Annotated in this window: 181 protein-coding genes, 3 tRNA genes, 3 rRNA genes, 1 other RNA gene, 10 pseudogenes, 4 CRISPR repeat arrays and 2 riboswitches (2 of these 204 only partly in view); of the genes and pseudogenes, 119 read left to right on the top strand and 79 right to left on the bottom strand. The window is 71.7% G+C overall.

Features of this window, described 5'->3' with window-relative positions; all coding sequences use genetic code 11:
* Together ET495_RS13560 and ET495_RS13565 are read right to left on the bottom strand one after the other, a co-directional pair.
* Window positions 1–1,054: the 5' portion of a sensor histidine kinase gene (locus ET495_RS13560; RefSeq protein ID WP_129205236.1), read on the bottom strand. It extends 134 nt beyond the left edge of the window; 1,054 of the gene's 1,188 nt are visible here — the first part of the coding sequence; the start codon lies at window positions 1,052–1,054; the stop codon falls past the left edge of the window.
* Window positions 1,051–1,716: a response regulator transcription factor gene (locus tag ET495_RS13565; RefSeq protein ID WP_245993080.1), complete on the bottom strand. Its 666-nt coding sequence runs from the start codon at window positions 1,714–1,716 to the stop codon at window positions 1,051–1,053. The genes ET495_RS13560 and ET495_RS13565 overlap by 4 nt, the downstream gene beginning before the upstream one ends.
* A 67-nt stretch (window positions 1,717–1,783) precedes the next feature.
* Between ET495_RS13565 and ET495_RS13570 the strand changes: the two genes are divergently transcribed.
* The gene (locus tag ET495_RS13570; protein WP_129205237.1) at window positions 1,784–2,422 is read left to right on the top strand and encodes a nucleoside/nucleotide kinase family protein; all 639 of its coding nucleotides are present in this window, start codon (window positions 1,784–1,786) and stop codon (window positions 2,420–2,422) included.
* 4 nt (window positions 2,423–2,426) lie between these two features.
* Here ET495_RS13570 and ET495_RS13575 read toward each other — a convergent pair whose 3' ends face one another.
* Window positions 2,427–3,167, bottom strand: a complete 741-nt coding sequence (locus ET495_RS13575) for a VOC family protein (protein WP_129205238.1) — start codon at window positions 3,165–3,167, stop codon at window positions 2,427–2,429.
* A gap of 95 nt (window positions 3,168–3,262) precedes the next feature.
* Here ET495_RS13575 and ET495_RS13580 point away from each other — a divergent pair, with 95 nt between their 5' ends.
* Window positions 3,263–4,666, top strand: a complete 1,404-nt coding sequence (locus ET495_RS13580; RefSeq protein ID WP_211340847.1) for a lyase family protein — start codon at window positions 3,263–3,265, stop codon at window positions 4,664–4,666.
* Here the strand turns inward: ET495_RS13580 and ET495_RS13585 are convergent.
* A complete protein-coding gene (locus ET495_RS13585) occupies window positions 4,641–6,173 on the bottom strand; it encodes an APC family permease (RefSeq protein ID WP_425471140.1) in 1,533 nt (510 codons plus the stop codon). The two genes, ET495_RS13580 and ET495_RS13585, sit on opposite strands and share 26 nt — an antisense overlap.
* 102 nt (window positions 6,174–6,275) lie before the next feature.
* Between ET495_RS13585 and ET495_RS13590 the strand changes: the two genes are divergently transcribed.
* The 8 genes from ET495_RS13590 to ET495_RS13625 all read left to right on the top strand — a co-directional run bounded on the left by ET495_RS13590 (window position 6,276) and on the right by ET495_RS13625 (window position 25,071).
* Entirely contained in the window at window positions 6,276–6,905 is a 630-nt protein-coding gene (locus ET495_RS13590; RefSeq protein WP_162616488.1) for a TetR/AcrR family transcriptional regulator, read from the top strand.
* Window positions 6,902–7,894, top strand: coding sequence for an ABC transporter ATP-binding protein (locus ET495_RS13595; protein WP_129205242.1), 993 nt, complete (start codon window positions 6,902–6,904; stop codon window positions 7,892–7,894). Before ET495_RS13590 ends, ET495_RS13595 begins: the two co-directional genes overlap by 4 nt.
* Window positions 7,891–9,561, top strand: coding sequence for an ABC transporter permease (locus ET495_RS13600; protein ID WP_129205243.1), 1,671 nt, complete (start codon window positions 7,891–7,893; stop codon window positions 9,559–9,561). Before ET495_RS13595 ends, ET495_RS13600 begins: the two co-directional genes overlap by 4 nt.
* Before the next feature lie 405 nt (window positions 9,562–9,966).
* A complete protein-coding gene (locus ET495_RS13605) occupies window positions 9,967–15,981 on the top strand; it encodes a Spy0128 family protein (RefSeq protein WP_129205244.1) in 6,015 nt (2,004 codons plus the stop codon).
* A gap of 217 nt (window positions 15,982–16,198) precedes the next feature.
* Window positions 16,199–21,343 carry a Spy0128 family protein gene (locus ET495_RS13610; RefSeq protein ID WP_129205245.1) on the top strand — a complete coding sequence of 1,715 codons (5,145 nt, stop codon included), beginning with the start codon at window positions 16,199–16,201 and terminating at the stop codon, window positions 21,341–21,343.
* Window positions 21,247–22,278, top strand: coding sequence for an isopeptide-forming domain-containing fimbrial protein (locus ET495_RS13615; RefSeq protein WP_162616489.1), 1,032 nt, complete (start codon window positions 21,247–21,249; stop codon window positions 22,276–22,278). The genes ET495_RS13610 and ET495_RS13615 overlap by 97 nt, the downstream gene beginning before the upstream one ends.
* Before the next feature lie 224 nt (window positions 22,279–22,502).
* Window positions 22,503–24,287: a ribonucleoside triphosphate reductase gene (locus ET495_RS13620; RefSeq protein ID WP_129205247.1), complete on the top strand. Its 1,785-nt coding sequence runs from the start codon at window positions 22,503–22,505 to the stop codon at window positions 24,285–24,287.
* Between the two features lie 124 nt (window positions 24,288–24,411).
* On the top strand, window positions 24,412–25,071 hold the full coding sequence (locus ET495_RS13625; RefSeq protein WP_129205248.1) for an anaerobic ribonucleoside-triphosphate reductase activating protein: 660 nt from the start codon (window positions 24,412–24,414) through the stop codon (window positions 25,069–25,071).
* Window positions 25,072–25,097: 26 nt separating this feature from the next.
* Here the strand turns inward: ET495_RS13625 and ET495_RS13630 are convergent, their stop codons facing one another.
* The 5 genes from ET495_RS13630 to ET495_RS13645 all read right to left on the bottom strand — a co-directional run bounded on the left by ET495_RS13630 (window position 25,098) and on the right by ET495_RS13645 (window position 27,941).
* Complete coding sequence (locus tag ET495_RS13630; protein ID WP_129205249.1) at window positions 25,098–25,844, bottom strand: MIP/aquaporin family protein; 747 nt, start codon at window positions 25,842–25,844, stop codon at window positions 25,098–25,100.
* 86 nt (window positions 25,845–25,930) lie between these two features.
* Window positions 25,931–26,752, bottom strand: coding sequence for an SDR family NAD(P)-dependent oxidoreductase (locus ET495_RS13635; protein WP_129205250.1), 822 nt, complete (start codon window positions 26,750–26,752; stop codon window positions 25,931–25,933).
* Complete coding sequence (locus ET495_RS18920; RefSeq protein ID WP_342770170.1) at window positions 26,749–26,979, bottom strand: PH domain-containing protein; 231 nt, start codon at window positions 26,977–26,979, stop codon at window positions 26,749–26,751. The genes ET495_RS13635 and ET495_RS18920 overlap by 4 nt, the downstream gene beginning before the upstream one ends.
* Window positions 26,940–27,281, bottom strand: coding sequence for a YdbT family protein (locus ET495_RS18925; RefSeq protein WP_245993081.1), 342 nt, complete (start codon window positions 27,279–27,281; stop codon window positions 26,940–26,942). The genes ET495_RS18920 and ET495_RS18925 overlap by 40 nt, the downstream gene beginning before the upstream one ends.
* Before the next feature lie 21 nt (window positions 27,282–27,302).
* Window positions 27,303–27,941 carry a histidine phosphatase family protein gene (locus ET495_RS13645; protein ID WP_129205251.1) on the bottom strand — a complete coding sequence of 213 codons (639 nt, stop codon included), beginning with the start codon at window positions 27,939–27,941 and terminating at the stop codon, window positions 27,303–27,305.
* A gap of 183 nt (window positions 27,942–28,124) precedes the next feature.
* Here ET495_RS13645 and ET495_RS19230 point away from each other — a divergent pair, with 183 nt between their 5' ends.
* On the top strand, window positions 28,125–28,250 hold the full coding sequence (locus tag ET495_RS19230) for a hypothetical protein (RefSeq protein WP_281276129.1): 126 nt from the start codon (window positions 28,125–28,127) through the stop codon (window positions 28,248–28,250).
* Window positions 28,251–28,400: 150 nt separating this feature from the next.
* Here the strand turns inward: ET495_RS19230 and ET495_RS13650 are convergent, their stop codons facing one another.
* The gene (locus ET495_RS13650; protein ID WP_129205252.1) at window positions 28,401–29,300 is read right to left on the bottom strand and encodes a DNA-3-methyladenine glycosylase family protein; all 900 of its coding nucleotides are present in this window, start codon (window positions 29,298–29,300) and stop codon (window positions 28,401–28,403) included.
* A gap of 10 nt (window positions 29,301–29,310) precedes the next feature.
* On the bottom strand, window positions 29,311–29,865 hold the full coding sequence (locus ET495_RS13655; protein ID WP_245993082.1) for a ribonuclease H family protein: 555 nt from the start codon (window positions 29,863–29,865) through the stop codon (window positions 29,311–29,313).
* A gap of 235 nt (window positions 29,866–30,100) precedes the next feature.
* On the opposite strand from ET495_RS13655, the gene ET495_RS13660 reads away from it, so the two are divergent.
* Window positions 30,101–31,288, top strand: a complete 1,188-nt coding sequence (locus ET495_RS13660; protein WP_129205253.1) for a VIT1/CCC1 transporter family protein — start codon at window positions 30,101–30,103, stop codon at window positions 31,286–31,288.
* Between the two features lie 53 nt (window positions 31,289–31,341).
* Here the strand turns inward: ET495_RS13660 and ET495_RS13665 are convergent, their stop codons facing one another.
* Both ET495_RS13665 and ET495_RS13670 read right to left on the bottom strand, forming a co-directional pair.
* Complete coding sequence (locus tag ET495_RS13665; RefSeq protein WP_245993083.1) at window positions 31,342–32,763, bottom strand: GntT/GntP/DsdX family permease; 1,422 nt, start codon at window positions 32,761–32,763, stop codon at window positions 31,342–31,344.
* Between the two features lie 35 nt (window positions 32,764–32,798).
* Complete coding sequence (locus tag ET495_RS13670) at window positions 32,799–33,296, bottom strand: gluconokinase (RefSeq protein ID WP_129205254.1); 498 nt, start codon at window positions 33,294–33,296, stop codon at window positions 32,799–32,801.
* 118 nt (window positions 33,297–33,414) lie between these two features.
* On the opposite strand from ET495_RS13670, the gene ET495_RS13675 reads away from it, so the two are divergent.
* Window positions 33,415–34,137: a FadR/GntR family transcriptional regulator gene (locus ET495_RS13675; protein WP_129205255.1), complete on the top strand. Its 723-nt coding sequence runs from the start codon at window positions 33,415–33,417 to the stop codon at window positions 34,135–34,137.
* Between the two features lie 11 nt (window positions 34,138–34,148).
* Window positions 34,149–35,450: an MFS transporter gene (locus tag ET495_RS13680; protein WP_129205256.1), complete on the top strand. Its 1,302-nt coding sequence runs from the start codon at window positions 34,149–34,151 to the stop codon at window positions 35,448–35,450.
* Window positions 35,451–35,540: 90 nt separating this feature from the next.
* Here ET495_RS13680 and ET495_RS13685 read toward each other — a convergent pair.
* A pseudogene (locus ET495_RS13685) lies at window positions 35,541–36,602 on the bottom strand (MFS transporter); the annotation flags it as partial.
* On the opposite strand from ET495_RS13685, the gene ET495_RS19495 reads away from it, so the two are divergent.
* The 5 genes from ET495_RS19495 to ET495_RS13705 all read left to right on the top strand — a co-directional run bounded on the left by ET495_RS19495 (window position 36,541) and on the right by ET495_RS13705 (window position 40,272).
* Complete coding sequence (locus tag ET495_RS19495) at window positions 36,541–36,702, top strand: hypothetical protein (RefSeq protein WP_342770114.1); 162 nt, start codon at window positions 36,541–36,543, stop codon at window positions 36,700–36,702. The pseudogene ET495_RS13685 and the gene ET495_RS19495 overlap by 62 nt on opposite strands.
* A gap of 78 nt (window positions 36,703–36,780) precedes the next feature.
* Window positions 36,781–37,098 (top strand): GNAT family N-acetyltransferase, encoded by a 318-nt coding sequence (locus ET495_RS13690; protein WP_129205257.1) that lies wholly within the window; start codon window positions 36,781–36,783, stop codon window positions 37,096–37,098.
* A 146-nt stretch (window positions 37,099–37,244) separates the two neighbouring features.
* Complete coding sequence (locus ET495_RS13695) at window positions 37,245–37,583, top strand: GNAT family N-acetyltransferase (RefSeq protein ID WP_129205258.1); 339 nt, start codon at window positions 37,245–37,247, stop codon at window positions 37,581–37,583.
* A gap of 2 nt (window positions 37,584–37,585) precedes the next feature.
* Window positions 37,586–39,421 carry an FAD-binding protein gene (locus ET495_RS13700; RefSeq protein ID WP_162616490.1) on the top strand — a complete coding sequence of 612 codons (1,836 nt, stop codon included), beginning with the start codon at window positions 37,586–37,588 and terminating at the stop codon, window positions 39,419–39,421.
* Window positions 39,418–40,272: a succinate dehydrogenase/fumarate reductase iron-sulfur subunit gene (locus ET495_RS13705; protein ID WP_129205260.1), complete on the top strand. Its 855-nt coding sequence runs from the start codon at window positions 39,418–39,420 to the stop codon at window positions 40,270–40,272. The genes ET495_RS13700 and ET495_RS13705 overlap by 4 nt, the downstream gene beginning before the upstream one ends.
* A 209-nt stretch (window positions 40,273–40,481) precedes the next feature.
* On the opposite strand, the gene pgm is transcribed toward ET495_RS13705, so the two are convergent.
* On the bottom strand, window positions 40,482–42,155 hold the full coding sequence (pgm, locus tag ET495_RS13710) for a phosphoglucomutase (alpha-D-glucose-1,6-bisphosphate-dependent) (RefSeq protein WP_129205261.1): 1,674 nt from the start codon (window positions 42,153–42,155) through the stop codon (window positions 40,482–40,484).
* 396 nt (window positions 42,156–42,551) lie between these two features.
* Between pgm and ET495_RS13715 the strand changes: the two genes are divergently transcribed.
* The 9 genes from ET495_RS13715 (at window position 42,552) to cas1e (ending at window position 52,600) form a co-directional block, all read left to right on the top strand.
* The gene (locus tag ET495_RS13715; RefSeq protein ID WP_211340848.1) at window positions 42,552–42,803 is read left to right on the top strand and encodes a helix-turn-helix domain-containing protein; all 252 of its coding nucleotides are present in this window, start codon (window positions 42,552–42,554) and stop codon (window positions 42,801–42,803) included.
* A gap of 461 nt (window positions 42,804–43,264) precedes the next feature.
* Window positions 43,265–44,356: a CRISPR-associated endonuclease Cas3'' gene (locus ET495_RS13720; RefSeq protein WP_129205263.1), complete on the top strand. Its 1,092-nt coding sequence runs from the start codon at window positions 43,265–43,267 to the stop codon at window positions 44,354–44,356.
* Complete coding sequence (gene cas3, locus ET495_RS13725) at window positions 44,257–46,257, top strand: CRISPR-associated helicase Cas3' (RefSeq protein WP_129205264.1); 2,001 nt, start codon at window positions 44,257–44,259, stop codon at window positions 46,255–46,257. Before ET495_RS13720 ends, cas3 begins: the two co-directional genes overlap by 100 nt.
* On the top strand, window positions 46,254–47,924 hold the full coding sequence (casA, locus tag ET495_RS13730) for a type I-E CRISPR-associated protein Cse1/CasA (RefSeq protein ID WP_129205265.1): 1,671 nt from the start codon (window positions 46,254–46,256) through the stop codon (window positions 47,922–47,924). The genes cas3 and casA overlap by 4 nt, the downstream gene beginning before the upstream one ends.
* Before the next feature lie 151 nt (window positions 47,925–48,075).
* Entirely contained in the window at window positions 48,076–48,630 is a 555-nt protein-coding gene (casB, locus tag ET495_RS13735) for a type I-E CRISPR-associated protein Cse2/CasB (protein ID WP_129205266.1), read from the top strand.
* On the top strand, window positions 48,627–49,775 hold the full coding sequence (cas7e, locus tag ET495_RS13740) for a type I-E CRISPR-associated protein Cas7/Cse4/CasC (RefSeq protein WP_129205267.1): 1,149 nt from the start codon (window positions 48,627–48,629) through the stop codon (window positions 49,773–49,775). The genes casB and cas7e overlap by 4 nt, the downstream gene beginning before the upstream one ends.
* The gene (gene cas5e, locus ET495_RS13745; RefSeq protein ID WP_129205268.1) at window positions 49,772–50,497 is read left to right on the top strand and encodes a type I-E CRISPR-associated protein Cas5/CasD; all 726 of its coding nucleotides are present in this window, start codon (window positions 49,772–49,774) and stop codon (window positions 50,495–50,497) included. The genes cas7e and cas5e overlap by 4 nt, the downstream gene beginning before the upstream one ends.
* Window positions 50,497–51,183, top strand: a complete 687-nt coding sequence (gene cas6e / locus ET495_RS13750) for a type I-E CRISPR-associated protein Cas6/Cse3/CasE (RefSeq protein WP_129205269.1) — start codon at window positions 50,497–50,499, stop codon at window positions 51,181–51,183. The genes cas5e and cas6e overlap by 1 nt, the downstream gene beginning before the upstream one ends.
* 1 nt (window position 51,184) lies before the next feature.
* On the top strand, window positions 51,185–52,600 hold the full coding sequence (gene cas1e / locus ET495_RS13755; RefSeq protein WP_162616491.1) for a type I-E CRISPR-associated endonuclease Cas1e: 1,416 nt from the start codon (window positions 51,185–51,187) through the stop codon (window positions 52,598–52,600).
* A 44-nt stretch (window positions 52,601–52,644) separates the two neighbouring features.
* Window positions 52,645–54,140: direct repeats of the CRISPR family, unit length 28 nt; unit sequence GTGTTCCCCGCGCGAGCGGGGATGAGCC.
* Window positions 54,141–54,234: 94 nt separating this feature from the next.
* On the opposite strand, the gene ET495_RS13760 is transcribed toward cas1e, so the two are convergent.
* The gene (locus tag ET495_RS13760; protein WP_129201780.1) at window positions 54,235–55,482 is read right to left on the bottom strand and encodes an IS256 family transposase; all 1,248 of its coding nucleotides are present in this window, start codon (window positions 55,480–55,482) and stop codon (window positions 54,235–54,237) included.
* Between the two features lie 135 nt (window positions 55,483–55,617).
* Window positions 55,618–56,987: a CRISPR direct-repeat array (repeat unit 28 nt; unit sequence GTGTTCCCCGCGCGAGCGGGGATGAGCC).
* Between the two features lie 165 nt (window positions 56,988–57,152).
* Between ET495_RS13760 and ET495_RS13765 the strand changes: the two genes are divergently transcribed.
* On the top strand, window positions 57,153–58,400 hold the full coding sequence (locus ET495_RS13765) for an IS256 family transposase (RefSeq protein WP_129201780.1): 1,248 nt from the start codon (window positions 57,153–57,155) through the stop codon (window positions 58,398–58,400).
* Between the two features lie 64 nt (window positions 58,401–58,464).
* Window positions 58,465–59,839: a CRISPR direct-repeat array (repeat unit 28 nt; unit sequence GTGTTCCCCGCGCGAGCGGGGATGAGCC).
* A gap of 443 nt (window positions 59,840–60,282) precedes the next feature.
* A complete protein-coding gene (locus ET495_RS13770; RefSeq protein WP_211340822.1) occupies window positions 60,283–60,633 on the top strand; it encodes a helix-turn-helix domain-containing protein in 351 nt (116 codons plus the stop codon).
* 15 nt (window positions 60,634–60,648) lie between these two features.
* Here the strand turns inward: ET495_RS13770 and ET495_RS13775 are convergent, their stop codons facing one another.
* Window positions 60,649–61,719 carry an IS110 family RNA-guided transposase gene (locus ET495_RS13775; protein ID WP_129204636.1) on the bottom strand — a complete coding sequence of 357 codons (1,071 nt, stop codon included), beginning with the start codon at window positions 61,717–61,719 and terminating at the stop codon, window positions 60,649–60,651.
* Window positions 61,720–61,809: 90 nt separating this feature from the next.
* On the opposite strand from ET495_RS13775, the gene ET495_RS13780 reads away from it, so the two are divergent.
* A complete protein-coding gene (locus ET495_RS13780; protein WP_211340849.1) occupies window positions 61,810–62,865 on the top strand; it encodes a Mu transposase domain-containing protein in 1,056 nt (351 codons plus the stop codon).
* Window positions 62,865–63,671 (top strand): IS21-like element helper ATPase IstB, encoded by an 807-nt coding sequence (gene istB, locus ET495_RS13785; RefSeq protein WP_129202792.1) that lies wholly within the window; start codon window positions 62,865–62,867, stop codon window positions 63,669–63,671. Before ET495_RS13780 ends, istB begins: the two co-directional genes overlap by 1 nt.
* Window positions 63,672–63,769: 98 nt before the next feature.
* Window positions 63,770–64,713: direct repeats of the CRISPR family, unit length 28 nt; unit sequence GTGTTCCCCGCGCGAGCGGGGATGAGCC.
* Between the two features lie 180 nt (window positions 64,714–64,893).
* Here the strand turns inward: istB and ET495_RS13790 are convergent.
* On the bottom strand, window positions 64,894–65,484 hold the full coding sequence (locus ET495_RS13790; RefSeq protein ID WP_129205270.1) for a bacterial proteasome activator family protein: 591 nt from the start codon (window positions 65,482–65,484) through the stop codon (window positions 64,894–64,896).
* An 81-nt stretch (window positions 65,485–65,565) separates the two neighbouring features.
* Window positions 65,566–66,543, bottom strand: coding sequence for an NAD(P)H-quinone oxidoreductase (locus ET495_RS13795; protein ID WP_129205271.1), 978 nt, complete (start codon window positions 66,541–66,543; stop codon window positions 65,566–65,568).
* A 151-nt stretch (window positions 66,544–66,694) separates the two neighbouring features.
* Between ET495_RS13795 and ET495_RS13800 the strand changes: the two genes are divergently transcribed.
* The 9 genes from ET495_RS13800 to rrf all read left to right on the top strand — a co-directional run bounded on the left by ET495_RS13800 (window position 66,695) and on the right by rrf (window position 79,888).
* Entirely contained in the window at window positions 66,695–70,420 is a 3,726-nt protein-coding gene (locus ET495_RS13800) for a sensor histidine kinase (protein ID WP_162616492.1), read from the top strand.
* A 53-nt stretch (window positions 70,421–70,473) separates the two neighbouring features.
* On the top strand, window positions 70,474–70,923 hold the full coding sequence (locus ET495_RS13805; protein ID WP_129205273.1) for a roadblock/LC7 domain-containing protein: 450 nt from the start codon (window positions 70,474–70,476) through the stop codon (window positions 70,921–70,923).
* Window positions 70,924–70,933: 10 nt separating this feature from the next.
* Window positions 70,934–71,356 (top strand): DUF742 domain-containing protein, encoded by a 423-nt coding sequence (locus ET495_RS13810; RefSeq protein WP_129205274.1) that lies wholly within the window; start codon window positions 70,934–70,936, stop codon window positions 71,354–71,356.
* Between the two features lie 519 nt (window positions 71,357–71,875).
* A complete protein-coding gene (locus tag ET495_RS13820) occupies window positions 71,876–72,421 on the top strand; it encodes a GTP-binding protein (RefSeq protein ID WP_129206048.1) in 546 nt (181 codons plus the stop codon).
* 220 nt (window positions 72,422–72,641) lie between these two features.
* Window positions 72,642–72,726, top strand: a tRNA-Ser gene (locus ET495_RS13825).
* A gap of 95 nt (window positions 72,727–72,821) precedes the next feature.
* Window positions 72,822–74,123 carry a threonine/serine exporter family protein gene (locus ET495_RS13830; protein WP_129205276.1) on the top strand — a complete coding sequence of 434 codons (1,302 nt, stop codon included), beginning with the start codon at window positions 72,822–72,824 and terminating at the stop codon, window positions 74,121–74,123.
* Between the two features lie 503 nt (window positions 74,124–74,626).
* Window positions 74,627–76,145 (top strand): 16S ribosomal RNA (locus tag ET495_RS13835).
* A gap of 447 nt (window positions 76,146–76,592) precedes the next feature.
* Window positions 76,593–79,698: ribosomal RNA gene (locus tag ET495_RS13840) — 23S ribosomal RNA — on the top strand.
* Between the two features lie 73 nt (window positions 79,699–79,771).
* A 5S ribosomal RNA gene (rrf, locus tag ET495_RS13845) occupies window positions 79,772–79,888 on the top strand.
* Together the 16S, 23S and 5S rRNA genes form the textbook arrangement of a ribosomal RNA operon.
* A gap of 213 nt (window positions 79,889–80,101) precedes the next feature.
* Here the strand turns inward: rrf and ET495_RS13850 are convergent.
* Window positions 80,102–80,374 carry a DUF4235 domain-containing protein gene (locus tag ET495_RS13850; protein ID WP_129205277.1) on the bottom strand — a complete coding sequence of 91 codons (273 nt, stop codon included), beginning with the start codon at window positions 80,372–80,374 and terminating at the stop codon, window positions 80,102–80,104.
* Between the two features lie 155 nt (window positions 80,375–80,529).
* Window positions 80,530–80,633: riboswitch (TPP riboswitch) on the top strand.
* A gap of 73 nt (window positions 80,634–80,706) precedes the next feature.
* Here ET495_RS13850 and ET495_RS13855 point away from each other — a divergent pair.
* From ET495_RS13855 to ET495_RS13865, 3 genes and pseudogenes are all read left to right on the top strand, one after another.
* The gene (locus ET495_RS13855; protein WP_129205278.1) at window positions 80,707–81,792 is read left to right on the top strand and encodes a thiamine ABC transporter substrate-binding protein; all 1,086 of its coding nucleotides are present in this window, start codon (window positions 80,707–80,709) and stop codon (window positions 81,790–81,792) included.
* Window positions 81,792–83,518 (top strand): annotated as a pseudogene (locus ET495_RS13860) (ABC transporter permease). The gene ET495_RS13855 and the pseudogene ET495_RS13860 overlap by 1 nt, the downstream one beginning before the upstream one ends.
* Complete coding sequence (locus ET495_RS13865) at window positions 83,518–84,519, top strand: ABC transporter ATP-binding protein (protein ID WP_425471142.1); 1,002 nt, start codon at window positions 83,518–83,520, stop codon at window positions 84,517–84,519. The pseudogene ET495_RS13860 and the gene ET495_RS13865 overlap by 1 nt, the downstream one beginning before the upstream one ends.
* Window positions 84,520–84,642: 123 nt before the next feature.
* Here the strand turns inward: ET495_RS13865 and ET495_RS13870 are convergent, their stop codons facing one another.
* Both ET495_RS13870 and pgi read right to left on the bottom strand, forming a co-directional pair.
* The gene (locus ET495_RS13870) at window positions 84,643–85,506 is read right to left on the bottom strand and encodes an aldo/keto reductase (RefSeq protein WP_129205279.1); all 864 of its coding nucleotides are present in this window, start codon (window positions 85,504–85,506) and stop codon (window positions 84,643–84,645) included.
* A gap of 162 nt (window positions 85,507–85,668) precedes the next feature.
* On the bottom strand, window positions 85,669–87,387 hold the full coding sequence (gene pgi, locus ET495_RS13875; protein ID WP_129205280.1) for a glucose-6-phosphate isomerase: 1,719 nt from the start codon (window positions 87,385–87,387) through the stop codon (window positions 85,669–85,671).
* A gap of 91 nt (window positions 87,388–87,478) precedes the next feature.
* Between pgi and ET495_RS13880 the strand changes: the two genes are divergently transcribed.
* Complete coding sequence (locus ET495_RS13880; RefSeq protein WP_245993084.1) at window positions 87,479–88,261, top strand: copper homeostasis protein CutC; 783 nt, start codon at window positions 87,479–87,481, stop codon at window positions 88,259–88,261.
* A gap of 53 nt (window positions 88,262–88,314) precedes the next feature.
* Here ET495_RS13880 and ET495_RS13885 read toward each other — a convergent pair whose 3' ends face one another.
* The gene (locus tag ET495_RS13885; RefSeq protein WP_211340850.1) at window positions 88,315–89,370 is read right to left on the bottom strand and encodes a LacI family DNA-binding transcriptional regulator; all 1,056 of its coding nucleotides are present in this window, start codon (window positions 89,368–89,370) and stop codon (window positions 88,315–88,317) included.
* A gap of 224 nt (window positions 89,371–89,594) precedes the next feature.
* Here ET495_RS13885 and ET495_RS13890 point away from each other — a divergent pair, with 224 nt between their 5' ends.
* The 6 genes from ET495_RS13890 to ET495_RS13915 all read left to right on the top strand — a co-directional run bounded on the left by ET495_RS13890 (window position 89,595) and on the right by ET495_RS13915 (window position 96,728).
* On the top strand, window positions 89,595–90,923 hold the full coding sequence (locus ET495_RS13890) for an ABC transporter substrate-binding protein (protein ID WP_129205282.1): 1,329 nt from the start codon (window positions 89,595–89,597) through the stop codon (window positions 90,921–90,923).
* A 4-nt stretch (window positions 90,924–90,927) separates the two neighbouring features.
* Window positions 90,928–91,965, top strand: coding sequence for a carbohydrate ABC transporter permease (locus ET495_RS13895; RefSeq protein ID WP_129205283.1), 1,038 nt, complete (start codon window positions 90,928–90,930; stop codon window positions 91,963–91,965).
* Window positions 91,962–92,849, top strand: coding sequence for a carbohydrate ABC transporter permease (locus ET495_RS13900; protein ID WP_129205284.1), 888 nt, complete (start codon window positions 91,962–91,964; stop codon window positions 92,847–92,849). Before ET495_RS13895 ends, ET495_RS13900 begins: the two co-directional genes overlap by 4 nt.
* Window positions 92,850–93,020: 171 nt before the next feature.
* Window positions 93,021–95,417 (top strand): beta-xylosidase/alpha-l-arabinosidase, encoded by a 2,397-nt coding sequence (locus ET495_RS13905; RefSeq protein WP_211340985.1) that lies wholly within the window; start codon window positions 93,021–93,023, stop codon window positions 95,415–95,417.
* Window positions 95,418–95,630: 213 nt separating this feature from the next.
* Window positions 95,631–95,993, top strand: a complete 363-nt coding sequence (locus tag ET495_RS13910; protein WP_129205285.1) for an RNA-binding S4 domain-containing protein — start codon at window positions 95,631–95,633, stop codon at window positions 95,991–95,993.
* A gap of 87 nt (window positions 95,994–96,080) precedes the next feature.
* A complete protein-coding gene (locus ET495_RS13915; RefSeq protein ID WP_129205286.1) occupies window positions 96,081–96,728 on the top strand; it encodes a response regulator in 648 nt (215 codons plus the stop codon).
* A 124-nt stretch (window positions 96,729–96,852) separates the two neighbouring features.
* Here the strand turns inward: ET495_RS13915 and ET495_RS13920 are convergent, their stop codons facing one another.
* Entirely contained in the window at window positions 96,853–98,379 is a 1,527-nt protein-coding gene (locus tag ET495_RS13920) for a sensor histidine kinase (RefSeq protein WP_245993085.1), read from the bottom strand.
* Window positions 98,380–98,531: 152 nt separating this feature from the next.
* On the opposite strand from ET495_RS13920, the gene ET495_RS13925 reads away from it, so the two are divergent.
* Entirely contained in the window at window positions 98,532–98,942 is a 411-nt protein-coding gene (locus tag ET495_RS13925) for a universal stress protein (RefSeq protein WP_162616493.1), read from the top strand.
* Window positions 98,943–98,951: 9 nt separating this feature from the next.
* Window positions 98,952–99,380: a universal stress protein gene (locus ET495_RS13930; protein WP_129205288.1), complete on the top strand. Its 429-nt coding sequence runs from the start codon at window positions 98,952–98,954 to the stop codon at window positions 99,378–99,380.
* 40 nt (window positions 99,381–99,420) lie between these two features.
* Here ET495_RS13930 and ET495_RS13935 read toward each other — a convergent pair whose 3' ends face one another.
* Complete coding sequence (locus tag ET495_RS13935) at window positions 99,421–99,687, bottom strand: hypothetical protein (protein WP_245993086.1); 267 nt, start codon at window positions 99,685–99,687, stop codon at window positions 99,421–99,423.
* Window positions 99,688–99,835: 148 nt separating this feature from the next.
* Between ET495_RS13935 and ET495_RS13940 the strand changes: the two genes are divergently transcribed.
* A complete protein-coding gene (locus ET495_RS13940; protein WP_129205290.1) occupies window positions 99,836–101,857 on the top strand; it encodes a hypothetical protein in 2,022 nt (673 codons plus the stop codon).
* Between the two features lie 19 nt (window positions 101,858–101,876).
* Here the strand turns inward: ET495_RS13940 and ET495_RS13945 are convergent, their stop codons facing one another.
* A complete protein-coding gene (locus ET495_RS13945) occupies window positions 101,877–102,536 on the bottom strand; it encodes a 1-acyl-sn-glycerol-3-phosphate acyltransferase (RefSeq protein WP_129205291.1) in 660 nt (219 codons plus the stop codon).
* Window positions 102,537–102,717: 181 nt separating this feature from the next.
* On the opposite strand from ET495_RS13945, the pseudogene hypF reads away from it, so the two are divergent.
* The 4 genes and pseudogenes from hypF to hypB all read left to right on the top strand — a co-directional run.
* Window positions 102,718–104,192, top strand: a pseudogene (gene hypF / locus ET495_RS13950) (carbamoyltransferase HypF); the annotation flags it as partial.
* A 42-nt stretch (window positions 104,193–104,234) separates the two neighbouring features.
* Window positions 104,235–105,098 (top strand): Kae1-like domain-containing protein, encoded by an 864-nt coding sequence (locus ET495_RS18240; RefSeq protein WP_211340852.1) that lies wholly within the window; start codon window positions 104,235–104,237, stop codon window positions 105,096–105,098.
* Window positions 105,099–105,105: 7 nt separating this feature from the next.
* The gene (locus tag ET495_RS13955; protein WP_129205292.1) at window positions 105,106–105,495 is read left to right on the top strand and encodes a hydrogenase maturation nickel metallochaperone HypA; all 390 of its coding nucleotides are present in this window, start codon (window positions 105,106–105,108) and stop codon (window positions 105,493–105,495) included.
* 9 nt (window positions 105,496–105,504) lie between these two features.
* Window positions 105,505–106,389 carry a hydrogenase nickel incorporation protein HypB gene (gene hypB, locus ET495_RS13960; RefSeq protein ID WP_129205293.1) on the top strand — a complete coding sequence of 295 codons (885 nt, stop codon included), beginning with the start codon at window positions 105,505–105,507 and terminating at the stop codon, window positions 106,387–106,389.
* Between the two features lie 13 nt (window positions 106,390–106,402).
* On the opposite strand, the gene ET495_RS13965 is transcribed toward hypB, so the two are convergent.
* Together ET495_RS13965 and ET495_RS13970 are read right to left on the bottom strand one after the other, a co-directional pair.
* On the bottom strand, window positions 106,403–106,633 hold the full coding sequence (locus tag ET495_RS13965) for a HypC/HybG/HupF family hydrogenase formation chaperone (RefSeq protein ID WP_129205294.1): 231 nt from the start codon (window positions 106,631–106,633) through the stop codon (window positions 106,403–106,405).
* 1 nt (window position 106,634) lies between these two features.
* A complete protein-coding gene (locus tag ET495_RS13970) occupies window positions 106,635–107,954 on the bottom strand; it encodes a nickel-dependent hydrogenase large subunit (protein ID WP_129205295.1) in 1,320 nt (439 codons plus the stop codon).
* Between the two features lie 41 nt (window positions 107,955–107,995).
* On the opposite strand from ET495_RS13970, the gene ET495_RS13975 reads away from it, so the two are divergent.
* A complete protein-coding gene (locus tag ET495_RS13975) occupies window positions 107,996–108,352 on the top strand; it encodes a hydrogenase maturation nickel metallochaperone HypA/HybF (RefSeq protein ID WP_129205296.1) in 357 nt (118 codons plus the stop codon).
* A gap of 11 nt (window positions 108,353–108,363) precedes the next feature.
* On the opposite strand, the gene ET495_RS13980 is transcribed toward ET495_RS13975, so the two are convergent.
* The 5 genes from ET495_RS13980 to ET495_RS14000 form a co-directional block, all read right to left on the bottom strand.
* Window positions 108,364–108,849 (bottom strand): hydrogenase maturation protease, encoded by a 486-nt coding sequence (locus ET495_RS13980; protein WP_129205297.1) that lies wholly within the window; start codon window positions 108,847–108,849, stop codon window positions 108,364–108,366.
* Window positions 108,850–108,856: 7 nt separating this feature from the next.
* A complete protein-coding gene (gene cybH / locus ET495_RS13985) occupies window positions 108,857–110,065 on the bottom strand; it encodes a Ni/Fe-hydrogenase, b-type cytochrome subunit (protein ID WP_211340853.1) in 1,209 nt (402 codons plus the stop codon).
* On the bottom strand, window positions 110,062–111,804 hold the full coding sequence (locus ET495_RS13990) for a nickel-dependent hydrogenase large subunit (protein WP_129205299.1): 1,743 nt from the start codon (window positions 111,802–111,804) through the stop codon (window positions 110,062–110,064). Before ET495_RS13990 ends, cybH begins: the two co-directional genes overlap by 4 nt.
* 3 nt (window positions 111,805–111,807) lie before the next feature.
* Entirely contained in the window at window positions 111,808–113,082 is a 1,275-nt protein-coding gene (locus tag ET495_RS13995) for a hydrogenase small subunit (RefSeq protein ID WP_129205300.1), read from the bottom strand.
* A 118-nt stretch (window positions 113,083–113,200) separates the two neighbouring features.
* Window positions 113,201–114,073 (bottom strand): carbonic anhydrase, encoded by an 873-nt coding sequence (locus tag ET495_RS14000; protein ID WP_129205301.1) that lies wholly within the window; start codon window positions 114,071–114,073, stop codon window positions 113,201–113,203.
* A 255-nt stretch (window positions 114,074–114,328) separates the two neighbouring features.
* Between ET495_RS14000 and ET495_RS14005 the strand changes: the two genes are divergently transcribed.
* The 5 genes from ET495_RS14005 to ET495_RS14020 are packed head-to-tail and all read left to right on the top strand — an operon-like array spanning window position 114,329 to window position 117,814.
* Window positions 114,329–114,601: a HypC/HybG/HupF family hydrogenase formation chaperone gene (locus ET495_RS14005; protein ID WP_129205302.1), complete on the top strand. Its 273-nt coding sequence runs from the start codon at window positions 114,329–114,331 to the stop codon at window positions 114,599–114,601.
* On the top strand, window positions 114,598–115,701 hold the full coding sequence (hypD, locus tag ET495_RS14010) for a hydrogenase formation protein HypD (RefSeq protein WP_129205303.1): 1,104 nt from the start codon (window positions 114,598–114,600) through the stop codon (window positions 115,699–115,701). Before ET495_RS14005 ends, hypD begins: the two co-directional genes overlap by 4 nt.
* Entirely contained in the window at window positions 115,694–116,443 is a 750-nt protein-coding gene (locus tag ET495_RS14015; protein WP_245993087.1) for an AIR synthase related protein, read from the top strand. The genes hypD and ET495_RS14015 overlap by 8 nt, the downstream gene beginning before the upstream one ends.
* Entirely contained in the window at window positions 116,362–116,766 is a 405-nt protein-coding gene (locus tag ET495_RS18930) for an AIR synthase-related protein (protein ID WP_245993088.1), read from the top strand. Before ET495_RS14015 ends, ET495_RS18930 begins: the two co-directional genes overlap by 82 nt.
* 37 nt (window positions 116,767–116,803) lie before the next feature.
* The gene (locus ET495_RS14020; RefSeq protein ID WP_129205304.1) at window positions 116,804–117,814 is read left to right on the top strand and encodes a HoxN/HupN/NixA family nickel/cobalt transporter; all 1,011 of its coding nucleotides are present in this window, start codon (window positions 116,804–116,806) and stop codon (window positions 117,812–117,814) included.
* Window positions 117,815–117,827: 13 nt separating this feature from the next.
* Here the strand turns inward: ET495_RS14020 and ET495_RS14025 are convergent, their stop codons facing one another.
* The 4 genes from ET495_RS14025 to ET495_RS14040 all read right to left on the bottom strand — a co-directional run bounded on the left by ET495_RS14025 (window position 117,828) and on the right by ET495_RS14040 (window position 123,336).
* Window positions 117,828–119,411 carry a phytoene desaturase family protein gene (locus ET495_RS14025; RefSeq protein WP_129205305.1) on the bottom strand — a complete coding sequence of 528 codons (1,584 nt, stop codon included), beginning with the start codon at window positions 119,409–119,411 and terminating at the stop codon, window positions 117,828–117,830.
* The gene (locus ET495_RS14030) at window positions 119,408–121,192 is read right to left on the bottom strand and encodes a flavin reductase (protein ID WP_129205306.1); all 1,785 of its coding nucleotides are present in this window, start codon (window positions 121,190–121,192) and stop codon (window positions 119,408–119,410) included. The genes ET495_RS14025 and ET495_RS14030 overlap by 4 nt, the downstream gene beginning before the upstream one ends.
* The gene (locus ET495_RS14035; RefSeq protein WP_129205307.1) at window positions 121,189–122,427 is read right to left on the bottom strand and encodes a styrene monooxygenase/indole monooxygenase family protein; all 1,239 of its coding nucleotides are present in this window, start codon (window positions 122,425–122,427) and stop codon (window positions 121,189–121,191) included. The genes ET495_RS14030 and ET495_RS14035 overlap by 4 nt, the downstream gene beginning before the upstream one ends.
* An 81-nt stretch (window positions 122,428–122,508) precedes the next feature.
* Window positions 122,509–123,336 (bottom strand): SDR family oxidoreductase, encoded by an 828-nt coding sequence (locus ET495_RS14040; protein WP_245993089.1) that lies wholly within the window; start codon window positions 123,334–123,336, stop codon window positions 122,509–122,511.
* Window positions 123,337–123,530: 194 nt separating this feature from the next.
* Between ET495_RS14040 and ET495_RS14045 the strand changes: the two genes are divergently transcribed.
* Both ET495_RS14045 and ET495_RS14050 read left to right on the top strand, forming a co-directional pair.
* On the top strand, window positions 123,531–124,544 hold the full coding sequence (locus tag ET495_RS14045; protein ID WP_245993090.1) for an AraC family transcriptional regulator: 1,014 nt from the start codon (window positions 123,531–123,533) through the stop codon (window positions 124,542–124,544).
* A 450-nt stretch (window positions 124,545–124,994) separates the two neighbouring features.
* Window positions 124,995–131,540: an isopeptide-forming domain-containing fimbrial protein gene (locus tag ET495_RS14050; protein WP_129205309.1), complete on the top strand. Its 6,546-nt coding sequence runs from the start codon at window positions 124,995–124,997 to the stop codon at window positions 131,538–131,540.
* Between the two features lie 213 nt (window positions 131,541–131,753).
* On the opposite strand, the gene ET495_RS14055 is transcribed toward ET495_RS14050, so the two are convergent.
* The gene (locus ET495_RS14055; protein ID WP_129205310.1) at window positions 131,754–132,578 is read right to left on the bottom strand and encodes an ABC transporter permease; all 825 of its coding nucleotides are present in this window, start codon (window positions 132,576–132,578) and stop codon (window positions 131,754–131,756) included.
* A gap of 56 nt (window positions 132,579–132,634) precedes the next feature.
* A complete protein-coding gene (locus ET495_RS14060; RefSeq protein ID WP_129205311.1) occupies window positions 132,635–133,375 on the bottom strand; it encodes an ABC transporter ATP-binding protein in 741 nt (246 codons plus the stop codon).
* Between the two features lie 220 nt (window positions 133,376–133,595).
* Between ET495_RS14060 and dnaK the strand changes: the two genes are divergently transcribed.
* From dnaK to ET495_RS14080, 4 genes are all read left to right on the top strand, one after another.
* Complete coding sequence (gene dnaK / locus ET495_RS14065) at window positions 133,596–135,449, top strand: molecular chaperone DnaK (protein ID WP_129205312.1); 1,854 nt, start codon at window positions 133,596–133,598, stop codon at window positions 135,447–135,449.
* On the top strand, window positions 135,446–136,042 hold the full coding sequence (gene grpE / locus ET495_RS14070; protein ID WP_129205313.1) for a nucleotide exchange factor GrpE: 597 nt from the start codon (window positions 135,446–135,448) through the stop codon (window positions 136,040–136,042). Before dnaK ends, grpE begins: the two co-directional genes overlap by 4 nt.
* A 77-nt stretch (window positions 136,043–136,119) precedes the next feature.
* Entirely contained in the window at window positions 136,120–137,130 is a 1,011-nt protein-coding gene (locus ET495_RS14075; protein WP_129205314.1) for a DnaJ C-terminal domain-containing protein, read from the top strand.
* Between the two features lie 2 nt (window positions 137,131–137,132).
* Window positions 137,133–137,585 carry a heat shock protein transcriptional repressor HspR gene (locus ET495_RS14080; RefSeq protein WP_129205315.1) on the top strand — a complete coding sequence of 151 codons (453 nt, stop codon included), beginning with the start codon at window positions 137,133–137,135 and terminating at the stop codon, window positions 137,583–137,585.
* An 8-nt stretch (window positions 137,586–137,593) separates the two neighbouring features.
* On the opposite strand, the gene ET495_RS14085 is transcribed toward ET495_RS14080, so the two are convergent.
* Window positions 137,594–138,358 carry a hypothetical protein gene (locus ET495_RS14085; protein ID WP_129205316.1) on the bottom strand — a complete coding sequence of 255 codons (765 nt, stop codon included), beginning with the start codon at window positions 138,356–138,358 and terminating at the stop codon, window positions 137,594–137,596.
* A 181-nt stretch (window positions 138,359–138,539) separates the two neighbouring features.
* Here ET495_RS14085 and ET495_RS14090 point away from each other — a divergent pair, with 181 nt between their 5' ends.
* Window positions 138,540–142,622 carry a sigma-70 family RNA polymerase sigma factor gene (locus tag ET495_RS14090; protein WP_129205317.1) on the top strand — a complete coding sequence of 1,361 codons (4,083 nt, stop codon included), beginning with the start codon at window positions 138,540–138,542 and terminating at the stop codon, window positions 142,620–142,622.
* Between the two features lie 87 nt (window positions 142,623–142,709).
* Here the strand turns inward: ET495_RS14090 and upp are convergent, their stop codons facing one another.
* Window positions 142,710–143,345: a uracil phosphoribosyltransferase gene (upp, locus tag ET495_RS14095; RefSeq protein WP_129205318.1), complete on the bottom strand. Its 636-nt coding sequence runs from the start codon at window positions 143,343–143,345 to the stop codon at window positions 142,710–142,712.
* A 351-nt stretch (window positions 143,346–143,696) separates the two neighbouring features.
* Between upp and ET495_RS14100 the strand changes: the two genes are divergently transcribed.
* From ET495_RS14100 to ET495_RS14115, 4 genes are all read left to right on the top strand, one after another.
* Window positions 143,697–144,137, top strand: a complete 441-nt coding sequence (locus ET495_RS14100) for a nucleoside deaminase (RefSeq protein WP_129206052.1) — start codon at window positions 143,697–143,699, stop codon at window positions 144,135–144,137.
* The gene (locus ET495_RS14105; protein ID WP_129205319.1) at window positions 144,134–145,264 is read left to right on the top strand and encodes an AI-2E family transporter; all 1,131 of its coding nucleotides are present in this window, start codon (window positions 144,134–144,136) and stop codon (window positions 145,262–145,264) included. The genes ET495_RS14100 and ET495_RS14105 overlap by 4 nt, the downstream gene beginning before the upstream one ends.
* 74 nt (window positions 145,265–145,338) lie before the next feature.
* Window positions 145,339–147,717 carry an ABC transporter ATP-binding protein gene (locus ET495_RS14110; RefSeq protein ID WP_129205320.1) on the top strand — a complete coding sequence of 793 codons (2,379 nt, stop codon included), beginning with the start codon at window positions 145,339–145,341 and terminating at the stop codon, window positions 147,715–147,717.
* Window positions 147,718–147,946: 229 nt separating this feature from the next.
* On the top strand, window positions 147,947–148,876 hold the full coding sequence (locus ET495_RS14115; RefSeq protein ID WP_129205321.1) for a DUF4097 family beta strand repeat-containing protein: 930 nt from the start codon (window positions 147,947–147,949) through the stop codon (window positions 148,874–148,876).
* A gap of 100 nt (window positions 148,877–148,976) precedes the next feature.
* On the opposite strand, the gene ET495_RS14120 is transcribed toward ET495_RS14115, so the two are convergent.
* Window positions 148,977–149,900, bottom strand: a complete 924-nt coding sequence (locus ET495_RS14120) for a Sir2 family NAD-dependent protein deacetylase (protein ID WP_425471145.1) — start codon at window positions 149,898–149,900, stop codon at window positions 148,977–148,979.
* Between the two features lie 108 nt (window positions 149,901–150,008).
* On the opposite strand from ET495_RS14120, the gene ET495_RS14125 reads away from it, so the two are divergent.
* Window positions 150,009–150,095, top strand: a tRNA-Ser gene (locus tag ET495_RS14125).
* Window positions 150,096–150,163: 68 nt separating this feature from the next.
* Here the strand turns inward: ET495_RS14125 and ET495_RS14130 are convergent.
* From ET495_RS14130 to ET495_RS14145, 4 genes are all read right to left on the bottom strand, one after another.
* Complete coding sequence (locus ET495_RS14130; RefSeq protein ID WP_129205322.1) at window positions 150,164–150,418, bottom strand: site-specific integrase; 255 nt, start codon at window positions 150,416–150,418, stop codon at window positions 150,164–150,166.
* A gap of 281 nt (window positions 150,419–150,699) precedes the next feature.
* On the bottom strand, window positions 150,700–151,008 hold the full coding sequence (locus tag ET495_RS14135; RefSeq protein ID WP_162616494.1) for a type II toxin-antitoxin system TacA family antitoxin: 309 nt from the start codon (window positions 151,006–151,008) through the stop codon (window positions 150,700–150,702).
* Window positions 151,009–151,087: 79 nt separating this feature from the next.
* Window positions 151,088–151,600, bottom strand: coding sequence for a GNAT family N-acetyltransferase (locus ET495_RS14140; protein WP_129205324.1), 513 nt, complete (start codon window positions 151,598–151,600; stop codon window positions 151,088–151,090).
* 843 nt (window positions 151,601–152,443) lie between these two features.
* Window positions 152,444–152,704, bottom strand: a complete 261-nt coding sequence (locus ET495_RS14145) for a hypothetical protein (protein ID WP_129205325.1) — start codon at window positions 152,702–152,704, stop codon at window positions 152,444–152,446.
* 70 nt (window positions 152,705–152,774) lie between these two features.
* Here ET495_RS14145 and ET495_RS14150 point away from each other — a divergent pair, with 70 nt between their 5' ends.
* Both ET495_RS14150 and ET495_RS14155 read left to right on the top strand, forming a co-directional pair.
* Complete coding sequence (locus ET495_RS14150; RefSeq protein ID WP_129205326.1) at window positions 152,775–153,704, top strand: restriction endonuclease; 930 nt, start codon at window positions 152,775–152,777, stop codon at window positions 153,702–153,704.
* Window positions 153,705–153,767: 63 nt separating this feature from the next.
* Complete coding sequence (locus ET495_RS14155; protein WP_129205327.1) at window positions 153,768–155,444, top strand: Eco57I restriction-modification methylase domain-containing protein; 1,677 nt, start codon at window positions 153,768–153,770, stop codon at window positions 155,442–155,444.
* Window positions 155,445–155,450: 6 nt separating this feature from the next.
* Here ET495_RS14155 and ET495_RS14160 read toward each other — a convergent pair whose 3' ends face one another.
* Both ET495_RS14160 and ET495_RS14165 read right to left on the bottom strand, forming a co-directional pair.
* The gene (locus ET495_RS14160; protein WP_129205328.1) at window positions 155,451–156,470 is read right to left on the bottom strand and encodes a hypothetical protein; all 1,020 of its coding nucleotides are present in this window, start codon (window positions 156,468–156,470) and stop codon (window positions 155,451–155,453) included.
* Entirely contained in the window at window positions 156,467–156,976 is a 510-nt protein-coding gene (locus tag ET495_RS14165; protein ID WP_129205329.1) for a hypothetical protein, read from the bottom strand. Before ET495_RS14165 ends, ET495_RS14160 begins: the two co-directional genes overlap by 4 nt.
* A 338-nt stretch (window positions 156,977–157,314) precedes the next feature.
* Between ET495_RS14165 and ET495_RS19770 the strand changes: the two genes are divergently transcribed.
* From ET495_RS19770 to ET495_RS14185, 3 genes are all read left to right on the top strand, one after another.
* Window positions 157,315–157,494, top strand: a complete 180-nt coding sequence (locus tag ET495_RS19770) for a transposase (protein WP_425471238.1) — start codon at window positions 157,315–157,317, stop codon at window positions 157,492–157,494.
* Window positions 157,495–157,948: 454 nt separating this feature from the next.
* Entirely contained in the window at window positions 157,949–158,758 is an 810-nt protein-coding gene (locus ET495_RS14180) for an FRG domain-containing protein (protein WP_162616495.1), read from the top strand.
* Window positions 158,759–158,769: 11 nt separating this feature from the next.
* Window positions 158,770–159,888 (top strand): DUF262 domain-containing protein, encoded by a 1,119-nt coding sequence (locus tag ET495_RS14185; RefSeq protein WP_129205331.1) that lies wholly within the window; start codon window positions 158,770–158,772, stop codon window positions 159,886–159,888.
* Between the two features lie 645 nt (window positions 159,889–160,533).
* Here ET495_RS14185 and ET495_RS19500 read toward each other — a convergent pair.
* The 15 genes and pseudogenes from ET495_RS19500 to ET495_RS14255 all read right to left on the bottom strand — a co-directional run.
* Window positions 160,534–160,596 (bottom strand): annotated as a pseudogene (locus ET495_RS19500) (helix-turn-helix domain-containing protein); the annotation flags it as partial.
* Window positions 160,597–160,907: 311 nt separating this feature from the next.
* Window positions 160,908–161,999: an IS630 family transposase gene (locus tag ET495_RS14195; protein WP_129205333.1), complete on the bottom strand. Its 1,092-nt coding sequence runs from the start codon at window positions 161,997–161,999 to the stop codon at window positions 160,908–160,910.
* A gap of 269 nt (window positions 162,000–162,268) precedes the next feature.
* The gene (locus ET495_RS14200; protein ID WP_162616494.1) at window positions 162,269–162,577 is read right to left on the bottom strand and encodes a type II toxin-antitoxin system TacA family antitoxin; all 309 of its coding nucleotides are present in this window, start codon (window positions 162,575–162,577) and stop codon (window positions 162,269–162,271) included.
* A gap of 79 nt (window positions 162,578–162,656) precedes the next feature.
* Window positions 162,657–163,169: a GNAT family N-acetyltransferase gene (locus ET495_RS14205; RefSeq protein ID WP_129205324.1), complete on the bottom strand. Its 513-nt coding sequence runs from the start codon at window positions 163,167–163,169 to the stop codon at window positions 162,657–162,659.
* Between the two features lie 529 nt (window positions 163,170–163,698).
* Entirely contained in the window at window positions 163,699–164,010 is a 312-nt protein-coding gene (locus ET495_RS14210) for a tyrosine-type recombinase/integrase (RefSeq protein WP_245993093.1), read from the bottom strand.
* A 230-nt stretch (window positions 164,011–164,240) separates the two neighbouring features.
* Window positions 164,241–164,537, bottom strand: a complete 297-nt coding sequence (locus tag ET495_RS17785) for a hypothetical protein (RefSeq protein ID WP_162616496.1) — start codon at window positions 164,535–164,537, stop codon at window positions 164,241–164,243.
* 471 nt (window positions 164,538–165,008) lie between these two features.
* The gene (locus tag ET495_RS14215; RefSeq protein ID WP_245993094.1) at window positions 165,009–165,884 is read right to left on the bottom strand and encodes a carbohydrate ABC transporter permease; all 876 of its coding nucleotides are present in this window, start codon (window positions 165,882–165,884) and stop codon (window positions 165,009–165,011) included.
* Window positions 165,881–166,765, bottom strand: a complete 885-nt coding sequence (locus ET495_RS14220; RefSeq protein ID WP_245993096.1) for a carbohydrate ABC transporter permease — start codon at window positions 166,763–166,765, stop codon at window positions 165,881–165,883. The genes ET495_RS14215 and ET495_RS14220 overlap by 4 nt, the downstream gene beginning before the upstream one ends.
* A gap of 100 nt (window positions 166,766–166,865) precedes the next feature.
* Window positions 166,866–168,185 carry an ABC transporter substrate-binding protein gene (locus tag ET495_RS14225; RefSeq protein WP_129205334.1) on the bottom strand — a complete coding sequence of 440 codons (1,320 nt, stop codon included), beginning with the start codon at window positions 168,183–168,185 and terminating at the stop codon, window positions 166,866–166,868.
* Window positions 168,186–168,249: 64 nt separating this feature from the next.
* On the bottom strand, window positions 168,250–170,367 hold the full coding sequence (locus ET495_RS14230) for a glycoside hydrolase family 36 protein (protein WP_129205335.1): 2,118 nt from the start codon (window positions 170,365–170,367) through the stop codon (window positions 168,250–168,252).
* Window positions 170,368–170,511: 144 nt separating this feature from the next.
* Window positions 170,512–171,531, bottom strand: coding sequence for a LacI family DNA-binding transcriptional regulator (locus tag ET495_RS14235; RefSeq protein ID WP_245993097.1), 1,020 nt, complete (start codon window positions 171,529–171,531; stop codon window positions 170,512–170,514).
* Between the two features lie 821 nt (window positions 171,532–172,352).
* Complete coding sequence (locus ET495_RS14240; RefSeq protein ID WP_162616497.1) at window positions 172,353–173,372, bottom strand: GDSL-type esterase/lipase family protein; 1,020 nt, start codon at window positions 173,370–173,372, stop codon at window positions 172,353–172,355.
* Window positions 173,369–174,721 (bottom strand): glycosyltransferase, encoded by a 1,353-nt coding sequence (locus tag ET495_RS14245; RefSeq protein ID WP_129205337.1) that lies wholly within the window; start codon window positions 174,719–174,721, stop codon window positions 173,369–173,371. The genes ET495_RS14240 and ET495_RS14245 overlap by 4 nt, the downstream gene beginning before the upstream one ends.
* Window position 174,722: 1 nt before the next feature.
* Window positions 174,723–175,871: a glycosyltransferase family 4 protein gene (locus ET495_RS14250; RefSeq protein WP_129205338.1), complete on the bottom strand. Its 1,149-nt coding sequence runs from the start codon at window positions 175,869–175,871 to the stop codon at window positions 174,723–174,725.
* Between the two features lie 101 nt (window positions 175,872–175,972).
* Window positions 175,973–177,160 carry a hypothetical protein gene (locus ET495_RS14255; RefSeq protein ID WP_245993099.1) on the bottom strand — a complete coding sequence of 396 codons (1,188 nt, stop codon included), beginning with the start codon at window positions 177,158–177,160 and terminating at the stop codon, window positions 175,973–175,975.
* Between the two features lie 233 nt (window positions 177,161–177,393).
* Between ET495_RS14255 and ET495_RS14260 the strand changes: the two genes are divergently transcribed.
* Together ET495_RS14260 and ET495_RS14265 are read left to right on the top strand one after the other, a co-directional pair.
* The gene (locus tag ET495_RS14260) at window positions 177,394–178,659 is read left to right on the top strand and encodes an Nramp family divalent metal transporter (protein ID WP_129206059.1); all 1,266 of its coding nucleotides are present in this window, start codon (window positions 177,394–177,396) and stop codon (window positions 178,657–178,659) included.
* Window positions 178,660–178,707: 48 nt separating this feature from the next.
* On the top strand, window positions 178,708–179,952 hold the full coding sequence (locus ET495_RS14265) for an acyl-CoA dehydrogenase family protein (RefSeq protein ID WP_129205340.1): 1,245 nt from the start codon (window positions 178,708–178,710) through the stop codon (window positions 179,950–179,952).
* A 39-nt stretch (window positions 179,953–179,991) separates the two neighbouring features.
* On the opposite strand, the gene pnuC is transcribed toward ET495_RS14265, so the two are convergent.
* From pnuC to ET495_RS14280, 3 genes are all read right to left on the bottom strand, one after another.
* Window positions 179,992–180,693 carry a nicotinamide riboside transporter PnuC gene (gene pnuC, locus ET495_RS14270; RefSeq protein ID WP_129206060.1) on the bottom strand — a complete coding sequence of 234 codons (702 nt, stop codon included), beginning with the start codon at window positions 180,691–180,693 and terminating at the stop codon, window positions 179,992–179,994.
* Window positions 180,694–180,804: 111 nt separating this feature from the next.
* Window positions 180,805–180,943: riboswitch (FMN riboswitch) on the bottom strand.
* A gap of 73 nt (window positions 180,944–181,016) precedes the next feature.
* Window positions 181,017–181,787, bottom strand: a complete 771-nt coding sequence (locus ET495_RS14275) for a TetR/AcrR family transcriptional regulator (protein ID WP_129205341.1) — start codon at window positions 181,785–181,787, stop codon at window positions 181,017–181,019.
* Window positions 181,788–181,827: 40 nt separating this feature from the next.
* Window positions 181,828–182,031 carry a hypothetical protein gene (locus tag ET495_RS14280; RefSeq protein ID WP_129205342.1) on the bottom strand — a complete coding sequence of 68 codons (204 nt, stop codon included), beginning with the start codon at window positions 182,029–182,031 and terminating at the stop codon, window positions 181,828–181,830.
* Between the two features lie 135 nt (window positions 182,032–182,166).
* Here ET495_RS14280 and ET495_RS14285 point away from each other — a divergent pair, with 135 nt between their 5' ends.
* Together ET495_RS14285 and ET495_RS14290 are read left to right on the top strand one after the other, a co-directional pair.
* Window positions 182,167–182,757 carry a mycothiol-dependent nitroreductase Rv2466c family protein gene (locus ET495_RS14285; RefSeq protein ID WP_129205343.1) on the top strand — a complete coding sequence of 197 codons (591 nt, stop codon included), beginning with the start codon at window positions 182,167–182,169 and terminating at the stop codon, window positions 182,755–182,757.
* Window positions 182,754–183,446 (top strand): annotated as a pseudogene (locus ET495_RS14290) (LLM class F420-dependent oxidoreductase); the annotation flags it as partial. The gene ET495_RS14285 and the pseudogene ET495_RS14290, both read left to right, overlap by 4 nt.
* Window positions 183,447–183,485: 39 nt before the next feature.
* Here the strand turns inward: ET495_RS14290 and ET495_RS19820 are convergent.
* Window positions 183,486–183,779 (bottom strand): annotated as a pseudogene (locus tag ET495_RS19820) (hypothetical protein); the annotation flags it as partial.
* A gap of 88 nt (window positions 183,780–183,867) precedes the next feature.
* Here ET495_RS19820 and ET495_RS14295 point away from each other — a divergent pair.
* On the top strand, window positions 183,868–185,259 hold the full coding sequence (locus tag ET495_RS14295; RefSeq protein ID WP_129205345.1) for a uracil-xanthine permease family protein: 1,392 nt from the start codon (window positions 183,868–183,870) through the stop codon (window positions 185,257–185,259).
* A gap of 48 nt (window positions 185,260–185,307) precedes the next feature.
* Here ET495_RS14295 and ET495_RS14300 read toward each other — a convergent pair whose 3' ends face one another.
* Window positions 185,308–185,976 carry a LytR C-terminal domain-containing protein gene (locus ET495_RS14300; protein WP_129205346.1) on the bottom strand — a complete coding sequence of 223 codons (669 nt, stop codon included), beginning with the start codon at window positions 185,974–185,976 and terminating at the stop codon, window positions 185,308–185,310.
* 9 nt (window positions 185,977–185,985) lie between these two features.
* A complete protein-coding gene (locus tag ET495_RS14305) occupies window positions 185,986–186,282 on the bottom strand; it encodes a type II toxin-antitoxin system VapB family antitoxin (protein WP_129205347.1) in 297 nt (98 codons plus the stop codon).
* A gap of 151 nt (window positions 186,283–186,433) precedes the next feature.
* Between ET495_RS14305 and ET495_RS14310 the strand changes: the two genes are divergently transcribed.
* Window positions 186,434–186,925, top strand: a complete 492-nt coding sequence (locus ET495_RS14310; protein WP_129205348.1) for a hypothetical protein — start codon at window positions 186,434–186,436, stop codon at window positions 186,923–186,925.
* A gap of 76 nt (window positions 186,926–187,001) precedes the next feature.
* Window positions 187,002–187,139, top strand: coding sequence for a hypothetical protein (locus tag ET495_RS17790; protein WP_162616498.1), 138 nt, complete (start codon window positions 187,002–187,004; stop codon window positions 187,137–187,139).
* A gap of 77 nt (window positions 187,140–187,216) precedes the next feature.
* Here the strand turns inward: ET495_RS17790 and ET495_RS14315 are convergent, their stop codons facing one another.
* Window positions 187,217–188,152: a helix-turn-helix domain-containing protein gene (locus tag ET495_RS14315; RefSeq protein ID WP_129205349.1), complete on the bottom strand. Its 936-nt coding sequence runs from the start codon at window positions 188,150–188,152 to the stop codon at window positions 187,217–187,219.
* 173 nt (window positions 188,153–188,325) lie between these two features.
* Between ET495_RS14315 and ET495_RS14320 the strand changes: the two genes are divergently transcribed.
* From ET495_RS14320 to ET495_RS14330, 3 genes are read left to right on the top strand one after another with little or no spacing between them, the layout of a single operon-like run.
* Window positions 188,326–189,282, top strand: coding sequence for an alpha/beta hydrolase (locus ET495_RS14320; protein ID WP_129205350.1), 957 nt, complete (start codon window positions 188,326–188,328; stop codon window positions 189,280–189,282).
* A gap of 11 nt (window positions 189,283–189,293) precedes the next feature.
* Window positions 189,294–190,121 carry an SDR family NAD(P)-dependent oxidoreductase gene (locus tag ET495_RS14325; protein ID WP_129205351.1) on the top strand — a complete coding sequence of 276 codons (828 nt, stop codon included), beginning with the start codon at window positions 189,294–189,296 and terminating at the stop codon, window positions 190,119–190,121.
* 33 nt (window positions 190,122–190,154) lie between these two features.
* A complete protein-coding gene (locus ET495_RS14330) occupies window positions 190,155–190,949 on the top strand; it encodes an SDR family NAD(P)-dependent oxidoreductase (protein WP_129205352.1) in 795 nt (264 codons plus the stop codon).
* Between the two features lie 142 nt (window positions 190,950–191,091).
* Here the strand turns inward: ET495_RS14330 and ET495_RS14335 are convergent.
* The 3 genes and pseudogenes from ET495_RS14335 to ET495_RS14345 form a co-directional block, all read right to left on the bottom strand.
* Window positions 191,092–191,253, bottom strand: a pseudogene (locus ET495_RS14335) (IS256 family transposase); the annotation flags it as partial.
* A gap of 219 nt (window positions 191,254–191,472) precedes the next feature.
* Window positions 191,473–191,664, bottom strand: coding sequence for a hypothetical protein (locus tag ET495_RS14340; RefSeq protein ID WP_129205353.1), 192 nt, complete (start codon window positions 191,662–191,664; stop codon window positions 191,473–191,475).
* A 170-nt stretch (window positions 191,665–191,834) separates the two neighbouring features.
* Window positions 191,835–191,919, bottom strand: a tRNA-Ser gene (locus ET495_RS14345).
* Between the two features lie 142 nt (window positions 191,920–192,061).
* Here ET495_RS14345 and ffs point away from each other — a divergent pair.
* From ffs to ET495_RS14445, 20 genes and pseudogenes are all read left to right on the top strand, one after another.
* Window positions 192,062–192,157: signal recognition particle sRNA small type (gene ffs / locus ET495_RS14350), an RNA gene on the top strand.
* Window positions 192,158–192,525: 368 nt separating this feature from the next.
* Window positions 192,526–193,440 (top strand): MetQ/NlpA family ABC transporter substrate-binding protein, encoded by a 915-nt coding sequence (locus ET495_RS14355; protein ID WP_129205354.1) that lies wholly within the window; start codon window positions 192,526–192,528, stop codon window positions 193,438–193,440.
* A 22-nt stretch (window positions 193,441–193,462) separates the two neighbouring features.
* Window positions 193,463–194,650 (top strand): methionine ABC transporter ATP-binding protein, encoded by a 1,188-nt coding sequence (locus ET495_RS14360; protein WP_425471146.1) that lies wholly within the window; start codon window positions 193,463–193,465, stop codon window positions 194,648–194,650.
* Complete coding sequence (locus ET495_RS14365) at window positions 194,650–195,306, top strand: methionine ABC transporter permease (RefSeq protein WP_129205355.1); 657 nt, start codon at window positions 194,650–194,652, stop codon at window positions 195,304–195,306. The genes ET495_RS14360 and ET495_RS14365 overlap by 1 nt, the downstream gene beginning before the upstream one ends.
* 151 nt (window positions 195,307–195,457) lie before the next feature.
* Window positions 195,458–197,167, top strand: a pseudogene (locus ET495_RS19505) (DNA polymerase III subunit gamma and tau); the annotation flags it as partial.
* A gap of 1,150 nt (window positions 197,168–198,317) precedes the next feature.
* Window positions 198,318–198,851, top strand: a complete 534-nt coding sequence (locus tag ET495_RS14375) for an NUDIX hydrolase (RefSeq protein WP_342770171.1) — start codon at window positions 198,318–198,320, stop codon at window positions 198,849–198,851.
* A 364-nt stretch (window positions 198,852–199,215) separates the two neighbouring features.
* Window positions 199,216–200,403, top strand: coding sequence for an ROK family protein (locus ET495_RS14380; RefSeq protein WP_129205357.1), 1,188 nt, complete (start codon window positions 199,216–199,218; stop codon window positions 200,401–200,403).
* Between the two features lie 126 nt (window positions 200,404–200,529).
* The gene (locus ET495_RS14385; RefSeq protein ID WP_129205358.1) at window positions 200,530–202,083 is read left to right on the top strand and encodes a sugar ABC transporter ATP-binding protein; all 1,554 of its coding nucleotides are present in this window, start codon (window positions 200,530–200,532) and stop codon (window positions 202,081–202,083) included.
* Between the two features lie 51 nt (window positions 202,084–202,134).
* Window positions 202,135–203,394: an ABC transporter permease subunit gene (locus tag ET495_RS14390; protein ID WP_129205359.1), complete on the top strand. Its 1,260-nt coding sequence runs from the start codon at window positions 202,135–202,137 to the stop codon at window positions 203,392–203,394.
* Between the two features lie 73 nt (window positions 203,395–203,467).
* On the top strand, window positions 203,468–204,568 hold the full coding sequence (locus tag ET495_RS14395) for a substrate-binding domain-containing protein (protein ID WP_129205360.1): 1,101 nt from the start codon (window positions 203,468–203,470) through the stop codon (window positions 204,566–204,568).
* An 82-nt stretch (window positions 204,569–204,650) separates the two neighbouring features.
* A pseudogene (locus ET495_RS14400) lies at window positions 204,651–205,957 on the top strand (AGE family epimerase/isomerase).
* 100 nt (window positions 205,958–206,057) lie between these two features.
* Window positions 206,058–206,885: a PfkB family carbohydrate kinase gene (locus ET495_RS14405; RefSeq protein WP_245993100.1), complete on the top strand. Its 828-nt coding sequence runs from the start codon at window positions 206,058–206,060 to the stop codon at window positions 206,883–206,885.
* 128 nt (window positions 206,886–207,013) lie between these two features.
* The gene (locus ET495_RS14410; protein WP_129205361.1) at window positions 207,014–208,030 is read left to right on the top strand and encodes a LacI family DNA-binding transcriptional regulator; all 1,017 of its coding nucleotides are present in this window, start codon (window positions 207,014–207,016) and stop codon (window positions 208,028–208,030) included.
* 163 nt (window positions 208,031–208,193) lie between these two features.
* Window positions 208,194–208,478, top strand: a complete 285-nt coding sequence (locus ET495_RS14415; protein WP_129205362.1) for a hypothetical protein — start codon at window positions 208,194–208,196, stop codon at window positions 208,476–208,478.
* A gap of 228 nt (window positions 208,479–208,706) precedes the next feature.
* Window positions 208,707–209,669, top strand: a complete 963-nt coding sequence (locus ET495_RS14420) for a carbohydrate ABC transporter permease (protein WP_129205363.1) — start codon at window positions 208,707–208,709, stop codon at window positions 209,667–209,669.
* Window positions 209,666–210,559 carry a carbohydrate ABC transporter permease gene (locus ET495_RS14425; RefSeq protein WP_129205364.1) on the top strand — a complete coding sequence of 298 codons (894 nt, stop codon included), beginning with the start codon at window positions 209,666–209,668 and terminating at the stop codon, window positions 210,557–210,559. The genes ET495_RS14420 and ET495_RS14425 overlap by 4 nt, the downstream gene beginning before the upstream one ends.
* 201 nt (window positions 210,560–210,760) lie before the next feature.
* On the top strand, window positions 210,761–211,957 hold the full coding sequence (locus ET495_RS14430; protein ID WP_162616499.1) for an ABC transporter substrate-binding protein: 1,197 nt from the start codon (window positions 210,761–210,763) through the stop codon (window positions 211,955–211,957).
* 100 nt (window positions 211,958–212,057) lie between these two features.
* Window positions 212,058–213,572, top strand: coding sequence for an arabinosylfuranosidase ArfA (gene arfA, locus ET495_RS14435; protein WP_129205366.1), 1,515 nt, complete (start codon window positions 212,058–212,060; stop codon window positions 213,570–213,572).
* A complete protein-coding gene (locus ET495_RS14440; protein ID WP_129205367.1) occupies window positions 213,572–214,459 on the top strand; it encodes an NAD-dependent epimerase/dehydratase family protein in 888 nt (295 codons plus the stop codon). Before arfA ends, ET495_RS14440 begins: the two co-directional genes overlap by 1 nt.
* A 40-nt stretch (window positions 214,460–214,499) precedes the next feature.
* Window positions 214,500–216,386 (top strand): glycoside hydrolase family 127 protein, encoded by a 1,887-nt coding sequence (locus tag ET495_RS14445; RefSeq protein WP_129205368.1) that lies wholly within the window; start codon window positions 214,500–214,502, stop codon window positions 216,384–216,386.
* A 46-nt stretch (window positions 216,387–216,432) separates the two neighbouring features.
* Here ET495_RS14445 and ET495_RS14450 read toward each other — a convergent pair whose 3' ends face one another.
* On the bottom strand, window positions 216,433–218,487 hold the full coding sequence (locus ET495_RS14450; protein WP_129205369.1) for a beta-galactosidase: 2,055 nt from the start codon (window positions 218,485–218,487) through the stop codon (window positions 216,433–216,435).
* A 433-nt stretch (window positions 218,488–218,920) separates the two neighbouring features.
* Here ET495_RS14450 and ET495_RS14455 point away from each other — a divergent pair, with 433 nt between their 5' ends.
* From ET495_RS14455 to ET495_RS14465, 3 genes are read left to right on the top strand one after another with little or no spacing between them, the layout of a single operon-like run.
* Window positions 218,921–220,063: a magnesium and cobalt transport protein CorA gene (locus tag ET495_RS14455; RefSeq protein ID WP_245993102.1), complete on the top strand. Its 1,143-nt coding sequence runs from the start codon at window positions 218,921–218,923 to the stop codon at window positions 220,061–220,063.
* 45 nt (window positions 220,064–220,108) lie between these two features.
* Window positions 220,109–220,708, top strand: coding sequence for a recombination mediator RecR (recR, locus tag ET495_RS14460; RefSeq protein WP_129205370.1), 600 nt, complete (start codon window positions 220,109–220,111; stop codon window positions 220,706–220,708).
* Between the two features lie 44 nt (window positions 220,709–220,752).
* A complete protein-coding gene (locus tag ET495_RS14465) occupies window positions 220,753–221,322 on the top strand; it encodes a DUF5063 domain-containing protein (protein ID WP_129205371.1) in 570 nt (189 codons plus the stop codon).
* A 44-nt stretch (window positions 221,323–221,366) separates the two neighbouring features.
* Here ET495_RS14465 and ET495_RS14470 read toward each other — a convergent pair whose 3' ends face one another.
* On the bottom strand, window positions 221,367–222,533 hold the full coding sequence (locus tag ET495_RS14470; RefSeq protein ID WP_129205372.1) for an ABC transporter permease: 1,167 nt from the start codon (window positions 222,531–222,533) through the stop codon (window positions 221,367–221,369).
* Window positions 222,530–223,462 carry an ABC transporter ATP-binding protein gene (locus ET495_RS14475; protein ID WP_129205373.1) on the bottom strand — a complete coding sequence of 311 codons (933 nt, stop codon included), beginning with the start codon at window positions 223,460–223,462 and terminating at the stop codon, window positions 222,530–222,532. Before ET495_RS14475 ends, ET495_RS14470 begins: the two co-directional genes overlap by 4 nt.
* 119 nt (window positions 223,463–223,581) lie before the next feature.
* Here ET495_RS14475 and ET495_RS14480 point away from each other — a divergent pair, with 119 nt between their 5' ends.
* The 4 genes and pseudogenes from ET495_RS14480 (at window position 223,582) to ET495_RS14495 (ending at window position 227,237) form a co-directional block, all read left to right on the top strand.
* Window positions 223,582–224,358, top strand: a complete 777-nt coding sequence (locus tag ET495_RS14480; RefSeq protein ID WP_129205374.1) for a TSUP family transporter — start codon at window positions 223,582–223,584, stop codon at window positions 224,356–224,358.
* Between the two features lie 19 nt (window positions 224,359–224,377).
* On the top strand, window positions 224,378–224,716 hold the full coding sequence (locus ET495_RS14485; protein WP_129205375.1) for an antibiotic biosynthesis monooxygenase family protein: 339 nt from the start codon (window positions 224,378–224,380) through the stop codon (window positions 224,714–224,716).
* A gap of 120 nt (window positions 224,717–224,836) precedes the next feature.
* Window positions 224,837–226,131: pseudogene (locus ET495_RS14490) on the top strand (aspartate kinase).
* A gap of 5 nt (window positions 226,132–226,136) precedes the next feature.
* Window positions 226,137–227,237 carry an aspartate-semialdehyde dehydrogenase gene (locus ET495_RS14495; protein WP_129205376.1) on the top strand — a complete coding sequence of 367 codons (1,101 nt, stop codon included), beginning with the start codon at window positions 226,137–226,139 and terminating at the stop codon, window positions 227,235–227,237.
* Window positions 227,238–227,275: 38 nt separating this feature from the next.
* Here the strand turns inward: ET495_RS14495 and ET495_RS14500 are convergent, their stop codons facing one another.
* From ET495_RS14500 to ET495_RS14510, 3 genes are read right to left on the bottom strand one after another with little or no spacing between them, the layout of a single operon-like run.
* Window positions 227,276–228,430, bottom strand: coding sequence for a GDSL-type esterase/lipase family protein (locus tag ET495_RS14500; RefSeq protein WP_129205377.1), 1,155 nt, complete (start codon window positions 228,428–228,430; stop codon window positions 227,276–227,278).
* Between the two features lie 41 nt (window positions 228,431–228,471).
* Window positions 228,472–229,473, bottom strand: a complete 1,002-nt coding sequence (locus ET495_RS19235; RefSeq protein WP_162616500.1) for a hypothetical protein — start codon at window positions 229,471–229,473, stop codon at window positions 228,472–228,474.
* Window position 229,474: 1 nt separating this feature from the next.
* Window positions 229,475–230,113 carry a DUF6318 family protein gene (locus tag ET495_RS14510; protein ID WP_162616501.1) on the bottom strand — a complete coding sequence of 213 codons (639 nt, stop codon included), beginning with the start codon at window positions 230,111–230,113 and terminating at the stop codon, window positions 229,475–229,477.
* Between the two features lie 430 nt (window positions 230,114–230,543).
* Here ET495_RS14510 and ET495_RS14520 point away from each other — a divergent pair, with 430 nt between their 5' ends.
* On the top strand, window positions 230,544–230,686 hold the 5' portion of the coding sequence (locus ET495_RS14520; RefSeq protein ID WP_129205379.1) for a Fe-S cluster assembly protein HesB. 142 nt of this gene lie beyond the right edge of the window; only the first 143 of its 285 coding nucleotides appear in the window; its start codon is at window positions 230,544–230,546; its stop codon lies beyond the right edge, outside the window.

Below are 230,686 nucleotides of genomic sequence, written 5' to 3' on the forward strand. Positions count from 1 at the left end.
CCAGCCCGTGGTGGGCGGGTTGCGGGTCGGGCACCCCGGTGCCGTCGTCGTCGACGTCGACGTCGAGCACCCACGTGTCACCGGCCTGACGGGCGTCGATGGCGACGTGCACCGTGGTGGCGCGCCCGTGCTTGAGCGCGTTGGTGACGCCCTCCTCGACGGCGTAGACGACGACGAGCCGCTCGGCCAGCGGCAGCGGGTTGCCGTCGCCCGCGAGGCGGCGGTAGCCCGGCCCGACGTCCAGCGAGGTGGCGATCTGCGGCGGCAGCCGGTGCAGGAGCTGTTCGACGGCGCGTGCCGTGCCCAGGTCGACGCCCGAGGGGAACACGGCGTGGCTGAGCGAGCGCACCTCCTGTTCGCGGATCTCCTCGAGCCGTTCGGTGAGGTCGCGCAGCTCGGCCGACGTCGTGGGGTCGCCGGCCGCGAGGCGTGCGGCGAGGCCGTCCAGACCGGCGGTGACGGTGACGAGCTGGTACTGGAGGGTGCCGTGGAGCTGGTCGGAGACCATGCGTCGCACGCGCAGCTCCTCGGTCTGGAGGTCCTCGACGGCGCGTGCGGCACGTTGCTGCGCGTGCAGGCGGCGAATCTCCTCGTCGCGTGCCCGGATCACGAACTGTGCGGTGAGCACGCCTGCGCCGACGGCGAGGAACCCGGCGGCGAAGCCCGAGACCCACTCGGCGACGAGGAACACCCAGCCCGACGGCGTCGAGTAGATGGCGTGCAGCGCGCCGACGCGGGGCAGGGACGCGACGAGCGCGACGGCGGCGATGAACGGGTAGAGAGCCCGTGCCGGCCACCGCATCGGGCGCAGCGAGAACGTGGCACCCACGATGAGCAGACCGTAGGCCAGGTTGACGCCCGCGACGCCGAGCGCTTCGCCGGCCGAGGCCCATGCGGCGAGCCGGGCCGCGGTGTGCCACCCGCCCCAGGCCGCCCACTGGGCGAGCGCCATGAGCGAGAGGATGACCACGTTGATCGACGACAGCAGCACGCCGATGCGGGTCGGGTCGAGCGGGCGCAGGGTCGCGCGCGCAGCCGTTCGTGTGCGCGTCACGTCCGCCATGTGCGCCCGGTCTGCTCGATGAACGCGAGCACTGCGGCCACGCGGCGGTTGCTGCCGTCACCGTCGATGCCGAGCCGCTGGTAGATGGACTTCAGGTGGCTCTCGACCGATCGCGTGTTGATGCCGAGCCGTTCGCCCGCGGCCTGGTTGGACAGGCCCTCGGCGACCAGGCGCAGCACCCCGAACTGGGCGGGCGTGAGGTCGGCGACCGCGGAGCCGCCGCGCGGCTCGGACCGTTGCACGAGGTAGGGGTCGACGACGACCTGCCCGCTCGCGGTCGCGGCGACCGCGCGCACCAGCACGTCGCGCGCGAAGCTCGACCGCTTCGACAGGTAGCTCCACGGCCGGGGCGCGTCGGCCTGCACGGATGTGAACAGGCCCATCACGTCCTCGGACGACAGCAGCATGACCGCGAGCTGCGGGTCCTGACGCTGGAGCTGTACGCCGAGCGCGACGCCGTTGCCGTCGGGCAGGTGGACGTCGAGCAGCGCGACGTCCACCGAGCCGGGGGTGAACACCAGCCGGGCCTCGGTGACGCCGGGGACCGAGTGCACCACCGTCAGGTTCGGCTCTGCCGAGAGCGTCTGCTCGAGCATCCCGCGCATGAGCGCCTCGTCCTCGACAATTCCGACGCGTACCACCTGATCTGTCACTCCATGATCGTAGGTCGATCACGGGGAGGGCTGCCCGCCCGCGCGCGCCGCGTGGCAACATGGCGCGATGCGGGCAGAGCCGGTGACGTTCGAGGCACTGATCGAGCATGTCGTCGCCGTCACCGCCGCGACCTCGGGAAACGCGGCGTCACCGGGAACGGCGCGGGTGCTGGTCGACGGCCATCCCGCGACCCGCCCGTGGGCGCTGGCGGATGCGCTGGTCGCGCCACTGCGCGCCGCGGGGCGGCCCGTCGCGCGTGTGCGAACACGTGACTTCTGGCGTCCGGCGTCGTTGCGGCTCGAGCACGGGCGGCGCGACCCGGACGCGCTCCTGGACCGCTGGGTCGACGCCGGTGCGCTCAACCGGGAGGTGCTCACCGCCGTCGTCACGCGCGGGCGGTACCTGCCGACGCTGCGCGACCCCGTGACCGACCGCTCGACGCGCGCGGCCTACGTCGCCGCGGCACCGGGCACCGTCGTCGTGCTCGACGGGTCGCTCACGCTGGGCCTGGGGCTCGACGTCGACGTGTCGGTTCACCTGGCCCTGTCACGGGCCGCGGAGACGCGCGGAACCGCGCTCGACGACGCCTGGCAGCTTGCCGCGTACGACCGCTACCGGCGAGAGGCCGCACCCGAGCGGCGCGCCGACGTCGTCGTGCGGTACGACGACGCGCGGCACCCCGCGCTGGTGCGCCGCGACCGCTGACGGCTCAGCCCCAGCACAGGCAGAACGGGTGACCTGCCGGGTCGGCGAAGACCCGGAAGGTGCGGCCGCCGCCCGGCAGGCGCGTCGCGCCCAGCGCGAGCGCCGCCGCCTCGGTCGCGTCGGGGTCGCGCTCGCCGATGTCGAGGTCCAGGTGGAGCTGCTGCGGGCGGGCCGGGTCGGGCCAGGCCGGGGGCGTGTACCCCTCGACCTGCTGGAACATGACCGTCCGTGGGCCGTCGAGCATCGCCATGCCCTCGCCCTCGTAGGCGATCTCCTCGCCGAGCACGCCCGCCCAGAACCGGGCGGCCGCGGCGGCGTCGGGCACGTCGACCGTCACGCCCCACACGGTGGTGCGGTCGACCTCGTCGCTCGCGCACAGGTCGAAGGGGTGCCCGGCCGGGTCGGCGAGCGTGTTCCAGGTCGCGTTCTCGCGCAGCAGCGTGGCCCCGAGCGCGACGGCGGAGGCGGTCGCCGCGGCGAGGTCCGGCACGCGCAGGTCCAGGTGGAGCTGCTGCGGGTGCTCCTGCCCCGGCCAGCGGGCCGGCACCAGGTCGGGGGCGTGCTGGAGCCCGACCAGCCAGCCCTCACGGGTGCCGAGCACCAGGAACTGCCCGTCGTCGTCGGACTCCTGGACGACGCGCGCGCCCAGGAGCGGGAGCCAGAACGTGCCTGCGGCCGCGACGTCGGGGACGTCGAGCACGACGGTCTCGACGACCCCGAGGCCGGGGGTGGTGGGTGCGCCCATGCCCCCACGGTCGCCGCGGGGTGGCGGTGGCGCAACCTCGCGCCCGGCAGCCGACGTCGCCGTGCTGAGGGAGGATGCCCGCAGGAGGTGGTCGCGTGATCGTCGCTCCGTTCGGGCGGTTCACCGAGGGGCGCGTGCCCGATCCGGGCATCGCGGCCCTGTTCTCGCGCGAGCACCGCTGGCAGGCGCGGCTCGACGTCGAGGCCGCGCTGGCGCTCGCGGAGGCCGACGCGGGCCTGGTGCCCGTCGAGGCCGCGAAGGCCATCGCGCTCACGGCCCGGCTGGAGAAGCTCGACATCAAGCGCGTCCTGGCCGCGACCACGGAGGCGAGCCACCCGCTGGTGCCGCTCATCGAGGAGTTCGCGCGCGTCGTCGGCACGCAGCACGGCGGCTGGGTGCACTGGGGGGCCACGACGCAGAACGTCACGCAGACGGCCGACGTGCTGGTGCTGCGCGAGGCGCACGCCAGGATCAAGGCGCTCGTCGGGGACGTGCTGCGGGCGGGTGCGGCGCAGGCGCGGCGGTCGGCGCGGCTGCCGCTCGCGGGGCGCACGCACTCGCAGCACGCGGTGCCCATCACGTTCGGGTTCAAGGTGGCGGCGTGGCTCGACGAGCTGGTCGCGCACGCGGACCGGCTCGAACGTGTGGAGGACCGGCTGTTCTGCGTGCTCATGGGCGGTGCGGTCGGCACGTTCGCGTCGTTCGGGTCGGCCGGCCGCGCCGTCGAGGCGGGCGTCGCGCGGCGTCTGGGCCTGCACCCGATGCGGGTGCCGTCACGGGCCATCAACGACGGCATCGTGGAGTACGTGCTCGTCCTGGCGCAGATCGCGGGCACCATCGGCAAGATCGCCAAGGACGTGTACGCGCTCATGCAGCCCGAGTTCGGGGAGGCGTTCGAGCCCATCCCGCCCGGCACCGTCGGATCCTCGACCATGCCGCACAAGCGCAACCCCCAGCTCGTGCTCGACATGCTGACCATGTCGGCCGAGCTGCGCGCCCTGGCGGCCCCCGCGCTCGAGTCGATGCTGCACGACCACGAGGCCAACGGGGCGATGACGGCGCTGCTGGAGGACGTCTCCGCGTCGGCCACCGTGCTCGCGGGCGACATGCTGGCGCGCCTGGACGTGGTGCTGGCCGGGCTGGAGCTCGACGGCGAGCGCATGCGCGCCAACCTGCGCCTGTCGGCCGGGATGATCGGCTCGGAGTCGCTCATGCTGGCGCTCGGCGAGAAGATCGGCCGCCAGCGGGCGCACGAGGTGGTGTACGACGCCGCGCAGAAGGCCGCGGTCACCGACACGCCGTTCCTGGACCTGCTCACCCAGGACCCGGTGGTCATGGGCACGTTCACGGTCGAGGAGGTGCGTGGCCTGCTCGACCCGACGGGGTACCTGGGCCGCTCGGTGCAGATCGCGGAGGGCATGGCCGCGCTCGCGCAGGGGGTCGCCGCACGCCTCTCGGACGGGCCGGCCCGCGTCAGCGAGCCCGGGCCCGGAGCGTGAGCGCGCGCAACCCGACGCCTGCCGCCAGCACCGCCACGCCGCCCAGCACCGACGCCGCCGGCAGCGTCACGCACAGCGCGGCGCAGCCCAGCACGCCGAACGCCTGGAGCGCGCGCGGCGAGCGCCGGTCGGCTCCCGTCTGCGTCCAGGCCGCGAGGTTCGCCACGAGGTAGTACGCCAGCACCCCGAAGCTCGAGAACCCGATCGCCCCGCGCAGGTCCACGCTCAGCACCAGCACGACGACGACGGCGGCGAGCGCCACCTCGGCACGGTGCGGCACCCGGAACCGGGGGTGGACGGCCGCGAGCCCGCGCGGCAGGTCGCCCTCGCGCGCCATGGCCAGCGCGGTGCGCCCGACCCCGGCCACGAGGGCGAGCAGCGCACCCAGCGAGGCGACGGCCGCCCCGGCCCGCACCAGCGGCGACGCCCATCCGCCCGCCCACGCGGCGCCCGCAGCCGCACCCGCCTGCCCGCCCGCCTGCCCGCCCGTCAGCCCTCCAGCCAGCCCTCCGGTCGCGCGCTCGACGGCGTCCGCGAGGGGTGCCGCGCTCGCGGCCGTGCCGTCCGCTCCGAGCACGGCCAGCAGCGTGACGGCGACGGCGGCGTACACCGCGACGGTGATCGCCAGGGCGACGACGATCGCGCGCGGGATCGCGCGGCGCGGGTCGCGCACCTCCTCGCCCATGGTGGCGACGCGCGCGTACCCGGCGAACGCGAAGAACAGCAGCCCGGCTGCCTGGAGCACGCCGTACCAGCCCGCGGGGCCGCCGAACGGGGACGCGGCCGAGGGGCCGCTCGTGGCGCCGACCGTGCCGACCGTGCCGACGGTGCCAGCGGTGCCGACCGTGCCGACGGTGCCAGCGGTGCCGACCGTGCCGACGGTGCCAGCGGTGCCGACCGTGCCAGCGGCGCCGGCCGTGCTGGCAGTGCCCGCCGTGCCGACGGTGCTCGCGGCGCCGGCGACGGGACCGCCCGGCCCCCCGAGGTGCCCGGCCCACGCGACGACGAGCGACGCCGTCAGCGCCACCAGCACGAACGCGACGATCCACCGCGCCAGCCGGGCCGTGCGGGTCACGCCCCGGTAGTTGACCGCGGCCAGCACCACGACGGCCAGCGCCGCCACGGCCCGCCGCACCGCCGTCGGCGACGCATCGGGTACGGCATACGCCGCGAACGTGAGCGCCATCGCCGCGCAGCTCGCCGTCTTGCCGACGACGAACCCCCACCCGGCCACGAATCCGGCCCAGGGGCCGAGGCGCTCGCGGCCGTACACGTAGGTGCCGCCCGCCACGGGGTACTGCGCGGCGAGCTGGGCGGAGGCGAGCGCGTTGGCGGCCGCGACGGCCGCCGCCAGGCCGAGCGCGACGAGCAGCGCGCCCCCGGAGCCGGCGGGCAGCACGGCGCGGGCGGCCGGGGAGAACGCGGCGAACACGCCGGCGCCGATCATCGAGCCGAGCCCGACGACGACGGCGTCTGTCGTGGTCAGGCGCCGGGCGAGCGTGGTCACGCGCACATCCTGCCCGGAGCGGGCGTCGCCCGCGCCCGCGGTCGGTCGCCGCGCGCCGAGAACGATTGCCAATCGACTGAACACGTGTTTAGCATGCTGAACATGCATTCAGTCGAGCCCGACGACTTCAGCACGCGAGCCCGCATCCGGGACGCCGCCATCACGCGATTCGCGCGCGAGGGCTTCCGCGTGCCGCTGCGTGTGATCGCTGCCGACGCCGGGGTCAGCCCGGCCCTGGTCATCCACCACTTCGGGTCCAAGGAGCGGCTGCGCGAGGAGTGCGACCGGCACGTCCTCGAACACAGCTTCATGCTCAAGGAGGGCGTGCTCGACGACACCGACTTCGAGCTCATGCGGAGGCTGCTGAGCAACATGCGCGCGTTCGACGAGCCGGTGGCCTACCTGCTGCGCGCGATCCTCGAAGGCGGCTCCGTCGCACGCACCATCCTCGAACGCACCGTCGCCAGCAGCGAGGCCTACCTCGAGAAGGCCGTCGCGGCGGGCACCGTCAAGCCGTCGCACGACCCCGCCGCACGCGCCCGCTACGTCACCTACCTGGCGCTCGGGATGCTCGTCATGGCCTTCACCGCCGGATCCGGCGAGGACGACCCGTACACGCACGTGACCGACGCGATGAGCGACCTCACGCTGCCCCACCTCGAACTGCTCACCCAGGGCCTGCTCGCCGACGGCGAGTACCTGCGTCACTACCTCGACTGGAAGGAATCATGACCGCCTCCACCCCGGGCGCCCCGGCCGCACCCACCATCGAGATCCACAACCTGCACAAGTCCTTCGGCTCCACGAAGGCCCTCGACGGGCTCGACCTGACCGTCAGCCCCGGAGAGGTCGCCGGGTTCCTCGGCCCGAACGGGGCCGGCAAGTCGACGACGATCCGCGTCCTGCTCGGCCTGCTGCGCGCCGACCTCGGCTCGGCGCGCCTGTTCGGCAGCGACGTGTGGGACGACGCGGTCGCGCTGCACCGCCGCCTCGCCTACGTCCCCGGGGACGTGAGCCTGTGGCCCAACCTCACGGGCGGCGAGGTCATCGACTACCTGACGCGGCTGCGCGGCCACGGCCGCGACAGCGCCGCGACCGCCGCGCGCAAGCGCGAGCTGCTGGCGAAGTTCGAGCTCGACCCCACCAAGAAGGCGCGCACCTACTCCAAGGGCAACCGGCAGAAGGTCGCCCTCGTGGCCTCGCTGTGCCTGGACGCCGAGCTGTACATCTTCGACGAGCCGACCTCGGGCCTCGACCCACTCATGGAGGCCGTGTTCACCGACGAGGTGCGCCGGATCAAGGCCGCCGGGCGGTCCGTGCTGCTCAGCAGCCACATCCTCAGCGAGGTCGAGAAGGTCTGCGACACCGTGACCATCATCCGCGCGGGCCGCGCCGTCGAGAGCGGCACGCTCGACGCGCTGCGCCACCTCACGCGCTCCAACGTGACGGCCGTCCTCGACGGCGAGCCGGGCGCCGTCGAGCAGGCCGTCGCCGCGATCCCCGGCGTCCACGACCTGGCCACCACGGCGAACGGCGTCGGCACGCGCGTGACCTTCGACGTCGACCAGGCCGCGATGGGTCCGGTGCTGCGCACGCTCGGCGGCCTCGGCGTCCACTCCTTCTCGGCCGCGCCGCCGTCGCTCGAAGACCTCTTCATGCGTCACTACGGCGACGAGCTCGCCGCCCTCGAAGGCACCGGGACCCCGGCGGGTGCCCGATGACCACCACGGCACCGTCGTCGGCCGGACCGGCCCGGACCACGACGACGCCGCGCGCCCCCCGGGGCGCGACGCTCACCGGGACGGGCCTGCTGCTGCGGTTCGCGCTGCGGCGCGACCGCGTGCGCCTGCTCGTCTGGCTGTGCAGCATCGCGGCCCTCTACGCGGGCGGCCTGACCGAGTACCTGACGCTCGACACCGACGCCCAGGCCCGCGAGACGCGCGCGGCGCTCATGCGTACCCCCGCCATGATCGCCATGGCCGGGCCCGGCTTCGGGCTCGACGACTACCGTGCCGGGCCCGCCGTCGCCAACGAGCTCATCCTGTGGGTGCTGCTCGCGCTCGCCGTCATGAGCATCCTGCAGATCGCACGCCACACGCGGACCGAGGAGGAGTCGAGCCGGTCCGAACTGGTGCGCGCCGGCGTCGTCGGGCGGCACGCGCCGGCCGTGGCCGCCATGCTCCAGCTCGTCATCGCCCAGGTCGCGATCGCGGTCGTCAGCGGCGCCGTGCTCGCGGCCCAGGGGCTCGACGTCGGCGGGTCGTTCGCGATGTCGTTCTCGATCGCTCTCGGCGCCCTCGTGTTCGGCGCGGTCGCCCTGGTGACCTCGCAGCTCATGGAGCACGGGCGCGGCGCCGTCGGGCTGGCGTTCGCGGCGCTCGGCGTGGCGTACATGGTGCGCGTCGTCGGCGACCTCCAGCAGCTTCAGGGATCGGCGTTCTCCTGGTTCTCGCCCATCGCCTGGGTGCAGCAGACGCGCGTGTTCGTGGACTTCCGCGCCTGGCCGCTGCTGCTGTGCCTCGCGCTGACCGCGGTGCTGGTCGTGGTGTCGTCGTCGCTCGGCTCGCGCCGCGACTTCGGCGCGGGACTGGTCGCCGTCCGTGCGGGGCGGGCCGACGCGCCCGCGTCGCTGCGCAGCCCGATCGCGCTCGCGTGGGCGCAGCAGCGCACCACGCTGTTCTGGTGGGCGCTCGGGTTCGGGCTGATGTGGCTCGGCACCGGCGGCGTGCTCGACGCGGTGCCCGACATGGTCGACGCCGTCGGCGACAACCCCCTGTACGACGCGCTGTTCTCCGACCCCGACAACCTCGTGCGGTCCTTCGTCGTCATCCTCGGGCTCTATGTGGCCACCGCGTCGGCCGCCTACGCCGTCGCCGCCTTCACCCGGGCGCGCGGCGAGGAGGAGGCCGGGCGCGTCGAGTACGCGCTCGCCGGGCCGGTGGCGCGCGGGCGCTGGCTGGCCTCGCACCTCGCCGTCGTCGCGGGCGGCACCGCCGTCGTCATGCTCAGCGGGGTGGCGCTGCTCGCCGCGGGGGCCGCAGCGGTGGGCGTCGACGAGCCCACGTTCGGCGACCTCATGCTGCTCGGCGTGCTCTACCTGCCGGCGCTGGCGGTGCTCATCGGGTTCGCCGCCGCGCTGTTCGCCTGGGTGCCGCGCCTGACCGGGCTCGCCTGGGCGCTCATGGCGTTCATGTTCGTGGTCGGCATGTTCGCGACGCTGTTCCGGCTGCCCGGGTGGGTGCAGCGGATCTCGCCGTTCTTCTGGGTCGACGACCCGCTGGCAGGGGACGTCTCGGCGACGCACGTCGCCGGGCTGTGCCTCGTCGCGGCGGTGCTGGTCGCGGCCGCCTTCGTGGGCTTCCGGCGGCGGGACGTGCCGACCGTCTGAGCGTGCGCCGTCGGCGGTGCCCGGGCGTGCACCGGGCACCGCCCGGCGACGGCCCGCGAGCCAGCGACATCTGGCGACAAGATGACGGCGAGTACGCAAACCGCGGTGGTCGCGCGTGACGCTCCACGGCCCGTGCGACCCCCGCCGCCGCGACGAGGTCTGTGGCCCGAGCCGCAGGTCAGGGCCGTGCCGTCCGACGCCGTGAGCGCCGTCGTCCTCCGGCCTGCGGCGACACGCCGGAGGGACGCTCCGGTCAGTTCTCGGGGCGGCGATCAACGGGCGCCAGCCGCTGGGATCTCCGGCTCGGGGCGCGCCACATCCTGAGGGGGGAGTGGCGCTGTGAGGGCGCACTCCGGCCTCGGGAGTGTGATTGCGATGCGACGGAGGAAGGCGTACTCGGCTGTGATGGCGGCCGTTCTCGTGCTGCTGAGCGTCGGGGCGGCGGGCAGTGCGGTGAACGCAGAACCGCAGACGCCGCCCGTCGCGGCCAAGGGCGCGGATCCCTCCACTTACCACGAGTACCCAGGCGCGCACGACGTCGAGTCCAGCTTCGAGTCCTCGCGCAACCCGGGCCGGATCTGGACCGACAAGTCGGTGTTCACCGAGGACGTCGCGGTGCCGCCCGACCAGGTGCAGCCGGGGGTCGGCCCGCTGACGCTCGGCCCGGACGAGCTCGCGGTCGCGCTCTCCGCGCTCGGGTCGACGCGTCACGTCACGGGTGAGGAGCAGGTGCCGATCGACGTCGCCATCGTGCTGGACAACTCCTACTCCATGGTCCAGTGCGTGAGCTCGGACGCGTCGGGCGACGGATACTGCGACGACGCATCGAACTACACGCGGTCCCGCGCCTACGCGATGGCCCAGGCGGTCAACGAGGCACTGCGCATCATCGCCGGCGACAGCCCCGCGAACAGGGTCGCGGTCGCCCAGTTCGGGACGGGCGCGGGAGTGCTCCAGGCGCTCGGTGCGCCGCGGAAGATCCCGGGCACAGACCCGAACGACGACCTGTACGCGCGCATGCGGTTCAGCGGCACCACCAACGGGACCCTGACCCTCGACATCGGCAACGGCACGCTCCAGGTCGGGCGCTCCGGGAACACCGTCCAGAGCACGAACATCCAGCTCGGCATCTACACCGGCATGAACGTCCTGGCCGGCCAGCCCGCAGCGGGCGTCACGGGCAGCAGCCAACGCCTGCCGAGCGTCATCGTCTTCTCCGACGGAGAGCCCACGTACTCGTCGGCCTCCGCCTCGTGGTGGGCGCCCGGGACGGCGACCCAGGGGCCGGGGTCCCCGGGAAACACCCAGTACTACGGCAACGGGTTCCTCGCGGCGATGACCGCCGCCCACCAGAAGAACAAGATCGCCGCGCGCTACGAGGCGGATCCGTCCGACGGCATCGACGCGAGGCCCAAGGTGTACACCGTGGGCCTCGGCATGGCCGCGCTGACCGCCAACGGCCGGAACCTGGCGCTGGCCACGCTCGACCCCAAGACCTGGTACGGGAACACGGGCAACACCATGTCGACCGGGTTCACCGACGCGTTCGCGCGGTACCTGCAGTCGGCAACGGTGACGGTGCCCGTGAACGGCAGCGCGACCTACACCGTCACACGCCCGACGGGCACCGACCTCGCGTACGACCCGACGAACCTGCGCTACAACGACGCGTACTACTCACCCGTCACACAGGCCGACCTCATCAGCGTCTTCCGGGCGATCGCCCAGCAGATCGTGGACGCCGCCCCGAACTTCCCCGTCCTGATCGAGGACGGCACGGCGACGACGTCGGGCTACGTGACGTTCACCGACCCGCTCGGGCCGTTCATGCGGGTCAGCGACATGAACCGCATCACGTTCTGCTCGGTCACCGAGGGCATCGACCCGACGAAGTGCCAGCAGCGCACGTTCCTCGAACCGCTGCCGCAGGGGCCGGTGACGACACCGGCCGGCACGGTCACGACCTACGTCTTCGGCGGCACTGAGTCCTACACCGCGAACGACATGTACCCCCAGACACCGGTGGCCGACATCATCGTGACGGTCACGACGAGCAAGGATCTCGCCGTCGGGGACGTCGTCACCGTCAAGATCCCCGCGTCGCTGCTGCCGCTGCGCAACACCCACATCAAGGAGGACGCGACCGGCAAGCCGACGTCGATGTCGATGACGGTGTCGCACCCCGTCCACGTCTACTACAAGGTCGCCCCCAAAGCCGGAGTCGTCGAGCACCTCGGTGACCCGCTCACGCTCAACGTGGACGGGTCGACCGACGGCGCCGCGCTCGCGCAGTACCTGCGCGAGAACACCGTCGGAGGCAAGGTGCGGTTCTACTCGAACGACTTCGACAGGGCGGCTTCGCCCGGCAAGGCCAAGAGCTTTGCGTCGTTCACCCCCGCTGACGAGAACGACTTCTACAGGTTCGCCACGAACTCGACCCTGTACCGCGACGCGGCAGGGACGCAGACGATCTCCCCGGCTCAATGGGCAGGTCTCGCCGCGAGCACACCCATCTACTACCGGATCGACGTCTACCGCCTCACCGGGCACACCCCAGAGTCGGTCGTCAAGGAGAGCGTGGTCCAGCCGACCACCAAGGCGGCGCTGGAGGCGCCCGCGGCGGACCCGGGCGGGCGGGCGCTGACCTCCATCGACAACGCCATGACGGCGCCCGCCGGCATGCGCAACTTCTCCGGTCGAGCGACGAACCTCGACCACGCCAAGTGCACGGCACTCACGTGGACGTCCAACGTGCCGGCGTGCGCCGAGGCGAACCGGACGAACCCGACCCAGACCGACGCCATGGCCCGGCGAACCGAGTTCTCCGGGCAGGCGGTGTCCGTCGCGCTCGGCAACGACGGCTTCCTGGACTACCAGGTGCCGGGTCGCCTGACCATCAGCAAGGAGGTCGTGTCGGGGACCGGCCTGCACCCCGATGCCACCCAGCCCTTCGAGTTCACGGTGGCGTTCGGCGGCACCGCGCCCGAAGGCGCCTCGTTCCCGTACAGCGTCTACGACGTCGGTCAGTCCACGACGCCGGTGCGCAGCGGCACCGTCACCTCGGGCGGCACGATCACGCTCCAGGCGCATCAGGTGGCCGAGGTCGCCGGGCTGCCCCACGGTGCCACGTACACGGTGACCGAGGGCGCGATGCCCGCCGGGTACACGCAGACGTCGCCGACGGGGAACGCGTCGGGAACGATCACGGTCCCGCAGACCGACGCGGCGGTCGCCGCGTTCGTCAACACCTATGCGCCCGCGCCGGCGAAGGCGGTCGCGTCGCCCACGATCCAGAAGTCTGCCCCCGGACTGCCGCAGGGCGTGTCGATCGACGGCACCTTCTCGGCAACGATCTGCCCCGCCGCCGGTGGTGCCTGTCGCACGGCCCTGCTGGGCCTCGACGCGAAGGCCAACGCGTTCGGCGACTTCACGTTCGCGACGGTCGGCGCGTACGAGTTCACGATCACCGAGGTGGACGGGCTCGCGCCGGGCTTCACGTACTCGGGTGCCGCCTACCGGTGGGTCGTGACGGTCAGCGACGACGGGTCGGGCGTCCTCAAGGCCGCCTCGACGCTCACGAGGACTCTCACCGACGCCGGTGACGACGTCGAGGAGCCCGCAGCGACGGCCGTCTTCGTCAACACCTACTCCGTCGGTTCGGTCGGCGGCACGCTCCGTGCGACCAAGCTTGTGGAAGACCGCACGCTCCCCATGATCGAGGGTCACCCGCAGACGGTCCCGCCCGCGAAGTCGCACGCCTTCCGCTACTGGTACGTGGGAGCGGACTCCGCAGACGCGCCCGAGCCGCCCACGTTCGGCGGCGCCGGCCTCGAGACCGTGGTGCAGTCCAGCCCCGGCAACTCGAACGTGGTCTCCCCGTCCCTGACGTTCACCCAGGGGCACGTCGGGCAGACGTACTACTACGCCGTCGCCGAGCTTCCCGGGTCGTACCCGGGCATCACGAACGACCCGGCCGTGTTCGTCTACCGGCTGTCGGTCACGGCCCCCGGGGTCGGCGAGGCGAACACCGTCCACGTCACCCCGACGCGGTGCGCCACGACGCTCGACGAGACCTCCGGCCAGCCCAGGATCGAGGCGTGCCAGGCCTTCAGCGCCGATCTGCACCCCACGTTCGTCAACACGTACGCCGCCCAGCCCGCGACGGCGACGCTCGACGCCCGCAAGGTCCTGACCGGGCGCCCCTGGCAGCCGGGCGAGTCGTTCACGTTCACGCTCACCCCGGACGACGAGGTCACGCGGCAGGCGATCGTGGGCGGCATCGTCACCATGCCTGAGGGGACGGAGTCCGGCGCCAAGAAGGTCCTGGTCCAGTCCGACGGTCCAGTCGAGTTCGGTGAGCTGACGTTCACCCAGCGAGGTACCTACCAGTTCCGCGTCGTCGAGGAGGTACCGGCTCCCGGCGCACCGGGCGTGTCGTACGACCAGCACGCGCTTCTCTACGACGTGACGGTCGACGACCCGGAGCTCGACGGGGTCCTCAACGCGACGGCGACGCCTCGCGAGGGGCCGCAGAGCGCGGTCTTCACCAACCGCTGGAGCTCGTCGCTGACCTACGACGGCGTCGACCTGCGCAAGGCGCTCGCGGGCCGCGACGTGGCCTGGGGCGAGTTCGAGTTCCAGGTGACTCCCGCGGACGAGGCCGCGGCGACCGTGGCGGGCATCCCTGCCGCGGGTGTGACGGTGGCCAACGGAGACGGGAACCCGGACCCGGCGCTCACCAGGATCCTCGGCCCCATCGTCTTCGGGGAGGCGGACCTCGGGCGCTCGTTCGTGTACACGGTCCGCGAGCGTGAGCCCGTCAAGGACGGCGTGCCGCAGGTGGGGGGCGTGCAGTACGACCTGACCGAGTACACGGTGACGATCACGCCGCAGTACGACGCGCAGAGCGGGCTGCTCGACGTCGTCACGGTCGTCGCGGGCGGCGGCACGCCGGTCACGCACTCGGTCCGGGCGGGCGGCCGGCCCGTGGTGACGTTCTCGAACGCGTACGCGGCCCAGCCGGGACGGGCCGAGCCGCGGTTCACGAAGATCCTCACCGGGCGCCAGTGGCTGTCCGGCGAGGCGTTCGCCTTCGAGCTCGAGGCGCTCACGCCAGGTGCGCCGATGCCTGGCACGACCAGCGTCGTCGTCACCGAGCCCGACGACGGCGTCGCCGAGTTCGGGTTCGGTGCGATCACCTTCCCGACGGCGGGGACGTACCAGTACACGGTCCGCGAGGTCATCCCTCAGGACCCGACCCCGTTCCTGACCTACGACCTGGCCGCCGCGATCGTCACGGTCACGGTGACGGACGACTTCTCGGGGACGCTCAAGACCACCGTGAGCCATGACGGCAACGAGGCGTTCTCCAACCACTACGAGAGCCGCTACGACGACCTGCGCCTGGAGGTCACGAAGACCTTGACGGGCCGTGACCTGCTGCCCGGCGAGTTCACCTTCGAGGTCGTGCCGGCCGACGAGGACGCCGCGCGGCTCGCCGGTCTGCCGCCGGAGGGCATGGTGTTCGGGCTGCCGCTCGGCGCCCCCGAGGGCCGGCCGGCCGTGCTGCAGCGCGTGCTGACGGAGCCGATCAACCAGGACGACGCGGGGCGGCAGTACTGCTACACGTACTCCGAGGTGGTGCCCGCCGAGCCCGATCCGAGCATCGTCTACGACGACACGGCCTACACGGTCTGCCTCGAGGTCGAGGACGACGGGCGCGGCGTCCTGACCGGGACGACCACCGTCACGGGCAGGGTCGGCGAGGAGGTCGTCTCGAACAAGGTCTTCGTCAACAAGTCGGACGAGGAGACGTCCGCATGGCCGCAGGTCCCGTTCCGCAACACGTTCCTGGCGCCGTCGTGGGAGCTGACCAAGTCCTCCGACCCGGCCTCGGGCGCCCAGGTGCAGCCTGGGGACGAGGTGACCTACACCCTGACCGCGACCAACACGAGCGACGTGCCGACGGCGGTGGTCGCGACGGACGACGTCTCCGGCGTCGTGGCCCACGCCGGCCTCGGCCCGCTGCCGGCCGGCGTCACGAGGTCCCCTGACGGCGCCACCCTCGTGTGGGACGCGGGCGTGGTCGCGCCCGGGGAGAGCGTCTCGGTGAGCTACACGGCCACCGTGAACGACGACGCCGACGGGGCGCGCCTGCGGAACGTGGTGGCCGTCGCGAGCCCGGGTGGCCGGTGCGTGCCGGTCGAGGGCCAGGACGCGGCCTGCACGACGACGCACGTCGCGCCCCCGCTCCCGGCGCCGCCTGCCGCGCCGACCGACCCGCCGGCGAAGGTCGTGACCCATCACGTGGTCCGCTGGCTGCCTCGCACGGGGTCGGAGGTCGCGGTCCTGGGCGGTGTGGCCTTGGTGCTCGTGCTTGCCGGCGTCGCCCTCCGGGTTCGCCGACGGGCGCGGAGGTGACGCCCCGGCGGTCGGGGAGACGGGCATGAGACACGCCGTATCGGCGAGCAGATCGCGTCAGTCGAAGGTCACGACGAGATAACGGAAACGGTGGCATTCGGTAGAAAACGATCACACAACGCCCGGTTCGCTCAGTATGAACGACTTGTCTCCATAGCGTCGAAAGGCAACCAAAGGATTGCCGACGGGCTTCCGTCAGACGCCAAGGAGGCCGGTCATGGGCCGCAAGGGACACGCGCGCACCCGGGGTTCGGGTCGCACCTCCGCCATCGCCGGCGCTCTCGCGCTCTGCGTGCTCAGTTCGGGAGCCGTGCCGGTCGCCGGGATGACGGACCTCGCCGCGCCGGCCGCGGCGGAGGAGCCGGTCACCAGTCCGGCACGTCCTGACGGCCTTCCCGCGCCCCGCAAGGTCGCCGACCCGGCGACCTACCACGAGTTCCCGGGGGCGGAGGACTCGGACTACTACGTCTCGTCGCAGAGCCCCGGCCGGATCTGGACGGACAAGTCCGTGTTCGCCGACACGCTGACCGTCCCCGACGACATGCAGAACGAGGACAAGACGCTGCCCGACCTCGAGGTCGGCACCGACGAGCTCATCGTCGCGCTCTCCGCCCTCGGCTCCACGAGGCACGTGACGAGCGTCGTGCCCGTCCCGATCGACGTCGTCCTCGTCCTCGACAACTCCTACTCGATGACACAGTGCGTCGAGAGCAGTGACTCCTGCACCGGGCAAGGCTGGGAACGCTCGCGTGCCTTCGCGATGGTCGACGCGGTCAACTCGGCCATCAGCATCATCGCGACCGACAACCCCCGCAACCGCGTCGCCGTGGTCATGTTCGGGACCAGGTCCGAGGTGCTCGAAGAGCTCGGGACACCGACGAAGATCGCCGACTCCGACGCCTACGTCTCCCTGGAACGCGCAGCCAACCAAGGCCTGAGGCTGCGGACGGCGACGAAGACACGCGCCGTCGGCACCGAGGGCGAGACGCAGCAGACGAACATCCAGGAAGGCGTGACCACCGGCATGGGGCTGCTCGCCAACCCCGATGTCGTCCGGGACGTGACCGGCACGAACCAGCGCATCCCCAACGTCATCCTGTTCACCGACGGTGAGCCGACCACCTCGTCCTCCTCGCCCACGTGGTGGAACCCGACGTTGGCCGACGGCGTCCAGGGCCCCGGCTCGCCCGGCAGCTCGCAGTACTACGGGAACGGGTTCAAGGCGGCCCTCGCTGCATCTCTGCTCAAGGCGAAGATCTCGGACGTCTACAACGACCGCGCGTACAACGCCGCCCACGGGCTGACCGACGTCGCCACCAGCGTGTACACGGTCGGCCTGGGCATCACGGCGCTCGCGGGGAACAGCCGCGACCTCGCACTCGCCACGCTCGACCCGAAGGGCAACTTCGGGTCGACCAGCAACGCGGTGTTCAGGGGCTTCAGCACGGCGTTCGACGCGTACCGGACGACGGGCACGGTGGACGTTCCGGTCAACGGCAAGAACGCCACCACGCAGTTCTACACCGTCAACCGCCCGGGACCCGACGCGCTCGGGTACGCGGCGTTCGACCCCACCGGTCCGGGAGCCCTGAAGTACAACACCGCGTTCTACGCCCCCGTCACGACCGGGCAGCTCAAGGAGAGCTTCGAGCAGATCGCGCAGGCCATCATCGAAGCGGCACCGAACTATCCCGTCGACGTCAGCTCGAGCGACGTCACGGCCGAGGGGTACGTCACGTTCGTGGACGAGCTCGGCCCGTACATGCACGTCACCGAGATGAGCCGCCTGGCCTTCTGCTCGGTCGACCGCGCAGCCGCGACCGGCCCCAACGACTGCGTGAACGCGACCTTCACGGCGCAGTCGAAGACCACCGCGGGGAATGTCGACACCTACGTCTTCGAAGGCTCGTACCTTGCGAACGGCATGGGTGGCAACACCAAGCCGATCAACCTGTCCGCGGTCAAGATCACCGTGACCCGCAGCGAGGACCTGGCGAGAGGCGACGTCGTCACGGTCATGATCCCCGCCGGACTGCTGCCCATCTACGACAAGCAGGTGACGGTCGACGAGGGTCACGCCGTGACGTCGATCAAGCCGTACATCTCGCACCCGGTGCACGCCATGTACAAGGTGGCGCCCAAGCCGGAGGTCCTCAGCTTCCTCGACGCCCCCGCGGGTCTTCCGGTCGGCAACCAGGAGGGGCCCGTGGCGAGGCTGACGGCCGGTGAGCGGGAGGCGCTGACCGCGTACCTCGCCGCGAACTCCACCGACGGCACGGTGCGGTTCTACTCGAACGCCTACGAGCCCGGAGCCGCCGAGGGGATCGCCGAGGCCCGGTTCAACCCGGCGCTGCGCAACGACTTCTACCGATTCTCGGTCGACTCGCCCTTGTACTACGACGAGTCGCTCGAGACGCAGGTGATGCGCGACGAGTGGGAGGGGCTTCCGGACGAGACCCGGGTCTACTACGCCGACTTCGTCTACATCACCGAAGGCGCGAGTCCCTTGCGCAAAGAGCTCTCGATCCCCACGAGCGTCGGTGCGGTCAAGGCGGCGCTGACCGGGCCCGCGCGGTTCGGCGACGCGATGGTGGTCCCGGCCGGCACGCTCGACTTCTCGCCCCGCATCGCCAACCTCGACTTCACCAAGTGCGACAGCCTGGAGTGGGAGAACGACAGCCAGTGGTGCGACGGCGAGATCGCCAACCACACCCGCACCGCGACGATGGTTCGCGCGACGGAGAGTGGCTTCGCGGCCGCGAGCGGCGACGCGGCGGTCGTGACGGTCGCTCTGGGGAACAACGGGTTCCTGGAGTACCCGGCCCCGGGCACGATGAGGGTCACCAAGCAGGTCGAGAGCAGCGGGTCCACCGTCGAGACCACCCAGTTCAGGTTCAAGGTGACCGTCGGCGACGACGTCGACGGGCAGTTCCTCGCCGTGGTCTACGGCCAGGACGGCCCGATCGTCGAGCAGCCCTTCACGAGCGGCGAGACCTTCACGATGGCGGCGGGTCAGTACGCGATCCTCTACGGGCTGCCCCACGGCGTCACGTGCACGGTGGAGGAGGTGGACCTGCCGCCCGGCTACACGCCGCTCGTGAGTGAGCTGACCGGCACCGTCGTCGTCGACGGTCCGGGCGTCAGCCTGGACTTCGTCAACCGCTACGAACCACCCCCGGTGACCATCGCCGGCCCGGAGGTGGCCAAGGAGCTCGGGCGGGACTGGCGCTACCCCGAGAGCTTCACGTTCACGATGTGCCCGGGTACCCCCTGCCTCGAGGCGGTCATCGCCGCCGAGGGCGCGACCGCGAGGTTCCCGGACCAGACGTTCACGACGCCAGGCACGTACACCTACACGATCACCGAGGTCGACGGGAACGCGGCCGACCCCGCCCTGTCGTTCTCGGCGGCCAGCTACCAGTGGGTCGTCGAGGTGGAGGACGACAAGGCCGGCGGGCTCACCGCGGTCGGGACGCTCACCCAGGTCAAGGACGATCTCGGAGACGCGGCGAGCCCCGATCTGGACGCCCACCCTGCCGTCGCCACGTTCTTCAACGCGTGGGTCGCCGGCGAGACCGGGGGCGCGCTGAAGGCCACCAAGGTCGTGGTGGACGAGACCCTCCCGGGCGCCACCACGATCGACCCGACGCTCGCGCACTCGTTCACCTTCCGGTATCTCGGTGCGGACCTCGCCACCGGCGGCACGACCCAGGTGTCCGGCCCTGTGTGGGACGGGCAGGACACGGTCACCGTCAGCAACGTCGCCGGCAGCCGCGACGTCGACTCACCATGGCTGACCTTCACCGGCAACCATGTGGGCCACACCTTCTACTACTCGGTGGAGGAGGACGCCGTCGCCGGGCCGTCGTTCGTGAGCCATGACGACGCGGTCTACTTCTATGCCATCACCGTCGGGACGCAGCAGGCGGGCGAGACGAGCGAGGTCACCGCGTCGTCGGTGCGCTGCAAGACGTCCCGGGCCGCGATCGCGGCGTCGAGCCCGTACGGTGCGTGCGCCCCCGGCGTCGGGAGCTACGGCGCCGACGTCGTCGCGCAGTTCAGCAACACCTACGACGCGGGGCAGACTACTGCGGACCTCGTCGCCACCAAGATCCTCGACGGCCGCGCCTGGGCGCTCGACGACGCTTTCCGCTTCGTGCTCACGGCCGCCGACGAGGAGACCCGGGCCGCCGTCGGCTCGGGTGCCGTCACGATCCCCGAGCCGGTCACGGCCAGCGCCGCCGGTGAGGGGAACGTCGAGTTCGAGGGGCTCATCTTCACGCAGCAGGGCACCTACCGGTTCTGCGTCGTCGAGGAAGGGCCGTCCACGGTGGTCGACGGCATCTCGTACGACGCCGGTCAGGTGTGCTACACGGTGACCGTCACCAACCCTGGCTCGGCGAGCGGTGTCGATCTCGTCGCGACCGTGACCCCCGAGGGCGCGACCACCTTCACCAATACGTACACGGCCAGTCCGGTCGCCGTCTCACCTCAGTTCGTCAAGACGCTCGCCGGGCGGGACTGGGCCGAGGCTGATGCCTTCTCCTTCGTCCTGGAGGGTGAGCTGGGTGCGCCGCTGCCGGTCGACTCCAGGGCGACGGTCAGGTCCGCGGCGGACGCCGCCGGATTCGGGTTCGGGGAGATCACGTTCACCGAGGCAGGCACGTACAGGTACACGGTCAGGGAGGTCGTGCCGGACGATCCGGCCGGCGGCATGACCTATGACCAGGATCCCGTGTCGCTGCTGATCGTGGTCGTCGACGACAATCTGGGTTCGCTCTTCGTCGAGAGTCTCACGTACGGGGACGGCGACCGGGAGTTCGTCAACACGTATGCCACGAGCCTCGACTGGCACTTCGACCTGGCCAAGGCGCTGGAGGGTCGTGACCTTGCAGCCGGCGAGTTCGAGTTCACCGCCGTGCCCGACGACGCCACGGCGGAGCATTTCGGGGACGACGTACGCGTCCTGGTGCCCAGCCCCGCCGGCGCACAGGGTCAGGTGGTGCACATGCCCGGGCCCCAGTTGTCCTTCACCCAGGAAGACGCCGGTGCGCGCTACTGCTGGACGGTTCGCGAGGTCATCCCTGACAGCCCGCGACCCGGAATCGTCTACGACCGCACGGTGTACACGGTGTGCGCCGCCGTCGCCGACGACGGGGAGGGCGTCCTCACGGTGACGACCAGCATGTCGAGCGCTGGGGAACCAGCGGGGGCAGGCTCGAGGAGCACGTCGTCTCGTCTGCGGACGCGACCCCGACGTGGCCGGTGGTCGAGTTCTCGAACACGTTCGTCCCGACGTCGTGGTCGCTCGCGAAGTCGAGCGCGCTGCCACAGGGGACCGTCGAGCCGGGGGCGCTGCTGACGTACACCCTCACGGCCACGAACACCGGTGGCGAGGGTTCGGCCCCGCCCGCGGGCGTGGTCGTCACGGACGACCTCTCGGACGTGCTCGGGAGCGGCAAGGCCACGTTCGTCGAGATCGACGACGCGCACCTGGGCACTGCGGACTTCGACCCGACGACCATGACCCTGACGTGGCGGCTCGACACCCTCGACCGCACGCAGACCCTGACGTACACGGTGGCCGTGGACGAGGACGCCCGTGGGGTCACGCTGCGCAACGTCGTCACCGGCATGGGCGGCGTCGACGAGGCGGGTTCCGGGGACACGCCGCCGTCGTCGTGCGCCGAGGGGACGCCGGTGGCGGACCTGGAGGCCGAGTGCCTGACCGTGCACCACACGGACCCGGCATGGTCGCTGGCCAAGACGAGCGACGACCAGGACGGGAAGGCCGACCCGGGCCAGGTCATCACCTACACGCTCACCGCCGCGCCGGTCGGGTCGGGCCCCGAGAAGGTGTCCGGTCTGATCGTCACGGACGACCTGTCCGCGGTGCTCGGCGCGGGCAAGGCCACCTTCGGTGCCATCCTCGACGACGACGGCAGCGCGGTGCTGGGCCCTGACGGGGTCACGCTCGAGTGGCGGATCGGCGAGCTGACCGAGCCCACCGTGCTGCGGTACACCGTGAAGGTCGCCGACGACGCGTTCGGGGTCACGCTGCGCAACGTCGTCACCGGGACGGCCGGTGAGGGCAGCTACCCGCCCGCGACCTGCGCCGAGGTGACGGCGTCCGACCCCTGCACCACCGTGCACGCGACGGATCCGGAGCCGGTGCTGGCCGGCGAGAGTCCGGCGCTGCTGCCACGCACGGGCGCGGCGCTGGGCGTCCTCGTCGCGGCCGCGACAGCCCTGGTGGGAACGGGGTACGTGCTCGTCCGACGACGCCGGCTCGGCTGAGACGCGGCGCAGTCGTCGCCGTCACGGGCGCCCGATGCTGGAGCACCGGGCGCCCGTGACAGTGCGTCAGGACAACGCCACATCTAGTGTCTGTTCCGCGTATTCTCCCCAGATCTTGTGGTTGGCCGTCGGCGCGTCGCTTGTGAGGCGCTCGTGGTGGTGTCAGGCTCAGACGTCGGAAGAACATCGCGTCACTCGCACCGCCGCAACCGAAGGGACCCACCATGGGCCGCAGCATCGACGTCGCCTCGACGATCGGGGAGTACCTGGACCGCTCTGACTGGCGGGTGCGCGCCAACGCGAACCAGGGCTTCTCGCTCGGCGGCCTCATCCTCAACGTGGCCGGCAAGGTGACGGCGAACTACTGGCTCGACGAGATCTACGAGCCTGAGCTGGGCGAGGCCCACCGTTCCGGCGCCATCCACGTGCACGACCTCGACGTGCTGGGCGGCTACTGCGCCGGCTGGTCGCTGCGCCAGCTCCTCCAGGAGGGCTTCGGCGGCGTGCCCGGCAAGATCGACTCGGGCCCGGCCAAGCACTTCTCGAGCGCGCTCGGGCAGGTCGTGAACTTCCTGGGCACGCTCCAGAACGAGTGGGCCGGCGCGCAGGCCTTCAGCTCCTTCGACACGCTCATGGCGCCCTATGTGCGCCGCGACGGCCTCACCTACGACGAGGTGGTGCAGGGCATCCAGGAGCTCGTCCACAACCTCAACGTGCCCAGCCGCTGGGGCACGCAGACGCCGTTCACCAACCTCACCTTCGACCTGGTGTGCCCGGACGACTTCAAGGACCAGCACCCGATCATCGGCGAGGAGGTCGCGGACTTCACCTACGGCGACCTCGCACCCGAGATGGCGATGATCAACGAGGCGTTCGTCGAGGTCATGACGGCGGGCGACGCCGCGGGCCGGGCGTTCACCTTCCCGATCCCCACGTACAACATCACGCGCGACTTCGACTGGGACGCCCCGGTCGCGGACAAGATCTTCGAGATGACGGCCAAGTACGGCACCCCGTACTTCCAGAACTTCGTCAACTCCGAGCTCAACCCCGGCGACGTGCGTTCGATGTGCTGCCGCCTCCAGCTCGACCTGCGCGAGCTGCTCAAGCGGGGCAACGGCCTGTTCGGCTCGGGCGAGCAGACCGGCTCGATCGGCGTCGTGACCCTCAACATGGCTCGCCTGGGCTTCGTCCACTCCGGCTCGTGGACCGACCTGCTGGCCGCGCTCGACAACCTCATCGAGATCTCGGTCGACTCGCTGGAGACCAAGCGCGTCACCGTGCAGAAGCTCATGGACGACGGGCTGTTCCCGTACACCAAGCGCTACCTCGGGACGCTCGACTCGCACTTCTCGACCATCGGCCTCAACGGCGTCAACGAGATGATCCGCAACTTCACGGGCGACGCGGAGGACATCACGTCGCCGGCCGGTCGCCTCATGGCCCTGGAGATCCTGGACCACGTGCGCGCGCGCATGGTCGAGGCGCAGGAGCGCACCGGCCACCTCTACAACCTGGAGGCGACGCCGGCCGAGGGCACCACGTACCGCTTCGCCAAGGAGGACCGCCGCCGGTTCCCCGGCATCCTCCAGGCCGGCACCGATGCCGAGCCGTACTACACCAACTCGTCCCAGCTCCCCGTGGGGTTCACGGACGACCCGTTCGAGGCGCTCGAGCAGCAGGAGGAGCTCCAGACCAAGTACACGGGCGGCACCGTGCTGCACCTGTACATGGGTGAGCGCGTCTCCGACGCCGCGGCGTGCAAGGCGCTGGTGCGCCGCTCGCTCGAGAGGTTCCGCCTGCCGTACATCACCATCACGCCCACGTTCTCGGTGTGCGAGGTGCACGGCTACCTGACCGGCGAGCACCACGAGTGCCCGACGTGCGGCCGCACCACCGAGGTGTGGACCCGTGTCATGGGCTACCTGCGCCCGGTGAGCTCGTTCAACACGGGCAAGCAGGGCGAGTACCACGAGCGCGTGACCTTCCGTGAACCCTCCCTGGTGTGAGGCCCCGCCCGGCGAGTTCGAGCATCCGTCGGGTGTTCGAGCGCCCGAGCACTCGAACACCGCGACGGATGCTCGAACTCGCCGGGAGCCGACGCCGGAGCCGGTGGTGGCTGGGCTGGTGCGGATGTCGAGTGTGGACTGGCCGGGCAAGCTTGCGGGCGTCGTGTTCCTGCAGGGGTGTCCTTGGCGGTGCGTGTACTGCCACAACCCGGACATCCTGGATCCCAGGGCGCCCGGAGTGCTCGCGTGGTCGCAGGTGCGCGAGTTCCTGGGACGACGTCGCGGGCTGCTCGACGGCGTCGTCTTCTCGGGTGGTGAACCGCTGCTCTCGCCGGCGCTGCCGACGGCGGTCGACGAGGTGCGCGACCTGGGCTTCGCCGTCGGGCTGCACACGGGCGGGGCATGGCCACGGCGTCTGGAGGCACTGCTGAAGCGCGGCGCCGTCGACTGGGTCGGCCTCGACATCAAGCACCTGCCGGAGAAGTACGCCCAGGTCACGGGCGTGAAGGCATCGGGTTCCGCGGCATGGAAGGCGCTCGACGTGGTGCTCGCCTCGGGTGTCGCGCACGAGGTCCGCACCACGGTGGACCCGACGGTGCACACGCGCGAGGACGTCCTCGAGCTCGCCCGGCGGCTCGAGGCGCTGGGCGAGCGCCACCACGTCCTCCAAGAGCTGCGGCCCGACGGCGCCGCCGCGGCGTACGCGGCGGACCTCGCGGGGTGGCGGCTGTCGGACCTCGTCGCGGACGGGGAGCTGCCGGGGGTCGAGCGCCGGGCGGCGTAGGCCACCACGTGCGGCGACGGCGCTGGTCACCCGAGCAGCAGGTGCCACCCGCCGACGCCGAGCAGACCGCCGAGCAGCGGTGCGGCGACGGGCACCCACCCGTACCGCCAGTCGGAGCCGCCCTTGGCGTGCAGCACCGACGTCGGCAGGAGCTGGTGGACCAGGCGTGGCCCGAGGTCGCGTGCGGGGTTGAGTGCCGGCCCGGTCGGTCCGCCGAGCCCGACGACGAGAGCCCACACCAGGAATCCGATGCCGAGGTGGGCGACGCCTTGCTCCTCGCGCATCAGCGGGGAGTTGACGAGGGCGAGCGCGCAGGAGAACAGGATGACCGACCCGAGGGTCTCGGACAGGAACCCGTTGCGGCGGCTGTGCGCCGAGTTGATGGTGGAGAACGTGGCGAGCACGTCCTCGGGGTTGTCCGTCCTGTCGTAGTACGGCTTGTGGGTGACGACGATGGCGAGCTGCCCCGCCATGGCGCCGAGCACCTGCGCCAGCCAGTAGAGGGGCACGAGGTGCCAGGGGAACAGGCCCCAGACGGCGAGCCCGAGCGTGAACGCCGGGTTGATGTGGTTGCCGCTGATCCCGCCGAACATCATCGCGGGGATCATGACGCCGAGCCCGTAGCCCATGGCGATCAGGCTCCACCCGCCGCGGTACCCCTTGGAGCCCTTGAGGTGCACGTTCGCGACGGTGCCGTTGCCGATGATGATGAGGATCGCCGTGCCGATGAACTCGCACGCCAGGCGGATCCACAGGTCGACCGAGGGGTCCATCCGCACACTCTCGCAGCGCGCACCGCCTGCCGCGCGCGCACGGTGGCCACGGCGCGGCGCGATCGGCAAGGTTTTCGCCGCGCGCGCTACCGATCGTCGCGGTCGGCGGACCGCCCCAGCGTCTCCCACGCCCGCCAGGCGTCGAGCCGCGCCCGCGTCATCGGCACGACGGCGTCGGCCGCGAGGTCGCCCACGAGGATGCGCAGGGGCGGTTCGGGCGCGTCCGCGACGGCCAGCACGACGCGTGCGACGGCGTCGGGACTCGACGCCCCCGGCGGGTGCCACGCTGCGGCGCGGGCGTCGTCGTAGGCGGCGAGAGGTGTCGTGTGGACGGCGGACGCCCCACGCCAGCCGGTGGCGACGGGCCCGGGCTCGACGAGCGTCACCGCGATGCCGAACCGCGCGACCTCCTGGGCGAGCGCGTCGCTGAGCCCTTCGAGCGCCCACTTCGACGCGTGGTACCCGCCGAGCCCGGGCCACGCGGCGACACCGCTGGAGCTGGAGATCTGGACGACGTGCCCCGAGCCTTGCGCCCGCAGCAGCGGCAGGGCCGCCTGGGTCACGTGCAGCGCCCCGAACAGGTTGACGTCGAGGAGGTCGCGCAGCTGGCCCGGGTCGATCTCCTCGACGTACCCGAACAGGCCGTAGCCGGCGTTGTTGACGACGACGTCGAGGCGGCCCAGGCGCTCGTGCGCGCGCGTGACGGCGGCTCGGGCGGCGTCGGCGTCGGTGACGTCGAGCGGCAGCGGGACGACGGCGTCGCCGTAGCGCTCGGCGAGGTCCTCGACGGCGGCGAGCGTGCGGGCGGTGGCGGCGACGCGGTCGCCGCGGTCGAGGGCCGCGACGGCGATCGCACGGCCCAGTCCGCGCCCCGCCCCGGTGACGAACCAGGTGCGCGCGTCCGTCACCGACGGCGTCCGCGCGGCGGCTCGCCCGGCGGCAGCTCGCCGTCGTCGGTGCCGTCGTCCTGCTCCCACAGGAGCTGCTGGATGGTCCGGTGGACGGTGTCGACGCGCGGCACGTCGTCGAGCAGCATGCCGGGCTTCTCGGTCGCGTCGGCGATCACGAGGGTGCCGCAGCCGAGCAGCCGGTCGATCAGGTCCTTCTCGATCGAGATGTCGTTGATGCGGTACAGGGGATGTCACGCCCAATGCGCGTGATGATGCCCGAGCGGTGTGCGATGCGCTGCGTGGTGACGGTGTACGACGACGTGCGCCACCGCAGCCACGGCAGGAACACCCAGACGAGCGCGACGACGGCGAGCACGCCGAGCACCACCCAGGTCACGAGATCCTCGTCCGACACCAGGAAGGTGACGACCGCGCCCGCCGCGAGCACGAGGAACAGCAGGAACGGCCAGATCAGCGCCTTGGCGTGCGAGCGCAGCTCGAGCACCACGCGTTCGTCGTCGATGAGGTTCCGGTCGCGCAAGGCCATGCCCGCATGCTCCCACGCGGGTCACGACGAGGGTGGGAGGTTCCAGCCTTCGATCGTGCGCAGTGCGTGGCCGTACCCGAGCATCGAGATCGCGGCGGTGCCCAGCTCGAGCCGTTCGGCCAGCCGCGCGTCGACGCCCAGCCATGCCGTCGCCAGGACGCGCAGCAGGTGCCCGTGGGCGACGACGAGCACGTCGCCTCCGTCACGGAGCGTCGTCTCGGCACGTGAGACGACGAACGCCGCCCGCGCGTAGACCTCGTCGAGCAGCTCGCCCGGGCGGCCGTCGGAGTGGGCCGGGTCGGGAGGCAGGACGCGCACGCCGTCGGCGAAGATGAGGAACTCGCGCCCGATCGCGGCGCTGACCTCCTGCGCGGTGCGCCCGTCGACCGGCCCGTAGTCCCACTCGGCCAGGTCGGGATCGACGACGGCGTCCGGGTGGCCGGCGAGCTCCGCGGTGCGGCGTGCCCGCTGGAGAGGCGAGGTGTAGACGGCCGCGAAGTCGTAGGCGGACAGGGCGCGCCCGGCCCGGCGTGCCTGCTCCTCGCCCGCTTCCGTGAGGGGCAGGTCGGTGCGGCCGGTGTGCCGGCCGCTGGCCGACCAGGCCGTCTCGCCGTGGCGCAGCAGCACGAGCTGGGGGTCTGACGTGGGCGCGATCGGCATGGCCCGATCGTCGCTCAGCGGGGGCCGGATCGCCGGTCGAGGCGGCAGCCGAGTGACCCGCCTCACACCGGCTGCGGTGGATTTGAGACGCGGTTCCACGCACAATCCTTGCTTGTCCCGCGACGCGGCGGGCACCGCGGGAAGTCCACGAGCTCGAACCCGCCACGCATGGAGGAAGCACGGATGAACGACACAGAGACGAACCGGTCCATCGCCAACCCGCGCCGGACCACGCTCGCCGGGCGCACGCACGCCGAGGTTGCCCAGCTTCAGCAGCCGGGGTCCCGGGAGGACGACGCCGACCGCTGACCCGCGACCCCGTCGGCTCCGCCGACCCGAGGTACCACGGCCCGGGCCGGCCGCGACCAGCAGCGGCGTGCCGCACGCAGCACGCTGGGTGCCCGCCCCACGGGCGACGCCGGCGCCCGAGCCGCCGAACGCCGCCCGGGGAGCGGCCGGTCAGCACGCCCGATGGTCCGCGACCGCCAGCCGTGGCGCACGCCGCGGTGCGCGCGGGTGCCCCTGGAGCGAGAGCAGCCGCACGACGCGGTGCCGGTGCGGCGCATACGGGGCCAGCAGCCGCAGCATCCCCGCGTCGTCGGTGCGCTCGCCGGTCAGCGCCCAGCCGACCGCCGCGGGCAGGTGCAGGTCACCCACCGAGACCGCGTCGCCGTCGCCGAACGCGCGCTGGGCCACCTCGGCCGATGTCCACGGGCCGACGCCCGCGACCTTCTCCAGCAGCGACCGGGCCTCCCCGCGGTCGAGCGCGGACGCCGTCTCGAGCCGCGCCGCCAGCCGCGCGCATGCGACGGCGGTGCGTGCCCGCCGCGGGTCGACCCCCGCGCGATGCCAGTCCCACGACGGCACCGCCGCCCATGCGCGCGGTGCCGGGACGACGCGCAGGCCCGTCGGCGCGGGCCCGGGCGCGGGGGCGCCGTGCCGTTCCAGCAGCCAGCGCCAGGCGCGGTGCGCGGTCGAGGAGTGCACGCGTTGTTCGAGCACCGCGGGGACGAGCGACTCGAGCACGCGCTCGGTGCGCGGCATCCGCATGCCGCGTGCGCGGCGTGCGGCGTCGCGCACCTGGTCGGGCGGGGCGAACCCGGTCGTGTCGTCGTCCTCGCCGAGCAGCGTGGGCAGCGTGTCGGCGGCCTCACGGGCGCCGTCGCCCCACAGGTCGACGACGACGGCGCACGGGCCGTCCTGGACGATCCGCTGGGTGACGGGACCGGTGGGCAGCAGCGACGTGCGCCACAGGCCCTCGGGTGTACGCCGGACGGTGGGGTCGCCGGGGCCGTGGTGGAGCTGTGCCAGTGTCAGCGCGACGTCGAGCGGACGCGGCGACTCGTGACGCACCCGCATCGCGCGTCGCTCAGTCGAAGAGGGTGCCGAGCTCCCACAGGGGCTCGGCGTCGGCGCGTGCGGCAGGGCGTGTGCCGACCGGGGCGGGGACGCGGGGTGACTCGGCCTGCTGGAGGTCGTCGACGTCTGCGATCAGCACCGAGCCGACCTCGCCGCGTCCCGCGGCCCAGTCGGCGGCAGCGTGGCCCGCGAGCTCGTCTGCGCGTTCGTTGAAGGGGTTGCCCACGTGGCCGCGCACCCAGTGGAAGCGCACGGGGCCGGCGCGGCCGGTGATGGCGGCGTCGATCGCCCGGACCAGCTCGAGGTTCTTGACCGGGCTGCCCGAGGCGGTACGCCACCCCTTGCGCCTCCAGCCCTCGAGCCACTCCGACGAGCAGCGGATGGCGTACTGGGAGTCGGACTCGATGAGCAACGGCTCGCTGCCCGGATGGGCCTCCACGGCGCGCAGCACCGCGGTCAGCTCGGCGATCTGGTTGGTGCCCGAGGCGGCGCCGCCCGAGTCGAACCGCCCGCCCTCGTGGTCGATCCACGCCCAGCCGATCGCGCCCCCGGGTTGCGGAGGCACGAACCGTCGGTGCTCACGATCATCACGCGGCGATTCTGCCCGGGCCACCGACATGGTCGAGCACCCGGCGCCTGAACGCGGCTCGGGTGTCCGGGGTGGACGCGTGGCGGCCCGTGCGGGAGCGCCCCGGCGCACAGGCCGGAGGCCGCGGATGGGGCGATGCGAAACCGCAGGCCGTGCCGCCGCACCCAGAATCGGAGGCATGACCCCCGCTGCGCCCCGCACAATCGAACGCATGACCACCCCCACGCCTGCGCAGCGCGCGGCAGGGCAGCACCCGGCTCGCCCCCGCACCCCCGCCGACATCCGCCGCTGGCGCCGCTACCTCGCGGACGAGCGGGCCGAGGCCGCGGTGTACCGCGACCTGGCGAGCCGTCGCACGGGCGAGGAGCGCGAGATTCTCCTGGCGCTGGCCGCCGCCGAGCGGCGCCACGAGAAGCACTGGCTCGACCTGCTGGGCGACGACGCCGGGCGCCCGCTGCGCGGCGACCTGCGCACCCGCGTGCTCGGGTGGCTCGCGCGGCGTCTGGGCGGCGTGTTCGTGCTCGCGCTCGCGCAGCGGGCCGAGTCGCGCTCGGCCTACACCCAGGAGATCGACGCGACGCAGGCGATGGCCGCGGACGAGCAGATCCACGAGGAGGTGGTCCGCGGTCTGGCGACCCGTGGCCGCAACCGCCTGTCGGGCACGTTCCGCGCGGCCGTGTTCGGCGCGAACGACGGGCTCGTCTCGAACCTCGCGCTCGTGCTGGGCATCGGCGCGTCGGGCGCCTCGCAGCAGGCGGTGCTGCTGACCGGGCTCGCCGGGCTGCTCGCGGGTGCGCTGTCGATGGGCGCGGGCGAGTACATCTCGATCCGCTCGCAGCGCGAGCTGCTCGCGGCCTCGACCCCGGCGTCGTCGGCGGCGAACGCGCTGCCGCACCTCGACCTGGACGCCAACGAGCTCGCGCTCGTCTACCGTGCGCGGGGCATGCAGGCCGTGGACGCCCAGGCCCACGCCGACCGGGTGCTGCTGCGCCTGACGGCCTCCGGGGCGACGTCGGGCAGCGGGGCCGTGCCGCTCGTGCCGAGCCAGGCCGACCTGCACGCGAGCCACGAGGCCGAGGCCGCCGCGGGCGTCGTCGCCGAGGACGACGACCTCGAGACGCACGGCACCGCGTGGGGCGCCGCGATCTCCAGCTTCTGCTTCTTCGCCTCGGGCGCCGTGATCCCCGTGCTGCCCTACCTCTTCGGCATCACGGGCATGGCCGCGGTCGCCGTCGCGGCGGGCCTCGTCGGGATCGCGCTGCTCGCGACGGGTGCCGTCACGGGCCTGCTGTCGGGGGCCTCGCCCCTGACCCGTGCGCTGCGGCAGCTCGCGATCGGCTTCGGCGCGGCGGCCGTGACGTACGGGCTGGGCCTCGCGTTCGGCACGACGATGGCCTGACGCCGGGCTGCAGGGCCCGGCGTCAGGCCATCGAGGGCGCTCCGGCCTGGGTGCTAGACCACCAGGCCGAGCAGCATCACGACGCCGCCGGCCACGACCGACAGCACCGTCTCCATGAGGGACCACGTCTTGAACGTCTGGCCGACGGTCATGCCGAAGTACTCCTTGACCAGCCAGAACCCGGCGTCGTTGACGTGCGACAGGAACACCGAGCCGGCGCCGATGACCAGCACCATGAGCGCCGCGTGCGTCGGGTCGAGGCCCGCCGCGATCGGGGCCATGATCCCGGCCGCGGTGATCGTCGCGACGGTCGCCGAGCCCGTGGCCACGCGGATCAGCACCGCCACGAGCCAGCCCGCCAGGAGCGGGTTGAGGTGTGCGGACGTGATGCCGTCGGCGATGACCTGCCCGACGCCGGACGCGACGAGCGTCTCCTTGAAGCCGCCGCCCGCGCCCACGATGAGCAGGATCCCGGCGATCGGCACGAACGAGGACCCGACCAGGTCGGAGAGCTGCGCGCGGGTGCGCCCGACGGCGGAGCCGAACGCGAACAGGGCGACGAGCGACGTCGCCAGCAGGGCGACGAGCGGCGTGCCGAGGAACTGGAACACGCTGCCCGCGGGGGTCTCCTCCAGGTGCCGGATGTCGACGACGGCGCGCACGAGCATGAGCGCGACGGGCAGCAGCACGACGCCGATCGACACGGCGAAGCTCGGGCGACGGCGACCCTCCTCGGCGGAGGTCTCCTCGATGCCGAGCACCGTCGTCGGCGGGTCGAGGTGGACCCAGCGCACGAGGATCTTCGCCAGGACGGGGCCGGCCAGGATCACGGTCGGGATCGCGACGAGCAGGCCCAGGCCGAGCGTGAGGCCGAGGTCGGCGCCCAGGGCGCTGATCGCCAGGAGCGGGCCGGGGTGCGGGGGCACGAGGCCGTGCAGTGCCGAGAGCCCGGCGAGCGCGGGGATGCCGACGAGCACGGGCGAGAGCCGGGCGCGGCGCGCCACGAGCATGACCACGGGGATGAGCAGCACCACGCCGACCTCGAAGAACAGCGGGATGCCGATGATGAACGCGATGAACGCGAGCGCCCACGGCACGCGTTGTGCGGGCGTGCGGGCGAGGATCGTGTCGACGATCTGGTCGGCGCCGCCCGAGTCGATGAGCAGCTTGCCGATGATCGCGCCGAGCGCGATGAGCACGCCGACGCCGCCGACGGTGGACCCCAGGCCTTTCGAGAAGGCGTCGAACGCCTGGACCAGGCCGGTGCCGGCCACGAGCGCGAGCACGCCCGAGCCGATCACGAGGGCCAGGAACGGGTGCATCTTGGCCCAGACGATGAGGGCCACGATGACGGCGATGCCGATCACGGCGGCCAGCACGAGCTGCCCGGTGGGCGCGGAGGGTGCGTCGTCGGCGAGGCGGAGGCTCGCTGGGACGGTGCCGGCCATGCCGGCGAGGGTGACGAGGGAATGCATCATCGCTCCTTTGCGACGGTGGTTCTGGGTGGGGGTCAGTCGGTCGCGTCTGCGCCCGCGCCGGTGAGGCGCGCGAGTGCGACGTCGGCGATCTGGTCGGGGCGGGGGGCGATGTCAACGGTGAAACCGGGCTCGTCGGGGCCCAGCGGTTCGAGGGTGCCGAGCTGGCTCGTCAGCATCGCGGGCTTCATGAAGTGCCCGGCGCGGCCCTGGATGCGCTCGGTGAGCAGCTCGTGTGATCCGGTGAGGTGGATGAACTGCACGGGGCCCGCCTCGCGCAGCAGGTCCCGGTAGGACCGCTTGAGGGCGCTGCACGGCACGACGGCGGCGTGTCCCGCCGCGCGCTGCGCTGCGAGCCAGTCGCGGATGCCGCGCAGCCAGGGCCATCGGTCGTCGTCGGTGAGCGGCGTTCCGGCCGCCATCTTGGCGACGTTGGCCACGGAGTGGAAGTCGTCGCCCTCGGCGAAGGAGGCTCCGAGACGGCCGGCCAGGAGGGCGGCGATGGTGGTCTTGCCCGAGCCGGCGACGCCCATGACGACGACGAGGGGTGGTGGGGGGAGGTGACGTCGGTGTCCACGGGAGCCAGGATGACCTATTGGTAACACCTTTCGCAAGCGATAGGTGGTACCAATTGCGTAATACCCTGAGCAGGTGCCATCCCCCGTCCTCCACACCAGCGTGCTCGACACGCTCGGGCGCCGCATCGCAAGCGGCGAGCTGCGCGAGGGAGCGGTGCTCACGCTCGATGCCATCGGCGGCGAGTTCGGCGTCTCGCGCACCGTCGCGCGCGAGGCCATGCGGATGCTGGAGAACCTCGGCCTGGTGCGCTCGAGGCGGCGCGTCGGAATCGTTGTCCTCGGCATGGCCGACTGGCACGTGCTCAGCCCCCGCGTCATCGCCTGGCGTCTTCAAGGGGCCGGGCGCGGCGCGCAGCTGCGCACCCTCACCGAGCTGCGCCACGCCGTCGAGCCGCTCGCCGCGGCCGGGGCCGCACGGCACGCACCCCCGGAGGTGCGGGCCGAGCTGGTCACCATCGCCAAGCGGATGCGCGAGCTCGGCGAGGCCGGCGAGGGCGACCACGACGAGTTCCTCGAGCTCGACGTGCGCCTGCACGAGCTGCTGCTGAGCGCGAGCGGCAACGAGCTGTTCGGCGCGCTGTCCGGCGTCGTCGCCGCCGTCCTGTCCGGGCGCACCTCGCTCGGCCTCATGCCGGCCTCGCCCGTGCCGGCCGCGCTCGACGCCCACGAGGCCGTCGCCCGCGCCGTCGCCGACGGCGACTCCGACGCCGCCCAGCGCGCCATGGCCACCATCGTCGACGAGGTGCAGGACGCCCTGGTCGACGTCGACGCGGCCCTCGCCGCCGACCCGTCCTGACCTGGGCGACGATGGCACGCCTGCTCGCCGACCTCACGCCCCTGCGCGTCTCCCCGGACTTCCGCCGCCTGTGGTGGGGGCTGGGCATCTCCAACCTGGGCTCCCAGCTCACCGTCGTCGCCGTCGGGCTCCAGGTCTACGACCTGACCGGCTCGACGCTCGCCGTCGGGACGCTCGGCGTGTTCGCGCTGGTCCCGCTCATGGTGCTGGGCCTGTACGGCGGTGCCCTCGTCGACCGGCACGACAGGCGCACCGTCGCACTCCTCGCCTCGGTCGTGCTGTGGCTCGTGACCATCGCGATCGCGGTGCAGGCGTGGCTCGACGTCGGCTCCGTGCACCTGCTGTACGGGCTGGTCGCGCTCCAGTCGGCCGCGTTCGCGATCAACAACCCGGCCCGCTCCGCGATCATCCCGCGGCTGCTGCCCGCCCACCTCATGCCCGCGGCCAACGCGCTGCAGACGCTCACGCTCAACGTCGCCCTCACCGGCGGACCGCTCGCCGGGTCCGCGCTCGTGCTCGCAGGCGGCTACGGCTGGGCGTACACCATCGACGCGCTCGCGTTCACGGCCGCGCTGTGGGCGACCTGGCGCCTGCCCCACCTGCCGCCAGAGGTCGCGCCCGACGCCGCCGCCGGCGCCGGGGTGCAGCGCGCGAGCGGGCTGCGCTCCGTGCTCGACGGCCTGCGCTACCTGGCGACCCGGCCCAACCTGCGCACGTCGTTCGTCGTCGACCTGTGCGCCATGGTGCTCGCCTTCCCGCGCGTGCTCCTGCCCGCCGCCGGCCTGATCTACCTGGGCGGCGGCGCCGGGACCACGGGCGTGCTCGCCGCCGCGTTCGCCGCGGGCGGGATCCTCGCCACGCTGTTCTCGGGCCCGTTCGGCCACGTGCACCGGCAGGGCCGGGCGATCATCTGGGCGATCACCGCCTGGGCACTGTCGGTCGCGGCCTTCGGCGTCGTGCTCGTGCTCGTGGGCCGCGGCAACCCCACGGGCGTGCTCGCCGGAGCGCTCGTGCTGGCGTGCGTCGCGCTCATGCTCGCCGGCGGGACCGACGCCGTCTCGGCGATCTTCCGCCAGTCGATCCTCCAGACCGCCGCGCCCGACCACATGCGCGGGCGGCTCCAGGGCGTGTTCATCGTCGTCGTCGCGGGCGGTCCGCGGCTGGGCGAGCTGTGGCTGGGCGCCCAGGCGAGCTGGTTCACCGAGGGGTGGGCCGCCGTCGCCGGCGGGCTGACCTGCCTCGTCGCGCTGTGGCTCGTCGCGTGGCGGACGCCGCGCTTCTGGCGCTACGACGCCCGCACGCCCGAGCCGTGACGGGCCGGGACTGACGCCGTCAGTGGTCGACGACGGCCCCTGGGCCGCGTGACCCTGCTGGCGGCGCAGCGTCGGCAACGCCGCCCCGGCCAGCACCACGCACACCCAGCCCGCCACCATCGCCACCAGGAACCCGGCGTGCGAGCCGGCCGCGTCGATGCGCGCGCCGCCCAGCCACGAGCCGAGCGACGACCCCGCACCGATCGACGTGCCCACCCACGCGAGCCCCTCGGTCAGCCTGCGGTGCGGCACCAGGGCCTGCACCATGGCGTTGCCGTTGATCACCGTCGGTGCGATCGCGAAGCCCGTGACGCACATGACGAGCGCGAGCACCGGCAGCGAGCGCACCGTGAAGAACAGCGACACGCCCGCCGCGAGCAGCACGGTGCCGCCGGCGAACCGGGTCGACAGCCGAGACGTCCAGTGCTTGGCGCCGTACAGCAGCCCCGACACGAGCGAGCCCAGCGCGAACGCCGCGAGCACCAGCCCGGCGGCGGCCCGATGCCCGTGCTCGGTCGAGAACGCGACGGTCGCGACGTCGACCGCGCCGAAGATCGTGCCCATCGCCACGAAGACCAGCGCGAGGGCGGGCATCCCGGGCACGAAGAGCGCCGACCGCGGGCCGGGCGCACGCACCCGCCCCGCGTCGGGGGCGTCGTCGTGCACGCGCACCGGCGGCTCAGTGGCCCGCTGGAGCAGGAACGCCAGGCCGCCGACCGCGCCGGCGAACGCCGCCAGCAGCAGCGCGGCGGGCGGGATCACGGCCGTGGCCAGGAGCGTCGCGAGCACCGGCCCCACGATGTACACGAGCTCGTCGACGGCGGACTCGAACGAGAACGCGGTGTGCAGGCGCCGCGGGTCGCCCAGCGTGTGCGTCCACCGGGCACGCACGTACGAGCCGTACGAGCCGCTCGCGGCACCCGCGACCACCGCGAGCGGCCACAGCACCGGCTCGGGAGCGCCCATCGCCGCCGCGGTCACCAGGCCGAGCAGCCCCGCCGTCGTGATCGCCAGCATCGGCATCAGCACGCGGCGCTGACCGGCGCGGTCCACCAGCCGGGCAACCTGCGGCGAGCCGAGCGACTGGGCGATGACCAGCACCGCGGACACGCGCCCCGCCATCGCGTACGAGCCCGTGTACGCCTGGATCATCAGCACCGTGCCGATGCCCACCATGGACATCGGGAGGCGGGCCAGGCCGCCCGCAGCGGAGAACGCCGCGGCCCCCGGGGCGCGCAGCACGTCGAGATAGGGGTTGCGGGGCACCACCAGATTCTTGCAGGCCCGACACTTTCAGGCCTCGGAGCGCGTCAGCGGGTACCGTTCGGGCATGACGGTACCGACGCAACCCGCTGAGCAGGCGCCGGTGTGCGTCATCGTGAAGGTGCCGGAGCAGTCGCGATACGAGGCACACCACCCCGAAAACGGTCGCGTCATGGGCTGGCTCAACTACCGCATCGAGGGCGACGTCGTCGTGATTCCCGCCACGGTCACCGTCCCGGAGTTCCGTGGGCGCGGCGTGGCGGGGTCGCTCGCGCGGCAGGCGCTCGAGGACGTGGTCGACGTGGGCAAGAAGGTCGACGCGCTGTGCTGGTACGTCGCCGAGTTCATCGAGCGCAACCCCCGGTACTACTCGTTGCAGGTCTGACGCGATTCGGGCGCCGGCGCCGACGGGGCGCGCTGCGGCCGCACCCGGGCGCTGAGGTGCGGCGACGTGGCCGCGGGTCGGCCGTCGCGCGGCGCGTCACGCGCGCGCGGCTGGACCGGCGCCGCCCCGCGGGCGACGATGGGCGCATGACCGAGGCAAGACACGTCACCGTCACGGACGCCCCGGCGCGGTCGGCGTTCGTCGCGACTCTCGACGACGGCACGCTCGCCGGGGCCGCGTACTACGAGCGGCGTGGCGGCGTGGTGATCTTCACGCACACCGAGGTGGACCCTGCGTTCGAGGGGCAGGGCGTCGGGTCCCGGCTGGCCGCGGACGCGCTCGGGCTGGTGCGCGAGGCGGGCGACGTCGTCGTGCCGTTGTGCCCGTTCATCCGCGCCTTCATGGCCAAGCACCCCGAGCACGACGACCTGCTCCAGACCCGGACCGACTTCGGCACCCGCGTCGCGGGCCCGGGCGCTCCGTAGTGGTGCGCGTCGAGCACGCGGACGTCGTCGTCGTCGGAGGTGGGGCGGCCGGGCTGAGCGCGGCGCTCGCCGCCGTCGAGGCGTGTGCCGCCGCCGGGCGGGACGACGCCGTCGTGGCGCTGGTGTCGAAGGTGTACCCGATGCGGTCGCACACCGTGGCGGCCGAGGGCGGTGCCGCGGGTGTCGTGCCCGGCGGTGAGGACACGCTCGACCAGCACGTGGCGGACACGCTGGCCGGCGGGGCGGGGCTGTCGCACCCGGACGCGGTGCGGTACGTCGTCGAGCGCGCGGCCGGGGAGCTGGCACGCCTGGAACGCCTGGGCATGCCGTGGTCGCGCACGGCCGAGGGACGCCCGGCGGTGCGCCGCTTCGGTGGCATGAGCCGGCCGCGCACCTGGTTCGCGGCCGACAAGACGGGCTTCCACCTCCTGCACACCCTGTTCCAGACCACGCTGCGCGAACGGTCGATCCGCCGCTACGACGAGCACGTCGTCCTGGACCTCCTCCTGACCGCCGAGCGTGAGGCTCGCGGGATCGTCGGGTACGACCAGCAGCGGGGCGAGGTCGTCGTCGTGCTCGCCCCGGCCGTCGTGCTCGCGACCGGCGGATACGCGCGAGCGTGGGGCACCTCGACCAACGCGGGGATCGTCACCGGCGACGGACTGTCCATGGCGTTGCGCGCCGGGCTCCCGCTGCGTGACCTCGAGATGGTGCAGGTCCACCCCACCTGCCTGCCGGGCAGCGGCCTGCTCATCACCGAGGCCGCGCGCGGCGAGGGCGGCGTCCTGGTCGACGCGACCGGGCAGCGGTACCTTGCCGACTACGGGCTCGGCCCGGTCACGCCCGTCGGCGCACCCGAGCCGCGCCGCATGGAGCTCGGCCCGCGCGACAAGCTCTCGCAGGCCTTCTGGCACGCCGAACGCGACGGCCGCACCGTCCCGACGCGCGACGGCGGCGTCGTCCACCTCGACCTGCGCCACCTCGGCAAGGCCGTGATCGACGAGCGCCTGCCGCTCGTGTCGGGTCTCGCCCGCCGCTTCGCGGGCGTCGACCCGGTGCACGAGCCCGTCCCGGTGCGGCCCGCGGCGCACTACACGATGGGCGGCATCGTCACGACGGCGTCGGGCCAGGTGCTCGACGACGCCGGCCGGCCCGTCGACGGCCTGTTCGCCGCCGGGGAGTGCGCCTCGACGGGCCTGCACGGGGCCAACCGCCTGGGCTCGAACTCGCTGGTGGAGACGCTCGTGGTGGGCCGCGAGGCGGGGCTCGCGGCAGCCGGCGTGGCGGGGTCGCGCGCACCGGCCCAGGGCACGGAGCTCGTGGACCACGCGCGCGACCTCGCCGACACCCGGCTCGCGATGCGCGGCCGGGGCACCGAACCGCCCGCGCCCCTGCGCAAGGAACTCGGCCGGGTGCTCGACGCGGACGTCGGCATCTTCCGTGACGCCGACGGGCTCGCGCGCGCGAGCGCCACGCTCGACGACCTCCACGCCAGGTTCCAGGACGTCCGCGTCGCGGACACGGCCGACGTCCTCAACACCGACTGGGCGCAGGTCCTCGAGCTCGGCGCGATGCTCACCGTCGCGCGCGGGGCGGTCGCCGCCGCCGTCGCGCGGACCGAGTCGCGCGGTGCCCACCAGCGCCTCGACCACCCGCAGACCGACGACGTCGCCCGGCACAGCCTCGTGACGCTCGACCCGGCGGGGGAGACGCACGTGCGGCTGGTGCCCGTGGAGGGTGCCGGCACCGCCATCGGCGCCGACATCGGTACCGACATCGACACCGCAGTCGGCACCCCCGGCGGCACCGCAGTCGGCACCACGCAGGGGGACGCATGACCGACCAGACGCTCCGCGTCACCGTCACCCGGCAGGAGCCGGGCGAGCCTGCGCGAGACGAGACCTTCGACGTCCCGTACGACGACCGCACCTCCGTGCTCGACGCGCTCGACTGGATCAAGGACCACGCCGACGCGAGCCTCACCTTCCGGTGGTCGTGCCGCATGGGCGTGTGCGGTTCGTGCGGCGTCATGGTCAACGGTCGCCCGGTGCTGGGCTGCGAGACGACCGTCGCCGGCTACCGCACCTCGGGCATCACCGTGGGCCCGATGGCACACGCGGCGGTGCAGCGGGACCTCGCCGTGGACACCGACGAGTTCCTGGCGAAGCTGCGCTCCGTCTCGCCCTGGATGCTCCCGGCCCCAGAGGCGGCCCTGGCTCTTGGGGCGGCCCCGGGCTCCGAGGCGGCCCTGGCCCCCGAGGCAGCTCCGGGGTCCGAGGCGGCCTGGGCTCCTGGGGCGGCCCCGGCTCTTGGGGCGGCCCCGACTCCCGGGACCGCTCCCGCGGGTGTGCCCGCGCTCGACGTCCTCGCCGTCCACACCCAGACGCCCGGGCAGGTCGAGGCCTACCGTGGCCTGTCCCAGTGCATCGACTGCATGCTCTGCTACGCCGCCTGCCCCGTGCTCGACGACGTCGCGGGGTTCACCGGCCCCGCCGCCGCCGCGACGGCACGCCGCTGGGACCTCGACTCGCGCGACCAGGGCAACGACGTCCGCATGGTCGCGCTGGTCGAGAACGAGGAGGGCATCTGGCCCTGCACCCAGGTGGGCGCATGCACGCGCGCCTGCCCCAAAGGCGTCGACCCGGCCCGCGCCCTACGCGACGCCCAACGCGAGGCCATGGGCGGCTGACCCCCCCTGGCCGGTCCGGGCCTCCCGCGTTACCGCCCCCCGCGTCTGGTCGTCGGTTTGGCGTCTGATCGTCAGACGGGATCGACGACCAGACGCCAAACCGACGACCAGACGGCGGCCCGCGCGCCGGGCGAGCAGACGGCGGCCCGCGCGCCGGGCGAGCAGACGTGCGGGCCGGGCGCCGGGCGAGCGGGCGCCCGGCCCGCACGTCAGGCGAGTGCGTCGCCGACCACCTGCTTGGCGGCCTCCTGCACCTGCGTCAGGTGTTCGGCCGACACGAAGCTCTCCGCGTAGATCTTGTACACGTCCTCCGTGCCCGACGGGCGGGCCGCGAACCACGCGTCCGCCGTCGTCACCTTGAGGCCGCCGATCTTCGCTCCGTTGCCGGGTGCGGCGGTGAGCTTCGCGGTGATGTCCTGCCCCGCCAGCGACGTCGAGGTCACCTGCTCCGGTGACAGCGCGGCCAGCCGCGCCTTCTCGTCACGCGACGCCGCGGCGTCGACGCGGGCGTACCAGCTCTGCCCGTACCGGCCGACCAGGGCGGCGTGGTGCTGCGACGGCGAGGTGCCGGTGGTCGCGATGATCTCGCTCGCCAGCAGCGCCAGCAGGATGCCGTCCTTGTCGGTCGACCACACCCGCCCGTCACGGCGCAGGAACGATGCGCCCGCCGACTCCTCGCCGCCGAACCCGACCTCGCCCGACAGCAGCCCGGGAACGAACCACTTGAACCCGACCGGCACCTCGATGACACGGCGTCCCAGCCCCGCCCCGACCCGGTCGATGAGCGACGACGACACGAGCGTCTTGCCGATCGCGGCATTCGCGGGCCAGCCCGGCCGCGCCCCGCCGTACAGGTACTGGATGGCCACGGCGAGGTAGTGGTTGGGGTTCATCAGCCCGGCGTCCGGGGTCACGATGCCGTGCCGGTCGGAGTCGGCGTCGTTGCCGGTGGCGACGTCGAACGGTGCGCTCCCGCCCGCCATCCGTTCCCGCAGGGACGCCATCGCGTACGGCGAGGAGCAGTCCATGCGGATCTTGCCGTCCCAGTCGAGCGTCATGAACGCCCACCGCGGGTCCACCTGCGGGTTCACCACGGTCAGGTCGAGCCGGTGCCGCTCGCCGATGGCACCCCAGTACTCGACCGACGCGCCACCCAGCGGGTCGGCGCCGATCCGCACGCCTGCCGAGCGGATCGCGTCGAGGTCGAGCACGTTCGGCAGGTCGTCGACGTACGTGGCGAGGAAGTCGTGCCGGTGGGTGGTGTCGGCCGCCAGCGCCTGCTCCACCGAGACGCGCCGCACCTGCGAGATCCCTCCGCGAACGATGTCGTTGGCGCGGTGGGCGATCCACGACGTCGCGTCGGTGTCCGCAGGCCCGCCGTGCGGCGGGTTGTACTTGAACCCGCCGTCGCGCGGCGGGTTGTGCGACGGCGTCACGACGATGCCGTCTGCCAGCCCGGCGCCGGAGGTCCGCATGCCGCCGTCGGCGACGGCGCCGTTGTGCAGGAGGATCGAGTGCGACACGGCGGGGGTCGGCGTGAACGAGTCGCGCGCGTCGATCATCACGGTGACGCCGTTCGCGGCGAGCACCTCGAGTGCCGACCGCCACGCCGGCTCGGACAGCGCGTGCGTGTCGCGGCCGATGAACAGCGGGCCGTTGGTGCCCTGTGACGCCCGGTACTCGACGATCGCCTGCGTGATGGCGACGATGTGCGCCTCGTTGAAGGCGTGGTCGAGCGACGAGCCGCGGTGGCCCGACGTGCCGAAGACGACCTGCTGTGCGGGGTCGTCGACGTCGGGGGTGAGGTCGTAGTAGGCGCCGACGAGGGCGTCGATGTCGATGAGGTCTTCAGGCAGGGCGGTCATGCCGGCGCGTGCGTGCATGAGGCTGATCCTGCCAGCGGACGACGGCGGGGGCGCGGCTGAAGGTCGGGTGTGATCGGCGGGGGTCACAGGGCTCAGATGGGGGCGCCCCGCGTCCCCGCTTGCGCGGGGAGCACGAGTGTGGCGGGACGCCTGTCCGCAGCTTGCACGGCTCACCCCGCCAGAGAGGCGGGAGCAGTGAGATTCTAGATTGTAAAGTGTAAACTGCGTACTGGTCGCGCGCGTAGTACTTTGGCTCTCGGGTGGGCGCACGAACTGGCACATCACACCGGGTCGTTGTGCGGGTGGAATGCCCACGCTGTGACGCGATGCCTTCCTTTGCGACGTCCTATCTCGTCCACATTGAGGACTGTCGTGCCTCATCGACATGCGGGAATGACGACGATTGGAGACATCATGAGTCGCTTTGCCCACGACCCTTTCACCCTCGGCGCTGCCGTCCGCGACGCGCGGGTCAGCGCTGGCCGAACTCAGGCCGAGGTCGCGCAGGCGGCCCATTGCTCTCGGCAGTGGTTGGTGGGATTCGAGCGCGGCGACCGCTCGAGGGCTGAAGCCGACGTCGTCTTCCGCGTCCTTCACGCGCTCGGACTCCATGTGCGTCTCGAAGCGATACCCGAGCCGGGTGACGAGGAACTGCTGCCGTTGTGAGCGCGTGCCCTGCTGTCCTGCTCAAGGGAGTCGCGTGGCGATCTGGAGCAGCGTCCGCGCGGGGCACACCTCGTTGTCTGCGCGCCGACGCCGTCGCGCCCGCGCGCACGTCGCTGTCCCTGGTGACTCCGCTCTCGCCGGCGAGGCACACCGCGCTCACAGCCGACCCGGCATGCTCGGACCTCTCCCCGATCGGCAAGAGGTGCGGGACCGGCGGGGGCGCCGCTTCGGTGCGCCGGCCGGAAACCCTTCCTGCTTTCGGAGCACGGGAGCGAGGCTGCGCTGATGCGGGCACGAGCGGCTCAGAAAGCGGTGAGCGACGTCTTCGACTCGATTCTCGGGCAATACGCGACAGAGCCGCCCGCGAGCGTCGGCTGTCGGCTTATGTGTCAGGCCACTGCGCTAGAACCATCAGCATGCTCTAGGCCGCAGTCCCCACCAGGAAGGGGTTGAGTCAGGTGATGTGCACCCACGCGGGGCACCTGTCCGCCCCGGCGCGCGCCGTCTGGGCGAAGAGCTGGCCGATGCACGGCGCCGAGCTGCGGTTCTGGTCGCCGCTGTGGCAGCACCTGCACGATGCCGCCGGGATCGCCGGCAGGCTCTGGGACGAGTGGCTCCCGCCGTCGGTCACGCGCCAGATCGCGCAGGCCGCAGGGGGCGAGCCCGGTGGCCGCGCGCTCGTGTGCTTCCTCGCCGGGGTGCACGACATCGGCAAGGCCACCCCTGCATTCGCCGTCCAGGTGCCCGCGTTGCGCGACGAGATGGTCCAGGCAGGGCTCGGCATGCCGTTGGTGCTGGCGGCACGAGCGACGTGCAAGCACGGACTGGCCGGGCAGGTGATCCTCGAGGCGTGGCTCGAGGCTCGCGCCGGCTGGACCAGGCCGCAGGCGCGCGCGTTCGCGTCCGTCGTCGGCGGGCATCACGGGATCCCGCCGTCGGACGGCGAGGCGCAGGCCGCGCGTGCGCCGACCGCCGCGAACGAGGAACTGCTGGGCGGGGCCGCGTGGCGCGACGTCCAAGCCGAGCTGCTGGACCACATGGCAGGCAGGGTCGGGGCGTCGTCGTACCTCGACGGCGAGGCGTGGCGCACGCTCCCGCGACCGGTGCTGGCGCTGGCGCTCGCGGTCGTCGTCGTCGCGGACTGGCTCGCCTCGAACCAGGACCTGTTCCCGCTCGTCGACGTGGAGGGGGATCGCAGGCCGCTCGCGCAGCCGGACGGTGACGACGACGCCCGCCTCGACGCAGCGTGGCGTGGTGTGGCGCTGCCCGCGCCGTGGTCGCCGAGCCAGGTCGAGGGCGCCGCCGCGGAGCTGCTGCGCGCCCGGTTCGACCTGCCGCCGTCCGCGAGCGCCCGCCCCGTGCAGGAGGCCGCCGTCGCGGCGGCTCGCGCGATGGACCCGGCGGGGATCCTCGTGATCGAGGCGCCGATGGGGAGGGCAAGACGGAGGCCGCGATGCTCGCTGCGGAGATCCTGGCTGGGCGCGGCGGGGCCGGTGGTGTGGTGGTCGCGCTCCCGACGCAGGCGACGTCGGACGCCATGTTCCGCCGGGTGATGCGGTGGGTCGCGCACCAGTCGGTCACGCGCACGGGCGCGGACGTGCTCACGGGCGACGATGCGGGGAGCGGCGAGCGCCGGTCGGTGTTCCTCGCCCATGGCAAGGCGTGGCTCAACCCGGACTACGACGACGTGCCGCGGGGTCGGGCGCCGGTGCTCGACGTGGGCCGGGACGAGGGCCACGCGTCGCAGACTGGCGACGGGGGCGTCTATGTCGACGGCTGGATGCGCGGGCCGCGCAAGGGTGTCCTCGCGGACTTCGTGGTGGGCACGATCGACCAGGTCCTGTTCGCGGCTCTCGCGTCGCGTCATGTCGCGCTGCGTCATCTGGCGTTCGCGCGCAAGGTGGTGGTGCTCGACGAGGTGCACTCGTTCGACGCGTTCATGAACGTCTACCTGGTGCGTGCCCTGGAGTGGCTGGGTGCGTACGGGGTGCCCGTCGTCGCGCTGTCGGCCACGCTCCCGAGCGCGCTGCGCGACACGCTGGTCGACGCGTACGAGCGCGGGCGGTCCATGGCGGTTCCGGCCGTGGCTGAGGAGGGCGGACGCCGCCGACGCCGCCGTCGTGGGTCCGCCGACGGCGAGGGGGTCGCGGCCGGTGGCGGCGCGGCTGACGGGCCGGCGCTGCCGTCCTCGGTGCTCACCTTCACCCGTGCGGGTGTGGCCGAGCGGCTCGTGCCCGCGACGTCGGACAGGCGGCAGCGCGTGCGGGTCGAGACGGCGGAGGAGCGCGAGGTCCTGACGCTGCTCGACGAGGCGCTCGCGGGTGGCGGGTGCGCGATGGTCGTCCGGAACACGGTGCGCAGCGCCCAGCGGACGTTCCGTGAGGTGCGTGCACGGTACGCGTCGGACGACGCGACCCAGGTCGTGCTCCTGCACTCGCGGTTCCTCGCCTGCGAGCGCACGGCCCGCGAGGCCGCGCTGGTCCAGATGCTGGGCCCGCCGCAGGCCGACGGCGGCCGGGGCGGGCGCCCGCAACGGCTGGTGGTCGTCGGGACGCAGGTCGTCGAGCAGAGCCTCGACATCGACGTCGACCTGCTCGTGACCGACCTGGCACCCACGGACCTGCTGCTGCAGCGCATCGGTCGCCTGCACCGCCATCAGGAGCGGCCGCCGGAGCATCGCCCCGAGCGGGTGCGTGAGCCGCGGGCGGTCGTCGTCGGCGTCGAGGACTGGCGGGCGGATCCGGTGGTCGCGGACGGCGGCAGCCGCGCGGTGTACGGCGAGCATCTGCTGTTGCGTGCCGCCGCCCAGGTTCTCGACGTCGTCGCCGCGGGTGGCGTGGTCGACCTGCCTGCGGACATCCCGCGGCTTGTCGAGGTCGCCTACGGTGACGCCGTGCTCGGTCCGCCGACGTGGCAGGTCGCGATGGCGAGGGCGCGGCGAGCGCACGACGCGGGCGTCGCGGAGCGTGAGGACCGTGCGGGTGTCTTCTGCCTGCCGGCGCCGGACTCGCCGCGGTTCGGGCTGTCCGGCTGGCTGGACGGTCACGTGGGCGAGGCCGACGTGGCGGGCGCCCGCGCACAGGTCCGTGACGGCGAGGACTCGATCGAGGTGCTCGTGGTCCAGGAGGACGCGGCCGGGGCGTGGCGTGTCCCGGACTGGTTGGAGACGCCCGTCAGGGGAGAGCTTCTGCCGCGGAGCGAGGCGCCCCGGGCCGCCGTCCGCCGTGTGCTGGCCGGCGCTGCCGTCAGGCTGCCCAGGGCGGTCGCTGCCGGCCGTCACGGGGACGCCCTCATCGACCTGCTGCAGAGTCTCGACGTCGAGGCGTGGCAGGAGGCACCCGAGCTTGCCGGGCAGCTGGTGCTGCCCTTCGACGACGAGCGCCGGGCCGCCGTGCCCGGGTTCGTGCTGACCTACGACCCGGAGACGGGCCTCGACGCGGAGCGTGACGGATGAGCGATCTTCACTTCAACCTCGTGGACGAGCCCTGGATCCCGGTGCTCTCCACGCAAGGCCGCGCGAGCGAGGTGTCGCTGCGCGAGGTCTTCCACCGGGCGCGCGACGTCGTGACGCTCACCGGGGAGCTGCCCACGCAGTCGGTGGCGTTGCTGCGGCTGCTGCTGGCCGTCCTGCACCGGGCGGTGGAGGGCCCGGTGAGGCTTGAGGACTGGGCGGAGGTGCGAGATCGCTGGGACGAGACGGTCGAGGACGTCGACTCCTACCTCGACGACTGGCACGACCGGTTCTGGATGCAGCATCCCGCCCAGCCCTTCATGCAGGTTCCGGACCTGCGCACGGCCAAGGACGAGGTCTTCGGCCTGGAACGCATCGTGTGCGACGGCCCGGGGACGTCCACGTTCCTGACGACGCGGGTCGGTGCCGCGCTCCAGACGGCGTCGTGGCCGGAGGCGGCCCGCTGGCTGGTCCACGTGCACGCCTACGACGTCTCAGGGATCCACTCGGGTGCTGTCGGCGACCCCCGCGTCAAGGGAGGGAAGGGCTACGGCATCGGCACCGGCTGGGCGGGTCAGATCGGAGCGCTCCACCTGGTGGGCGACGACCTGCGCGAGACGCTGCTGCTCAACCTCCTCGTCCCCGGGGCCGCAGGCATGGAGGTCGACGCCGGCGCGGACCTGCCCGTGTGGGAGCGGCCCCCGCTCGGTGTGCTCCCCGAGGGCTGGCATCCCGACGACGGCGCCGACCAGGCCTACCGCCGTCCGCGCGGTCCCGTCGACCTGTACACCTGGCCGACCCGCCGCATCCGGCTCGAGGGGACGCCCGAGCGGGCGACCGGCGTCGTCAACGCCCAGGGTGACCGTGCGACGCCGCACAACCGCTTCACGGTCGAGCCGATGACGGCCTGGCGGCACTCGGACCCGCAGACCAAGAAGTTCGGGCACGACACCTACATGCCGCTCAAGCACGAGCGGTCCCGTGCCGCCTGGCGGGGGTTGGAGGCCCTGCTGCCCCGCACCAGCCACCCCGCCAAGGACGGCGGCCCCGTCCGGCGGCGCCCGCCCGCGCTCGCCGAGTGGGCCGCGCAGCTCGGCACCGCGGAGCTGGTCGGCCCGGGGCTGCTGCGCTGGCGCGCGGTCGGGATCGAGTACGGATCCAACGAGTCGGTGTACGACGAGATCGTCGCCGACGAGCTCGCCCTCCCGGCGGCGCTCTTCACCGACCACGAGCTTGCGCAGCTTGCCGTCGACGCCGTGGACGCGGCGGAGAAGGCCGTCTTCGCCCTGGGCAGCCTCGCCCAGAACGTGGCCCTCGCCGCCGGGGGTTCCACCGAGTCGGACGCGCCGCGCACGCGAGTGGCCACACGGGCCTACGCCGAGCTCGACCCCGAGTTCCGCACCTGGCTCCGGACGCTGACGGCCGGCGCCGACCCGCTGGAGCGTCGCGCGGCCTGGCACCGGTCGGTGCTGTGGCTCGTGAACGACCTCGCCGACGAGGAGGTCGACGACGCCGGGCCTGCCGCGCTCGTGGGTCGCACCGCGGGCGGGCAGTTCCGTGACGCGGGCCTCGCCCTGCACTGGTTCCGCAAGAAGGTCCGTGACGTGCTGCCGCACGCATTCGCCCCCCACCCCCCGACAGCGCCGTCGAACCCCGAGGAGACACCATGAGCCATCCGCTCGCACCGATCACCGCCGCAGGCGGGCCAGACGGGCGGGGACCTGCCCCGGGTCGACGCCGCCCCGGGACCGCGTGCGGAGCCTCGTCGCGTCTCGCGCCTCCGCGCTGGCGGCGTCACGGCACCGGCCTCCGACGATCGCGATGCTCGCGCGCCTGCGGGCGAACCTGGGCCGTGAGCCCGGCGTCGACCCCACGATCTGGGCGATGACGATCGACGACGTGTCGAACGAGGCGAAGAGCGACACGCCCACGCGTGAGGAGCGTTCGGTGCACCTCGCGATGACCTTGTTCGCGGCGCACCAGCAGTCGCGTCCGAACGGTGTGCACCTGCCCAGCGTCGGTCTCGGCCAGGCGATCGCCCGCCTCGACCGGGCCGTCACCGGGGGTGACGGCGACGGGACGTCGTCCGTGCGACGCCGGTTCGACGCCGCCGTCACCAGCGCCACCCTGCCCGAGATCGCCCACCACCTGCGTGGTCTCGTCGGGCAGCTTCGCAGCGCCGACGTCGGGCTCGACTACGGCCTGCTCGCGCAGGACCTGTGGGACTTCCAGCAGCCGGGTCGCACCGACGACGTCCGGCGCCGCTGGGCACGCCAGTACTACCGCCTCGACCGTCAGGCCGCGGCAGACGATTCGAGCACCACCGAGAGCACCACTGAGAGCACCACCGAGAGCACCGCCGAGGAGCACTTGTGACCCGCACGATCGTGGACGTCCACCTGCTGCAGACCGTCCCCCCGAGCAACCTCAACCGTGACGACACCGGATCGCCCAAGACGGCGACCTACGGCGGCGTCCGGCGCGCCAGGGTGTCGTCCCAGGCATGGAAGCGCGCCACCCGCCAGGCGTTCCGTGACCACCTGGACGCCTCCGAGCTCGGGGTGCGGACCAAGCGCGTCGTCGAGCTTCTCGGCGAGAGGATCGGCACGATCGACGCCGACCTCGCCGGTGACCAGGCCCTGGCCGCGGCACAGAGCGTGCTCACGGCGGCCGGCATCTCCGTGAAGGAGCCGCGCACCAAGAAGGGCGCCCCCGCCGAGTCGGGGTACCTGCTCTTCCTGTCGGAGCAGCAGATCGACGCCCTCGCCCACCTGGCGGTCGAGGCTGCCGTGGCCGGGCAGGCGCCCGCCAAGGCGGATGCGCAGGCGCTCGTCAAGGGCAAGAACTCGATCGACCTGGCCCTGTTCGGCCGTATGGTCGCCGACGTCACCGACCTCAACGTGGACGCCTCGTGCCAGGTCGCGCACGCACTGTCGACCCACGCCGTCGAGACGGAGTACGACTACTTCACCGCCGTCGACGACCACAAGGCCGCCGACGCCGAGGAGGACCACGGCGCCGGGATGATCGGCACGGTCGAGTTCAACTCGGCCACGCTCTACCGCTACGCGACCGTCGACGTCGACCTCCTGGCCGCGAACCTGGGGGACGTCACCGCCACCGAGCGTGCCGTGCGCGCGTTCCTCGAGGCGTTCGTGAAGTCGATGCCGACCGGCAAGCAGAACACCTTCGCCAACCGGACGCTGCCCGACGCCGTCGTGATCAGCGTCCGCGAGGACCAGCCGGTCTCGTACGTGGGCGCCTTCGAAGAGGCGGTCACGGAGACGATCGACGGCGGCCGCGTGCGCCGATCGGCGCAGAAGCTCGCCGACTACGCGCGCGACGTCGCGGACGCCTACGGCGACGGCTCCGTCGTCAAGACGTGGGTCGTCGGCATCGGGTCGGCCGCGGAGCCGCTCGAGGCGCTCGGCGAGCGTGCCGGGTTGGACGCCACCATCGACGCGGCCGTCTCACTGGTGTCCGCGCGGCTGGCTCCCGCGAGCGACGCCGTGCCCGCATGAGCACGCTCGTGCTCCGGCTCGCCGGGCCGATGCAGGCGTGGGGTGGCTCGTCACGGTTCACGCGGCGAGCCACCGACCACGCGCCGACGAAGAGCGGCGTCGTCGGACTGCTCGCTGCGGCGCAAGGGCTGCGACGGACAGACCCTCTGGAGGATCTGCTCTCGCTGCGGTTCGGCGTCCGCCTGGACCAGCCCGGACGGGTCGAACGGGACTTCCAGACGACCCGGAGCGCCGACGGCGGCAAGTCGTTCCCCCTGACCGAGCGTTTCTACCTCACCGACGCCACCTTCGTCGCCGCGGTCGAAGGGGACGCGGCCCTCGTCGCAGCCCTCGACGAGGCCGTGCGCCGTCCGGCGTTCCCGCTGTACCTGGGGCGCCGGTCCTGCCCCCCGGCGGGTCCGCTCACGATGGGCGTCCGGGACGCCGACCTGTGGTCGACTCTGACCGACCTGGATGCCACGCCCTGGCAGGCGGCCACCTGGTGGCGCCGCAAGCAGGCGAACGACGTGCGCGTCGAGGTGCGCGTGGACGCCGAGGCCGTGCCTGCCGCGCTGCCCGACCGTGACCGCGTGACGCTGAACCAGCAGGACTCACCGGTCAGCTTCGACCCGCGCATGCGCGAGTGGGGCTGGCGGTCCGTCGTCCAGACGTCCGTCCTCGTTCCGAACCCCGACGGCCACCGTCACCGTCACGACCCGATGGCCTTGCTCGGAGGCGCCTGATGCATCTGTCGCGAATCCAGATCAACCCCGCCCGGCGCGGGGGCCGCAAGCTCCTCGGATCGCCGCAGGCGATGCACGCGGCCGTGCTCGCGGCGTTCCCGCAGCCGGACGGCGAGCGCGGGCGCGTCCTGTGGCGTGTCGACCGCGACACGCACCAGTGCTGGCTGTACGTGGTGAGCGCGCCCGCGCCGGACTTCGCCCACATCGTCGAGCAGGCGGGATGGCAGACGACCGAGGACACCTGGGCGGTGCGCCCCTACGCACCGCTGCTCGACAGGCTTGAGGAGGGGCAGACCTGGGCCTTCCGGCTCACCGCGAACCCCACCAGGGCGAGCCGCGCCACCACGGTGGCCGACGGCGTCCCGGTGCCGCCCGCCACCAAGGACGGACGTTCGCGCAGGTACGGCCACGTGACGGTCAGCCAGCAGGTCGAGTGGCTGACGAGCCGTGCCGCGGGCTGGGGGTTCGCTCTCCTGCGGAACGACGCGACCAGGGACGTCGTCGTCCACGACCGGCGTGTGGAACGGTTCCACCGCGCTGGCGCCACCGTGACGATCGCCAAGGCGACCTACGACGGCGTACTCACCGTCACCGATCCTGGTGCGCTCCGGCACGTCATGACCGCGGGCGCAGGCCCGGCGAAGGGGTACGGGTGCGGCCTCCTGACGCTGGCGCCGGCATCCTGACATGATTCCCGGCGCGCGGCCGCCGTCGGTCCCGGACCTCGTGCGAGCCCAGGACCGCCTGACGTTCCTCTACCTGGAACGGTGCGTCGTCTCGCGCGACGCCAGCGCGATCACGGCGACCGACGAGCGCGGCACGGTGCACATCCCCGCAGCGACGCTCGGAGCGCTGCTCCTGGGCCCAGGCACCAACGTCACGCACCAGGCGATGGTCCTGCTCGCCGAGAGCGCGTCCACCGTCGTCTGGGTGGGCGAGCGAGGCGTGCGCTACTACGCGCACGGAAGGTCGCTCGCTCGCTCCTCGCGGCTTCTCGAAGCCCAGGCCCAGCTCGTGACAAGGCGAGACACCCGCCTCACCGTCGCGAGGAAGATGTACGAGATGCGCTTCCCAGGGGAAGACGTCGCGTCGCTCACGATGCAGCAGCTGCGCGGACGCGAAGGCGCCCGCGTGCGCCGCACCTACCGGGAAGAGTCCCGCCGCACCGGCGTCGCCTGGACCGGCCGCGACTACCGGCCAGACGACTTCGCCGCATCCGACCCCGTCAACCAAGCACTCTCCGCAGCCACGACCTGCCTGTACGGGATGACGCACGCGGTCATCGTCGCGCTGGGCTGCTCACCCGGGCTCGGCTTCGTCCACACCGGCCACGAACGATCGTTCGTCTACGACATCGCAGACCTGTACAAGGCGGAGCTCGCGATCCCCGTCGCGTTCGACGCCGCCACGCTCAACCTTGCCGACATCGGCGGTCACGTCAGACGCGAGATGCGCGACCGCATGGTCGCCGCACACCTGCTCGAGCGCTGCGTCCGCGACGTGACATGGCTGCTGACAGGCGAGGACGCCGACACGGGGCAAGACGCGGAGGAGTGGGCCGACGTCGTCATGCTCTGGGACGGGCAGGGCTCCGCCGTCGCCGGGGCACGTCTACGGGACCGAGCACGAGGACCCCGGCTGGTGATCGTCGTCGTGCTGTCCGTGACACCGGAGAAGCTCCGCGGCGAACTGACACGGTGGCTGCTCGAGATCAGCGCGGGCGTCTACGTCGGACACCTGCCGGCACGGGTCCGCGAACGCCTGTGGACTCGGATCGTCGACGACGTCGGCCGCGGAAGAGCGCTCATGGTCTGGTCGGCACGCACCGAACAGCGACTCGCGTTCCGCGTCCACAACCACGCGTGGTCCGTCGAGGACTTCGACGGGATCGCGCTCATGCGACGACGTTCCGTGCGGCGCGATCCCGCGAGCGCCGCAGACCTCCCGCCCCGGCAACCGGGCGAGAAACCCGAGGACCACGAATCGTCGGGAGGCACGCGCACCTGGAGCAACGCCGGCCGACGCCGCCGGTACCGCTCCAGCGTCGAACAACGCCGAATCACGCTGAAAGGTCAAGACAGAGACCCCGAGGCGGACGAGTGAACGCGAATGATGGCGGGAGGCGATAGCGTCCCTGGTCAGGAAGTGTGTTCCCCGCGCGAGCGGGGATGAGCCCGCGCCTGCCGAGGACCGAGCGCGAGCCGATGGGTGTTCCCCGCGCGAGCGGGGATGAGCCGGCGTCGCGTGCGGCGTCGTCCAGGCCGTGCCCGTGTTCCCCGCGCGAGCGGGGATGAGCCCCGCGAGTGGCCGCCCGAGATCGAGGGGTGGCTGTGTTCCCCGCGCGAGCGGGGATGAGCCCGAGTCGGGCGAGGGTTCGGGACGCGCGACCGGGTGTTCCCCGCGCGAGCGGGGATGAGCCCTACGTCCAGGCCCACCTCGGCCACGAGTCCATGTGTTCCCCGCGCGAGCGGGGATGAGCCCTGCTCGATGCTGATGACGGCCAGGTCCTCGTAGTGTTCCCCGCGCGAGCGGGGATGAGCCCCTGCGGCGACAGCCGGGGTGACCACGGTGCGCGTGTTCCCCGCGCGAGCGGGGATGAGCCCCGGAGCGCAGGTCCCTGAGGTACCGGGCGTGCGTGTTCCCCGCGCGAGCGGGGATGAGCCCCCACACTTTGTGGGGGTGCAAGCCCAAGAGGGGTGTTCCCCGCGCGAGCGGGGATGAGCCGCTCGAACACCTGACGCGCGAGCATGGCTGCGAGTGTTCCCCGCGCGAGCGGGGATGAGCCCTGGCCGGCGGCGACGATCACGCCGGACGCCGTCGTGTTCCCCGCGCGAGCGGGGATGAGCCCAGGCCGAAGGGGACGGCGCTGACGGGCCACTGGTGTGTTCCCCGCGCGAGCGGGGATGAGCCGGTGATGAAGTCGGTCTCGCCGAAGCGCATGGGGTGTTCCCCGCGCGAGCGGGGATGAGCCGCCGACCGCGTCGGTGGCGGGCAGGAGGTCCCAGTGTTCCCCGCGCGAGCGGGGATGAGCCTGCTCTGACGCTCGCCGGGGCCTACCAGTACCGGTGTTCCCCGCGCGAGCGGGGATGAGCCCTCTGTGGTCGACTGATTCGACCACGGGGAGGCGGTGTTCCCCGCGCGAGCGGGGATGAGCCGGCTCTGGCCGACAATGGCGCGACGCTCGACATGTGTTCCCCGCGCGAGCGGGGATGAGCCGGCAGCCATCCGCGCCGGACGCCGCGACGTGCTGTGTTCCCCGCGCGAGCGGGGATGAGCCCCAGATCGCCCTGCGCTTGGAGATCGTGTTCGGGTGTTCCCCGCGCGAGCGGGGATGAGCCTGTCGGCAACCCAGTCGGCATCGTCGCCTCGAGGTGTTCCCCGCGCGAGCGGGGATGAGCCGGCGAGCGACGCCTTCCTTGCGTCACTCGGGATGTGTTCCCCGCGCGAGCGGGGATGAGCCTTGCTTCGTTGAGGCCGAGACGGACACATAGGCGTGTTCCCCGCGCGAGCGGGGATGAGCCCGTAACCGCCCGCAGCCGCCCGAACGCGAGCTCGTGTTCCCCGCGCGAGCGGGGATGAGCCTCAAAGGCGGGCACCCGCGTGATCCCCCTCGTAGTGTTCCCCGCGCGAGCGGGGATGAGCCGGAGTGACCCATGGCTGGGACCAACATCCCCTCGTGTTGGTCAAGCCCCAGCAGGTGGTGTAGCGCGTTGTGATCCTTCGTCGTGTCGGTCAGGTCAGGCGGCGGCTCCGAGGGTCAGCGGCTGGGCGGGGACGACGTCGGTGGAGACGGCCAGAGGGGTGCGTGCCTTCTTGAGGGCGTCGAGGGAGAAGTAGCGGCGCCCTTCGGCCCACTCGTCGTGCTGTTCGGCCAGGACGGCGCCGACGAGCCGCACGATGGCGTCACGGTTAGGGAAGATGCCCACGACGTCGGTGCGACGGCGGATCTCCTTGTTGAGCCGTTCGTTGGGATTGTTCGACCAGATCTGTCTCCAGATCTCCTTGGGGAACGCGGTGAACGCGAGGATGTCGGCGCGGGTGGCGTCGAGGTGGTCGTGCACGTCGGGCAGCGGGGTGGCGACCATGTCGAGGAGCTGGTCGAACTGCGTGGTCACCGCCGCGGGGGTGGGCTGGTCGTAGACAGAGTGCAGCATCGCCTTGACGGCCGGCCAGGACGCCTTGGGGCACACGCTCATGAGGTTCGCGGCGTAGTGAGTGCGGCAGCGTTGCCAGGTCGCTCCGGGCAGGTTCGCCGCGATCGCTTCGACCAGGCCGCGGTGGGCGTCCGAGGTCACCAGGCGCACCCCGGTCAGGCCGCGGGCGACGAGGTCGGCGAAGAACTCGTTCCACGCCGCGCCGGTTTCCGAGGTCACCACGCGGGTGCCGAGGACCTCACGGTGCCCGTCACCGTTGACGCCCGTGGCCACGAGCACGACGGCGTTGATCACCCGGCCGGCCTCACGGACCTTCATCGTCAAAGCGTCCGCGGCGACGAAAGTGAACGGGCCGGACTCGTCCAGCGGGCGGTGGCGGAACGCGTCGACCTGCTCGTCCAGGTCGGCGGCCATGCGGGAGACCTGCGACTTCGAGAGCCCGTCGATCCCGAGGGTCTTGACGAGCTTGTCCATCCGGCGCGTCGAGACGCCTGCCAGGTAGCAGTCCGCGACCACGGTGGTCAGGGCGGACTCGGCCCGCTTGCGGCGCTCGAGGAGCCAGTCTGGGAAGTAGGTCCCCTCGCGCAGCTTGGGGATCGCCACGTCGATCGTCCCGACCCGGGTGTCCAGGGGCCGGTGCCGGTACCCGTTGCGCTGTGTCGTGCGCTCGGGCGAGCGTTGGCCCCACTCGGCGCCGACGACCGTGTCGGCGTGCTCGGAGAGCAGGGCGTTGATGATGTTGCCCAGCATCGTGCGCATGAAGTCCGGGGAGGACTCGGCCAACGCTTCGTGAAGCAGGCGGGCAGGGTCGATCATGTGAGGTGCGGTCATCGCGGGTACTCCGTTCGAGCGAACTTGGGAAGGTTCAACTCGAAGGATCACGCGGTGGCCGCCTCTCATCTCCCGGCTGTCACGCCGGCGACGGCCACCTGGCCGACCTACACCACTCTGCGGGACTCAACTCTCGTGTTCCCCGCGCGAGCGGGGATGAGCCCTCGACGCACAATCTCGCGAGCAAGCTCAAGGTGTGTTCCCCGCGCGAGCGGGGATGAGCCCAAGGAAGCCCCCCACCTGACTGTGCAGGTGGGGTGTTCCCCGCGCGAGCGGGGATGAGCCGACCTTCCAGCAGATCGGGTCGAGCGCGTCGTGGTGTTCCCCGCGCGAGCGGGGATGAGCCCGTGAACTCGGTCTTGGCGGCGAGCTTGCGGTTGTGTTCCCCGCGCGAGCGGGGATGAGCCTGCCTGCGCCTCGGAGCGGTGCTTGCGGTCGATGTGTTCCCCGCGCGAGCGGGGATGAGCCCGTGCTCGGCGCGACTCCGAGAGCGTCCGCGAGGTGTTCCCCGCGCGAGCGGGGATGAGCCTGAGGGTTTGAGATGACTGACTTCCTGCCCATCGTGTTCCCCGCGCGAGCGGGGATGAGCCGTCCCCGACATCGCGCCCGGTCCGGAGGTCGACGTGTTCCCCGCGCGAGCGGGGATGAGCCCCGAGATCGGAGCGCTCAGCGCGCCGCCCGGATGTGTTCCCCGCGCGAGCGGGGATGAGCCCGGCCCGCCACCTGCATTATGCGAGGTGGCGGGGTGTTCCCCGCGCGAGCGGGGATGAGCCCCCGCGCCGAGTGCCGTGCTCGATGCGCTCGACGTGTTCCCCGCGCGAGCGGGGATGAGCCCGACTGCGCGTAGCCCGAGCGCACCTGGCCGGTGTGTTCCCCGCGCGAGCGGGGATGAGCCCGACCAGACGAATGGCAGGGGGTGACCGTCCATGTGTTCCCCGCGCGAGCGGGGATGAGCCTCGCTCGACCTGCTCGGCCTCAGCGGGCAGCAGGTGTTCCCCGCGCGAGCGGGGATGAGCCGATGCCGCGACGATCCTCGTCAAGGATCATCCGGTGTTCCCCGCGCGAGCGGGGATGAGCCCTCGGGCAAGAGCCTGCGCGACGCGATCGACCTGTGTTCCCCGCGCGAGCGGGGATGAGCCCCACGGTGTCGCTTCCATCAGAGAGTCCTCCATGTGTTCCCCGCGCGAGCGGGGATGAGCCCTGCACCTGCGTGATCGGGGCGTCAGCGTTCTCGTGTTCCCCGCGCGAGCGGGGATGAGCCCGGCTAGCGCCTCCGCCGAGAACGAAAACGGTGGTGTTCCCCGCGCGAGCGGGGATGAGCCCCAGGCGCTCGACGAGGCGTCCGGCAAGGCCCGGTGTTCCCCGCGCGAGCGGGGATGAGCCCGACTTGCTCGACGCCCTCGGCTACACGTCGCTGTGTTCCCCGCGCGAGCGGGGATGAGCCTGCCGACGCCGTCGTGCCGGTCAGTCCGTGCGCGTGTTCCCCGCGCGAGCGGGGATGAGCCCGTCGAGCACCCCGGCAGGGGGATCTGCTCACCAGTTGAGTCCCGCAGAGTGGTGTAGGTCGGCCAGGTGGCCGTCGCCGGCGTGACAGCCGGGAGATGAGAGGCGGCCACCGCGTGATCCTTCGAGTTGAACCTTCCCAAGTTCGCTCGAACGGAGTACCCGCGATGACCGCACCTCACATGATCGACCCTGCCCGCCTGCTTCACGAAGCGTTGGCCGAGTCCTCCCCGGACTTCATGCGCACGATGCTGGGCAACATCATCAACGCCCTGCTCTCCGAGCACGCCGACACGGTCGTCGGCGCCGAGTGGGGCCAACGCTCGCCCGAGCGCACGACACAGCGCAACGGGTACCGGCACCGGCCCCTGGACACCCGGGTCGGGACGATCGACGTGGCGATCCCCAAGCTGCGCGAGGGGACCTACTTCCCAGACTGGCTCCTCGAGCGCCGCAAGCGGGCCGAGTCCGCCCTGACCACCGTGGTCGCGGACTGCTACCTGGCAGGCGTCTCGACGCGCCGGATGGACAAGCTCGTCAAGACCCTCGGGATCGACGGGCTCTCGAAGTCGCAGGTCTCCCGCATGGCCGCCGACCTGGACGAGCAGGTCGACGCGTTCCGCCACCGCCCGCTGGACGAGTCCGGCCCGTTCACTTTCGTCGCCGCGGACGCTTTGACGATGAAGGTCCGTGAGGCCGGCCGGGTGATCAACGCCGTCGTGCTCGTGGCCACGGGCGTCAACGGTGACGGGCACCGTGAGGTCCTCGGCACCCGCGTGGTGACCTCGGAAACCGGCGCGGCGTGGAACGAGTTCTTCGCCGACCTCGTCGCCCGCGGCCTGACCGGGGTGCGCCTGGTGACCTCGGACGCCCACCGCGGCCTGGTCGAAGCGATCGCGGCGAACCTGCCCGGAGCGACCTGGCAACGCTGCCGCACTCACTACGCCGCGAACCTCATGAGCGTGTGCCCCAAGGCGTCCTGGCCGGCCGTCAAGGCGATGCTGCACTCTGTCTACGACCAGCCCACCCCCGCGGCGGTGACCACGCAGTTCGACCAGCTCCTCGACATGGTCGCCACCCCGCTGCCCGACGTGCACGACCACCTCGACGCCACCCGCGCCGACATCCTCGCGTTCACCGCGTTCCCCAAGGAGATCTGGAGACAGATCTGGTCGAACAATCCCAACGAACGGCTCAACAAGGAGATCCGCCGTCGCACCGACGTCGTGGGCATCTTCCCTAACCGTGACGCCATCGTGCGGCTCGTCGGCGCCGTCCTGGCCGAACAGCACGACGAGTGGGCCGAAGGGCGCCGCTACTTCTCCCTCGACGCCCTCAAGAAGGCACGCACCCCTCTGGCCGTCTCCACCGACGTCGTCCCCGCCCAGCCGCTGACCCTCGGAGCCGCCGCCTGACCTGACCGACACGACGAAGGATCACAACGCGCTACACCACCTGCTGGGGCTTGACCTGCTCACCGTGTTCCCCGCGCGAGCGGGGATGAGCCCGCCTGCGCATCCTGACGTCAGTTCCATCCGAGGTGTTCCCCGCGCGAGCGGGGATGAGCCGGGAGGCCATGCTGCCGAGCAGGCTTCCGACGCGGTGTTCCCCGCGCGAGCGGGGATGAGCCCGGGTTGGTGATCCGGGTCGCGTACCCCTTGCCGTGTTCCCCGCGCGAGCGGGGATGAGCCGGCACGCGGCGTGGAGCCGCTGACGGCCGACCCGTGTTCCCCGCGCGAGCGGGGATGAGCCGCACTACAGCGCTGACAACCTGCCGCCGTCGTGGTGTTCCCCGCGCGAGCGGGGATGAGCCTCTGGCGTGGACAGGGCGGCGATGGTCGAGCCGTGTGTTCCCCGCGCGAGCGGGGATGAGCCCGGAAGCCCCTTCCGATGGGAGGAACTGTCCGCGTGTTCCCCGCGCGAGCGGGGATGAGCCGCTCCTCCCCGATTGGAAGGGCCCGGCGGAGGTGTGTTCCCCGCGCGAGCGGGGATGAGCCGTCCTGGGCCTCCGTCACCACCATGGTGATGCAGTGTTCCCCGCGCGAGCGGGGATGAGCCTGCGGTGTCGGTGAGTTCCCGGTCGAACACGACGTGTTCCCCGCGCGAGCGGGGATGAGCCTGCGTCGGCGGTGACAGCGAGCCCGACGCCAGGGTGTTCCCCGCGCGAGCGGGGATGAGCCCACCAACTGGTCGCCCCGCCCGGGCTTCCCGAGGTGTTCCCCGCGCGAGCGGGGATGAGCCGTGGTCGTGCAGGTGCGAGGAGTGGGACGCCTCCGTGTTCCCCGCGCGAGCGGGGATGAGCCTGCGTCACCGAGCCGCGTACCAATGTCATCCATGTGTTCCCCGCGCGAGCGGGGATGAGCCTGTCGCCACCGTCGCATCGCCCTCATAGAGCGCGTGTTCCCCGCGCGAGCGGGGATGAGCCCTCCTCGATGGCATCGACCTCGGAGCGCACCCGGTGTTCCCCGCGCGAGCGGGGATGAGCCGCTCTCGGACGACTTCTACGACCACCCGAAGTTGTGTTCCCCGCGCGAGCGGGGAAGAGCCAACCGCGACACCGTCTCGTCGTCCAGAGTGTGCGTGTTCCCCGCGCGAGCGGGGATGAGCCCGGGGAGTACACGTCCCTGTCCAGGTCGAACGCGTGTTCCCCGCGCGAGCGGGGATGAGTCGGCTCTGGCCGACAATGGCGCGACGCTCGACATGTGTTCCCCGCGCGAGCGGGGATGAGCCCTCGGGGAACGAGTAGACGTCCGAGTGCCCCTCCGTGTTCCCCGCGCGAGCGGGGATGAGCCCTTGGCCCGCACGCCCGCGCCCTGACCGCCGAGGTGTTCCCCGCGCGAGCGGGGATGAGCCGTCGGTGATCGCGAGCGCAGAGTCCGGCAGCGAGTGTTCCCCGCGCGAGCGGGATGAGCCGTCGAGGCCGAGCGCCTCGACGAACGGCTTCAGGTGTTCCCCGCGCGAGCGGGGATGAGCCCCACCCCGACGTCGACCACCTGCAGGCGGACATGTGTTCCCCGCGCGAGCGGGGATGAGCCGACGGTGGTTGGGCAGGTGCCGCCGCATCGCGCGTGTTCCCCGCGCGAGCGGGGATGAGCCGAGACGGTGGCGGCGCACGCGCAGCCCGAATGCGTGTTCCCCGCGCGAGCGGGGATGAGCCCGCGAGCGCGTGCCCGCCGGGGCGCAGCACGCGGTGTTCCCCGCGCGAGCGGGGATGAGCCCGCTGTCGACGACGCCTGAAGTCTGGACGGTTGCGACGCTCGAAAGGTGAACACTCACGACGATCGGAGAGTGATCACTTTGGAGGACTGGGCGTTGATCCGGCGGTTGGCCGGCGAGGGCGTTCCGAAGGCTCAGATCGCGGCGCGGTTGGGGATCTCGCGCACGACGGTGGTCAAGGCGGTGGCCTCTGCCGGGCCGCCGAGGTACGAGCGGCGGGCAGCGTCGACGGCGTTCACGCCGTTCGAGGCGGCGGTGCGGCGGTTGCTGAACGACACCCCGGACATGCCGGCTACGGTGATCGCCGAGCGGGTCGGGTGGACGGGGTCGATCACGTGGTTTCGGGACAACGTGCGGCGGTTGCGGCCCGAGCAGGCGCCGGTGGATCCCGCTGACCGGTTGACGTGGCTGGCCGGGGACGCGTGCCAGTGACTCTCCTATGTCTCGTCAAGTCGTGAGCAGTGGCACGGCGGCCGCGTTGAGGTAGCGGTAGATGTGCCGTGCGAGGTAGCGCTTGAGGCACCTGCGGATCTCGCGCGTCGTGGATCCTTCGGCGGTGCGTCGAGCGACGTAGGCGCGGGTGGCCGGGTCGTGCGCCATGCGTGTGATCACGGCCATGTGGAGGGCGCGGTTCAGGCGTCGGTCGCCTCCGCGGTTGAGGCGATGCCTGGTGGTGTTTCCCGACGATGCGGGGATCGGGTTGACTCCCGCGATCGCCGCGAACGCGGCCTCAGACCGTACGCGTCCCGGGTGCGACCAGACAGTGAGTGCGACGGCTGCCGTGACTGGCCCGATCCCGGCCTTCTCCAGCAGTCCGGCCGCAGGGGTGGTCCGCACGAGGGCGTCGATCCGCGTGGCGTTGGTCGACAGGTCGTCGTCCAGGGCTTGGACTCGGCTGGCCAGCCGCACGGCCTCCGCGCGAGCGGTGGCAGCGCCGATCTCTTCCTTCCGGGCGCGCCAGCGCGAGACCTCGGTGATCTGCTTGGCAGACAAGGGTCGGCGGGCGTCGACTCCGAGGTCCATGGCGCGCACCAGAGCGGTCAGCGCATTGATGGCAGCGGTGCGCTCGGTCGTCATGTGCTCGCGTGCGGTGACGAGAACCCGCAGCGCTGCCCGCTCACCGTCGCTGGTGCGAGGAACTCGCAGTTCGTTCTCCGTCAGAGGCAGGGCCGCCGCTGCGATCCTGCGGGCGTCGAGCTCGTCGGACTTCCCGAGTCCCCGGTTGCTGCGCGCCGCCATGCGTGGAGCCTCTACGGCGTCGTATCCGGACTCGAGCACGGCACGGCAGAGCAGCGCCCCGTAGGTACCGATGCCTTCGATGACCCACAGTGCATCGAGATCACCAACAGTCCGGCGGGCCGCCCAGGCGATTGCTCGCTTGAGTCCTGCGGGCGTTGACGGGAACTGGGCCGAGTCTATGAAGCCTCCCGTCGGAGCCTCCAGGACGCTCAGCGTGTGGGTGCGGGCGTGGGTGTCCACGCCGATGACGTAGGGGCGGGCCTGCGCGACGATGGTCACGGCGGTCGTGCTTCCTTCCAGATCGGGAACTGAACGGCCGTCGAGGGCCGGCGCCGGTCTGGGGAAGAGTCACTCCGGGGCAACACTGTGATGGGCCACGACCCGCAGGTCGGGCAGTCTCCTGATCAGGACACCGAGGTGGGCCAGAGCGGCGCCGGCCGCCTGCTCGTGCGGACAAGTCACTGCAACGACACCCAGAGCCGGGGTCAGCGATCTGTCGAGTCACACACGGGCAGGACGGCCAGCACCACCCTGACGAGCCGATCCCAGATCAGCCACCGGGATACTCACAGCGATCTGTGGTTCCCGCCGCGCAAGATCCCGCTCGAGGACGGGTCGATGACGTTGCTGCCGGTGCTGGTGCTCACGTGCGCGTACTCGCGGTTCATGCTCGCCACGATGATCCCGACTCGGCACACGCAGGATCTGCTGCTGGGGATGTGGGTGCTGCTGCAGCAGCTGGGCCGGGTTCCGCGGCGGCTGATCTGGGACAACGAGTCGGGCATCGGGCGCGGCAAGCGGCATGCCGAGGGGGTCGCGGCGTTCACCGGCACCCTGGCCACGACGTTGCTGCGCCTGAAGCCGTATGACCCGCAGTCCAAGGGCGTGGTGGAACGACGCAACGGGTTCTTCGAGACCTCGTTCATGCCCGGGCGCGACTTCGCCTCTCCGGGCGACTTCAACGACCAGTTCGCCGACTGGCTGACCGGGGCGAACGCGAGGATCGTGCGCACGATCCGGACCAGGCCGTTGGACCTGCTCGAGGCCGACAAGGCCGCGATGCTGCCGCTGCCGCCGGTGGCGCCGGCGGTGGGCTGGGTCAACCGGATCCGGCTGGGCAACGACTACTACGTGCGTGCCGGTACAAACGACTACTCGGTCGACCCGGCGATGATCGGCCGGTTCGTGGACGTGCACGCCGACCTGGCCCGGGTCGAGGTCCGCCACGCCGGGCGCGTGGTGGCCGCCCACGACCGGGTCTGGGCGCGCGGCATGACGATCACCGACCCGGCCCACGTGGCGACCGCGAAGATGCTGCGCGAGCGGTTCCAGGCGCCCCGCCCGGCACAGGCCGAGTCGATGGTGCGGGACCTGGGCGAGTACGACCGCGCGTTCGGCATCATCACCGGCGAGGTGGCGGTCTGATGGCGGCCGCGGCCAAGCCCGCGGCGGGCGAGACGCTCAAGCAGCTGAACTACCTTGCCGCCGCGCTCAAGGCACCACGGATCACCGAGTCCGCCGCCCGGCTGGCCGACCACGCCCGCGATGCCGGCTGGACCCATGAGGAGTACCTCGCCGCCGTCCTCGAACGCGAAGTCGCCGCACGCAACGCCTCCGGCGCTCAGCTACGCATCCGTGCCGCCGGGTTCGCCGCCCGCAAGGCGATCGAGGAGTTCGACTTCGACGCCCAGCCCGCCGTGCGCCAGCCGATCGCCGCGCTGGCCTCCGGCGGGTTCCTGACCGAGGCACGCAACGTCGTGCTGCTCGGGCCACCCGGCACCGGCAAGACCCACCTGGCCATCGGTCTGGGCATCGCCGCCGCTCATCACGGCTACCGGGTCCTGTTCGCGACGGCAACCGGCTGGGTCACCCGCCTGACCGACGCCCACCGCGCCGGCAAACTGCCCCAGGACCTGGCGAAACTGCGCCGCTACGGTCTGATCATCATCGACGAGGTCGGCTACCTGCCCTTCGAGCAAGACGCCGCGAACCTGTTCTTCCAACTCGTCTCGGCCCGCTACGAACACGCCTCGCTGATCCTGACCTCCAACCTGCCCTTCAGCGGCTGGGGCGGCGTCTTCGGCGACCAAGTCGTCGCCGCAGCGATGATCGACCGCATCGTCCACCACGCCGACGTCCTGACCCTCAAAGGCGCCAGCTACCGGCTACGCAACCGCGGCCTCGACACCCTGCCCAGCATCCGCGAGACCACCGACCCCCAGCCGACCTAGGCTGGCCCCACACCGTTCACTTTTCGAACGCCGAAAGTGTTCAGTTTTCGAGCGTCGTCGACACCCGCTCGCCCGGAGGACATGGCCGCGGCATGCGAGTGTTCCCCGCGCGAGCGGGGATGAGCCGGGCCTCACTGCACTGCAGGTCAAGGCGTTGCGGTGTTCCCCGCGCGAGCGGGGATGAGCCGCAGTACGAGCAGGTCGGTAACGCCGTCCCGCCGGTGTTCCCCGCGCGAGCGGGGATGAGCCGGCGGCGCGGGCCCGGGTGCTGCGGCCCGCCAGGTGTTCCCCGCGCGAGCGGGGATGAGCCGTTCAACGAGCGCGCCCACCGCTACTGGCTGGAGTGTTCCCCGCGCGAGCGGGGATGAGCCGGCCCTGTTCGACCGGTACGGCGACAAGCGTGGGTGTTCCCCGCGCGAGCGGGGATGAGCCGGCCGGTGCCCGCGGAGTCCGCGAGGATGCCGTGTGTTCCCCGCGCGAGCGGGGATGAGCCGTTGACGATCGCCATGGGTCGGCCCTCCTGGGGGTGTTCCCCGCGCGAGCGGGGATGAGCCCGCAATCGAGGAGATGGCGAAGGCGGGCGTCTCGTGTTCCCCGCGCGAGCGGGGATGAGCCCCCCGTCACGAGCGACGCCTGCTTGCCGTACACGTGTTCCCCGCGCGAGCGGGGATGAGCCTCGCTCGACCTGCTCGGCCTCAGCGGGCAGCAGGTGTTCCCCGCGCGAGCGGGGATGAGCCCCGTGTCAACCCGAGACGGGCAGCAGTTTCGCTGTGTTCCCCGCGCGAGCGGGGATGCGCCGCGCGAGATGACCGCCACCTTCACAGCCACCCTGTGTTCCCCGCGCGAGCGGGGATGAGCCGCCGGTTGAGACGAAGGCCGCGCCGGCGCCAACGTGTTCCCCGCGCGAGCGGGGATGAGCCCGGTGCCGGCTTCCCCGTGGTCACGCGCTGGCGGTGTTCCCCGCGCGAGCGGGGATGAGCCCGTGATCGCGACGTACGCCTTGATCGTCGAGGAGTGTTCCCCGCGCGAGCGGGGATGAGCCGCCCAACGGGTCCAAGGCCCCCGCGATCGGCATGTGTGCCGCGCCCGATCGGGCGTGAGTCGAGCACCCTCGAGCGTCCCCTGCGTCAGCGGTGGGAAAGCCGTCGGTCGGGCGGTCTCCCCATCGCCTTCCCCGGCCGCACCCAGTGCTGCTGGATTCTCAGCCCTCGGCGTCCGAGGTTCAGAGGTACTGCCCGGGCGAGGGCCGCCCGTCTTCCGCGCCGTGTGGCAGCCCGTGCGCTTCGGCTCCGCGGACGGCTTCGGGTCCTGCGGGTCCGGGGAATGCCCCGGGCGGGAGCCCGCGTCGCATCTGTGAGAGCTGCGCCTGTGCCGCCATCTGTTGTGCGACGAGTGCCGTCTGGATTCCGTGGAACAGTCCTTCGAGCCATCCGACGAGTTGCGCTTGCGCGATGCGTAGCTCGGCGTCCGACGGCGGTGTGCCGTCGTCGGCGAACGGCAGGGTGATGCGGTGGAGCTCGTCGACGAGGTCGGGGGAGAGGCCGCCCTCGAGCTCGTGCAGCGAGCGTTCGTGGATTCCGGCGAGGCGCGCGCGGGCGGCGTCGTCGAGCGGCGCGTCTCGGACCTCGTCGAGCAGTCGCTTGATCATGCCGCCGATGCGCATGACTTTGGCGGGCTCCTCGATGCGCGAGACCTCGTCGTCCTCTTCTTCGGGTTCGGGGGGTGTCTCGGCGGGCACGTCTTCGCCTTCGGGTGTGACGACGCGGTGCTCGTGTGGTTCGCCGCTGCTCGGGGTCTGCTCAGGCTCCGTCATGGCTCCATCCTCCCGCGCGCTCGCTCGCCTCGCCCTCGCCCGTTGGGGTTGGCGCGTGGTGGTGGGTCGTCTGCCGGCGCGTCATGGTTTCAGCAGGACCTTGCCGAAGGCTTCGCCGCTCTCCAGCAGTGCGAGCGCCGTGTCGGCGTCGGCGAGCGGCAGGCGGGCGTGGATCACGGGCCGCACACGTCCGTCGGCGACCATCGGCCATACGTGATCGCGCACGGCTGCGACGATCGCAGCCTTTTGTGCTGCGGTGCGGGAGCGCAGCGTGGTCCCGGTCACGGTGGCGCGTTTGGTCAGCAGGGCGTTGAGGTCGAGCTCGCCGCGCCGGCCCTGCTGCAGGCCGATGACGACGAGTCGTCCCTCGGGCGCGAGCGCTCGCACGTTGTCGGGCAGTGCGCGTCCGCCCAGGACGTCGAGCACGACGTCGGCGCCGCGGCCGGACGTGGCGGCGCGCACGGCGGCGACGAAGTCCTCACGGCGGTGGTCGACGACGACGTCGGCGCCGAGCGCGCGGACGCGTGCGGCCCGTTCGGGGCCGCCGGCGGTCGCGACGACATGTGCCCCGAGCGCTTTCGCGAGCTGGACTGCGATGGTCCCGACGCCGCCCGACCCGCCTTGGACGAGCACCCACTCGCCGGGCTTCAGGCGCGCGGTGTCGACGAGGTTGGTCCAGGCGGTGCACACGGCTTCGGGTAGCCCGCCGGCGTCCACGAGGTCGACGCCGACGGGCGCCGGCAGGGTCTGGGCGGCGCGTGCGACGGCGAGCTCGGCGTAGCCTCCGCCCTCCAGCAGCGCGACGACCGGGTCGCCGACACGCGGCCACGACACGCCGTCGCCTGTTGTGGCGACGATCCCTGCGATCTCGAGGCCCGGCCGGTCGGGCGCCCCGGGTGGCGGCGGGTATTTCCCGGCGCGTTGTAGCAGGTCAGCCCGATTCACGCCAGCGGAAGCGACGGCGATGACGACGTCGCCGCTGCCCGGTTCGGGTGTGTTTGCGTGAGAAAGGAGGAGTTTCCCTCCGTCGCCTTGGGACGATATCGTGACCGCTCGCACACCCGGAGCCTACCCACGCGCGCCTCGGATCAGGCGTTTCGCGCCGGGCGTGTGCACGGACCACGTGCCGCGGACGTGCCGCGGGCAAAGGAAGGCAGGCCACATGCTCCGCCGGTTGGGTGTTCGCGGGAAGTTCCTTGCGACCCTTGCGATGCCGATCTTCGTGCTCGCGCTCGGTGCCGGATGGCTCTCGTGGTCATCGTTGAGGGAATCGTCCGTCGCCGCGCAGACTTCCGCGCTCGTCAACTCGCTCGCGCAGCAGGACCGCGCCGGGTCCGCGGTCGCTGCGGAGCGCTCGCTCAACCTCGCGGCGTCGATGGGCGTCCCTGGCGCCAAGGAGGGCCTGGCCGCGGCGGTCGAGGAGACGGGCGACGCGCTCGACGAGCGTACGAAGGCGTTCGCGGCTCTCCGCATCGAGGCCCTCGACCCGCGTGTGCGGGGCGCCGTCGCGAAGACGCTCGCGGACCGCCCGCGGATCGAGCAGCTTCAGAAGCAGGTCGTCGAAGGCACGATCTCGGAGTCCGCCGCGACGGCCGCGTACACGGAGTTCATCGAGAACGCGCTCGACGTCGCCCGTGAGGTCGCGGGCACGACGGCCGACCGTGAGCTCGCGCGGCGCCTGGGGGCGTACGTCGACGCGGACGAGGCGATGCTCGCGATCGTGCTGGAGCGCCCGATCGTGGGCGGGCTGCTGGCGAGTGCGGATGCCGGCCCGTTGTCGGCCGCTGCGATGGCGCGTGTGACGTCGGCGATCGAGACCACGAACGCCAAGGTCGCCGTCGCGCAGCGCGAGCTCGTTCGCCTCCCCGGCTACCACCAGCTCCCACCGATCGACGGCCGCCTGGGGACGGTCCGCAGCGCGCTGGTCCGTGCGGACCTGGAGAGCGCTCGCCCGTTCCTCGTCGCCCAGGGGTGGAACGAGCTTTCGGAGCAGTGGGTGGGTGCGGCTCAGCCCGTGCGTGACACGGTCCGCAACGAGACCCGCGACTACGCCTCGGGGAGCTCGGACGACTCGCGTGGCCGGGCGCTGCTCACGGTGGTCGGCGCCTTCGGCATCGTCGGGTTCTCGCTGCTGATCGCCCTGGTCATCGCGGGCCGGATCGTCCTGCCGCTGCGCCGTCTGACTGCGGCGACCGCCGAGATCCGCGACCGCCTTCCGCGCATGGTCGAGCAGATGGCGGTCCCTGGTCAGGCGCCGTCGGTGGATCTGTTCGAGGTCCCGATCGAGTCGCGTGACGAGATCGGACGCCTCGCCCAGTCCTTCAACGACGTCAACGCGACCACGATCGCCGTGGCACGGGAGCAGGCCGCGCTGCGCGGCTCGATCGCCGAGATGTTCGTCAACGTCGCTCGCCGCGACCAGGTGCTGCTCAACCGCCAGCTCGCGTTCCTCGACGAGCTGGAGCGCTCGGAGGAGGACCCGACGACGCTGTCGAACCTCTTCCGCCTCGACCACCTCGCGACGCGGATGCGCCGCAACGCCGAGTCGCTGCTGGTGCTTGCGGGGATCGACTCGGGGCGCCGCGTGCGCCAGCCGATGCCGGTGTCCGACGTGATCCGCACCGCATCGTCCGAGATCGAGCTCTACGACCGCGTGCGGCTCGACCTGCAGACGGACCCGTTGATGCTCGGTCACAACGCCCTGACGGCGGCCCATCTGCTGGCGGAGCTGCTGGAGAACGCGACGTTGTTCTCCGAGCCGCACACCCAGGTCGAGGTCTCTGCCCTTCGCGACGAGCGCGGCGTCGTCGTCACGGTGCGTGACCACGGCCTCGGGATGACCGCGCAGGAGGTTGCGGACGCGAACGCCAAGGTCGCCAGCCGCGCCGCGCAGGACGCCGTCGGGGCGCAGCGCCTGGGCCTGTTCGTCGTGGGCCGGCTCGCGGACCGCCTCGGGGCGGTCATCGGCTTCGGCCCCGGTCCCGACGGCGCGGGGACGCTCGTCACCGTCGTGCTGCCCGCGGGACTGTTCGTCCCGGACGGCTCGATGCCGCTGCCGCAGCCGACCGACCCGCTCGACGTGAGCACCCAGCGCACGGTCGCGGACCTCGGTCAGGCCGTCGCCTTCGACGAGGTCACGTCGGCCGCGTTCGGCCAGGTCGCTCCTGCCGAGCCGGCCGTCGCGCCAGCCGTGGCAGTCCCTGAGCCTGTCGTGCAGCCGGAGGCTCCGGTCGCCGTCCCGGTGGACCTCGACGCGCTCACGGACGGCACGACGGCGGCGGGCATGCCGCGTCGGCGCACGACCCGCGCCGAGCCCGGGCCGGCCACCGGTCCCGTCCTGCCGCCGATCTCGGCGCCGGACCTCGCCCCCGACCTGGGCGGCGGGGAGGAGTGGGTGCCGGCGTCGAGCCCGCAGGCGGGGGAGGGTGCGCTGCCGAGCCGTCGGCGTACCGAGGTCCGGACGACGTCCGAGCCCGTGTCCTCGCCGGTCGTCGCGGTCGATCAGCGCACGGGCCTGTTCACGAGCTTCCGCTCGCTCACGGACCTTGAGTCGACGTCGGCCGCCGCGGACTCGATGCACCTCGGGGCGGCAGACGACGGCCCGACGACGCTGCCCGGCGCGTGGGCCACGTCGCCGAGCGCGGCAGCACCGAGCACCGCGGGCGCGACCCCGGCCCACCAGCAGGCAGGGATGCCGTTCGCCGACCCGACCGGCGTGACGCCTGGGCTCGAGGTTGCGCCCGAGACGCACACGACCGCCCCGGAGCCGGCTGAGGCCACGGAGGTCGTTCCGCTCGCCGTGGAAGCGTCGGTGACGCCAACTGCGGCACCGACTGCGGCACCAACTGCGGCACCGAGTGTGGACGGCGTCGCCGACATCGCGGCGTTCGACGACATCATCTCCGACGCCCCCTCCGGCCGGACCGCCAGCGAGCAGCGCGGCCACGCGCGGCGACGGCGCGGGCTGTTCGGTCGGCGCCCGGACGACGCGGCGACGCAGCCGGACCCGGCCGTGCCCGGCGTGGCACGGACCGTCGACGAGCGGACGGTGCCCCAACCGCATGCGACGCTCGCCGAGACCGCGGGCGCCGCAGGAGAGACTGCGGCCGGCTTCTCGCTGGAGCCGCCGGCAACGCCGTCCGTCTGGACGGCGCCCGCGTCGGCATCCGAGCGGGGCGACCTCTACGCGGCGGCGCCGGTTCCGCCCCAGGCGGGTGCGCCCGACTCCGGTGCGTTCGCTCCCGCCTCGGCCGGATCGCAGACGCCGGCGCGGCCCTCCTCGGAGGCGGACGCGAGCCTCGGTGTCCCGGGCGCGACGCTCGCACCGGCGGTCGGCCCGGGCACCCGCGTTCGGCCCTCCGCACCTGAGGAACAGCGCAGCACCACGCCCGCTGAGACCGCTGCGGTGCCTCCGGTGTGGGACGGCGACGTGGCGACGTCGCTGGACCCTTCTGCGAACGCAGGGCGCTGGGAGACCTCCGACGAAGGGGACTCGTCGAGGTTGACGTGGCTCGGGGCCAGTTCGAGTGCCGGGCGCGGCGGGTCGGTGCTGCCGTTGCGCTCCGCGCAGCCCGACGTTCCGGCGGTAGGCGGGCTCGACCCGTACGACGTCCCCGACACCGTTGAGGCGCGCTCGGAGTGGATGGCCTCGGCCGTCCTGTATGAGGAGATGTCGGCGTTGCTGCGTCGAGGCGCTTTCGCCGAGGCCAGGGCCACGTCCGGGCCTGGGGACGTCTACCAGCCGGTGGCCGTCGCGGTGGCTGCGCCCGCGGGCCTCGCACGCCGCATCGGCCGCACCACGGCCGGCGCGGCCGTTGACCGTTTCACGGCCCGCATCGAACGAGACCCAGAGCAGCTTCGCGCACGATTGACGGCTTACCAGGCCGCGACGGCGCGCGGCCGGGCAGCGGACGAGGGTCAGGGCCCCTCGACGTGAACCCGAGCACCGTGAATGATGGCGACCACCCGGCGCCACGACGAGGAGGAAGCGTGACTCTCAGCACCGAGGCAACCAATTTCGGATGGCTTCTCGACAACTTTGTGCGCACCGTCCCCGGCAGTCGGCACACGCTGGTGGTCTCCGCCGACGGCCTGCTCATGGCGATGTCCGACCAGCTCGACCGCACAAGTGGCGACCAGCTCGCCGCCATCGTCTCCGGCATGTCGAGCCTGACGCGTGGGGCGTCGCGTCAACTGCACGGTGGCAACGTGAGACAAGCGATCGTCGAGATGGACAACGGTTTCCTGTTCTTGATGAACGTCTCGAACGGCTCGGTCTTGGCAGTCATTGCGGAGTCGTCGTGCGACATCGGCCTGATCGGCTACGAGATGGCTCTGCTCGTGACCCGTACGGAACAGACGCTGACTCCTCAGCTCATTTCCGAGATGCGCGGCAACCTGCCCGTCGAGGGCGCGCAGCGCGCGGCGACAGTGGGATGAGGTAGCGCCGATGCCCTACGGTCCTCCCGGCCCGGCAAGCCACGCTTCTCGCGCGGCGGACGGCTACGAAGCAGCGACGGTGCGTCCCTACGCCGTCACCGGCGGACGGGTGCGCTCGGCCCTGTCCGATCTTCCGTTGGAGGCTCTCGTCGAGGTCCTCCCGGGCGCCGTCGCGAGCCGCGGGCTGACGCCGGAGAAGCGTGCCATCTTGCAGCACGCTGCTCACACCTACGTCTCGGTCGCCGAGCTCTCGGCCCTGCTGCGCCTGCCCGTCGGAGTCGTGCGGATCCTCGTGGCCGACATGCAAGAAGACGGGCAGCTCACCGTGCACACGTCGGCGCCGGTCAACGTCCACACCGGGCACGGCAACACCCAGTCAGGGCTGTCCCTGAGCGTCTTGGAGAGTGTTCTCAATGGCATTTCCGCCCTCTGACCGCGCGAACGGCCAGGCGAGCGGCGGTCTCGCTCCGGCGTGGGCCCCGGTCAGCGGGGGCACGTCCTCGGGCCCCCAGTCGGCAGAGGCGCCGTCCGCCCCTGCGAACGCGCCCGCTGCCCCCCTGAGCGGACGAGCGTCCTGGGCGGTGCCGCGACGCCGTCGCCGCCCCCCGCGACGTCGGCCCGGAGCGTAGGTGCGACAGCGCCCGTTGCACCCGCTTCTGCGGTGCCGGCTTCTGCGGTGCCGGCTTCTGCGGTGCCGGCTTCTGCGGTGCCGGCGGCTGCCGTGCAGGCCCCGGTTGTGCAGACCCCCGTTGTGCAGGCCCCCGCGGGGCCGGCCCCCGCGGTGCAGGCCCCCGCGGTGCCGGCCGCTGCCGTTCAGTTCCCCGCGGTGCCGGCCCCCGCCGCCGCAGGCGTCGCCCCGCCGGTCCTGTCGCGACCGGCACCCGCGCGCGCGTCGACGGCGCCGGCGGCGCCTCCCGCCGCGAGCAACGCCGCGCGGGTCGCTCCGACCGTCGTGAAGATCGTGGTCGCGGGTGGCTTCGCCGTCGGCAAGACGACGTTCATCGGCTCCATCTCCGACGTCGAGCCGCTGAACACCGAGGCGGCGATGACGGAGCACTCGGTGGGTGTCGACGACGCCGGCGGCGTCAGCGACCGCAAGACGTCGACGACGGTGGCCATGGACTTCGGTCGCGTCGCGCTACCCGGCAACCTGTGGCTCTACCTGTTCGGGACCCCGGGCCAGGACCGCTTCTTGTTCATGTGGGACGACCTGGTCCGCGGCGCGATCGGTGCCGTCGTCCTCGTCGACACCGATCGCCTGGAGCAGTGCTTCCCGGCGATCGACTACTTCGAGTCGCGCGGCATCCCGTTCGTCGTCGGCGTCAACTGCTTCGACGGCATCGCCAAGCACCGCCTGGAGGACGTGCGCGAGGCGCTCCAGATCCCGGCGCACGTGCCGATGCTCTACACGGACGCACGGTCGCGAGCCGCGACCAAGCAGACGCTGATCTCGCTGGTCCAGCTCGCGATGCGCCAGCTTCGCTCGGGCGGCCAATGACGTGACGGCGCGGGTGGATTCGGTCGAGCGGATCGGAGCCCCCCGCGTCCGCCCGCGGACGGCGACGCCATGGTCACCCTGGCGGTGCCGTGCGCTCGGCGCGACCTGCGGCACCCCGGCGCCGTCGCGCAGCACGGACGGCGGGGGAGCCCGCGAAAGGCCGGTCGACCTGGCGTTTTGCCAGGTCAGAAGGCACGGCTGGTAGACTGCCGGACCACCGGGAGGGCTGCCAGAGCGGCCGAATGGGACGGTCTTGAAAACCGTTGTGCAGCAATGCACCAAGGGTTCGAATCCCTTGCCCTCCGCAGAGCCCCGCCCGCCAGTGCCTGGCGGGCGGGGAAGGCGTTCGCCGAACGCCTCCGGCTCGCCGTCGCGGCCGGTCTCGGGCGATCATGACCCCGTGACCACCGAGGAGCCGCAGGGCGGCACGGCCGGCGAGGCCGGGCTTGAGCCAGTGGAACTGATTCGGCAGTCCGGGACGGTGCAGCGCACCGGCCGTCTTGCCCTCGCTGCCGGCCATGGCAGCTACCGCGTGAAGTCCCACATGGAACGCGTGGGCCGGGCGCTCGGTCTCGACGATGTCAAGGCGCACGTGGCCCTCACGGAGATCACGACGACGTCGGTGCGCAACCACATCTTCCGCACCGAGGTGTCGGAGGTCCGCACCGTCGGCATCAACGCCGACCGGCTGGCCGAGCTCGAGATCTACATCGGCGACCTGCCCGCGAGAGAGAGCGTGCATCGCGTCGAGCGCGAGCTCGACCGCATCGCGAGCAAGCCTCCGCTGTACCCGCCGTGGGCCAACGCGCTGTCGGCGGGTGCCGCGTGTGCGGCGTTCGCGTTCCTCAACAACGGCGGCCCGCTGGAGTGCGCGGCCGTGCTCGTGGCGGCCTCGCTGGGCCAGTACGTGCGGCGCGGGATGATCCACAAGGGCATCAACCAGTTCGGCGTGACGATGCTGGCCTCGGCGGTCGCGTGCCTGGCCTACCTGGCGCTGGTGTTCGTGATCGGCAGCGCGATCGGGCTGCCCGGGCGGCACGTGGCCGGCTACGTGTCGGCGGTGCTGTTCCTGGTGCCCGGCTTCCCCCTCGTGACGGGTGCCCTGGATCTTGCGCGGCTCGACTTCTCGGCGGGCATCTCACGCCTGACGTATGCCGTGATGATCCTGTGTTCGGCCGCGCTGTCGTTGTGGGCGGTGTCCACCGTCGTCGGGCTGGAACCGAACCCGCCGGTGGCTGCCGCTCTCGATCCGGCGCTGCGCTGGTCGCTGCTCACGCTCGCGAGCTTCGTCGGCGTGCTCGGGTTCGCGCTGATGTTCAACAGTCCCTGGCGCATGGCGCTGGGTGCCGCGGTCGTCGGCATGGTCGCCAACGTGCTGAGGCTGGCACTGGTCAACGACTGGGGGATTGCGCCGCAGGCGGCGGCGGCGGGTGCCGCACTGCTGGTGGGGCTGCTCGCACGATGGATCGCGACGCCCCTGCGCGTGCCTCGCCTGACGGTCTCGGTCCCCGCTGTCGTGATCATGGTCCCTGGCGTGGCGGCGTACCGGGCGGTCTTCGAGTTCAACGGGGGTGACTCGGTCGCGGCGCTCGGCTTCACGGCCGATGCCGGGCTGGTCGTGATCGCGCTGGCAATCGGGCTTGCCGTCTCGCGGATGCTCACGGACAGGGAGTGGACCTTCGAGCAGCGACGCGGCCTGTAGCGGGACCTCGCGACATCCTGTGACGCAGGTCGCCCCGCGCGGCTTTGACGCAAGGGCCCACCTGTGGCTAATGTTCTCGACGTTCGCCCGGCAGGGAGGAACGGACGCCGCGCTCAGCGCTGGTGGCCGGTCCCGGAGGGCGAGATCCTGACTCCTTCATCTCGAGGGTGCACTGCGCTCTCGGTCAGGGCCGGCACGTCCGGTGTCGATCTCCAAGCCTCACGGCGAGGGAGTTTGACCCGGAGAAACGGATCGGGTAAGGTTGAAGGGTTGCCCCGGACGGGGCCGGATCGCGGAAGCGGCTGGTCCTGATGGTGTGCGTCGGTTGTTTGAGAACTCAACAGTGCGTTTGATAGTCAATGCCAAATTTTTGAACCCGGGCCGCGCATGCTTTGGTGTGTGTGGTTTGGATTCCTTTGGACAAATCAAGCAGTTCAGCTTGGTTCTGTCAGTGTTGAATGAACCGTATGGTTGTTACCTCGTTCTCGGGGTGGCGCGATACTTTTACGGAGAGTTTGATCCTGGCTCAGGACGAACGCTGGCGGCGTGCTTAACACATGCAAGTCGAACGGTGAAGCCCTTCGGGGTGGATCAGTGGCGAACGGGTGAGTAACACGTGAGCAACCTGCCCTTCACTTCGGGATAAGCCTTGGAAACGGGGTCTAATACCGGATATGAGCCTTGCCTGCATGGGTGGGGTTGGAAAGTTTTTCGGTGAGGGATGGGCTCGCGGCCTATCAGCTTGTTGGTGGGGTGATGGCCTACCAAGGCTTCGACGGGTAGCCGGCCTGAGAGGGCGACCGGCCACACTGGGACTGAGACACGGCCCAGACTCCTACGGGAGGCAGCAGTGGGGAATATTGCACAATGGGCGAAAGCCTGATGCAGCGACGCCGCGTGAGGGATGACGGCCTTCGGGTTGTAAACCTCTTTCAGCAGGGAAGAAGCGAGAGTGACGGTACCTGCAGAAGAAGCGCCGGCTAACTACGTGCCAGCAGCCGCGGTAATACGTAGGGCGCAAGCGTTGTCCGGAATTATTGGGCGTAAAGAGCTCGTAGGCGGTCTGTCGCGTCTGGTGTGAAATCCCGAGGCTCAACCTCGGGCTTGCATCGGGTACGGGCGGACTAGAGTGCTGTAGGGGAGACTGGAATTCCTGGTGTAGCGGTGGAATGCGCAGATATCAGGAGGAACACCGATGGCGAAGGCAGGTCTCTGGGCAGTTACTGACGCTGAGGAGCGAAAGCATGGGGAGCGAACAGGATTAGATACCCTGGTAGTCCATGCCGTAAACGTTGGGCACTAGGTGTGGGGGCCATTCCACGGTTCCCGTGCCGCAGCTAACGCATTAAGTGCCCCGCCTGGGGAGTACGGCCGCAAGGCTAAAACTCAAAGGAATTGACGGGGGCCCGCACAAGCGGCGGAGCATGCGGATTAATTCGATGCAACGCGAAGAACCTTACCAAGGCTTGACATGCACCGGAAACTGCCAGAGATGGTGGCCCCGTAAGGTCGGTGCACAGGTGGTGCATGGTTGTCGTCAGCTCGTGTCGTGAGATGTTGGGTTAAGTCCCGCAACGAGCGCAACCCTCGTCCCATGTTGCCAGCGGGTTATGCCGGGGACTCATGGGAGACTGCCGGGGTCAACTCGGAGGAAGGTGGGGATGACGTCAAATCATCATGCCCCTTATGTCTTGGGCTTCACGCATGCTACAATGGCCGGTACAGAGGGCTGCGATACCGCAAGGTGGAGCGAATCCCAAAAAGCCGGTCTCAGTTCGGATTGGGGTCTGCAACTCGACCCCATGAAGTCGGAGTCGCTAGTAATCGCAGATCAGCAACGCTGCGGTGAATACGTTCCCGGGCCTTGTACACACCGCCCGTCAAGTCACGAAAGTTGGTAACACCCGAAGCCCATGGCCCAACCACCTTGTGTGGGGGGAGTGGTCGAAGGTGGGACTGGCGATTGGGACTAAGTCGTAACAAGGTAGCCGTACCGGAAGGTGCGGCTGGATCACCTCCTTTCTAAGGAGCTCACCAGTGTCTGCCTGGGGCCTTCGGGTCTGGGGTGGGTGCTCATGGTGGACCACGCGCCGGCCGAGTGTGCTGGTGGTGGTGCTCTGGGTGGAACGTTGACTGTTGTCCGTGCCCTGTGTTGGTGCTGGTCAGTACGCCTGCTTGCAGGTGGGAACGCTGGTGCTGGTGTGGGGTGGGGGCGTGAACGCACTGTTGGGTCCTGAGGCAACCGGCCGCGTGGTCGGGGTGCTCAGTACGGGTCACTGGTGGGGTTTCCGAACCGGTCGTGTCCTTGCTTCCCTGTTGTGGGGGTGGGGGTGTGGTCAGGCGGTCCTGGTCTGGTGGGTTCGTCCGTAGCTTGAGAACTGCACAGTGGACGCGAGCATCCAAGATGTTCAAGGCGGCGATCCCTTTGGGGGTTGTCGTCCCTGACGTCTCTGTAGTGTGATCATTTTTGTTGAAGTTTTTAAGGGCACAGGGTGGATGCCTTGGCACCAGGAGCCGAAGAAGGACGTCGTAGCCTGCGATAAGCCTCGGGGAGTTGGCAAACGAGCTGTGATCCGAGGATTTCCGAATGGGGGAACCCACCCGCGGTCATGCGCGGGTACCCGCACCTGAATATATAGGGTGTGTGGAGGGAACGCCGGGAAGTGAAACATCTCAGTACCGGCAGGAAGAGATATTCCGTGAGTAGTGGCGAGCGAAAGCGGATGAGGCCAAACCGCGGCAGTGTGAAAGCTGTCAGGCGTTGCTGTCGCGGGGTTGTGGGACCTTCTAGCAGTTGCTGACAAGACTGCAGCCAGTCAGAAAGTCGCGTCATAGTCGAACCGGGTTGAATACCGGACCGTAGAGGGTGGTAGTCCCGTAGACGAAATGTCGTGGCCTGGTTGAGGGGATCCCAAGTAGCACGGGGCCCGAGAAATCTCGTGTGAATCTGGCAAGACCACTTGCTAAGCCTAAATACTACCTGGTGACCGATAGCGGACTAGTACCGTGAGGGAAAGGTGAAAAGTACCCCGGGAGGGGAGTGAAATAGTACCTGAAACCGTGTGCCTACAATCCGTCGGAGCCTCCCTAGCTGGGGTGACGGCGTGCCTTTTGAAGAATGAGCCTGCGAGTTAGTGCTCGGTGGCGAGGTTAACCCGTGTGGGGAAGCCGTAGCGAAAGCGAGTCCGAATAGGGCGCCCATAGTCGCCGGGTCTAGACCCGAAGCGAAGTGATCTAGCCATGGGCAGGTTGAAGCGACGGTAAGACGTCGTGGAGGACCGAACCCACCAGGGTTGAAAACCTGGGGGATGACCTGTGGTTAGGGGTGAAAGGCCAATCAAACTTCGTGATAGCTGGTTCTCCCCGAAATGCATTTAGGTGCAGCGTCTCGTGTTTCTTGCCGGAGGTAGAGCTACTGGATGGCCGATGGGCCTCACCAGGTTACTGACGTCAGCCAAACTCCGAATGCCGGTAAGTGCAAGCGAGGCAGTGAGACTGCGGGGGATAAGCTCCGTAGTCGAGAGGGAAACAGCCCAGATCACCGGCTAAGGCCCCTAAGCGTGTGCTCAGTGGGAAAGGATGTGGAGTTGCACAGACAACCAGGAGGTTGGCTTAGAAGCAGCCACCCTTGAAAGAGTGCGTAATAGCTCACTGGTCAAGTGATTCCGCGCCGACAATGTAGCGGGGCTCAAGCACACCGCCGAAGCCGTGGCAGTGCAGCGATACCCTAGCCTTCGTGGTTCAGGGGCTGTGCTGGGTAGGGGAGCGTCGTGTGGGCGGTGAAGCCGCGGGGTGACCCAGCGGTGGAGACCACACGAGTGAGAATGCAGGCATGAGTAGCGAACGACGGGTGAGAAACCCGTCCGCCGAATGACCAAGGGTTCCAGGGCCAGGTTAATCCGCCCTGGGTAAGTCGGGACCTAAGGCGAGGCCGACAGGCGTAGTCGATGGACAAGGAGTTGATATTCTCCTACCGGCGAAGAACCGCCCGTACCGAACCTCGAGATGCTAAACGCCCCAAGACCACGCCGGCACCTTCGGGTGCCACTGTGGAGGCGGCGCGTGACCCGATCGGGTAGTAGGTAAGCGTATTAACAGGGGTGACGCAGGAAGGTAGCCCGGCGTGGCGATGGTAGACCACGTCCAAGCCCGTAGCCCGGTGTGTAGGCAAATCCGCACACCATCAAGGGTGAGAGGCGATAGTGACCGCGTATGCGGGATATCGGGTGATCCTCAGCTGCCAAGAAAAGCCTCGACGCGAGGTTCTAGCCGCCCGTACCCCAAACCGACTCAGGTGGTCAGGTAGAGAATACCAAGGCGATCGAGCGAATCGTGGTTAAGGAACTCGGCAAAATGCCCCCGTAACTTCGGGAGAAGGGGGGCCCGAACCGTGAACACCCTAGCGGTGGGAGCGGGGACGGCCGCAGAGACCAGGGAGAAGCGACTGTTTACTAAAAACACAGGTCCGTGCGAAGTCGCAAGACGATGTATACGGACTGACGCCTGCCCGGTGCTGGAAGGTTAAGAGGACGAGTCAGCGTAAGCGAAGCTCAGAATTTAAGCCCCAGTAAACGGCGGTGGTAACTATAACCATCCTAAGGTAGCGAAATTCCTTGTCGGGTAAGTTCCGACCTGCACGAATGGCGTAACGACTTCTCCGCTGTCTCAACCGCGAGCTCGGCGAAATTGCACTACGAGTAAAGATGCTCGTTACGCGCAGCAGGACGGAAAGACCCCGGGACCTTTACTATAGCTTGGTATTGGTGTTCGGTGCAGTTTGTGTAGGATAGGTGGGAGACTATGAACCCCGGGCGCCAGCTCGGGGGGAGTCAACGTTGAAATACCACTCTGACTGCTTCGGACATCTAACCTCGGTCCGTGATCCGGACCAGGGACAGTGCCTGGTGGGTAGTTTAACTGGGGCGGTTGCCTCCCAAAATGTAACGGAGGCGCCCAAAGGTTCCCTCAGCCTGGTTGGCAATCAGGTGTCGAGTGCAAGTGCACAAGGGAGCTTGACTGTGAGACCGACAGGTCGAGCAGGGACGAAAGTCGGGACTAGTGATCCGGCGGTGGCTTGTGGAAGCGCCGTCGCTCAACGGATAAAAGGTACCCCGGGGATAACAGGCTGATCTTGCCCAAGAGTCCATATCGACGGCATGGTTTGGCACCTCGATGTCGGCTCGTCGCATCCTGGGGCTGGAGTAGGTCCCAAGGGTTGGGCTGTTCGCCCATTAAAGCGGTACGCGAGCTGGGTTTAGAACGTCGTGAGACAGTTCGGTCCCTATCCGCTGCGCGCGCAGGAAACTTGAGAAGGGCTGTCCCTAGTACGAGAGGACCGGGACGGACGAACCTCTGGTGTGCCAGTTGTACTGCCAAGTGCACCGCTGGTTAGCTACGTTCGGGAAGGATAACCGCTGAAAGCATCTAAGCGGGAAGCCTGCTTCAAGATGAGGTTTCCATGACCTACGGGTCTGAAGGCACCCAGCGAGACCACTGGGTAGATAGGCCGGATGTGGAAGGCAGGACCAACGACTGCCGCAGCTGACCGGTACTAATCAGCCAACAACTTCAACACACACACTTCATGCAACGCGTCCACTGTGCGGTTCCCGAGAAACGGGCAACCAACCCGAACAACTCGATAAAGTTACGGCGGTCATAGCGTAGGGGAAACGCCCGGTCCCATTCCGAACCCGGAAGCTCAGCCCTACAGCGCCGATGGTACTGCCCTGGAGACGGGGTGGGAGAGTAGGACGCCGCCGGACACCCTTCACGAAAGACCCCGCACCCACGGTGCGGGGTCTTTCGCATGCCCGGAACTCGCATGCCCGGAGCTCGCATGCAGGCATGCTCGCATGCCCCGAGCGCGTGCCGTCGACGGCGCGGGGAGGGCACGCACCCGGTCGCCGGCGCGGCCGACCGCCGCGACGCCGGCGCGGCCTGCGACCGCGACGTCGACGTGCGGGCGGGACGCGCGGTCAGTCGGTCGTCTTCGGCACGAACCGGGCCACCGCGCGGCTCGCACCCTGGTGTGCCAGCCGCCGGGCGAGCACCGCGACCCCGCCGGAGACGGCGGCGAACGTGACGGCCTGGATCACGGTGATGTCGTCGTCGTCGAGATCCTTCGGGGCGGCGTGGCCCGTGCTCTTCTCCCAGATCATGCCGACGAGGCGCTGTGCGAGCCATCCGGCGGCGAGGGTGAGCACCATCGTGCCCACTTTCACGGCGAGGGGTTCGTCGTGCTTGGCCACGTGCGTCCTCCAGGTTGCGGTGCGGAGAGCCGGCCGGGAAGCCGACCGGATGCGTCGATGCCGAATCACCGTATCCCTCGTGTGTGCGAATGCCACGTGCGACGCACTCACGGTCCTCTCCGCGGCTCGCGGGGCGCGGAGCGGGGTAGGCTGAGCAGGAACGACAGGGGAGCGCCACAGGCGCTGAGAGTGCGGTCCACCGCAGACCCTCGAACCTGATCCGGTTAGCACCGGTGGAGGAAGTCGGGCTTCTCGATCCCTGTGCAGTGCGTCGCGCCCTGAGGGCCGGCGGGCGGCACGGGCCCCTTCTCGACATCAGAGGAGGACACATCATGACCACCCCATCGCGCCGCACCCTCGGGTGCGCGGCCGCCGTCGCCGTCCTGGGGCTTCTCGGCGCGTGCAGCGGCGAGGGCTCCCCGGATGCCGCCGGGTCTGCGAGCGCCGGAGCCAACACGGTCACGCTCGTCACGCACGACTCGTGGGCGGTGTCCGACGACGTCATCGCCGCGTTCGAGAAGGAGAGCGGCCTGACGGTCAAGCAGGTGCCCATGGGTGACGCGGGCACGCTCGCGAACCAGGTGGTGCTGACGAAGGACTCGCCGCTCGGCGACGTCGTCTTCGGCATCGACAACACGTTCGCGTCGCGCGTGCTCGACACCGACACGCTCAAGCCCTACACGCCTGCGGGGCTCGCGGAGTCGGCGCGGCAGTACGTCCTGGGCGACGGGGCGCTGAACCCGATCGACGTCGGCGACGTGTGCCTGAACACCGACACCGCGTGGTTCGCGGAGCACGGGCTGGCCGAGCCCGAGACGCTCGAGGACGTCGCCAAGCCCGAGTACAAGGACCTCCTGGTCGCGCTGAACCCGGCGTCGTCGTCGCCTGGCATGGCGTTCATGCTGGCCACGATCGGTGCGTTCGGTGACGACGGCTTCGGTGGCGAGGGGTGGACCGGCTACTGGGCGGCGCTGCGCGCCAACGGCGTCACGGTGTCGGACTCGTGGGAGGACGGGTACTACTCGGAGTTCTCCGGCGCGGGTGAGGGCGGGACGCGGCCGATCGTCGTCTCCTACGCGACGTCGCCGGCGTTCACCGTGACGAAGGACGGTGCCGCGACGACGACGCGTGCGCTGCTCGGCACCTGCTTCCGCCAGGTGGAGTACGCCGGGATCTTCCGCGGGGCGCAGAACCCCGAGGGTGCTGCCAAGCTGGTCGACTTCCTCGTCTCGCAGCCGTTCCAGGCGGACGTCCCGGGGCAGATGTACATGTACCCGGCCGACTCGTCGATCGAGCTGCCGGCGGAGTGGACGCGGTTCGCTCCGCTCGCCGATGCGCCGTTCGACGTGCCTGCTGCCGACATCGCGGCGAACCGTGACGCCTGGATCGAGAAGTGGACGGCGACGGTCATCGGCTGATGCCCGCGGCCAGGGGTGCGACATCGAAGCCGACGACCCGTCGTCGAGCCCCACGTGTCGCACCCCACGTCGTGGCGTGGGCGGCCGCCGCCGCCCTGCCCCTGGTGTTCCTGGGGGTGTTCTTCGCGTGGCCCGTCGTCGCGCTCGTCGGCAGGGGCTTCGTCGCCGACGACGGCGGGCTCGACCTGAGCGGGCTTGCGCACGTGCTCGGCGGGGCACGTACGTGGCGGCTGGTCGGAACGACGCTCGCGCAGGCGGCGGCGGGCGCCGCCGCGTCGGTCGTGCTCGGCCTGCCGGTCGCGTACCTGCTGTACCGGACGCGGTTCCGCGGACGGGCGCTGCTGAGCGGGCTCGTGACGGTGCCGTTCGTGCTGCCGACCGTCGTGGTCGGCGTTGCGTTCCGGGCGCTGCTGCGCCCTGACGGCCTGCTCGGGTTCGCGCACCTGGACGAGACGTTCACGGGCGTCGTGCTCGCGCTCGTGTTCTTCAACGTGTCGGTGGTGGTGCGGACCGTCGGGGGCTGTGGGAGCGGATCGACCCGCGCACCGAGCAGGCGGCGCGCGCGCTGGGTGCCTCGCCCGTGCGCGCGTTCCGGACGGTCACGCTGCCGGCGCTGGCCCCGGCCATCGCGTCGGCGGCCGCCGTCGTGTTCCTGTTCTGCGCGACGGCGTTCGGCGTCGTGCTGGTGCTCGGCGGGGCCGGGTACGGCACCGTCGAGACGGAGATCTACCGCCGCACCACGCAGTTCCTCGACCTGCGCACGGCGGCCGTGCTCTCGATCCTCCAGCTCGTGGTCGTCTCGGTTGCGCTGTGGGTCGCGGGCCGCGCTCGCGCTCGTCGTGAGCGGGCGCTGCACCTCGAGGACGCGAGCGTCGCCGTGCACCGCTGGAGCTCGCGCAACGTGCCCGACGTCGCTGCGGCGCTCGCGACCGCCGTCGTCGTCGGCGGGCTGATCGTTCCGCTCGCCGGGCTGGTCGTCCGGTCCTTCCGTGGCGCGGACGGGGCCTGGACGCTGGAGAACTACGTCGCCCTCGGCACGACCGGGGGCCGCAACGCGCTCGTGGTGACGGTGTGGGAGGCCCTGGCGACCTCGATCCGCACGGCGCTGGTCGCGACGGTCATCGCGATCGTCGTCGGCGGGCTGGTGGCGCTCGTCGTGTCGCGGCGACCCCGCGGGCGCGCGGCGCGCCGGGCCGTGGGCGTGCTCGACGGGGTCGTCATGCTGCCGCTCGGCGTGTCGGCGGTGACCGTCGGGTTCGGGTTCCTCATCACGCTCGACCGGCCGCTGGGCCTCGACATCGACCTGCGCACGTCGGGGCTGCTGGTGCCGATCGCGCAGGCCGTGGTCGCGGTCCCGCTGGTCGTGCGGACCGTGCTGCCCGTGCTGCGTGCGATCGACCCCCGGCTGCGCGAGGCGGCCGCCGTGCTGGGCGCGGCGCCCGGGCGCGTGCTGCGCGACGTCGACCTCCCGCTCGTGCTGCGTTCGCTCGGGCTGGCCGTCGGGTTCGCGTTCGCGGTGTCGCTCGGGGAGTTCGGGGCGACGGCGTTCCTCGCGCGGCCCGACGCGGCGACGTTGCCCGTGGTGATCTTCCGGCTCATCGGGCGGCCTGGTGCCCAGAACTACGGGATGGCCCTCGCCGCGTCCGTCGTCCTGGCCGTGCTGACCGCCGTCGTCATGATGGCCGCCGACCGGCTGCGCGCAGAGCGCACCGGAGGGGAGTTCTGATGGTGGACGTGGCGGCCGGCCCAGGCAGGGCCCGGGGACGCGGGCTCGCGGTGCGCGGCGCCGTCGTGCGCTACGGCGACGGCGGGCGGGGCGGGGAGGGCACGACGGCGGTGGCCGGCGTCGACCTCGACGTGGCCGAGGGCGAGATCCTGGCGCTGCTGGGACCGAGCGGTTGCGGCAAGTCGTCGCTGCTGCGGGCCGTCGCCGGGCTCGAGCCGCTCGCCGCCGGGTCGGTCGCGTTCGACGGCGACGACCTCGCCGGGGTGCCCGTACACCGCCGGGGGTTCGGGCTGCTCTTCCAGGACGGGCAGCTCTTCGCGCACCGCGACGTCGCACGCAACGTCGCCTACGGGCTGGAGACGGCGCGGGTGCGTCGCCAGGGGCGGCTGGAGAGGGTGCGCGAGCTGCTGGACGCCGTCGGGCTCGACGGGTACGGGCGGCGGTCGGTGGCGACGCTGTCGGGCGGCGAGAGGCAGCGTGTGGCCCTGGCGCGGGCGCTGGCCCCGCGGCCGCGGCTGCTGCTGCTCGACGAGCCGTTCTCGGCGCTCGACAGGGGACTGCGCGAGCGGCTCGCGGTCGACGTTCGGGACGTGCTGCGGGCCACGGGCACGACGGCGGTCTTCGTGACGCACGACCACGACGAGGCGTTCACCGTGGCCGATCGCGTCGGGGTCATGCAGGCCGGTCGGCTGCTCCAGGTCGCGCCCCCGAGGAGCTGTGGCGGTCGCCCGCGTCGCGGGCCGTGGCACGGTTCCTGGGGTATCAGGGGTTCGTCCCGGACGGTGACTCGCGCTGGCTCGCCGTCGGGCCCCGCGGCCTGGTGCTGCGCGAGGAGCGGTCTGGTCCCGCGTCCGGGAGGTCGTGGAGCGCGACGGCGGTGGCCACCGCGTTCCGGCGAGGCAGCGTGGAGGTCACCGTGGAGGTCGACCTCGGTGCGGGCCTCCAGCGGCTGGTCGCCCACCTCGAGGACGGCGAGGCGCCCCGGCCGGGCGCGACGGTGACGGTCGCCCTGGACGGGGCGGGCTGCGCCGTCGTCGGACCCTGAGGGCGCCCAGAACGTCGAGCGGCCCGCTCCTGTCACGCCAGATCTCCGGCGTGACGGGAGCGGGCCGCTCGGCTCGGGGTCAGGCCGAGAGGCGGGCGATCTCCTCCGGGGTCAGCGTCAGGGACGCGGCGGCCGCGGAGTCCTCGATCGACGCGGGCCGCGAGGCACCCGGGATCGGGATCACCACGGGGGCCAGCGCGAGCTCCCACGCGAGCGTGACCTGGAAGGGCGAGACGCCGTGCGCCTGCGCCACCTCGAGGAACGGGGTGTACGCGTCGCCGAGGTCGCCCGAGCGGGCCAGCGAGATGCCGCCCAGCGGGCTCCACGGCAGGAATGCGATGCCGAGCTCGGCGCACAGCTCCAGCTCGGGCAGCGAGGAGCGGAAGCGCGGTGAGAACTGGTTCTGCACGGACGCGAGCCGCCCGCCGAGGATCTCCTGCGCCTGCCGGATCTGGTCCGGGTCGGCGTTGGAGATGCCCGCGAGCTCGATGACGCCCTCGTCGAGCAGGTCGCGGATCGCGCCGACCGAGTCGGCGTAGGGCACCTGCGGGTCGGGGCGGTGGAACTGGTAGAGGCCGATGGCCTCGACGCCGAGCCGCTGGGCGGAGGCCTTGGCGGCCTTCTTGAGGTAGGCCGGGTCGCCGTTCTGCGTCCACGAGCCGTCGCCGGGGCGCAGGTGGCCGCCCTTGGTGGCGACCAGCACGTCGGAGGTGTCGGAGCCGTAGGTGCGCAGCGCGCGGGCGATGAGCTCCTCGTTGTGGCCGACCTCGTCGGCGTCGCGGTGGTAGGCGTCGGCGGTGTCGATGAGCGTGACCCCGGCGTCGAGCGCGGCGTGGATCGTGGCGACGGAGCGTGCCTCGTCGGGGCGGCCCTCGATCGACATCGGCATGCCGCCGAGGCCGATCGCGCTGACCTGGCGGTTGCCGAGGGTGCGGGTCTGCATGGAAAGTCCTTCCGGTGTCGAAACGTTCCGATCCCGACTTTACGCCCATGGCCGACCGTCGCCGGACATCGTGCGCGGCACCGCGCCGACGACGGCGTCAGGCCCGCGTCCGGTCACCCGGACGCGGGCCTGACGACTCCGAGCGGGGCCGGCCGCGAACGATCAGGCCGGGTGCCGCAGGGCGTGGTAGCGGCGGAGCAAGGACTGGGTCGACGGGTCCTGCGCGGCCAGCGCCGCCTCGTCGCCCGAGACCGCCGGGGCGACCTCCAGCGCGAGCTTCTTGCCCAGCTCCACACCCCACTGGTCGAACGAGTCGATGCCCCAGACGATGCCCTGCGTGAACGTGACGTGCTCGTAGAGGGCCACGAGCTGGCCCACGACCGACGGCGTCAGCTCGGGCGCGAGGATCGACGTCGTCGGGCGGTTGCCGGAGAACACACGCGCCGACACGATGCGCTCGGGCGTGCCCTCGGCGCGCACCTCCTCGGCCGTCTTGCCGAAGGCCAGCGCCTTGGTCTGCGCGAAGAAGTTGGCCAGGAAGAGCTCGTGCACGTCCGCGCCGGCGGGCACTGCACCGCCGTCGCCCTCGGCGTCGACCAGCGGGTACGCGGGCTTCGCGACGGCGATGAAGTCGGCCGGGACGAGCTGCGTGCCCTGGTGGATGAGCTGGTAGAAGGCGTGCTGGCCGTTGGTGCCCGGCTCGCCCCAGAAGACCTCGCCCGTCGCCGTCGTGACGGGCGAGCCGTCCCAGCGCACCGACTTGCCGTTCGACTCCATCGTGAGCTGCTGGAGGTAGGCCGCGAAGCGGTGCAGCTGCTGGGCGTAGGGCAGCACCGCGTGCGACGCCGCGCCCAGGAAGTTGACGTACCAGACGTTGAGCAGACCCATCAGCGCCGGCACGTTGCGCTCCAGCGGCGTGGTGCGGAAGTGCTCGTCGATGACGTGGAACCCGCTGAGCAGCTCACGGAACCGCTCCGGGCCGATCGCGATCGCCACGGACGTGCCGATCGCCGAGTCGACGGAGTAGCGCCCGCCCACCCAGTCCCAGAACCCGAAGGCGTTGGCCGGGTCGATGCCGAACGCGGCCACCTTGTCGAGCGCCGTCGAGACGGCGACGAAGTGCCGGCCCACCGCGGCCCGGCGCGCCTCGGGCGTGTCCTCGACGACGCCGCGCGCCACCAGGGCGTCGAGCAGCCAGGCGCGTGCCAGGCGCGCGTTGGTCAGCGTCTCCAGCGTGCCGAACGTCTTGGACGCGACGATGAACAGCGTCGTCTCGGGGTCGAGGTCGGCCGTCTTCTGCGCGACGTCCGTGGGGTCGATGTTCGAGACGAAGCGCACCGACAACCCGGCCTGCCGGTAGGGCGCCAGCGCCTCGTAGATCATGACCGGCCCGAGGTCCGAGCCGCCGATGCCGATGTTGACCACCGTCTCGACCGGCTTGCCCGTGATGCCCGTCCAGTCGCCCGACCGGACCTGGTGCGCGAACGCGCTCAGCTTGTCGAGCTCGGCGGCGACGTCCTCGTCGACGTCCTGGCCGTCCACGACGAGCGGGGGCTGGGTGCCGGGCGCGCGGCGCAGCGCGGTGTGGAGCACCGCGCGGTCCTCGGTGACGTTGATGCGCTCGCCCGCGAACATCGCGGCGATGCGCTCGGTGAGGTTCACCTCCTGCGCCAGGCGTACCAGCAGCGCCAGGGTCTCGTCCGTGGCCAGGTTCTTCGACAGGTCGACGAACAGGTCGCCCGCCTCGAACGAGAGCCGCTCGGCCCGTGCCGGGTCTGTCGCGAACCAGTCACGCAGGTTTGCGTCGAGGCTCTGGTGGTGGGTGGTGAGGTCGGCCCAGGCGCTGGTGGCGGCCGGGTCGACGGGAGCAGGCGTCGTCATGGAGCCAACCTACTGACGCGCGCGGCCATGTGCGCGGCCGTGTGGCGTCCTCCCGTGGACAACCTGGCCGCCCGACGGCAGGATGCCGGGCGTGGCCCCCAACGACGCTCGCCCCACCGCCCCAGAGATCGCCTCTGAGATCTCCTCTGGGATCGCCCTTGAGATCGCCGTGCAGGACGTCGCAGGAGCGCTCGTCGCCGCACGGCACGGCGCTCAGCGCATCGAGCTGTGCGTGGCGCTCGCCGCGACAGGCGGCCTGACGCCGTCCGCCGGTCTCGTCGCCGCCGTCGCCGACGCGCTCGCCGGCACGGGCGTCGGCGTCCACGTGCTCGTCCGGCCCCGTCCCGGCGGGTTCGTGTACGACGACGCCGAGGTCGACGTCCAGGTGCGCGACGTGCGCGCCGTGCTCGACGCCGGCGCCGACGGCGTCGTCGTCGGGGCGCTCACGGCCGACGGGCAGGTCGACGCGGCCGTGCTCGACGCGCTCGTCGCGGCGGCGCGCGGGGCGGACGTGACCTTCCACCGGGCGTTCGACGTCGTCGGCGACCGTGCCGAGACGCTGCGCGCGCTCCACCGCGCCGGGGTGCGGCGCGTGCTCACGTCGGGCGGCGCGCCGTCGGCGGGGGCGGGCGTCGCGGAGCTGGCCCGGCTCGCGCCGGTGGCGACGAGCCTCGGCATCGAGCTCATGGCGGGCGGCGGTGTGGCGCCCGACGACGTCGCCGCGCTCGTGGCGGCAGGCGTCGACGCCGTGCACCTGTCGGCGCGCAGGTCCGTGGCAGGCGACGGCGGTCCGGGCGGCGGCGACGGCGCCCGGGACGTCACCGACGCGGCCGTCGTCGCGGCGGCTGCGGCAGCCCTCGGAGCCGTGGCCTGAGCGGGCCCCGAGGAACCCCGACGGTGGCGAACCGTTCAGGAAGGTCTACGAGCTCACGCCTCGGGTGCCGCGCCCGGCGGCGGCGCCGTCGACTTGCGGATCACCAGCTGCGAAGGGAGCTGCACGTGGGTCTCGATCCGGCGACCCTCGAGCAGCGCGATGAGCATCGTCACGGCGCGCATGCCCATCTCCTGGAGCGGCTGCGCGATGGTCGTCAGCCGCGGGCTGGCGCTCGCGGCCTCCGGGATGTCGTCGAAACCGACGACCGACAGGTCCTGCGGGACGCGCAGGCCGCGCTCGCGTGCGACCTCCATGACACCGAAGGCCGACAGGTCGTTGGCCGCGAAGATGGCGGTGGGCGGGTCGTCGAGCGAGAGCAGCTCGCGCGCCGCGTCCGTGGCCCACGCGGCGCGGTAGCCGCCGTCGCGCACGAGATCGGGGTCGTAGGGGATTCCCGCGTCCTCGAGCGACTCGCGGTAGCCCTGCTCGCGCAGGCGTGCCGACTCCAGGTCGGTGCGACCGCGCACGTGTGCGATCCGCCGGTGGCCGAGGTCGATGAGATGCCGGGTCGCCGCGCGCGCGCCCTCGATGTTGTCGCAGTCGACGGTCGAGGGTCCGCCCGAGCCGGTGTGCGGGTCGACGGCGACGACGGGAACGCTCGCCGTCGGCACGTTGACCGTCGGCGTGAGGATGATCGCGCCGTCGATGAGCGTGCCGCCGAGGCGGGAGAGCGAACGACGCTCCCAGCCGACGGCGTTGTCGTCGCTGATCGCGCCCGAGTAGGCCAGCAGCTCGTAGCCCTTGCCGACCGCCTCGGCCGAGATGCCCTTGAGGATCTCGGTGGCGAACGGGTCGAAGCCGGCCAGGAGGATTCCGATGACGTTGGTTCGGCTGCGGCGTAAGGAGCTCGCGACCAGAGAGGTCTCGTAGCCGAGGTGCGCGACGACCTCCAGAACGCGTTCGGCCGTCGTTGCGGCGACACCGTAGCGTCCGTTGACGACCTTCGAGACGGTCGCGACCGAGACGCCCGCCGCACGAGCGACGTCCGTGATCGTTACGCGACCAGTGGTGGTGGGTGGGTTGTCTATGGGGTGGGCGTCCGTGCTCACAATGCGAACACTAGAGGCCCCATCGAGACGTGTCCTAGTCAGGGTCGCCCCAAAGGCCCTCCTGAAACCTTGTCGAAGGGTGCCGTTCCCGAATCGTGACCATCGCAACAGGCGTGAGACGAAATCGTTATCGACAACGATTGACACACGACCGAGCATCCTGCGACAGTCCCGGTTGACAGATTTCCCTGTCGACCCGTCGACGACGACCAAGGGGTTCCACGATGACGAGGAAGATGCGCGGAGGGGCGATCCTCGCCCTCAGCGCGACGATCGCGCTGCTGGCCGCGGGCTGCGCCGGTTCTGGCAGCGACAACCCGGGCGGCGGCGGCTCGCCGACCGCCGCGGCGAACGCAGATGCCAAGACCATCACCTGGTGGCACAACTCGAACACCGGTGAGGGCAAGGACTACTACGACAAGGTCGCCAAGGACTTCGAGGCGCAGACCGGCGTCCACGTCGAGGTCAGCGCCATGCAGCACGAGGACATGCTCACGAAGCTCTCGGCGGCGCTCCAGTCGGGCGACCCCGACCAGATCCCCGACGTGTTCATGTCGCGCGGTGGCGGCGAGCTCAAGAACGAGGTCGACTCGGGCGTCACGCGCGACCTGACCGACGTCGCCGCCGACACGATCTCGAAGATCTCGGCCTTCACCGGCCAGTACACGATCGACGGCAAGGTCTACGCCCTGCCCTTCTCCATGGGCCTGGTGGGCTTCTGGTACAACAAGGACCTCTTCGCCCAGGCCGGCATCACCGACGTCAACCCGGCGCCGACGATCGACGAGTTCAACGGCTACATCGACAAGCTCAAGGCCGCGGGCATCACGCCGGCGTCGGTCGGTGCGGGCGACAAGTGGCCGGCCGCGCACTACTGGTACTACAACGTCGTGCGCGAGTGCCCGTTCGACACGGTCGAGAAGGCCATCGCCGACAAGGACTACTCGGACCCGTGCTTCGTCAAGGCCGGTGACCACCTCGAGGACCTCGTGGCCAAGCAGCCGTTCAACGACGGCTTCCTGTCCACCAAGGCGCAGGAGGGCCCGACGTCGGCGTCCGGACTCCTGGCGACCGGCAAGGTCGGCATGGAGCTCGCGGGCCACTGGGAGCCCGGCGTGACCGGCGGTCTGACGGCCGACGGCAAGGTCCCCAGCTTCCTCGGCTGGTTCGCCTACCCGACCTTCCCCGGCCAGGGCGGCGACCCCAAGGACCAGATGGGTGGCGGTGACGCGTGGGAGGTCTCGACCAGCGCCCCCGACGCCGCGGTCGACTTCGCCAAGTACCTGCTGTCCGACGAGGTCCAGAAGGGCTTCGCCGAGCTCGACATGGGTCTGCCGACCAACCCTGCCGCCACCGACTCGATCTCCAACGAGACGCTCAAGCAGCTCATCCCCGTGCGTGACGCGGGCGGCAACACGCAGCTCTACCTCGACACGCGCCTCGGCTCGGCCATCGGCAACCCGCTGAACGACGCCATCCAGCAGGTGTTCGCAGGCAACCCCGGCCCGCAGGAGATCGTCGACGCGCTCCAGAACGCCGCAGACTCGGAGTGACGACGTGACAGACGACGTGACCACCGCCGCGGTGGCCGCATCGCCTGCGACGTCCTCCGGCCCGGCTGGGCCCGCCACCCGCGCCTCGGCGCGGGGGGCGGGCCCAGCCCTGGGCGGACGCCGCAGGAGTGGTGCCGCAGCCTGGCGCAAGCGTGCGGAGATCACCTTCTTCGTGGCGCCCGCGCTGGTGCTCTTCTTCATGTTCGTGGTCTGGCCGATCGTCACGGCCGTCCAGATCTCGATGTTCAAGTGGAAGGGCATCGGCCCCCTGGTCGACTTCGTCGGCCTCCAGAACTACGTGTCGGTGCTCAAGAACACGCTGTTCACCGACGCGCTGACCCACAACCTCATCATCGTGGTCGTGTCGATCGCGGTGCAGCTCCCGCTGGGCCTGGGCATCGCGCTGCTGCTCAACCGCAAGATGTGGGGCCAGGGCCTGCTGCGCACGCTGATCTTCGTGCCGTACGTCCTGTCCGAGGTCGTGGCCGGCGTCGTCTGGCGTCAGCTTCTCGTGCCCGACTACGGCGGGATCGACGCCATCGCGCGCGCCCTGCACATCCCCACGCCCCAGCAAGGCTTCCTCGGCACGCCCGACATCGCCCTGTGGACGGTGCTGTTCGTGCTCACCTGGAAGTACCTGGGGCTGGCCGTGATCCTGTTCCTCGCCGGCCTGCAGGGCGTCCCCGAGGACCTCTACGAGGCCGCCCAGCTCGACGGCGCCTCCTGGTGGCAGGTCCAGCGCAAGATCACCGTGCCGCTGCTCGGCCCGACCCTGCGCACCTGGGCGTTCCTGTCGATGATCGGCTCGCTCCAGGTCTTCGACATGGTGTGGATCCTCACCGGCGGCGGGCCCGTCGGGCGGACCTCCACGATGGCGACCTTCCTCATCTACCAGGGCACGAAGAGCCAGGCGTTCGGCATCGCCAGCGCGGCCTCCGTGATCCTGTTCGTGATCGCGCTCGTCCTGGCCGTGCTGTACCAGCAGCTCATCCTGCGCCGTGACACGCACCCGGACCAGCCGCGGCGAAAGGCCAAGCGATGAGCGCCTCGACCCTCACCCGAACCTCGGCCCCCGCGCCCCAGACGCTGCGGCACAGCAAGAAGTTCGACCTCAAGCCGTCGACGGCGGTCGTGTACTTCATCTCCCTCGTCGTCGTCGCGCTCACGCTCGGCCCCGTCGTCTACGGCGTGCTCGGGGGGTTCCGCACCAACGCCCAGATCGCCGAGAACCCGGCCGCCCTCCCGCGCCCGTGGGTGCTGTTCAACTACACGGGCGTGCTGACGAACCCCGACTTCTGGCGGTACGCGCTCAACTCGACGGGCATCGCCGTCATCACGACGGCGCTCGTCGTCGTGTGCGGGATCATGGCGGCCTACCCGCTCGCCCGGTACGACTTCAAGTACCGCGAGGGCGTCTTCATGGTGTTCGTCGTCGGGCTGCTGTTCCCGGCGTCGGTCGCGATCATCCCGCTGTTCATCCTGATCACGCAGAACTTCCACCTGGGCAACACGTGGATCGGCATCGCGCTGCCGCAGGCGGCGTTCGCGCTGCCCACCACGGTGGTCATCCTGCGGCCGTTCCTCCAGGCGCTGCCGCAGGAGCTCGAGGAGGCCGCGCAGCTCGACGGAGCCAGCCGCATCGGGTTCTTCTGGCGGATCCTGCTGCCGTTGTCCGGCCCCGGCATGGTGACGGTCGGCGTGCTCGCGTTCGTCGGCTCGTGGAACGCCTACCTGCTGCCCCTGCTCCTGCTCGGTCCGCAGAACAAGACCCTGCCGCTCGGGGTCGCCGACTTCTCGTCGGAGCACGGCTCCGACACGGCCGGCGTCTTCGCGTTCACCAGCCTCGCGATGATCCCGGCGCTCGTGTTCTTCCTGGCGATGCAGAAGCGCATCGTCAACGGACTGCAAGGCGCCGTCAAGGGCTGAGAAAACGATATCGACACGGTGCCAGCGCACCGTCGTCGTCGGCGCCAGAACCCCAGCCATGTGGCGGACGGCCTCGTAGCGTGGTGATGCTACGGGGCCGTCCCGTGACCCTGATCGTGTCGAAGGAGATCCCCCGTGACCGACGCCCCGAACCCCGCCGCCGTGCGTGCCATGCCCGAGGTGTCCGAGCGTGTGCGCGCGTTGCACGCGCAGATGACCCTCGAGGAGAAGCTGGCCCAGATCGTCGGGTACTGGCTCGACCAGGGCGGCAACACCGTCGCCCCGATGCAGGGCGAGATGGCGGCCGACACGGCCGGCACGCCGCTCGAGGAGATCACCCGGCACGGCCTCGGCCAGTACACGCGCGTCTACGGCACACGGCCCGTCGACCCCGCCTCGCGCGCGGCCTGGCTGTGGGCCGAGCAGCGCCGCCTCAAGCGCGAGACGCGCCTGGGCATCCCCGCGCTCGTCCACGAGGAGTGCCTCACCGGCCTCGCCGCCTGGCAGGCCGCGACCTTCCCGACGCCGCTCGCCTGGGGTGCGTCCTTCGACCCCGAGCTCGTGTACGAGGCAGGCCACGTCATCGGCGAGTCCATGCACGCGCTCGGCGTCCACCAGGGCCTCGCGCCCGTCATGGACGTCATCCGCGACCCGCGCTGGGGTCGCGTCGACGAGTGCATCGGCGAGGACCCGTACCTCGTCGGCACCGTCGGCACCTCGTACGTGCGCGGCCTTCAGGACGCCGGCGTGCACGCCACGCTCAAGCACTTCGTCGGATACTCCGGCTCGCGCGCCGGGCGCAACCACGCGCCCGTCTACGCCGGGCCGCGCGAGGTCGCCGACGTCTTCCTGCCCCCGTTCGAGATGGCCATCCTCGACGGCGGCGTCAAGTCGGTCATGAACTCCTACACCGACCTCGACGGCGTGCCCATGGCGGCGAACGCCGACTACCTGACGGGCGTCCTGCGCGAGAAGCTCGGGTTCGACGGCGTCGTCGTCGCCGACTACTTCGCCGTCGCGTTCCTCGAGGTCATGCACGCCGTCGCCGCCGACCGCGGCGAGGCGGCCGCGCTCGCGATCGAGGCCGGCATCGACATCGAGCTGCCGACCGGTGACGCCTACCTGGCCCCGCTGGCGGAGAAGGTGCGCTCGGGCGAGGTCGACGAGGCGTTCGTCGATCGTGCCGTGCTGCGCGCGCTGCGCCAGAAGGAGGAGCTCGGCCTGCTCGACGCCGACGCCTTCGAGGACGAGCCGCCGGCGTCGATCGACCTCGACTCGCCCAAGCACCAGGACATCGCGCGGCGTCTCGCCGAGGAGTCGGTCGTGCTGCTGGCGAACGACGGCGTGCTGCCGCTCGGGCGCGGCACCGTGCCCGCACGCGTCGCCGTCATCGGCCCCAACGCGCACCGCACCGAGGCGCTCCAGGGCTGCTACTCGTTCGCCAACCACGTGCTCGCGCACTACCCGGACCACGAGCCGGGCTTCCACATCCCCACCGTGCACGAGGCGCTCGGCACCGCGTTCGCCGAGGCCGGGCTCGCCCAGCCCGAGCTCGTGCACGTCGAGGGCTGCGCCGTCGAGGGCGAGGACCGCAGCGGGTTCGGCGCCGCCGTCGAGGCCGCGGTCGGCGCCGACGTCGCCGTCGTCGTCGTGGGCGACCAGGCCGGCCTGTTCGGCCGCGGCACCGTAGGCGAGGGCAACGACTCCGAGTCGCTCGAGCTGCCGGGCGTCCAGCGGGAGCTCGTCGAGGCCGTCCTGGCCACCGGCACCCCCGTCGTCATGGTGCTGCTGACCGGACGCCCCTACGCGATCAACTGGGCGCTCGACGGCGTCGCGGGCCGTCGCCCCGGTGCCGTCCTGCAGGCGTTCTTCCCCGGCGAGGGCGGCGGCCTCGCGATCGCCGACGTGCTCACCGGGCGCGTCAACCCGTCGGGCCGGCTGCCGGTGTCGCTGCCGCGCTCGACCGGGTCTCAGCCGTACTCCTACCTGCACCCGATCCTGGGCGGGCCGTCGGACGTCACCTCGACCGACTCCACGCCGCTGCGCCCCTTCGGGTTCGGCCTGTCGTACACGACGTTCGCCTACACCGACCTCGTCGTCGACCGCACCGTCGCCGCGGGCGGCACCTTCACGGCGGCGGTGACCGTGACCAACACGGGCGACGTCGCAGGCACCGAGCCCGTGCAGCTCTACGGCCACGACGTCCTCGGGTCGATCACCCGGCCGGTCGCCCAGCTCCTGGGCTACCAGCGCGTGTCGCTCGACGCGGGCGCCTCGGCGCGCCTCACCTTCGAGGTGCCGACGACGCGGTTCGCGTTCTCGGACCGCCGCATGGTCAAGGTCGTCGAGCCGGGCGACGTCGAGGTGTGGGTCGCCTCGCACGCGACGGCGTCGGAGTCGACCGCGTCGGCACAGGAGTCGACGGGCGGCGCGATCACCAACGAGAAGGCGGCGACCCGGATCGAGATCCCGGGCGTGGCCACCGCGCGCGCGACCCTCACGATCGAGGGCCCGCTCCACGAGGTCACCAACGCCGACCCGCGTCGCGTCACGGCCACCGTGGCCTGACCCGGCAGGGTTCGCCCGCCTCACCCGCGCGGGCGCACCCACCTCGACCGAAGACGCGCGGCCGGGCCGCGAGACCGTGCACCGAGCGCACGATCTCGTGGCCCGGCCGCCGTCTGGCGGGCTGCCGGGCCGGGCTTCCGGGCCGGGCTCCCAGGGCCGGGCTTTCAGGGCGGGGTTCCCGGGGCGGGGCGGGGCCCGCCGTAGGGTGGGGGCGTGCGGGTGGACGTGTGGTTGTGGGCGGTGCGGCTGTTCAAGTCGCGCTCGGCCGCGGCCACCCTGCTGCGGGCCGGGCGGGTGCGCATCAACGGATCCCCTGCGAAGGCGTCCACCGCCGTCAAGCCCGGCGACCGCGTGACCTGGCGCGAGACCCTGCGCGAGCGGGACGTCGAGGTCGTCGAGCTGCTGCCCAAGCGCGTCGGCGCGCCCCTCGCCGTCAAGGCCTACACCGACCACAGCCCGGCCGTGCCGCCGCGCGAGGAGCGGCTCGCCGTCGGCGTCCGGGACCGCGGGACGGGCCGGCCGACCAAGCGCGAACGACGCGAGATCGACCGGCTGCGAGGGGACCGGCGCGGCTGAGCGTCACCACCGCGTGCCGTCCCCGCGGCCACCGCATCGCGGCACGCGCCAGGCGGTGGGTACCTCGACACCGCTAGCGTGGTCGCCATGAACCCGGTCCGTGTGTTCCTGGTGGACGACCACGAGGTGGTCCGGCGCGGCGTCGCCGACCTGCTCGGCGCCGAGCCCGACCTCGAGGTGGTGGGGGAGGCCGGCACCGCAGCCGAGGCCGTCGCGCGGGTGCCGGCGCTCGCGCCCGACGTCGTCGTCCTCGACGTGCGGCTGCCCGACGGCGACGGCGTGACCGTGTGCCGCGAGCTGCGCGCCACGCTCGACGTGGCGTGCCTGATGCTCACGTCGTTCGACGACGACGACGCGCTGTTCGACGCGATCCTCGCCGGCGCGGCCGGGTACGTGCTCAAGCAGGTGCGCGGCACGGACCTCGTCGAGGCGATCCGGACGGTCGCCGCCGGTGGGTCGACGCTCGACCCGCGCGCGGCCGAACGAGTCATGGCCCGGATGCGGTCACAGGCCCGCAACGACGACCCGCTGGCCGCGCTGACGCACCAGGAGCAGCGGATCCTGGCGCTCATCGGCCAGGGCATGACCAACCGGCAGATCGGCGCCGAGCTGTTCCTCGCGGAGAAGACCGTCAAGAACTACGTGTCGAGCCTGCTGGCGAAGCTGGGACTGGAGCGCCGGGTCCAGGCGGCCGTCCTGGCCACCAAGCTGGGACGCGCCGAACCGACGCGCTGACGCCGCTACCGGGCCGGCAGCGGCGCCTGCCAGCGCAGGCAGGTGCCGAGACCGTCGGGGGGTGGGCCCACGCTCACCGACCCGCCGAGGTCGCGTGCGCGGTTGCGCAGGTTGGCCAGGCCGCTCAGCGTCGCGTCCGGGGGATCCCGATGCCGTCGTCGGACACCGTGAGGACCACGGCGTCCCCGGCGACCAGCAGGACGTCGACGTGCCGCGCGTGCGCGTGCCGGGCGACGTTCGACAGGCTCTCGCGCACCACGGCGACCAGGTGGTTCGCCGTCGTCGGCGGCACGAGCGTGTCGACCGGGCCCTCGAACCGCAGCGCGGGCGCGAACCCGAGCGTGCGCGAGGCGGTCTCGACCTCCGCGATGACGCGTGAGCGCACGCCGACACGGCGGTCGCCGCCGGCCGGGGGTTGCAGGCCCCGGATCGTGGTGCGGATGAGGCTGATGGTCTCGTCGACCTCGTCGACGGCGGACGCGACGCGTTCGGCGTCGACGGTGTCACCGGCGCGCTCCAGCCGCCGGGCCACGCCCTGCAGGCCGAGGCCCGTCGCGAACAGACGCTGGATGGCCAGGTCGTGCAGGTCACGAGCGATGCGGTCGCGGTCGCGCATGACCGCCAGGTGCTCGGCGTCGCGGCGCCGCTCCGCGAGCTCGAGCGCGACGGCCGCCTGGGAGGCGAACGCCCGCAGCGCGTCGACGACCACCGGGGAGAAGGCGAGCCTGCCGCGTTCGCGGCCCACCGACAGGACCCCGCGCGTCGCACCCGGGTCGCCCAGGGGGAGCGCCGCGAACGGTCCGATCGTGACGTGCGCGGCCTCGAACGCGACGGACGACCGCGGGTCGGCGGCGGCGTCGGCGACCACCACGGGCAGCCCCGAGTCGTAGACCTCCGCGGCGAACGAGCCGTCGGGCGGCATGACCGTCCCCCGCACGTCGCAGGTCCCGACCGTCGCACGGACCTCCAGGCCGTCCTGCCCCTGGACGGTCAGCGCGGCCACGTCGGCGCGCGCGACGTTCGCGGCGTGCAGGGCGACGAGCTCGAGCACGTCGTCGGGGGCGTCGCCGGCGAGCAGGCGCCGCGAGATCTCGTCGCTCGCCACGGCCCAGCGCTCGCGCAGCAGCGCGTCGTCGTACAGGCGTACGTTCTCGACGGCGATGCTCGCGGCCGCGGCGAGCGCCTCGATGCGGCGCTGGTCGGCGTCGGTGAAGTCGCCGCCGCCGCGCTTGCCCGTGAGGTACAGGTTGCCGAACGGGGAGCCGTGGACGCGCAGCGGCACCCCGAGGAACGTGTGCATCTCGGGGTGGTTCGGCGGGAAGCCGGCGGCGCGCGGATCGGTGGTGAGATCGTGCAGGCGCAACGGGTGCGGGTGGCGGATCAGCTCGCCGAGGATGCCGCGCCCCGTCGGGTAGTCGCCGACGGCGTGCACCTGCTCGGCGTCCATCCCGACGGTGAGGAACTGCCCGATGCGCGACTCGGCGTCGAGGATGCCGAGCGCGGCGTAGCGCGCGCCGGTGAGGTCGGCTGCCGCCTGGACGAGCCGCTGCAGCGTGGTGCCCAGCTCAAGCCCGCGCCCGACGGCGAGGACGGCCTCGAGGAGGACGTCGACGTCGCTCGAGCCGGCGGTCTGCTCTCGCCCGTGCTCCACGGGGCCAACCTATCGGCACCCGAGGTGTCGGGAGCGGGACCTTCGGCACCTGCGGCGGGGCGGGCGGCCCTGGTCAGACCGCGCCTGTGCGGATGAACTGGGGGAGGCACCGGTGCATGGGCCGGCCACGACGGCGTCCGGAGGATGATGACATGGTCAGGTGGTGCCAGGGCGTCGTCGCCGGTGTGGACGGCTCCGAAGAGGGGTACCGGGCGCTGGACTGGGCGGCCGGCGCGGCCGACCGTCACGACGCACGCCTGACCGTCATCGGGGCCTTCGTCGTCCCCCTCGTGCCCGTCCCCGTCGGCGGCGTGATGTCCGCGGCAGGGCTGCACGCGGGGACCGACCGTGTGGTCGAGCGGGCCCTGGTGCGCCTGGGGGCGCGGCGGCCCGGGGGCCGCCAGGTCGCGACGGAGGTCGTGCCGGGGGCCGCCGCGCACGTGCTGGTGCAGCGCTCACGGCTGGCGAACCTCATCGTCGTCGGACGGCGCGGGCTGGGCGCCGTCAACCGGCTGCTCGCCGGGTCGGTGTCGTCGGCCGTCGCCGCGATGGCACACGGGTAGGTCGTGGTCGTGCCTGGGGCCGCGTCGGGGACGGCGCCGCGCCGCGTCCTCGTCGGCGTCGCCTCGGACGAGAACCCGGAGCCGATGCTCGACGCGGCGTTCGACGAGGCCTCGCTGCTCGGGGCACCCATCGAGGTGGTCCATGCGGTCGACCCCGGGCCGCTCGAAGCGGTGCTCGACGCCTACGAGGGGTGGGGCGAGACCTGGCGGGCCGCGACCCTCGAGGGGGTGCGCGCGGACATCGCACGCTGGGCTGCCGCACATCCCACGGTGCCGTGCACGACCCATGTCGAGGACGGCAGGGCGGCCGACGCGCTGCTGCGGATGGCGCGCGCAGACGACCTGATCGTCGTCGGGGGCGGTCCCACCTGCGCACGACCGGGCGCCTGCTGGGGTCGGTGCCTGACGAGCTGCTCCGCTCGGCGCCCTGCGCGGTGATGGTGGTCCACTCGGGGACGGCGCACGCCGCCTGAGCACGCTACTGCGCCAGGCGCCGCAGCTCCCAGCCGACGCCGAGCGAGTGCAGCACGTCCGCGCGGTCACGCTGGGTGGCGTCGGTGAACGCCCGCAGCGAGACCACCGACGCCGTGAGCATCGTCGTCAGGACGGCGCGGGCCAGGCGAGGGTCGGCGCTCGCCTCGTCCAGGAGGTCCTGGACGACGCGTGAGGCGACGCCCTCACCGCCCGGCTCCGAGCATGCCGTGAGCAGCGCGATGGTCAGCGAGCCCGCGTCGACCTCGTCCATGTGATCCCCCCGTTCCCGTGTCGTTCGAGGTCCACAGTTACCCCACGCGGTGCGCCGACGCATGTCAGATGTCAGCAACCCTGTCGCATCCGGAGCTACAGTGCGCGTGCCCAGCCCACGGTGGTGCCGGGACACCCGGGGGGACCAGATGAGTGACCGTGTGCCGCGACGGCCGCGACGCCGCGGACTGCTCGTGCTCGCCGCGCTCGTGGCGACCATGGCGACCGGCACCGTGGGAGCCGGGCCTGCCGAGGCCCTCGACGCGGGCCTGGCGGTCGAGTCCCACGCGCACTACGTGATCGACGCCGCCGGCGGCCCCGTCCGGGTGAGCGTGACGATGACCCTCCGCAACCGGACCGTGGACACGGCCGGGTGGAGCTACTACTACGACGCGTTCGGACTGCCCGTCCCCGCGGGCGCGACGGCGGCGACGGCGACCAGCGACGGACGCGCGCTCACCGTGCGCGTCGAGGACACCGAGGACCCGACGACGCAGTTGGCCCGCGTCACCTTCGCGCCGCTGTACCAGGGCCGGTCACGGACCATCGAGTGGAGCTACCTCATCCCGGGAGCACCCGTGCGCTCCGCGAACCTCAACCGCGTCGGGCCCGGCTACGCGTCGTTCTTCGTGCAGGCGGTCGGGGACCCCGGCCAGGTGTCGGCCGAGGTGGTCGCCCCGACCTCGATGAAGGTCGACACGTCGGACGGCGACTTCCTGCAGCGGCCCGACGGAGACGTCGTGCGGTACGTCACCGAGACCTCGACCAACGACGACGGGATCTGGGCCGTCGTCTCGGCGCGCGACCCGCACCTCGCGGACCAGGATGTCGTCACCGTCGGCGGCACGACGATCACGCTCGACAGCTTCCCGGGTGACACCGCCTGGGCGCAGTTCGTGTCAGCGCACGTCACCGAGGGGATGCCCGTGCTCGAACGGATCGTCGGCATGCCGTGGCCCGGTGGGCTCGAGTCGATCCGCGAGGACGTCGCGCCGCGGGCGCTCCGGTACGCCTGGTTCGACAGCGTGCACGACGACATCGTCGTCTCGGAGGACCTGGACGCGGACACGCTCTACCACGAGATGGGGCACGCCTGGTTCGACTACGGACGGTTCACCGACCGCTGGCTGGCCGAGGGCCTGACCGAGGTCGTGGCGCAGCGGGTCGTCACCGAGACCGACGGGAACCCGACGCCCCGTCCGACGCCCGACCGGGCCGCGCCCGCCGCCGTCCCGCTGACGGCGTGGTCGGTCGACGACTGGGGGGCGTTCGACGTCGAGGAATACGCCTACGGGGCGTCGTTCACCGCGATGAGCGAGCTGTTGAACGGGCTCGACGAGAAGACCTTCGCGGCCGTCGTCTCGGCCGCGTACGCGGGGGAGAGCGGGTACGAGCCGGCCGGCTCGAAGGCCGAGACCAGCAGCACGATCGACTGGCGGCGCTTCCTCGACCTCGTCGAGGACCGGGGCGGCGTCACGAGCGCCGAGCAGACCTACCGCACCTGGGTCGTCACCCCGGACGAGGCCGCGGAGCTCGACGACCGGGCGGCCGCACGCACCGAGTACGCCCGCGTCGACGACGCCGACGGCGCGTGGCTGCCGCCTCTCGGACTGCGCCGAGCCATGACCGCATGGGACTTCCGCGATGCCGGTCAGGCCGTGGCCGCGCTGGGCGAGGCGCCCGAGGCGGCCGCCGCCGTCGCCGCCGCGGCGACGGCGGCCCGGCTGCCCGTCCCGCACGCGGCGCGCGAGGCGTACGAGTCGGCGGCGAGCACGACGCGGTACGGCGAGCTCGCGCCGCTGCTGCACCGCACCGCGACGGTGATGCCCGCCGTCGCCGAGGCCCGCGACGCGGCCGCGAGCGGTCGCGACCCGTTCTCCTGGGTGGGGCAGACCGTGCTGGGCGTCGACGATGTCGCGGCCGACGCCCAGGCGGAGCTTGCGCGCGGCGACGTCGAAGCGGCGGCTGCCTCCGCGGCGAGGGCGACCGCGCGGGCCTCGGCGGCGACCTGGGCGGGCGGCGTGTGCGTCGCGCTGCTGCTCGGCGTGTTCCTCGGGGCCACGGCGCTCGTCGTCGCACACCAGCGGTGGAGCATCCGGGTGCGAACGGTGCCGCCGGGGCCGGTGCCGTACCCGCCGGAAGCCGCGCGACGGCAGGTGCGCGGCTGGTGAACGCGGGGCGGCGTGCCGGCTACGGCCGGCCCTCGCCCGTGTCGTTCTCGCCCGCCCCCTTCTCGCTCGCCCCCTTCTCGCCCGCCCCCTTCTCGCTTGCCCCGTTCTCGTTTGCGAGGCGTGGCTCGCGGCGCTTCGACGGGTCGTGGCCCGCCTTGTCGGCGTAGAAGGCGCGGATCACGTCCATGTCGGCGGGGACGTCGCCCGTGAGGTCGATCGTCGGGCCGACGCCCAGGGTCATCGTCGTGCGGTCGACGAAGCCCAGCGTGACCGGCAGGTGTGCCTCACGGGCGATGCGGTAGAACCCGCTCTTCCACGGGCCCGACGCCGAGCGCGTCCCGTCGGGCGTGATGATCAGGTGGAACACGCGTCCCGCGGCGACCTCGGCCAGCACCTCCTCGACGACCCGGTGCGGGTGGGCTCGGTCGACGGCGATGCCGCCCAGGCGGCGCATGAGCGGGCCTCGCCACCCGGCGAACAGCGTGTGCTTGCCGAGCCAGCGGATCGGGGCGTCGTTGCGCCACGCGAGGGCCAGCATGTGCACGAAGTCCCAGTTGGAGGTGTGCGGGGCACCCAGCACGATGCCGGGCTGCCGCGGGAAGTCCTCGTCGACGGGTGTCCAGCGGCTCAGCCGCCAGAAGACCGAGGCGATCGCGCGGGAGAGCGAGGGGCGGGCCATCGGGTAACCCTAAGGGTTTCCCCGGTGCGTGCAGCCCTGCGCGAGCAGGCGTGCTCTGTTCGTGTCATGCGCGGGAACCCGGTGCGTCATTGCGCTGACCGCGCGGCGATCTCGACCTAGCGTCGCTCGCGCGCGGCGCTGCGGGCAGGCCGTCGGCCGCGCCTCGCCACAGGAGTTCGCCATGCCCGTCCAGCGCGCCACGTTCCTCGTCCGTGGGGTGGTTCAGGGCGTCGGGTTCCGCCCGTTCGTGTACCGCACGGCGCGTGAGCTGGGCCTGGTCGGCTCGGTGCGCAACACCAGCGTGCAGGTCGTCGTCGACGCGCAGGGAACCACCGACGCTCTCGACGACCTGGCGCGAAGGCTCGTGGCCGACGCCCCGGCGCTGGCCCACGTGACCGAGGTGCGCCGCGAGCACGGCCGCGTCGACCTCGACGTGCGCGACTTCGTCATCGTGCAGTCCGGCGGCGAGGACGGCGCGCGCACCCTCGTCTCGCCCGACGGCGCGACGTGCGACAACTGCCTGAGGGAGCTGTTCGACCCCGCCGACCGTCGCTACCGGCACGCCTTCATCACGTGCACCGACTGCGGGCCCCGGTTCACGATCATCCGGTCGCTGCCCTACGACCGGCCCCGCACCACGCTCGCGGACATGCCGCTGTGCCCCCGGTGTGCGGCCGAGTACGACGACCCGCTCGACCGGCGGTTCCACGCGCAGCCCGTCTCGTGCCACGACTGCGGCCCGCGGCTGTGGTGGGCCGAGCCCGGTGCCGGGCGGTGGGCGCGCGGCACGCCGTCGGGCGACGACGAGTGCCTGGACCGGGCGGTGGCCGCGCTGCGGGCCGGGCGGATCCTGGCGGTCAAGGGCGTCGGCGGGTTCCACCTGGCCTGCTCGGCGCTCGACGGCCTGGCGGTGCGCGCCTTGCGCCGGCGCAAGGGCCGCGACGCCAAGCCGTTCGCCCTCATGGTCCCGGACCTCGCCACGGCACGGTCGATCGCCGAGGTGGGCGAGGAGCAGGCCCTGCAGCTCACGCGCCCGGCACGGCCCGTGGTGCTGCTGCGCCGCCGTCCGGACGCCGCGCTGCGCGTGTCGGGCGAGGTCGCGCCCGGTACCGCCGAACTGGGGATCATGCTCGCCTACGCGCCCGTGCACCACCTGCTGTTCGCCGACGGCGCGCCGCGCGTGCTCGTCATGACGTCGGCGAACCTGTCGGGCGAGCCGATCTGCTTCCGCGACGAGGAGGCCCTGGAGCGGCTGCACGGCGTCGCGGACGCCGTCCTCGGGCACGACCGGCCGATCGCGGTGCCGTGCGACGACTCCGTGGTGCGCGTGGTCGACGGCGCCGTCGTCCCGCTGCGCCGCTCGCGCGGGTTCGCCCCGCTCCCGGTCGTGCTCGACGGGCCCGCGACGGAGGAGTGGGAGCAGACGCCGACCGTGCTCGCCGTGGGCGGCGAGCTCAAGGCGGCCGCGTGCCTCCTCGCCGGTCGCCGCGCGTTCCTGTCCCAGCACCTCGGGGACATGGAGTCGCTCGGGGGCAGGACGCGCTCGCGCTCGCGGCACGGCACCTGTCGGAGCTCTACGACGCTCGGCCCGAGGCATGGGCGTGCGACCTGCACCCCGACTACCGCTCGACGCGCTGGGCCGAGCGCAACCACGGCCGCCTGCCGCTCGTGCGGGTGCAGCACCATCACGCGCACGCGGTGTCCCTGCTCGCGGAGCACGGGCGTCTGGGCAGCCGCGCGCTCGTGCTGACGTTCGACGGCACGGGCTACGGCTCGGACGGCGACATCTGGGGAGGTGAGGCGCTGCTCCTGGGACCCGACGTCGGCCGGTTCGCGCGCGTCGGGCACCTGAGGCCGGTGGCGTTGCCGGGCGGGGACGCCGCGGTGGCCGAGCCGTGGCGCATCGCGCTGGCGCACCTGGAGGCCGCCGGCATCGCCTGGGTCGACGGCCTGGCACCGGTCCGCGAGGCGGGCGAGCGCGCCGTGTGGCTGCGCCGGCTGCTGCGCTCGGAGGTCTCGGTCGCCCGCTCGACGTCGATGGGGCGGCTCTTCGACGCCGTCGCCTCGTTGCTCGACGTCTGCCAGGCGCAGCGCTACGAGGCGCAGGCCGCGATCGAGCTGGAGCAGTGCGCCCGAGCGGCCGCCGGGGGCAACCTGCTGGACCACCCGCCGCTGGTGCTGCCCGTCGCGCTCGCGGAGCCGGGCGGGAGCGTGCTCGACCCGGCGCCGATGCTCGCCGAGATCGTCGCGGCGCGACGCCGGGGAGTGCCCGACGGAGACCTTGCCTGGGCCTTCCACGCCTGGGTCGGGGCGTGCGTCGTGCGGTGGGCGGAGGTCACGCGTGCCCGTGCCGGGATCACGACGGTGGGGTTGTCGGGCGGTGTGTTCACCAACGAGCTCCTCGCCTCGGGCGTCCGCGCCATGCTGACCGCACGGGGCTTCGAGGTGCTCACGCACTCCGTGGTCCCGGCGGGCGACGGCGGGCTCGCGCTCGGGCAGGCGGTCGTCGCGGCGGCACGGCTGCGTTCCGCCGCCGATCCCGACCGGTTCGACTGGCGGTAGGGGCGGCATGCACGAGCTTGCGCTGTGCCGGTCGATCGCACGGATCGCCGAGCAGCACCGGGCGGGGCGTGGCGTCGAGCGCGTCGGGGTGCGGCTGGGTGCGCTGCGCCAGGCCGTGCCCGAGGCGCTCGAGCGGTGCTGGTCCGTGGTCACGCGGGGGACCGGGCTCGCCGGGAGCGCGCTCGTCTTCGAGATCGTGCCGCTCGTGGTGCGCTGCACCGCGTGCGGCAGCCGCACGCGACTGCGCGAGGTGTGGCTGCGCTGCGACGCGTGCGGGAGCGTCGACGTCGACGTCGTCGCCGGGGACGAGTTCGTGCTGACCTACCTCGATCTCGCCGACGACGCGGGGTGCGCCGTCGACGCAGGACGGGCCGCCCGCCCGGGCGGCGGACACTAAGGAGAGACGATGGGACGCTTCCACCGGCACGACGACGGCGACGGCCACCACGAGCACCCGCACGAGCACCTGCACGAGCACCTGCACGAGCACGGTCACCCGCACGAGCACTCGCACGAGCACTCGCACGAGCACGGCCAGCACCACGACGTGCCCGAGCCCGCGTCACGGCACGAGGACGTCGGCGACCACACGGGCTACGCGACCGGATCCGACCGCATCGCCGTCCTCGAGCGCATCTTCGACGAGAACGACCACTGCGCGGCGCACAACCGCGCCGACTTCGACGCCGCCGGGGTGACCGTCGTCAACGTGATGTCGTCACCCGGCGCGGGCAAGACGGAGGTGCTGGCCCGCACGCTCGCCGCGCTCGACGCGAGCAGGGTCGGGATCATCGAAGGCGACGTCGAGACGGCGCTCGACGCGGACCGGCTCGCGGCCGGCGGGGCGCGGGTCAGCCTGCTCAACACGGCCGACGGGTTCGGCGGCGAGTGCCACCTGGACGCCCCGATGGTGCGCCACGCGCTCAGCCGGCTCCCGCTCGACGGGCTCGACCTGGTGTTCGTCGAGAACGTCGGCAACCTCGTGTGCCCGGCCGAGTTCGCCGTCGGGGAGCACCTGCGGGCCATGGTGTACGCGGTCACCGAGGGGGAGGAGAAGCCCGCCAAGTACCCGGTGATGTTCCGCTCGGCCGACGTCGTGCTGGTCAACAAGACCGACCTGCTGCCGCACCTCGACTTCAGCCTCGACCGGTTCTACGAGTACCTCGCGCGCGTCAACCCCCAGGTGCGGACCATCGAGGTCTCGGCGCGCACCGGCGAGGGCATCGACGCGTGGGTCGCCTGGTTGCGCGAGAACACCGCCGCCCCGCTCCGCAAACCCCTGGGCGCCTGAGGCCCGGCCGGCGTCAGGGGCCGACGAGCCCCAGCTCGGCGAAGGCCGCGAGCGACTCGGCGGCGGCCTGCGGGTCGAGCAGGCTCACGGCGAACCCGTTCTGGACCAGCACGTAGTCGCCCACGACGGCGTCACGGTGGTAGGCGAGGCAGCACGGTTCGCAGCGGCCGGCGACGTCGACCAGCGCCATCGGCAGCTCGCCGGGGGTGATCTGCGTGATGCGGGCGGGGATGGCGACGCACATGTCAGCGTCCTTCCGGGGTGTCGGGGGCACCGGTGAGCGTGAGCCGCATCGCGCCGAGCGGGGCCGCGGTGCACGGCAGGCACGGGTCGGCCTCGCGGACGGCGCGTTCGAGCGGGCCGACCGTGCCGTCCTGCGTGCTGTCCTTCGTGCCGTCGCCCTGCGTGCCGTCGCCCTGCGCCGCGGCGTGCAGCAGGTCGGCCAGCCACGGCTCGTTCTGCGCCGTGGGGGTGAGGATCGTCGCGGCGTGGAGCACGTCGTCGTCGCCCGTGACGTAGCGGTGCACGAGCAGGCCGCGGGGGCCGTCCACCCAGCCGACGCCGGACGCCCCGGCGGGCAGCCCCGTGAGCGTGACCGCGACCGGCTCGGGCGGGGCGCACACGGCGCCGTCCGACAGCACCTCCGCGACGGCCTCGACGGCCGCGACGGCCATGATCGCGCGCGCGGGCGCCGCGGCGCGCGGACCGCGCGCCCACGAGTCCTGAAGGTCCGCGGCCTGCGGGGTGCGGAGCGGGCCGACGCCGAGCTGGGCGACCGGCCCGACCCGGTACCGACCGGCGTCGGGCCCGAGCATGCGCAGGTAGGGGCGCGGCGCCGCGGCCCCCGGATGCTGCTCGGCGAGCACGGCGGTGAGACGTGCGGCCGGCTGCGCGTGGTGGAGCACCGTCCCGTCCGCGGCCACGGCGCGCAGGTGGGTGCCGAGCAGGTCGGGCCGCCCGTCCGCGTCGACCAGGGCGACGTCCGCCCCGGTGAAGGCGAGCGGGGCGGCGGCCGGGTCCGGGGCGTCGGCGAGGGCGCCGAGCGCGATCCGCCGGGCCGCCGCGACGGCGTCGGGCACCGCGGCGAGCAGCGCCTCGCGGACCGGTGCGGGCACCGTCACGCGCACCCCTCCGGGCACGGCGGTCGCCGGGAAGTGCGACGGCATGCCCGCCGCGGCGAGCGCGTCGGCGGCGAACCGCGCGAGCGCCGCGACGTCCGCCGGGTCACGGCCCAGGGTCGCGGCGCGCGCCGCGTGCGCCTGCACGGCCGACGCGTGGTGCAGCAGGCGCCGGACGGCGGTCGCCTGCGCCGGCAGCGGTGCGGCACCGCCCAGCGCCTCGAGCGCGCGCACGCCGGCAAGGTGGTGTGCCGCGGGGCACAGCCCGCACAGCCGCTCCACGAGCGCGGGGATGCGCGCGACGGGGCGCCCCAGGAGCACCGGCTCGACACGCGGCAGGTCGCTCAGCGCGAGGCGGGCGCGCGCCACGCTCCCGTCCGCCGCCCGGTCGACGACGACGCGCACCTCGGACGGGTCGAGGAGCTCGTCGAGGACGAGACGCGTCATCGCACCCCCTCGCAGGTGAGATGCCGTGCCACGATCGCACCATGCATGAGCTGACCCTGCTGCGCTCGGTCGTCGCCGCCGTCGAGCGGGTCGCGGCCGAGCGCGGCGCGACCGGTGTCGAGGAGGTCGGCCTGCGCGTGGGCACGCTCAGCGGGGCGGTGCCCGAGGCCCTGGCCGGGGCGTGGCCGATCGCCACGGCAGGCACGGTGCTGGCCGGGTCGCGGCTGGAGCTCGACGTCGTCCAGGCGGCGGTGCGGTGCGGGAGCTGCGCGCGCGACGTCCCCGTCGACGTGCTCTACGCGCTCGTGTGCCCGGAGTGCGGGACGCCGTCGGGGGAGCTGGTCGCGGGCCGCGAGCTCGCCGTCGCGTACGCCGACCTCGCCGACGCCCCGCGCTGAGGTCTGCCGGGTCACGGATGCCCCGCGTCGTCGTCCTCGGCGAGCCAGCGCTCGACGACGCCGCGTGCCGTCGCGGTCGCCACGTCGAGGACGCCGGCGACGACGTCGGACAGGCCGAGCCGCAGGTCGACGACCTCGGGCACGACGCCCACGACCTCCACCTGCCGTGGCTCGCGGCCCAGCAGGCGCGCGGCGGCCAGGACGTCGAGCAGACCCACCTGGTGCGGGGACAGCTTGGTGGCGAGCAGACGCGGGACCTGGTCGCCCGTCAGGTGCACCACGGTGCCGGGGACGGGGCCCGCGACCGCGTCCAGGACGAGCAGCCGCTCGGCGTCCTGCACCACGGGCACGAGCTCCATGCCGCCGGTGCCGCCGTCCACGACCTCCACGCGAGGGTCGCCGGCGCAGGACCGGGACAGGCGCTCGGCGAGCGCCAGCCCGGTCCCGTCGTCGGCCATGATCGGGTTGCCGATCCCGAGCACCGTGACCGCGGTCATGCGCCCGTCACTCGATCGGAGGGCTGTCGACGGGGTGCGCGCCGCGGCGCACCCACACGCCGCCGTTGAGCATCGACGAGACGCCGCCGTGCCGTTCGAGGGAGTCGGCGCGGATCGCGAGGTAGATGTGCATCACGACGAACGCCCACAGGCCGAACATGATCGCGGCGTGGAGGAACCGGATCGTCGGGACGCCCAGCCAGGTGGTCGGCGCGGCGACCAGCGCCCAGAACGGCGACTGCACGTGGTAGAGCGCGTACAGCGTGAACCCGGTGGCCATCTGGAAGGCGCACGCCGCGTACAGGGCGGTGTAGGTGAGCTGCTGCAGCGGGTTGTGCGACAGGTACAGGGGCCCGTCGTTCTTGATGAGCGCGTAGTGCGCGACCGCGCCGCCGAGGTGACGCACGTCGGACTTCGACCACAACGGCCAGAACGACTGCCAGCGCATGTTCCGGTAGCGCGAGGTGAACGTGAGCACGAAGCGCGTGACGCCGAGCACGAGCCACGCGAACGCCGCGACGAAGTGGACGAGGCGGACCCAGCCCATGAGGAACCCGGACGCGGCGCCGTCGACCGGGGTGGGCCCGAAGAAGGGGTCCATGATGAAGTACCCGGTGCAGCTCAGCACGAAGATCAGCGCGACGTTGGCCCAGTGCTGCAGGCGCAGCGCCGCCGGCCACAGGGCGACCCGGGTCCAGCCGCTCTCGGCGGCGCCCGCGTCCGACGTGCCGTGGGACGCGTACGGCGTCACCGCGACGAACCCCTGCAACCGGAACTCGCCGACGACGTCGTCGGCGCTCACGGGCGCGGCGGCGATCGCCAGAGGGCGCTCGCCGCGCACGAACGCACGGTCGGCGTTCTTCTTGACCAGGGAGCGCTGCTGGCGCGAGCAGCGCGTGGCCGCGAGCACGTCGGGGATGGCCCCGCGCATGACGACGACGTCGCGGGTCGCGCCGCCCGGCTGGGCGAGGTCGCGGACGCGCACGAGCGAGTAGCGGCGGGTGCGCGTCGCGGGGTCGACGTCGCCCGGGTCGACGACGGGGACCGGGATCTCGTGGTGGTCGGCGACGAGCGCGGCGGCCGCGGCACCCACCACCGGGTCGGTGGCGTCCGCCGGGCCGGCGGCGGCGAGCGCCAGCAGGCGGCCGTGGCTCAGGCCGCCCGAGCTGTGGATCTCGCCGACGTGCAGGCCGGCCGGCGGGGCCGGGGCGCTCACGACGTCACGACCTGGAGCTCGGCGCCCTCCACGTCCAGGACGTGCACGGCGCACGACATGCACGGGTCGAAGGAGTGGATGGTGCGCAGCGGCTCGAGGGGCTGCGCGGCGTCGTGCAGCGGGTGGGAGCCGGCGCCGGCCAGCGACTCCTCGTAGGGGCCCTGCTGGCCGTCGGCGTCGCGCCCGCCCGCGAGCCACGTCGTGGGCACCACGGCCTGGTAGCGCGCGACCTTGCCGTCCTCGACGGTCACCCAGTGGCTGAGGTTGCCGCGCGCCACCTCGACGAACGAGAACCCCTCGCCCTTGTCGGGCCACGTCGACGGGTCCCAGCGGGAGTTGTCGAAGACGTCGATGTCGCCCTTCTTGAGGTTGTCGACCAGCTGCGGGAACGTCACCTCGGCCAGGGCCTCGGCGGAGATCATCGCCTCGACGGCGCGGGCCAGGGTGCGGCCCGCGGTCGAGTTGAGCTGGTCGACGGTGATGCCGAGCTTGCCGGCGGCGTCGTCGACCAGCTCGCAGGTGCGCTGGTGGCCCTGCGCGTAGGCGAGCAGGATGCGTGCGACAGGACCCACCTGGACGGGCTTGCCGTCGTAGCGCGGGGCCTTGCACCACGTGTACTTGTCGGCGTCGGCCAGCCACTCGAACGGGGGCTTGGGGCCCGTGTATTGCGGGGTCGTCTCGCCCTGGGCGGGTGCGAGGCCGGCGTCGTCGCCGTCCTGGTAGGTGTACCACGCCGATGCGATGTACTCGGCGATCTTCGTCGGGTCGAACGGGTGGACGGTGGACAGGTCGCCGTCGAGCAGCACGCCGGGCTTGACCTCGGTGTGGGCCGACGTCGTGCGCGACGCGCCCGGGTCGCCGCCGAACGTCGCGCCCGCCAGCCCGACCGCGAGGTAGTTCGGCTGGGCCGCGCCGATGTCGAAGTAGTCCTTGTACACGCCCATGATCGCGAGCGCGTCGGGCAGGTAGCACGACGCGACGAAGTCGCGCGTCTCGGCCACCCAGTCGGCGATCTGGTCGAGCTGGACCTGGTTGATGGACTCGGACCGGTCGAGGTCGATCGTGCACGCCATCCCGCCCACGAGGAAGTTCGGGTGCGGGTTCTTGCCGCCGAACACGGTGCCGATGCGGATCATCGACCGCTGGAACTCCAGCGCGTCCAGGTAGTGGGCGACCGCCATGAGGTTGGCCTCGGCCGGCAGCCGGTAGTCGGGGTGGTCCCAGTACCCGCCGGTGAAGATCGAGAGCTGCCCGGAGTCGAGGATCTGCTGCACGGTGTCGCGCACCGCCGTCATGCGCTCGATCGTGTTGCCCTTCCAGGTCGAGCCGATGGAGCGCGCGAACTCGACCGCCTTGGCGGGGTCCGCCGTCGCGGCCGACGGCACGTTGACCCAGTCCAGGGCGTGCAGGTGGTAGAAGTGGATGACGTGGTCCTGGACCTCCTGCGAGGCCAGCACGATGTCGCGGATCAGGCGGGCCTGCCGCGGCGGGTTGGCGCCGATCGCGTTCTCCACGGCCACCACCGAGGCGATGGCGTGGACCGAGGTGCACACGCCGCAGATGCGCTGCACGAACGCCCAGGCGTCACGCGGGTCGCGGTCCTGGACGATCGTCTCGATGCCGCGGAACTGGGTGGTCTCGCTCCACGCCTTGCGGATCGCACCGCCCTCGGTCTCGAGCTCGATGCGCAGGTGACCCTCGATGCGGGTGAGGGGGTCGATGACGACTCGGGTCGACATGGATCAGCCTTCCTGGGAGGGGCCGGCCGCAGGGCGGCGGTCTGCGGGTGCGTCGGCCGGTGCGTCGGCCGGGCGCACGGACGGGTCCGGGAGCCAGACCTTCTCGCCCAGCGCTTCGAGCGGCTCGCCTGCGGTCCGCTTGCGGGCGAGCGACCGGCGCAGCGCCGTCAGGCCGGCGTGGATGCCTACACCGGCGGCGGTCGCGCCGACCAGACCCCAGCCGACCTTCTCGGCGGTGGCCTCGACGCCCAGCCCGGGCACGTTCGGCAGCGTCTGGTAGAACGGCGTGAACCGGTCGAAGAAGTGCTTCTCGGTGCACCCGATGCACGGGTGACCAGCACCGATCGGCCAGCTCGTGTGCAGGTTCCACTGGATGACGGGGCAGGCGGAGAACGTGCTCGGCCCCTTGCACCCGACGTCGTACAGGCACCAGCCCATGCGCGCGCCCTCGTCGTCGAACGTGCGCACGAACTGGCCCGCGTCGTAGTGGGGGCGGCGCGGGCACGAGTCGTGGATGCGCTGGTCGTAGGCGAACGTGGGCCGGCCCTCGCCGTCCACGGCCGGCAGTTCGCCCTGGGTCAGGACGTAGGCGACGGCTGCCGTGATGACCTCCCCGATGGGCGGGCAGCCGCTGATGTTGACCACGGGCTTGTCCGTGATGATCTCGTCGACGCCGACGGCGCCCGTCGGGTTGGGCTTGGACGCCTGCACCGACCCCCAGACGGCGCACGCGCCGACGGCGAGGATCGCCGAGGCGTGCTCGGCCGACTCGCGCAGCACCTGCTCGGCCGACTTGCCGCCGATGGTGCAGTAGGCGCCGTTCGCTCCGCGCGGGATCGAACCGTTGACGACGAGGATGTGGTCGGACTTGTTGGTCTCGTCCAGCGCCTTGTTGGCGGCGTCGCCCGCGGCCGCCATGACGAGCTCGTTGTAGTTGACCGACAGGAGGCTGAGCACGGCCTCCTCGATCGTGGTGCCGCCCGAGCGGAGCGTCGACTCCATGCAGCCGGTGCACTCCTGGAGCTGGAGCCACACCACGTTGGGCTTGGTGACGGCCGAGAGCTTGTCCGCGATCAGCTCGGCGGTGAGCGGCTCGGCCGACGCGGGGCGGGCGAGAGCGGTGTCGCCCATGGCGAAGATCCCGGCGAGCACGCCGCAGAACGCGAGGAAGTCTCGGCGGCTGACGCCGGACTGCTCGAGGTTCTCCCCGAGCGTCGGCGCACGCCAGCGGCCGACGTCGATGGGCGCTGGTCCTGGGGGCGTCAGTGATGACGTCATTGTCAGACCCCTTCGTGACGAAGCAGTGGTGACGGCAATCTAGGAAGCCGGGCCGGGCGAGATGTCATGACGTCGTGCCACGTTCCTTCGGCGTCGCGGATTGGGCGGACGGGCGCCGTCACGACCCCGCGACCTCGAAAACCGCGCGGCCGTTGAGCGCCTGCACGGGCCGCTCGTTGTCGGGGTACAGCGCGGCGAACGCGTCGAGCTGGCCCTGCGAGATGGTCTGCGGGGTCAGGTACACGTCCCACACCACGCCCTCGGTGCACGGCGGCGTCGTGAGCGAGCCGGTGTAGCGGGCCACGGTGGCGGTCGAGGGGATCACGGCGCTCAGGTCGATCGGTGTCGTGAGCGCCGTCGCGCCGTCCTCGTCGGTGACCGTCGAGGGCAGGTTGGCGAACAGCTCGCCGAGCGCGCCGTTCTGCGCGCCGACGTCGAGCAGCACGCCGAGCACCGCGGTCGCCCCGGCGTCCGACTTGCCGACGACGTGCATCTCCATCGCGGACCCGGCGCCGTCGAGCGTGTGCTCGCTGCCGTGGTGGAAGTGGAACTGCGCCACCTGGTAGGTCACGCCGTCCACGGTGAAGGCGTTCCCGGGTTCCTCGGGCACGGCCTCGACCGTGTGCCCGTTGTTGAACACCGCGTACGGCACCGCCGTCATGGCGAGGGACACCGGCGTCTCGGTCGCCGACGTCGTCATGGTCGCCTCGTCGAGGTCGATGGGCGACTGGGAGCCGGTGGCGCCCGCGGCGCAGGACGCGGCGACGTCGCCCCAGGTCTGCGGGCCGGTGGCGCCGTCGTACGACCACTCCTCTGCGCTCGCGGCGGGGCTCGCGGTGGGGCTCGCGGTGGGGCTGGGGCTCGCGGCGGGCGCGGTGCCGGCGGCGTCGGTGGCGTCGTCCTGCGAGCTGCACGCCGTGGCGAGCCCGAGCGCCAGGAGGGCGGACAGCGGCAGGGCCAGGCGTGCTGCGCGGGATGCGGGACAGGGCATGGGGGTCTCCTCGGTGATAGTTGCTGAACGCAACAAAGCGCGGAGACCCTACGGCGCCGCCCGCGACCCCTTGCGCGCCTGACGCGACGTGCGCGGCCATGGCGCGCACAGGCGCCTCGCGGCTCGTTTGCTGACGCCTCGAGCGGCCTCTGTTCGCTCGACGTGCCGGTCGCCGATCCAGGTGCGTCGTCGCCGGGGACGCCCGCGCCAGGCGGGCGACGATGGGCCGGACCACGCAGGACTGGAGGAACGCAGATGTGCCTCGGGATCCCCGGCAAGATCGTGCGGCTCTGGGACGACCAGGGCACGCGCATGGCCGACGTCGACTTCGGCGGAGCGGTCAAGGACGTGTGCCTGGCGTACCTCCCGGAGGCCGGGCTCGGCCACTACACCATCGTGCACGCCGGGTTCGGCCTGACCCTGCTCGACGAGGAGTCGGCGGTCGAGACGCTGGCGATGTTCCGCGAGCTGGGGATGCTGGAGGACGAGCTCGGCATCCCGTCCGCCTCGGGGGCGGTACCGGCGTGAAGTACCTCGACGAGTTCGCCGACCCGGTGCTCGCCGGCCGCCTCATCGAGCAGATCAAGGCCAGGGCCACGCGGCAGTGGACCCTCATGGAGGTGTGCGGCGGCCAGACGCACTCGATCATCCGCAACGGCATCGACATCCTGCTGCGCGGCGCCGTCGAGTTCATCCACGGCCCGGGCTGCCCGGTGTGCGTGACCCCGCTGGAGATGATCGACCGGTCCCTGGAGATCGCGGCACGTCCCGAGGTCATCTTCTGTTCCTTCGGCGACATGCTGCGCGTGCCCGGCTCCGGCCGGGACCTGTTCCAGGTCAAGGCCGCCGGAGGCGACGTCCGCGTCGTCTACTCGCCGCTCGACGCCGTGCGGATCGCGGCGGAGAACCCCGGCCGCGAGGTCGTGTTCTTCGGCGTCGGGTTCGAGACGACGGCGCCCGCCAACGCCATGGCCGTCGTGGCCGCGCGGCAGCGCGGGCTGCGCAACTTCTCGATGCTGGTCTCGCACGTGCGCGTCCCCCCGGCGATCACCGCGGTCATGGAGTCCCCGCGGTGTCGCGTCGAGGGCTTCCTCGCCGCCGGGCACGTGTGCACCGTCATGGGGACCGACGAGTACGGGCCCCTCGTCGAGCGGTTCGGCGTGCCGATCGTCGTGACCGGCTTCGAGCCGCTCGACCTGCTCGAAGGCGTGCGCCAGACGGTCGAGCTGCTGGAGGCCGGCACGCCCGCCCTGCGCAACGCCTACCCCCGCGCCGTCAGCGCCGCGGGGAACCCGGCGGCGCAGCACGTGCTCGCCGACGTCTTCGAGGTCTGCGACCGCAAGTGGCGAGGAATCGGAGACATCCCCGCCTCGGGCTGGCGGCTCGCGGACGCCTGGGCCGACCTCGACGCGAGCCGCCGGTTCGCCGTCGACGACCTCGTGGTCGAGGAGTCGCCCGACTGCCGTGCCGGCGACGTGCTCCAGGGGCACCTCAAACCGTCGCAGTGCCCCGCCTTCGGCACCCTGTGCACGCCACGCACGCCGCTCGGCGCCACCATGGTGTCCTCCGAGGGTGCGTGCGCCGCCTACTACGCCTTCCGTCGCCTGGAGGTGCCGGCCAGTGCCTGAGATCGCGCCCCCCGACGAGTGGAGCTGCCCGCTGCCCGTGCCCGCGGGCGAACGTGTCGTCCTCGGGCACGGCGGCGGCGGCGTCCTGTCGGCCGAGCTCATCGAGCAGGTCCTGCTGCCCGCGTTCGGCGGCACGCCCGCAGGCGGCCTGCGCGACTCGGTGCTGCTGGACGTCCCGCCCGAGCTGGCCGACGGCGGCCGGCTCGCGTTCTCGACCGACTCCTACGTGGTGGCACCGCTGTTCTTCCCCGGGGGGTCGATCGGGGACCTGGCGGTCCACGGCACGATCAACGACCTCGCGATGTCCGGTGCACGCCCGCTCATGCTCTCGTGCGGGCTCATCCTGGAAGAGGGGCTCGAGGTGAGCACGCTCGCCCGCGTCGCGCACGCGATGGGCCAGGCCGCGCGCGCCGCCGGAGTGCCGATCGGCACCGGTGACACCAAGGTCGTCGGCCAGGGCCACGCGGACGGCCTGTACATCAACACCGCAGGCATCGGCGTGGTGCCGCCCGGCGTCGGCATCGGCCCCTCGCGAGCCCGCCCGGGCGACGTCGTCATCGTCTCCGGACCGATCGGCGAGCACGGCGTGGCGATCCTCTCCCAGCGCGAAGGGCTGGAGTTCGGCACCACCCTGCGCACCGACTCCGCCCCCTGCACCGGATGGTCGCGGGCCTGCTCGCGGCGGGCGTCGACGTGCACGTGCTGCGCGACCCCACCCGCGGCGGCATCGCCGCGTCACTGACCGAGATCGCCGCCGACTCGAACGCCGGCATCCTCATCGAGGAGGGGGCCGTCCCCGTGCCCGAGGCGGTCACCGCCGCGTGCGCGTTCCTGGGGCTCGACCCGCTGCACGTCGCCAACGAGGGCAAGCTGGTCGCCGTCGTGCCCGCCGCCGACGCCGACACCGCCCTCGCCGCGATCGCAGCCGATCCCGCGGGCCAGGGCGCGGCCGTCATCGGGACGGTCACCGCCGCCCACCCGGGCGTGCTCGTGGGACGCACCAGGCTCGGGGCGCAACGGGTCATCGACCGCCCGCTGGGCGAGCAGCTCCCGCGCATCTGCTGACGTTCCCCTGACGTGCGACCGAGATGAAGGAGTCTCCATGAGCACAACTGCCGTCGGCCCGGTGCCCGGGGCGGGTGCGCCGCCGTCGTCGGCGCCGGGTGTGCGCGCCGCCGTGCTGGGCGTCACCGCCGTCCACGCGGCGGCACTGGCGGCCCTCGTCGCGGCCCTCGTCGCGGGGCACCCGGGTGCGCTCGCGCTCGCCGGCACGGCCTACCTGCTCGGCCTGCGGCACGCGCTGGACGCCGACCACATCGCCGTCATCGACTCCTCGACGCGGCACCTGACCACGCTGGGCGCCCCCGCGCGGACCACGGGCCTGTGGTTCTCGCTCGGGCACTCCGCCGTCGTCGTCGTCGCGACGGCGGCGGGCTGGGCCGGGCTGCGATGGGTCGCCGCGGGGACCGCCGAGGGCGTGGTGGACACGCTGTCGCGGGTCGGCACGGTCACGGCCGCCGTGGTGCTGTCGGTCCTCGCCGTGGTCAACGGGCGGACCTGGTGGCGGCAGTACCGCCGCGCCGAGCCCGTGAGCGGCGGCGCCACCGGACTGCTGACCCCCGTCCTGCGCCGCCTGACGGCGCGCACCTCGAGCGCCAGCGGCCTGTTCCCCGTGGGCCTGCTCATGGGCCTCGGCCTCGACACCGCGACGTCGGTGACGCTGCTCGTGCTGTCGGCCGGCGCCGACGCCCCCGTGTGGACGGCCGCCGCGACGCCGCTGGCGTTCGCGGCGGGGATGTCGCTGCTCGACACCTCCGACGGCGTGCTCATGTCGCAGGCGTACGGCTTCGCCGCACTGGGCTCCCAGGCGGCGCGGCGGAGGTACAACCTGACCGTGACGGGCGTGTGCGTCGTGGCGGCGTCGGTGATCGGCATGCTCGTGTGGGCCGGGCTGGCCGCCAGCACGTGGCCGGGCGCGGTGCCGCTGCTCGACCGCGTCGGCGGGATCGACACCCGGGCCGTGGGGGTCGCGCTCGTCGTCGTCCTCGGCGTCGCCTGGGGCGTCTCGCGGGTCCGGCCGGCGTCCGCCCGCCGGCGGCCCGACGCCGGGTGAGGCCCCACCGGTCTCACCGCGAGCGGCGCCCCAGGAGCTGTTGCGCCACGAGGTGACCGGACCCGCCCGCGAGCCCCGCGCCCGGATGGGTCGCCGCGCCGATGTGCCAGACGCCGGGCACCACCGTGCGGTGCCGGGCCGCGCCGGGGAACGGGCGCCACAGGAGGTTCTGGTCCAGCTCAGCGTCACCGCCGTACGGGTCGCCGCCGACGGCGTTGGGGTTGGCCGCGTGCAGGTCGGCCGGAGTGATGAGGTCGGCGGCGAGCACCGTCGCGCGCACCCCCGGGGCGAACGCCTCGAGCCGGTCGAGCACGCGGTCCAGGAACCGGTCCCGCAGGGTCGCCTCGGCCCAGCCGCCGCGCGTGTCGATGAGCCCGGCGGCGTCGCCCACGGGAGCGAACGGCACCTCCTGGAGCTGCAACCACAGCGTCGCCTTGCCCTCGGGTGCGCGCTGCGGGTCGAGCAGGGTCTGCTGGCCGACCACGATCGTCGGCACCTGCGGGAGCAGCCCCGCGTCGGCCTGGGCGACGGCGACCCCGGTGCTGCCCGACCCGTCGCTCAGGTGGATCAGCGGCACCTCTCGCAGCGCCGGGTCCTCCCAGGGGACGGGCCGGTCGAGGGCCAGGTGGATCTGCGCCGCGCCACGGCCGGGGCGGTGGCGTGCGGCGTCGGCCCGCTGCCGCGCGACGGCGCCGGACTCCGCGAGCAACGTGCCGTACAGGGCCTGGGGCGACACGCTCGCGATCACGGTGCCGGCGTCGACGACGCCGGCCGACGTGCGTACCGCGCACGCCCGGCCGTGGCGCAGCTCGATCCCCTCGGCCTCCACCCCTGTGCGGATGTCCACGCCGGCGTCGCGCAGCAGGGACTCGAACGCGGCCACGAACCGGCCGGCTCCGCCGTCGACCACGGGCAGGCCGAACTGGTGCAGGGTGGCCGCGAACACGGGGACCATGACGCCGCCCGTGGCGTGCTGCGGTCCCAGGCCGGCGTGCAGCAGCCACGGCGCCCACAGCGCGTCGGCCTCCCAGCCGTCGAACTCGCGGCGCAGGAACGCCCTGCCGCTCGACATCGCGTCGCGGGCCAACGACGCCACGCCGCGGCGTCCGAGCGCGCGCAGGGCACGCCAGCCGAGCGCGCCCAGCGTTCGCCCCGAGCCGAGCTCGCCGCCGAGAGCGCCGAACACGGTGCCGGCGCGCGCGCCGAACGCGTCGAGCATCGCCAGGTAGGTCTCGCGGTCGCGGGCGCGGGAGAACCCCGCGGCCGTGCGCCCGGGGTCCCGGTACCCCACCACGGTGCGTCGTTCGCCGCCGACGTCGGCGGTGCTCGCGGTGAGGGCGCCGTCCGTGTTGCGATACCGCGCGCCACGAGCCTCCAGGTCCGCACCGAGCAGCGCGTAGGCACCGCCGGAGACGAACAGGGGGTGCCACGACGAGTAGACGTCGTGCACGAAGCCGGGCAGGGTCCGCTCCTGCGAGGCGATGAACCCGCCGAGCCGGGGGGCACGCTCCAGAAGGGTGACCGTGCGGCCCGCGCGTGCCAGCTCGGCGGCCGCGACGAGTCCGTTGATGCCGGAGCCGACGACGACGATGCTCATGACGCCACCGAACGGTGTGCGGCCGTGTCGTGGTACGCCCCCGCGTGGAACACCAGCGGCGCTCCGGGTCGCGCGGCGTACTGCTCGATCTCGCCGATGTACACCACGTGGTCACCGGCGTCGTGCCGCGCCACGGTGCGGCACTCGAAGGTCGCGACCGTGCCGTCCAGCACCGGGACGCCGGCGACGCCCTCGGTCACCGCGACGCCCTGGAACTTGTCGGTCGCCGCGGAGCCGAACTGCCGTGACAGCGGGTGCTGGTCGCTGGCCAGCACGTTGACGGCGAAGTGCGTGGCCTGGGCGAAGTGCGGCAGGCTGCGCAGGTGCTTCGAGGGGCACCACAGGACGAGCGGCGGGTCGAGCGACACCGAGGCGAAGGAGTTCGCCGTCACGCCCACACGCTTGCCGTCGGGCGTCAGGGTGGTGATCACGGTGACGCCGGTGGCGAACTGGCCCAGGGCGGAGCGCAGGTCGCGCAGGTCGAACGGCGCGTCCTCCTCGGCGGCCTTGACCCGCACGTACTCCTCTGCGGCGGACGCGTCGGTCCACCAGGGGAAGAGCGTGCGCGGGTCCTCGAACCCGCCGACCACGGCCTGGGCGAGCGTGGGGTGGTCGGCCGCCTCCCGCAGCAGCCGTTGCTGCACGGCGCCGAGCCCGCCCAGCAGGCCGTTGGTCCACGACGTGGGCCACTGGGCCCAGGCACGCCAGTACTCCTCGAAGGTGTGGCGCATCCACTCCTCGTCGAAGGCGCCGGCCCCGCGGCGCTCGATCGCGTCGAGGTAGTGCTGAGCGGCGATCGTCGCGTTGTTCGACCCCTGGCCGGTCAGCGGGTCGTTGAGCACGACGGCGTCGCCGAGGCCCAGCACGCGGGCACCGCTGGGCAGGATCCCGACGGGGTTCCGCACGATGGGCGTGATCCTGCCGCGCAGGACGGCTCCAGGATCGGTGAGCTGCGCGTCGGCGAACCGCTTCGCCTCCTGCGGCAGCACGTCGGCGAGCAGGTCGAGGCTGCGTTCCAGGTGCTCGGCGGGCGTCGTCACGTCGTCCCAGCGGTCCATCGGACCGCCGGGCACGCCCTCGAACACGAGCATCCGGCACGGCCCGCCGACCGTCAGCCCGGGGAAGGTGAAGAACTCGCCGACGCCGGGCAGCAGGTGCAGGCGGAGGGTGTCGTCGTCGGGCCGCTCGATCGGGTCGGGGTCGACGTAGGTGACGGCGCACACGCGCCGCGGCCGGTCGTACGGGCTGCGTGCGCGGTCGGTGGCGAAGACCTGGGAGAGCTCGCCCTTCCCGGTGCCGACGACGACGAGGTCGTGATCGGCGGCGAGCGCCTCCAGCTCACGCACGCCCGCGTGCTGGAGGCGGACCTCGCCCCCGGCGTCCTCGAACTGGCGGAGCCAGCCGTGGACCTTGATCCGCTGGTCGACGGAGAGCGCAGGCCGTTCCAGGGCCGCCGACCATGCGGGCGCGTGACCGTGCACGGTGATCCCGATGGCGGTGATGCGGACCGCCTCGGCGTCGCGGACGACGTCGGGGTCCAGCGGCCGCTGCACCGACAGCGCGGGGCCGAAGAGGCACTGGCTGGACAGGATCGGGCCGTCGAGGATCTCCTCGGCCGACCTGTCCGACACCAGGGTCACCGCGTGCCCCGCGGCCTGAAGGCCGAGGGCGAGCTGCATCCCGGCCTCCCCGGCGCCGACCACGGCCACGCGTCGCTCGGCCGTGGCACCGGCCGTGGCGCCTGCCGTGGCACCGGCCGTGGCACCTGCCGCGGCACTCATGCGGGCGTCCGGAGCGCGATCTCGGCGAGGTACTGCTCGGCCCCGTGCGCGTCGAGGAAGTAGTGGCCGAAGTCCACCGGGTCGTCGAAGCCGTTCGCGAACCGGTGCGCGACCTGCGGATGCTCCGCGGCCGCGCCGAGGATCCGCAGCGCATGCTCGGGCGGCGGCAGCAGCAAGGTGTTCGTCCAGTCGACGACGGGCTTGCTGCGCGCCCAGTACCGCTCGAACGCGTTCTGCTGGAACGCGCGGTCGTAGGGCAGCCCGCCGTGGTCGAGGATGGCGTCGAGGTAGGTCTGCGCGCACTTGGACGCGTTGTTCGACCCCTGCCCGGTGATCGGGTCGTTGAGCACGACGACGTCGGCGATGCCCAGGACGGTCCGGCCCGACGGCAGCGTCGCCACGGGGTGGCGGACGGTCGGGGCGAACCGGCCCTGCAGCACCCCCAGGTCGTCGGTGAGCCGCACGTCGGCCGCGCGCTCGGCCTCCCACGGCAGGTACTCGCGCAGGAAGTCGAGCGACGCCTCCAGGTGCTGCTCGGCCGTGAGCCCCACGAACCGGTCCAGGGGGCCGCCGGGCACGCCCTCGAACACGAAGATGTCGCACGGGCCGCTCAGCGTCAGGGCGGGGAAGACGAAGAACTCGCCCACGCCCGGCACGAGGTTGAAGCTCACGCGGGAGAACTCGGGGGTGGGCTTCAGGCCGTGGACGTAGGTCAGCGCGAGCGCGCGCTGCGGCGCGTCGAACGTGGAGCGTTGCGCGTCGCGCTCGAACAGCCGCGCGATGTCACCCTTTCCGGCCGCGACGACGACGAGGTCGGACTCCTTCGCGTACCGCTCGAGGTCGTCGATGCCCGCCTGCTCGTACACGACCTGCCCGCCACGGGCCGCGAACAGGTCGATCAGGGCGGGGAACTTGATGCGCTGGTCGATCGCCTGGGCGGGCTCGTCGAGCCGCCCGGCCCAGGAGAACAGCGCCTTCCCCGGAGCCGTGGGGTCGGCGGCCGTGAAGCCGACGCCCTGGACCGGCGGCGCGTCGTCCCACAGGTCGATGCCCACGGAGCGCTCGAACCTCAACGCGGTCGGGAACATGCACTGCGAGGAGGACACGCGGCCTTCGCGGATCTGATCCGGCGTGCGATCGGAGACGAGCCGCACGGTGTACCCGTGCTGAAGCAGACCGAGCCCGAGCTGAAGGCCGGACTGGCCGGCCCCGACGATGGTGATGGTGCGTCTCATGAGACTTCCTTCCGGGCGAGGGTGGTCACGGCAGGGTGGTGACGGCAGGGTGGTGACGGCAGGGTGGTCACGGTGCGGTGGTCACGGTGCCGTGGTGCGGTCCGGGGCGAGGAGGGGGATGGCGGGGGTGCGCTGCTCGGGGCCGAGCGCGGAGTAGCCGCCGTCGGCGGCCCAGTCGGCGCCCGTCACGACGCTCGCGCGGTCGGACGCGAGGAACGCGACGACCTCGCCCACCTCGCGGGGCCGCCCGAGCCGGCCGAGCATGTGGAAGGCCGAGGCGACGTCGTCGGCGTGCGCGAGGTCGCCGGCCGATGCCTCCTCGATGACGTGGGACCACGTCCAGCCGGGGCTGACGGAGTTGACCCGGATGCCGTCGCCGGCGAGGTCGAGGGCCTGGAGCCGGGTGAGCTGCACGAGCGCGGCCTTGCTGACCGGGTACACCCAGCGCCCGGTCTGGGCGACGCTCGACGAGATCGAGGTGACGTTGACGACGGCGCCCGTGCCGTGGGCCGCGAGCGGTCCACGGGCCAGCTCGACCAGCCGGGCGGCGCTGACCAGGTTGACGTCCAGGCCGCGCAGCCAGTCGCTCCGGGAGGTCGTGGCGCCGTCGTCCAGGTAGGTGGCGGCGAGGTTCACGACGACGTCCAGGCGGCCGTGCCGGGCCAGGCACCCGGCGACGAGCGCGGCCAGGGCGTCGTCGTCGGTGACGTCGGCGTGCTGCGCGTCGACGCCGGGCGGGAGGGTCGCGAGGGCGTCGTCGTCGATGTCGGCGACCACGACCGCCGCGCCCTGCGCGGCCAGTGCCTCGACGACGCCCTGGCCGATCTTGGTGGCACCTCCGGTGACGAGCGCGACCCGTCCGGCGAGAGAGGCCCCGGGCGACCCCGGTGCGGTGTGCGGCGTGGCCACGGGCGGCTCCGATCCTCGGCGTCGGCGGCGGGTGCGTGGCGCGGCCCGCTGCGGTTGCCTGGAGTCAATCGCCCTGCCGACGGCGGCGGGTATCCTCCAGGCGCAGGTGATGTCCGTCACGCGCGACATCGCCGCGGCCGGGACGCCGGGTGCGCCGCGGCCAGGATCGACGACGATCCGAGGGAGGAACCGCGATGGCGCTCACGCCGCCTGTCGTCATGCCGCAGCCGGCCCAGGTGCTCGCCTCACGGAACACGGTGCGCGCCGACGACGTCGGCCGGGCGCACGCGACGATCAGCGAGCTGTTCTGCGAGCACCGGCTCGCACCGGCGGAGCGCGGGCTGGTCCGGATGAGCCTGCGGTCCGCGCACGAACGGGGCGTGGGCATCGACCTGCTCGACTACGGGGCGCCGGTGCGGATCGCGCCCGTGGGGCTGGAGGACTTCCACCTCGTGCAGATCCCGCTCGCGGGCCGGGCCGCGATGGACGTGGGGCACGCCCACGTCGAGTCCTCGCCCTCGGTGGCGACGGTCCCGCCCGTCGAGCGGGAGTTCACGCTGACCTGGGACCGCGCGACGCCGCACCTGATCGTCTACGTGCGCCGCGACAGGCTCCTGTCCGTCGCGGGCGCAGTGTTCGGCACGATCGGCGGCGACGGGCTGCGGCTCGCGCCGCGCATGGCGCTCGACACGACGCAGGGCCGGGCGTTCCTGCGCGCCGTCTTCGAGATGCACGACGCGATCGAGCACACGGGCGCCGACGGTGCGTACGCGCGGGCGCTCGCGGTCGAGGTCATGCTGGCGAGGCTGCTCGCGGCCGTCGAGAGCTCCGCGAGCCGCTTCCTGTCCGCGTGGAGCTCGGCCGCGGTTCACGAGGCGACGCGTGGCGACCGGCTCTACCGCCGCTTCCTGGAGCGCGCGGAGGCCGACGCCGGGGCGCAGCCGACCATGGTGGCGATCGCCGAGGAGCTTCAGGTGCCGTTGCGCACCCTGCAGGACCATGTGCGCGCCGCCAGCGGCCGCACGCCGACCGCGATCCTGCGCGACGCACGGTTCCGTCAGGCGCGACGGCGCCTGCTGGACGGCGACCCGACCCGATGCACGGTCACGTCGGTGGCGCTCGCCTGCGGGTTCGGGCATCTGGGCAGGTTCTCGGCGGAGTACCGGATGCGGTACGGAGAGAGTCCGGTCGAGACGCTGCGGGGGTGAGGCGGGGCCGCCGCCCCGAGGCGCGCGGCGGCTCCCACCATCGTTTCGGCGCCACGCGCGCATCGCGGACATGAGCATCGACCGACGGGCGCAACCTCGCTCGTGAGGGTGCCGCACGGGAGGCGTGCGCCTGACCGGCGAGGGAGACGGGCCTCGACGGCCCGCATCTGCGCTGGTCACGAGTGGGCGCGCGCGGCCTGTCCAGGATGCGGGCACTTCGTGCTGCCGGAGACCGGGGCGCGCTGACCCCGCTGCCGTGGCCGGCGCGGGCACCGGGCGGGCCGATCACCGGGTGCCATCGCACCTGTCGTTGCGCGCCACTGCCTAGCGTGACGCGCCACCGGGGCAGCCCGACGTCATGGCGACGCCGAGCGCGGGTCCTGCCCGGTGAGACCGCCGTTGGCCGCGAGTGATGCGCGGGTCGCGGGACGTACATCAGGGAGCGGGACGATGCACAAGACTCGGATCAGCGGGACGCCCGTGGCGCAGGCGCGGCATGCCCGCAGCGCAGTCCGGCGAGGCCGGGGCGCCTGGCGCAGGGGGCTCGCGGCGAGCGTCGGCGCGCTGGCGGTTCTCGCGGCGTCGATCGTCGTCCCGACCGCCTTCGCCGCCCCGGCCGCGGCGGCTCTGGCCTCGGGCGTGGTGCTGGTCGACGCCAACGGCGACGGCGTGGTCTCGGCGATCGGGCGCGCAGGCGAGGTCGACAAGCCGCTGGCCGGTGCGACGGTCACGTTGACGGGGTCGACGCCCGGTCACGCCGGCTGGACCGCGCAGACCGCGGCGGACGGTTCGTGGTCGTTCCCGGCGGACGGCGACTACTCGGCCTCACCAGGGCCGTTCACGGTGGTGGTCGACGTGGCCGGCGTCGCCGGGAACGTCTACGAGATGGCGGCGAGCACCGATGCCCTCGCGCGTGTGCCGGGCCATCCGCAGCAGGCGGTCTCGGAACCGTTCGAGGGTGGGGGCGAGCCGGTGGAGCTCGTCGGGCTGGCATACCCGACGTGGCGGTTCGACCTGGCGCTGGCCAACGACCCGGCCGGGTGGAACCAGAAAGCCGTCCTGACGGGGACGGCGCCCTTCGACGCCGCCGACGGCGACGGGGAGGACTCGGCGCCCGGGAACAACAGGGTGCGGACTGCCGACGTCGTGGCCTTCAACTGGTCGTTGACGGCGGCGCCGGAGGTGGCCCTGGGGGACACCGTCTCCGACGTGACGTTCGAGCAGACCATCACCCTGGACCCGGGTGCGGTCGCGAACCTCTCGCACATCCCGGCAGCCTGCGCGTCGGGGTCGATCACGGCTCTCCCGTCGGGCACCACGGTGCAGCCGCGGACCGACCCGCCGTCCGGGACGACCAGCCTGGTGCTGACCTGCAACCTTGGCGCGATCGGCCGCGACCGGACGGCCGTGCTGCTGCCGACCGACATCTGGGTGTCGGCCAACTCGGTGTCGACGGCGACGTTCTCGACCTCGGCGAGGGTCTACGCCACCGACGCCCACGGGGTGGCGGTGGCCCGCCCGTCGCAGGACGTGACGGCGGGGCCGTTCGAGATCACCGCGGTTCCGCGGTACGACCTGAGGAAGTGGGGTTTCGTCGCCTCCGGTCAGGGGCTCGCGACGTTCGACGGCGTCCCGAACACGCCGGTCGTGTTCCTGCAGGCGACGATCACCGTCTCGACCGACCGCCAGAGGGGGACCGAGGCATTCCAGCAGCCGGTCACGTTCGAGGAGGAGTTCTGGGCCACGTACACCGGTTCGGCGGGGCAGTTCGGCACCGCCGGCTCGATGGTGAAGGATCTGAAGTACCAGATCTCGGGGTGCAGCTCCGCGGGCGGGCAGTCCAGCGGTGCCGTGTACGGGTACACGCACGCCAACTGGTCCGACGAGCGCGCGGTCGTCAACTCGGGCAAGTGCACCTTCGCGCGCAAGTCCCCGGGCGACCCGACGAGCGGCTACATCATGACGCTGGACGGGATCGACGCGTCGGGCTCGCGCTACCCGACGCAGACCGTCGGAGGGGCCGACCTGTCCGCGGGGCCGTTCTACGTTGCCTCGTACGTGGTGACGGTCCAGGTGCCGTACACGGAGCTGGACAAGGCGCAGGGAGCCGTCGACGACAACCGTGGGCAGCTCGCGTTCTACAACCGGGTGGGCGCGTTCGACCCGAAGGGGCGCTCGGGCACGTCGAACTTTGGTGCGGGGGTCGAACCGGGCTACTGCGACTCGGGTCTCTCGGCGGACGGCTCGACGCGCTGTCGGCCGATGGAGGGCGGGGACCGCAGCAACAACGTGGTGGGCCCGACCACGTCCACCATCAACCCGCCGTCGGGCCTGTCGTGGAGCAAGACCCTCCAGGACTCCTTGTCCGCGTGGAAGGGCGAGCTCTCCAAGCTTCCTGAGTCCACCTGGGCTCACGACGGCGCGGCGCAGGTCCAGCCCGGCCAGGTTCACGGCAGCAGGATGTCCATCAGCAACCCGGGGCTCACCCCGTACTCAGGCATCGAACAGTGCGACGTGTTCGACAACACGGTCGCCAAGCTGGCGCCGCTGTACCAGACCAGCGGGCATCCCGACATGGCCAAGCTGCCGCACGACCTGTACTCGTACGTGATCAGCGGCAGCAACGTCGACAACAACAAGGCGCTCACCGAGCTGTTCGTCGTCGAGTACGCGCACGTCGACCTGTCTGGGGACGACCCGAGCACGGGCGTGTTCCACGAGCAGACCAACCGGTACGAGGGCGACTGGACCAGGCAGCGAGCCACCACCTGCTCCGACGTGCCTGACACCGCGTGGCAGACCGACCCCGGCAAGGTGACCAACACCGCGACCGGCGTGACAGGAGTCGACGAGGTCAACGTCGCGCGCATGCGTGCGAAGGACCCGGACACCTACAGCCTCACCACCAGCGCCGGGTTCGGGTGGTGGCTCGCGTTCGAGCAGCGCGACACCTTCTACGGCGGCCCCCATGACGGGACGACGATCCCCGTGGGCACGGTGTTCGCGAACTTCGGTCGGTACCGCACGCTCCAGCCGTACCTGAACTGGAACAGCGCCACCTACGTCCCCGGCGCGGGGACGACGGCGGGCGTCCGACGTGAGGCGGAGTCCACCGACACCCAGGGCGACAGGTGGACGGTGACACGGGCGGTCATGTCGCTGCAGACCCGCACGGTCGCCACCAACGTCGGCAGCACGATGTCGTCGGGCGCGGCCGACGTCGGGGTGACCGGCGCGGCGATCGCAGGCAGGCCGGTCGTGTGGGAGGTGCTCGCGTCGCTGCGATCGGACCAGGGCGCTCCGGCGCCCGTGGACAACGTGGTGATCACCGAGACCTTGCCGAGGTACGTGACCTACGACGAGGCAGCGACGGAGGCACTGGTGGGCGGGACGCCCCCGTCGTCGTACACCGTCAACCCCGACGGCACCACGACGCTGGTCTGGGACCTCGGGACGCTGACGCCGAACGTGGCGATCGCGCCCCGGCGGATCGTGACGGCGACGGACCCGCTCGCGCCGTCGCGCACCACGGTGGTGAGCTCGGCGCAGATCACCGCCGACGGGTTGGTGCCCGTCGCCGGTCACAAGGACGACCACACGGTCACCCTGGAGCAGATGGGCGAGGTGCAGCTCAAGAAGTCGGTGGACCACGCGCTGGACCTTCAGGACGGCGAGCAGGTGTACACGCTGCAGCTGAAGAACTTCTCCCAGACACTCACGATCCAGCCTCCGACCGTGATCGACGTGCTGCCCCACACCGGGGACGGGTCGAACGCGGCGAAGGTCTTCCGCGCGCCCGCGTCGGACCACACCGGTCGCAACACGCTGGACGGGGCCCCTCAGGCGTTCGAGCTCGACGGCACGACGCTGATCGAAGGGACGTTCTACTACACGAAGGTCGCCGCAGCCGACGTGCCGCAGGACCTCAACGACACGGCGCACGCGCAGGACTGGTCGGACGACCCGAACGGCTGGGTGGACGCGACGGCGTTCAAGTTCGTCGCCTCCGAACCGCTGGCCGTGACCGGAGCGGGGTCGAAGTCCGGCCTGACGATCATCTACACGACCAGGCAGGAGGGCAACGCCGCGGGCGACCTGTACGCGAACCGCTTCACGGCGTTCTCGAACACGCTCGCGGACAACGGCCGGTACCAGGTGCTCGCGTCGAACCAGACCACCGTGCGGGTGGTCGGTTTCTCGCTGGGCGACCTCGTCTGGACGGAGACGGACTTCGACGGCCGGTACACGCCGGGGGTGGACACCCCGGCGCCGAAGGGCGTGCAGGTGGAGGTCTACCGTGTGCCGGGGCCCGGCGTCGCCGAGGGCGCGAGCGTGCTGGCGGGCACCGCGCAGACCGACGAGCACGGCCGGTGGGTGGTCAACGACCTGCCCGCGGGCGACTACTACGCCGTGGTCCCGGCCTCGCAGTTCGCCGCCGGTGCGCCCCTGGCCGGGCAGCAGGCCTACCCGGGTGCGCAGGCCGACGCGGACGACGACACGAACGAGGACGTCGGGCACGACGCGTCGGCCGTCGACGACGGCGGGGCGCGCACCTCGACGGTGACGCTGAGCGCGAAGGGGCATGCGGACGGTTCGATCACGGGCGACGAGCCCTTGGGCGACAACGTCGGCAGCGTCAGGCTGACGCCGTCGACCACGGACGACTTCACGAACCTGACCGCCGACATCGCGCTGTACCCGACCCCGGGGTACGAGTTCTCGAAGGTCGCGGACCCGGTCTCGGGCACGCAGGTGCTGCCGGGCGACCAGGTGGTCTACACGGTCTCGGGGGCGAACACGGGCGGTGTCCCGCTGGACGTGGTGATCGGTGACGACCTGTCCGGGGTGCTGGAGCATGCGGACCTGGACGTGGACTCGCTGGCCGCGACGGTGGACGGGGACCCGGTAGCGGCTCCGGTGTTCGACGCCGACAGCAAGACGCTGTCGTGGGCCGGGGGACTGGGGGCCGGGAAGTCCGTGGCGATCACGTACACGGTCCGGGTGCATGCCGACGCATGGGACATCACGTTCCACAACCACGCGTCGTCCTCGGCGACCCCGCCGGTCGGTGACCCGATCACGGCGCCGGATGCCGAGACGGAGCATGCGACGCCCAGGGCACCGGGGTACGTGTTCTCGAAGGTCGCGGACCCGGCCTCGGGCACGGCCGTCGTTCCGGGAGACACGATCGCGTACACGGTCACGGGCACGAACACCGGCGGCACCCCGCTGGACGTGACGATCGCCGACGACCTGTCCGGGGTGCTCGCGCACGCCACGCTCGACCCGGTCGCGATCGTGGACGACCTGACCGTGCTGCCCGCTCCGACGCTCGACGGCACGACCCTGTCCTGGTCCGGTGTCCTGGAGCCCGGTCAGTCGGTGCGGATCACGTACGTGGTCCAGGTCGACGCGGACGCGTGGGGAGTGCGGATCCACAACCTCGCGACCTCCACGGCCGTCCCCCCGGTGGGCGACCCGATCACTCCGCCCCCGGCGGAGACCGAGCACCTGACGCCCGCCTACGCCTTCACGAAGACGGCGGACCCCGCGTCGGGGACGGCGGTGGACCCGGGGCAGGAGATCACGTACACGCTCACCGGAGCCAACAAGGGGCAGACGGTGCTGGACCCGGTGACCGTCACCGACGACCTCGCGGGGGTGCTGGAGCACGCCGACCTGGTCGACGGGTCGCCGACGGCGAGCATCGACGGGGTGGCCGGCGCCACCGCGCCCGTCGTGGGCGGCACGACGCTGACGTGGTCGGGCCGGCTGGAGCCGGGCCAGGAGGTGCAGGTGACGTACACGGTGCGGGTGCACGACGATGCGCAGGGCGTGGTGCTGCGCAACCAGGCGTCGTCGTCGGCGACACCGCCGGACGGGCTGTCCCCGCTGACGCCGCCGGATGCCGAGACGTTCCACCCCGCGCCGGGGTACACCTTCGTCAAGGCCGCCGACCCGGTGGCCGGAACCCCGGTGCCTGCGGGAGGGCAGGTCACGTACGCCCTGACGGGCACGAACAGCGGGGCGACGGCGCTGGACCCGGTCGAGATCACGGACGACCTGGCCGAGGTGCTGGCTCACGCCGACCTGGTCGACGGTTCCCTGTCGGCCGTGATCGACGGGGCCGACGCGCCGTCCGCGCCGGTGCTCGAGGGCACCCGGCTGTCGTGGAAGGGGCGGCTCGAACCGGGGCAGGCGGTGCGGGTCACGTACACCGTGCAGGTCAGGGCGGGCACCGAGGGCGAGACGTTGCGCAACGTCGCGACGTCGGTGGCGACGCCCCCGACCGGCACGCCGATCACGCCGCCGGAGCAGGAGACCGAGCACCCGATCCCCGGGTACGCGTTCGCCAAGACCTCCGACCCGGGCGACGGCGTCACCCTGGCCGCGGGCCAGAAGGTCACCTACTCGCTGACCGGGACCAACACCGGGGCGAGCGCGCTCGACCGGGTGGCCATCACCGACGACCTGGCCCGTGTGCTGACCCACGCTTCGCTGGACGGTGACCCGGTCGCGACGATCACCGGTCCGGGGGGTGCCACACGGACCGCGGACGCCCCCTCGGTCCAGGGCACCGTCCTGAGGTGGACCGGTGCCCTGGCGGTGGGCGAGACGGTCACCGTGACCTACACGGTCACCGTGGACGCCGACTGCCCGGACACGACCCTGGTCAACGTGGCCGTGTCTTCGGCCACCCCGCCCGGCGACGGTCCGCTCACCCCGCTGCAGGACGACACGACGCACCCCGTGGTCGTGCCGGGCTCGCGCGGGGCCCCGGACGTCACAGGTGCTCCGGACGCGACCGGTGCCCCGGACGCCGCCGGCGCCCCGGACGCCGCCGGTGCTCCGGACGCGACCGGTGCGCAGGCCGGCCTGTCGTGGCTGCCGCGCACCGGCGCGCAGATCGGCAGCGCCGTCGCCGTGGTCGCCCTCCTCGTGGGGGCCGGCGTGCTCCTGGTCGCCGCGACGCGCGCACGTCGTCGACGCACGTGACCCGGACCGCGGGAGTCGACGACGCCGCGCCACACCCGGGCGCCGAGGCCACGGTCCGGGGTCGCCTCGGGGAGGCCTGGAACCGTGGTCCGTGCGGCCGTCGATGGCCTGGTCACCCGGGGCGGGCATCGGGTCGCTGACCAGCCCGTGCTCGCGATCCCCTGCGCGGCCTGGCGGGATCCCGCCAGGCCGCGGTGAGGAGCTCGGGGGATGTCAGCGCCAGCGGAAGAGCTTGACCGCGAGCGGGGCGCACCCGAGCGTCCACGCGGTCAGCACCGCCATCTGGATCCACGGGAAGGTCTCGCCGCCGATCCAGCCGTGCTGGATGATCTGCGCGGCCGCGCCCATCGGCGTCGCGCGCGAGATCTCGTGCAGCAGCTCGCCGGGCGACGCGGGGCCGCCCACGGCGCCCGAGACGAACAGGAAGACGAAGAACAGCGTGTTGCCGACGATCGTGCCGACGTTGGTCTTGGGGACGACGGCGGCCACGAGCGAGCCGATCGCCAGCAGCGCGGCCAGGCCCAGCAGGATCCCGGCGAAGGTGAGGGCGAGGTTCTGCGGCATCGCGACGGGCGTCATCGCGGCGGCGACGGCGACCATGACGACGGTGCCCAGCAGGGAGGCGGCCACGTTGATCACGGCGTGCGCGGCGAACAGGGCCTGCGGGCGCATGGGCGAGGCCGAGAACAGCTTGAGCACGCCCTTCTCGCGGAACCCGCCGAACGTGGCCGGGAGGATCGCGAGCGTCGTCATCCCCATGCCCATCGCGATGAAGCCGGGGAGCAGCGCCAGGACGACGGCCGACCCGTACCCCGGGTGCCCCTGGACGTCCTCCCACCCGTACCCCTGGGCGACCTCGCGCAGCTCGGGTGCCATGAGCAGGTTCAGCAGCAGGATCAGCGTCGGGAACGCGACCCAGAAGATCGAGGAGTCGCGCAGCCACACCTTGGCCTCGGTGGTCAGCAGGGTCGCGAAGCCGTGCCCGAGCAGGCCGGGGCGCGCGGCGCGCGGGGCGGCGGAGGAGGCGATGGAGGTCATGTCGGTGGTCCTTCGGGGAGCGGGGAGGTCGGCGGCTCGTCGCGGGCGTGCCGCGCTCAGGCGAAGACGTGTCGCGGCGTCTGGGCGGCGGTGCGCGCGACGAACACGTCCTCGAGCGAGGTGGCCTCCGGGGTCGCGGCGATGAGGTCCGCCGGCGTGCCCTCGGCGACGACGCGGCCGGCGTCGAGGAGCACGAGGCGGTCGCACAGGCGCTCGGCCTCTTCCATGAAGTGGGTGACCAGCAGCACGGTGGTCCTCGCGTCGCGCACCGCGCGGATCGCGTCCCACACGTCGCGGCGGGCCTGCGGGTCCAGCCCGGTGGTCATCTCGTCGAGGATGGCGACGTCGGGCTTGCCGATGAGCGCGAGCGCGATCGACACGCGCTGCTTCTGCCCGCCGGAGAGCGTCTTGAACCGGGCGTGCGCCTTGTCGGTGAGGCCGAGCATGGCGATGAGGTTGTCGACGTCGGCGGGGTCGGCGTGAAACGCGGCGAACATGGCCAGCGCCTCGCGCACGGTGATCTTGTCGCGGAGCTGGATCTCCTGGAACTGGATGCCGACGCGTGCGCGCACGGCCTCGGGGTGGGCCTGCGGGTCGACGCCGAGCACGGTGATCTGGCCGCCGTCGGCCTGGCGCAGCCCGGCGACGCACTCGACGGTGGTGGTCTTCCCGGCGCCGTTCGGGCCGAGCACGCCGAAGATCTCGCCCGCCCGCACGTCGAACGACACGTCGGCCACGGCGACCTTGGTCGGGTAGGCCTTGCGGAGGTTGCGGACCTGGATCGCTGTGCTCGTCATGGCGATCATCTTCCGTGACCGTCTCAAGGCCGATTCATGCCTGACGGCGGAAGATTCCATGACCTGTCCGCTAGTGACCCTCACCCTGATCGCTCGTTCGCCGTGCGTGAAAGTTGAGTGAATCCGACTCAACTTTCACGGTTCGGGCTTGCATTGCCCGGGGCAGCGAACTAAGTTGAGCGAAGCAGACTCAACCCAGCATCACCGGAGGAACCCCACCATGGCTCGAGCAGTCGGTATCGACCTCGGCACCACCAACTCCGTCGTCGCCGTCCTGGAGGGCGGCGAGCCGACCGTCATCGCCAACGCGGAAGGATCGCGCACCACGCCGTCGGTCGTCGCGTTCTCGAAGACCGGCGAGGTGCTGGTCGGCGAGGTCGCCAAGCGCCAGGCGGTCACGAACGTCGACCGCACGATCTCCTCGGTCAAGCGCCACATGGGCACCGACTGGAACGTCGAGATCGACGACAAGAAGTACACGGCGCAGGAGATCAGCGCCCGTATCCTCGGCAAGCTCAAGCGCGACGCCGAGGAGTACCTGGGCGAGCCCGTGACCGACGCCGTCGTCACCGTCCCGGCGTACTTCAACGACGCCGAGCGCCAGGCCACCAAGGACGCCGGGCAGATCGCCGGCCTCAACGTGCTGCGCATCGTCAACGAGCCCACCGCGGCGGCCCTCGCCTACGGCCTCGACAAGGGCAAGGAGGACGAGCTCATCCTCGTCTTCGACCTCGGCGGCGGCACGTTCGACGTCTCGCTCCTGGAGGTCGGCAAGGACGAGTCCGACGGGTTCGCCACCATCCAGGTCAAGGCCACGTCGGGCGACAACCGCCTCGGCGGCGACGACTGGGACCAGCGCATCGTCGAGCACCTCATCACGCAGGTGAAGAACGGCACCGGTGTCGACCTGTCGAAGGACAAGATCGCGCTGCAGCGTCTGCGCGAGGCCGCCGAGCAGGCCAAGAAGGAGCTGTCGTCCGCGACCTCCACGAACATCTCGATGCAGTACCTGTCGATGTCGGAGAACGGCCCCGTCCACCTGGACGAGAAGCTCACGCGGGCCCAGTTCCAGCAGATGACGCAGGACCTGCTCGACCGCACCAAGGCGCCGTTCCACAACGTCATCCGCGACGCCGGGATCTCGGTCTCCGACATCGACCACATCGTCCTGGTGGGCGGCTCGACCCGCATGCCCGCCGTCGCCGACGTCGTGCGCGAGCTGACCGGCGGCAAGGAGCCCAACAAGGGCGTCAACCCCGACGAGGTCGTGGCCGTCGGCGCCGCGCTCCAGGCCGGTGTCATCAAGGGCGACCGCAAGGACGTCCTGCTCATCGACGTCACGCCGCTGTCCCTCGGCATCGAGACCAAGGGCGGCGTGATGACCAAGCTCATCGAGCGCAACACCGCCATCCCGACCAAGCGCTCGGAGATCTTCTCGACGGCCGAGGACAACCAGCCCTCCGTCGCGATCCAGGTGTTCCAGGGCGAGCGCGAGTTCACGCGCGACAACAAGCCGCTCGGCACGTTCGAGCTGACCGGCATCGCCCCCGCCCGGCGCGGCATGCCGCAGATCGAGGTCACCTTCGACATCGACGCGAACGGCATCGTGCACGTGTCCGCCAAGGACCGCGGCACGGGCAAGGAGCAGTCGATGACCATCACGGGTGGCTCGGCCATCCCGAAGGAGGACATCGACCGCATGATCAAGGACGCCGAGGCGCACGCCGCCGAGGACAAGCAGCGCCGCGAGGAGGCCGAGACCCGCAACCAGGCCGAGTCGTTCGCCTACTCGATGGAGAAGCAGATCGCGGACAACCGCGACAAGCTCCCCGCCGACGTCGTGACCGAGGTCGAGGCCGACATCGCCGCCGTCAAGACCGCCCTGGAGGGCGAGGACGCCGACGCCGTCAAGGCCGCGTACGAGAAGCTCGGCGCGTCGTCGCAGAAGATCGGCGAGGCGCTCTACGCCCAGCAGCCCGAGGCGGGCGCCGAGGGCGACGCGGCCGGGTCCGCGCCGTCGTCGGACGACGACGTCGTCGACGCCGAGATCGTGGACGAGGACGAGACCAAGTGACCGACGAGCCGCAGGGCACGCCCGAGGTCCCGGAGGGCGACAAGCCCTTCGCGTTCTCGGACAAGCGCAAGGTCGACCCGGCCACCGGTGCCCCCCGTGAGGGGGGCGCCCCGGCCGGAGACCCGCTCGCCGGGCTCGACTTCGAGCCCTCCGCGGAGACGGCCGAGCTCGAGAAGGCCAAGGCCGAGGCGGCCGAGCACCTCGACGCGCTCCAGCGCGAGCGGGCGTCGTTCACCAACTACCGCAACCGTGCGCTGCGCGACCAGGAGGTCGCGCGGACGCGCGGCTTGGAGGACGTGCTCACGGCGCTGCTGCCCGTGCTCGACGACATCGAACGGGCCAAGGCGCACGCCGAGCTCACCGGGCCCATGGCCGCGATCGCCGAGAAGCTCGACGCGTCGCTCGCCCGGTTCGGCATCGAGCGCTACGGCACCGTGGGCGAGGAGTTTGACCCCACGGTCCACGAGGCGCTCATGCACCGCACCACCGACGACGCGACGGCGACGACGATCGAGCTCGTCGTCGAGCCCGGCTACCGGATCGGCGAGCGCGTGGTCCGCGCCGCGCGCGTCGGCGTCGTCGGGCCCGAGTAAGGGCTCGCAGTCCCACGGCCCGGTGGCCGGACCCCAGGGTCCGGCCACCGGGCACCCACCAAGGAAGGAGGCGTCGGGTGACCGGTCAGGACTGGATCGAGAAGGACTTCTACGCCGCGCTCGGCGTCCCCAAGGACGCCGACGATGCTGCGGTCAAGAAGGCATACCGCAAGCTCGCGCGGCAGTACCACCCCGACCAGAACCAGGGTGACGCCAAGGCCGAAGCCAAGTTCAAGGAGATCGGCGAGGCCTACGCCGTGCTCTCGGACGCCGAGCAGCGCAAGCAGTACGACGCCATCCGTGCGATGGCGGGCGGCGGTGCCCGATTCCAGGCCGGCGGCCCCGGAGCGGGCGGCGGCGGGTTCGAGGACATCTTCGGCGCCATGTTCGGCGGCGGGGCGCCCGGGGCGGACCCGCGCACGCGCTACACCGCGGGCGGCGCCGGGTTCGAGGACATCCTCGGGTCGATGTTCGGCGGCGGCGGTGGCGGCGGGCGCGGCTTCGGCGGCGGACGGCGCGCAGGCTTCCAGACGCCCGAGAAGGGCGCCGACCTCGCGGCCGAGACCACCCTCCCGTTCCGCACGGCCGTCGAGGGCGCGACCGTCGAGCTCACCGTCGACGGCAAGAAGGTCACCACGCGCCTCCCCGCGGGCGTCAACGACGGCCAGAAGCTGCGCATCCGGGGCAAGGGCCGGCCCGGAACCGCCGGGGGCGCCGCGGGTGACCTCGTCATCACCGTGCACGTCGGCACGCACCCGCTGTTCACGCTCTCGGGCCGCGACCTGCGCGCGACCGTGCCCGTCACGTTCGCCGAGGCCGCGCTCGGCGCCCAGATCGAGGTGCCCACCCTCAGCGGCGACCCCGTGCGGCTCAAGGTGCCGGCGGGCACGCCGTCGGGCCGCGTGCTGCGCGTCAAGGGCCGCGGAGTCGCCACCTCGAAGGGCACGGGCGACCTGCTCGTGACGGTGCAGGTCGCCGTCCCGCAGAAACTCAGCAAGAAGGCCAAGGAAGCGCTCGAGGCGTTCGCCGCCGAGAGCGACCTCGCCGACGTGCGCGCCGACCTGGCGGCGCGGGCCGCCCAGGCCTAGCCATGAACGACGACGCACCCGTCCTCACGGTCACCCAGGCGGCGACGCTGGCGGGCATGCACCCGCAGACGCTGCGGCAGTACGACCGGCTCGGCCTGGTCGTGCCGCGCCGGACCGTCGGCCGCGGGCGGCGCTACTCGCGCCGCGACGTCGCGCGCCTGCTCGAGGTGCAGCGGCTGGCGCAGGTCGAGGGCATCAACCTCGCGGGGATCAAGCGCATCCTCGACCTGGAACGCCACGTCAGCGTGCTGGAGGAGAAGCTCGCCGAGCTGATCGCCTACCAGACGCAGCAGTTCCAGGCCGAGCGTCGCGTGTTCGCGGCCGGCGCCGAGGGCGAGGTCGTCGTCGTGCAGCGCGGGCGTCGTGCGCGGAGCGTCGACATCGACTCGCACGGGTCCCTGAGCGGCGGCGCGCTCGTGCTGTGGCGGCCAGGCCGCGGGTCCCGCGAGGCCTGAGACCGCTCTCACCGGGCGAGCTGTCCCACAAGATCGACGGCGTCGCTGTACGACGTGGGGAGCCGCTCGATCCACACGCGCGTCGGTCGCCGCATCGCGGCCGCCAGCCCGAGGATCTCTGCGTTCTTCTCGATCACGCGCCGCAGCGTCTGCGCCAGGTGGGGAGTGATCCGGTCACGCGGGCACAGGACGGCGTACAGACCGTCGGTGAGCGCGGCCATCGGGTGGCCCTCACCGAACACCTGGTCGAGCGTGCGGCCGACGGTCGCCGACCGGGCGGTCCGCCGCCACCTGTCGAGATCGTCGAGCGCGACGTCGAGCACCACCAGGCACGCGGTCTCCGCGGGCGTCGTCCCCGCCCGCTGCGCCTCGCCATACGTCTCGCGCAGGCGCTCGCACAAGTAGTCGGCCGTGGGCAGGCCCGTCGCCGGGTCGCGCACCGCCGCGCGGGAGGGTGCCGACTCGTGGCTCTCCGCCCAGCCGACCGACAGCGCGCGCAGGGCGTCGGGGTCCGTCGGGCGGCCCATCGCGCGGTACAGGCACATGAGGTCGTCGATGGCCTCTCCCATGCCGACGCCGTTCGCACCGCGGGCGGCGCCGAGACGCGCTGCCGCCGCGCCGGGGCCACGGCCCGCCTCGACGGCCTCGGCGAGTGCATCGACGGCCGGGTGGTACCAGTCACCCGGTCGCAGCCAGACGTCGGCGAGGCTTGTGGCTCGCCAGCGCTCGCGCACGTCACCGGCACGCGATGCTCCAGCCGGGAACCGGCTCACGTCAGACCACCCCCTTATGGCGGCCCATCATCCCGCAGCGCGGCAGGAAGGACCACCTTCGGGGCCTGTCCACACTTCGGTTTCACCCTCGGCGGACGGGTGACATCGGCGTATCGTGACGCGAGTCCCGCCTCACCTGCGTGCGGGCAGCGCTCCAGTGCAAGGCAGTACGGCGGGGGTCGTGACAGACGTCTACATCGAACCGGGCGATCAGCTCCCTGTCCCGAGCGACGCGGAGCTGATCCTTGAGGTGCGCGGAGGAGATCTCGCCGCCTACGGCGCACTCTACGAACGGCACGCTGCCGCGGCGCGGCGACTGGCACTGTCGTACGTGCGGAACGTCGCCGACGCGGAGGACGTCGTCGCCGACGCGTTCGCGCGCGTGCTCGGCGTGCTCCAGTCGGGCCAGGGCCCCGACCAGATGTTCCGCGCCTACCTGTTCACCGTGGTCAAGAACGCCGCCGTCGAGCTGTCCAGGGGCCACCAGCGCACGCACCCCACGAACGACCCGGCGACGTTCGAGTCGCTGCTGCACGCCGAGCCGTCCTCGGAGGACCCCGCCCTGGCGGGGTTCGAGAAGTCGGTGGTGTCGCGCGCCTACCAGAGCCTTCCGGAGCGGTGGCAGGCCGTGCTCTGGTACACCGAGGTCGAGGGCTGCACGCCCGCCGAGATCGCGTCGATCCTCGGGCTGACGCCCAACGGAGTCTCCGCGCTGGCCTACCGCGCACGCGAGGGCCTGCGGGTCGGGTACCTGCAGCAGCACCTGTCGAACTCGCCCGCGGACGGCTGCCGCACCATCAACGCCCTGCTCGGCGGGTACGTGCGCGGGTCGCTCGCCAACCGCGAGGTCGCCAAGGTCGACGCGCACCTCAAGACCTGCGGCGACTGCCGCACGCTCGTGCTCGAGCTGTCCGACGTCGCGCACGGGATGCGTGGCGTCATCGCCCCGCTCGTCCTGGGCGTCGCTGGGCTCGGGCTGATCGGGGCGCTGCCCCTGGGCACGCTCGTCGGCGCCTCGGCGGCAGGGACCGCTGCGGCCGGGGCGGTCGCCGGCTCGGCCGCGTCCGGATCCGCCGTCGGAGCCGCCGCGGCCGCCAACGCCGCGACCGGCGTGGCGGGCAGCGCCGTCGTCGCCAACGCCGGTGCGGCAGCGGGTGCTGGTGCGGCGACCGGTGCGGCAGCGGGTGCTGGTGCGGCGACCGGTGCGGCAGCGGGTGCTGGTGCGGCGACCGGTGCGGCAGCGGGTGCTGGTGCGGCGACCGGTGCGGCAGCGGGTGCTGGTGCGGCGACCGGTGCGGCCGCTGGTGCTGGTGCGGCGACCGGTGCGGCCGCTGGTGCCGCGGGTGCCGCGACCAGCGCCGCCGTGGCGGGTGGGGCCGCGACCTCCGCGGTCGCTTCGACCGTCGCCGCGACCGCGGGTGCGGGCGCGATCCTCGGCGGCACCAGCATGGCTGCGGCTGCGGGCGCCGTCGCGATCGCCGCCGTCGGCGTGGTCTCGATGCTCCAGGCCATCAGCCCGACGACCGACGCCCTCGGGCCGCCCCCGTCGACGGTCGTCACGGCGTCGGCGTCGACCGCGGCTCCGCTCACCCCCGGCCCCGCCCCGAGCATCTCGCCGTCGGACACGTCGGTGCTCGGCCAGGTGTTCCTCCTCGGGGAGCCCGCGCGGCTGGTCGTCGCGCCGGTGGGCACGGGCACTCTCCAGCCGCGCGTGCCCCAGCGCGTGACGATGAAGGTGCTCAACAAGGGTGAGCAGACCGCGCGCGACACGACCGTGCGGCTGAGCCTGGCCACGGGCCTCGACCCTGATCTCGGGTCCGCGTCCGTGGGCCGCAGCGCGTCGCTGCTGTCGCCCGACGCACCGGGCTGCAGCCTGGGGGCCGACGGCTCCGGCGACGTCCTCTGCGATCTCGGCGACATCACCGGTGGCGCGGCGGCGACCGTCGCCTTCGACGTGCTCGCGCGCGACGGTGGCAGCTACAAGATCAGCGGCGAGATCTGGGCCGACGGCATCCTCCGGAGTCCGGTCGACGTCCCGCCGGCCGCGGTCGACCCGTTCGGGGCGGAGCTCACGGCCGCCTGGGGGACGATCCCCGATCTCGTCAACCCAGGCCTCGGCGACCTGCCGTTGTCCGTCACCAACACGGGCGACGTCGACGCCGCGGCAGGCTGGTCGGTCGACGTCGCACTGCCGGACGGCCTGCTGCTCGCCGGAGCGGACGGCTTGACGTGCGCCGCCGCCGCGGACGCCCCGCAGTCCGTGACGTGTACCGACCCGGACGCGGCGCTCTCGCCCGACGCCCAGGTCGCGGCCGTGCTGCACGTCGTCGCCCCCGCGACCTCGGGCGCCGGGGCGATGCAGGTCGACGCCCGGCCTGTCGTCGCCGGCGGGCACGCGGTCTCCTCGAGCGGCACCTTCACGGTCGCGCGGCCGTGGCACGGCGCGCACGCCGAGACCGGGATCGCCGCGGTGTGCGCGGCGACGGGCGGCGTCGGGACTGCCGACGCCACCGTCCGGGGCACCTACCGCAACACCACCCACCTGGCGGTCACCGCCCGCCTCGACGCGGCCGGCGGGTCCGCGACGTCGTCGGTGCTCACGCCGGGGCAGAGCGCGGACCTCACCGTCCACGACGGCCTGCGCGTGCCGGCAGGCACCGGCACCTGGACTCTCACGACGACGGTGGCCGGCACCGAGTACTCGACGACGCTTGCGGCCGGCCAGTTCGACGCCGTCGACTGCTACGACCCGGTCTGGGACGCGACGACGTCGGCGGCCGTACAGAACGTGGGCGGGACGTTGCAGGTGGCCGGCACCATCACGAACGACACGGCGGAGCCGTTCCGCGTCGCGCTGCGGGCGGCGGGGGTCACGAGCGACCCGGTCACCCTCGACCCGGGCGCGACCACGACCCTCGTGCTCGACACGGGCCTCGCCTCCCTGCCCAGCGGTGTCGCGGAGTTCGACCTGTACCGCTGGGTCGCCGACGTCGACGGCGACCCGCCCGTGCAGGGCGTCGTCCCGCGCACCCCCGTGACGGCGGCGTACGCCGGTGCGACGGTGGCGCCGGCTCTCGGCCCGTTGACCGGCGACCCGGTGACGTCTGCCTGCACCTACGATCCCGCCGCCGAGACCTCGGTGCGGCGGGCGCGCATCCCGCTGGACAACACCGGCTCGACGCTTCCTGTGTCGTTCACGGTGGGCGGTGTGACGGCCGTCCTGCCGGCGGGCGCGTCCCAGGTGCTGACCGTTCCGGTGGCGTACGGGACGACGTCGCTCGACGTGCTCGCCGACGGGCGGACGATCGGCTCGGTGCCGGTCCGGGTCGCGAGCTGCGCGACGCTCGCCTGGCCGCAGGACGTGGCCGTGACGGCACAGGCCCAGTGCACGGCGCAGCACCTGCCCGAGCTCCTCGCCACGGTGGCCACCCAGGGCGGGCGGTCCTACGACGTCCGGATCTCGCGCGGGGGGCGCGCCTGGTCCGACCCGGCCCCGGTGACCCCGGCCGGCCCGGCGACCGTGCGGCTCGGACTCGGCGACGGCCTCACCGCGCGCGGGGGACGGGCGAGCGTCGAGGTGTCGCGCGTGGTCGAGGGACGTCCGCTCACGGCGTACACGACGGTCGACTACGCCGCTGTGAGCTGCGTCGTCACCGCACCGGCCGCGCGGGTCGCGCTCGGCGGCATCACCGTGACCGAGACCCCTGACGGCCCCGTCTCGACGCGGACTGCGGCGCTGGTGCTCGACAACACCGGCTCGAACGTGCCCGTGTGGTTCTCGGTGCCCGACGTGGTGGGCGGCTCGGTGCGGGTGCCGGCCGGGCAGACCCGGACGGTCGACGCCGGCGTCGTCACCGGCAGCGCGGGGGCGACCTACCGGGTCTCGGCGCGGTCGTGGTCGACGACGCTCACCGTCGCCCCGTTCACCGGTACCGCCGGCTGGTGCGCCCCCGCCTGGGACCGCGCCACGCAGGAGAGCGGTGGCTACGCGGCGGGCGCGAAGGTGAGCTTCGGCTCGGCGAACTACACGTATCGCGGTGCGCGCGTGACCGATCCCGATCCCGCCGAGGGTGTCGCCGACGGGTCCGCGCGAGCGAACCGCGGCGCGGGCGCCGCGCACGGGAACGACGCGCGGGGAAGCGACGCGCGCGGGAACGACAGGTCGGGCGGACACGGCGGTGCGTCCCGTGGCGCTGGCGGGGTGCTGGCACCGCCGACGGCGGGCAGCGGCTGGGACGCGGCCGGAGCCTGCGAGACGCGCTGAGCGGGCGGCTGCGACGGCGTCCCCACGGCGCCCCGCACGGGACTGCTACCCGTGCGGTCCCGGGGCCGTGCCCGGGCCGCCGGACTCCTAGACGATGCCGTAGAGCCGGTCGCCCGCGTCGCCCAGGCCGGGGACGATGTACTTCTTCTCGTTGAGGCGCTCGTCGACGGCCGCGACCACCACCTGGACGTCGACGCGCCCGCCGAGCGCCTCCTCGACCACCTTGAGTCCCTCGGGGGCGGCGAGCAGGCACACGCAGGTCACGTCGCGTGCGCCGCGCTCGAGCACGTAGTCGATGGCGGCCACGAGCGTGCCGCCCGTCGCGAGCATGGGGTCGAGCAGGAACACCTGCCGGTCGGTGAGGTCGTCGGGCAGGCGGTTGGCGTAGGTGACGGCCTCGTACGTCGTCTCGTCACGCAGCAGCCCCAGGAAGCCGACCTCGGCCGTGGGCAGCAGGCGCGTCAGGCCGTCGAGCATCCCCAGCCCGGCGCGCAGGATGGGGATGACGATGGGGCTGGGGGCCGACAGCTTGACGCCCGTCGTCGCCGTCACCGGCGTCTCGATCGTGTGGGGCTGGACGCGCACGTGCCGCGTCGCCTCGTACGCGAGCAGCGTCACCAGCTCGTCGACGAGGAGGCGGAACGTCGCCGACGGCGTGTTCTTGTCGCGCAGGACGGTGAGCTTGTGGGCGACCAGCGGGTGATCGGCGACGTGCAGACGCATGACCCCACGCTACCGGCCACCTGGCCCGCGGACGCGCCCAACGGCGCCCTCGCCACCCATGCCCTGCCGCCCGCCCCGGCGCGCGCCAGAACGGCGGCGACACCTGCGCCGATCGGTTCCGACCACGCGGAGCCCGAGCCGCGTTCCAGAGGCACGCGAGCACATAGGCTCGCGTGCATCCGACGGCGCGAGGAGGGTGTGGTGAGCAACGACGGCGCCACGGGCGCTCCCCGCCCCGTGGCCGACGGCGACGGCCCTCCCGGCGACCGGCCCGGGATCGCCCTGCCCTGGGCCGACGGCGGGTTCCCGCCGGCGAGCCTCTCGCAGCGCAGCGTCGTGTGGGACGCCCTGATGGGCATGGCGCTGCACGAGGCGTCGCACGCCCTCGCGTCGGGCGACGTGCCGGTGGGCGCGCTCGTCGTCGGGCCCGACGGGCGGCTGCTGGGACTGGGCCGCAACCGGCGTGAGGAGACGGGCGACCCGACGGCCCACGCCGAGGTGCTGGCGCTGCGGCAGGCGGCGATGTCGCGCCGCTCGTGGCGGCTCGACGGCTGCACCCTCGTGGTGACGCTCGAACCGTGCGTGATGTGTGCCGGGGCGCTCGTCGCCGCCCGCGTGCGGCGGCTCGTGCTCGGCGCCTGGGACCCCAAGGCGGGCGCGACGGGCTCGGTCTGGGACCTCGTGCGCGACCAGCGGGCCAACCACGCCGTCGAAGTGGTCGGCGGCATCCGCGAGCAGGAGTGCGGCACCCTGCTGCGAGCGTTCTTCGAGCCGCACCGGGAGGGAACGTGAAGATCGCCTTCGACCCGCGCAACGTCTGGCGCACCGGGCTGGTGGTGCTCGCGGTCGTCGCGCTCGCCGCCGTCGTGACGTTCGTGCTGCGCGCCGGTGGGTCGCTGCTGTTCACGGTGTTCACCGCGTGGTTCGTCTCGCTCGCGATGGAACCGGCGGTCAGCCGCCTGGCACGCCGCATGCCCCGAGGGGCGGCGACGGCGGTCGTGATGCTCGGCGTCGTCGCGTTCCTGGGCGTGTTCTTCACGCTGTTCGGCAACCTCATGGTGCAGCAGATCTCCTCGCTGGTGCAGGCGATCCCCGGCCTCGTCGACGGCGCCCTCGACTGGGCCGAGACGCAGTTCGGGGTGCGCTACTCGCTCGACGACCTGCTGACCCAGCTCCAGGCCAACGCGGGCAGTGCCGCGAGCGTCGCCGGTCAGCTCGCGGGCGGCATCGTGAGCGTCCTCGGCACCATCGCCGGCGCCGTGGGCACGTTCTTCATCTTCGCGCTCATGCTCTTCTACCTGTCGGCCGACGGCCCGCGCCTGCGCCGCTGGATGGCGTCCCTGTTCCCGCCGCGCGCACAGGAGGCGACGCTCGTCGTCTGGGACACGATGGCGGAGAAGACGGGCCGCTACGTGGGCGCGCGCCTGCTGCTCGCCACGGTGAACGCGACGCTCAGCGCGATCGTCTTCGGCATCATCGGGCTGCCGTCGTGGCTGGCGCTCGCCCTGTGGACGGGCATCGTCGCCCAGTTCATCCCCGCGATCGGCACCTACATCTCGATCGCGCTGCCCGTGCTCGTGGGAGCACTGAGCCCCAACCCGTGGCTCGGCCTCGTCGTGCTCGGCTGGGGCGTGCTCTACCAGCAGGTCGAGAACCTCACGATCGAGCCGCGCATCAGCTCGCGGGCCGTGAACGTCCACCCGGCGGTGAGCTTCGGTTCGGTGATCCTGGGGACGTCGATGTTCGGCGTCGCGGGCGCACTGCTCGCCGTGCCCGTCGTCGCGATGCTGCTCGCGCTGCTCGACCTGTACCGCACGCGCTACGAGCTCGTGCCCGAGCTCGCCGACGGCGGCCGCCGCCTCGCGCCCGAGCACGAGACCGGGCCCGCCCCAGGACCGGAGCCCGACGGCGAGGACTGAGGCCCGGCGGGCACCACCGCGTCACCGGGGGTGCCCGCCGCGCGCCTCCGCCCGCCCGGCGTGAGCATGGGGTCATGCCCGCCCCCGTGCCACCCGCCGGGCCCCGCACCACGACGGCGCCCCCACCCCCACCCCCACCCCCGACCGCCATCGCCGGCACCCGGGACCAACCGGTCCTACGACGCATCGCGACCCTGCTCTCGCCCTACAAGGCCCAGCTCGCGCTCGTGGCGCTCGCGGTCGTCGTCAGCGCGGGGCTGACGAGCGTGGCCCCGTTCCTCACCCGCTCGGTGTTCGACGACGCGCTCTTCCCGGCCACGCCCGACGGCACCGTCGGACCGCCCGACCTGACCCTGCTGTACTGGCTCATCGGCGGGCTGATCGCGATCCCGCTGGTCAGCGCCCTCATCGGCGTCGGGCAGACGTGGCTGACCACCCGCATCGGCAACGGCGCGATGGCGGACCTGCGCGTGGCGCTGTTCGCTCACCTGGAACGCATGGAGCTCGCGTTCTTCACCTCGACGCGCACCGGCGACATCCAGTCGCGCCTGGCCAACGACGTCGGCGGGGTGCGGTCGGTGCTCACCAGCACCGCGACGTCGATCCTGCAGAACGTCGTGACCGTCATCGCGGCGTTCGTGTCGATGATCGTGCTGAGCTGGCAGCTGACCATCATCACGCTGGTGCTGATGCCGCTGTTCATGGTGATCCAGGTCCGCGTCGGCAAGCGGCGCAAGGCGTTGCAGCGGCGCACGCAGGAATCGTTGTCGGAGATGACGGCGATCACCGAGGAGTCGCTCGGCGTCTCGGGCGTGCTGCTCGCCAAGGTGTTCAACCGTGCCGACGTCGAGGTCGAGCGGTACCGCCGCGAGAACCGCCGCCAGACGCGGCTCCAGGTCAAGAACGCCATGACCGGGCAGACGTTCTTCTCGATCGTCTCCACGTTCTTCGGGCTGACACCCGCGATCGTGTACCTCGTGGCGGGGCTGCTCATCAACGGCGGCACGCTCGTGGGCGGGGCCGTGCTGACGGCCGGGACCATCGTCGCGTTCACGACCCTCCAGTCCCGGCTCCAGCAGCCGCTCGTGCAGCTCATGCGCGTGACCCTGGACGTGCAGACGTCGTTCGCGCTGTTTGGGCGCCTCTTCGAGTACCTCGACCTCGAACCCGCCATCCAGGACCGGCCCGGGGCGCGTGCGCTGCGCAAGGACGAGGTGCGCGGCGAGGTCGAGCTGCGCGACGTCTGGTTCCGCTACCCGCAGACCCGCGCGGAGTCCGCGCCGGGGGGAGCGGCGGCGTCGGGCGGCGGCCGTGGCGGCAAGGGCGGGCGCGGGGCGCGCGGCCGCTCGGGGCGCGGGTACCGGGCGCTCGAGGTGCCCGTGGTCGCGGCGCTCACCGACATGGCCGGCGCCAACGTCCTGCCGCCGACGTCGGCACCCGGGCTGGCGGCCGCGGTGCCCGTCGTGGACGAGCCCGGTGCCGCGCGGGGTTCCGCGGAGCGGCCTTCTGCGGAGCGGCCGACGGCCGAGGGCACGCGGGCGGGCACGCCGTCGGCCGTCCACCCGGACGACCCGGCCCCGCTGCCCGAGGCGCGCAAGTACCTCGACATCGACGTGACCGACCTCGCCCAGGTGGGCGAGGACCTCGACGCCGACGGCCGCATCTCCGACTCCGAGAAGTGGGCGCTCGCGGATCTCTCGCTGACGGTGCGGGCCGGGCAGCTCGCGGCGCTCGTCGGCCCGTCCGGCTCGGGCAAGACGACCCTGACGTACCTGGTGCCGCGCCTGCACGAGGTGACGCGCGGCGCCGTGCTCATCGACGGCGTCGACGTGCGTGACGTCACGCAGGGGTCGCTGGCCGACGTCGTCGGGATGGTGACGCAGGAGCCGTACCTGTTCCACGGGACGATCACCGAGAACCTCCGGTACGCGCGGGCCGACGCGACCGACGCCGAGATCGTCGAGGCGTGCCGGGCGGCGAACATCCACGACCGGATCGTGAGCTTCGCGGACGGGTACGAGACCATCACGGGCGAGCGCGGGTTCCGCCTGTCGGGCGGTGAGAAACAGCGGCTGTCCATCGCCCGGGTGCTCATCAAGGACCCCAAGATCCTCATCCTCGACGAGGCGACGTCGGCCCTCGACACCGCGACCGAGCGGCTGGTGCAGCAGGCGCTCGAACGCGCGATGGCCGACCGGACGACGTTCGCGATCGCGCACCGCCTGTCGACGATCATGAACGCCGACGTGATCTTCGGGGTCGCGGACGGGCGGCTCGTCGAGCACGGCACGCACGACGAGCTGCTGCGGCGCGGCGGCCTTTACGCGCGGTTGTACGCCGAACAGTTCGGGGGCGGCGCCGTCGAGGCCCGCCTGGCGGACGCCGTCCAGTTCGCGGACGGCACCACCATCCCCCGCGCGGCCACCCACCCGCACCCGGACGTACCGGTCTGACCGGCGGTCGGGCGAGGGTACGGGTCCGTGCAGGAATCGGCGGGGATCCTGCGCGAACCCATACCCCCGCCGGGGCGACCCGACCTGTGGAGTCAGGGTGGAACTGGGGGAGACCCCGGTGTTCGCCGTCGTGGGCTGCGAGCTACCGTCGAAAGATGACGAGCACCGACGCCGCCGCTCCCCGCGTCACGGGCGCAGTCCGGAGCAACGCCGATCGCGGGACACTCCCATGACCGCGCCGACCCAGCCCTTCGACCCGGCACCGACCGCCGATCCCTCGCCGGCCGTCGGCCCCGCCCCCTCCCGGCGGCCAGGCATGCGCGGCCTCGCCGTCGCAGGGATCGTCCTCGCGGCCGTGGCAGTCGGGTGGGGCGTGCTCCTGCTGGTCGACTTCGCGCGGTCGAGCACGACGACGGCCCACGCCTCGTACCGCCCCGCCCCGACCGTCGAGCTCGTCGCCGACGGCGCCGTCCACGTCACCGCCGCACCCGGCTCCGTCCAGGTCGACCGGGTCGCGCGCTCGGGCCTCAGCGGCCCGCGGTACGCGGTGGACCAGCGCGACGACCGGCTCGTGGTGACACACCGCTGCACCGGGCTCGGCGCCGTGCTGATCAGCTGCTCGGGCGGGTTGGACGTGACCGTGCCCGAGGCCACGCACGTCATCGTGCGGACCTCCAACGGGCAGGTCGTCGCAAGCGGGCTCGCCGGCGACGTACGGCTGCGCACCAGCAACGGTCGCGTCGAGGCGACACGCATCGGCGGGCTGCTCCACGTCGAGACCAGCAACGGGGACATCGCCGTGCGTGACACCGCCGGCGACGCCGACCTGCGCACGTCGAACGGCCGGATCCACGCCGTCGGGGTGGGCGGGACGCTCACGGCGGAGTCGAGCAACGGTCACCTCGACCTGCGCGAGATCGGCGGGTCGGCCCGCGCGACCACGAGCAACGGCAGCGTCGAGATCGCCGCCGTCGACGGCGACGTGACCGCGCGCACCAGCAACGGCGACATCACCGTGCACGGCGGCCCCGAGCCGGTCGCCCTGACCATCCGCACCAGCAACGGGAACCAGCGCGTCGAAGGCCCCACCGACCCGGACGCGCGCCGCCGCGTCGAGATCCGCACCTCCAACGGGGACGTCTCCTACCTGGGCGGGTGACGGCCCGGCAGGTCGCGGCCGCCGCGAGCGCGCCGCGCAGTTGCTCGTCTCGCGGTTCGTCGCCGGCATTCTCCCCGCCGCGCACGCGTCACGACGGGGGCTACCGCGCGAGCGCGCCCGCCAGCGCCGTCAGCGTCTCGGTGACGTCAGCCTCGACCTTGACCGTGGCGAGCGGGTCCCCACGCGTCTCACCGCGGTTGACGATGACCACCGGCATGCCCGCCTTGGCCGCATGCCGCACGAACCGCAGCCCGCTCATCACCGTCAGCGACGTGCCCGCCACGAGCAACGCCCCCGCGTCGTCGACCATCGCGAACGCGCGCTCGACCCGCTCACGCGGCACCGCCTCGCCGAAGTAGACGATCTCCGGCTTGAGCACCCCGCCGCAGAACTCGCACGGTGCCGGGCGAAAGTGCGCGGTCTGCTCGACGACGGCGTCGGCGTCGGGAGCCACCTCGATGTCGGTGACGGTGCGGACGCCGTCGAGCACCTCGTCGAGGAAGTGCGGGTTGAGAGCCGACAACCGCTCGGCCAGATGCGCCCGCGAGATCACCCGGCGGCACGTCAGGCACACCACCCGGTCGGAACGGCCGTGCAGGTCGATCACCTTGCGGGAACCGGCCTGCTCGTGCAGCAGGTCGACGTTCTGCGTGATGACGCCGCGCACGATGCCACGATCCTCCAAGGCGGCCAGAGCGAGATGCCCGCCATTGGGCCGAGTGCGGCGCACGTGCTGCCAGCCCACATGGTTGCGCGCCCAGTAGTGGCGGCGGAACGCCTCGTCCGCGACGAACTGCTGGAACGTCATCGGGTTGCGAGGCGGCGAGTCCGGGCTGCGGTAGTCGGGGATGCCCGAGTCCGTCGAGATGCCCGCACCCGTCAGCACCGTGAAGGTCAGGCCGTGCAGCACCCGCGCGGCGTCCTCGGCGGTGCCGTGCCGGACGACGGCGTCCGCGGGAAGGGTCCACGTGCGCTGCTGATACGCGGCCCTGAGGATCGGGCGAGGCTGTGCGGCAGGGGGCACGAGTCGAGCCTACGCGCGGCACGGTGGCGCCGGGGCGCGTCGTGAGCGCGGGGATTTGGGACGCGCGGCCCGAGCGGGTATCCTCGGACGGCCGGTTACGACCGGCGAGGTAGCGTGTCCGAGTGGCCTAAGGAGCACGCCTCGAAAGCGTGTGTGGGTGAAAGTCCACCGTGAGTTCGAATCTCACCGCTACCGCCCCTGCAAGAGCCCCAGCCGCAGAAACCTGCCGGTCTGGGGCTCTTCGCTTTCCCCGGTACTGCTTTTCACTGCTTTTTCCCCTCGGCGGCCAGGTCTGCCGACGCCTTCGTGACGAGCTGGTCGATGACGATCCGCAGGTCCGGATCGAGGCGATTGCGCTTCACGTAGTGCCGCCGAGTCGTCGCCTCGCCCGCGTGCCCCAGTTGCGCTGACGCGCTGGCGATCGAGGTCGAGTTCGCGACCGTCGTCCCCACAGTGCGGCGGAAGTCGTGGGGGCGGATGTCGAGCCCGCGGCTCGAGCGCGAATGCGGCAGGCGCAAGCCTAGCCAAGCCGGGCCAGCTCGGGCTTGGTGTCGGTGCTCCGGGAGGGTGGCCCGGACTGCGCACCGACGCGGCTTGCCCCGGCATCGGGTGCCCTGTGAGGACTTTCTTTACTGGCTCAAGCGCGCGGCTTCGCCGCGCGGCCGGCCTCCCGGGCGGGGCCCCGCGCTCCGGCGCTTCGCGCCTCCGCGCACCCCACCCGTCCGGCCGGGCGCGAGCGCGACGAAGGCGGCCCCGAGCCTCAGCTCAGAACCGCCTTCGTGACGGCCGCGATCTGATGTCAGCGCGACGCCAGTTCCTTCACGCCGAGCCGCTTCATGTCCCGACGTGCCGCCGTGATCGCAGCCGCCAGTTCGGGAATGACGGTCGCGTCCTCGTTCAAGGCAGCCTCGACCTGGTCGACCTCGCGTGGGGTCAGTTTGATGACGCGGTCACGGAGCAGCACCTCGCGCGCTCGCTCCATCGCGGCGCCAAGGACGAATGCGGACACGTCCTGCTGCTGGGCAGACGCCGCCTCGCGGATCGTGGCCAGGGCCTCTGGCGTCAGGCGCATGTTCAGGCGCTCGGAGCGCGCGTTCTCTGTGGACATGAAGACTCCTCGTGTCACCGCGCTGGTGACTGTCTCTCTCGGTGGCGTACATACACTGTACATACGACAGGCGTACGGATCAATCGGGATCCGACGCGGCGTACGTCGCCCGCAGCCGCTTCGTCGTGAGGAACAGGCCGAGCGAGTGGTCCGCGAAGCGCTGGAACCCGTGCTTGAGGTAGAAGCACGCCACGTCTTCGTGGAGTGCGTGAACCACGACCATCTCGAAGCCGAGATCGACCGACGCTGCGGCCAGCCGCTCGAGCGCCTGAACCAGAAGGAACCTCCCGAGGCCCTTGCCCTTGTAGTCCGAGTCGACGGCGAGGCGTGCGATGAGCGTCGCGGGCACCGGGTAGCGACGAGCGCGCCCCAGCGCCGACTCCGCCTCCTCGACGGACAGCTCGAAGGTGAGCATCGTGTAGTAGCCGGCCACGCGGCCCTCGCGCTCGTCAAGCAGCAGCATCGTGCGCGCGTTGTCTCTGCGCTCGCTCTGGCTGGCGTAATGCGCGAGCCAGTCGTCGAGCTCTGGTTCGCCACACGTGAACGGGTGCAACTTGAGGGCGTCGGACGTGAACGGTCGAACGATGAACATCCCTGCGAGCACCCTTCCGTGCCTGACGACGTCGGCCCCGGCCACCCTACGGGGGAGCGGTGACACGATGCCCAGCCCACGCGGCGGCGTGCGTTGAGCGCACAGGCTCGCGTCCGGCCCTGCACCGATACCCGAGCATCCGGCCGACTCCGGTCAGCATCAAGGGCGCCTACGGCGTCGCTGCGCGATGAACTGCGCTCACCCTTGACCCTGACCTCCGTCAGCCTCTTGTGCTCCGCTATCGCCGCGGCGCCTCCGAGTGTCCCGACCTCCGACACCCCGGTACCGTCGAAGAGGAAGCCAGGCCGCAGCGCCCGCGACTCACCTTTTTCACTCCTCTTTGCCAGCCAAACAGCCGCGAAAACGTACAACACGTTGCATAGCGAGACCAGGCGAACGCCCAGGTCAGACGCCAGATCGTCCAACCGAGCCAGCCCCGCCCAAAGGGCGCTCCCGAACCTCACCGCTACCGCCCCCGCAGGAGCCCCAGCCGCGAAAAACCGCCGGTCTGGGGCTCTCTGCTTGCCCGCCGTGCTTGCTCTAGCTCGTCTTTGCCTTCCGCGAGAAGGCCTGCTGAGGCTTTCGTGACGAGTTGTCGACGGGGCGGCAGGTCGTTGTCGGACTCGTCCACGAAGGACTCCGTGAGCACGTGTGAAGCGACCGACTCGCTGCCGGTAGGCGTCGAGGCTGTGCGCTCCCGGATGCGGGCAACGAGCTCTTGACGCGTGGCGCCGGCCATGGCTGCACCGCCTCTGTGCTGGCGGCCTGGTCGGCGTAGGGGCGCAAGCGCAGACGCCGACCGTTCGGCAGGATGTCGCGTGCGCCGAGGTCGTTGCGCCGACGTCAGAAGGCCTGCGGTGGTGCTGACCGCGCGCTGTTGCCGGGCTGGCGGGCGGCGAGCTCGTGCCAGAACGTCGCCGTCAGGACGGTGACCGGCCGCTCGCGCGATGCGTGATCAGCGATCCACACCGACAGGCGCCGCGCGACGGCCATGCCAGCCCCGACCGCAGGCAGGGAGAACGCGATCCCGGTGCGGTAGAGCACCGCGGCGCCGAGCGCGAGGAGCACGGGCGCGATGACCCGCACCAGGACCGTCCGCAACACCGCCCGCCGCTGGACAGGTCGGTCGGTGGCCCGCAAGCGCGGCCGTCCGCTCGCGTGCCACCATCTGCATATGACGCAGAACGACCTGCCGTCCTACCAGGACTTCATTCTCCCGGCGATCCGCGCAGTCGCAGAGCTTGGTGGATCGGCGCGGAGCAGGGAGATCGCGGATCACATCCTCGGCGAGGTCGACCCGACGGCGGAGATGCTCGCCCTCACGTATGAGTCGGATCCGACGAAGGCGGTCATCGCCGACAGGGTTGCCTGGGGTCGGTCCTACGCGAAGCTCATCGGGGCGCTGGAGAGCCCGAAGCGCGGAGTCTTCTTGCTCGCCCCGCTTGGCAAGGATCTCCTTGCGCTCCCCGAGGAGGAGGGAAAGCAACGCGTGCTCGTCCTCGAGCGAGAGTTCCGCAGGAGCCGGCCACGCAAGTCGTCAGCTCGGACGACCGACTCGCCTGAGGTGCCCAACGGCTTCGTCGCGGACCCGATCCAGGATCCGTCCGACGTGGCGATCGAGCCGGAGGACGAGGCTGACGAACCGTTGAGTTGGAAGGACACCCCCCGCGCTCGACTCCACAAGCTCAGCCCAACGGCTTTCGAAGATTTCGTTCTGTATCTGCTCCGGCTCTACGGCCTCCAACTCGAGCGGGTTGGAGGTTCAGGTGATGAGGGCATCGACGGGATCGGCACGGCGCCAATCAGCCCAGTCTTGTCTTCGCGCGTCGCCGTACAGGTCAAGCGCTACGACCCCAACGGCAAACCCGTGGGTCGCGAGGTTGTTGCGCTCTTTCAGCGGGACGCCCAGACCAAGGGTGCCGAACGAGCGATCCTCGTCACCCTCGGACGGTTCTCCGAGCCGGCGCGGAGGGCCGCCATCTCGACGACGCCTACCGTCGATCTCATCGACGGGGAGAAGCTTGCGGATCTCGTCCTCGAACAGCAGGTCGGCGTCAAGCCCGAACCGGTTGTCGACCTCCACTGGTTCGACCGCTTCGACTGATCGCGCCTCTGTTATCGGGCAGGTTCTGTGTTCCTGTCGGTTGGTCGTGGAAGGATCCGGTCCATGGCCGTGGCAGAGGTGGGGTTCGTCGAGTACGGGGAGGTCTTCACCCGACGCTGGGTGGTCGAGACGATCCTCGACCTCGCGGGCTACACGGCCGAGCGGAACCTGACGGCCACGACACTCGTCGAACCATCGGTGGGCTCTGGGGCGTTCATCGGCCCTGTTGTCGAGCGGCTCGCTGCCAGCGCGAGGACGCACGGCGTTCGCTTCGAGGATCTCGCCGACGCTGTCCGTGGGTATGACCTCCAGCCCCAGCACGTCGAGTCCTGTCGAACGCTGGTCACCGAGATCCTGCGCACGCACGGAGCGTCCGACGGCGTCGCGCGCTTGTTGGCGATGACGTGGCTTCGCAGCGCCGACTTCCTGTTGGACGACGTGGACGTTCCGGCCGACTTCGTCGTCGGAAACCCGCCGTACATTCGCTCGGACGATCTCGACGACGAGACCGGGGCGGCCTACCGCGCCCGGTGGACCACGATGTGGGGCCGCGCCGACATCTTCGTCGGGTTCTACGAGCGCGCACTCGCGATGCTGAAGCCCGATGGCAAACTGGGGTTCATCTGCGCCGACCGGTGGATGCGGAACGCGTACGGTGCACGCCTGCGAGAGCTCGTCGCCGAACGGTACGCGGTCGAGACCTTGTGGCAGATGCACGACGTCGACGCGTTCCAGGCCGAGGTTTCGGCGTACCCCGCCATCACGATCCTTGGCCGGCACGAACAGGGCACCGTGACCGTCCTCGACACGACGGACGAGTTCGGCCCTCGCGGTGCCGCTGAGGCATTGCGCTTCTGCCAGGCCGACGTCGATGACGCGCACGGTCATGGATGGAGCGGGTCCCGGCTGGCCGACTGGTTCGAAGGGCGCGACCTGTGGCCGGCGGGCAGGCCGGCGCTGATCAGGGTGCTCGAGCGGCTCAACGAGACGTTCCCGACCCTCGAAGAGACGGGCGGCACGACGAAGATCTCGATCGGCGTCGCATCCGGGGCGGACAAGGCTTACATCGTCGACCGGCACGCCGACGTCGAGGCCGATCGGCTGCTTCCGCTCGTCATGGCAGACGACATCCGCACCGGGACGCTCGGCACGGCTCGCCGGGTCCTGATCAACCCGTGGGACGAGCGGGGCGAGCTCGTCGACCTGACGGCGTATCCGCGCATGGCTCGGGCGCTAGCGGCGCACCCGGCGGTCAAGCGCCGCTTCGTCGCACGGAAGAACCCTGGTCGGTGGCATCGGACGATCGACAAGGTCTATCCGGGGCTGGCCGAGCGTCCGAAGCTGCTGCTCCAGGACATGAAGGCGCAGATCACGCCCGTCCTCGAGCCTGGTGGTCTCTACCCGCACCACAACCTTTACTACATCGTCTCGACAGGCTGGGACCTCGAGGTGCTTGGCGGGCTCCTGCTGAGCGAGGTCGCCGAGGCGTTCGTCGACGCTTACGGCGTCAAGATGCGCGGGGGAACGCTGCGCTTCCAGGCCCAGTACCTCCGCAAGATCCGCGTGCCTCAGCCCGAGATGATCTCGCCCGAAGTCGCGGTCCAACTGCGCAAGGCGTTCCGAGCAGGCGATCGCGCCGCGGCGACGCGGGCGGCAGAGGCGGCCTACGGCCTCACCGAGGGGACGATGGCCGCCGTCCGAGGCGCCAAGCGCGACAACACGCCATCTCTCTTCGACTGACCAGGATCAGCGCACGCCGTCGACGACTTCCCTGATTCGTGCCCGCGCCTCACGGTGCATGGTCACCGGCGTCGCGTCGATGACACGGCGCACCATCGTCCCGAGGAACCGTGACGGCGACAGCGCAGCCGGGATCTTGTCGTGCAGGATCTTCACGCTGGGGAGATTGGCGAGCACGGAGTCGATGTCAGAACCCGGCTCGCTCGGGATCTCCTCGTCCTCCGGCTCGCTCTCAAGCCCGGCGGACACCAGCAGGTTCTCGGCATCGATGACGTCGTCATCCGCTGGCGTCCCGACGTTCCCGCCGTACTCGATCATCACGAGGCACGTCGCGTGGTACGCGTCGTCCTCGCGGCCGAGCTTCTCCAAGAGGTCGATCAGCCACTCGGCCTTGTCGGGCTCCTCATCGAGGATCGTCGAACGAAGGCCGAAGACGAAGCCGAGCGCCGCGAGCGGGTGCCGCAGCCGAAGGTTCTTCGCGTCGCCGTAGGACTCCTCGACACGGTTCGCCGCGTTCTTCCCGAAGGACGAGTCCATCCGCTTCGTCGAGATCAGCAGCTCCGGCCCCGTCTGCCAGTCCGTCATGATGACGTCGACCTGCTTGAGGTAGTTCTTCCCGAGGATGCTTGCCGACGACGACGTCACACCCGTGATCGACGCCTTCGTCGTCAGCAGCTTCGCGATCTCCACCTGGAGCTTCTTCGGCGCACCGTCCAGCAGGTTCGCCACCGCCTGCGGGAGGATCCGCGGGTGCGCGGCGCGCGGCCAGACGGCGTCCTTGCTGAATCCGGCGCGTCGAAGTTCGTAGCTCAGCCAGACGTCGAGCGCGAGGGCTGGCACGCCGGTCGTCGTGGCGGCCTTGAGGTATAGCGGCACGCCGAGCAGCCGCTGGAGCGCCGTGAAGTCAGGGCGATACGCGAGCAGGCCCTCGGGATCAATCGTCCACGGATTCGAGTGGACGCCACCAGGCGCCGCGTCGGACACGATGCGGTCGAAGTAGGTCCATGCCTCGGTCTTCACGCTCACGTGCTCACCGTAGCCGTGCGGGTCGAGGGCTCCGGATCGCGGCGCTGAACTCTGCCAAAGGTTTGGCGCACGGGCTGGATCAGTCCCGGGGGATCGATAACTTCGCGTTGCGGCGGGGGCAGGTCTACGCGACCGTCCTGATCGATGCGGACAGCGGCCGCCGGGTCGATGTCCTGCCCGGCTGGGACGCCGGCGTCGTCAAGGCGTGGCTGACCGCTCACAGCGGAGTAAAGGTCGTCACCCGCGACCACCGCGACCGGCATGCGCGAAGGTGGCATCGCCGAGACCACCGCGCAGCGGCGGGAGCCGGTCCATGGTCTGCCCGACGCGGGCGTGGGCCTGCGGCTCCCGCCCGCGGGATCGCACTGAATGCCGTCAAGCGGTACGCCCGCGCCGCCAAGCCCGAGCAGATCACCCGCCCACCCCGCTACCGGGCCACCCTCGTCGACCCATACCGCGACCACCTCCGTGAGTGGCGCCAGGCCGAGCCTGGGGGTGGCGGTCACCGCTCTGCTGGCCGAGATCCGCGACCTCGGCTACCCCGGCAGCCAGAACCTGCCCTACCGGTACCTGAACCAGCACCGCCACCTCGACGACCCTCCACACCTGTCACCACGGCGCGCGACCCGGCTCCTGCTGACACGGCCCACTGCGCCGCCCGAGCGGCAGACCGAACGCCTCGGACGGCGCGTCGCAGCGTGCCCCGAGATGGTCGCCCCGCACGCCCTGCACGCCCTGCACGCCCTCGTCGCCGACTTCGCCAGGATGCTCGCCCCGGACAAGGGCAAGGCCGACGCCTTGGCCGCCTGGACCAAAGCAGGCCCGCTCAGCGGGACTGCCCTCCCTGCACTCGTTCGTCCGCGGCCTCGGGCAACACCAGAACCCGGTCGTCGCAGCGGTCACCCTCCCGCATCACAACGGGCGCACCGAAGGCGTCAACACGCGCACCAAGATGCTCAAACGCCAGATGTACGGACGCGCCGGGTTCGACCTCCTCCCCCACCGCATCCTCCTGACCGTGTGAGCGCATCACCGCGGGCCACACCACCGACAGTACGCAAGAGCCGCCTATCGGACACACCCTCGCGCCGGCGCCGGTGCCGGTGGTCTCGACGGAGCCGGTGGTCGAGGTGAGCATGGCCCAGGTGTGGTGGCAGGTGCTGACCAAACGCGCACCGCCAACTAGCGTTCGACTCGCTCAAAGACGCAGCGTTCAGGCAGATGGTGCTGGGGAGGATCGTGGAGCCGGTCTCCAAGGCAGCCACGCCCGGTGTGCTCGAGGAGCTCGGCACCACGCCGGTGCACCGAAGCACGTTGGCCGCCACGCTCAGGTGCGCGAACGCGCGTGACTACCGGGGCCGACTGGCGACCGCGGCGCTGACGCACTCGGCCTCCGACCTCACGGCGCGCCCGGTGCGCTGTCACCGTAACCTTGTGCAAGCATTCAAGTTGGATGCAGCCTGTCGGGAAGGGGAGAGGTGTCGATCGAAGAAGTCCGCGTCAAGTCGATCTCGGAGCTCGTCGCAGAGGTTCTCAAGATTGGCGCCTCATTGGGTTCTGAGCGCCCCTTGTGGCACCGAGGCCAGAGCTGTTCGAACCACAGGCTACTTGCGTCACTCGCGCGTAAGGTGGAGAATCCAAAAGCCCTTCTTTCGCTGGAGCAGCGCCTAATTACTCGGTTCCGGCAGCGCAGCCTTCCGTATTGGCCCGCGGGATATCCGCAGAATGACTGGGAACAGTTGTTCGCTATGCAACACCACGAGCTTCCAACTCGTCTACTTGATTGGAGTGAAAACCTGTTCGTGGCCCTCTACTTCGCGTCGTCGGACGGCGCGAGAGACTCAGAAACACACGAAGGCGTGCGGTGCTACCCAAGCATGTGGATCTTGGATCCCGTTGGATGGAATCGACAGGCCAAACAGCTCCAGGAGTTTCCTGATGTGGCAATCTTGACCACTGATTCGGACGACTTGAAAGCGTACGCTCCGCTCTCAAATGAGACGGATCTCGCCCGTCGGTACGCGCAGCCATTGGCGATCTATGGGGCCTACAATTCTGCGAGGATTCTTGCTCAGCGCGGGAGTTTCACAGTCACAGGAAACAGCCTTTCCTCGATGGAGGACTTCGCGAGCGAGCATTCAACTTCCGCACTCTGGAAGTTCATTGTCGAAATCCCCAGAGTTCAGATTCAGCGAGATCTCAGCACGCTGGGGTTTGCCGAAAGCATGATTTTCCCCGACTTGGTCGGCGTGAGCCGAGAGATCGCCGCACTGGAAGGACTCTCGTGACAGTCAGTGACGTGAACGCAGAGGAGCGCCCCGCAAGCCTTGAAGAAGAGCTCGTGGCGGCGCGCAAGGAGATTTCAACTGACAGCTACCCAATGAGTATCGGAGAGCTGACGAACCTGTATCGAGACGGCGAACTCGTCATCAGGCCTGCCTTTCAGCGCCTGTTCCGCTGGGATTCGGACCAGAAGTCATTGCTCATCGAGTCGATTCTGCTCGGGATTCCTTTGCCGTCCGTGTTTGTTGCACAAGACAACGAAGGGCGCTGGGAGCTGGTCGACGGACTCCAAAGGATTTCGACGATACTCCAGCTTCAGGGCCTTCTGACGGATCCTCATTTTCCGCCTCTTGTTCTCAGTGCGACGAAGTATCTTAAACATCTCGAAGGGCGAACGTGGGCGAAGACGCCCAACTCGGAACGTGCGCTCAGTGAGGCACAGAAGCTCGACATTAAGCGCGCAAAGATCGACGTGAAGATCATCAAGCGCGAATCGAGCGAGTCGACCAAGTATGACCTGTTTCAACGCCTTAACAGCTATGGGTCACCTCTTTCGGCGCAGGAGGTTCGAAACGCCATCCTGGTGGGCGTGAACCCGGCATTCGTGGAGTGGCTGCAAAGCCTTGCGAGACGCGACTCATTCGTGCAGACGACAGCGCTGCCCGACAAGGATGTCTCCGCAAAGTACGATGAAGACCTTGTTCTCAGATTTCTCTGGCTGCACAGGGCGACTGACACGAGTACGGCCTCGCTTCGTCAGTTCCAGGATCGCCTTGAGGCCGAGGCTCTGTCAATGGCGCGTCGTCACGAGAGTGATGCAGCTGAGTTAGAGCGGGTCTTTAGTGAGACGTTCGATCTTCTTGCGTCTGCCGGTGGTGCCAATGTCTTCCGCAAGTGGGATGCTCAGCGAGCGCGATTTTCGGGTGGCTTTCTGAACACCGCATTCGAGGTGATCGCGATGGGGCTTGGCTATCGAATTGCGCGACGCGAGACATTTCGGACGGATATTCTTGCTGCTGCGAGAGAGCTTTGGGAGCAGGAAGACATGACAACCCGTTTTGCGACGGGAAAGGCAACGGAGCAGCGCCTCTCGCTCATGCTTCCGAAGGGGCGCGTGCTGATGGCGCTGCATTGACCTGGTGGAGCTTGTCTTCTTGTGGGACTTCAGGGTTGGGACTGTGAGAGCGTTATTCACGTGGCCTGTCGGTAGAACTCGATGTTGGTGATCATGTGGATCATGCTTGGTAGTTCGGTCAGGCGGCCGCTGCAGCCGGTGGCGAGGGTCTTCCACTGTTTGAGGGCGGCGATGGTGCATTCGACGGGGCGCGGCGGGAGGAGATGTGCCGGTTCCACTCGCGGTCGGCGTCGGTGCGTTCGGCGCCCTTGACGCGCCTGTGTGGGTCAGCTGGGTGTGCTTGACGTAGGCGGTGTCGGCGAGGACGGCGATGGTCTTGTCGGTGCTGGCGGCGGTGATCTGGTCGGCCCAGCCGACTTCCTCCGGGGCGCGGGAGTTGTGCCGGGAGCCGTGCACGGGAAGCGAGACGTCGCACGGGCGCCCGTCGTAGAAGGCGGCGACCCGGATGCCGAGGGCCTGCTTGTGGTGCTTGGCATTGAAGTTCGTCGTGCCCGTTCCGGTTCGGTTGCCCGTGGGGATTGGGGTGCCGTCGACAAGGACGGTGCCGCGCTCGAGTGTCTCGGCCAGGTGACGGTGGTCCGTTGCGGTGACCTGCCCCAGGATCGGCAGCAGGTAGCGCCAGATCCGCGAGACGGTGGGTTGCCAAATGCCGAACAGGTGGCCGGTCAGCTGCTGGGCCAGGTTGTGGCGCACCTTCATCAGAACCATCGTCACGGTGGTCCCGAACCCGAGGGCGAAGTCGTACCGCTGCCCGTCGGGCTGGCCGGCGTGGACTTGGAAGGCGCGGGCGATCAGCTCGCTCGTCAGGCAGGGGTCAGCCCGCACGGCCAGTGGTAACGCATCGGTCCGTCGTTCGGGGTTCGATCCTGGCGTGAACAACCTGGATCAAACCGGACGCAAGGGCCGTTGCGCTACCTGCCCAAACTTGACCGTGACCTGCGACGATGCGGGTCAGGACCATGCCCGCTCATGGGGCGCCCCGCTCGCCTGAATAGCGCTCTCACTTCCGACACGCGACACTAGTGTCCTGAGTCAGGAATTCTGTTCAGAGATGTGGCGAGGCGTTCGAGGATCTCGTCGGCGGTCTTGGTCCAGACGTAGGGGCGTGGGTCGGTGTTCCAGTTCGCGATCCAGTCGCGGATGTCCTTCTCGAGCGCGGTCACGGACTTGTGCGCGCCGCGGCGGATCTTCTTGTCGGTCAGTTCGGCGAACCAGCGTTCGACGAGGTTGAGCCAGGAGGATCCGGTCGGGGTGAAGTGCAGGTGGAACCGGGGGTGGGCGACCAGCCAGGTCTTGATCGCCGCGGTCTTGTGCGTGGCGTAGTTGTCCAGCACGAGGTGGACGTCCAGTCCTTCGGGCGTCTGCTTGTCGAGCGTGATCAGGAACTTCTTGAACTCCTCGGCGCGGTGGCGCCGGTGCAGGGAGCCGATGACCTTGCCGGTGGCGATCTCCAGGGCGGCGAACAGCGTCGTGGTGCCGGCGCGCACGTAGTCGTGCGTGACCCGCTGCGGCACCCCGGGCATCATCGGCAGCACCGGCTGGGAGCGGTCGAGCGCCTGGATCTGGGACTTCTCGTCCACGCAGAACACCAGCGCCCGCTCGGGCGGGTCAAGGTAGAGGCCGACGACGTCGTGCACCTTGTCCACGAAGTACGGGTGGCTCGAGAGCTTGAACCCCTCGACCCGGTGGGGCTGGAGGCCGAACGCCCGCCAGATCCGCGAGACCGTCGACTGCGACAGGCCCGTCGCCTTGGCCATCGAGCGGGTCGACCAGTGCGTCGCGTCCCTCGGGGTCCTCTCCAACGTCCGGGTCACCAGCGCGGCGACCTGCTCGTCGGTCACCGACCGCGGACCACCCGTGCGGGGCATGTCGCCCAGCCCGGCGATCCGATGCTCCACGAACCGGGCCCGCCACCGGCCCACCGCAGCCGGCGTCGAGCCCAGCCGGGCAGCCACGTCCTTGTTCGTCGCGCCCGTCGCACACTCCAGCACAATGCGGCACCGCAGCGCCCATGACTGCGGCGTTGAGCGGCGTCGCACCCAGCCCTCCAACGCCGCACGCTCCGCGTCCGACAGCACCAGCTCGGCCTTCGGCCTACCCACCTGCGCCATGAACCCAGCGTACTGTTATGAACAGAATTCCTGACTCAGGACACTAGCCTGGGCCAGCTTAGATTCGAGACGCGTACCCGATTGTGGTGAGAACTTTCCATACTGGCTCAAGCGCGCGGCTTCGCCGCGCGGCCGGCCTCCCGGGCGGGGCCCCGCGCTCCGGCGCTTCGCGCCTCCGCGCACCCCACCCGTCCGGCCGGGCGCGAGCGCGACGAAGGCGGCCCCGAGCCTCAGCTCAGAACCGCCTTCGTGACGGCCGCGATCTGATGTCAGCGCGACGCCAGTTCCTTCACGCCGAGCCGCTTCATGTCCCGACGTGCCGCCGTGATCGCAGCCGCCAGTTCGGGAATGACGGTCGCGTCCTCGTTCAAGGCAGCCTCGACCTGGTCGACCTCGCGTGGGGTCAGTTTGATGACGCGGTCACGGAGCAGCACCTCGCGCGCTCGCTCCATCGCGGCGCCAAGGACGAATGCGGACACGTCCTGCTGCTGGGCAGACGCCGCCTCGCGGATCGTGGCCAGGGCCTCTGGCGTCAGGCGCATGTTCAGGCGCTCGGAGCGCGCGTTCTCTGTGGACATGAAGACTCCTCGTGTCACCGCGCTGGTGACTGTCTCTCTCGGTGGCGTACATACACTGTACATACGACAGGCGTACGGATCAATCGGGATCCGACGCGGCGTACGTCGCCCGCAGCCGCTTCGTCGTGAGGAACAGGCCGAGCGAGTGGTCCGCGAAGCGCTGGAACCCGTGCTTGAGGTAGAAGCACGCCACGTCTTCGTGGAGTGCGTGAACCACGACCATCTCGAAGCCGAGATCGACCGACGCTGCGGCCAGCCGCTCGAGCGCCTGAACCAGAAGGAACCTCCCGAGGCCCTTGCCCTTGTAGTCCGAGTCGACGGCGAGGCGTGCGATGAGCGTCGCGGGCACCGGGTAGCGACGAGCGCGCCCCAGCGCCGACTCCGCCTCCTCGACGGACAGCTCGAAGGTGAGCATCGTGTAGTAGCCGGCCACGCGGCCCTCGCGCTCGTCAAGCAGCAGCATCGTGCGCGCGTTGTCTCTGCGCTCGCTCTGGCTGGCGTAATGCGCGAGCCAGTCGTCGAGCTCTGGTTCGCCACACGTGAACGGGTGCAACTTGAGGGCGTCGGACGTGAACGGTCGAACGATGAACATCCCTGCGAGCACCCTTCCGTGCCTGACGACGTCGGCCCCGGCCACCCTACGGGGGAGCGGTGACACGATGCCCAGCCCACGCGGCGGCGTGCGTTGAGCGCACAGGCTCGCGTCCGGCCCTGCACCGATACCCGAGCATCCGGCCGACTCCGGTCAGCATCAAGGGCGCCTACGGCGTCGCTGCGCGATGAACTGCGCTCACCCTTGACCCTGACCTCCGTCAGCCTCTTGTGCTCCGCTATCGCCGCGGCGCCTCCGAGTGTCCCGACCTCCGACACCCCGGTACCGTCGAAGAGGAAGCCAGGCCGCAGCGCCCGCGACTCACCTTCTTCACTCCTCTTTGCCAGCCAAACAGCCGCGAAAACGAACAACACGTTGCATAGCGTGACCAGGCGAACGCCCAGGTCAGATGCCAGATCGTCCAACCCCGCCAACCCCCTCCAAAGGGCGCGCCCGAACCTCACCGCTACCGCGCAACGAAAACGGCCCCTGACCTGCATTGATAGGTCGAGGGCCGTCGTCGTATCCGCTAGTCTGAGCGCGTTTTGAGCGCGAGCACGTCAGCGCGGGCACGATCCAGCGCGGTCGCAACGGCCTCTAGATCGTCGTCGAACAGGTCGGCGTACATGTCGAGCGTCATGGCCGCGGACTTGTGCGCGAGCATCCGTTGCACGGCCTTCACGTTCGCTCTGGCGCTCACCGCGAGGCCTGCTGCCGTGTGCCGCAGCCCGCGAGGGGTGATCGACGGAATGCCAGCCCGGATGACCGCGTGCTCGAACCACCCGCCCGAGCTCGTGCGTGTCCTGTGTCGGGACTGCCGCAGCGGCTCGCCCGACTCCACGGCGAAACCAGCGCGTCCGGTCCCTTGCCCTCGCACGCCTTCGCGAGCGGCAACGCCAGGAACGCCGGGTCGCCCAGCTCGTCACGCTCTCAGGCGAGCGGTACCGCCAGGTCGGCACCGCCGAGCACCTCGCCGCGTCCGACGCCTGCGCCGTGACCCGCAAGGCAACCTGCACTACCTGGCCTAGACCGCCCCGACCGCACCGGCCGTGACCCCGCCCGCGGGCCTGCTCACGTCGGCGGGATCAACGACGACACGGCCGTCGTCGTCGACGACCTTGACGCGCTCGTCGTCATCGTCGTCGAACTCGAGGCCAACGAGGCCAGCGAGGCCAACGAGGCCAGCGAGTCCACCCCGTCCCACATCGTCCTCGACCCGGTGCCGCCGGCCGCCTGCTCACCCCAGCCCTGCCACTCCTCGAGCGCGTCGGACCCGCCCGCACCGAGCCGAGCGCGAGCGGCACGCTTCGTGTCTGGGGCGCCACCACGAAGCCCGACCGCACGCGCTACCGCTCGACCTGGAGGCATGCACACCCGCCTCACCACCGAGCCCATAGCCGACCCTGTGCTCGCGTGGCTCGGCGACGCGCCGAAGCCGCCCACCCGGGGTCGACGAGGCACCTGGGCTCCCGAGCCCACCAACTCGCCAGCACGCTCAACGACGTCCGCCGCGTGCATGATCGCCGCGTGCGTGATCGCGGCGGCGAGCTTGCGCGCCCGCGCCGGTGTCATCGCAACCATGTCGGCGCACACGGCGTGTTGATGGGATGCCCGCCCGCAGTCCGCGTGCGCGACCCGGCCGCCCGAGCGGGAGCAGGGCTGGTGCCGCGACCGCCGTGGGGCCGCGCACGACTTCGCGCCGGATGCCAGACCATCTGGCCCTGGGCCCTCGCGCGCCTTCGTTTCTGGGCAGACCAGGCGCTTCAAGCCGGGTCCCCTGTGGGCGACGGCGCCCGCTCGGCCGGGGCGGGCGCCGTCGAGGATCGTGGCGACGTACTGCTACTTGACGGCGCCGGAGGTGATGCCGGAGATGATCTTGCGCTGGGCGAAGACGAACACGATGAGCAGGGGAAGGCTCATGAGGATGACGTAGGCGAAGATCAGGTGCCAGTTGTTGAGATGGAGTCCCGCTGAGGCGACCTGGAAGAGGTTGAGCGGGAGGGTGTCGAGGCGTCCGCCGACGACGAAGAAGGCGTAGAAGACGTCGTTCCACACGTACAGGCAGATCAGGATCGTTGCTGTTGCCAGGACGGGGACGAGCAGCGGAAGGATGACGTGCCAGAACACGCGCAGCGGCTTGGCGCCGTCAACGCGGGCGGCTTCCTCGAGCTCGTGCGGAATCGTGCGGATGAAACCCGTGACGAAGAAGATCACGGTGGACATGTACATGCCCATGTAGACGCCGACCATGCCGACGCCCGTGCCCGCGAGGCCGATCTGCCGCAGAAGCAGCACGATCGTGACGACAGCGGGTGGCAGGACGATGCCGGAGATCGCCAGCGCGTACAGGGCCGACATGAGGCGGGACTTGCGCCTTGCGAGGATCCATGCGGCGAGCGATCCGAGGACGAGCACGCCGAACACCGAGGGCAGCACGATCACGAGCGAACCGAGCAGGGCGGCGGGGACTCTGCCCTGGTCCCACACGGTGGCGAAGTTCTCCCAGAGGTGCCAGGTGGTCGGCAGAGACAGGTCCGGGCGTTGTGCCTCGGCCTGGGACTTGCCGGCGGTGACGACCATGATCCACAGGGGCATTCCGATCAGCAGGATCACCGCTGCGACGGCGACGACCGGCTGGAGGTAGCGCCAGGCCCCCGTGCGGCCGCCGAGTGGGCGCCGCCCGGGCGTGGTGGGGATGAGTGCTTGCGCGGTCACAGGACTTCCTCCCGCTTGCGAAGGGTGCGGATCACCGGGAATGCGAGAGCGATGACCACGATGAACAGGACGAGGCTCATGGTCGTTGCCTGGGCGAACAGGCCCTGTCCGAACGTTCGGAAGATGAAGATGTTGAGCAGCTCGGTCGAGTTGGCGGGGCCGCCGCCGGTGGTGGCCTGGACGATGTCGAACCCGTTCATGGAGCCCAGCAGTGCGGTGGCTACGTTGAAGGTGACGGCAGGGGCGAGCAGCGGGAAGCGGATGTCCTTGAAGATGCGCCACGACGTTGCGCCGTCGAGACGTGCGGCCTCAAGCACGTCCTCGTTGATGGTCTTCAGGCCGGCGAGGTAGATCAGCATCGACAGGCCCATCCACTTCCATGAGTGGACGAGGGCGACGACCACGATCGTCCACGTCGTCGAGCCGAGCCATGGAATCACGACCTCGCGACCGAGGAAGAAGCCGATCAGCTGGTTGACGCCCCCGTCAGGGCGCAGCATCGCCTGCCAGACGTAGCCAACGGCCAGAGCCGACATGATGACGGGGATGAAGAACATCACTCGCGCGAACCGGTTGACCTTCGTGTCCTTCTCCAGCAGCAGCGCGAGAATCATCCCGAACAGGTTCTGGAACACGGCAACCAGAACGGCGAAGATCAGCGTGATGCGAAGCGAGTTGAGCAGTGTGCCGGACCGCAGGAGGTCAGCAAAGTTGCGAAAGCCGACGAAATTGATGTCCGCACGAAAGGCAGACCAGTCGGTCATCGCATAGACGAAGTTGAAGAGCGTCGGGAGGAAGTAAAAGACGGCCAGAACGGCGAATGCGGGGATGAGGAAGGAAACCGGATGGTTCTTCCGAGCCCGCGCCCGGTTCTTCGCCACCGCGACTGTGCCGGCAGACATGGGCTTGGTTGCCTCTATTCAGTGAAGACGGGGGCGCCCGCCTCGCGACCAACGAGTGTGGTGCGCCCCCGCCGAGGGATCAGAAGCCGTCGGCGCCGAGCGCGCGGGCGAGCTGGACGAAGTGGTCCTGCGTGTTCTGCGCGGCCTGCTGAGGGGTGAGCGCGCCCTGGGCCATGTTGGACAGGAACAGGAACAGGTCGGGGTTGACGATGGCTTGGGCCTGCATGGAGCCGACGCTGTTGGCCACGGCGGCGGCCAGGTCGCGGGTGACCTGGGGCACCGAGTCCGGGGTCTCGACGGAGTTGAGGAGCGAGACTGTTGCCTGGTCCTGGATGAAGGTCTCGTAGCCCTCACCGAGCCAGAAGCTCAGGAACTGGCGGGAAGCAGCCTCACGGTCGGCATCGCCGGTGCGGAATGCGACGACGCCGTTGGTCTGGTCGGGCGAGACGGTCGCGACATTGCCGGACGGGGAGATGGGGAAGAACCCGACGGCGTCGTCAACCTCCTCGGCGGACGCCTGCGCCTGCATGGCGCCGAGGAGAGCATTGATCTGGAAGGCCATCGCAGCCTCGCCTGACAGGAGCGCTGCAGCCTGGTCCTCGAAGGTTGCCGAGGCGATGCTGGTGTTGAACAGGCCCTCGTCGATCATGGCCTTGTAGTTCTCGATCGCGGTCAGGAACGTCTCGTCGGTGAACGCCTCGTCGCCTGCGTTGATCCGATCCCACAGGCCGTCTGCGGCCGCATCGGCGAGCTGGACCTGGACGGCCCACTGGGTCGCCCATCCGGTCGGTGACAGGAAGTCGAAGAACGCGGTCTGTCCGGCGGCGTTCAGGGTGCGAGCGGCCTCGACGAGCTCGTCCCAGTTCGCCGGGGTCTCGATGCCGTGCTCGGCGAAGACGGCCTTGTTGTAGAAGACGCCCTGGACGGTGGGGCTGGAGATCAGCGCCGCGTAGCGGGTGCCGTCGAGGATTCCGGTCACGTCACGCACGGCCGGGTCCATGTCTGCCAGCCAGGGGGCGTCGTCGAGCGGCTGGAGGTTGGTGGGCGCGTTCAGGGCGGTGAGCATCGATGCAGTGGGCTGCCAGAACGCAAGATCGGGCATGTCACCGGTAGCAACGCGAGTCTGGATGCCCTGCTCGTAGGGGTCTGGGACCGTGACCACATTGACGGTCGCCCCGGTGGCTTCCTCGAACGCGTCGATGACCGCGACGGGGATGCCGGCCGACGCCTGCGCTGCCCAGAGTGTCAGTTGCGTGCCGGTGAGGTCTGCGGTCGCCTCCGGCCACGTCACGTCGCCGGCATCGTCGCTGCCGGCGGGCCCGGCGGTGGGGTCGCTGCAGGCGGCCAGTGTCATCGCGACGACGGTGGCCGCGGCGGCCATGGTCAGCTTCTTCTTCATTGAATGTGCTCCTTATCGGGTTCCCGCCGCCCGCGGGCGTCGGGGTGCGTGACATCGGCGTCGGTTACGCCACGTCGTCGTGGTGGACTCGGAAGAGGCGCGCGACCGGTTCGGTGCCGGGCGCGGTCAGGGTGAGCCGATCCTCGGCGAGCCGAGCGTCCAGTCCCGGTGGCAGCGAGGTCGGGTAGATGGTCTCGATCGTTCCTCTGCGCACGGGAACGGTGATCTCGCTCTGGGTTCCGCCAAGGAACCAGACGGCCAGCAGCGTCGCGGACGGGGTCTGTCGACCTGCGAGAACCCATGGGGAACCGCCCGAAGGTAGGCCGGCCGGCCAGACCGGCGTGGTGTCGTGGGCGCCGTCGTCAAGGGTCTTCGCCAGGGCGACACCCTCTTGCACGAGTCCGAGCTGCGCCTCGCTCATCTGGTCCAGGCGTCCGGACAGGTAGATGCGGCCCGCGAGTCCCGTGACCATGGTGAAAACGATCTCTTCGCTCGTCATCGAGGGCTGCGGGTATGCCCAGTTGCCGGCCTGCTCGGGGAGCATCGCCACGAGCGCTCCAGCAGCGATCGCCGGGTATCGAAGGGGTTCCTGCTGGTCTGTCGTGGACTGCATCTCCAGGCGCGACAGCAGCCCGTAGTCCGCTCGTTGCGCACCCGACGCACAGTTCTCGATGACCAGGTTCGGGTGGCGCTCGAGCACTCCGTCGAGCCAGCGCAGGTACGCGCGTGTGTGCTCGAGCAGGCCGTCGCCGGGGCTGTCCGCGTCCAGATCGGTGCCCAGGCCCGGCGTGACGTTGTAGTCGAGCTTGAAGAACCCGAGCCCGAAGTCTTCGACGAGCCGGTCGACTGTGGCGTCGAGATGGGCGCGTGCCGCCGGGTGCCGCATGTCCAGCAGGTATCGGTCGTGCTCGACGATGCGAACGCCGTGCCGCTGGAGGAATGCCTCGTCCGGGAGCCGCTGCGCCATCGGCGACCGCACGCCGATCACCTCGGGCTCAAGCCAGAGGCCAGGGATCATCCCGGCGGAGCGGATCGCGTTGATCGGCACCGTGAGGCCACCGCCGGGGAACCGGGTCACCGACGGTTCCCACTCACCGATCGCGTCCCACCAGTCGCCCTCGTCCGCGTACCATCCCGCGTCGATGCAGAAGTAGTCGGCGCCCGCCCGGCTCGCTGCCTCGATCAGCGGCAGCAGCTTCTCGGTGGTGGGATCGCCCATGAGGGTGTTCATGTAGTCGTTGAAGACGACGACCTTCGCCGCTCGCTCGGGACGGCGAACCGCCCGACGATGACGGGTGAGCTCGGCGATCGCCTGCTGCCAGTCGCCGCTCGCCCATGCGATCGACACCGGAATCGTCGTGAACTCCTCCCCGGGCTCCAGTGCGCGCACCCAGGCGTGATCGGAGTCCGTGGATCCGAGAAGGCCCAGCACAAGGCGATCCATGTCGTCGGCGTCGAGCCGGACGCTCAGCTCCGCCCGCCACGGGCCAGGATGCTCGATCTGCCATGCCAGCGCCGCGTCTGGGCCGGCTACCAGACCGACGGGCGCACGCTCGCCGGACGACCACGTTCCGTGAGAGACGACAGCGCGCGCACCGCGAGCATCCTGGTGCTGATGGCTCGCAAGCCCCAGGTTCGGAAGACCGGCGGCGTCACCGTCGCCGCGCAAGGGCTGTTCGGCCCAGCGCCACTCGCCGAGCCACTCGTTCGTTCCCTCGATGCTCACGGCGTCTTCGATCACGCCGACCCCCACGGGGTCTGCCAGCGTGAGGGAGGACACGGCCTGCAGCCAGATGGTCGTCGACCCCGTGTTGCGCACGGTTGTCGTCGCCTGGATCGAAGAACCGTCCAGTCGCCCTCGAAGAACCGTGGCAGCCTCAAGGCCAGTGGTCTCGTCAACCTGGACGATGCGCCAGCACTGGACGCCGTCCGTGACGGTGACCTCGTGCTCGCGGTACCGCAGCCGTGCACCGATCTCCGTTGCGGTGTTGCGCAGGTTCGCGGAGCGATGGCCATGTCCGAGCGCAAGGATTTCGACGAGCGGCTGGACCGGGTCGGCGCCTGCGCCCGCAACCGACAAGGACGCCATCACGGGGCTGTCTGACTGGGCCCGCACGCTCAGGCGGGTCAGGCCTGCGCCCCACTCCAGCGCCAGCAGGTCGGCGTTCGCTGCGATCGACATCCTCGTCTTGCTCCCTCAGGTCTCCTGTGACGGTGGCTCCATGAAAGCGTCTATCAAGCGAGAACGCAAAATCTTCGTTCGGCGTTGTGGCGTGAGATGAGCGACGCTTTCACAGGCTGTCCCAGGTAGGCCGGGACGGAGCCGTCATCCGGGCGGTCGGCCGGTCGACTGGCGAACGACGAGCTCGGGCAGGATGCGGATCGATGGTGCCTGGACTCCGGACTCGAGCTGCCCCATCAGCATCGCCACGAGCTCCTTGCCGAGCCGCAAGAAGTCCTGGCGCACAGTCGTCAGCGGTGGAAGCCACAGCTGGCTCAGCGGATGATCGTCGAACCCGATCACGCTGACATCTCCCGGCACCGTTCGTCCATGATCGACCAGCCCCTTGATGACACCGATCGCGAGCTCGTCGTTCCCGGCCAGCACCGCCGTCACCGATGGATCGCTGGCGAAGCGCTCGCCCGCGGCATACCCCTCCATCGGGCTCCAGCCGCACCGAATCACCGGCGGAACCGGCGCACCCGCTTCGATGAGCGCGTTGCGCCACCCCGCCGTTCGTGGACTCTCCTGCCACGCCGACGGGATCGCGACGTGGTGCACGGTGCGATGTCCAAGATCGAGCAGGTACTTCGTGGCTTGCCCCGCAGCGGCGCGATCGTCCATCAGCACATGTGCCGTGTCCGTGCTGGACTCCCCGACCGCCGAGGCCGCCACCACGGGCAGCCAAGCGGGCACCTTCGCAAGCGTCGCCGTCCCGGCCGGGTCGAACTCCAGCACCACGGCACCCGCTAGCGGCTGTGCCAAGGCATGGTCGATGGCCTGCTCCACCACGCCTTCGGCCGTCGTCTCGACCACGGAGATCGCGACCAGGTGCCCTGCCTGCCGCGCGGCCTCTTCGATCCCCTGAATCGTCGTCGCGTACCCATACCGCGCAGTCTCACCAGCGAAGACGGCCACGATCGATCCGGACCGGTTGGCCAGCGTGCGCGCTGCTCCGTTCGGCCTGAACCCGAGTTCCTTGACCGCCTCCATCACCCGAGCCCTTCGCTCCGGGCTCACCTGGGCCGTCCGATTGAGGACACGGGACACCGTCGGCACCGACACCCCAGCAACCCTCGCCACGTCGGCAATGACTGGCGGCTTCATGCGCGGGCCGGAAGACACGGGGCAAGGCTATGCCCGCCGGCAGCACACGGGTCCCAACCCGCGCGCTGCCGCTCCCGCCGTGGCGCACCACGCGCCCACGACCGGTGACCGGGCAGCGGGGGTGGCGGCCGCCATGGCGAAGACGGAGAGCGGACGCTCACCGACGACGTCGTCCTGGCGGGCGAGGTGCGCCGGTCGGCGCTGGTCGAAGGCTGCCCCGAGCATGTGACGCTCGCGCACCGAGGGTCGATCTCGAGTCGGTCACCCGCGGCCTACGTCTCCGGTGCCAGGGGGAGACGCATCGGTGGCGCCCACCCGAAGAGGGAGCGGTGACCTCACGCCCAGTCGTCACGTCGAGGTGCCGCGGGTGTGCATCCGTGAGCCTGGCCCCGCGCAGACCGCCCGGTCCGGCCTGCTCCGGCCAGCACCAAGGGCGCGCGTAGCGTCGCTCGCGACGGCCCATGCTTCGGGCATTGCGGGGCGGAGCCCGGACGTGGGAGCATCCGGCGATGGTGACCACCAAAGCCGCGAGGCCCGGATTCTGGCATGGGGTCGGTCGACCTTTCCGGGCGTTCGGTCGCGGCCTCCGCTGGGTGTGGAACGTTCTCGACTTCCTCGACGTGGTCGTCGCCGTGGGGCGCATTCTCGTGTGGCCGCTTCGCGTTGCGGGGAGGGCGCTCGGCTGGCTCAGCGACGCGTTCTAGGCCCGGGGTCGTGAGGACGCGCACGAACCCACGGCATCGCCCCCGCCCAGCGCCGCGTCCCCCGTCCACCGTCCCGCGCGCCACCCTCTCTGCCGTGCACTCGCGAGCCCCGCACGTCTCCCCGCGTCCGCCCCGTCACGCTCGTCCGAGCGACGCCGTTCGCGCTTGCCCTCGCTCTGGTTCGCTCGCCTCCACCGACAGCAGGGGCAGTGCATGCCCGTGCGCCCGTCCTCGTGCGTCGTCGGCCAGTGCCCGGACGAGTCCGGGCACGAAGTCGCGTCCGCGCCGCACGCACCACGGGATCCCGGCGACGATGAGCCACCCGAGTCGTGCGAGGGCCGACGGCGCGGGCGGCAGGGCGGCGAGCCGTTCGGTCAGCGCGGCCACGGTGTCGGCTCCGGTCCCAGGCCGGCCGCCGCGGGGCAGGCCCCCCGCGCCCCCGGCGACGGCGCCAGCGTCTGTTCCCGGGAAGCCGCCCGTTCCCGGGACGGCGAGCAGCCCGGCACCTCCGAGCGTGATCGCGGCGTGGACGGCGAGCCGCCGGTGTGCGGTGGCCGAGGGGTGCACGCGGTCGGAGTGCCAGGCCGCCGGCCCGAGGTCGTGCACGACGGCCCCGATGTCGACGACGACGACGGTGCCCTGGCCTGGGCGGCGCCCGTCGGCGCGGCGGCGTGCCGCGGCCACCTGCTCCACGGTGCGGGGCCGTGCGGCGTGCGCGACGGCGTCGACGGCGTCGTTGATGGCGGCGATGCGCGCGCGCATGACGCCGCGCACGCGCTGGGGCATGAGCTCGAACAGGGCGATGGCGGGCAGCCGGGCGAGCACGACGGTGCAGCCGCAGTCGCGCAGGGCGGTGACGGTGGTCGACAGGTCGCGCGCGACGTCGTAGGCGGAGAAGTCGGAGCGCAGCACGTCGTTGCCGCCGATGACGAGCGTGGCGACGTCGGGCAGGAGGTCGAGCGCGTGGGGGAGCTGTTCGGCGACGACGTGCTGGGCGCGTGCGCCGTTGCGGGCGAGGTTGGTGAAGTCGGAGGCACCGGCGAGCTGTGCCAGGTGTGCCGCCCAGCCGCCGCCGTGCGGGGCGTCGGGGCCGGTCGCGTCGCCGACTCCCGCGCTGATGGAGTCGCCGAGTGCGACGATGCGTGGGCCGGTCACTGCCGTGCTCCGGTCAGGGCCAGGCCGTGCCCCGCCCTGGCGTGGCTGCCGTGGACACCCGGCACCTGGCCCGCAGCGTGCCCGTCCGCAGTTTGCCCGGCCGCAGCGTGCCCGTCCGCAGCGTGCCCGGCCGCAGCGTGCCCCGCTGCGACGGGGACGCCGTGGACCGCCAGCATCGCCTGGCCCGCGGCGGACCACGGGAACTGCTCCGCGCGCTCGCGGGCCGCGGCCCGGCGTGGCCCGCGAGCGCGGTCGAGCACGTCGCTCATCGCTGCGGCGAGCGCGCCGGGCGTGGGGGCGGCGACGGCGCCGGCGTCGCCCACCACCTCGGGCAGCGCGCTGGTCGCGCTCACGACGACGGGGGTGCCCGAGGCGAGCGCTTCGAGCGCGGCGAGCCCGAAGGTCTCGACCGGTCCGGGCGCGACGACGACGTCGGCGCTGGCCAGCAGCGTGGCGAGCCGGGCGCGGTCGGGGACGAACGAGAGGAACGCCGCGGGTACGGCCCGTCGCCGGGCCCGGTCCTGGAGCGTGGCGGCGAGGGGTCCTGCCCCTGCGACCACGAGCCTGGCGGGCCGCCCGGAGGCGCGCAGGGCGGCGACGGCGTCGACGGCAAGGTCGACGCGTTTCTCGCGTGAGAGCCGGCTGACCACGAGCACCAGCGCCTCGCCGTCGGGTGCGAGCTCGGCGCGTGTCGCGGTGCGGAAGCGGTCGGGGGTGAACGTGTCCAGGTCGACGCCGAGGGCGACGCGGTGCAGCGGCGGCATGAGGGTGCGCGGGTGCCCGGGGATGCCGCCGCTGCCGGTGTGTGCGGCTCGTCGTGCCGCGAGCCGTTCGGCCTCTCCGGCCGCGAACGCCGTCGTCGCGACGAGGTGGTCGAAGCGCGGCAGGGTGCGTGCGTTGTGGGTGTCGGCGACGGCGTGCAGGCCGGCGCCGACGGGCGGGGTCACGCGGGCGGTGCCCCAGCCGGGGCCGACGGCGCGCAGGACGCCGTCGACGCGTTCGTGCAGCCACAGCACCGACGGCACGCCGGCCGCTCGCGCCCAGTCGCCCAGCCCGGTGAGCGTGGTGCGGTCGCTGACCTCGAGGCGGTCGGGGGCGATGCGCTCGAGCAGCCGCCGGACGGCGGCGGGTCGTGTCACGACGCGGTACCCGCCCAGGCCGGGGATTCGCGGGGCCCGTACGGTCAGCACGGGTACGCCGTCGTGCCAGGTGACGCCGTCCTCGGTGCCGGGCACCACCAGCATCGGTTCGTGCCCGTGCTGCCGGTACTGGCGGGCGAGGGCGTGCATCGCGGTGCGGATGCCGCCCGAGCGTGGTCCGTAGAAGTTCGCGACGTGGACGATCCGCATCTCAGACTCCGGTCGTGGTGGCGGCGTGGGCGCGTACGGCGTCGCGGTAGTGGTCGAGCAGCTCGTCGCACACGGCGTCCCAGGTGCGCCCGGCTGCGCGTCGCCGGGCGGCCGTGCCGAACGCGCGCCGCTTGCGCGCGTCGCCCAGCAGGTCGGCGACGCGCTCGCGCATCACGCCCAGGTCTCCCGGCGGGTAGAGCCAGCCGGTGCGCGAGTGGTCGACGATGTCGATCGGCCCGCCCGCCGCGGGTGCGACGACGGGCACCCCGCTGGCGTGCGCCTCCTGGAGCGTCTGCCCGAACGTCTCCAGCTCGCCCGGGTGGACCAGCACGTCGAGGCTCGCCATGGCGCGTGCGAGCTCGTCGCCGCTCAGCATCCCGGTGAAGGCGGCGTCGGGGAGCAGGCGTGCGAGCACCTCGCGCTCGGGTCCGTCTCCGACGACGACGAGCCGCACTCCGGGCAGGTCGGCCAGCACGCGCAGGTCCTCGACCTGCTTCTCCGGGGCGAGGCGGCCCACGTACCCGACGAGCAGGTCGCGTCCGCCTCCCACGGTGGCGCGCCAGCGGGCGTCGCGTGCGGCGGGGCGGAACCTTGCCGTGTCCACCCCGCGCCCCCACAGCCGCAGCCGCGGCAGCCCGCGCTCGGCGAGCGAGCTCAGCACCGCCGACGACGGCGCCAGCGTGAGCGTGGCGCGTTCGTGCACGTTGCGCACGCGGCGCCACAGCAGGGGTTCGAGGTGCCGGACGCCGTACCGGGCGGCGTAGCCGGGCACCTCGGTCTGGTAGACGGCGACGGTCGGCAGGCCGAGGTTCTCGGCCGCGCGGATGCCGTGCCAGCCGAGCACGAACGGCGAGGCCAGGTGGACGACGTCGGGGTCGAAGGCCGCGAGCGTGCGCTGGATGCGGGCGCGTTGCCCGACGACGACGCGCACCTGTGGATAGCCGGGCAGGCCCACGGCGTCCATCTCGACGACGGGGGCGCCGGCCACGAACGGCGGCACGGCGCCGTCGTCGGTGCCTGCGCCGGGGGAGGGGGCGACCACGAGCGCGTCGTGGCCGTGGCGCTGGAGGTGCTCGAGGATGCGCAGCACCGAGTTGGTGACGCCGTTGACCTGCGGCAGGAACGACTCGGCGATGATCGCGATCCGCATGTTCCCAGGGCACCAACCCCGGTTGGCCGGGAGGCGCCCGGGGGGCGACCTGTCGTGGAAAGGTCGGGGAACGTCAGGCGAACGTCAGGTCGGGCGGATGGTCAGGGCGCGACCGGTCGCCGGCTCAGCGCGAGCTGGCCGAGCCGCCACACCGCCCCGGCGAGCAGCACGACCAGGGCCAGGTTCCGCACGGCCGGCACGGCCACCATCCAGGTGTCCCCGCGCAGGAAGTGCCCGTAGGCGATGGGGTAGAGGATCTGGGTCAGTGCCCCGACGCCCAGCATGCCGAGCGCGGGTGGCGACCACAGGTGGCGCGCCCCCGGCCCGGCGAGGGCCAGCGCTGCGGCGACGGGCGGCCCGAGCCAGGCGATGAACTGCGGGGACCCGACCTTGTTGAACACGATGAGCGCCAGGAGCGTCGCGGCGGCGGCCAGGAGCAGCACGTCGTGCGAGAGGTCGGGTCGGCGTCGGGCGGCGGCCCACGCGAGCAGGCCGATGAGCACCACCGCGACGGGCAGCACGGTGTCGAGCGCCGAGGCGACCTGCCGTGCCGCCTCGCCGTGCACCTCGTAGGTGAAGATCACGTCGTTGTACTCGATGCGCACCGCGGGGTTCCACAGGCGCGCCACGCTGAACGCGGTTGCCGCGACGGACTCCGCCTGAAGGGTGCGCGCCTCCTGCTCGCCGAAGACGCTCCAGGCGCGCGCCCCGGCCCCGCCTGCGAGCGCCAGCCCGACGACGACGGCGCTGACCACGGCGCCGGGCACGGCGACCTGCCGCACGAACGTGCGCAGGTTGCGTGACGTCGCCGCCAGGGCGACGACGATGGCGCCCGGTGCGATCTTGATCCAGGCGCCGAGCGTGGCGACGGCCGCGGCGACCGCGGGGCGGCGCGCGGCCTGGAGCAGCGCGATGAGGATGAGGGGGGCGGCGACGCCGTCGAGCCGCCCGAGCCAGATGGGTCCGAGGGCGACCAGGAACAGCAGCCACCACCAGGCCGCGAGACGCCCGCGCGGTGGCGTGCGGGCGAGCATCCACAGTGCGACGCCGTTGAGCGCGATCACCCCGGCCGACCACATCACGGCGTAGGCGAGGAACCCGCTGGTGCCGGCGGCGGGAGCGGCGATGGGCAGGAGCGCGGCGGCGGGGTAGACCCAGTCGTAGTCGAGGACGGGCCAGCGCCCGATCATGAACCCTTGGTGCGCCCACCAGTGGTAGAGGCTGACGTCACCGAAGATCTCGCCGCTCCACGAGACGCCGTCGAGCACGATCCACGCGTGCGCGAGCACGAACGCGGTGGCGATGCCCCAGGGGACAGGAGCGCTTGGCCGGCGGTGTTGAGCGCGGCGTGCGAGCGGTCGGGTGCGGAGGTGGCGGGTGCGGGCACGGCCACATGGTGTCAGAAGCTTTTGGGGGTGAGGTGGGGGTGTCGGCGTGCGTCGATCCGCGCTAGTTTTCGGTTGACCGAAACTTCGGGGGAATCGTGACCACTTCGCGGGTCGACCGGGCCGGTCACCCTCGCCTGCCGCGCTCGTCGCCGACGAGCGCGGCGCGGGCCCGCCTGGTCACGCTGCTGGGCCCGGCGTTCGTCGCTGCGATCGCCTACGTCGATCCGGGCAACGTCGCCGCGAACCTCACGGCCGGTGCGCGCTACGGCTACCTCTTGGTGTGGGTGCTGGTCCTGGCGAACGTGATGGCGGTGCTGGTGCAGTACCTCTCGGCGAAGCTGGGCGTCGTGACGGGCCGTTCGCTGCCCGAGGTGCTGGGCACGAGCCTGCGGCGTCCCGCGCGGCTCGCCTACTGGGCGCAGGCCGAGGTGGTGGCAGCGGCCACCGACCTGGCCGAGGTCGTCGGCGGGGCGATCGCGCTGCGGCTGCTGTTCGGTGTGCCGCTCGTGCTGGGCGGCGTGATCACGGGTGTCGTCTCGATCGCGGTGCTGGCGGTGCAGCAGCGGCGCGGGCAGCGGGTGTTCGAGGCCGTGATCGCCTCGTTCCTCCTGGTGCTCACCATCGGCTTCTGCGCGGGCCTCGTGCTCGCCCCGCCCGACGGCGGCGCCGTGCTCGGCGGCCTGGTGCCGCGCCTGGAGGGCACCGACTCGGTGCTGCTGTCGGCGTCGATGCTCGGTGCCACGGTCATGCCGCACGCGATCTACCTGCACTCGGCGCTCGCGCGTGACCGGCGGCGCCACGACGCCGAGGTGCGGCGTCGGCAGGGGGTGGCGGTCTCGGTGGCCTCGACCGACCGGTTGCTGGCTGCGACGCGGTGGGACGTCGTGTGTGCGCTGGTGCTGGCGGGCGGTGTCAACGTGGCGATGCTGCTGGTCGCGGCGGCGAACCTGGCCGGGCGGTCGGGGACCGACTCGATCGAGGGCGCGCACGCGGCCATCGGCGACTCGCTGGGGGCGGGCGTCGCCCTGCTGTTCGCGGTCGGGCTGCTCGCCTCGGGTCTGGCGTCGTCGTCGGTCGGGGCGTATGCGGGCGCGGAGATCATGTCGGGCCTGCTGCGCGTGCGGGTGCCGCTGGTGGGGCGGCGGCTGGTGACGCTCGTCCCTGCCGTCCTGCTGCTCGCGACGGACGTCTCGCCGACGTGGCTGCTCGTGGTGAGCCAGGTCGTGCTGAGCTTCGGCATCCCGTTCGCGGCGGTGCCGCTGGTGGTGCTGACCCGGCGGAAGGTGCTGCTCGGCCGGTATCGCAACGGGGCGGTGACGCAGGTGCTGGCGTGGACGGTCGCGGGTGTGATCGTGGTGCTCAACGTGGCGCTCCTGTGGCTGACCCTCAGCGGCGGGTGAGACGCGGTATCCCTTGACGTGAGACGGGGTATCGCTCAGGATGGGTGGATGAGTGCCGCGAAGCCCTTCCTGCCCGGCGTCACCGCACCCGCCTACGTCGTCTCCCGGCCGCTCGACGTCGACTTCGCCGGCGCGTTCGCGGACGCCAGGCCCGAGGAGCGCGCGCATCAGCTCGCCGTACGCGAGTTCGTCCAGGGTGCCGTGCTGCCCGTCATCGACGGGTACTGGGAGCGCGCCGAGGTGCCGTTCGGCCTGGTCAAGGGCCTCGCCGAACGCGATCTGCTGCGCGACGGGGTCGACGTCCCCGGGCGGCCCTCCGTCTCGCCGTTCGCCGCCGGCCTCGCGGCCATGGAGCTGTCACGCGGTGACGGCTCGATCGCGACCGTGTGTGCCGTGCAGGGCGGGCTCGCGCTGCGCTCGATCATGATGCTGGGCTCCGAGCACCAGATCGCCCGCTACGCCGAACGGCTGGCCAACGGCGACCTCCTGGGCGCGTTCGCGCTCACCGAGCCCACGCACGGGTCCGACTCCGTCTCCCTGGAGACGACGGCGCGCCGCGCGGTGCGCGACGGCATCGACGGCTACGTCATCGACGGCGAGAAGAAGTGGATCGGCTTCGGGTCGTGCGGCCACCTCGCCGTCGTGTGGGCGCGCCTGGTGGGCGAGGGCGGCGACGGCGAGGTCCACGCGTTCATCGTCCCGCAGGACGCCCCGGGCTATCGCGCCACGACCATCGAGGGCAAGGTCGCGCTGCGCGCGATCTGGCAGGCCCACATCGTGCTCGACGGCGTGTTCGTGCCACGCGACGCCGCGCTCCCCAGGGCGCGGTCGTTCAGGCAGACGGCGCAGGTGCTGGCCGCGACCCGGCTCGGGGTGTCGTGGGCCGCCGTCGGGCACGCCGTCGCGTGCTACGAGGCCGCCGTCGAGTACGCGAGCCAGCGCATCCAGTTCGGGCGGCCGCTCGCGGCGACGCAGCTCGTCCAGGAGAAGCTCGCGCGCATGCTCGCGACCATCACCCAGCTCCAGCTCCTGGTCGCGCGGCTCACCCGGGTCGCCGAGGACGGTGATCTCACCGGCCCGCAGGCGTCGCTCGCCAAGATGACCTGCACGCGCGGGGCGCGCGAGGTCGCATCCGTCGCGCGCGACCTGCTGGGCGGCAACGGCATCCTCCTGGCCCACCGCGTGGCGCGGCACTTCGCCGACATCGAGGCGCTGCACACCTACGAGGGCACGGAGTCGGTCAACGCGCTCATCGTGGGCAGGGAGATCACCGGGCTCTCGGCGTTCGCCTGACACCGCGCCCCGCCCCGGGCGGGGACGGGGCGAACGCGGTCAGGCGAGCGACTCCGCCGGGGTGGCGGCCTGCTCGGCGAGGGCCTCGCGGCGGCGGATGCGCCACCAGACCACGAAGCCCACGATCGTGAACGCGCCGTAGAACACGTACATGAGGCCCGTCGCGTAGAAACCGCCCCGGAACAGCAGCGGCACCCCGACGGCGTCGACCGCCACCCAGATCAGCCAGAACTCGACCCAGCCGCGAGCCATGCCGTACGTCGCGAGCACGGAGCCCATGAAGATCCACGCGTCGGGCACGGGCGCCCACGAACCGAGCCTCCCGAAGATCCACGCGAAGCCCGCCGTCCCGGCCAGCATCGCTGCCACCAGGCCCAGGCGCTGCCCCCAGGAGGCCCACTGCGGGTGGACGGCGACGGCGTCGGCGTCGCCGTCGGCCAGCGCCCGCTGCCGCGTCTGGCGCCAGCGGACCCAGCCGAACACCGAGACGGCGATGAACATCACCTGGCGGCCGGCCTGCCCGAGCATGTCGGGATGCCCGGCGACACCGAACCACGAGCCGAGGAACACGGTGAACAGCAGCACGTTCCCGACGATGCCCACCGGCCACGCCCACACCTTGCGGCGCATGCCGCCGAGCGCCGACACCAGCCCGAAGGCGTTCCCGATGATCTCGCGCCACGACATGTGCTGGTCGCCGATCGTCAGCGTCGCATCGAACAGGTGCTGGATGATCCCCATCCCCATGCCTTCCTCGTCGGTGCCGCCATGCACCGGGACGAGGGGAGGGGTCGACGACGTCGCGGCGCACCGCGACCCGTCACGACCCGGCCGCCGCTCTCCTGAGCGACGCCGTGCTGCCTCCCATCCGGACTGTGACCGTCGGCCCTGGAGTTCCACCAGGTCAACCGAGCCTTCCCCGTAGTCGGGTGCGGGCGCGGGTCGCGGGCTGTCACCGCCGGTTCGGATTTTCACCGACCCCGGAGCACGTCGTGCGTGTTCTGCTCGTTCAAAGCATGACACAGGACGGATCATTCCCGGCCAGGTGTCGCGCCTATCCGCGTTCAGGTCAGCGCGTCCCGCACCGCACGCACGACGGCGTCCGTCCCGGCGCCCGGTTCCAGGTAGGCGACGACGACGCGCGCGCCGTCGGCGTTCGCTGCCGTCGTCGCCAGGGCGGCGGCGCCCGACGCGAGGTCACGGCGGCGCTCGAGGTCCGCGGTCGCGCCCCGGCGCAGCTCGGCGAACGCCTCCTCGAGGTCGGGCCGCAGGTCGAGGTCGGGGTTGCGCAGCCACCGGCGCAGCATCGCGTTGTGGACGGCGACGACGCCGGCCGCGAACGCGATCGAGTGCACCGTCGAGGACCGGTCGGGCGGCAGCGTGTCACGCAGGTACTTGGTGAACAGGCGCTCGTAGCGGTGCGTGGTCACCAGCTCGCGGTCGCGCAGGATCGGGACCTGCTGCAGCAGCCGGTAGCGGGCGAGCGACGTCTCGCGCTGGCCCACGTGATGGTCGAACACGAGGCGCGCGGCCCGGCAGACCTCGAGGTACGGGTCGGTGGCGGGGTCCCAGGAGCCCTCGGGGAGGTCGCCGTCGTCGAGTGCGTCGGGGCGCGTCGCGGCCAGCATGACCACGACCTCCTCGAGCAGCAGCTCGTGGTCGGCGAAGACCACGTCTTCCTTCGAGCGGTAGCGGCGGAAGAAGGTGGCTCGGCTGACCTGGGCGACGTCCGCGATCTCCTCGACGGTGGTCTGTTCGTACCCCTGACGCGAGAAGAGCTCGATCGCGGCGTCGACGGCCTGCGCGTGGGTGTGCGACGTCCGGACGGCGGTCATGGGGCGAGGCTATCCCGCGCCCCGTCCCAGGGGGAGGGCTTCAGCGACGAGGCCGATCGAAGCGCGCCTCACGTGCCTGGCGACGGTGCCGCTGCAGCCATCGGACCTCGCGCAGCGCGACGGCGGACGCCACGGCGAACGGGATCCACGCCCACGGGTGCCCGCGCAGCACGCCAGCCAGGGAAGCGAGCGCGAGCGCACCCATCCCCAGCACCGTCCACAGGCTCGCCCAGCGGATCCCCACGCCCGGCAGGGTACGCGTAAGGTCTGCCGCGTGACTGCCGACACCGTGCCCACGCCCCCGCAGACGCCTTCACAGACACCTTCCCAGACACCTTCCCAGACAAGCTCACCGACACCTGCGCCCGCCGTCCCGACCGTGGACGTGTACGTCGACCCGCTGTGTCCCTTCGCCTGGATCACCTCGCGCTGGGCCCTCGAGGTCGCGGCGCTGCGGCCCGTCGACCTGACCTTCCGCCTCATGAGCCTGTACCTGCTCAACGAGGGCCGTGACCTGTCCGCGTCGTACCGCGCCACCATCGACTCGAGCCGCGGCATCGGCCGCGTCGCGGCGGCCGTCCAGACCGACCACGGCCCCGAGGCGTTCGCCGCGTTCTACACGGCCGCAGGCACCCGCATCCACCCCGGCGGCGACAAGGACTTCGAGGACGTCGCCCGCAAGGCCCTCGCCGAGGCCGGCCTGCCCGCGTCGCTCGCGGACGCGGCGACGTCGGACGCCTACGACGAGGCGCTGCGCGTCTCGCACGAGGCAGGCATGAAGCCCGTGGGCGAAGACGTCGGCACGCCCACCATCCATGTCGACGGCACCGCGTTCTTCGGCCCGGTCCTGACCCGCATCCCCCGCGGGCAGGACGCCGTGCGCGTGTTCGACGGCGCCGTCGCGCTGGCGAGCTACCCGCACTTCTTCGAGCTCAAGCGGACCCGCACGGGCGGACTGGACTTCTCGTGACCCTCGACCTGCGCGTCTTCGTCGAACCCCAGCAGGGCGCCTCGTACGACGATCAGCTCGCCGTCGCCCGCGCCGCCGAGGACCTGGGGTTCTCCGCGTTCTTCCGCTCCGACCACTACCTCGCCATGGGCGGCGACGGCCTGCCGGGACCGACGGACTCGTGGACCACGCTCGCGGGTCTCGCCCGCGAGACGACGACGATCCGCCTCGGCACCCTCGTCACCTCGGCCACGTTCCGCCACCCTGGCGTCCTCGCCATCCAGGTCGCGCAGGTCGACCAGATGTCGGGCGGACGTGTCGAGCTGGGCCTCGGCGCGGGCTGGTTCGCCCGCGAGCACGAGGCCTACGGCATTCCCTTCCCCGCCAAGCGGTTCGGCATCCTGGAAGAGCAGCTCGCCGTCGTCACGGGACTGTGGGCCACGCCGGCCGACGAGACGTACAGCTTCGCAGGTGAGCACTACACGCTGACCGACTCCCCGGCGCTGCCCCACCCGGTCCAGGAGCGCATCCCGGTGATCGTCGGTGGCGGCGGACCCACGCGCACGCCGGCGCTCGCGGCCCGGTTCGCCACGGAGTACAACCAGGCCTTCCCCGAGCTGGCCACGATCGCGCCACGCATCGCCGTCGTGAACGAGGCGCTCGCCGACGCGGGCCGCGACCCGTCGACGCTCACGCACTCGGCCGCGCTGGTCGTCGCGGTCGGGAGCGACGAGGCCCAGTTCCGGCGGCGCGCCGAGGCCATCGGACGCCAGCCGGACGAGCTGCGCGAGCACGGGGTCGCCGGGACGGTCGGCGAGGCCGTCGACCGGCTGGCGCAGGTCGCGGCGGACGGGGTGACGCGCGTGTACCTCCAGGTCCTGGACCTGCACGACCTCGACCACCTGGAACTCATCGCACGCGAGGTCGCACCGCGGGTCTGAGCGGCGCACAGAGGGCGGGCACCGGTTCACGGTGCCCGCCCTCTGTGCGCCCAGGTCTGACGTGCCGGGCGACCGGCGTCGGGGAGCGCCACGGAGCGCCACGGAGCCGTCACGCGTGGACGCCGCGGGGGCAGCCGCTACGGTGACCCCCGAAAGGCCTCGTTCACACGATCTTCACGGATGGAGCGACATGCCCACCATCACTCGACCCGTCATCGGCTGGAGGCCGCACGGGGACGGCAGGACGCTCGCGCCCGGCGCCGTCGTCGCGCCCGACGAGAGGCTCTCGTGGCCGCGAACCGTCGGCATCGGCCTGCAGCACATCGTCGCGATGTTCGGCGCGACGTTCCTGGTCCCGCTCATCACGGGCTTCCCGCCGTCGACGACGCTGTTCTTCTCGGCGATCGGCACCATCGGGTTCCTGCTCATCACGGGCAACCGCCTGCCCAGCTACCTCGGCTCGAGCTTCGCGTTCATCGCGCCGATCATGGCCGCCAAGGCATCGGCCGGCGGGGACCTCGGGACGGCGATCGGCGGCATCCTCGCGACCGGCCTCCTGCTGGCCGTCATCGGCCTCGTCGTGCACTTCACAGGTGGCGGCTGGATCGATGCCGTCATGCCCCCGATCGTCACCGGCACGATCGTGGCCCTCATCGGGTTCAACCTCGCCGGGGCAGCCTGGTGCACGCCGGCGGAGGCCGTGGCCGACGGCCAGCGCGTGCTCTACCCGGACCTGTGCACGGGAGGACTCAAGACGGCGCCGCTCACCGGCGTCATCACGCTCGGCGCGATCATCCTCGCGTCGGTGGTGTTCAAGGGCATGCTCGGGCGGTTGTCGATCCTGGTCGGCGTCGTCGTCGGGTACGTCGCCGCGGTGATCCAGGGCCAGGTCGACTTCTCGGTGGTCGGCGACGCCGCGTGGTTCGGGCTGCCGCAGTTCCAGGCGCCGCGGTTCGACCTCAGCGTGTTGGGGCTGTTCCTGCCCGTCGTGCTGGTGCTGATCGCGGAGAACGTCGGCCACGTGAAGTCGGTCTCGGCGATGACGGGCCGCAACTTCGACAAGCTCACCGGTCGCGCCCTGCTGGCCGATGGTGTCGCGACCACGCTGGCCGGCCTCGGCGGCGGCTCGGGCACGACGACGTACGCGGAGAACATCGGCGTCATGGCGGCCACTCGCGTCTACTCGACGGCGGCGTACTGGGTCGCGGCGATCGGTGCGCTCGTGCTGTCGCTGTTTCCCAAGTTCGGTGCCCTCATCGCGACGGTCCCGGCCGGGGTGCTCGGCGGAGCGGGCACCATGCTGTACGGCATGATCGGCATCCTCGGCGCGCGCATCTGGGTGCAGAACAAGGTGGACTTCTCGAACCCGATCAACCTCACCACGGCCGCGGTGCCGCTCATCATCGGCATCGCCGACTACACGTGGGTCGCGGGCGACCTGACGTTCAAGGGCATCGCCCTGGGCACGGCCGCCGCCCTGGTCATCTTCCACGGCATGAGCGCGATCTCACGCCGGACCGGTGCCCACCAGGAGCCGGCCACGCCGGCGTCGGCGCCGGCCGGGGTGGAGCTGGAAGCCTGATCCTGAGGTTCGGGGCCCACGGCATCGCGGGCCCCGAACTCCGGGAGGTCACCCCTCGGGAGCGGGCTGCTCCTCCTCCGGCGCGGGGGCCGTCGGCGTGGGCGCAGGCCGCGGCGTGAGGTTCTCCGCGGGCTTGCAGCCGGGTGCGTTCGTCAAGGGGGTGTCCGCCGCGATCGTGACGTAGTCCTCGTTGAGCGGCTTCTCGTACTTCTTGCCGACGAGCAGGTCGATCGTGGCGTCCTCGCGCGCGTCGAGCACCATCCGCATCTCGGGGAACTGAGCCGCCAGGGTGTAGGCGGCGACGATGCCCTGGCCACCGAAACGCAGTTCGTTGTAGGTCAGCACCGACGTGTAGTTCCCCACGCTGTCGACGGCGAAGCCGCGACCGGACAGGACCGTCTCGTATGCGCGAGCGATCCCCGTCAGGTTGGAGGCGTTGAGGATGCGGAGATGCACCTCGCTGTACGCGAGCGGCAGCGCGCCGTCGGGCTGGCCTTCGACCGCGGGCAGGCACGGCGGCGTCACGGCATCCTCGGGGGTCTCGGTCGACGTGAAGCCGCGAGCGAACGGCGCCTCGATCGCGCCGCTGTACACGGCGAGGGCTGCGAGACCCACCAGCAGAAGGAGTGCAACGAGCACGCCGTAGACGACTGCCTGCCGCTCGTGCTCGCGGCGTCGCCGGGCGACTCGGGCCGGGTCCTGGACTGGGGTGGTCACGCGACGAAACTACCGGAGGCTCAGCACGCGAGCGTGGAGGACGGGGCGTTGCTGGAGCGCGGCGCGCACGGCGCGGTGCAGGCCGTCCTCAAGGTAGAGCACGCCCTGATAGTCGATGACGTGGGCGAACAGATCCCCGTAGAACGTCGAGTCTTCCGCGAGGAGCACGTCGAGGTCGAGCGTGCGCTTCGTGGTGACAAGCTCGTCGAGCCGAACCTGCCGCGGCGGTACCTTGGACCAGTCCTTGGCGCTCACCAACCCATGGTCTGGGTAGGGGCGGCGTTCACCCACGGCCTTGAAGATCATGCCGACCATGGTAGGCGGCGGCCCTTGGCGTGTGAGCGAGGCGGGTCGCCGTGGGGCCGATGCAGGTCGCCGTGGGGTGCAGCCGAAAGAGCATCCATCCCGGACGAGCCGCCGGGAGCGGGTGCGGCCAAATCGTTGATGGAGGTTCGCCGTGAGGCACCCCGACGGCTCCCCGTGGTGGGAGGTCATGCTCGGCGACATGATCACGTCGTCCCTGCGCATCACCCAGGTCGCCCCGGACATCTACCCGCTGTCCGTGCCGCACCTGGGCGCGGACGACGAGGCCGTCGCCGCCGCCGTCGCGCGCCTGGGCCGCCCCCTGGACGGGCAGCACGAGACCCTGCTGCGGTTCGCGAATGGCTGGGAGGACGGGTTCCAGTCCGGCGACCTGCTGTCCACCGACGAGCTGGGCCAAGGCCCGCCGTGGGCGCACGCGAACCAGTGCCTGGACGTCTTCTACGAGGAAGGCGGGTCGGACGGCTGGCCGCCACGCGACGAGCTCTGCATCCTCCACGCCTCGGCATATGACACCGACGTCATGGTCCTGTGGCTCGGTGGCACGGTCACCGAAGGCGGGCACCTGTCCTGCACTTCTATGGCGAGATCATTAGTCGCTGGGAGAACCTCTACCAGTGGTGGCTGACGATGCTGGTGCTCCAGGAACACACGCTGAACGACCTTCTCAAGAAGGCCGGCCTGTCCCCGGCCTGACGCGACAGGTGGACATCGTGCAGTCGTGGTGGGACCCGCGTCGCCTCGACCCGCATCACTTGCTCGTGCTCCTCGCCGACGCCTCAGCGACCATCTCGACCCGCGTGCTCCCCGTGTCCCTCCTGGTCGGGAATGACGCCGCGTGAAAAGTTGGGACGGTGCGGATCGCGGCTTGGCACATCGAAGGCAAATTGACGCCGGGCACCACCCGACGGTCAGGTTCCTAGGGCGTGGGGATGAGTTCGCTGGGGCTACGGCCGTAGTGGCGCTTAAAGGATCGTGAGAAGTGGCTGGCGTCGGAGTAGTGCCAACGACGTCCGACCTGGCTGACCGGAACACCTGACATGAGGTCGTCGCGAGCTCGGGCCAGCCGCAGCCGACGGATGAACGCCGCGACGGTGTCGCCGGTGTCCTCGAACGCGCGGTGCAGTGAGCGAACGGACACTCCGATTCCCTGAGCTACCACAGATGGAGAGAGCCGGCGCTCTCGGAGGTTCCGTTCGATGAACGCCTCGGCGGCCCCGCGTGTTGCCACCGCGGAGATCGGCCGTGCAATGACCGGAGACTGCAACGCGGCCGCAAGGAGTTCGATCGTGGCGTTGCGGGCGGCAGGATGTGCGCCCAGCGGGAGGTCATCGATCGTGCGGGAGAGGCCGTCTAGGTAACAGCGCAGCAGGCCGACTGCTGGAGCGTCGGCGTCGAGAACGGCTCCGGTCATCAGTTCGCCCCTGGTACCGATCTCACCCAAGGCGGCCCTGGGCACCAGAAGGCTTCGCTTGACGAGTGGCTCCTGGACGATGAACTCAGCTGGGGTCCGGGAGTCCCAGACCACGACGCTACCGGGGCTGAGTTGGGACTGCTGATCCGCCTGGGCGACGAGTTCACGACCACTGAGGGTCATCAGCATCACCAAGTACTCGCCGTCGGTCTGGCTGATCTCATATGGCCGGCGCACACCTGAACAGGGGTCGCAGGAGCAGTCGACGAGCACCAGATCCGCGAGGTGGCGACGCCGCACGCTCGCAGCGAAACCCGTCTGCGGATCGGGGCACAACTCCCTGACGTCCCACGGTAGGTGCGTTGTGGACAGCATCCGTCCCCACGACTCGCGGGCCTGGTCGGTAGCGGCGGTGCGGAACGACCAATCGTCAACGCTCATGGACTTCTTTCCCCCTCCTCCGACGACGCTAGGTCTCCCAGCATCCCGCGACAAGGCCGTCGACCCGGGTGGCACCGATGTGCAAGAGATGGGCACGCGGGTGCATCGATGTGACGGTCGTCACTTCGCGAATCTGGGTGTACCCGAGCACTGACGGATCAGGAGGAGTTGCCATGACCGAGACACTGCGTCGGCCGACCGAGGTCCCCGCTCCCGACAACCGCAGCGACGTGGAGTTCGACTCCGACGGTGTGACCCTGCGCGGCTGGTACTACCGCGCCTCGACGAGCGGCAGCGCCCCGACGATCGTGATGTGTCACGGGTTCGCCGCCGTCAAGGAGATGTACCTCGACAAGTACGCCGAGGTGTTCTCTGCCAACGGGCTCAACGTGCTGGTCTACGACAACCGCAACTTGGGCGCATCTGACGGCACGCCGCGTGGCGAGATCAACCCGTGGCAGCAGATCGACGACTTCCGTAACGCGATCACCTTCGCCGAGACCCTCGAGGGCACCGACCCCGACCGGATCGGGATCTGGGGCTCGTCCTACTCCGGCGCCCACGTGCTCGTGGTGGCCGCCCAGGACCGCCGCGTCAAGTGCGTCAGCTCCCAAGTTCCGGTGGTTGACGGTGACGCCAACTTCCGCCAGCTCGTGCGGGCCGACTTCATCGACGGTGCCCGTGGCGGGTTCAACGAGGACCGGCGTGCCCGGTTCCGGGGCGAGGACCCGGTGATGGTCGAGGTCGTCAACAAGGACCCGATGGCTCCGTCAGCGCTCCCCACCCCGGACTCCTATGAGTGGTTCATCGGCACCCAGCACCTGCGCGCTCCGGGGTTCGTCAACCAGACCACGCTGCGCAGTGTCGAACGCTTCTCCGAGTACCAGCCCGGCGCCTTCATCCGCCTGATCTCGCCGACCCCGCTCCTGGTGTGCGTGGCGGCCAACGACGTCCTCACTCCGACCAAGATCACGATCGACGGCTTCCACGAGGCACGCGAGCCCAAGAAGCTGGTCGTCCTGCCCGGCGGCCACTTCGACGCCTACGTCGACGGATTCGAGGAGTCCTCGAGCATCCAGCTCGCCTGGTTCACCGAGCACCTCCTCACCAAGACGACAACTGGCGCCTGAGGTAGTTCCCCATGTCCAACGAGACCTCCGCCCGCCTGCTCGACAAGGTCGTCGTCATTACGGGCGCCGCGTCGGGCTTCGGCCGCGACTCCGCCCTGTTGTTCGCACGGCACGGTGCGGCCGTCGTCGTGGCCGACATCCTCGAGAAGCCCCTCGCCAAGGGTTTCGAGACCGACCTCGATACTCCGACCGCTGACCTCATCAACGCCAAGGGCGGCCGCGCGGTCTTCGTCCGGTGCGACGTGACCAAAAGGGCCGACACCGATGCCGCGGTCGCAGCCGCCGTGGAGAGCTTCGGTCGCCTCGACGTCATGTTCAACAACGCCGGCATCTATCGCGGTGGACGCCTGATGGACCAGTTCACCGAGGCCGACCTCGACGCCTGCTTCAACGTCAATGTCAAGGGCACCTTCTTCGGCACCCAGTCCGCCGTCGAACAGTTCCGCCGGCAGGAGCCCGGTGCGCACAACCTGCGCGGCAGCATCATCAATCTCGTCTCCACCGCCGGACTGCAGGGCCATCCAAAGCAGTCGGTCTACAACATCTCCAAGGGCGCCCAGGCCAACCTGACCCGTTGCGCTGCGATCGAGTACGGACACGAGGGCATCCGAGTCAACGGCATCTGCCCGACCTACGCCAAGACCGCACTGACCCGCGACCTGTACGAGGACCTGGCGTTCATGAACGATTTCGCCGACTCCGTCCCGATGAAGCGATGGGGTGAGGTGGACGACGTCTCTCACCTGGCACTGTTCCTCGCCAGCGACGAATCCAGCTATATCCACGGAGACCTCGTCCGCCTCGATGGCGGCGAGACCCTTTGCCGCTACTCCGTGTAAGACATCCGTCCCAGAATAAGAAGGAGAACCGGCATGTCCCTCAAGAACAAGATCGCCATCGTCACCGGCTCCAGTTCCGGCAACGGGCGAGCCATCGCCCTGCGCCTCGCTGCTGAAGGCGCCACCGTTGTGTGTTCAGACCTCCGGCCCGGGGCCCGCGCCGGGGGCTACGAGGAGGACGGCGACGCCGAGACCCATGACCTGATCGCCAAGAACGGCGGAGCGTCCATCTTTGTCAAGGCCGACGCTAGCAATACCGCCGACATGACCAGACTGGTCGAGACCGCCGTCGCCGAGTACGGCCGTCTCGACATCATCGTGAACAACGCCGGCATCTTCACCGGCCTGTCGACGATCGTCGACGAGCGGGAGGAGGACTTCGACAGGACCATCGCGGTCAATCTCAAGAGCGTCTGGCTAGGGTCCAAGCTCGCGATCACCCAGTTCCTCAGGCAGGACATCGTCGGCCCCTCCCGGGGCAAGGTCATCAACATCGCCTCGATCGGGGGGCTCGTCGGTCTTGCTCAGGAGCCTGGCTACTGCGCCTCCAAGGGGGCTGTGGTGAACCTGACTCGCCAGTTGGCCGTCGACTTCGCCGCCGAGCAGATCAGTGTCACCGCGGTGTGCCCGGGCTTCCTCGCGACCGCAATGGTCCGTCCCTTCCTCGACGACCCCGACCTCAACCAGATGCTCCACGACCAGTCGCCGTGGCCGAGCCTCGGGACCGCAGAGGACGTCGCCAGTGCGGTCGCGTTCCTCGCCTCTGACCAGTCCCGGTGGGTCACCGGGTCGACCCTCACCGTCGACGGCGGCTTCACCGCGCGCTGAGCACAACATCCGCCTGCGGGCGCGCCGTAGAGTCGCCCTTCTTCGGCGCGTCCCGCTCGCCGTTCATCGGGCTCGGGGTCGAGACGGTTGATGAGGCATGGGTTCGTCCGGCTGGCGGTGTGTCTGGGATTGTTGTTGCTGGTCAGCGGCAGTGCGCGCCGGGGCGCCCGTCGAAGGTGGTGTCGAACGCGTTCAGAGCGCCCTTCCAGCGTCGGGTCCAGCGGGCGCGGCCGTTGCCGGTTGGGTCGAAGGCCATGACGGCGAGGTCGACGCACTTGAGCGCGGCCTGCTCGTTCGGGAAGTGAATCGCTCGCGATGTAGACGCCGGCATTGACCGGGTCGAGGCCGACGTTCGCGACGACGGGCAGACGGAGGATCTTGGCCGCGTGGCTGGCCCGGCAGGGATGGCCGTCGCCGAGGAGCAGCAGGCCGGGCTTGCGCCAGGAGGCCTCGGACGCGAGCTGCGCTGCGCGCGAGCGTGCGCCGGCGAGCGACAGCAGGTCGGTCCGCACGGTGAGCAGAGTCAGGTCCGCCGCGCGAGCAGCGGCTCGGGCGACCCGGCGAGCCCGAGGTGGCCGGCATCGACGATGACGTCCTGCCCGGCCGGGTCGAGATCCGCCAGGGCATCGGCGAGCGGCTGCCGCAGCCCGCGCGACCCGGCTGCCTGCGTGTGCGTCTGGACGCGAGCCAGGACCGAGGCCTCGACGTCGGACACCCGGAGGGAGACGACGGTGGACCCGATGCTCTCCGGGGCCGGGGCGACGTCGGCGTTCGTCGACGCTGTGTTGCCCTCAGCGGTGCACCGATGACAACGAACCAGTCCTGCCAGATCCGTGGGATGTCAACGAAAAACCCCGGGAGCACGAGGCTCCCGGGGTTCCGGCGCGGAGGATACGGGATTTGAACCCGTGAGGGCGTGAACCCAACACGCTTTCCAAGCGTGCGCCATAGGCCGCTAGGCGAATCCTCCTGGTTGCTGCAGCACGGCAGCCACAGAAGGATACCGGACGCGGACGCGTGCCCCGGAACGAGGTGGTCCGGGGGCCTCGGGGGCTGGCCGCAGATGCACCCCCGGATTTCGGTGACGGCGCGGCGCTCCGTTAGGCTGAGCGGTAGACCCCTCGTGCGGCGTCATCGTGCCGAACTCCCCAGGGCCGGAAGGCAGCAAGGGTAGGTGCGCTCTGGCGGGTGCACGGGGGGTCCTTTGCTGCCCTGCGCGACCCGCTGACCTGCGCATTCTCAGCAGTCGAGACGACGGTGTCTCGTATCGCAGGATTTTCCCGTCGCCAGTTCGCTCGCAAGCGTTGTCGGAACGCATGATGACGCCATGCCCGCCACCACGACGCACGCCGCCTCGACTCCGCGCCTCACGCCGCGCGCCGTCATGTGCCGCTGCCTCGTGCAGGCCGGGCGAATGCGCTGCTCGGTGCGCTGAGCCCGGGATCGTTCGACCGCCCTCGCGCGCCGCTCCGCCGTCGGCCTCCGCGGCACCGTGCCACGACGCACGGGCATTCTCCCCACCCCTCGCTCCACGGGCGCGGCACGTGTGCCGCTGCCCGCCCACGGAAGGAACACCATGTCTCGCTCCCGCTTCTCCTTCGCCGCCCGCTCGGTGGCGGCGTTCGGCGCCGTCGCGTCGCTCGCCCTGGCCGGCTGCGCCAGCTCCGGCTCGGACGAGGTGTCCGCCGGGTCCAAGGAGGACCCGATCGTCATCGGCATCGTCTCCAGCGGCGAGGCCTACTGGGACACCTTCAAGGCGAAGGCCGAGGAGGAGGGCATCTACGTCGAGCTCAAGAACTTCTCGGACTACCAGCTGCCCAACCAGGGGCTGTCCGACGGTGACCTCGACCTGAACCAGTTCCAGCACCTGCAGTTCCTCGCCGACTACAACGTCAAGACCGGAAGCGACCTGACGCCGATCGGCGCCACCGCCGTCTACCCGCTCGACCTGTACTCGACCAAGGTCGACGACGTCGCGGACATCCCCGACGGCGCCGAGGTCGCCATCCCGAACGACGCCTCCAACCAGGCCCGTGCGCTGCTCGTGCTCCAGGACGCCGGGCTCGTGAAGCTCAAGGGCGGCGGCACGTCGTTCTCGACGGCGGCCGACGTCGTCGCCGACGAGTCGAAGGTCACCGTCACGGCGCTCAAGGCCGACCAGACCCCGACGGCGCTCCAGGACCCGAAGGTCTACGCGGCCATCGTCAACAACGACTACGTGCCGAACATCGACGCCGCGCACCAGAAGCCGGTCTACTCGACCGACGCCGACTCGAGCGCCAACGACCCGTACATCAACGTCTGGGTCTCCCGGAAGGCCGACGCCGACAACCCGACCTTCAAGAAGCTCATCGAGATCTACCACGAGTCGGAGGTCACGGACGGCGTGATCGAGGCATCGGGTGGCACGGGCGTCATCAAGGACAACTCGCCGAAGGACCTCCAGGACATCCTGGCGACCATCGAGAAGAACGAGAAGGCCCAGGGCTGAACCTCCTGACATCCTGATCATCGTGAGCGAACCCATCATCAGCTTCCGGGACGCCGCCAAGGTGTTCCCGGGCGGGCGCCGACGGCCCGAGGTCCGGGCCGTCGACGGCGTCACCCTCGACATCGCGGCCGGAGAGATCTTCGGCGTCATCGGCTACTCGGGCGCCGGGAAGTCCACCCTCGTGCGGCTCATCAACGCGCTCGAGCGGACGACGTCGGGAGCGGTGGTGGTGGGCGGCACGGACCTCACGGGGCTGGGCGAGGCCCGGCTCCGTGAGGTCCGTGCCGGCATCGGGATGATCTTCCAGCAGTTCAACCTGCTCGCCTCGCGCACGGTCGCGGGGAATGTCGCCTACCCGCTCGAGGTCGCCCGGTGGCCGCGCGGCGAGCGCGAGGCCCGCGTGCGTGAGCTGCTCGACTTCGTCGGCATCGCCGACAAGGCGGACACCTACCCGGCGCAGCTCAGCGGCGGGCAGAAGCAGCGCGTGGGCATCGCGCGGGCGCTGGCGACCAACCCGCGCATCCTGCTCGCCGACGAGGCGACCAGCGCGCTCGACCCCGAGACGACGCGCGAGGTGCTGCGGCTGCTCCAGCGCGTCAACCGCGAGCTCGGCATCACCGTCGTGATCATCACCCACGAGATGGACGTGGTCCGCTACTGCTGCGACCGCGTCGCGGTGATGGAGCACGGCAAGGTCGTCGAGACGGGCGCCGCGTACGAGATCTTCTCGCGGCCGCAGGCGGCCGTGACGCGCCGGTTCGTGGCCACGTCGCTGCGCGACAGGCCGTCGGACGAGACCCTCGCGCGGCTGCGCGAGAGGCACCCGGGGCGGCTCGTCGTCGTCGGCATCGACGAGGTCACCGGGTCGACGCGCGCGATCACGCAGGTGCTGCGGGACCGCGGCGTGGAGCCCGCAGTGGTCTACGGCGGCATCACGGAGGTGGCGAACAAGCCCTACGGGTCGCTCACGTTCGAGCTCGCCGGGTCCGACGACGCCGTCGCCGCCGCGGTCGCGCACCTGCGCGCGGTGACCGACGTCGACGACCTGGGCACTGCCCGGGCGCCGCGCACCGTCCCGTCGCTCGCGGCGGGGCGGGCTGAGGCCACGCCGGGGCGTGACGCCCGCGAGGTGCCGGGAACAAGCGGCGAGCGACGTCCCGGGGGCGGCCCCACGGGCGGACCGACCGGGCTCGTGGAGGGGAACGACTGATGGACTGGGCAAACCTCGGGCCGCTGCTGTGGCAGGCGGCCGGCGAGACCCTCTACATGGTGCTCATCACCCTGGTCGCGGGCGGGTTCTTCGGCCTGCTCATCGGATTGGGCCTGTACCTGACACGGTCGGGGAACCTGCTCGAGAACAAGGTGGTGTTCACCGTTCTCAACGTGCTGATCAACATCCTGCGGCCCGTGCCGTTCCTCATCTTCATCGTGGCGTTGGGGCCGCTGACGCGTGTGGTGACGGGCAGGACCGTCGGGATCGACGCGTTCACCTTCCCCATGTGCGTCATGGCGTCGGTCGTCTTCGCGCGCCTCGTCGAGCAGAACCTCGTGACCATCGACCCCGGCGTCGTCGAGGCGGCACGGGCGATGGGTGCGTCTCCGCTGCGGATCATCCGCACGGTGCTCGTTCCCGAGGCGCTCGCGCCGCTCATCCTGGGCTACACGTTCCTGTTCGTCGTCGTGCTCGACATGTCGGCGATCGGCGGCTACCTCGGCGCCGGCGGGCTCGGCGACTTCGCGATCGTGCACGGATACCAGCAGTACAACTGGGGCGTCACGTTCGTCGTCGTGGTGATCTTCGTCGCGGTGGTGCAGCTCGTGCAGCTGCTCGGGAACACGCTCGCGCGCAGGGCGCTGCGCCGGTAGCCGGCCGGTGGCTGCGGGTGCGCGTCCGCGCACGTCATCTCTTCGTCACGCGCGGGTGCGGGCGACGAGCTGGCGCGAAAGCCCGCGCACCCTCGTGCCAGCGTCCCCAGGCGACCCGCCGCGTGTCGGTGTCGCCGTCTAGGGTGGTCGGGTGACCACAGCCCTGTACCGCCGCTACCGGCCCGAGACGTTTGCCGAGGTCATCGGTCAGGAGCACGTCACCTCGCCGCTCATGCAGGCGCTGCGAAGCGGACGGGTCAACCACGCGTACCTCTTCTCGGGGCCGCGAGGGTGCGGCAAGACGACGTCGGCGCGGATCCTCGCGCGCACGCTCAACTGCCACGCGAACACGCCCGAGACGCCGATCGACACCCCCTGCGGGACCTGCCCCTCGTGCGTGGAGCTGGCGCGCGGCGGGAGCGGGTCGCTCGACGTCGTCGAGATCGACGCCGCCTCGCACGGCGGCGTCGACGACGCCCGCGACCTGCGTGAGCGCGCGACCTTCGCGCCGACGCGCGACCGGTTCAAGATCTTCATCATCGACGAGGCCCACATGGTCTCGCCGGCGGGGTTCAACGCGCTGCTCAAGATCGTGGAAGAGCCGCCGCCGCACATCAAGTTCGTCTTCGCGACGACGGAGCCGGACAAGGTCATCGGCACCATCCGGTCGCGCACGCACCACTACCCGTTCCGGCTCGTGCCGCCGGACGTGCTGTCGCCCTACCTCGAGTCGTTGTGCGCGGCCGAGGGAGTGACGCTCGGCGGGGGTGTGGCTCCGCTCGTGGTTCGCGCGGGGGGCGGTTCCGTGCGTGACTCGCTCTCGGTGCTCGACCAGCTCATCGCGGGCGCGACCGGCGGGACGGTCGACTACGACCTGGCCGTCGGGCTGCTCGGCTACACGCACGCCTCGCTGCTCGACGACGTCGTCGACGCGCTCGCCGCGCGGGACGGCGCGTCGCTCTTCCGCGTGGTCGACCAGCTCATCGCCTCCGGGCACGCGCCGCAGCGGTTCGTCGACGACCTGCTCGAACGGCTGCGCGACCTCATCGTCATCGCCGTCTCGGGAGACGCGGCGGGCGCCGTGCTGCGCGGGCTGCCCGAGGACCAGCTCGCCCGCATGGCCACGCAGGCCTCGCGCCTCGGGATCGCCGAGCTCTCACGCGCGGCCGACCTGGTCAACGCCGCGCTCACCGAGATGACCGGGGCGACGTCGCCTCGCCTGCACCTGGAGCTGCTGTGCGCGCGGCTGCTGCTGCCCGGGGCGGACCAGGGGGCCGCCGGCCTGGCCGCGCGCGTCGAACGGCTGGAGCGTGGAGCGATCGACGGCGCCGCGTCGCAGGCACCGCGAGCCGCGCGGCCGCAGAGTGCCGAGGTGGCGGGGGCCGTGCGCGCCGGCTCCCAGAGCGGGCCGGCCGCCGTGCGCGCGGCGATCCAGGCGAGCCGCGGCGCCACTCCGGCACCGACGACGGCCGTCGGGGCGGATCCCGTGAGCGCCGGTCCGGCAGGAGGCGACCGCGTGAGCGACGGCCACGCGACGGCCGACCCGGTCGCGGCCGTCGCGGCCGGGACCCGAACGGCTGGTCCTCGGCCGGAACTCGGCGCGAGCGTCCCGGATGCCGCGCCCGCCCCGCCGGCGGTGAGCGGCCCGGATGCCGTACCCGCGCCGCGGGCGGCGAGTGCCCCGGATGCCGCGCCCGCCCCGTCGGCGGCGAGTGGCCCGGATGCCGTCACCGCCCCGGATGCCGGACCCGCCCCGCAGGCGGTGAGTGGCCCGGATGCCGTCACCGCCCCGGATGCCGCGCCCGCCCCGCAGGCGGTGAGTGGCCCGGATGCCGCGCCCGCCCCGCGGGCGGCGGGCGGTCCGAGCACCGCGGAGCGGGCCGCGCCGGAGGGTGTGCCGCGTCCCGGCAGTGCGGGAGCGTCGCCGGGTGGTGGCGACGCTCCGGGTGGCGGGGAGGGTCTCGCGCCGGGTGATGGCGGGGGGCTCCACGATGCCGCTCCCGCGGCGGCCGAGGGTGGTGTGTCGGAGGCCTCGGCGCCGAGCATCGCGCCTTCGGTGCCTGCGGCCTCGGTGCCGGCAGGCGCGCCCTCCGGACGCGGGGACGATGCTGCGTCGGAGGTCACGACCGAGATGGTCCGGCGTCGCTGGCTCGAGGCGCTGCGCAGTATCGGGAACCCCGGTGCGGTCGCGTTCCTGAGCGAGAACTCCGAGGTGCTGAGCCTGGAGAACGGTGTGCTTCGCGTCGGCTTCGCTCCGAGCGTCGTCGCGCTCGCACGGCGGGGTCGTCCGGAGACGATCAGCGACGCCGTCTACGGGACTCTCGGCATTGCGGTGCGTGTCGAGATCGTGGAGGTGGAGGTGCCCGGCGGTGCCCGTCCCCGCGATGCGGCGCCCGCTCGTCGCCACGACGACCCGCCGGAGCAGGACGACCCCGCGCCAGCGTTCCGGGTCGGCGCGCAGGCTCCGGCGTCCGGCGGTCCCGGCAGCGCGGAGTCCCCCCGGCCAGGCGGTCGTGGTGAGGTTCGGTCGAACGACCCTGTGGCACCCGCCTCGCAGCATCGTCCGCTGGTCGCGGTCGCGCACGCTCCGGCTCAGCCCGCCGCCCCGTCTCCCGCGTTCGACGACGCCGACGCCGCGTGGCTCGCGGGCGTGTCCCTGCACGAGCCTCCGCCGGACGACGACCCCGAGCCGCCCTTCGACGAGCCCGAGCCGGCGGTCGCGCGACCCCGGCTGCGTCTGGTCGAGGAACGACCTGACCTGGGCGAGCCGGCGACGGCGGCGAACGTGCCACCCCGCGCGGACGCGATGGCTGCGGTCGTCCCGACGGCCACCACCGCTCCGGCGGGTGCGGCGCCCGCTGCCGCGGCGCCGACCCAGCCCCGGGTGACGCTCGCGCCGCCTGGTCGCTCCGGGGCGGCGCAGGACGCGGTCGAGGCGGTCCAGCGGCGCGCGCTCGCCTCACGCGCGGGTCGCCCGTCGGCCGGTCCGTCGTCGCCGGGACCGGACCCTTATGACGACTCCTCTGCCGACGACCCCGACATCGCGGGCAGCGGACTGGTGGGCGTCCCCTGGTGGTCAAGATGCTGGACGGCACCGTCATCGACGAGCAGGTCGACCAGGGGTGACGGGTTCCGGCCGTCCGGTGGTGCTGCACATCGTTGCCGCCGTCGTCGTGCGCGACGGGCGGTTCCTTCTGGTGCGCAAGCGGGGAACGTCGGCGTTCATGCAGGTGGGCGGCAAGATCGAGCCGGAGGAGCGCCCGCTCGACGCCCTGGTCCGGGAGGTCGAGGAGGAGATCGGTGTCGCGCTCGACGCCGACGCGGTGCGCCCGCTCGGGCGGTTCCGTGCGACCGCGGCCAACGAGCCGGGGCACGTCGTCGACGCGCACGCGTTCGACGTCGATCTCCCGCCGGGGGCCGAGCCGCGACCGTTGGCCGAGCTCGCGGAGCTCGTGTGGGTCGACCCGGCGTCACCCGTGGCGCCGCTTCCGATCGCGCCTCTGTCTCTCGACCTGATCGCCGCGTGGACGGAACGGCACGCCTGACCCGTGCGGGCGGACCGGGCGCGTGGCGGCGGACGTCGCCGGCGCTCCGGCGCGGCATGATCGGCACCTGTTCTTCACCCCGCCGATGCCTGGATCGAGGGGTGCGCGCTCGAGGTGTGCGTCGCGCGACCGGGCACGCCGTTCGTGCGAACGGCCCGGGTCGCGCTCTCCGACGGCGGCGGAAGCGCTGAGGTCGGGGTCGACGAGAACGTGTCGTTCGGGGAGACGGAGCTGCTGCGGGTCTCTCCGCAAGCCGCTGACCTGCCCGTCTAGTCGTTGATGTGCGGATTGTGCTCACGCGCAGCGGGTGCCGGTGCGCGTTCACGCGTTGAACGCACACGGGTGTGTGCGCTATCAATGCGTCATGTCGAGCACACCGAGGTCGGGCTCTGGGTCGCAGGCCGCGCTGCGGGGCCTGAACACGGCTGCGCTCGTGCGCACGTTGACGGCTGCCGGGCCGCAGCTGCAGGCAGATCTCGCCCGGGTCACCGGGTTGTCGCGTGCGACGGTGTCCAACATCGTGGGCCTGGAGAGCGCTGCCGGGCGCATGCGTACCGAGCGCGTGCTGCGCGACGGGCGCTGGGGGGTGCGCGTCTCGCTGGTCCCGGAGGACTGGATCGTCGTGGGTATCGATGTCGGGCGCACGCACCTGCGGGTCGCCGGCTGCGACACCGCTCGCAGGACCTTCGGTGACCGTGAGGTCGCGCTCGACCAGGGGCACGCGCCGGAAGACACCCTGCGCCTGGCGTCGCAGCTTCTCGATGAGCTCGTGGCCGATGCGGGGTTCGAGCGTGCGCAGGTGCGCCGGTGTGGTCTCGCGGTGCCCGCGTCGATCGGGCGCGACGGTGCCGTCGTGCAGCAGTCGGTGCTGCGCCAGTGGTCGGGCCAGGATCTCGCGTCGTTCGCGTCGGGCGCGCTGGGGATCGACGTCGTCGTCGACAACGATGCCAACCTCGGTGCGCTCGCCCATGCCGCGTCCGCTCCGGGGGGCAACGACGGCACGCTCGTGTACCTCAAGGTCGCCAGCGGCATCGGTGCGGGTATCGCCATCGGGAGCGAGGTCTACCGCTCGACGAGCGGGCTGGTCGGCGAGCTCGGGCACGTGCGCGTCGTCGACGGCGGCCAGACCTGCTACTGCGGTTCGCGCGGGTGCCTGGAGACCATCGCCTCGACGCGCAGCGTCGTCGCCGACTTCGAGCGGGCCCACGGAGGGCATGCGGTGCTCGACGACGTGCTGGCGGCCGCCGCGCAGGACGACGCCGTCGCGCTGCGGATCGTCGCCGAGGCGGGTGACGCGCTGGGCCGGGTGCTCGCGGTCGTGTGCAACCTGCTGAGCCCCGACGTGCTCGTCCTCGGGGGGCCGCTCGCGTCCGTCGGGAAGCCGCTGCTCGATGCCGTCGTCGCGTCGGCGCGCAAGCGCGCACTGCCCGCGGCGATCGCCCGCACGCGGTTCCGGGTGTCGGAGTTCGAGCCCCGCGCCGAGGTGCTGGGGGCCTGCCTGCTGGCGCTCCAGGCGTCCGGGATCGCCCAGGGAACGATCACAACTAAATAACGCAGCGATCAAATCCGCGTTCAAGACTTGACGACAGTGCTCCTGACTCCATAGGTTCCAGACCGTCCGGCAATTGGCGCCGGGATGTCGACGGACCGCGACGATGCGGTCCGAGAGGAGCACGTGATGCGCGACTCGCTCCCCATCCTCGAGATGCGGTCGATCACGAAGACGTTCCCGGGCGTACGTGCGCTCGACGACGTGTCGATGACGGTCGCCCAGGGCGAGATCCATGCAATCTGCGGCGAGAACGGCGCGGGCAAGTCCACCCTGGTCAAGGTGCTGTCGGGCGTCTACCCGCACGGCACCTACGACGGGGAGATCGTCTACAAGGGCAAGCCCGTCGCGTTCAAGGACATCCGGTCGAGCGAGCACGCCGGCATCGTGATCATCCACCAGGAGCTCGCGCTCATCCCCGAGCTGTCGGTCGCGGAGAACATCTTCCTCGGCAACGAGGTGCGCGGAGCGGTCGGCATCGACTGGCAGGCCACGCGCGAGAAGGCCAGTGAGCTTCTGGCCACGGTGGGCCTGCGCGCCGACCCCGACGCCCTCGTCAAGAACCTCGGCGTCGGCCAGCAGCAGCTCGTCGAGATCGCCCGCGCCCTGTCGAAGAACGTCGAGCTGCTCATCCTCGACGAGCCGACGTCGGCGCTCAACGAGCACGACTCCGAGCTTCTGCTCGACCTGCTGCGCGGACTGAGAGATCGCGGTCTGACCTGCATCATCATCTCCCACAAGCTCGGCGAGATCACCGCCGTCGCCGACGCGATCACGATCATCCGCGACGGGCGCACCGTCGAGACGCTCGACGTCACGTCGGGCGACGTCACCGAGGACCGCATCATCCGAGGGATGGTCGGCCGCTCGCTCGACGCCCGCTTCCCGGACCACACGCCGCACATCGGCGAGACGTTCTTCGAGGTCGAGAACTGGACGGTCGAGCACCCGCTGCTGCCGGGGCGGCTCGTGTCCAAGGGGGCGAGCTTCTACGTCCGCCGTGGCGAGATCGTCGGGTTCGCCGGGATCATGGGCGCGGGCCGCACCGAGCTCGCTCGCTCGATCTTCGGCCGCAGCTACGGGCGCTGGATCAGCGGCACGGTCAAGATCGACGGTGCCGAGGTGCGTCTGCCGACGGTCAAGTCGGCCATCGAGCACGGGATCGCCTACGTGCCCGAGGACCGCAAGGCTCTCGGGCTCAACCTTCTCGACACGATCCAGGACACGGTCGTCTCCGCCGCGCTCAAGAAGGTGCGCGTCCGGGGCATGCTCGACGAGGCCCTGGTGCACAGCGCGGCCGAGGGTTACCGCACGTCGCTGCGCATCAAGGCCAACAGCGTCGAGGAAGGCGTCGTCAAGCTCTCGGGCGGCAACCAGCAGAAAGTCCTGCTGGGCAAGTGGATGTTCCCCGAGCCGGACCTGCTGATCCTCGACGAGCCGACGCGCGGCATCGACGTCGGCGCGAAGTACGAGATCTACGGTCTGGTCCAGGCGCTCGCCGACGCAGGCAAGGGCGTCGTCGTCATCTCCAGCGAGCTCCCCGAGCTGCTCGGGCTGTGCGACCGGATCTACACGATCTTCGAGGGCACGATCACCGGGGTCATCGACGGCGCGGCAGCCGACCAGGAGTCGCTGATGCGGCTCATGACCGGGGCCGGTCCTGCTCACGCAGGCGCGGCCTGAGAACCCCCCACCCACCTACCCACGACCAGGAACGGACGAAGGCAACCGACGATGACGGCACTCAGGCAGCTCTTCAGCGGAGGAGCGCGGCAGTTCGGCATGGTGTTCGCGCTCGTGGCGCTCGTGGTGACGTTCCAGATCACCACGGGCGGCAAGGTGCTCACGCCCACCAACGCGCAGAACCTCATCAACGGCAACTCGCACGTGCTGCTGCTGGCCATCGGCATGGTCATGGTCATCATCGCCGGCCACATCGACCTGTCGGTCGGGTCGGTCGCGGCGGCCGTCGGCATCATCGTGGCGCTCGTCATCCGGGACTGGGGCGTGCCCTGGTGGGCGGGAATCATCATCGGCATCGTGTGCGGCGCGCTCATCGGGGCGTGGCAAGGGTTCTGGGTCGCCTACGTCGGCATCCCCGGCTTCATCACCACACTGGCCGGGTACATGTTCTTCCGCGGCCTCAACCAGTACATCGGCAAGTCCAACACGGTGCCGGTGCCGGAGCAGATCCAGTTCCTCGGTTCGGGCTACCTGTGGGAATGGGGCCCCAACACCGGGATCAACAACTCGACGCTCGTGCTCGGCCTGGCCGGGATCGCGCTCGTCATCTGGAGCGAGGTGCGCCGCCGCACGACGGCGCGCCGGCTCGGCGGCCAGCCGGTGCCGACCGTCGTGTCGCTCGTGCGGGCCGGGACGCTCGTCGTCGTCATCGGCTACCTCACCTTCCTGTTCGGTTCGGGTCGCTACGGGACGTCGTTCCCGGTCTCGGGCGTGATCCTGCTCGTGCTCGTCGCGCTCTACTGGTTCCTCTCGACCCGCACCATCACGGGCCGGCACGTGTACGCCGTCGGCGGCAACCGGGCTGCGGCCGCGCTCTCGGGTGTCAACATCAAGCGCACCAACTTCCTGGTCATGATGAACATGTCGGTGCTCTCCTCCGTGGCCGCGATCGTGTTCGTCGGCCGCGCGACGGCGTCGGGCCCGTTCGACGGGACCGGCTGGGAGCTCGACGCGATCGCGGCCGTGTTCATCGGCGGTGCGGCCGTCTCCGGCGGCGTCGGCACCGTGACCGGGTCGATCATCGGCGGTCTCGTCATGGCCGTGCTCAACAACGGGCTCCAGCTCATGAGCGTCGGGTCCGAGCGGACGCAGATGATCAAGGGCCTCGTCCTCCTGGCCGCCGTGGCCTTCGACGTCTACAACAAGGTTCAGGGTCGGCCGTCCCTCATCGGCCGGATGACCGGTTCACTGCGGCGCTCGCGCCCCGAGGAGGCAGTGGAAGCTGCCCCACCGGTGCGCCAGACCGTCTGACCACCCCACCCGCGCGGGGGCTTCCCGCGAGATCGAGCGTCCAACGGTGGACGCACAGTCGAAAGGTGCAGTGATGAAGAAGTGGAAGTCCGCGCTCGTCGCCCTCGGGGCGATCGGGGCGCTCGCGCTCGCAGGTTGCGGGTCGTCGGAACGTGACGGGGCGGCCGAGAGCCCCTCTGACGCCGCGAGCGGGTTCGACGCCGGAGCGGCCATCGGCGTCGCTCTGCCGCAGAAGACGTCGGAGAACTGGGTGCTCGCGGAGCAGCTGTTCAACGACGGCCTCAAGGACGCGGGGTTCAAGCCCATCGTTCAGTTCGCGAACGGCGGCGTGACGGAGCAGCAGAACCAGATCGACGCCATGGTCGAGCAGGGCGCCAAGGTCATCGTCGTCGGCGCCATCGACGGTTCGCAGCTCGGCACCCAGCTCAAGGCTGCCAAGGACGCGGGCGTCAAGGTCATCGCCTACGACCGGCTGGTGAAGAACACGGACGCCGTCGACCTGTACGTCGCGTTCGACAACTTCCGCGTCGGTGAGCTCCAGGGCCAGGCGCTCCTGGACGGCCTCGCCGCCCGCAAGGGCGCCGGCCCCTACAACATCGAGCTGATCGCCGGGTCGTCCGACGACGCGAACTCGACGCCGTTCTTCGAGGGCGCGCTGAGCATCCTCCAGCCGAAGATCGACGACGGCACGCTGACCATCGTGTCGGGCCAGACCTCGTTCGAGCAGGCCGCCACGCAGGGCTGGAAGGGTGAGAACGCGCAGAAGCGCATGGACACCATCCTGTCGGGCTTCTACGCCGGCGACACCAAGCTCGACGGCATCCTCTCGCCCAACGACACGCTCGCCCGCGCGGCCCTGACGGCCGTGCAGCAGGCGGGCAAGGACGTGCCGGTCATCACGGGCCAGGACTCCGAGGTCGAGTCGGTCAAGTCGATCGTCGCGGGCGTGCAGTACTCGACGATCTACAAGGACACGCGTGAGCTCGTCGCCAAGACGATCGACCAGATCAAGCTTGCGCAGCAGGGGCAGGACTTCGAGGTCAACGACACGACGTCGTACGACAACGGCGTGAAGGTCGTCCCCGCCTACCTGCTCGAGCCGAAGATCGTCACCCAGGAGAACGCTGCCGAGGTGTACGCGAACGACCCGACGCTGGGCCCGCTCACCAAGTGATCCAGAGACGGCGCGGCCCACGCAGCGACGCGGGCCGCGCCGTCGCCTTGCATGCCCGACGAGCGAAACGGAACCTGGCTCGATGACTTCCCTCCTGCCGAGCGCGAGCGGCGCCTGGCTCGACGACGAGACCCGACGTCTGCTCGCGTTCGGCGCTCGCGCCGCGCTCCCCGCGGGGGGCGCCGCCTACCTGGACGACGACGGCCGGCCGGTGCCGGCGCTCGGCGTGCAGACCTGGATCACGGCTCGCACGGCGCACTCGTACTCGCTCGGCGCACTGCTCGGCGTCCCCGGCAGCGCCGAGGTCGCGGACGCCGCGCTCGCCGGGCTGACGGGTCCGCTGCGCGACGCCGCCCACGGCGGATGGTTCCATGCGCGCGACGCCGCGGGCACGCCGGACATCGCAGCCGGCAAGACCTGCTACGACCACGCGTTCGTCATGCTGGCCGCGGCGTCGGCGACCATCGCCGGGCGTCCGGGCGCGGCCACCCTGCTCGACGAGGCCACCGCCGTCTACCTGGACCGGTTCTGGGACGACGACGCCGGCCGCCCCGTCGACGCGTGGGACTCCTCTTTCACGACCCTCGACAGCTACCGCGGCCTGAACGCCACGATGCACTCCGTCGAGGCGATGCTGACCGTGGCCGACGCGGTGCCCGAGGCCGACGCGGCAGCGTGGCGCGCGCGCGCGGGGCGGGCCGCCTCGTTCGTCGTCGACCTGGCACGCGGCAACGACGCACGTCTCCCCGAGCACTTCGGCCCCGACTGGGCTCCCGACCTCGAGCTCAACCGGGACCGGCCCGGCGACCAGTTCAAGCCTTACGGTGCCACGCCCGGGCACGGGCTCGAATGGGCTCGCCTGCTGCTGCACCTGGAGGCCGCCGCCCCGAGGCGTCCGGCGACCTGGCCGAGACGGCCGTCGCGCTGTTCGACCGTTCCGTCGCGGACGGATGGGCCGTCGACGGCGCGGAGGGCTTCGTCTACACCACCGACTGGTCCGGGGTGCCCGTGGTCCGCACGCGCATGCACTGGGTGGTGTGCGAGGCGATCGCCACGGCCGCCGCCCTGCATGCCCGCACGGGCGACCCGCGGTTCGCGTCCTGGTACGCGACCTGGTGGGACTACGCCGACCGCTACCTGATCGACCGGGAGCGCGGCTCGTGGCACCACGAGCTGGACCCTGCCAACCGCCCCGCCGCGACGGTGTGGCCCGGCAAGCCCGACATCTACCACGCCGTGCAGGCCACGCTGCTCCCGCGTCTGCCGCTCGCCCCGATGCTCGCCCGAGCGCTGCGCGAGGGGGCCCTGCGCGGCGACGCCCTGCGCGAGGGTGCCCTGCGCGAGGACGCTCCGCCGGAGCGGGCGCCGCACACGAGGACACGGCCGTGAGCGTTCGCTTCGTCGTGCTGGGCGAGGCGCTGGTCGACGTCGTTCCCGACGGCGCCACCGGCGCCCGCGACCTCCCCGGGGGAGCCCTGCGAACGTCGCGGTGACGCTCGCGCGGCTCGGGCGCCGCGCCACCCTCGTGACGGTGCTCGCCGACGACGCCCGCGGCCGGCTGGTGCGCGCGTGGGCCGAGGCGTCGGGTGTCGCGGTGGCAGCGTCCGCCCCGGCGTGCGGCCGGACGTCGACGGCCGCCGTCGTGCTCGACGCGCAGGGCGGTGCGACCTACGACTTCGACCTGACCTGGGACCTGCCCGCCGTGGCCGCGACCGGGCAGGTGGCCGGTGCCGGCGTCGTGCACGCCGGCTCGATCGCGACGGTTCTCGACCCGGGCGCGTCGTCCGTCGAGGAGGCGATGCGGGCCGCGCGCGGGCACGCGCTCGTCTCGTTCGACCCCAACGCGCGGCCCGCGATCACGCCCGACGTCGCGGCGGTGCGCCCGCGCGTCGAGCGGCTCGTGGCGTTGAGCGACGTCGTCAAGGTGTCGGCCGAGGACCTCGCGTGGTACCACCCGGACGAGGACCCGCTCGACGTCGCGCGCGCGTGGGCCGTGGCGGGCCCTGTCGTGGTGGTCGTGACGCTCGGCGGCGACGGCGCCGTCGTGGTGCGCGGCGGCGACGTCGTTCGGGTGCCCGGTGAGCGCGTGGCGGTGGCCGACACCATCGGCGCCGGTGACACGTTCATGGGTGCGCTGCTCGACGCGTTCGCGGAGCGCGGGGCCGTAGGCCCTGCGGCGCGGGAGGTGCTCGCGGCGCTGACGACGCGGCAGCTTGCCGACGCCGCACGCTGGGCGTCCCGCGCGGCCGCGGTGACGGTCTCGCGCCCCGGGGCGGACCCGCCGACGCGGGCGGAGGTGGCGGCGCCCGCACCGTGACCGCGGGGCCGTCGCAGGCGGATCGTGTGCGGTCGTGGGGGCCGAAGAGGGGCGCCACCGCGGGGTGCTGTCGACCGCCTCGCTCTACAGTCGTGACCGGAGGGCGTCGAGAAGGGAGGGTCGGGGCGGTGGCCGTCACCATGCACGACGTCGCACGGCTTGCCGGCGTCTCGATCAAGACGGTGTCCAACGTGGTGAACGACTACCCGTACATCCGGCCCCAGACGCGTGCGCGCGTCGAGGCTGCGATCGAGACGCTCGGCTACGAGCTGAACGTCACCGCGCGCCAGCTCAAGCAGGGGCGCACGGGAATGATCGGGCTAGCCGTTCCCGATCTCCGGGTCCCCTACTTCTCCGAGCTGGCCTACTCGGTCATGCGTGCCGCCGAGGATCGTGGGCTGACGCTGCTCATCGAGCAGACCGGGCCGATGGGCGAGCGGGAGCTCGACGCGCTGCGCGGGCAGAAGCGCCGCCTGACCGACGGCCTGATCTTCTCGCCCGTGTCGATGAGCCCCGACGACACGACGCCGCTGGCGGTCACCTACCCGCTCGTGCTCCTCGGCGAGCGGGTGTTCCAGGGGCCCGTGGACCACGTCACGATGGCCAACGTCGAGGGCGCGAAGGCTGCGGCGTCGCACCTGGTGGAGCGTGGCTGCCGTCACGTCGCGGTGATCGGCGCGCACCCGGGTGAGGTGGTCGGTTCCGCGGGTCTGCGCCTGAAGGGGTTCCAGGCGGGGCTCACCGAGGCGGGGCTCACGCCCGACCCGCGGCTGGTCGGGGTCGCGGGGCGCTGGGTGCATGCCACCGGTGCCGAGGCGATGCGGCAGGTGCTCGACACGGGGGCGCCCGTCGACGGCGTGTTCGCCATGAACGACGCCCTCGCCCTGGGTGCGTTGCGTGAGCTGCACCGGCGCGGGTTCGCCGTCCCCGACGACGTCGCGGTGGTGGGGTTCGACAACATCGCCCAGACGTTGTACTCCGAGCCCCCGCTGACGACGATCGACGTCAGCCGCAAGCACATCGCCCATGAGGCCGTGCGGATGCTGATCGAGCGGATGGAGGGCCTCGATGTGGCACCGCGGCTGCTGACCGCACCGTTCGAGCTCGTCGAGCGGGCGTCGACGGCGAGACAGGGAACGACGTAGATCGAGCCACGCCGCCGTGGGGGCACGTCGGCCGCCGTAGGTTCCGACCAGTGCTGGACGCAGCACGGGAACCCGAGGAGGTCCTCCGCATGACGCAGCCGGTCTGCACCCGCCCTGCCGCCGCGTGCCGCGGCACGCGGGCTTTCGCTCCCGGGGTCACGCCATGAGCGCTTCGGCAGATCGCCGCGAGCCGCTGGCCGTGGTCGCCCTGGCCCTCGCCGTGACGGGCGTCGTGACGTTCCTCCTGGTGCCCATGGGTGTCGCGATCGCGCTGGTGCCGACGTTGTGCGTGCTCGCCGTCGCGTCGAGCGTGGTCGCCGTGAGGCGGATCGGGACGGCCGGCGGTCGGGGGCGCGGTCTTGCGACGGCGGGGTTCCTGGTGGGTGGCGCCTGCCTGGTCGCGTTCGGGACCTTGCTCGTCATGGGCGTGCTGACGAGCGCGTTCTAGCCGCAGAGGCCGAGCGGGAGGCGCGCCGGACGGCGTGCCTCCCGCTGCCGTGCCGGGCGGTGTCCGTCATGCGCTCCGACCCGGCGGCGGCGGCGTGCCAGCGCTCCCGGCACATGGCGCCAGACGGAGCGGGCGCGCGGTCGGCCGGGTGTTAACGTTCTCGACGTCATCAACTACAACGATGTAGAACCGGGTAGCGGCTCCCCGCGATCCCGGTCCGGAGGATCGATGTCGACCATCACCGAACACGAGCGCAGCCGCACCGGCCGTCGCGCCCCGGCGCGAAGAGGCGGGCTCAAGTCCGTCTTCTTCTCGCAGAAGGCAGCGCCGTACATCTTCGTGCTGCCGTTCATCGTGACGTTCCTGGTCTTCTGGGGATTCCCGATCGCTCGATCGGTCGCGATGAGCTTCGAGCACATCGTCCCCGGCCGGTCCTACTTCGTCGGCCTGGGCAACTTCGAGCGCATGTTCGGCGACCGCATCTTCTGGGTCGCGGTGACGAACTCGCTGCGCTACATGCTCGTCACGCTCGTCCTGCTGATCCCGATCCCGCTGACACTGGCGGTGCTGGTCAACTCGAAGATCGGATCGCCGCGGATCAAGTCCTTCTTCAAGGCCGCGATGTTCGTGCCCGCCCTGACCTCCGTCGTCGTGGCCGGCATCATCTTCCGGCTCATCTTCTCGGAGTCGAGCACCGCGCTGATGAACCAGGCGCTGGGCCTGATCGGGCTCGACCCCGTCCGGTGGCTGCGCAGCGGCGGCACCGCCCTCGTGGCCCTGGTCGCCATCGCCCTGTGGCGGTGGACCGGCGTCAACATGATGTACTTCCTCGCCGCGCTCCAGTCGGTCCCCCAGGAGTACTACGAGGCCGCCGAGCTCGACGGCGCAGGCCGGTTCAAGACCTTCATCCACGTCACGCTGCCGTCCATCCGGCCCACGATCGTCTTCGTCACCACGATCTCGATCTTCGGCGGGCTCGCGATGTTCGTCGAGGCCTTCATGCTCTGGGGCGGCGCGAGCTCACCGAACAACGTGGGCCTCACGATCGTCGGCTACCTGTACAGCCTCGGCGTGCAGCGCGGTGACATGGGCTACGCCTCCGCCGTCGGCGTCGTGCTGCTGCTCGCCGTCCTCATCATCAACTTCACTCAGCTCACGCTGACCGGATTCTTCAAGAAGGACAATCGATGAGCGCGATTTCCTCTTCGGGCACCGCCGGCCAGACCCTGCGCGAAGACGACCCGAACCGCCTGTTCCGTGGGCGCTCGCTCGCCATGAGCGCGGCACTCATCGTCATCGCGATCATCGCTCTCATCCCGCTGTGGGCGATCTTTGCCGGCACCTTCCAGGACGGCATCCGGCTCATGCGAGAGGGCCTGAACCTCAGCATCGACTTCGAGCAGGCGGGCTTCTACAACTACCGGTTGCTCTTCTCCGCCGAGTCGGGCAACTACTTCCGGTGGTTCGGCAACTCGCTGATGGTGACCGGCATCCAGACGGTGCTCACCCTGTTCATCTCGGCATTCGTCGCCTATGGCTTCGCCAAGTACGAGTTCCGGTTCAAGTCGAGCCTCTTCGTCCTGGTCATCGTCCTCATGACGGTCCCGCTCGAGATGATGATGCTGCCGCTGTTCCAGCAGACGAACGCGATGGGCCTGCAGAACACGCACGTCGCACTGTTCCTGCCCTTCCTCGCCTCGGCCATCACGATCTTCTTCTTCCGGCAGTACCTGGCGGGAATACCGACCGAGATCATCGAGGCCGGGCGCGTCGACGGCGTGAGCGAGTTCGGTATCTTCTTCCGCCTCGTCCTGCCGCTGATGAAGCCCGCCATGGCAGCGATGGCGATCCTCAACGGAATGATGGCGTGGAACGCCTTCCTCTGGCCGCTGCTGGTGCTCAGGTCCAACGAGCTGTTCACGCTGCCGATCGGCCTGAGCTCCCTGCTCAGCCCCTATGGGAACAACTACAACCTGCTCATTATCGGAGCGTTCTTCTCGCTCTTCCCGATCCTCATCCTGTTCCTGCTCTTCCAGCGCTTCTTCATCAGCGGCATGACCGCCGGTGCGGTCAAGGGCTGACCCGACGCACAACACCCAACCCACACGAATTCAATCGAAGGAGATTGACCACCATGCGAATCCGCAAGCAACTGGCGCTGGCGGCCACGACCGCACTGCTCGCGACGGGTGCCCTGTCGGGATGCTCGGCCGACGGCGGAGACGGCGGGGGACCGCCGGTGGCGGAACCTCCGCCCCGACGGTGCGACCACCCTCAACATGATGACCTTCGTCGAAGGTCACGGACACTTCATGGCCGCCATGGCGGAGAAGTGGAACGAGGAGAACCCCGACCGGGCGATCGACCTTCAGTTCAACGTCACGGGCTGGGACGAGATGCACAACCAGGCGCTGCTGACGCTCACGAGCGGCGGCGACGTCCCGGACATCGTCGACCTCGAGATCGGTCGCTTCTCGGACTTCGTCCGCGGTGAGCAGATCCTCGTCGACCTCACGCCGTTCGCCGAGCCCTTCCGGGACTCGATCGTCGAGGCTCGCCTCGACCTGTACAGCCGCGACGGAAAGCTGTTCGGCCTCGACTACCACGTCGGCGCCACCGTCGCGTTCTACAACGCGGCGCTGCTGGAGGCCGCGGGCATCGACTGGACCACCATCCGGACGTGGGAGGACTACCGCGACGCCGGTATCGCCTACACCGAGGCGACGGGCCGCCACTTCGGCGTGACCGAGACGTCGGCATCGTGGCAGCTCCAGGTGCTGCTCGCGCAGCTCGGCGGCGAGCTGATCGCCCCCGACGGCACGCCGGACCTGACCAACGAGAAGGTCGTCGAGGCCATCACGATCCTGCAGGACATCGCCGACCAGGGCGCATCGAGCCCCATCCCGGGCGGTCAGGCCGACCACGAGCAGGAGGGTCGCCCCGCCTTCGCCACGGGTGACTGGGCCGCTGCCATCATGCCGATGTGGTACGCAGAGCGCTTCCTGACGTGGCAGCCGGAGAACGCGGGCCAGTGGGTCGTCGCCGCGCCCCCGACGATCGACGGCGCCGTGCAGGCCACCGTCGGCGGCGGCGGCACCGGTACGGCCGTGCCGCTCGCCTCGCCGAACGCCGACCTCGCGGCCGAGTTCGTGGCCTTCGCCAAGCTGTCGGTCGCCGGCAACGAGCTGGTCTGGTCGGAGCTCGGGTTCGACCCGCTGAACATGGACGTCTGGACCGACGAGTCCGTCACCCAGGACCCGGACAACGCCTACGTCCAGTTCTTCGCCAACAACCCGTTCGACGCTCTCAACGAGATGGGCGACGCCATCGGCCTGCTCCAGTCGCAGAAGGCCGACGCCTGGCCGATCGTGAACACGATCATGACCACCGACGTGCTCAACAACATCTTCGAGAACGGCATGAGCATCGAGGACGCCCTCAACCAGGGTCAGGCCGACGCCCTCAACCAGGCTCGCTGACCCCTTCCTCGACAGAAGGAGGCCGGGTCTCCTGGCTCATCCCGGGATACCCGGCCTCCTTGCGCCACCGAACCCCCTGATCAGCAGTTTTGGAGCACTCATGCACAACGCGTCCGTGACCGTGAACCCGGCGTTCGTCGTCGGGCCGGTCCGCCCCCGTACGTTCGGGTCGTTCGTCGAGCACCTGGGCCGGTGCGTCTACGAAGGCATCTACGAGCCCGGCCACCCGACCGCCGACGCCGACGGCTTCCGCGGGGACGTCGCCGAGCTCACCAGGGAGCTGGGCACGACGACGGTGCGCTACCCCGGCGGGAACTTCGTCTCCGGCTACAAGTGGGAGGACGGCATCGGCCCCAAGGAGGACCGGCCCGCCCGCCTCGACCTGGCCTGGCACTCGACCGACCCGAACACCGTCGGTGTCGACGAGTTCATGCTGTGGTGCCAGAAGGTCGGCGTCGAGCCGATGATGGCGGTGAACCTGGGCACGCGCGGGGTCGCGGAGGCCCTCGACATCCTCGAGTACTGCAACATTCCCGGCGGCACCGCGTGGTCGGAGCAGCGCAAGGCCAACGGCGCCGAGGACCCGTACCGCGTCCAGATGTGGTGCCTCGGCAACGAGATGGACGGACCCTGGCAGACCGGTCACAAGACCGCGGAGGAGTATGCGCGCCTCGCGACCGAGTCGGCGCGGGCGATGCGGCAGATGCAGCCCGGTCTTGAGCTCGTCGTGTGCGGCTCGTCGTCCTCGGACATGGACACGTTCGGCACCTGGGAGTACACGGTGCTCTCCGAGGCCTACGAGCACGTCGACTACGTCTCCGCCCACGAGTACTACTACGAGGACGGCGGCGACCTGGCCTCGTTCCTCGGCTCGGCCGTGAAGATGGACCGCTTCATCAAGTCCGTGGTCGCGGTCGCCGACGCCGTCCGCGCGGCGGGCAAGCACGACAAGCGCATCAACATCTCGTTCGACGAGTGGAACGTCTGGTACCAGCAGGCGACGCCGTCGAAGCCCCCGACGGGCGACGACTGGCCCGTCGCCCCGGCGCTGCTCGAGGACGTCTACACCGTCGCCGACGCCGTCGTGGTCGGCGACCTCCTCATCACGCTGCTGCGCAACACCGACCGCGTCCACGCGGCCTCGCTCGCCCAGCTCGTCAACGTGATCGCCCCGATCATGACGGAGACGGGTGGCCGGGCGTGGAAGCAGACGATCTTCCACCCGTTCGCGCTCACGGCCAACAACGCCCGCGGCGACGTGCTCCAGGTGGCGGTCGACGCCCCGACGATCGCCACCGAGCGCCACGGCGAGATCCCGGCGCTGTCGGCGGTCGCGACGCACGACCCCGCGACGGGCGACGTCGTGGTCTTCGCGGCCAACCGCTCGACGTCGGACGCGGTGGCGCTCGACATCGACCTGTCGGCCTTCGCCGGGCTGGAGATCGTCGAGGCGCTGACGTACGGCAACGACGACCCGTACTGGACCGCGACGGCCGACGACTCGACGTCGGTGCTGCCGGCCCACAACACGACCGCCGTCCTCGCCGACGGACGCGTGACGGCCGAGCTGCCCGCCACGTCGTGGACGATGGTCCGGCTCGGCACGACGGCGTGATGCCGTCGCGCGTTCTGCCGCAGCCCCGGTCGGCGACCACCGGACGGGTGGTCGTCACCGGGGCTGCCGGCCGGCTCGGGGTCGCCGTCGTCGAGGACCTCACCGACCACGGCTGGGACGTGGTGGCGGTCGACCAGACCCCGCCCCCGGCCCGGGCGCCGGGGCGGTTCGTCACCGCGGACCTGACCGACTACGGCCAGGTCGCCGAGCTGATGAGCGGCTTCGACGAGTCGGCCCCGGCCACCGCCGTCGTCCACCTGGCGGCGGTCCCCGCCCCCGGCCTGCGGCCCGATGCCGCGACCTTCGCGAACAACGTCCCGGCCACCTACAACGTGTTCCGGGCAGCGCGCGCGGCAGGGGTCCGGAACGTGGTCTGGGCCTCCTCCGAGACGGTGCTGGGCCTGCCGTTCGCCGTGCCCCCGGTCTCGGTGCCCGTGGACGAGGAGATGCCGGTCCAGCCGTGGAGCACCTACGCCCTCGGAAAGGTCTGCGAGGAGGAGCTGGCACGCCACCTGGTGCGGTGGGACCCGGAGCTCAAGATGGTCGCTCTGCGGTTCTCGAACGTCATGCACCCGCAGGACTACCTGGAGTTCGACACCTGGCAGGACGACGCGTCCGCGCGGCGGTGGAACATGTGGTCCTACATCGACGCGCGCGACGGCGCGCAGGCCACCCGGCGTGCGCTGGAGGCCGATCTCGTGGGGTTCGAGGCGTTCATCATCGCGAACTCCGACACCTGCATGCGCCGCGACTCGGCCGACCTGCTCGACGAGCAGTTCCCCGGGATCGAGCGCACGCGGGCGATCCGCGGGCGCGAGAGCCTGCTCAGCATCGACAAGGCGCGCCGCCTGCTCGGGTACGAGCCGCGCCACTCGTGGACGACCTGACCCACTGCGCACCGCCACCGACGAAACGGAGTCCCCACCCATGACACTCACACACGGTCTTCCGGTCGCCCCGTCGCGAGGGCGCCTGCGCCCGCTCGGCCTGGACGACGTCACGATCGACGGCGGGTTCTGGGGCGAGCGTCAGGACCTGAACGCCGCGGCGACGATCCCGCACGTCGAGTCCTGGCTCGAGAGGCTCGGCTGGATCGGGAACTTCGACGCCGCCGTCGAGGGGCGCCTGCCGGGCGACCGGAAGGGCCGCGAGTTCTCCGACTCGGAGACCTACAAGCTCCTGGAGGGCATGGCGTGGGAGCTGGGCCGCCGGCCGGACCCCGCCCTGCAGGCCCGGTTCGACGCGATCGTGGCCCGGGTCGCGGCCGCGCAGGAGGCCGACGGGTACCTGAGCACGATGTTCGGGCGGCCGGGGCAGGCGGCACGCTACTCGGACCTGGAGTGGGGCCACGAGCTGTACTGCTTCGGGCATCTGATCCAGGCGGGCGTGGCGCGCGCCCGGACGGTCGGCCTGGACGACGAGCTGGTGCGGGTGAGCGTGCGCGCGGCGGACCACGTCTGCGACGTCTTCGGGCTGGGCGGGATCGCGTCGGTGTGCGGGCACCCGGAGATCGAGGTCGCCCTGGCGGAGCTGTACCGGGTCACCGGGCAGCGCCGGTACCTGGACCAGGCGAGCCTGTTCGTCGAGCGGCGCGGGCGCGGGGTGCTGGGGGAGATCGACTTCGGCCCGCAGTACTTCCAGGATGACGTGCCCGTGCGCGAGGCGACCGTGTTCGACGGGCACGCGGTGCGCGCGCTGTACCTGGCGGCCGGCGCGGTCGACGTCGCCGTGGAGACCGCCGACGACGGTCTGCTGGCCGCCGTGACGTCGCAGACGCTGGCGACGCTGGCGCGGCGCACCTACCTGACGGGAGGAATGGGCGCCCACCACGAAGGGGAGTCGTTCGGCGCGGACTTCGAGCTGCCGCCGGACCGTTCCTACTCGGAGACCTGCGCGGGGATCGCGTCGATCATGCTCAACCACCGCCTCGTGCTGGCCACGGGCGATGCCCGCCACGCGGACGCGATCGAGCGCACGCTGTTCAACATCGTGGCCACCGCCCCGGCCGCGGACGGCCGGGGCTTCTACTACACGAACACGCTGTACCAGCGTGTCGAGGGCACGATGCCCGACCCGGACGAGCCGAGCGCTCGTGCCTCCTCGGCGGCGCGCCCGCCGTTCTTCGCCGTGTCCTGCTGCCCGACGAACCTGACGCGCACGTTCGCCTCGCTGGGTGCGTACCTGGCGACGGCCGACGATCACGGCGTGCAGGTCCACCAGTACGCCCCGTCGACGATCAGGGCCGTCGTCGCGGGCGAGCCGGTGGAGGTGAAGGTCGCCACGACCTATCCCGCGACCGGGCGCATCACCGTGACCGCGGTGACGGCGCCGTCGGCGGGGTGGTCGCTGACGTTGCGCGTACCGGGGTGGGCGTCCGGCGCGCGCCTCGCGTCCGCGGGAGGTCCCGCCGAGCCCGTCGAGCCGGGGTACGTGACGGTGGCGGGCCCGGCGACGGGGGAGTCCGTCGTGCTCGAGCTGCCGGTCGACGCCCGGTGGACGTGGGCCGACGCGCGGGTCGACGCGGTGCGCGGCCAGGTGGCCGTCGAGCGCGGCCCCGTCGTGATGGCACTGGAGTCGGTCGACCTGGGTGCCGACGTCGCGACGGCCCGGGTGCGCACCGACGCGGCCCCCGTCGAGGCCGAGGGGCGGGTTCTGGTCCCCGTGCGCACGGTGGTGCCGCACGACGGCGGCTGGCCCTACGGCACCAGGACGGAGGACGACGGCGCTGCCGAGCGTCTCGTCCCGCTGATCGCCTACCACTCCTGGGCCGAGCGCGGCCCGTCGACCATGCGGATCTGGATGCCCGAAGGCTGACGCGCCGGTGGTGGAGGCCGGCGCCGGACGACCGGGCACCGGGCCGTCAGGCGCCGGCCTCCACCACCGCGACGCCGTACGGCCCCAGCGCGATCGACCCTTCGACGGGACCGCCGCCGAGGATGTCGGTCCCGGCCAGGCCGTCGACGTCGACCGTGTGCGCGCTGCCCGTGGTGTTGACGACGAAGGTCAGCACCGTCCCGTCGTCGCGCACGCGGCGCGAGAGCTGGACGCCGTCGGGCGTGGGGACCCCGGCGGCCTTCTCGCCGAGCAGGGCGTCGACGGTGGCGCGCAGCCCGTCGCCGCACGGGAACGTCGCGGCGTAGAGCACGCCACCGCCGCCGCCCGACGGGCGGAACGTGAGCGCGGGTGTGCCGGCGTAGAACTCGCCCGCATAGGTCGCCAGCACCTGCGTGCCCTCGTCGGCGTGGACGACGTCGGCGAGGATCTCGCCCGACGCGGCGTGCACGCCGCCGTCGGTGAACGTGACCGGCACGCGTGTGCCGGGCGGGAGCGCGTCGGTCTCGTCGATCCAGACGCCGGCCAGGTCGCGGAACGGCACCGGGGCCTCGCCCTGGAACAGCAGGTCGGACTCGCCGACGAGCGCGCTCATCGGCGTCAGCAGGAGGCGGCCTCCGGCCTCGACGTACGCGCGCAGCGCGGCGATGGTCGCCTCGGAGAGCAGGTACAGGCACGGGGCGATGACGGCGTCGTAACCGGTGAGGTCGCTGTCGCGGGAGAGCAGGTCGACCGGCACGTTGCGGCGTGACACCTCGGTGTACCAGCGCAGCGTCTCGTTCACGTAGTCGAGCGAGACGCTCGGGCCGGCCGAGAAGCCGATGCCCCAGCGCGACGGCCAGTCGAAGACGATGCCGACCGTGCCGTGCTCGACCTGGGACCCGAGCACGCGGGTGCCCACCCGCCCCAGCTCGGCGCCGAGCGCGGCGACCTCGCGGAACTCGCGCGTCCGCGCGGAGCCGTTGGCGCCGATGACGGCGCCGTGGAACTTCTCGCAGCCGCCCGCGGACTGGCGCAGCTGGAAGTACTGGACGGTGTCGGCGCCGCGGGCGACGGCTTGCCAGGACTGCGCCCGCAGCTGGCCCGGACGCTTGAGCGAGTTGTACGGCTGCCAGTTCTGCCGCGACGGCGTCTGCTCCATGAGCATGAACGGCTTCTGCTTCCCGACCGCGCGCATGAGGTCGTGCCGCATGCTCACCTCGGCCGGGCTCGTGTCGAACGCCGGGTAGGAGTCCCAGCTCACGACGTCGACGTCCTCGGACCACGTGAAGTAGTCGTAGTCCTCGAACGTGCCCATCATGTTGGTGGTGACGGGACGCACCCGGTCGAAGCGACGGATCGCCGCCTTCTCCTCGCGGTACGACTCCAGGACCTGCGCTCCGTAGAAGCGCCGGTAGTCGAGCGCGGCACCGGGCAGCACCACCTTGGATCCGACGAAGGCGGCGTTGCTCGTCGTGTCGGCCGAGATGGCGTCCCCGCGCTGGTCGGGCGGGAAGATCTCCGCGAACGAGTGGTAGGTGTGGGACCAGAAGGCGGAGTTCCAGGCCTGGTTGAGCGCTTCGAGGGTGCCGTACCGGGATCGCAGCCATCCGCGGAACCCCTCGGCGCACAGGTCGCACCAGCAGAACCCGCCGTACTCGTTGGAGACGTGCCAGGCCACCAGGTTCGGCTCGGCGCCGTAGCGCTCGGCGAGCTTGCCCGCGAGGGCCGCCGCGTACGTCCGGAAGGTCGGCGAGCTGATGCACGGGTTGTGCCGCTGGCCGTGGCGCCGGCGGGTCCCGCGCTGGTCGACGCGGTTGACGTCCGGGTGGTGGAGCGACATCCAGGCGGGGATGGCGGCGGTCGACGTGGCGAGGACGATCCGCATCCCGGCGTCGGACACCGTGCGGACGATCCTGTCGAGTCGCGCGAAGTCGTAGACGTCCGCGGACGGCTGGAGCGAGGCCCACGCGAAGACGTTGAGCGTGACGCTCGTGATCCCCGCCTCGGCCAGAAGGGCCATGTCCGTGGCCCACACCTCCTCGGGCCACTGCTCTGGGTTGTAGTCGCCGCCGTAGAGGAACGTGTCGGTGGGGAGCGTCATGGCCGTACTCCGAAGGCGCGTAGGGGAGGTCGTGTGCAGTCCTCAGCCTGGCCGACGGCGAGGACCGGTGGCGCGAGACCCGTGGGCGGCGTCCGAGATGCATCGGGTCCGCGGCGCACGCGGCAACCTGCCGCGTGGGCGGCGTCACGCAGCCGGCGGACGAGGGCTCTGGTCCCGGCTGCGCGCCGGGCGTAGACTGCGGGCGGCCCGATCTGGGTCATCGTGACGTCGGCACCATTGGCAGCGCCGGCACCGGGACGAAGGAGGTGGCACGCCCCATGCGCAGCGAGCCCCCAGTAGTCCCTGCCGCGGCTGACGCCCGGCGGATTCTCTCCACCGCAGCGACGCCGCGGCGCACCCCGCGTCCCAGCCCACGTCCGGTCGGCGCGCGCACCCTGGTGCGTGCCGCGACCGCACGCCCGCGGAGGTTTCCATGACCACGTCCCTGCCTGCCCGTGCCCCCCGATCCGAGGCGCCGCGCGCGATCCCGCGCGGCCTCGGCGGCGTGCTGCGCCCGCGCCGTCGGCCCACCGAGAACACCGTCGTCCAGCGCGAGCGCGTGGCGACGGTGCGCCGCAACGCCGTCGTGACCTCCGCGATCTACGACGACGGTCACCGCACGTCGAGCCACGCACGGCTCGGCGAGACGTTCCGGGCGCTGCGATCGCGCCCCGGCGGCATGGCGTGGATCGGCCTGGAGCGGCCCGACCCCGCCGAGCTGGCGACGCTCGCCGCCGAGTTCGACCTGCACACGCTCGCGATCGAGGACGCCATCCAGGCCCACCAGCGGCCCAAGCTGGAGCGGTACGGCGAGACCCTGTTCGTGGTGCTGCACGCGGCGCGGTACGACGACGCCGCCGAGGAGGTCGAATTCTCCGAGCTGCACGTGTTCGTCGGCCCCGACTTCGTCGTCACGGTGCGCCACGGCGCCTCGCCCGACCTTCCTGCGGTGCGGCGGCGCATGGAGGCCGACCCGGAGATGCTCGCGCGCGGCCCCGAGGCCGTGCTGTACGCGATCCTCGACGCCGTCGTCGACGGGTACCTGCCCGTGGTCAACGGCCTGGAGAACGACATCGACGAGATCGAGTCGCAGGTCTTCACCACGGGCGCCGAGGCGTCGCGGCGCATCTACGAGCTGTCGCGCGAGGTCGCGGACTTCCTGCGCGCGGTGCGCCCGCTGCGGCAGGTGTGCCACGCCCTGACCCAGGGCTTCAACAAGTACAAGGTCGACGACGAGCTGCAGACCCGGCTGCGCGACGTCGTCGACCACCTCACCGAGGTGGCCGAGCGCGTCGAGACGCAGCGCGGGGCGCTGCGCGACATCCTCACCGTCAACGCGACGCTCGTCGCGCAGCGGCAGAACGAGGAGGCCAAGGTGCAGAACGAGGAGGTCAAGAAGATCTCTTCCTGGGCGGCCATCCTGTTCGCCCCGACCGTCGTGGGCGGTATCTACGGCATGAACTTCGACGTCATGCCCGAGCTGCACTGGGCGTTCGGCTACCCGTTCGCACTCGGGCTCATGCTCGCGGTGAGCGGCGTGCTGTGGGGAGTCTTCCGGCTCAAGCGCTGGATCTGACGCCACACGGCCGGCCGGGCACGCGCGGGCCGTAGGCTGTCGGGCGTGTATGAAGGCGCAGTCCAGGACCTGATCGACGAGCTCGGCCGCCTTCCCGGCGTCGGCCCCAAGAGCGCCCAGCGCATCGCGTTCCACCTGCTCGCAGCCGACGCCGACGACGTGCGGCGCCTCGCCGACGCGCTGCTGGAGGTCAAGGCGCGCGTGCGGTTCTGCGAGGTGTGCGGCAACGTCGCGGAGTCGGAACGCTGCCGCATCTGCACCGACCCGCGCCGGTCCGACGACGTCATCTGCGTCGTGGAGGAGCCCAAGGACGTCGTCGCCATCGAGCGCACGCGCGAGTTCCGCGGGCGCTACCACGTGCTCGGCGGGGCGATCAATCCCATCGAGAACGTCGGGCCCGATGACCTGCGCATCAAGGAGCTCCTGGCCCGGCTCGCCGACGGCCGCGTGCAGGAGGTCATCCTCGCGACCGACCCCAACGTCGAGGGCGAGGCGACCGCCACCTACCTGGCCCGGCTCATCGGGCCGATGGGTATCACCGTGTCTCGCCTCGCCTCCGGGTTGCCCGTCGGGGGAGACTTGGAGTACGCCGACGAGGTGACGCTCGGGCGGGCGTTCGAGGGACGTCGCGTCGTCGGCCGCTAGCCGGTAGCGATACCGGGGCCCCGCCGAGCCGAAGGGAGCAGGGCATGGGCGAGATCCGCTCGGGAAGTGACCTGCGAGAGGTCGCCGAGAAGACGCAATCCCACGTGCGCGCGTTCCTGTCGACCGTGACCGAGGTGGCCTCGGGGGCGGCGCCGGGCGCTGAGCTGTCGCTCCTCCTGCTGGCGACCAGCGACCTGCTGTCCGCCGGCGCGCACCTGGCCGCCATCACCGACGTCGTGCCCGTCGAGCGGTTCGAGCCCGACGCCGGGCCCGACACCGACGTCGACCCGCTGCGCATGGCGCTGGCCCGCATGTTCGACGGGTTCGACGACTACGTCGAGGTCGTCGACCCGGTGCTGGGCACCGAGATCGGCCCGGCCTCGCTGTCGGGCGACCTGGCGTGCGCGGTCGAGGAGCTGGCCAAGGGCCTGGCCCACTACGACGAGGGGCACGAGCTCGAGGCGCTGTGGTGGTGGCAGTTCTCCTACCTGTCCTCCTGGGGCGAGCGCACCGCGTCGGCGCTGCGCGTGCTCCAGGCGGTGCTGGCCCACCTGCGCCTCGACGTCGAGGACGACGTCGCGCAGGAGGCCGAGTACGACGCGCTTCACTCCTGACGCCGCGCCCCCAACGCCGCGCTCCTGACGCCGCCCGGGCGGCGTCAGGCCACGCGCGTGCCCTGGGGGAGGTGGCGGGTCGGGATGCGCAGGCGGTTGACCGCGATCACCACGGCGCCCGCGCCCAGCAGGAACTGGAACCCCAGGCCCCACGGCCACACCGGGTTCTGGCTGGGCTCGACCTCCGCGACGGGCGAGTCGGGCCGGAAGATCTCCCGCCCCCGGTGGTCCCAGCGCGTGAAGTTGCCCGTGCAGTAGTCGGCCTCGTCGGAGGCACCGGTGCGCACGTACCGCACGCCGTACTGGAGCAGTGCGAGCGGGCTCGGCTCGTACGCGCGCGCGACACTCTCGGCGTCGTCCGGCAGCGGCTGGACGTCGGCGACGACGACGAACGGGTTGGGGGCCAGCAGCCACCAGGTGCGTTCGGAGTGCCACACCTCCTGCCGCTGCGTCTGCCACTCGCACACCGACGGGTCGTCCGTGTCGCCGTCCCAGTTCGACGGGACAGTCCACACCCGGACGTCGGCCTGCCCCGAGACGAGTGGTGCCGACAGGCCGAAGAGCACGGGTCCCAGCACCGTCAGGGCCCCGATCGTCAGGTAGGTGAGCACCGCCGCCCCCGACGTCTTGGTCACCAGCGCGGAGAACCCGAGGCCGACGGCGCACACCACCAGCAGCACGGCGGCGAGCACGAGCAGCGTCGTCACCAGCGAGAGCACCGCGACGCCGCCCGCGGCGAGCGCCCACACGATGAACGGCACGCTCACCACGAGGAACGCGAGCGCGGCCGTCCACGCGGCGAGGAGCTTGCCGAGCACGATCTCCGCGGGGCTGAGCAGCGTCGCCTGGAGCGTGGCCAGCGTGCCCGCGTTGCGGTCGCCGTTGATCGCGGACGCGCTGAGCGTCGGCGCGACGAGCAGCCCGAGGAACAGCACGAAGAACACGACGATGCCGAAGATGAGCGGCCCGAGGTCGGGCGCATCGGCGGCGCTGCCGGCGAGCGACCGCAGCGCCCCCGTCGTGAGCGCCGTGATCGCGCCGACGACGACGAACCACACCACCAGCGCGACCTTCCAGCGCGTCGACCGCACACGCTGGCGCAGCTCGAGCCGGGTGACGGTGCGGATGCCGTGACCGGTCACCCGCCAGTCGCCGCGACGCCGGTTCCCGGAGCCCGACGGCGGTGCGGTCGCCACGTCCACGGTGCTCATCGCCGCTCCTCCTCCAGGGCCAGGTACGCCTGCTCCAGCACGCCGCCCGCGGGGGCGAGGCTGACGACGGGGACGCCGTCGCCGACGGCGGCGCGCAGCAGCGCGGCTGCGGCGGCGTCGCCGTCGAGCTCGACGAGCGCGCCCTCGCCGTCCGGTGGGGCGAGCGCGTAGCCGGAGCGGTCGAGCCACGCGCGCAGGCCCGCGTCGTCGAGCGCCGTGACGCGCCACGGACGGCGCTGGGCGGCGGCACCCGCGACCGACTGCGTCGCCACGGTGCGCCCCCGCGACAGGAAGACGGCGTCGTCGGCCATCTCGTCGAGCTCGGCCAGCACGTGGCTCGACACGAGCACGGTCTTGCCCTCGGCGGCGAGGCGTCGCACGAGCACGCGCAGGTCGACGCGTGAGCGCGGGTCGAGGCCCGAGGCCGGCTCGTCGAGCAGCAGCACCTGCGGGTCGTGCACCAATGCACGGGCCAGGCCGAGGCGCTGCTTCTGCCCGCGCGAGAGCACGTGGGCCGGGGCGTCGGCGTACTCGTCGAGGTGAACCAGGGTGAGCAGCTCGGCGGCGCGCGCGGCGCCCACCTCGCGCGGCAGGCGGTACGCGGCCGCGACCGTGGTGAGGACCTCGCGTGCGGTCAGCGAGTCCCAGGTGCCGAAGACGTCGGGCATCCAGCCGGTGCGTCGCCGCGCCTCCAGCCCCTGCGTCACGGGGTCGAAGCCCGCGACGGTCACGGTCCCGGCGTCGGGGACGAGCAGGCCCGCGAGCACGAGCAGCAACGTCGTCTTGCCTGAGCCGTTGGGGCCGACCAGCGCCGTCACCCGCCCCGGCAGCGCGTCGAGGTCGACGCCGTCGACCGCCTTGACCGCGCCGAACGCGCGCCTCACTCCGACGGCGCGGACGCCCCCGGACCCACCGCCGTCGGTGCTCATCCCTGGAAGGTAACGGGACGTGCGCGGCCTGAACAGGACGAAACGCTCGCCAGCGGCGTGTGCGGCCGCGGGACGACCCCGCGCGACGCCCCCGCGCGACGGGATGCGACCATGGGCCGGTGCCCGAACTCGACCTGGCGACCTGGGTCCTCCTCCTGCTCGCCGGCCTGACCGCGGGCTGGGTCGACGCCGTCGTCGGCGGGGGCGGGCTGATCCAGCTCCCCGCGCTGCTGCTCGTGCCCGGCATGACGCCCGTGCAGGCGCTCGCCACCAACAAGGTCGGCTCGATCATGGGCACGTCGACGTCGGCGGTCACCTACGCGCGGCGCGTGCAGCCCGACCTCACCACGGCCGCGCCGATGGCGGCCGCGGCGCTCGCGGGCGCCGTCGGGGGAGCGGCGCTCGCGTCGCACCTGCCCGCCGCCGCGTTCAAGCCGGTCATCCTCGTGGTGCTGGTCGCCGTGGCGGTCTACACGGTCGCGAGGCCATCGCTCGGCACGCACACGCGCCTGCGCTGGGAGGGCAACCGGCACCGCGTCTCCGCCGCTGGGACCGGCCTGGTCATCGGCGTGTACGACGGCGTGCTCGGGCCGGGGACGGGCACGTTCCTGGTGATCGCCCTCGTCGGGGTGCTGGGGTACGCGTTCCTGCCGGCGTCGGCGCTCGCCAAGATCACCAACTTCGCGACCAACCTGGGGGCGCTGATCTTCTTCGTGCCCGCGGGCCACGTCGTGTGGCACCTGGGGCTCGCCGTGGGCGCGGCCAACCTCGTGGGCGGGTACGCCGGGGCGCGCATGGCGGTGGCGAAGGGGTCGCGGTTCGTGCGCGTGGTGTTCGTCGTCGTCGTCGGGGCGCTCATCGTGCGGCTCGGGTATGACGTGGTCACCGGCGCGTAGCGCTGGCACGCTGCAGAGCATGAGCACGACAGCGAGCATCGCGAGCACGCCCGAGCCGCCCTACACGGCCGTGATCTTCACGTCGCTGCGCACGCCCGGCGACCAGGGGTATGCGCGCATGTCCGCGCGCATGGAGCAGCTCGCCCGCCGGCAGCCGGGATTCCTGGGGATCGACTCGGCGCGCGAGGGTGCCGGCATCACCGTCTCCTACTGGTCGGACGACGACGCCGCGGCCGCCTGGAAGCAGGTCCACGAGCACGTCGTGGCGCAGCGGCGCGGGCGCGACGTCTGGTACGCCGACTACGTCGTGCGGGTCGCGACGGTGACGCGCGCATACGGGCCGGACGGCGCCCGTTGACGACCCCGGGCTGAGACACGGCCGTCGCGCCCGGCGTCGGGCACGTACCATCGACGGGCAAGCACAAGCACCCGGCGGGCCGTTGAGAGAGACGGAGGCCGGCGACAGAAAGAGCAGAACATGGCACTGGTCGTGCAGAAATACGGCGGATCCTCGGTCGCGGACGCGGACAGCGTCAAGCGGGTGGCCAAGCGCATCGCCGAGGCCAGGCGGGCCGGCAACGACGTCGTCGTCGTCGTCTCGGCGATGGGCGACACCACGGACGAGCTTCTCGACCTCGCCGGGCAGATCACGCCGCTCCCGCCGCAGCGCGAGCTCGACATCCTCCTGACCGCGGGCGAGCGCATCTCGATGTCGCTGCTCGCGATGGCGATCAACAACCTCGGAGTCCGGGCCAAGTCGTTCACCGGTCAGCAGGCGGGCGTCATCACCGACGCCGTCTACGGGCGCGCGCGCATCGTCGACGTCGTGCCCTCGCGCATCCGCGAGACGCTCGACAAGGGACAGGTGGCCATCGTCGCCGGGTTCCAGGGCGTCAACACCGACACCAACGACGTCACGACGCTGGGCCGCGGCGGGTCTGACACGACCGCCGTCGCCATCGCCGCGGGCCTGAGCGCCGACGTCTGCGAGATCTACTCCGACGTCGACGGGGTGTTCACCGCCGACCCGCGCATCGTCCCGACCGCGCGCAAGATCGACCGCCTCACCTACGAGGAGATGCTCGAGCTCGCCGCGTCGGGCGCCAAGATCCTCGCGCTGCGTGCCGTCGAGTACGCGCGCCGCTACGAGGTGCCGGTGCACGTGCGCTCCTCGTTCTCCCACGCCGGCGGAACCCTCGTGACGGGGACCTACGGCGACCTGCTCGACCCCAACGCACCACAGGAGGGTGACGTGGAAGCCCCGATCATCTCCGGCGTCGCACACGACCGCAGCGAGGCCAAGATCACCGTCGTCGGCGTGCCCGACGTGCCCGGCATGGCCGCACGCATCTTCGAGGTCGTGGCCGCCTCCGGCGCCAACATCGACATGATCGTGCAGAACGTCTCGGCCGCGCAGACCGGGCTGACGGACATCTCGTTCACGCTCCCGAGGGCGACGGCCCCGCGACGATGTCCGCGCTCGCCTCGGTGCAGGCCGAGCTCGGCTACGACTCGCTGCAGTTCGACGACCAGATCGGCAAGCTGTCGCTGATCGGCGCCGGCATGAAGACCAACCCCGGCGTCTCCGCCCGGCTGTTCGGCGCGCTGCGTGACGCCGGCATCAACATCGAGATGATCTCGACGTCGGAGATCCGCATCTCCGTGGTGACCCGGGCGGACTCGCTCGACTCCGCGGTCAAGGCGGTGCACTCGGCGTTCGGGCTGGACACGACCGAGGGCGAGGCCGTGGTCTACGCCGGGACCGGGAGGTGACGGGCATGGTGCAGATCAACCCCGAGGGTGTGAACGTCGCCGTCGTCGGCGCGACCGGGCAGGTCGGCGGCGTCATGCGGCGCCTGCTCGCCGAGCGGCGCTTCCCCGTCAAGGAGCTGCGGTGCTTCGCCTCCGCCCGCTCCGCCGGCACCGTGCTGCAGTACGAGGGGCACGACGTCGTCGTCGAGGACGTCGCCGCCACGCCCACCGAGGCGCTCGCGGACGTCGACATCGCCCTGTTCTCGGCCGGAGGGTCGACCTCGAAGGAGCACGCGCCCCGGTTCGCCGAGGCCGGCGCCGTCGTCGTCGACAACTCTTCGGCGTGGCGGCGGGACCCGCAGGTGCCGCTCGTGGTCTCCGAGGTCAACCCCGAGGCGATCGGCGAGGCCGAGCTCGGGATCATCGCGAACCCGAACTGCACGACCATGGCCGCGATGCCGGTCCTGGCGCCGCTCGCACGCGAGGCCGGCCTCGAACGCCTGCGCGTGGCGACCTACCAGGCCGTGTCGGGATCCGGGCTCGCTGGTGTCGCGGAGCTCGCCGGGCAGGTGCGGTCCGCCGCCGCGCAGGACCTGGAGGCGCTCGCGCACTCCGGGTCGGCGGTGACGCTGCCGGAACCGGTCGCATACGTCGCACCCATCGCGTTCGACGTCGTCCCGCTCGCCGGGTCGCTCGTCGACGACGGGTCGCTCGAGACCGACGAGGAGCAGAAGCTCCGGTTCGAGTCGCGCAAGATCCTCGGGCTGCCGTCTCTCGCGGTCGCCGGGACGTGCGTGCGCGTGCCGGTGTTCACCGGCCACTCGCTGGCGATCCACGCCGAGTTCGGCTCGCCCCTGACCCCCGAGCGGGCCGTCGAGCTGCTGTCCTCGGCCCCCGGCGTGCAGCTCGTGGACGTGCCGACGCCGTTGGCCGCAGCCGGAGCCGACCCGTCGTTCGTCGGCCGCATCCGGGTCGACCAGTCCGTGCCGGACGGGCGTGGGCTCGTGCTGTTCGTCGCCAACGACAACCTGCGCAAGGGTGCCGCGCTCAACGCCATCCAGATCGCCGAGCTCGTGGCCGCCGACATCGCCGAGCTGGCGACGCTGGAAGCCGCGGACGCTCAGTAGCGCCCACCGCCGCCCGGTGGCTCACCACCGGGCGGCGGTCACGCCGCGAACGCGCCCCCGGGGCCGAAGACGCGCTTGGCGAAGCGCTCGCCGATGCGGCGGTGCGCGGGCGTCGTGGGGTGCAGGTTGTCCGGCAGGGGCAGTTCGGCCTCGTCCGCCTTGCCGAACAGGTCGCGGCCGTCGAGGTAGTACAGGTTCGGGTCGTCCACCGCGCGCTCGGCGACGATGCTCGCCAGTTCCTTGCGGATCACGCGCAGCGTGAGCTTGCCCGCGTTGGCCTCGGCGGGGTCGCCCGTCGCCACGAACCGCAGCTCGCCCCGGGCCAGCGCCTCGACGTCGAAAGCGCCCGGGCCGGGCGTAGCCTCATGGATGGGGCAGAGAATCGGCGACACCACGAGCAGCGGCGTGCCCGGGTGACCGTCCCGGATCGTGTCGAGGAACCCGTGGACCGCCGGGCGGAACGCGCGCCGCCGCATGACGTCGGCGTTGACCAGGTTGATGCCCAGGCTCAGCGAGATGAGGTCCGCGGGCAGGTCGCGCATGGTCCGCGCGAGGAACGGGTCGGCCATCGCCGAGCCGCCGAAACCCAGGTTGAGCAGATCAACGCCGCCCGCCAGCGCGGCCACCGCCGCCCACGTCCCGGTGGGGTGCGTGGCGTTCGATCCCTGGCTGATCGAGCTGCCGTGGTGGACCCACCGGCGGCCCGCGACCGGGGCCGGCCGGACGGGCGCGTCGCTGCGCAGCTCGACCAGATCGAGCGTCTCCTGGTGCGGCAGCCAGATCTCGACGCGCTTCTCGCCCTCGGGCAGGCCCTCGGCGACGACGCCGCGGACCTGCCCCGGGGTCGTCTCCACGCCACCCGTGCGCGGGTCCATCGTGACGAGCGTGGCGTCGTCGAGGGAACCCTGCGCGGTCAGCGCACCGTCGACCACGACGTCGAAGACGCCCGCCGGGCGGGCGGGCGCGCCACGGTACGCGTACCGCGTCGCGATCGCGCGCAGCTCGACCCGTCGCGCGGCGGTCGTGACGGCGACGCGGACCCCCGCCGGCTGCGACTCCACCATGGTGAGCTGCGCGTCGGCGGCCTGCGCGCGAGCCCACGCGGGCAGGCGATGGACGCGCAGCCCGGAATCGGTCGGCTCGAGCTCGACGGCGCCGCGGACGAGATCCGGGGTGATCGGGGTGGTGTACATGAGGTCCTCTGCCGTGGGTGGGTGCGTCGTGAACTTACCGTTCAGCAGGTGGTGTGGCCGTCGAGGGTGTCGCAGTAGAGGCGGGTGTGGGCTTCGGTGAGGGTGTAGGTGCCTGCGGTGCTGGTGGTGGTGAGGGTGTCGGGGATGTCGGTCCAGGTGGGGGTGCCGGTGATGCGGTATTGGCCGTGCCAGGTGGTGGTGAGGGTGATGGTGACGTCGGTGCGGTAGTGGATGCCGTCGGGGGTGGTGCGGGTGCCGGCGGTGTGGCCGGTGGGGGTGTGGGGGTCGCCGAGGCGGGTCCAGGCGTGGGCGGTCCAGTGGTGGTCGACGTCGGGGTCGCCGGGGGTCCAGGGGTGGCCGGGGTCGGTGGTGGTCAGGGTGGGGCCGGTGGGGGAGAAGGGGTCGTCGAAGTCCCAGGTGTAGTGGGTGGGGAGGGCGCGGATCTCGACGGGGACGTCGAGCAGGGTGGTGTGCTGGGTGGTGGGGGTGGGGGTGGTGTAGGCGGGGTACCAGGTGTTGAGGAGCAGGGTGGGGGTGGCGGTCTGGAGGGTGGCGGTGGGGGTGGGGATGTGCATCGTGGTGAAGGCGTTGCGGGCTTGGGTGGTCAGGTCGGCGGGGGTGATGCACTGGGTGCCGGTGACGGGTTGGGGGGTGGTGTAGGTGCCGTCGGGTTGCAGGTGTTGGACCCAGAGGGGGTCGAGCTGGTAGGTGTCGGGTGGGCAGGTGAGGGTGGCGGCGAGGTTGACGCTGCCGTCAGGGCAGGAGCCTTGGAAGTACTCGGCCCAGGTGACCATGGGGTCCAGGTCGGTGACGGCGCAGTACATGTCGTTCGCGCGCAGGTACTTGACCGGGGGTGGTGTCGAGGGGTTGGGCTCACGGCCCCCGTCAGGGGTCGACGTCCACGCGGAGTCCTCGGCAGAGACCGTGAACGAGTCGTCGGTGTCGTCGGTCTTGCCGCCGTAAGCCGGGGGTTCAGTGGTGCCCTGCGCAAGATGGAGCGCGAGCACTGTCAGGGCGGCAACGCCGCGGGAGGTCGCCCGCATGTCAGTCCTTGGGCTTGTCGGCAACACCGACGATCACCCATGCGTCGTCGCGGCGTGCGACCTCGACGCGGAACTGCGACCGGACAGCGCTTTGCTCCCACAGGACATCACCCGTGCTCGTCATGATTCGCGACGAGCCTTCTTCGGTCTGGACGTCGATAGGCCATATGCCCGTGGGTGCGTCCTGCTGGTAGGTATGGAGGATCGTCGCGGCTGTGTGCCCGCCGTCGAATGAGTCTCCGCGCTCGGCGATCTTTCTTGCCTGGTCCCGACGTTTGGCGCAGAACTCGCAGGACTGGTGCGACATCGCCTCCCACTCGGTGGTGTCCCCGGTCGCCTGCATGTACGAGTCGAGTTCCAGGAAGTACCTGGCCGCCGCTTCCGCGCCCGCAGGTCCGTCGTCGTCCATCGCGGCGGGTCGCGCGGGCTTGATCACCACCCGTGACGCCGTCGGGCTCGGGGTGGGTGCCGGGCTCGACGCGGCCGGGGCGGGGGACGCGGCAGACGTGTCGCCGTCGGGCGAGCAGGCCGTGAGGCTCAGCACCACGCCCACTGCGGCGAGGGACGCGGTGCGGGCAGCGCGAGTGCTGGCAGCGCGAGTGCGGGCAGCGCGGGTGCGGGCAAGGAAGGTGCGGGTCATGCGGGCGGTCCCCCTGTCGTGCGGTCCTGCGCGCGGGTCGTCCGGGTCCGCGCAGCCGACAAGATAACCGCATCGGCCGACCTGCCGGAAACGCCTGTGGACAACGTTTGCGGCATCGCACTCGGCATCGAGGACGCGGTGGGGTCGGGCGCGGGACGACGGTGGGCGGCTCTTCTGGTGCCGTGGCCGGGCGTGACGCAGGGTCACTGCGTCACTGCGTCACTGCGTCACTGCGTCACTGGGTCACTGGGTGACCGGCTTGGAGCGCCCGCCGCGAAAGGCGGGTCATCCTATGCAGCGCCTACCGGGCGCGTCACGTGAGATCTCGCGATACGGGAGGTCGAGCCCCAAGTGCGTCTCAGCGTTGCGCTTTCGTAACCATCTTTGGTTCTGTGGACGCGCCCGCAAGAACCGACGAGAGGAGCTCAGCGTGCTCACCGTGACAGACAACGCGCGAGCGGTAGTCGAGGACCTGGCTCAGCAGGCCGGCATCCCCAGTGAGGGTGGTCTGCGGATCGCCCAGTCCATCGGCCAGCCCGGCAACTTCGAGCTGGCACTCGTGCCGGCGCCGCA

The sequence above is a fragment of the Xylanimonas allomyrinae genome, assembly GCF_004135345.1.
GTDB classification, from domain to species: Bacteria; Actinomycetota; Actinomycetes; order Actinomycetales; family Cellulomonadaceae; genus Xylanimonas; species Xylanimonas allomyrinae.

Excerpts from the sequence above, each read along its gene's own strand:
- ET495_RS13570 (WP_129205237.1), top strand. The coding sequence starts at position 1,784 with ATGCGGGCAGAGCCGGTGACGTTCGAGGCACTGATCGAGCATGTCGTC.
- ET495_RS13575 (WP_129205238.1), bottom strand. The coding sequence starts at position 3,167 with ATGGGCGCACCCACCACCCCCGGCCTCGGGGTCGTCGAGACCGTCGTG.
- ET495_RS13590 (WP_162616488.1), top strand. The coding sequence starts at position 6,276 with ATGCATTCAGTCGAGCCCGACGACTTCAGCACGCGAGCCCGCATCCGG.
- ET495_RS13595 (WP_129205242.1), top strand. The coding sequence starts at position 6,902 with ATGACCGCCTCCACCCCGGGCGCCCCGGCCGCACCCACCATCGAGATC.
- ET495_RS13600 (WP_129205243.1), top strand. The coding sequence starts at position 7,891 with ATGACCACCACGGCACCGTCGTCGGCCGGACCGGCCCGGACCACGACG.
- ET495_RS13605 (WP_129205244.1), top strand. The coding sequence starts at position 9,967 with ATGGCGGCCGTTCTCGTGCTGCTGAGCGTCGGGGCGGCGGGCAGTGCG.
- ET495_RS13610 (WP_129205245.1), top strand. The coding sequence starts at position 16,199 with ATGGGCCGCAAGGGACACGCGCGCACCCGGGGTTCGGGTCGCACCTCC.
- ET495_RS13620 (WP_129205247.1), top strand. The coding sequence starts at position 22,503 with ATGGGCCGCAGCATCGACGTCGCCTCGACGATCGGGGAGTACCTGGAC.
- ET495_RS13625 (WP_129205248.1), top strand. The coding sequence starts at position 24,412 with ATGTCGAGTGTGGACTGGCCGGGCAAGCTTGCGGGCGTCGTGTTCCTG.
- ET495_RS13630 (WP_129205249.1), bottom strand. The coding sequence starts at position 25,844 with ATGGACCCCTCGGTCGACCTGTGGATCCGCCTGGCGTGCGAGTTCATC.
- ET495_RS18925 (WP_245993081.1), bottom strand. The coding sequence starts at position 27,281 with ATGGCCTTGCGCGACCGGAACCTCATCGACGACGAACGCGTGGTGCTC.
- ET495_RS13645 (WP_129205251.1), bottom strand. The coding sequence starts at position 27,941 with ATGCCGATCGCGCCCACGTCAGACCCCCAGCTCGTGCTGCTGCGCCAC.
- ET495_RS19230 (WP_281276129.1), top strand. The coding sequence starts at position 28,125 with ATGAACGACACAGAGACGAACCGGTCCATCGCCAACCCGCGCCGGACC.
- ET495_RS13650 (WP_129205252.1), bottom strand. The coding sequence starts at position 29,300 with ATGCGGGTGCGTCACGAGTCGCCGCGTCCGCTCGACGTCGCGCTGACA.
- ET495_RS13660 (WP_129205253.1), top strand. The coding sequence starts at position 30,101 with ATGACCACCCCCACGCCTGCGCAGCGCGCGGCAGGGCAGCACCCGGCT.
- ET495_RS13665 (WP_245993083.1), bottom strand. The coding sequence starts at position 32,763 with ATGCATTCCCTCGTCACCCTCGCCGGCATGGCCGGCACCGTCCCAGCG.
- ET495_RS13670 (WP_129205254.1), bottom strand. The coding sequence starts at position 33,296 with ATGGGCGTCGCCGGCTCGGGCAAGACCACCATCGCCGCCCTCCTGGCC.
- ET495_RS13680 (WP_129205256.1), top strand. The coding sequence starts at position 34,149 with ATGGCACGCCTGCTCGCCGACCTCACGCCCCTGCGCGTCTCCCCGGAC.
- ET495_RS19495 (WP_342770114.1), top strand. The coding sequence starts at position 36,541 with ATGACCAGCACCGCGGACACGCGCCCCGCCATCGCGTACGAGCCCGTG.
- ET495_RS13690 (WP_129205257.1), top strand. The coding sequence starts at position 36,781 with ATGACGGTACCGACGCAACCCGCTGAGCAGGCGCCGGTGTGCGTCATC.
- ET495_RS13695 (WP_129205258.1), top strand. The coding sequence starts at position 37,245 with ATGACCGAGGCAAGACACGTCACCGTCACGGACGCCCCGGCGCGGTCG.
- ET495_RS13705 (WP_129205260.1), top strand. The coding sequence starts at position 39,418 with ATGACCGACCAGACGCTCCGCGTCACCGTCACCCGGCAGGAGCCGGGC.
- pgm (WP_129205261.1), bottom strand. The coding sequence starts at position 42,155 with ATGCACGCACGCGCCGGCATGACCGCCCTGCCTGAAGACCTCATCGAC.
- ET495_RS13715 (WP_211340848.1), top strand. The coding sequence starts at position 42,552 with ATGAGTCGCTTTGCCCACGACCCTTTCACCCTCGGCGCTGCCGTCCGC.
- ET495_RS13720 (WP_129205263.1), top strand. The coding sequence starts at position 43,265 with ATGTGCACCCACGCGGGGCACCTGTCCGCCCCGGCGCGCGCCGTCTGG.
- cas3 (WP_129205264.1), top strand. The coding sequence starts at position 44,257 with ATGCTCGCTGCGGAGATCCTGGCTGGGCGCGGCGGGGCCGGTGGTGTG.
- casA (WP_129205265.1), top strand. The coding sequence starts at position 46,254 with ATGAGCGATCTTCACTTCAACCTCGTGGACGAGCCCTGGATCCCGGTG.
- casB (WP_129205266.1), top strand. The coding sequence starts at position 48,076 with ATGCTCGCGCGCCTGCGGGCGAACCTGGGCCGTGAGCCCGGCGTCGAC.
- cas5e (WP_129205268.1), top strand. The coding sequence starts at position 49,772 with ATGAGCACGCTCGTGCTCCGGCTCGCCGGGCCGATGCAGGCGTGGGGT.
- cas6e (WP_129205269.1), top strand. The coding sequence starts at position 50,497 with ATGCATCTGTCGCGAATCCAGATCAACCCCGCCCGGCGCGGGGGCCGC.
- cas1e (WP_162616491.1), top strand. The coding sequence starts at position 51,185 with ATGATTCCCGGCGCGCGGCCGCCGTCGGTCCCGGACCTCGTGCGAGCC.
- ET495_RS13760 (WP_129201780.1), bottom strand. The coding sequence starts at position 55,482 with ATGACCGCACCTCACATGATCGACCCTGCCCGCCTGCTTCACGAAGCG.
- ET495_RS13765 (WP_129201780.1), top strand. The coding sequence starts at position 57,153 with ATGACCGCACCTCACATGATCGACCCTGCCCGCCTGCTTCACGAAGCG.
- ET495_RS13780 (WP_211340849.1), top strand. The coding sequence starts at position 61,810 with ATGGGCCACGACCCGCAGGTCGGGCAGTCTCCTGATCAGGACACCGAG.
- istB (WP_129202792.1), top strand. The coding sequence starts at position 62,865 with ATGGCGGCCGCGGCCAAGCCCGCGGCGGGCGAGACGCTCAAGCAGCTG.
- ET495_RS13790 (WP_129205270.1), bottom strand. The coding sequence starts at position 65,484 with ATGACGGAGCCTGAGCAGACCCCGAGCAGCGGCGAACCACACGAGCAC.
- ET495_RS13800 (WP_162616492.1), top strand. The coding sequence starts at position 66,695 with ATGCCGATCTTCGTGCTCGCGCTCGGTGCCGGATGGCTCTCGTGGTCA.
- ET495_RS13810 (WP_129205274.1), top strand. The coding sequence starts at position 70,934 with ATGCCCTACGGTCCTCCCGGCCCGGCAAGCCACGCTTCTCGCGCGGCG.
- ET495_RS13855 (WP_129205278.1), top strand. The coding sequence starts at position 80,707 with ATGACCACCCCATCGCGCCGCACCCTCGGGTGCGCGGCCGCCGTCGCC.
- ET495_RS13865 (WP_425471142.1), top strand. The coding sequence starts at position 83,518 with ATGGTGGACGTGGCGGCCGGCCCAGGCAGGGCCCGGGGACGCGGGCTC.
- ET495_RS13870 (WP_129205279.1), bottom strand. The coding sequence starts at position 85,506 with ATGCAGACCCGCACCCTCGGCAACCGCCAGGTCAGCGCGATCGGCCTC.
- pgi (WP_129205280.1), bottom strand. The coding sequence starts at position 87,387 with ATGACGACGCCTGCTCCCGTCGACCCGGCCGCCACCAGCGCCTGGGCC.
- ET495_RS13890 (WP_129205282.1), top strand. The coding sequence starts at position 89,595 with ATGACGAGGAAGATGCGCGGAGGGGCGATCCTCGCCCTCAGCGCGACG.
- ET495_RS13900 (WP_129205284.1), top strand. The coding sequence starts at position 91,962 with ATGAGCGCCTCGACCCTCACCCGAACCTCGGCCCCCGCGCCCCAGACG.
- ET495_RS13905 (WP_211340985.1), top strand. The coding sequence starts at position 93,021 with ATGCCCGAGGTGTCCGAGCGTGTGCGCGCGTTGCACGCGCAGATGACC.
- ET495_RS13915 (WP_129205286.1), top strand. The coding sequence starts at position 96,081 with ATGAACCCGGTCCGTGTGTTCCTGGTGGACGACCACGAGGTGGTCCGG.
- ET495_RS13925 (WP_162616493.1), top strand. The coding sequence starts at position 98,532 with ATGGTCAGGTGGTGCCAGGGCGTCGTCGCCGGTGTGGACGGCTCCGAA.
- ET495_RS13935 (WP_245993086.1), bottom strand. The coding sequence starts at position 99,687 with ATGGACGAGGTCGACGCGGGCTCGCTGACCATCGCGCTGCTCACGGCA.
- ET495_RS13940 (WP_129205290.1), top strand. The coding sequence starts at position 99,836 with ATGAGTGACCGTGTGCCGCGACGGCCGCGACGCCGCGGACTGCTCGTG.
- ET495_RS13945 (WP_129205291.1), bottom strand. The coding sequence starts at position 102,536 with ATGGCCCGCCCCTCGCTCTCCCGCGCGATCGCCTCGGTCTTCTGGCGG.
- ET495_RS13955 (WP_129205292.1), top strand. The coding sequence starts at position 105,106 with ATGCACGAGCTTGCGCTGTGCCGGTCGATCGCACGGATCGCCGAGCAG.
- hypB (WP_129205293.1), top strand. The coding sequence starts at position 105,505 with ATGGGACGCTTCCACCGGCACGACGACGGCGACGGCCACCACGAGCAC.
- ET495_RS13965 (WP_129205294.1), bottom strand. The coding sequence starts at position 106,633 with ATGTGCGTCGCCATCCCCGCCCGCATCACGCAGATCACCCCCGGCGAG.
- ET495_RS13970 (WP_129205295.1), bottom strand. The coding sequence starts at position 107,954 with ATGACGCGTCTCGTCCTCGACGAGCTCCTCGACCCGTCCGAGGTGCGC.
- ET495_RS13975 (WP_129205296.1), top strand. The coding sequence starts at position 107,996 with ATGCATGAGCTGACCCTGCTGCGCTCGGTCGTCGCCGCCGTCGAGCGG.
- ET495_RS13980 (WP_129205297.1), bottom strand. The coding sequence starts at position 108,849 with ATGACCGCGGTCACGGTGCTCGGGATCGGCAACCCGATCATGGCCGAC.
- ET495_RS13990 (WP_129205299.1), bottom strand. The coding sequence starts at position 111,804 with ATGTCGACCCGAGTCGTCATCGACCCCCTCACCCGCATCGAGGGTCAC.
- ET495_RS13995 (WP_129205300.1), bottom strand. The coding sequence starts at position 113,082 with ATGACGTCATCACTGACGCCCCCAGGACCAGCGCCCATCGACGTCGGC.
- ET495_RS14000 (WP_129205301.1), bottom strand. The coding sequence starts at position 114,073 with ATGCCCTGTCCCGCATCCCGCGCAGCACGCCTGGCCCTGCCGCTGTCC.
- ET495_RS14005 (WP_129205302.1), top strand. The coding sequence starts at position 114,329 with ATGTGCCTCGGGATCCCCGGCAAGATCGTGCGGCTCTGGGACGACCAG.
- ET495_RS18930 (WP_245993088.1), top strand. The coding sequence starts at position 116,362 with ATGGTCGCGGGCCTGCTCGCGGCGGGCGTCGACGTGCACGTGCTGCGC.
- ET495_RS14020 (WP_129205304.1), top strand. The coding sequence starts at position 116,804 with ATGAGCACAACTGCCGTCGGCCCGGTGCCCGGGGCGGGTGCGCCGCCG.
- ET495_RS14025 (WP_129205305.1), bottom strand. The coding sequence starts at position 119,411 with ATGAGCATCGTCGTCGTCGGCTCCGGCATCAACGGACTCGTCGCGGCC.
- ET495_RS14030 (WP_129205306.1), bottom strand. The coding sequence starts at position 121,192 with ATGAGTGCCGCGGCAGGTGCCACGGCCGGTGCCACGGCAGGCGCCACG.
- ET495_RS14035 (WP_129205307.1), bottom strand. The coding sequence starts at position 122,427 with ATGAGACGCACCATCACCATCGTCGGGGCCGGCCAGTCCGGCCTTCAG.
- ET495_RS14045 (WP_245993090.1), top strand. The coding sequence starts at position 123,531 with ATGGCGCTCACGCCGCCTGTCGTCATGCCGCAGCCGGCCCAGGTGCTC.
- ET495_RS14050 (WP_129205309.1), top strand. The coding sequence starts at position 124,995 with ATGCACAAGACTCGGATCAGCGGGACGCCCGTGGCGCAGGCGCGGCAT.
- ET495_RS14055 (WP_129205310.1), bottom strand. The coding sequence starts at position 132,578 with ATGACCTCCATCGCCTCCTCCGCCGCCCCGCGCGCCGCGCGCCCCGGC.
- ET495_RS14060 (WP_129205311.1), bottom strand. The coding sequence starts at position 133,375 with ATGACGAGCACAGCGATCCAGGTCCGCAACCTCCGCAAGGCCTACCCG.
- dnaK (WP_129205312.1), top strand. The coding sequence starts at position 133,596 with ATGGCTCGAGCAGTCGGTATCGACCTCGGCACCACCAACTCCGTCGTC.
- ET495_RS14080 (WP_129205315.1), top strand. The coding sequence starts at position 137,133 with ATGAACGACGACGCACCCGTCCTCACGGTCACCCAGGCGGCGACGCTG.
- upp (WP_129205318.1), bottom strand. The coding sequence starts at position 143,345 with ATGCGTCTGCACGTCGCCGATCACCCGCTGGTCGCCCACAAGCTCACC.
- ET495_RS14100 (WP_129206052.1), top strand. The coding sequence starts at position 143,697 with ATGGGCATGGCGCTGCACGAGGCGTCGCACGCCCTCGCGTCGGGCGAC.
- ET495_RS14110 (WP_129205320.1), top strand. The coding sequence starts at position 145,339 with ATGCCCGCCCCCGTGCCACCCGCCGGGCCCCGCACCACGACGGCGCCC.
- ET495_RS14115 (WP_129205321.1), top strand. The coding sequence starts at position 147,947 with ATGACCGCGCCGACCCAGCCCTTCGACCCGGCACCGACCGCCGATCCC.
- ET495_RS14135 (WP_162616494.1), bottom strand. The coding sequence starts at position 151,008 with ATGTCCACAGAGAACGCGCGCTCCGAGCGCCTGAACATGCGCCTGACG.
- ET495_RS14140 (WP_129205324.1), bottom strand. The coding sequence starts at position 151,600 with ATGTTCATCGTTCGACCGTTCACGTCCGACGCCCTCAAGTTGCACCCG.
- ET495_RS14150 (WP_129205326.1), top strand. The coding sequence starts at position 152,775 with ATGACGCAGAACGACCTGCCGTCCTACCAGGACTTCATTCTCCCGGCG.
- ET495_RS14155 (WP_129205327.1), top strand. The coding sequence starts at position 153,768 with ATGGCCGTGGCAGAGGTGGGGTTCGTCGAGTACGGGGAGGTCTTCACC.
- ET495_RS14195 (WP_129205333.1), bottom strand. The coding sequence starts at position 161,999 with ATGGCGCAGGTGGGTAGGCCGAAGGCCGAGCTGGTGCTGTCGGACGCG.
- ET495_RS14200 (WP_162616494.1), bottom strand. The coding sequence starts at position 162,577 with ATGTCCACAGAGAACGCGCGCTCCGAGCGCCTGAACATGCGCCTGACG.
- ET495_RS14205 (WP_129205324.1), bottom strand. The coding sequence starts at position 163,169 with ATGTTCATCGTTCGACCGTTCACGTCCGACGCCCTCAAGTTGCACCCG.
- ET495_RS17785 (WP_162616496.1), bottom strand. The coding sequence starts at position 164,537 with ATGCCTCCAGGTCGAGCGGTAGCGCGTGCGGTCGGGCTTCGTGGTGGC.
- ET495_RS14225 (WP_129205334.1), bottom strand. The coding sequence starts at position 168,185 with ATGAAGAAGAAGCTGACCATGGCCGCCGCGGCCACCGTCGTCGCGATG.
- ET495_RS14230 (WP_129205335.1), bottom strand. The coding sequence starts at position 170,367 with ATGTCGATCGCAGCGAACGCCGACCTGCTGGCGCTGGAGTGGGGCGCA.
- ET495_RS14245 (WP_129205337.1), bottom strand. The coding sequence starts at position 174,721 with ATGCGGATCGTCCACGTCGCGAACTTCTACGGACCACGCTCGGGCGGC.
- ET495_RS14250 (WP_129205338.1), bottom strand. The coding sequence starts at position 175,871 with ATGCGGATCGCGATCATCGCCGAGTCGTTCCTGCCGCAGGTCAACGGC.
- ET495_RS14265 (WP_129205340.1), top strand. The coding sequence starts at position 178,708 with ATGAGTGCCGCGAAGCCCTTCCTGCCCGGCGTCACCGCACCCGCCTAC.
- pnuC (WP_129206060.1), bottom strand. The coding sequence starts at position 180,693 with ATGGGGATCATCCAGCACCTGTTCGATGCGACGCTGACGATCGGCGAC.
- ET495_RS14275 (WP_129205341.1), bottom strand. The coding sequence starts at position 181,787 with ATGACCGCCGTCCGGACGTCGCACACCCACGCGCAGGCCGTCGACGCC.
- ET495_RS14295 (WP_129205345.1), top strand. The coding sequence starts at position 183,868 with ATGCCCACCATCACTCGACCCGTCATCGGCTGGAGGCCGCACGGGGAC.
- ET495_RS14305 (WP_129205347.1), bottom strand. The coding sequence starts at position 186,282 with ATGATCTTCAAGGCCGTGGGTGAACGCCGCCCCTACCCAGACCATGGG.
- ET495_RS14315 (WP_129205349.1), bottom strand. The coding sequence starts at position 188,152 with ATGAGCGTTGACGATTGGTCGTTCCGCACCGCCGCTACCGACCAGGCC.
- ET495_RS14320 (WP_129205350.1), top strand. The coding sequence starts at position 188,326 with ATGACCGAGACACTGCGTCGGCCGACCGAGGTCCCCGCTCCCGACAAC.
- ET495_RS14325 (WP_129205351.1), top strand. The coding sequence starts at position 189,294 with ATGTCCAACGAGACCTCCGCCCGCCTGCTCGACAAGGTCGTCGTCATT.
- ET495_RS14330 (WP_129205352.1), top strand. The coding sequence starts at position 190,155 with ATGTCCCTCAAGAACAAGATCGCCATCGTCACCGGCTCCAGTTCCGGC.
- ET495_RS14355 (WP_129205354.1), top strand. The coding sequence starts at position 192,526 with ATGTCTCGCTCCCGCTTCTCCTTCGCCGCCCGCTCGGTGGCGGCGTTC.
- ET495_RS14365 (WP_129205355.1), top strand. The coding sequence starts at position 194,650 with ATGGACTGGGCAAACCTCGGGCCGCTGCTGTGGCAGGCGGCCGGCGAG.
- ET495_RS14375 (WP_342770171.1), top strand. The coding sequence starts at position 198,318 with ATGACGACTCCTCTGCCGACGACCCCGACATCGCGGGCAGCGGACTGG.
- ET495_RS14380 (WP_129205357.1), top strand. The coding sequence starts at position 199,216 with ATGTCGAGCACACCGAGGTCGGGCTCTGGGTCGCAGGCCGCGCTGCGG.
- ET495_RS14385 (WP_129205358.1), top strand. The coding sequence starts at position 200,530 with ATGCGCGACTCGCTCCCCATCCTCGAGATGCGGTCGATCACGAAGACG.
- ET495_RS14390 (WP_129205359.1), top strand. The coding sequence starts at position 202,135 with ATGACGGCACTCAGGCAGCTCTTCAGCGGAGGAGCGCGGCAGTTCGGC.
- ET495_RS14395 (WP_129205360.1), top strand. The coding sequence starts at position 203,468 with ATGAAGAAGTGGAAGTCCGCGCTCGTCGCCCTCGGGGCGATCGGGGCG.
- ET495_RS14415 (WP_129205362.1), top strand. The coding sequence starts at position 208,194 with ATGAGCGCTTCGGCAGATCGCCGCGAGCCGCTGGCCGTGGTCGCCCTG.
- ET495_RS14420 (WP_129205363.1), top strand. The coding sequence starts at position 208,707 with ATGTCGACCATCACCGAACACGAGCGCAGCCGCACCGGCCGTCGCGCC.
- ET495_RS14425 (WP_129205364.1), top strand. The coding sequence starts at position 209,666 with ATGAGCGCGATTTCCTCTTCGGGCACCGCCGGCCAGACCCTGCGCGAA.
- ET495_RS14430 (WP_162616499.1), top strand. The coding sequence starts at position 210,761 with ATGACCTTCGTCGAAGGTCACGGACACTTCATGGCCGCCATGGCGGAG.
- arfA (WP_129205366.1), top strand. The coding sequence starts at position 212,058 with ATGCACAACGCGTCCGTGACCGTGAACCCGGCGTTCGTCGTCGGGCCG.
- ET495_RS14440 (WP_129205367.1), top strand. The coding sequence starts at position 213,572 with ATGCCGTCGCGCGTTCTGCCGCAGCCCCGGTCGGCGACCACCGGACGG.
- ET495_RS14445 (WP_129205368.1), top strand. The coding sequence starts at position 214,500 with ATGACACTCACACACGGTCTTCCGGTCGCCCCGTCGCGAGGGCGCCTG.
- ET495_RS14450 (WP_129205369.1), bottom strand. The coding sequence starts at position 218,487 with ATGACGCTCCCCACCGACACGTTCCTCTACGGCGGCGACTACAACCCA.
- ET495_RS14455 (WP_245993102.1), top strand. The coding sequence starts at position 218,921 with ATGACCACGTCCCTGCCTGCCCGTGCCCCCCGATCCGAGGCGCCGCGC.
- ET495_RS14465 (WP_129205371.1), top strand. The coding sequence starts at position 220,753 with ATGGGCGAGATCCGCTCGGGAAGTGACCTGCGAGAGGTCGCCGAGAAG.
- ET495_RS14470 (WP_129205372.1), bottom strand. The coding sequence starts at position 222,533 with ATGAGCACCGTGGACGTGGCGACCGCACCGCCGTCGGGCTCCGGGAAC.
- ET495_RS14475 (WP_129205373.1), bottom strand. The coding sequence starts at position 223,462 with ATGAGCACCGACGGCGGTGGGTCCGGGGGCGTCCGCGCCGTCGGAGTG.
- ET495_RS14485 (WP_129205375.1), top strand. The coding sequence starts at position 224,378 with ATGAGCACGACAGCGAGCATCGCGAGCACGCCCGAGCCGCCCTACACG.
- ET495_RS14495 (WP_129205376.1), top strand. The coding sequence starts at position 226,137 with ATGGTGCAGATCAACCCCGAGGGTGTGAACGTCGCCGTCGTCGGCGCG.
- ET495_RS14500 (WP_129205377.1), bottom strand. The coding sequence starts at position 228,430 with ATGTACACCACCCCGATCACCCCGGATCTCGTCCGCGGCGCCGTCGAG.
- ET495_RS19235 (WP_162616500.1), bottom strand. The coding sequence starts at position 229,473 with ATGCGGGCGACCTCCCGCGGCGTTGCCGCCCTGACAGTGCTCGCGCTC.
- ET495_RS14510 (WP_162616501.1), bottom strand. The coding sequence starts at position 230,113 with ATGACCCGCACCTTCCTTGCCCGCACCCGCGCTGCCCGCACTCGCGCT.